The 221,523-nt window shown below is 60.6% G+C and carries 229 protein-coding genes, 9 tRNA genes, 10 pseudogenes and 1 riboswitch (2 of these 249 running past the window's edge); of the genes and pseudogenes, 165 read left to right on the forward strand and 83 right to left on the reverse strand.

Annotated elements, in window-relative coordinates; all coding sequences use genetic code 11:
* The 3 genes in view from nrdR to ACZ9BX_RS02560 are tightly spaced (at most 3 nt apart) and all read left to right on the forward strand, a layout consistent with a single transcriptional unit that may run on beyond the window.
* Positions 1-382 carry the 3' portion of a transcriptional regulator NrdR gene (gene nrdR / locus ACZ9BX_RS02550; RefSeq protein WP_022714748.1) on the forward strand. The gene continues 95 nt to the left of window position 1, outside the view, so only the last 382 of its 477 coding nucleotides appear in the window; its start codon lies off the left edge, out of view; its stop codon occupies positions 380-382.
* A gap of 3 nt (positions 383-385) precedes the next feature.
* Positions 386-1,675 (forward strand): bifunctional diaminohydroxyphosphoribosylaminopyrimidine deaminase/5-amino-6-(5-phosphoribosylamino)uracil reductase RibD, encoded by a 1,290-nt coding sequence (gene ribD / locus ACZ9BX_RS02555; RefSeq protein WP_476215537.1) that lies wholly within the window; start codon positions 386-388, stop codon positions 1,673-1,675.
* Positions 1,675-2,295 (forward strand): riboflavin synthase, encoded by a 621-nt coding sequence (locus tag ACZ9BX_RS02560; protein ID WP_476215539.1) that lies wholly within the window; start codon positions 1,675-1,677, stop codon positions 2,293-2,295. The genes ribD and ACZ9BX_RS02560 overlap by 1 nt, the downstream gene beginning before the upstream one ends.
* Here ACZ9BX_RS02560 and ACZ9BX_RS02565 read toward each other — a convergent pair.
* The 3 genes from ACZ9BX_RS02565 to ACZ9BX_RS02575 form a co-directional block, all read right to left on the reverse strand.
* The gene (locus tag ACZ9BX_RS02565; protein ID WP_132561506.1) at positions 2,258-2,791 is read right to left on the reverse strand and encodes a GNAT family N-acetyltransferase; all 534 of its coding nucleotides are present in this window, start codon (positions 2,789-2,791) and stop codon (positions 2,258-2,260) included. The genes ACZ9BX_RS02560 and ACZ9BX_RS02565 overlap by 38 nt on opposite strands.
* Positions 2,792-2,818: 27 nt before the next feature.
* Positions 2,819-3,322, reverse strand: coding sequence for a cupin domain-containing protein (locus ACZ9BX_RS02570; protein WP_476215542.1), 504 nt, complete (start codon positions 3,320-3,322; stop codon positions 2,819-2,821).
* 112 nt (positions 3,323-3,434) lie between these two features.
* The gene (locus ACZ9BX_RS02575; RefSeq protein WP_027508482.1) at positions 3,435-3,794 is read right to left on the reverse strand and encodes a hypothetical protein; all 360 of its coding nucleotides are present in this window, start codon (positions 3,792-3,794) and stop codon (positions 3,435-3,437) included.
* Positions 3,795-4,126: 332 nt separating this feature from the next.
* On the opposite strand from ACZ9BX_RS02575, the gene ribH reads away from it, so the two are divergent.
* The 3 genes from ribH (at position 4,127) to ACZ9BX_RS02590 (ending at position 7,401) form a co-directional block, all read left to right on the forward strand.
* A complete protein-coding gene (gene ribH, locus ACZ9BX_RS02580) occupies positions 4,127-4,588 on the forward strand; it encodes a 6,7-dimethyl-8-ribityllumazine synthase (RefSeq protein WP_476215544.1) in 462 nt (153 codons plus the stop codon).
* Positions 4,585-5,067, forward strand: a complete 483-nt coding sequence (gene nusB, locus ACZ9BX_RS02585; protein ID WP_027508484.1) for a transcription antitermination factor NusB — start codon at positions 4,585-4,587, stop codon at positions 5,065-5,067. The genes ribH and nusB overlap by 4 nt, the downstream gene beginning before the upstream one ends.
* Before the next feature lie 198 nt (positions 5,068-5,265).
* Entirely contained in the window at positions 5,266-7,401 is a 2,136-nt protein-coding gene (locus ACZ9BX_RS02590) for a sodium-translocating pyrophosphatase (protein ID WP_476215546.1), read from the forward strand.
* Between the two features lie 69 nt (positions 7,402-7,470).
* On the opposite strand, the gene ACZ9BX_RS02595 is transcribed toward ACZ9BX_RS02590, so the two are convergent.
* Positions 7,471-7,995: an outer membrane protein assembly factor BamE gene (locus tag ACZ9BX_RS02595; RefSeq protein WP_132561517.1), complete on the reverse strand. Its 525-nt coding sequence runs from the start codon at positions 7,993-7,995 to the stop codon at positions 7,471-7,473.
* A 189-nt stretch (positions 7,996-8,184) separates the two neighbouring features.
* On the opposite strand from ACZ9BX_RS02595, the pseudogene ACZ9BX_RS02600 reads away from it, so the two are divergent.
* From ACZ9BX_RS02600 to ACZ9BX_RS02625, 6 genes and pseudogenes are all read left to right on the forward strand, one after another.
* Positions 8,185-8,774, forward strand: a pseudogene (locus tag ACZ9BX_RS02600) (ubiquinol-cytochrome C chaperone family protein).
* A 10-nt stretch (positions 8,775-8,784) separates the two neighbouring features.
* Entirely contained in the window at positions 8,785-9,339 is a 555-nt protein-coding gene (locus ACZ9BX_RS02605; RefSeq protein WP_132561521.1) for a YceD family protein, read from the forward strand.
* Between the two features lie 105 nt (positions 9,340-9,444).
* Positions 9,445-10,491 (forward strand): phosphate acyltransferase PlsX, encoded by a 1,047-nt coding sequence (plsX, locus tag ACZ9BX_RS02610; protein WP_476215548.1) that lies wholly within the window; start codon positions 9,445-9,447, stop codon positions 10,489-10,491.
* Between the two features lie 19 nt (positions 10,492-10,510).
* Positions 10,511-11,482, forward strand: a complete 972-nt coding sequence (locus tag ACZ9BX_RS02615) for a beta-ketoacyl-ACP synthase III (protein ID WP_027508490.1) — start codon at positions 10,511-10,513, stop codon at positions 11,480-11,482.
* A 111-nt stretch (positions 11,483-11,593) separates the two neighbouring features.
* Entirely contained in the window at positions 11,594-11,932 is a 339-nt protein-coding gene (locus ACZ9BX_RS02620; protein ID WP_132561526.1) for an integration host factor subunit alpha, read from the forward strand.
* Positions 11,933-12,113: 181 nt separating this feature from the next.
* Positions 12,114-12,650 (forward strand): MerR family transcriptional regulator, encoded by a 537-nt coding sequence (locus ACZ9BX_RS02625; protein WP_027508491.1) that lies wholly within the window; start codon positions 12,114-12,116, stop codon positions 12,648-12,650.
* A gap of 54 nt (positions 12,651-12,704) precedes the next feature.
* Here ACZ9BX_RS02625 and ACZ9BX_RS02630 read toward each other — a convergent pair whose 3' ends face one another.
* Positions 12,705-13,019, reverse strand: coding sequence for a DUF1236 domain-containing protein (locus tag ACZ9BX_RS02630; RefSeq protein WP_476215551.1), 315 nt, complete (start codon positions 13,017-13,019; stop codon positions 12,705-12,707).
* A gap of 246 nt (positions 13,020-13,265) precedes the next feature.
* Between ACZ9BX_RS02630 and ACZ9BX_RS02635 the strand changes: the two genes are divergently transcribed.
* From ACZ9BX_RS02635 to ACZ9BX_RS02645, 3 genes are all read left to right on the forward strand, one after another.
* On the forward strand, positions 13,266-13,931 hold the full coding sequence (locus ACZ9BX_RS02635) for an HAD family hydrolase (RefSeq protein WP_476215552.1): 666 nt from the start codon (positions 13,266-13,268) through the stop codon (positions 13,929-13,931).
* A 91-nt stretch (positions 13,932-14,022) separates the two neighbouring features.
* Positions 14,023-14,099: transfer RNA gene (locus ACZ9BX_RS02640), tRNA-Pro, on the forward strand.
* A 181-nt stretch (positions 14,100-14,280) separates the two neighbouring features.
* The gene (locus tag ACZ9BX_RS02645) at positions 14,281-14,589 is read left to right on the forward strand and encodes a hypothetical protein (protein WP_132561530.1); all 309 of its coding nucleotides are present in this window, start codon (positions 14,281-14,283) and stop codon (positions 14,587-14,589) included.
* 67 nt (positions 14,590-14,656) lie between these two features.
* Here the strand turns inward: ACZ9BX_RS02645 and ACZ9BX_RS02650 are convergent, their stop codons facing one another.
* Positions 14,657-14,920 carry a hypothetical protein gene (locus tag ACZ9BX_RS02650; protein ID WP_476219888.1) on the reverse strand — a complete coding sequence of 88 codons (264 nt, stop codon included), beginning with the start codon at positions 14,918-14,920 and terminating at the stop codon, positions 14,657-14,659.
* Between the two features lie 319 nt (positions 14,921-15,239).
* On the opposite strand from ACZ9BX_RS02650, the gene ACZ9BX_RS02655 reads away from it, so the two are divergent.
* The gene (locus ACZ9BX_RS02655) at positions 15,240-15,452 is read left to right on the forward strand and encodes a hypothetical protein (RefSeq protein ID WP_027508495.1); all 213 of its coding nucleotides are present in this window, start codon (positions 15,240-15,242) and stop codon (positions 15,450-15,452) included.
* A gap of 34 nt (positions 15,453-15,486) precedes the next feature.
* On the opposite strand, the gene ACZ9BX_RS02660 is transcribed toward ACZ9BX_RS02655, so the two are convergent.
* Genes ACZ9BX_RS02660 through ACZ9BX_RS02680 form a run of 5 tightly spaced genes read right to left on the reverse strand, consistent with a single transcriptional unit; the run spans position 15,487 to position 20,420 of the window.
* Positions 15,487-15,780, reverse strand: a complete 294-nt coding sequence (locus tag ACZ9BX_RS02660; protein ID WP_027508496.1) for a helix-turn-helix domain-containing protein — start codon at positions 15,778-15,780, stop codon at positions 15,487-15,489.
* Between the two features lie 39 nt (positions 15,781-15,819).
* On the reverse strand, positions 15,820-17,064 hold the full coding sequence (locus ACZ9BX_RS02665; RefSeq protein WP_476215555.1) for an O-antigen ligase family protein: 1,245 nt from the start codon (positions 17,062-17,064) through the stop codon (positions 15,820-15,822).
* Positions 17,061-18,611, reverse strand: coding sequence for an undecaprenyl-phosphate glucose phosphotransferase (locus tag ACZ9BX_RS02670; protein ID WP_476215557.1), 1,551 nt, complete (start codon positions 18,609-18,611; stop codon positions 17,061-17,063). Before ACZ9BX_RS02670 ends, ACZ9BX_RS02665 begins: the two co-directional genes overlap by 4 nt.
* A 45-nt stretch (positions 18,612-18,656) precedes the next feature.
* The gene (locus ACZ9BX_RS02675; protein ID WP_027508499.1) at positions 18,657-19,838 is read right to left on the reverse strand and encodes a glycosyltransferase; all 1,182 of its coding nucleotides are present in this window, start codon (positions 19,836-19,838) and stop codon (positions 18,657-18,659) included.
* A gap of 6 nt (positions 19,839-19,844) precedes the next feature.
* Positions 19,845-20,420, reverse strand: a complete 576-nt coding sequence (locus ACZ9BX_RS02680) for a polysaccharide biosynthesis/export family protein (protein ID WP_027508500.1) — start codon at positions 20,418-20,420, stop codon at positions 19,845-19,847.
* A gap of 193 nt (positions 20,421-20,613) precedes the next feature.
* On the opposite strand from ACZ9BX_RS02680, the gene ACZ9BX_RS02685 reads away from it, so the two are divergent.
* Positions 20,614-22,767 (forward strand): GumC family protein, encoded by a 2,154-nt coding sequence (locus ACZ9BX_RS02685; RefSeq protein ID WP_476215559.1) that lies wholly within the window; start codon positions 20,614-20,616, stop codon positions 22,765-22,767.
* Here ACZ9BX_RS02685 and ACZ9BX_RS02690 read toward each other — a convergent pair whose 3' ends face one another.
* A complete protein-coding gene (locus ACZ9BX_RS02690) occupies positions 22,768-24,006 on the reverse strand; it encodes a GNAT family N-acetyltransferase (protein ID WP_476215561.1) in 1,239 nt (412 codons plus the stop codon). It lies immediately after the preceding gene.
* Between the two features lie 123 nt (positions 24,007-24,129).
* Positions 24,130-24,339: a DUF2842 domain-containing protein gene (locus tag ACZ9BX_RS02695; RefSeq protein ID WP_132561542.1), complete on the reverse strand. Its 210-nt coding sequence runs from the start codon at positions 24,337-24,339 to the stop codon at positions 24,130-24,132.
* A 111-nt stretch (positions 24,340-24,450) separates the two neighbouring features.
* Here ACZ9BX_RS02695 and ACZ9BX_RS02700 point away from each other — a divergent pair.
* Positions 24,451-25,555 (forward strand): annotated as a pseudogene (locus ACZ9BX_RS02700) (COX15/CtaA family protein).
* A gap of 109 nt (positions 25,556-25,664) precedes the next feature.
* On the opposite strand, the pseudogene ACZ9BX_RS02705 reads toward ACZ9BX_RS02700, so the two are convergent.
* The 4 genes and pseudogenes from ACZ9BX_RS02705 to ACZ9BX_RS02720 form a co-directional block, all read right to left on the reverse strand.
* A pseudogene (locus ACZ9BX_RS02705) lies at positions 25,665-25,890 on the reverse strand (sulfite exporter TauE/SafE family protein); the annotation flags it as partial.
* Positions 25,891-25,976: 86 nt separating this feature from the next.
* Positions 25,977-26,909, reverse strand: coding sequence for an N-acetyl-gamma-glutamyl-phosphate reductase (argC, locus tag ACZ9BX_RS02710; RefSeq protein WP_476215563.1), 933 nt, complete (start codon positions 26,907-26,909; stop codon positions 25,977-25,979).
* Positions 26,910-26,987: 78 nt separating this feature from the next.
* Positions 26,988-27,941 carry an agmatinase gene (gene speB, locus ACZ9BX_RS02715; RefSeq protein ID WP_476215565.1) on the reverse strand — a complete coding sequence of 318 codons (954 nt, stop codon included), beginning with the start codon at positions 27,939-27,941 and terminating at the stop codon, positions 26,988-26,990.
* An 83-nt stretch (positions 27,942-28,024) separates the two neighbouring features.
* Positions 28,025-28,816 (reverse strand): phenylalanine 4-monooxygenase, encoded by a 792-nt coding sequence (locus ACZ9BX_RS02720; RefSeq protein WP_476215567.1) that lies wholly within the window; start codon positions 28,814-28,816, stop codon positions 28,025-28,027.
* A gap of 156 nt (positions 28,817-28,972) precedes the next feature.
* Between ACZ9BX_RS02720 and ACZ9BX_RS02725 the strand changes: the two genes are divergently transcribed.
* Complete coding sequence (locus tag ACZ9BX_RS02725; protein WP_027508509.1) at positions 28,973-29,434, forward strand: Lrp/AsnC family transcriptional regulator; 462 nt, start codon at positions 28,973-28,975, stop codon at positions 29,432-29,434.
* Positions 29,435-29,511: 77 nt separating this feature from the next.
* Here the strand turns inward: ACZ9BX_RS02725 and rpsI are convergent, their stop codons facing one another.
* The 3 genes from rpsI to ACZ9BX_RS02740 form a co-directional block, all read right to left on the reverse strand.
* Positions 29,512-29,979, reverse strand: a complete 468-nt coding sequence (gene rpsI / locus ACZ9BX_RS02730; protein WP_027508510.1) for a 30S ribosomal protein S9 — start codon at positions 29,977-29,979, stop codon at positions 29,512-29,514.
* 2 nt (positions 29,980-29,981) lie between these two features.
* Positions 29,982-30,446, reverse strand: coding sequence for a 50S ribosomal protein L13 (rplM, locus tag ACZ9BX_RS02735; RefSeq protein ID WP_027508511.1), 465 nt, complete (start codon positions 30,444-30,446; stop codon positions 29,982-29,984).
* Positions 30,447-30,676: 230 nt separating this feature from the next.
* Entirely contained in the window at positions 30,677-31,102 is a 426-nt protein-coding gene (locus tag ACZ9BX_RS02740) for a PaaI family thioesterase (RefSeq protein WP_476215570.1), read from the reverse strand.
* Positions 31,103-31,175: 73 nt separating this feature from the next.
* Here ACZ9BX_RS02740 and ACZ9BX_RS02745 point away from each other — a divergent pair, with 73 nt between their 5' ends.
* On the forward strand, positions 31,176-32,009 hold the full coding sequence (locus ACZ9BX_RS02745; RefSeq protein WP_476215572.1) for an enoyl-CoA hydratase: 834 nt from the start codon (positions 31,176-31,178) through the stop codon (positions 32,007-32,009).
* Positions 32,010-32,275: 266 nt separating this feature from the next.
* On the opposite strand, the gene ACZ9BX_RS02750 is transcribed toward ACZ9BX_RS02745, so the two are convergent.
* Together ACZ9BX_RS02750 and ACZ9BX_RS02755 are read right to left on the reverse strand one after the other, a co-directional pair.
* Entirely contained in the window at positions 32,276-33,112 is an 837-nt protein-coding gene (locus ACZ9BX_RS02750; protein ID WP_476215574.1) for an EamA family transporter, read from the reverse strand.
* Positions 33,113-33,586: 474 nt separating this feature from the next.
* Positions 33,587-33,910 (reverse strand): hypothetical protein, encoded by a 324-nt coding sequence (locus tag ACZ9BX_RS02755; protein WP_476215576.1) that lies wholly within the window; start codon positions 33,908-33,910, stop codon positions 33,587-33,589.
* Positions 33,911-34,007: 97 nt separating this feature from the next.
* Here ACZ9BX_RS02755 and ACZ9BX_RS02760 point away from each other — a divergent pair, with 97 nt between their 5' ends.
* The 4 genes from ACZ9BX_RS02760 (at position 34,008) to ACZ9BX_RS02775 (ending at position 37,350) form a co-directional block, all read left to right on the forward strand.
* Complete coding sequence (locus ACZ9BX_RS02760; RefSeq protein WP_476215577.1) at positions 34,008-34,436, forward strand: CoA-binding protein; 429 nt, start codon at positions 34,008-34,010, stop codon at positions 34,434-34,436.
* Between the two features lie 104 nt (positions 34,437-34,540).
* Positions 34,541-35,824 (forward strand): O-acetylhomoserine aminocarboxypropyltransferase, encoded by a 1,284-nt coding sequence (locus ACZ9BX_RS02765; protein WP_476215579.1) that lies wholly within the window; start codon positions 34,541-34,543, stop codon positions 35,822-35,824.
* 7 nt (positions 35,825-35,831) lie between these two features.
* Complete coding sequence (locus ACZ9BX_RS02770) at positions 35,832-36,176, forward strand: cupin domain-containing protein (protein WP_476215581.1); 345 nt, start codon at positions 35,832-35,834, stop codon at positions 36,174-36,176.
* Positions 36,177-36,564: 388 nt separating this feature from the next.
* Positions 36,565-37,350, forward strand: a complete 786-nt coding sequence (locus ACZ9BX_RS02775; RefSeq protein ID WP_476215583.1) for a DUF1194 domain-containing protein — start codon at positions 36,565-36,567, stop codon at positions 37,348-37,350.
* 18 nt (positions 37,351-37,368) lie between these two features.
* Here ACZ9BX_RS02775 and ACZ9BX_RS02780 read toward each other — a convergent pair whose 3' ends face one another.
* Positions 37,369-38,613 (reverse strand): cytochrome P450, encoded by a 1,245-nt coding sequence (locus ACZ9BX_RS02780; protein ID WP_476215585.1) that lies wholly within the window; start codon positions 38,611-38,613, stop codon positions 37,369-37,371.
* A gap of 50 nt (positions 38,614-38,663) precedes the next feature.
* Complete coding sequence (locus tag ACZ9BX_RS02785; protein ID WP_476215587.1) at positions 38,664-39,917, reverse strand: sensor domain-containing diguanylate cyclase; 1,254 nt, start codon at positions 39,915-39,917, stop codon at positions 38,664-38,666.
* Positions 39,918-40,284: 367 nt separating this feature from the next.
* Here ACZ9BX_RS02785 and ACZ9BX_RS02790 point away from each other — a divergent pair, with 367 nt between their 5' ends.
* The 7 genes from ACZ9BX_RS02790 to ACZ9BX_RS02820 all read left to right on the forward strand — a co-directional run bounded on the left by ACZ9BX_RS02790 (position 40,285) and on the right by ACZ9BX_RS02820 (position 49,350).
* Positions 40,285-40,914 (forward strand): ATP-dependent Clp protease proteolytic subunit, encoded by a 630-nt coding sequence (locus tag ACZ9BX_RS02790; RefSeq protein ID WP_132561574.1) that lies wholly within the window; start codon positions 40,285-40,287, stop codon positions 40,912-40,914.
* Between the two features lie 302 nt (positions 40,915-41,216).
* Positions 41,217-42,494: an ATP-dependent Clp protease ATP-binding subunit ClpX gene (gene clpX, locus ACZ9BX_RS02795; protein ID WP_027508522.1), complete on the forward strand. Its 1,278-nt coding sequence runs from the start codon at positions 41,217-41,219 to the stop codon at positions 42,492-42,494.
* A 402-nt stretch (positions 42,495-42,896) separates the two neighbouring features.
* Positions 42,897-45,314 carry an endopeptidase La gene (lon, locus tag ACZ9BX_RS02800; RefSeq protein WP_476215590.1) on the forward strand — a complete coding sequence of 806 codons (2,418 nt, stop codon included), beginning with the start codon at positions 42,897-42,899 and terminating at the stop codon, positions 45,312-45,314.
* Positions 45,286-45,522 carry a hypothetical protein gene (locus ACZ9BX_RS02805; protein WP_132561580.1) on the forward strand — a complete coding sequence of 79 codons (237 nt, stop codon included), beginning with the start codon at positions 45,286-45,288 and terminating at the stop codon, positions 45,520-45,522. The genes lon and ACZ9BX_RS02805 overlap by 29 nt, the downstream gene beginning before the upstream one ends.
* The gene (gene hupB / locus ACZ9BX_RS02810) at positions 45,519-45,794 is read left to right on the forward strand and encodes a DNA-binding protein HupB (protein WP_027508524.1); all 276 of its coding nucleotides are present in this window, start codon (positions 45,519-45,521) and stop codon (positions 45,792-45,794) included. The genes ACZ9BX_RS02805 and hupB overlap by 4 nt, the downstream gene beginning before the upstream one ends.
* Before the next feature lie 124 nt (positions 45,795-45,918).
* A riboswitch (FMN riboswitch) is annotated at positions 45,919-46,068 on the forward strand.
* 89 nt (positions 46,069-46,157) lie between these two features.
* Positions 46,158-47,057: a DMT family transporter gene (locus ACZ9BX_RS02815; RefSeq protein WP_476215593.1), complete on the forward strand. Its 900-nt coding sequence runs from the start codon at positions 46,158-46,160 to the stop codon at positions 47,055-47,057.
* 94 nt (positions 47,058-47,151) lie between these two features.
* Positions 47,152-49,350, forward strand: coding sequence for an esterase-like activity of phytase family protein (locus tag ACZ9BX_RS02820; RefSeq protein ID WP_476215595.1), 2,199 nt, complete (start codon positions 47,152-47,154; stop codon positions 49,348-49,350).
* A gap of 66 nt (positions 49,351-49,416) precedes the next feature.
* Here the strand turns inward: ACZ9BX_RS02820 and ACZ9BX_RS02825 are convergent, their stop codons facing one another.
* Positions 49,417-50,403 carry an aldo/keto reductase gene (locus ACZ9BX_RS02825; RefSeq protein WP_476215597.1) on the reverse strand — a complete coding sequence of 329 codons (987 nt, stop codon included), beginning with the start codon at positions 50,401-50,403 and terminating at the stop codon, positions 49,417-49,419.
* 171 nt (positions 50,404-50,574) lie between these two features.
* Here ACZ9BX_RS02825 and ACZ9BX_RS02830 point away from each other — a divergent pair, with 171 nt between their 5' ends.
* The 28 genes and pseudogenes from ACZ9BX_RS02830 to ACZ9BX_RS02965 all read left to right on the forward strand — a co-directional run bounded on the left by ACZ9BX_RS02830 (position 50,575) and on the right by ACZ9BX_RS02965 (position 75,810).
* Positions 50,575-50,976 (forward strand): (R)-mandelonitrile lyase, encoded by a 402-nt coding sequence (locus ACZ9BX_RS02830; RefSeq protein WP_476215599.1) that lies wholly within the window; start codon positions 50,575-50,577, stop codon positions 50,974-50,976.
* Between the two features lie 219 nt (positions 50,977-51,195).
* Positions 51,196-51,272, forward strand: a tRNA-Asp gene (locus ACZ9BX_RS02835).
* Between the two features lie 32 nt (positions 51,273-51,304).
* Positions 51,305-51,381, forward strand: a tRNA-Asp gene (locus ACZ9BX_RS02840).
* A 246-nt stretch (positions 51,382-51,627) separates the two neighbouring features.
* Positions 51,628-51,993, forward strand: coding sequence for an NADH-quinone oxidoreductase subunit A (locus ACZ9BX_RS02845; RefSeq protein ID WP_132561590.1), 366 nt, complete (start codon positions 51,628-51,630; stop codon positions 51,991-51,993).
* Positions 51,984-52,568 carry a NuoB/complex I 20 kDa subunit family protein gene (locus ACZ9BX_RS02850; RefSeq protein ID WP_027508530.1) on the forward strand — a complete coding sequence of 195 codons (585 nt, stop codon included), beginning with the start codon at positions 51,984-51,986 and terminating at the stop codon, positions 52,566-52,568. The genes ACZ9BX_RS02845 and ACZ9BX_RS02850 overlap by 10 nt, the downstream gene beginning before the upstream one ends.
* 18 nt (positions 52,569-52,586) lie before the next feature.
* Positions 52,587-53,189: an NADH-quinone oxidoreductase subunit C gene (locus ACZ9BX_RS02855; protein WP_476215601.1), complete on the forward strand. Its 603-nt coding sequence runs from the start codon at positions 52,587-52,589 to the stop codon at positions 53,187-53,189.
* 93 nt (positions 53,190-53,282) lie between these two features.
* Positions 53,283-53,611: pseudogene (locus tag ACZ9BX_RS02860) on the forward strand (four helix bundle protein).
* A gap of 59 nt (positions 53,612-53,670) precedes the next feature.
* The gene (locus tag ACZ9BX_RS02865; RefSeq protein WP_132561594.1) at positions 53,671-54,861 is read left to right on the forward strand and encodes an NADH-quinone oxidoreductase subunit D; all 1,191 of its coding nucleotides are present in this window, start codon (positions 53,671-53,673) and stop codon (positions 54,859-54,861) included.
* Complete coding sequence (locus ACZ9BX_RS02870) at positions 54,861-55,133, forward strand: hypothetical protein (protein ID WP_132561596.1); 273 nt, start codon at positions 54,861-54,863, stop codon at positions 55,131-55,133. Before ACZ9BX_RS02865 ends, ACZ9BX_RS02870 begins: the two co-directional genes overlap by 1 nt.
* A gap of 16 nt (positions 55,134-55,149) precedes the next feature.
* Positions 55,150-56,280 carry an NADH-quinone oxidoreductase subunit E gene (locus ACZ9BX_RS02875; RefSeq protein WP_476215604.1) on the forward strand — a complete coding sequence of 377 codons (1,131 nt, stop codon included), beginning with the start codon at positions 55,150-55,152 and terminating at the stop codon, positions 56,278-56,280.
* Between the two features lie 12 nt (positions 56,281-56,292).
* Complete coding sequence (gene nuoF, locus ACZ9BX_RS02880) at positions 56,293-57,597, forward strand: NADH-quinone oxidoreductase subunit NuoF (protein ID WP_027508535.1); 1,305 nt, start codon at positions 56,293-56,295, stop codon at positions 57,595-57,597.
* A gap of 3 nt (positions 57,598-57,600) precedes the next feature.
* A complete protein-coding gene (locus ACZ9BX_RS02885; RefSeq protein WP_476215607.1) occupies positions 57,601-58,218 on the forward strand; it encodes a 5' DNA nuclease in 618 nt (205 codons plus the stop codon).
* 197 nt (positions 58,219-58,415) lie between these two features.
* Complete coding sequence (gene nuoG, locus ACZ9BX_RS02890) at positions 58,416-60,497, forward strand: NADH-quinone oxidoreductase subunit NuoG (RefSeq protein ID WP_476215609.1); 2,082 nt, start codon at positions 58,416-58,418, stop codon at positions 60,495-60,497.
* An 11-nt stretch (positions 60,498-60,508) separates the two neighbouring features.
* The gene (gene nuoH, locus ACZ9BX_RS02895) at positions 60,509-61,552 is read left to right on the forward strand and encodes an NADH-quinone oxidoreductase subunit NuoH (protein ID WP_027508538.1); all 1,044 of its coding nucleotides are present in this window, start codon (positions 60,509-60,511) and stop codon (positions 61,550-61,552) included.
* 40 nt (positions 61,553-61,592) lie between these two features.
* On the forward strand, positions 61,593-62,084 hold the full coding sequence (gene nuoI, locus ACZ9BX_RS02900) for an NADH-quinone oxidoreductase subunit NuoI (protein ID WP_086994024.1): 492 nt from the start codon (positions 61,593-61,595) through the stop codon (positions 62,082-62,084).
* 141 nt (positions 62,085-62,225) lie between these two features.
* Entirely contained in the window at positions 62,226-62,840 is a 615-nt protein-coding gene (locus ACZ9BX_RS02905; protein WP_027508540.1) for an NADH-quinone oxidoreductase subunit J, read from the forward strand.
* Between the two features lie 24 nt (positions 62,841-62,864).
* Positions 62,865-63,173 carry an NADH-quinone oxidoreductase subunit NuoK gene (gene nuoK / locus ACZ9BX_RS02910; RefSeq protein WP_027508541.1) on the forward strand — a complete coding sequence of 103 codons (309 nt, stop codon included), beginning with the start codon at positions 62,865-62,867 and terminating at the stop codon, positions 63,171-63,173.
* Positions 63,174-63,180: 7 nt separating this feature from the next.
* Positions 63,181-65,181 (forward strand): NADH-quinone oxidoreductase subunit L, encoded by a 2,001-nt coding sequence (nuoL, locus tag ACZ9BX_RS02915; protein WP_476215613.1) that lies wholly within the window; start codon positions 63,181-63,183, stop codon positions 65,179-65,181.
* A complete protein-coding gene (locus tag ACZ9BX_RS02920; protein ID WP_132561604.1) occupies positions 65,181-66,692 on the forward strand; it encodes an NADH-quinone oxidoreductase subunit M in 1,512 nt (503 codons plus the stop codon). Before nuoL ends, ACZ9BX_RS02920 begins: the two co-directional genes overlap by 1 nt.
* 18 nt (positions 66,693-66,710) lie before the next feature.
* Entirely contained in the window at positions 66,711-68,156 is a 1,446-nt protein-coding gene (gene nuoN / locus ACZ9BX_RS02925; protein ID WP_132561606.1) for an NADH-quinone oxidoreductase subunit NuoN, read from the forward strand.
* Entirely contained in the window at positions 68,156-68,920 is a 765-nt protein-coding gene (locus ACZ9BX_RS02930; protein ID WP_086994019.1) for a biotin--[acetyl-CoA-carboxylase] ligase, read from the forward strand. The genes nuoN and ACZ9BX_RS02930 overlap by 1 nt, the downstream gene beginning before the upstream one ends.
* A gap of 8 nt (positions 68,921-68,928) precedes the next feature.
* Positions 68,929-70,599, forward strand: coding sequence for a ribonuclease J (locus ACZ9BX_RS02935; protein ID WP_476215616.1), 1,671 nt, complete (start codon positions 68,929-68,931; stop codon positions 70,597-70,599).
* Between the two features lie 3 nt (positions 70,600-70,602).
* Complete coding sequence (mce, locus tag ACZ9BX_RS02940) at positions 70,603-71,007, forward strand: methylmalonyl-CoA epimerase (protein WP_476215618.1); 405 nt, start codon at positions 70,603-70,605, stop codon at positions 71,005-71,007.
* 60 nt (positions 71,008-71,067) lie between these two features.
* On the forward strand, positions 71,068-71,478 hold the full coding sequence (locus ACZ9BX_RS02945; RefSeq protein WP_476215620.1) for a hypothetical protein: 411 nt from the start codon (positions 71,068-71,070) through the stop codon (positions 71,476-71,478).
* A gap of 117 nt (positions 71,479-71,595) precedes the next feature.
* Positions 71,596-71,871: a DUF1467 family protein gene (locus ACZ9BX_RS02950; protein ID WP_476215622.1), complete on the forward strand. Its 276-nt coding sequence runs from the start codon at positions 71,596-71,598 to the stop codon at positions 71,869-71,871.
* Between the two features lie 592 nt (positions 71,872-72,463).
* On the forward strand, positions 72,464-73,786 hold the full coding sequence (proS, locus tag ACZ9BX_RS02955) for a proline--tRNA ligase (protein ID WP_476215623.1): 1,323 nt from the start codon (positions 72,464-72,466) through the stop codon (positions 73,784-73,786).
* Positions 73,787-73,803: 17 nt separating this feature from the next.
* Entirely contained in the window at positions 73,804-75,111 is a 1,308-nt protein-coding gene (locus tag ACZ9BX_RS02960) for a lipoprotein-releasing ABC transporter permease subunit (protein ID WP_086994008.1), read from the forward strand.
* A 15-nt stretch (positions 75,112-75,126) separates the two neighbouring features.
* Positions 75,127-75,810: an ABC transporter ATP-binding protein gene (locus ACZ9BX_RS02965; protein ID WP_476215625.1), complete on the forward strand. Its 684-nt coding sequence runs from the start codon at positions 75,127-75,129 to the stop codon at positions 75,808-75,810.
* Here ACZ9BX_RS02965 and ACZ9BX_RS02970 read toward each other — a convergent pair whose 3' ends face one another.
* Both ACZ9BX_RS02970 and ACZ9BX_RS02975 read right to left on the reverse strand, forming a co-directional pair.
* The gene (locus ACZ9BX_RS02970; protein ID WP_476215627.1) at positions 75,811-76,275 is read right to left on the reverse strand and encodes a DUF5680 domain-containing protein; all 465 of its coding nucleotides are present in this window, start codon (positions 76,273-76,275) and stop codon (positions 75,811-75,813) included.
* Positions 76,276-76,346: 71 nt separating this feature from the next.
* Entirely contained in the window at positions 76,347-76,922 is a 576-nt protein-coding gene (locus ACZ9BX_RS02975; protein ID WP_476215629.1) for a hypothetical protein, read from the reverse strand.
* A 304-nt stretch (positions 76,923-77,226) separates the two neighbouring features.
* Between ACZ9BX_RS02975 and dnaE the strand changes: the two genes are divergently transcribed.
* On the forward strand, positions 77,227-80,712 hold the full coding sequence (gene dnaE, locus ACZ9BX_RS02980; protein ID WP_476215630.1) for a DNA polymerase III subunit alpha: 3,486 nt from the start codon (positions 77,227-77,229) through the stop codon (positions 80,710-80,712).
* A 19-nt stretch (positions 80,713-80,731) separates the two neighbouring features.
* Here the strand turns inward: dnaE and ACZ9BX_RS02985 are convergent, their stop codons facing one another.
* From ACZ9BX_RS02985 to ACZ9BX_RS02995, 3 genes are all read right to left on the reverse strand, one after another.
* Complete coding sequence (locus tag ACZ9BX_RS02985) at positions 80,732-81,238, reverse strand: HIT family protein (RefSeq protein ID WP_476215632.1); 507 nt, start codon at positions 81,236-81,238, stop codon at positions 80,732-80,734.
* 105 nt (positions 81,239-81,343) lie between these two features.
* Entirely contained in the window at positions 81,344-82,585 is a 1,242-nt protein-coding gene (locus ACZ9BX_RS02990) for a L,D-transpeptidase family protein (protein ID WP_476215634.1), read from the reverse strand.
* A gap of 138 nt (positions 82,586-82,723) precedes the next feature.
* Complete coding sequence (locus ACZ9BX_RS02995) at positions 82,724-84,016, reverse strand: DNA polymerase IV (RefSeq protein WP_476215636.1); 1,293 nt, start codon at positions 84,014-84,016, stop codon at positions 82,724-82,726.
* A gap of 78 nt (positions 84,017-84,094) precedes the next feature.
* Between ACZ9BX_RS02995 and ACZ9BX_RS03000 the strand changes: the two genes are divergently transcribed.
* Complete coding sequence (locus tag ACZ9BX_RS03000; RefSeq protein ID WP_476215638.1) at positions 84,095-84,682, forward strand: N-acetyltransferase family protein; 588 nt, start codon at positions 84,095-84,097, stop codon at positions 84,680-84,682.
* Here the strand turns inward: ACZ9BX_RS03000 and ACZ9BX_RS03005 are convergent.
* Positions 84,657-85,340, reverse strand: coding sequence for a hypothetical protein (locus ACZ9BX_RS03005; RefSeq protein ID WP_476215640.1), 684 nt, complete (start codon positions 85,338-85,340; stop codon positions 84,657-84,659). The two genes, ACZ9BX_RS03000 and ACZ9BX_RS03005, sit on opposite strands and share 26 nt — an antisense overlap.
* A 5-nt stretch (positions 85,341-85,345) precedes the next feature.
* Positions 85,346-85,654, reverse strand: coding sequence for a DUF3572 domain-containing protein (locus tag ACZ9BX_RS03010; RefSeq protein WP_476215642.1), 309 nt, complete (start codon positions 85,652-85,654; stop codon positions 85,346-85,348).
* Positions 85,655-85,786: 132 nt separating this feature from the next.
* On the opposite strand from ACZ9BX_RS03010, the gene ACZ9BX_RS03015 reads away from it, so the two are divergent.
* Positions 85,787-86,158 (forward strand): response regulator, encoded by a 372-nt coding sequence (locus tag ACZ9BX_RS03015; protein ID WP_022714852.1) that lies wholly within the window; start codon positions 85,787-85,789, stop codon positions 86,156-86,158.
* 18 nt (positions 86,159-86,176) lie between these two features.
* A complete protein-coding gene (locus tag ACZ9BX_RS03020) occupies positions 86,177-87,550 on the forward strand; it encodes a PleD family two-component system response regulator (RefSeq protein ID WP_476215644.1) in 1,374 nt (457 codons plus the stop codon).
* 741 nt (positions 87,551-88,291) lie between these two features.
* Here ACZ9BX_RS03020 and rpmG read toward each other — a convergent pair.
* From rpmG to ACZ9BX_RS03070, 10 genes and pseudogenes are all read right to left on the reverse strand, one after another.
* Entirely contained in the window at positions 88,292-88,459 is a 168-nt protein-coding gene (gene rpmG, locus ACZ9BX_RS03025) for a 50S ribosomal protein L33 (protein WP_003547442.1), read from the reverse strand.
* 93 nt (positions 88,460-88,552) lie between these two features.
* Positions 88,553-89,737 carry an MFS transporter gene (locus tag ACZ9BX_RS03030; RefSeq protein ID WP_027508564.1) on the reverse strand — a complete coding sequence of 395 codons (1,185 nt, stop codon included), beginning with the start codon at positions 89,735-89,737 and terminating at the stop codon, positions 88,553-88,555.
* 232 nt (positions 89,738-89,969) lie between these two features.
* Positions 89,970-90,431: a DUF983 domain-containing protein gene (locus ACZ9BX_RS03035; RefSeq protein WP_027508565.1), complete on the reverse strand. Its 462-nt coding sequence runs from the start codon at positions 90,429-90,431 to the stop codon at positions 89,970-89,972.
* 108 nt (positions 90,432-90,539) lie between these two features.
* Entirely contained in the window at positions 90,540-92,900 is a 2,361-nt protein-coding gene (gene rnr / locus ACZ9BX_RS03040) for a ribonuclease R (RefSeq protein ID WP_476215647.1), read from the reverse strand.
* A gap of 2 nt (positions 92,901-92,902) precedes the next feature.
* Positions 92,903-95,545 carry a type I DNA topoisomerase gene (gene topA, locus ACZ9BX_RS03045; protein ID WP_476219889.1) on the reverse strand — a complete coding sequence of 881 codons (2,643 nt, stop codon included), beginning with the start codon at positions 95,543-95,545 and terminating at the stop codon, positions 92,903-92,905.
* A 324-nt stretch (positions 95,546-95,869) separates the two neighbouring features.
* Positions 95,870-96,158, reverse strand: a pseudogene (locus ACZ9BX_RS03050) (DprA-like winged helix domain-containing protein); the annotation flags it as partial.
* Between the two features lie 25 nt (positions 96,159-96,183).
* Entirely contained in the window at positions 96,184-96,282 is a 99-nt protein-coding gene (locus ACZ9BX_RS03055; RefSeq protein ID WP_425376388.1) for a hypothetical protein, read from the reverse strand.
* A gap of 64 nt (positions 96,283-96,346) precedes the next feature.
* Positions 96,347-96,967, reverse strand: coding sequence for a glycerol-3-phosphate 1-O-acyltransferase PlsY (gene plsY, locus ACZ9BX_RS03060; protein ID WP_476215649.1), 621 nt, complete (start codon positions 96,965-96,967; stop codon positions 96,347-96,349).
* 23 nt (positions 96,968-96,990) lie between these two features.
* The gene (locus tag ACZ9BX_RS03065; RefSeq protein WP_476215651.1) at positions 96,991-98,280 is read right to left on the reverse strand and encodes a dihydroorotase; all 1,290 of its coding nucleotides are present in this window, start codon (positions 98,278-98,280) and stop codon (positions 96,991-96,993) included.
* Complete coding sequence (locus ACZ9BX_RS03070; protein WP_027508571.1) at positions 98,277-99,218, reverse strand: aspartate carbamoyltransferase catalytic subunit; 942 nt, start codon at positions 99,216-99,218, stop codon at positions 98,277-98,279. The genes ACZ9BX_RS03065 and ACZ9BX_RS03070 overlap by 4 nt, the downstream gene beginning before the upstream one ends.
* Positions 99,219-99,397: 179 nt before the next feature.
* On the opposite strand from ACZ9BX_RS03070, the gene ACZ9BX_RS03075 reads away from it, so the two are divergent.
* Positions 99,398-101,047, forward strand: a complete 1,650-nt coding sequence (locus ACZ9BX_RS03075) for an acyl-CoA dehydrogenase family protein (protein WP_476215653.1) — start codon at positions 99,398-99,400, stop codon at positions 101,045-101,047.
* On the opposite strand, the gene ACZ9BX_RS03080 is transcribed toward ACZ9BX_RS03075, so the two are convergent.
* Positions 101,029-101,964 carry an AEC family transporter gene (locus tag ACZ9BX_RS03080; protein WP_476215655.1) on the reverse strand — a complete coding sequence of 312 codons (936 nt, stop codon included), beginning with the start codon at positions 101,962-101,964 and terminating at the stop codon, positions 101,029-101,031. The genes ACZ9BX_RS03075 and ACZ9BX_RS03080 overlap by 19 nt on opposite strands.
* Before the next feature lie 178 nt (positions 101,965-102,142).
* Here ACZ9BX_RS03080 and ACZ9BX_RS03085 point away from each other — a divergent pair, with 178 nt between their 5' ends.
* From ACZ9BX_RS03085 to ACZ9BX_RS03095, 3 genes are all read left to right on the forward strand, one after another.
* Positions 102,143-102,799, forward strand: a complete 657-nt coding sequence (locus tag ACZ9BX_RS03085; protein WP_476215657.1) for a TetR/AcrR family transcriptional regulator — start codon at positions 102,143-102,145, stop codon at positions 102,797-102,799.
* Between the two features lie 119 nt (positions 102,800-102,918).
* The gene (locus ACZ9BX_RS03090; RefSeq protein WP_165928149.1) at positions 102,919-103,089 is read left to right on the forward strand and encodes a hypothetical protein; all 171 of its coding nucleotides are present in this window, start codon (positions 102,919-102,921) and stop codon (positions 103,087-103,089) included.
* A complete protein-coding gene (locus tag ACZ9BX_RS03095) occupies positions 103,086-103,412 on the forward strand; it encodes a DUF6105 family protein (RefSeq protein WP_027508575.1) in 327 nt (108 codons plus the stop codon). The genes ACZ9BX_RS03090 and ACZ9BX_RS03095 overlap by 4 nt, the downstream gene beginning before the upstream one ends.
* On the opposite strand, the gene ruvX is transcribed toward ACZ9BX_RS03095, so the two are convergent.
* Positions 103,355-103,843, reverse strand: coding sequence for a Holliday junction resolvase RuvX (gene ruvX, locus ACZ9BX_RS03100; RefSeq protein ID WP_476215658.1), 489 nt, complete (start codon positions 103,841-103,843; stop codon positions 103,355-103,357). The genes ACZ9BX_RS03095 and ruvX overlap by 58 nt on opposite strands.
* 114 nt (positions 103,844-103,957) lie before the next feature.
* On the opposite strand from ruvX, the gene ACZ9BX_RS03105 reads away from it, so the two are divergent.
* The 6 genes from ACZ9BX_RS03105 to ACZ9BX_RS03130 all read left to right on the forward strand — a co-directional run bounded on the left by ACZ9BX_RS03105 (position 103,958) and on the right by ACZ9BX_RS03130 (position 107,342).
* Positions 103,958-104,662: a metal-dependent hydrolase gene (locus ACZ9BX_RS03105; RefSeq protein WP_476215660.1), complete on the forward strand. Its 705-nt coding sequence runs from the start codon at positions 103,958-103,960 to the stop codon at positions 104,660-104,662.
* Between the two features lie 69 nt (positions 104,663-104,731).
* Positions 104,732-105,019, forward strand: a complete 288-nt coding sequence (gene gatC / locus ACZ9BX_RS03110; protein ID WP_027508578.1) for an Asp-tRNA(Asn)/Glu-tRNA(Gln) amidotransferase subunit GatC — start codon at positions 104,732-104,734, stop codon at positions 105,017-105,019.
* A 56-nt stretch (positions 105,020-105,075) separates the two neighbouring features.
* Positions 105,076-106,557, forward strand: coding sequence for an Asp-tRNA(Asn)/Glu-tRNA(Gln) amidotransferase subunit GatA (gene gatA, locus ACZ9BX_RS03115; RefSeq protein WP_476215661.1), 1,482 nt, complete (start codon positions 105,076-105,078; stop codon positions 106,555-106,557).
* Positions 106,551-106,844 (forward strand): N-acetyltransferase family protein, encoded by a 294-nt coding sequence (locus ACZ9BX_RS03120; RefSeq protein ID WP_476215663.1) that lies wholly within the window; start codon positions 106,551-106,553, stop codon positions 106,842-106,844. Before gatA ends, ACZ9BX_RS03120 begins: the two co-directional genes overlap by 7 nt.
* Before the next feature lie 26 nt (positions 106,845-106,870).
* Positions 106,871-107,143, forward strand: coding sequence for an N-acetyltransferase (locus ACZ9BX_RS03125; protein ID WP_476215665.1), 273 nt, complete (start codon positions 106,871-106,873; stop codon positions 107,141-107,143).
* A complete protein-coding gene (locus tag ACZ9BX_RS03130) occupies positions 107,067-107,342 on the forward strand; it encodes a hypothetical protein (RefSeq protein ID WP_476215667.1) in 276 nt (91 codons plus the stop codon). Before ACZ9BX_RS03125 ends, ACZ9BX_RS03130 begins: the two co-directional genes overlap by 77 nt.
* 54 nt (positions 107,343-107,396) lie before the next feature.
* Here ACZ9BX_RS03130 and ACZ9BX_RS03135 read toward each other — a convergent pair whose 3' ends face one another.
* The gene (locus tag ACZ9BX_RS03135) at positions 107,397-107,654 is read right to left on the reverse strand and encodes a YjhX family toxin (protein WP_027508582.1); all 258 of its coding nucleotides are present in this window, start codon (positions 107,652-107,654) and stop codon (positions 107,397-107,399) included.
* Positions 107,655-107,947: 293 nt separating this feature from the next.
* On the opposite strand from ACZ9BX_RS03135, the gene ACZ9BX_RS03140 reads away from it, so the two are divergent.
* The 6 genes from ACZ9BX_RS03140 (at position 107,948) to ACZ9BX_RS03165 (ending at position 112,072) form a co-directional block, all read left to right on the forward strand.
* Positions 107,948-108,457 (forward strand): N-acetyltransferase family protein, encoded by a 510-nt coding sequence (locus tag ACZ9BX_RS03140; protein WP_476215669.1) that lies wholly within the window; start codon positions 107,948-107,950, stop codon positions 108,455-108,457.
* A gap of 78 nt (positions 108,458-108,535) precedes the next feature.
* Entirely contained in the window at positions 108,536-110,038 is a 1,503-nt protein-coding gene (gene gatB / locus ACZ9BX_RS03145) for an Asp-tRNA(Asn)/Glu-tRNA(Gln) amidotransferase subunit GatB (protein ID WP_476215670.1), read from the forward strand.
* Between the two features lie 4 nt (positions 110,039-110,042).
* Positions 110,043-110,546: a GNAT family N-acetyltransferase gene (locus tag ACZ9BX_RS03150; protein WP_476215672.1), complete on the forward strand. Its 504-nt coding sequence runs from the start codon at positions 110,043-110,045 to the stop codon at positions 110,544-110,546.
* A gap of 11 nt (positions 110,547-110,557) precedes the next feature.
* Positions 110,558-111,022, forward strand: a complete 465-nt coding sequence (locus ACZ9BX_RS03155) for an N-acetyltransferase family protein (RefSeq protein WP_476215673.1) — start codon at positions 110,558-110,560, stop codon at positions 111,020-111,022.
* A gap of 103 nt (positions 111,023-111,125) precedes the next feature.
* Entirely contained in the window at positions 111,126-111,524 is a 399-nt protein-coding gene (locus tag ACZ9BX_RS03160; RefSeq protein WP_027508587.1) for an NADH:ubiquinone oxidoreductase subunit NDUFA12, read from the forward strand.
* A gap of 116 nt (positions 111,525-111,640) precedes the next feature.
* Positions 111,641-112,072, forward strand: a complete 432-nt coding sequence (locus tag ACZ9BX_RS03165) for a DUF2155 domain-containing protein (protein ID WP_476215675.1) — start codon at positions 111,641-111,643, stop codon at positions 112,070-112,072.
* Positions 112,073-112,266: 194 nt separating this feature from the next.
* On the opposite strand, the gene aat is transcribed toward ACZ9BX_RS03165, so the two are convergent.
* The 5 genes from aat to ACZ9BX_RS03190 all read right to left on the reverse strand — a co-directional run bounded on the left by aat (position 112,267) and on the right by ACZ9BX_RS03190 (position 116,081).
* Positions 112,267-112,881 carry a leucyl/phenylalanyl-tRNA--protein transferase gene (gene aat, locus ACZ9BX_RS03170; RefSeq protein ID WP_027508589.1) on the reverse strand — a complete coding sequence of 205 codons (615 nt, stop codon included), beginning with the start codon at positions 112,879-112,881 and terminating at the stop codon, positions 112,267-112,269.
* Positions 112,882-112,886: 5 nt separating this feature from the next.
* The gene (gene accC, locus ACZ9BX_RS03175) at positions 112,887-114,233 is read right to left on the reverse strand and encodes an acetyl-CoA carboxylase biotin carboxylase subunit (RefSeq protein ID WP_476215677.1); all 1,347 of its coding nucleotides are present in this window, start codon (positions 114,231-114,233) and stop codon (positions 112,887-112,889) included.
* Positions 114,234-114,243: 10 nt separating this feature from the next.
* Entirely contained in the window at positions 114,244-114,720 is a 477-nt protein-coding gene (gene accB, locus ACZ9BX_RS03180; protein WP_476215679.1) for an acetyl-CoA carboxylase biotin carboxyl carrier protein, read from the reverse strand.
* A gap of 20 nt (positions 114,721-114,740) precedes the next feature.
* Positions 114,741-115,178: a type II 3-dehydroquinate dehydratase gene (gene aroQ, locus ACZ9BX_RS03185; RefSeq protein ID WP_476215680.1), complete on the reverse strand. Its 438-nt coding sequence runs from the start codon at positions 115,176-115,178 to the stop codon at positions 114,741-114,743.
* A gap of 144 nt (positions 115,179-115,322) precedes the next feature.
* Complete coding sequence (locus ACZ9BX_RS03190; RefSeq protein WP_476215682.1) at positions 115,323-116,081, reverse strand: DsbA family protein; 759 nt, start codon at positions 116,079-116,081, stop codon at positions 115,323-115,325.
* A 210-nt stretch (positions 116,082-116,291) separates the two neighbouring features.
* On the opposite strand from ACZ9BX_RS03190, the gene ACZ9BX_RS03195 reads away from it, so the two are divergent.
* Together ACZ9BX_RS03195 and ACZ9BX_RS03200 are read left to right on the forward strand one after the other, a co-directional pair.
* Entirely contained in the window at positions 116,292-117,449 is a 1,158-nt protein-coding gene (locus ACZ9BX_RS03195) for a pyridoxal phosphate-dependent aminotransferase (RefSeq protein WP_476215684.1), read from the forward strand.
* A 255-nt stretch (positions 117,450-117,704) separates the two neighbouring features.
* Positions 117,705-118,060 (forward strand): annotated as a pseudogene (locus ACZ9BX_RS03200) (endonuclease domain-containing protein).
* 80 nt (positions 118,061-118,140) lie between these two features.
* Here ACZ9BX_RS03200 and ACZ9BX_RS03205 read toward each other — a convergent pair.
* On the reverse strand, positions 118,141-120,975 hold the full coding sequence (locus tag ACZ9BX_RS03205) for an Rne/Rng family ribonuclease (protein WP_476215685.1): 2,835 nt from the start codon (positions 120,973-120,975) through the stop codon (positions 118,141-118,143).
* Between the two features lie 631 nt (positions 120,976-121,606).
* Between ACZ9BX_RS03205 and ACZ9BX_RS03210 the strand changes: the two genes are divergently transcribed.
* The 4 genes from ACZ9BX_RS03210 to ACZ9BX_RS03225 all read left to right on the forward strand — a co-directional run bounded on the left by ACZ9BX_RS03210 (position 121,607) and on the right by ACZ9BX_RS03225 (position 127,691).
* Positions 121,607-122,863: an N-acetylmuramoyl-L-alanine amidase gene (locus ACZ9BX_RS03210; protein WP_476215687.1), complete on the forward strand. Its 1,257-nt coding sequence runs from the start codon at positions 121,607-121,609 to the stop codon at positions 122,861-122,863.
* Positions 122,864-123,102: 239 nt separating this feature from the next.
* Entirely contained in the window at positions 123,103-125,562 is a 2,460-nt protein-coding gene (locus tag ACZ9BX_RS03215) for a penicillin-binding protein 1A (RefSeq protein ID WP_476215689.1), read from the forward strand.
* Between the two features lie 98 nt (positions 125,563-125,660).
* Positions 125,661-126,792, forward strand: a protein-coding gene (gene prfB, locus ACZ9BX_RS03220) for a peptide chain release factor 2 (protein WP_476215691.1) whose coding sequence is annotated in 2 segments (ribosomal slippage) — positions 125,661-125,729 and positions 125,731-126,792 — 1,131 coding nt in all. Because the reading frame shifts where the segments join, the coding sequence is not laid out codon by codon here.
* Positions 126,793-126,908: 116 nt separating this feature from the next.
* Positions 126,909-127,691, forward strand: a complete 783-nt coding sequence (locus ACZ9BX_RS03225; RefSeq protein ID WP_476215693.1) for an APH(3')-II family aminoglycoside O-phosphotransferase — start codon at positions 126,909-126,911, stop codon at positions 127,689-127,691.
* Here the strand turns inward: ACZ9BX_RS03225 and ACZ9BX_RS03230 are convergent.
* Positions 127,688-127,873: a DUF1902 domain-containing protein gene (locus tag ACZ9BX_RS03230; RefSeq protein ID WP_476215695.1), complete on the reverse strand. Its 186-nt coding sequence runs from the start codon at positions 127,871-127,873 to the stop codon at positions 127,688-127,690. The two genes, ACZ9BX_RS03225 and ACZ9BX_RS03230, sit on opposite strands and share 4 nt — an antisense overlap.
* 354 nt (positions 127,874-128,227) lie before the next feature.
* Between ACZ9BX_RS03230 and ACZ9BX_RS03235 the strand changes: the two genes are divergently transcribed.
* Positions 128,228-130,066 (forward strand): ABC transporter ATP-binding protein, encoded by a 1,839-nt coding sequence (locus ACZ9BX_RS03235; protein WP_476215697.1) that lies wholly within the window; start codon positions 128,228-128,230, stop codon positions 130,064-130,066.
* A 41-nt stretch (positions 130,067-130,107) separates the two neighbouring features.
* On the opposite strand, the gene ACZ9BX_RS03240 is transcribed toward ACZ9BX_RS03235, so the two are convergent.
* Positions 130,108-131,577 carry an MFS transporter gene (locus ACZ9BX_RS03240; RefSeq protein WP_476215699.1) on the reverse strand — a complete coding sequence of 490 codons (1,470 nt, stop codon included), beginning with the start codon at positions 131,575-131,577 and terminating at the stop codon, positions 130,108-130,110.
* A gap of 131 nt (positions 131,578-131,708) precedes the next feature.
* Between ACZ9BX_RS03240 and ACZ9BX_RS03245 the strand changes: the two genes are divergently transcribed.
* From ACZ9BX_RS03245 to ACZ9BX_RS03260, 4 genes and pseudogenes are all read left to right on the forward strand, one after another.
* A complete protein-coding gene (locus tag ACZ9BX_RS03245) occupies positions 131,709-132,632 on the forward strand; it encodes a LysR family transcriptional regulator (RefSeq protein WP_476215701.1) in 924 nt (307 codons plus the stop codon).
* A gap of 143 nt (positions 132,633-132,775) precedes the next feature.
* Positions 132,776-133,254: pseudogene (locus tag ACZ9BX_RS03250) on the forward strand (IS630 family transposase); the annotation flags it as partial.
* 83 nt (positions 133,255-133,337) lie between these two features.
* A complete protein-coding gene (locus tag ACZ9BX_RS03255; RefSeq protein ID WP_476215703.1) occupies positions 133,338-134,366 on the forward strand; it encodes an IS110 family RNA-guided transposase in 1,029 nt (342 codons plus the stop codon).
* Between the two features lie 262 nt (positions 134,367-134,628).
* Positions 134,629-134,818 (forward strand): annotated as a pseudogene (locus ACZ9BX_RS03260) (IS630 family transposase); the annotation flags it as partial.
* Between the two features lie 15 nt (positions 134,819-134,833).
* Here ACZ9BX_RS03260 and ACZ9BX_RS03265 read toward each other — a convergent pair.
* The 7 genes from ACZ9BX_RS03265 to ACZ9BX_RS03295 form a co-directional block, all read right to left on the reverse strand.
* On the reverse strand, positions 134,834-135,340 hold the full coding sequence (locus ACZ9BX_RS03265) for a hypothetical protein (RefSeq protein ID WP_476215705.1): 507 nt from the start codon (positions 135,338-135,340) through the stop codon (positions 134,834-134,836).
* A gap of 4 nt (positions 135,341-135,344) precedes the next feature.
* On the reverse strand, positions 135,345-136,118 hold the full coding sequence (locus ACZ9BX_RS03270) for an NAD kinase (protein WP_132561695.1): 774 nt from the start codon (positions 136,116-136,118) through the stop codon (positions 135,345-135,347).
* 116 nt (positions 136,119-136,234) lie between these two features.
* Positions 136,235-136,573 carry a hypothetical protein gene (locus ACZ9BX_RS03275; protein WP_476215707.1) on the reverse strand — a complete coding sequence of 113 codons (339 nt, stop codon included), beginning with the start codon at positions 136,571-136,573 and terminating at the stop codon, positions 136,235-136,237.
* Positions 136,574-136,582: 9 nt separating this feature from the next.
* Complete coding sequence (locus tag ACZ9BX_RS03280) at positions 136,583-136,720, reverse strand: hypothetical protein (RefSeq protein ID WP_476215709.1); 138 nt, start codon at positions 136,718-136,720, stop codon at positions 136,583-136,585.
* Positions 136,717-136,890 (reverse strand): hypothetical protein, encoded by a 174-nt coding sequence (locus ACZ9BX_RS03285; protein WP_165928152.1) that lies wholly within the window; start codon positions 136,888-136,890, stop codon positions 136,717-136,719. The genes ACZ9BX_RS03280 and ACZ9BX_RS03285 overlap by 4 nt, the downstream gene beginning before the upstream one ends.
* A 228-nt stretch (positions 136,891-137,118) precedes the next feature.
* Positions 137,119-137,325 (reverse strand): hypothetical protein, encoded by a 207-nt coding sequence (locus ACZ9BX_RS03290; protein ID WP_027508606.1) that lies wholly within the window; start codon positions 137,323-137,325, stop codon positions 137,119-137,121.
* Between the two features lie 83 nt (positions 137,326-137,408).
* A complete protein-coding gene (locus ACZ9BX_RS03295) occupies positions 137,409-137,669 on the reverse strand; it encodes a hypothetical protein (protein ID WP_027508607.1) in 261 nt (86 codons plus the stop codon).
* Positions 137,670-137,861: 192 nt separating this feature from the next.
* Between ACZ9BX_RS03295 and ACZ9BX_RS03300 the strand changes: the two genes are divergently transcribed.
* The gene (locus tag ACZ9BX_RS03300) at positions 137,862-138,035 is read left to right on the forward strand and encodes a hypothetical protein (RefSeq protein WP_476215712.1); all 174 of its coding nucleotides are present in this window, start codon (positions 137,862-137,864) and stop codon (positions 138,033-138,035) included.
* Positions 138,036-138,976: 941 nt separating this feature from the next.
* Here the strand turns inward: ACZ9BX_RS03300 and ACZ9BX_RS03305 are convergent.
* Both ACZ9BX_RS03305 and ACZ9BX_RS03310 read right to left on the reverse strand, forming a co-directional pair.
* Positions 138,977-139,888 (reverse strand): nucleotidyltransferase and HEPN domain-containing protein, encoded by a 912-nt coding sequence (locus tag ACZ9BX_RS03305; protein ID WP_476215714.1) that lies wholly within the window; start codon positions 139,886-139,888, stop codon positions 138,977-138,979.
* Between the two features lie 331 nt (positions 139,889-140,219).
* Positions 140,220-140,295 (reverse strand) — tRNA-Thr (locus ACZ9BX_RS03310).
* Between the two features lie 181 nt (positions 140,296-140,476).
* Between ACZ9BX_RS03310 and ACZ9BX_RS03315 the strand changes: the two genes are divergently transcribed.
* A complete protein-coding gene (locus ACZ9BX_RS03315) occupies positions 140,477-140,803 on the forward strand; it encodes a hypothetical protein (protein ID WP_476215716.1) in 327 nt (108 codons plus the stop codon).
* Between the two features lie 121 nt (positions 140,804-140,924).
* Here the strand turns inward: ACZ9BX_RS03315 and ACZ9BX_RS03320 are convergent, their stop codons facing one another.
* Positions 140,925-141,083 carry a hypothetical protein gene (locus ACZ9BX_RS03320; protein WP_167333884.1) on the reverse strand — a complete coding sequence of 53 codons (159 nt, stop codon included), beginning with the start codon at positions 141,081-141,083 and terminating at the stop codon, positions 140,925-140,927.
* A gap of 97 nt (positions 141,084-141,180) precedes the next feature.
* A complete protein-coding gene (gene rlmB, locus ACZ9BX_RS03325) occupies positions 141,181-142,071 on the reverse strand; it encodes a 23S rRNA (guanosine(2251)-2'-O)-methyltransferase RlmB (protein WP_476215718.1) in 891 nt (296 codons plus the stop codon).
* A gap of 204 nt (positions 142,072-142,275) precedes the next feature.
* Here rlmB and ACZ9BX_RS03330 point away from each other — a divergent pair.
* The 3 genes from ACZ9BX_RS03330 (at position 142,276) to ACZ9BX_RS03340 (ending at position 142,883) form a co-directional block, all read left to right on the forward strand.
* Positions 142,276-142,360, forward strand: a tRNA-Tyr gene (locus ACZ9BX_RS03330).
* Between the two features lie 25 nt (positions 142,361-142,385).
* Positions 142,386-142,459 (forward strand) — tRNA-Gly (locus tag ACZ9BX_RS03335).
* A gap of 121 nt (positions 142,460-142,580) precedes the next feature.
* Positions 142,581-142,883 carry a hypothetical protein gene (locus tag ACZ9BX_RS03340; RefSeq protein ID WP_476215720.1) on the forward strand — a complete coding sequence of 101 codons (303 nt, stop codon included), beginning with the start codon at positions 142,581-142,583 and terminating at the stop codon, positions 142,881-142,883.
* A gap of 68 nt (positions 142,884-142,951) precedes the next feature.
* Here ACZ9BX_RS03340 and ACZ9BX_RS03345 read toward each other — a convergent pair whose 3' ends face one another.
* Positions 142,952-143,461: a hypothetical protein gene (locus ACZ9BX_RS03345; protein WP_476215722.1), complete on the reverse strand. Its 510-nt coding sequence runs from the start codon at positions 143,459-143,461 to the stop codon at positions 142,952-142,954.
* A gap of 254 nt (positions 143,462-143,715) precedes the next feature.
* On the opposite strand from ACZ9BX_RS03345, the gene tuf (ACZ9BX_RS03350) reads away from it, so the two are divergent.
* The 13 genes and pseudogenes from tuf (ACZ9BX_RS03350) to ACZ9BX_RS03410 all read left to right on the forward strand — a co-directional run bounded on the left by tuf (ACZ9BX_RS03350) (position 143,716) and on the right by ACZ9BX_RS03410 (position 159,413).
* Positions 143,716-144,891 (forward strand): elongation factor Tu, encoded by a 1,176-nt coding sequence (tuf, locus tag ACZ9BX_RS03350; RefSeq protein WP_027508614.1) that lies wholly within the window; start codon positions 143,716-143,718, stop codon positions 144,889-144,891.
* 325 nt (positions 144,892-145,216) lie between these two features.
* Positions 145,217-145,513, forward strand: a pseudogene (locus tag ACZ9BX_RS03355) (HigA family addiction module antitoxin); the annotation flags it as partial.
* A gap of 104 nt (positions 145,514-145,617) precedes the next feature.
* Positions 145,618-146,511 carry an NAD-dependent epimerase/dehydratase family protein gene (locus ACZ9BX_RS03360; protein WP_476215724.1) on the forward strand — a complete coding sequence of 298 codons (894 nt, stop codon included), beginning with the start codon at positions 145,618-145,620 and terminating at the stop codon, positions 146,509-146,511.
* A gap of 141 nt (positions 146,512-146,652) precedes the next feature.
* A tRNA-Trp gene (locus tag ACZ9BX_RS03365) sits at positions 146,653-146,728 on the forward strand.
* Positions 146,729-146,915: 187 nt separating this feature from the next.
* Positions 146,916-147,116 (forward strand): preprotein translocase subunit SecE, encoded by a 201-nt coding sequence (secE, locus tag ACZ9BX_RS03370; RefSeq protein ID WP_027513636.1) that lies wholly within the window; start codon positions 146,916-146,918, stop codon positions 147,114-147,116.
* Positions 147,117-147,133: 17 nt separating this feature from the next.
* On the forward strand, positions 147,134-147,664 hold the full coding sequence (gene nusG / locus ACZ9BX_RS03375; RefSeq protein ID WP_027513637.1) for a transcription termination/antitermination protein NusG: 531 nt from the start codon (positions 147,134-147,136) through the stop codon (positions 147,662-147,664).
* A gap of 180 nt (positions 147,665-147,844) precedes the next feature.
* The gene (gene rplK / locus ACZ9BX_RS03380) at positions 147,845-148,276 is read left to right on the forward strand and encodes a 50S ribosomal protein L11 (RefSeq protein ID WP_027513638.1); all 432 of its coding nucleotides are present in this window, start codon (positions 147,845-147,847) and stop codon (positions 148,274-148,276) included.
* A gap of 1 nt (position 148,277) precedes the next feature.
* Entirely contained in the window at positions 148,278-148,976 is a 699-nt protein-coding gene (rplA, locus tag ACZ9BX_RS03385; protein WP_132561709.1) for a 50S ribosomal protein L1, read from the forward strand.
* A gap of 325 nt (positions 148,977-149,301) precedes the next feature.
* The gene (rplJ, locus tag ACZ9BX_RS03390) at positions 149,302-149,820 is read left to right on the forward strand and encodes a 50S ribosomal protein L10 (protein WP_022719201.1); all 519 of its coding nucleotides are present in this window, start codon (positions 149,302-149,304) and stop codon (positions 149,818-149,820) included.
* Positions 149,821-149,878: 58 nt separating this feature from the next.
* Positions 149,879-150,259, forward strand: a complete 381-nt coding sequence (gene rplL / locus ACZ9BX_RS03395; protein WP_132561711.1) for a 50S ribosomal protein L7/L12 — start codon at positions 149,879-149,881, stop codon at positions 150,257-150,259.
* 258 nt (positions 150,260-150,517) lie between these two features.
* Positions 150,518-154,660, forward strand: coding sequence for a DNA-directed RNA polymerase subunit beta (rpoB, locus tag ACZ9BX_RS03400; RefSeq protein WP_476215728.1), 4,143 nt, complete (start codon positions 150,518-150,520; stop codon positions 154,658-154,660).
* A gap of 189 nt (positions 154,661-154,849) precedes the next feature.
* Entirely contained in the window at positions 154,850-159,061 is a 4,212-nt protein-coding gene (rpoC, locus tag ACZ9BX_RS03405) for a DNA-directed RNA polymerase subunit beta' (protein ID WP_132561715.1), read from the forward strand.
* Between the two features lie 157 nt (positions 159,062-159,218).
* Positions 159,219-159,413 carry a hypothetical protein gene (locus ACZ9BX_RS03410; protein WP_476215730.1) on the forward strand — a complete coding sequence of 65 codons (195 nt, stop codon included), beginning with the start codon at positions 159,219-159,221 and terminating at the stop codon, positions 159,411-159,413.
* A 22-nt stretch (positions 159,414-159,435) separates the two neighbouring features.
* On the opposite strand, the gene ACZ9BX_RS03415 is transcribed toward ACZ9BX_RS03410, so the two are convergent.
* Positions 159,436-159,861 (reverse strand): NUDIX hydrolase, encoded by a 426-nt coding sequence (locus ACZ9BX_RS03415; protein WP_476215732.1) that lies wholly within the window; start codon positions 159,859-159,861, stop codon positions 159,436-159,438.
* A gap of 9 nt (positions 159,862-159,870) precedes the next feature.
* Positions 159,871-160,164, reverse strand: a complete 294-nt coding sequence (locus ACZ9BX_RS03420; RefSeq protein WP_132561719.1) for a transcriptional regulator — start codon at positions 160,162-160,164, stop codon at positions 159,871-159,873.
* 499 nt (positions 160,165-160,663) lie between these two features.
* Here ACZ9BX_RS03420 and rpsL point away from each other — a divergent pair, with 499 nt between their 5' ends.
* The 31 genes and pseudogenes from rpsL to rplQ all read left to right on the forward strand — a co-directional run bounded on the left by rpsL (position 160,664) and on the right by rplQ (position 179,827).
* Complete coding sequence (gene rpsL / locus ACZ9BX_RS03425; protein WP_022719193.1) at positions 160,664-161,035, forward strand: 30S ribosomal protein S12; 372 nt, start codon at positions 160,664-160,666, stop codon at positions 161,033-161,035.
* Positions 161,036-161,111: 76 nt separating this feature from the next.
* Entirely contained in the window at positions 161,112-161,582 is a 471-nt protein-coding gene (gene rpsG, locus ACZ9BX_RS03430) for a 30S ribosomal protein S7 (protein ID WP_027513646.1), read from the forward strand.
* Between the two features lie 29 nt (positions 161,583-161,611).
* Positions 161,612-163,711, forward strand: a complete 2,100-nt coding sequence (gene fusA / locus ACZ9BX_RS03435) for an elongation factor G (protein WP_476215734.1) — start codon at positions 161,612-161,614, stop codon at positions 163,709-163,711.
* A gap of 68 nt (positions 163,712-163,779) precedes the next feature.
* Complete coding sequence (gene tuf, locus ACZ9BX_RS03440) at positions 163,780-164,955, forward strand: elongation factor Tu (protein WP_027508614.1); 1,176 nt, start codon at positions 163,780-163,782, stop codon at positions 164,953-164,955.
* Between the two features lie 260 nt (positions 164,956-165,215).
* A complete protein-coding gene (rpsJ, locus tag ACZ9BX_RS03445) occupies positions 165,216-165,524 on the forward strand; it encodes a 30S ribosomal protein S10 (RefSeq protein WP_003547547.1) in 309 nt (102 codons plus the stop codon).
* Positions 165,525-165,558: 34 nt separating this feature from the next.
* Entirely contained in the window at positions 165,559-166,200 is a 642-nt protein-coding gene (rplC, locus tag ACZ9BX_RS03450) for a 50S ribosomal protein L3 (RefSeq protein WP_027509258.1), read from the forward strand.
* Between the two features lie 13 nt (positions 166,201-166,213).
* Positions 166,214-166,834, forward strand: a complete 621-nt coding sequence (gene rplD, locus ACZ9BX_RS03455) for a 50S ribosomal protein L4 (protein ID WP_027509259.1) — start codon at positions 166,214-166,216, stop codon at positions 166,832-166,834.
* A complete protein-coding gene (locus tag ACZ9BX_RS03460) occupies positions 166,831-167,124 on the forward strand; it encodes a 50S ribosomal protein L23 (protein ID WP_022718390.1) in 294 nt (97 codons plus the stop codon). Before rplD ends, ACZ9BX_RS03460 begins: the two co-directional genes overlap by 4 nt.
* Positions 167,125-167,135: 11 nt before the next feature.
* A complete protein-coding gene (gene rplB / locus ACZ9BX_RS03465; RefSeq protein ID WP_132561723.1) occupies positions 167,136-167,972 on the forward strand; it encodes a 50S ribosomal protein L2 in 837 nt (278 codons plus the stop codon).
* 15 nt (positions 167,973-167,987) lie between these two features.
* Positions 167,988-168,266 carry a 30S ribosomal protein S19 gene (gene rpsS, locus ACZ9BX_RS03470; protein ID WP_007531666.1) on the forward strand — a complete coding sequence of 93 codons (279 nt, stop codon included), beginning with the start codon at positions 167,988-167,990 and terminating at the stop codon, positions 168,264-168,266.
* 2 nt (positions 168,267-168,268) lie between these two features.
* Positions 168,269-168,659, forward strand: a pseudogene (gene rplV, locus ACZ9BX_RS03475) (50S ribosomal protein L22).
* Complete coding sequence (rpsC, locus tag ACZ9BX_RS03480) at positions 168,659-169,378, forward strand: 30S ribosomal protein S3 (protein ID WP_027509263.1); 720 nt, start codon at positions 168,659-168,661, stop codon at positions 169,376-169,378. Before rplV ends, rpsC begins: the two are co-directional and overlap by 1 nt.
* Before the next feature lie 36 nt (positions 169,379-169,414).
* Positions 169,415-169,828 carry a 50S ribosomal protein L16 gene (rplP, locus tag ACZ9BX_RS03485; RefSeq protein WP_022718386.1) on the forward strand — a complete coding sequence of 138 codons (414 nt, stop codon included), beginning with the start codon at positions 169,415-169,417 and terminating at the stop codon, positions 169,826-169,828.
* Between the two features lie 10 nt (positions 169,829-169,838).
* Positions 169,839-170,039 carry a 50S ribosomal protein L29 gene (gene rpmC / locus ACZ9BX_RS03490; RefSeq protein WP_022718385.1) on the forward strand — a complete coding sequence of 67 codons (201 nt, stop codon included), beginning with the start codon at positions 169,839-169,841 and terminating at the stop codon, positions 170,037-170,039.
* Positions 170,040-170,051: 12 nt separating this feature from the next.
* Positions 170,052-170,291: a 30S ribosomal protein S17 gene (rpsQ, locus tag ACZ9BX_RS03495; protein ID WP_003547557.1), complete on the forward strand. Its 240-nt coding sequence runs from the start codon at positions 170,052-170,054 to the stop codon at positions 170,289-170,291.
* Between the two features lie 264 nt (positions 170,292-170,555).
* Complete coding sequence (rplN, locus tag ACZ9BX_RS03500) at positions 170,556-170,924, forward strand: 50S ribosomal protein L14 (RefSeq protein ID WP_027509264.1); 369 nt, start codon at positions 170,556-170,558, stop codon at positions 170,922-170,924.
* 12 nt (positions 170,925-170,936) lie between these two features.
* A complete protein-coding gene (rplX, locus tag ACZ9BX_RS03505; RefSeq protein ID WP_027509265.1) occupies positions 170,937-171,245 on the forward strand; it encodes a 50S ribosomal protein L24 in 309 nt (102 codons plus the stop codon).
* Positions 171,238-171,795: a 50S ribosomal protein L5 gene (gene rplE / locus ACZ9BX_RS03510; RefSeq protein WP_027509266.1), complete on the forward strand. Its 558-nt coding sequence runs from the start codon at positions 171,238-171,240 to the stop codon at positions 171,793-171,795. Before rplX ends, rplE begins: the two co-directional genes overlap by 8 nt.
* A gap of 32 nt (positions 171,796-171,827) precedes the next feature.
* Positions 171,828-172,133 carry a 30S ribosomal protein S14 gene (gene rpsN / locus ACZ9BX_RS03515; RefSeq protein ID WP_027509267.1) on the forward strand — a complete coding sequence of 102 codons (306 nt, stop codon included), beginning with the start codon at positions 171,828-171,830 and terminating at the stop codon, positions 172,131-172,133.
* Between the two features lie 12 nt (positions 172,134-172,145).
* The gene (rpsH, locus tag ACZ9BX_RS03520; RefSeq protein WP_022718381.1) at positions 172,146-172,544 is read left to right on the forward strand and encodes a 30S ribosomal protein S8; all 399 of its coding nucleotides are present in this window, start codon (positions 172,146-172,148) and stop codon (positions 172,542-172,544) included.
* Positions 172,545-172,586: 42 nt separating this feature from the next.
* Positions 172,587-173,120: a 50S ribosomal protein L6 gene (rplF, locus tag ACZ9BX_RS03525; protein WP_027509268.1), complete on the forward strand. Its 534-nt coding sequence runs from the start codon at positions 172,587-172,589 to the stop codon at positions 173,118-173,120.
* 12 nt (positions 173,121-173,132) lie between these two features.
* Entirely contained in the window at positions 173,133-173,495 is a 363-nt protein-coding gene (rplR, locus tag ACZ9BX_RS03530) for a 50S ribosomal protein L18 (protein ID WP_037063305.1), read from the forward strand.
* A gap of 131 nt (positions 173,496-173,626) precedes the next feature.
* Positions 173,627-174,196 (forward strand): 30S ribosomal protein S5, encoded by a 570-nt coding sequence (gene rpsE, locus ACZ9BX_RS03535; RefSeq protein WP_027509270.1) that lies wholly within the window; start codon positions 173,627-173,629, stop codon positions 174,194-174,196.
* 14 nt (positions 174,197-174,210) lie between these two features.
* Positions 174,211-174,420 (forward strand): 50S ribosomal protein L30, encoded by a 210-nt coding sequence (gene rpmD / locus ACZ9BX_RS03540; protein WP_022718377.1) that lies wholly within the window; start codon positions 174,211-174,213, stop codon positions 174,418-174,420.
* A 16-nt stretch (positions 174,421-174,436) separates the two neighbouring features.
* On the forward strand, positions 174,437-174,910 hold the full coding sequence (gene rplO / locus ACZ9BX_RS03545; protein ID WP_476215743.1) for a 50S ribosomal protein L15: 474 nt from the start codon (positions 174,437-174,439) through the stop codon (positions 174,908-174,910).
* 235 nt (positions 174,911-175,145) lie between these two features.
* Complete coding sequence (gene secY / locus ACZ9BX_RS03550; RefSeq protein WP_086999344.1) at positions 175,146-176,486, forward strand: preprotein translocase subunit SecY; 1,341 nt, start codon at positions 175,146-175,148, stop codon at positions 176,484-176,486.
* Positions 176,483-177,133: an adenylate kinase gene (locus ACZ9BX_RS03555; RefSeq protein ID WP_476215746.1), complete on the forward strand. Its 651-nt coding sequence runs from the start codon at positions 176,483-176,485 to the stop codon at positions 177,131-177,133. Before secY ends, ACZ9BX_RS03555 begins: the two co-directional genes overlap by 4 nt.
* A gap of 226 nt (positions 177,134-177,359) precedes the next feature.
* On the forward strand, positions 177,360-177,728 hold the full coding sequence (gene rpsM / locus ACZ9BX_RS03560) for a 30S ribosomal protein S13 (protein WP_022718373.1): 369 nt from the start codon (positions 177,360-177,362) through the stop codon (positions 177,726-177,728).
* Between the two features lie 127 nt (positions 177,729-177,855).
* Entirely contained in the window at positions 177,856-178,245 is a 390-nt protein-coding gene (rpsK, locus tag ACZ9BX_RS03565) for a 30S ribosomal protein S11 (protein ID WP_022718372.1), read from the forward strand.
* A gap of 103 nt (positions 178,246-178,348) precedes the next feature.
* Positions 178,349-179,359: a DNA-directed RNA polymerase subunit alpha gene (locus ACZ9BX_RS03570; RefSeq protein WP_027509274.1), complete on the forward strand. Its 1,011-nt coding sequence runs from the start codon at positions 178,349-178,351 to the stop codon at positions 179,357-179,359.
* A 45-nt stretch (positions 179,360-179,404) separates the two neighbouring features.
* Complete coding sequence (gene rplQ, locus ACZ9BX_RS03575) at positions 179,405-179,827, forward strand: 50S ribosomal protein L17 (protein WP_027509275.1); 423 nt, start codon at positions 179,405-179,407, stop codon at positions 179,825-179,827.
* A gap of 297 nt (positions 179,828-180,124) precedes the next feature.
* Here rplQ and msrQ read toward each other — a convergent pair whose 3' ends face one another.
* Positions 180,125-180,781 carry a protein-methionine-sulfoxide reductase heme-binding subunit MsrQ gene (msrQ, locus tag ACZ9BX_RS03580; protein WP_132561729.1) on the reverse strand — a complete coding sequence of 219 codons (657 nt, stop codon included), beginning with the start codon at positions 180,779-180,781 and terminating at the stop codon, positions 180,125-180,127.
* Positions 180,781-181,728: a protein-methionine-sulfoxide reductase catalytic subunit MsrP gene (msrP, locus tag ACZ9BX_RS03585; protein WP_476215750.1), complete on the reverse strand. Its 948-nt coding sequence runs from the start codon at positions 181,726-181,728 to the stop codon at positions 180,781-180,783. Before msrP ends, msrQ begins: the two co-directional genes overlap by 1 nt.
* A 328-nt stretch (positions 181,729-182,056) precedes the next feature.
* Between msrP and ilvD the strand changes: the two genes are divergently transcribed.
* The 3 genes from ilvD (at position 182,057) to ACZ9BX_RS03600 (ending at position 184,579) form a co-directional block, all read left to right on the forward strand.
* Positions 182,057-183,895, forward strand: a complete 1,839-nt coding sequence (ilvD, locus tag ACZ9BX_RS03590; RefSeq protein ID WP_476215752.1) for a dihydroxy-acid dehydratase — start codon at positions 182,057-182,059, stop codon at positions 183,893-183,895.
* A gap of 134 nt (positions 183,896-184,029) precedes the next feature.
* Positions 184,030-184,251, forward strand: a complete 222-nt coding sequence (locus ACZ9BX_RS03595) for a type II toxin-antitoxin system PrlF family antitoxin (RefSeq protein ID WP_027509279.1) — start codon at positions 184,030-184,032, stop codon at positions 184,249-184,251.
* Positions 184,238-184,579: a type II toxin-antitoxin system PemK/MazF family toxin gene (locus ACZ9BX_RS03600; RefSeq protein WP_476215754.1), complete on the forward strand. Its 342-nt coding sequence runs from the start codon at positions 184,238-184,240 to the stop codon at positions 184,577-184,579. The genes ACZ9BX_RS03595 and ACZ9BX_RS03600 overlap by 14 nt, the downstream gene beginning before the upstream one ends.
* Positions 184,580-184,595: 16 nt before the next feature.
* On the opposite strand, the gene ACZ9BX_RS03605 is transcribed toward ACZ9BX_RS03600, so the two are convergent.
* Positions 184,596-184,946 carry a lysozyme inhibitor LprI family protein gene (locus tag ACZ9BX_RS03605; protein WP_476215756.1) on the reverse strand — a complete coding sequence of 117 codons (351 nt, stop codon included), beginning with the start codon at positions 184,944-184,946 and terminating at the stop codon, positions 184,596-184,598.
* Between the two features lie 34 nt (positions 184,947-184,980).
* A complete protein-coding gene (locus ACZ9BX_RS03610) occupies positions 184,981-185,355 on the reverse strand; it encodes a YkvA family protein (protein WP_476215758.1) in 375 nt (124 codons plus the stop codon).
* 118 nt (positions 185,356-185,473) lie between these two features.
* Here ACZ9BX_RS03610 and ACZ9BX_RS03615 point away from each other — a divergent pair, with 118 nt between their 5' ends.
* Together ACZ9BX_RS03615 and ACZ9BX_RS03620 are read left to right on the forward strand one after the other, a co-directional pair.
* The gene (locus tag ACZ9BX_RS03615) at positions 185,474-186,877 is read left to right on the forward strand and encodes a DegQ family serine endoprotease (protein WP_476215760.1); all 1,404 of its coding nucleotides are present in this window, start codon (positions 185,474-185,476) and stop codon (positions 186,875-186,877) included.
* Positions 186,874-188,190 carry a replication-associated recombination protein A gene (locus ACZ9BX_RS03620; RefSeq protein ID WP_476215762.1) on the forward strand — a complete coding sequence of 439 codons (1,317 nt, stop codon included), beginning with the start codon at positions 186,874-186,876 and terminating at the stop codon, positions 188,188-188,190. The genes ACZ9BX_RS03615 and ACZ9BX_RS03620 overlap by 4 nt, the downstream gene beginning before the upstream one ends.
* 18 nt (positions 188,191-188,208) lie before the next feature.
* Here ACZ9BX_RS03620 and ACZ9BX_RS03625 read toward each other — a convergent pair whose 3' ends face one another.
* Entirely contained in the window at positions 188,209-188,514 is a 306-nt protein-coding gene (locus ACZ9BX_RS03625; protein ID WP_132561745.1) for a DUF1883 domain-containing protein, read from the reverse strand.
* Between the two features lie 140 nt (positions 188,515-188,654).
* Positions 188,655-188,819, reverse strand: coding sequence for a hypothetical protein (locus tag ACZ9BX_RS03630; protein WP_156915246.1), 165 nt, complete (start codon positions 188,817-188,819; stop codon positions 188,655-188,657).
* 283 nt (positions 188,820-189,102) lie between these two features.
* Here ACZ9BX_RS03630 and modA point away from each other — a divergent pair, with 283 nt between their 5' ends.
* On the forward strand, positions 189,103-189,795 hold the full coding sequence (gene modA / locus ACZ9BX_RS03635) for a molybdate ABC transporter substrate-binding protein (RefSeq protein WP_476215766.1): 693 nt from the start codon (positions 189,103-189,105) through the stop codon (positions 189,793-189,795).
* A gap of 91 nt (positions 189,796-189,886) precedes the next feature.
* On the opposite strand, the gene ACZ9BX_RS03640 is transcribed toward modA, so the two are convergent.
* Positions 189,887-190,885, reverse strand: coding sequence for a ketopantoate reductase family protein (locus ACZ9BX_RS03640; RefSeq protein ID WP_476215768.1), 999 nt, complete (start codon positions 190,883-190,885; stop codon positions 189,887-189,889).
* An 82-nt stretch (positions 190,886-190,967) separates the two neighbouring features.
* Positions 190,968-191,186 (reverse strand): hypothetical protein, encoded by a 219-nt coding sequence (locus ACZ9BX_RS03645; protein ID WP_027509287.1) that lies wholly within the window; start codon positions 191,184-191,186, stop codon positions 190,968-190,970.
* 184 nt (positions 191,187-191,370) lie between these two features.
* Here ACZ9BX_RS03645 and ftsZ point away from each other — a divergent pair, with 184 nt between their 5' ends.
* A complete protein-coding gene (ftsZ, locus tag ACZ9BX_RS03650) occupies positions 191,371-192,390 on the forward strand; it encodes a cell division protein FtsZ (RefSeq protein WP_132561751.1) in 1,020 nt (339 codons plus the stop codon).
* An 830-nt stretch (positions 192,391-193,220) separates the two neighbouring features.
* Here the strand turns inward: ftsZ and ACZ9BX_RS03655 are convergent.
* From ACZ9BX_RS03655 to ACZ9BX_RS03675, 5 genes are all read right to left on the reverse strand, one after another.
* A complete protein-coding gene (locus tag ACZ9BX_RS03655) occupies positions 193,221-193,814 on the reverse strand; it encodes a carboxymuconolactone decarboxylase family protein (protein ID WP_476215771.1) in 594 nt (197 codons plus the stop codon).
* 159 nt (positions 193,815-193,973) lie between these two features.
* Positions 193,974-194,150, reverse strand: coding sequence for a hypothetical protein (locus ACZ9BX_RS03660; protein ID WP_476215773.1), 177 nt, complete (start codon positions 194,148-194,150; stop codon positions 193,974-193,976).
* The gene (locus tag ACZ9BX_RS03665) at positions 194,147-196,543 is read right to left on the reverse strand and encodes a phosphoketolase family protein (protein ID WP_476215775.1); all 2,397 of its coding nucleotides are present in this window, start codon (positions 196,541-196,543) and stop codon (positions 194,147-194,149) included. The genes ACZ9BX_RS03660 and ACZ9BX_RS03665 overlap by 4 nt, the downstream gene beginning before the upstream one ends.
* Before the next feature lie 71 nt (positions 196,544-196,614).
* Positions 196,615-197,799 carry an acetate/propionate family kinase gene (locus ACZ9BX_RS03670; RefSeq protein ID WP_476215777.1) on the reverse strand — a complete coding sequence of 395 codons (1,185 nt, stop codon included), beginning with the start codon at positions 197,797-197,799 and terminating at the stop codon, positions 196,615-196,617.
* 486 nt (positions 197,800-198,285) lie between these two features.
* A tRNA-Asn gene (locus ACZ9BX_RS03675) sits at positions 198,286-198,360 on the reverse strand.
* Between the two features lie 117 nt (positions 198,361-198,477).
* Between ACZ9BX_RS03675 and ACZ9BX_RS03680 the strand changes: the two genes are divergently transcribed.
* The gene (locus tag ACZ9BX_RS03680) at positions 198,478-198,774 is read left to right on the forward strand and encodes a membrane protein (RefSeq protein ID WP_027509293.1); all 297 of its coding nucleotides are present in this window, start codon (positions 198,478-198,480) and stop codon (positions 198,772-198,774) included.
* Positions 198,775-198,945: 171 nt separating this feature from the next.
* Positions 198,946-199,019, forward strand: a tRNA-Cys gene (locus tag ACZ9BX_RS03685).
* Between the two features lie 94 nt (positions 199,020-199,113).
* Here the strand turns inward: ACZ9BX_RS03685 and ACZ9BX_RS03690 are convergent.
* The gene (locus ACZ9BX_RS03690) at positions 199,114-199,461 is read right to left on the reverse strand and encodes a DUF6719 family protein (RefSeq protein ID WP_476215778.1); all 348 of its coding nucleotides are present in this window, start codon (positions 199,459-199,461) and stop codon (positions 199,114-199,116) included.
* 465 nt (positions 199,462-199,926) lie between these two features.
* Between ACZ9BX_RS03690 and ACZ9BX_RS03695 the strand changes: the two genes are divergently transcribed.
* The 7 genes from ACZ9BX_RS03695 (at position 199,927) to exoR (ending at position 208,739) form a co-directional block, all read left to right on the forward strand.
* Complete coding sequence (locus ACZ9BX_RS03695) at positions 199,927-200,517, forward strand: hypothetical protein (protein WP_476215780.1); 591 nt, start codon at positions 199,927-199,929, stop codon at positions 200,515-200,517.
* 357 nt (positions 200,518-200,874) lie between these two features.
* A complete protein-coding gene (locus ACZ9BX_RS03700; RefSeq protein WP_476215781.1) occupies positions 200,875-201,540 on the forward strand; it encodes a protein-L-isoaspartate O-methyltransferase family protein in 666 nt (221 codons plus the stop codon).
* 230 nt (positions 201,541-201,770) lie between these two features.
* Positions 201,771-202,595 carry a PopZ family protein gene (locus tag ACZ9BX_RS03705; RefSeq protein ID WP_476215783.1) on the forward strand — a complete coding sequence of 275 codons (825 nt, stop codon included), beginning with the start codon at positions 201,771-201,773 and terminating at the stop codon, positions 202,593-202,595.
* Between the two features lie 118 nt (positions 202,596-202,713).
* Entirely contained in the window at positions 202,714-205,554 is a 2,841-nt protein-coding gene (locus tag ACZ9BX_RS03710) for a valine--tRNA ligase (protein WP_476215785.1), read from the forward strand.
* Between the two features lie 395 nt (positions 205,555-205,949).
* Complete coding sequence (locus ACZ9BX_RS03715; protein ID WP_476215786.1) at positions 205,950-207,215, forward strand: OmpP1/FadL family transporter; 1,266 nt, start codon at positions 205,950-205,952, stop codon at positions 207,213-207,215.
* A gap of 89 nt (positions 207,216-207,304) precedes the next feature.
* Complete coding sequence (locus ACZ9BX_RS03720; protein ID WP_476215787.1) at positions 207,305-207,937, forward strand: hypothetical protein; 633 nt, start codon at positions 207,305-207,307, stop codon at positions 207,935-207,937.
* Between the two features lies 1 nt (position 207,938).
* Positions 207,939-208,739, forward strand: a complete 801-nt coding sequence (gene exoR, locus ACZ9BX_RS03725; RefSeq protein ID WP_476215788.1) for an exopolysaccharide production regulator ExoR — start codon at positions 207,939-207,941, stop codon at positions 208,737-208,739.
* Positions 208,740-208,747: 8 nt separating this feature from the next.
* Here the strand turns inward: exoR and xth are convergent, their stop codons facing one another.
* A complete protein-coding gene (gene xth / locus ACZ9BX_RS03730) occupies positions 208,748-209,539 on the reverse strand; it encodes an exodeoxyribonuclease III (protein WP_476215790.1) in 792 nt (263 codons plus the stop codon).
* Between the two features lie 119 nt (positions 209,540-209,658).
* Complete coding sequence (gene erpA / locus ACZ9BX_RS03735; RefSeq protein WP_476215792.1) at positions 209,659-209,991, reverse strand: iron-sulfur cluster insertion protein ErpA; 333 nt, start codon at positions 209,989-209,991, stop codon at positions 209,659-209,661.
* Between the two features lie 221 nt (positions 209,992-210,212).
* Between erpA and ACZ9BX_RS03740 the strand changes: the two genes are divergently transcribed.
* The 10 genes from ACZ9BX_RS03740 to serS all read left to right on the forward strand — a co-directional run.
* Positions 210,213-211,430, forward strand: a complete 1,218-nt coding sequence (locus ACZ9BX_RS03740) for a deoxyguanosinetriphosphate triphosphohydrolase (protein ID WP_476215794.1) — start codon at positions 210,213-210,215, stop codon at positions 211,428-211,430.
* 53 nt (positions 211,431-211,483) lie between these two features.
* Positions 211,484-213,241 carry an arginine--tRNA ligase gene (gene argS, locus ACZ9BX_RS03745; RefSeq protein ID WP_476215796.1) on the forward strand — a complete coding sequence of 586 codons (1,758 nt, stop codon included), beginning with the start codon at positions 211,484-211,486 and terminating at the stop codon, positions 213,239-213,241.
* A gap of 61 nt (positions 213,242-213,302) precedes the next feature.
* A complete protein-coding gene (locus ACZ9BX_RS03750; RefSeq protein WP_476215798.1) occupies positions 213,303-216,299 on the forward strand; it encodes an SPOR domain-containing protein in 2,997 nt (998 codons plus the stop codon).
* Positions 216,300-216,417: 118 nt separating this feature from the next.
* Positions 216,418-217,431 (forward strand): beta-N-acetylhexosaminidase, encoded by a 1,014-nt coding sequence (nagZ, locus tag ACZ9BX_RS03755; RefSeq protein WP_476215800.1) that lies wholly within the window; start codon positions 216,418-216,420, stop codon positions 217,429-217,431.
* Positions 217,432-217,451: 20 nt separating this feature from the next.
* Complete coding sequence (locus tag ACZ9BX_RS03760) at positions 217,452-218,309, forward strand: segregation and condensation protein A (protein ID WP_476215802.1); 858 nt, start codon at positions 217,452-217,454, stop codon at positions 218,307-218,309.
* Entirely contained in the window at positions 218,309-219,022 is a 714-nt protein-coding gene (scpB, locus tag ACZ9BX_RS03765; RefSeq protein ID WP_051336513.1) for an SMC-Scp complex subunit ScpB, read from the forward strand. Before ACZ9BX_RS03760 ends, scpB begins: the two co-directional genes overlap by 1 nt.
* Positions 219,023-219,210: 188 nt before the next feature.
* Positions 219,211-219,402: a twin-arginine translocase TatA/TatE family subunit gene (locus ACZ9BX_RS03770; RefSeq protein ID WP_027509308.1), complete on the forward strand. Its 192-nt coding sequence runs from the start codon at positions 219,211-219,213 to the stop codon at positions 219,400-219,402.
* A gap of 49 nt (positions 219,403-219,451) precedes the next feature.
* The gene (gene tatB, locus ACZ9BX_RS03775; protein ID WP_476215805.1) at positions 219,452-220,078 is read left to right on the forward strand and encodes a Sec-independent protein translocase protein TatB; all 627 of its coding nucleotides are present in this window, start codon (positions 219,452-219,454) and stop codon (positions 220,076-220,078) included.
* On the forward strand, positions 220,075-220,902 hold the full coding sequence (tatC, locus tag ACZ9BX_RS03780) for a twin-arginine translocase subunit TatC (RefSeq protein WP_027509310.1): 828 nt from the start codon (positions 220,075-220,077) through the stop codon (positions 220,900-220,902). The genes tatB and tatC overlap by 4 nt, the downstream gene beginning before the upstream one ends.
* A gap of 101 nt (positions 220,903-221,003) precedes the next feature.
* Positions 221,004-221,523, forward strand: partial view of a serine--tRNA ligase gene (serS, locus tag ACZ9BX_RS03785; RefSeq protein WP_476215807.1) — the start only. It continues 764 nt past the right edge of the window; 520 of the gene's 1,284 nt are visible here — the first part of the coding sequence; its start codon is at positions 221,004-221,006; its stop codon lies off the right edge, out of view.

The raw sequence follows: 221,523 nt of genomic DNA on the forward strand, positions 1-221,523 counted from the left end.
CGATTGCGGCGGCCGCTTCACGACCTTCGAACGCGTGCAGTTGCGCGAGCTGATGGTCGTCAAGAAGACTGGCCGCAAGGTGCCTTTCGACCGCGACAAGCTGGTGCGCTCCTTCGAGATCGCGCTGCGCAAGCGTCCGGTCGACCGCGACCGCATCGAAAGGGCCGTTTCCGGCATCGTCCGCCGCCTCGAAAGCTCCGGCGAGGTCGAGATCAGCTCCGAGGCCATCGGCCTTCAGGTGTTGGAAGCGCTCAAGAGCCTCGATGACGTCGGCTTCGTCCGCTATGCGTCCGTCTACCGGGATTTCTCGCATGCCGAGGATTTCGAAAAGGTCATTTCCGAAATCAACGCCAAGATCAGCCGCGACACGCTGGAGACCTGAGCCATGAGCGCGGGGCCGCAGGACGAGCGTTTCATGGCCGAGGCAATCCGTCTTGGTCTTCTGCATCTCGGCCAGACCTCGACCAATCCCTCCGTTGGCTGCGTTATCGTCAGAGACGGCGAAATCGTAGGGCGTGCGGTTACCGCGCTTGGGGGTCGTCCGCATGCCGAGCCGCAGGCGCTTGCCGAGGCAGGCGATCTTGCCCACGGCGCCACCGCCTATGTGACGCTCGAACCCTGCTCGCATCACGGCAAGACGCCGCCCTGCGCGGAAGCGCTGATCGCTTCTGGTGTCGCCCGCGTTGTTATCAGTGTTACGGATCCTGATGCCCGCGTTTCGGGCCGCGGTATCGCCATGCTGCGCGACGCCGGTATTGAGGTTGACACCGGCGTGCTGGAGGAGGAAGGCGCTCGCTCGCTTGCCGGCTATCTCACCCGGCAGGCGAAGAACCGGCCCTATGTGACCGTCAAGCTTGCCGTTTCGGCCGACGGCATGATCGGCCGCAAAGGCGAGGGACAGATCGCCATCACCGGCCCGCTTGCGCGCGCGCAGGTTCAGGCGCTCCGCGCCAAAACCGACGCCATCCTGGTCGGCATCGGCACGGCGATCGCCGATGATCCGGAACTGACGGTGCGCACGCCGGGCTTGCAATCGCTGTCGCCAGTGCGGGTCGTGCTTGATCCTTGGCTTGACTTGCCGCTCACGAGTAAGCTGGTCAGGTCGGCGCGAGACGTGCCGGTCATCGTGGTTGCCAGCGAGGCCCCCCCCGCTGTCCTGCCGGACATCTCCCCCACAAGGGGAGAGATTGGCGAGCAGCACGATCCTAATTCCAGAAAATCCGACGGCGATAGTTCGACCTCCGTGACCGAGAATGAAGGGCAGGCAGCCCACGCCCGTCCAATCTCCCGACTTGTGGGGGAGATTGGACGGGCGTGGGCAGAGGGGGGTAAGCCACTCGCCGAAACCTTCGAAATCGAAACCCGCCGTTCAGCCCTGGAATCTGCAGGCGTCGAAATCCTCTACTGCAATCCTTACCATCCCGAAGTGCTGCTCCCTGCACTCGCCTCGCGCGGCATCTCCTCGCTCCTCATCGAGGGTGGCGCGAAGACGGCGCGGCTTTTCCTCGACGTCGGTCTCGTCGACCGCATCCAGCTTTACCAGGGGCAGGTGATCATCGGCGAAGGCGGTATTGAATCGCCTTTGACGAAGACCGATATGCCATCCGGTTTTGTCCACAAGGGCACATTCATGTTCGGCGACGACCGGCTGGACGAATACGAAAGAGAATCCTGATGTTCACCGGAATTGTCACCGATATCGGCACGATCGAATCCATTTCGCCCATGAACGAGGGTGTGAAGCTCCGCGTCGCGACTAATTACGACCCCAAGACCATCGATATGGGTGCGTCGATTTCCCACTCGGGCATTTGCCTCACGGTAACCGGCCTGCCGGGCGAAGGCAGCAACGGCCGCTGGTTCGAGGTGGAGGCCTGGGAAGAGGCGCTGAGGCTCACGACGCTCGCGAACTGGAAATCAGGCACCCGCGTCAATCTCGAGCGCTCCCTGAAGATCGGCGATGAACTCGGCGGCCACATCGTCTCCGGGCATGTCGACGGCAAGGCGGAAATCCTGTCGGTGACCACCGAGGGTGACGCGACCCGCTTCCGCCTGCGTGCGCCGGAGCATCTTGCAAAGTTCGTGGCGCCCAAGGGCTCGATCGCGCTCGATGGCACGTCGCTGACGGTCAATGCCGTCAATGGAACGGATTTCGACGTCCTGCTGATCCGCCACACGCTCGAGGTCACCACCTGGGGCGAGCGCCAGGCGGGCGACTTCGTCAATTTCGAAGTCGACACGATGGCGCGCTATGCGGCTAGGCTGGCTGAGTTCCCTGCCGCGAAAACAGAATGATTTCGCCGTGATAATTGGTGCGTGTCACTTCACGGAAGCCGAGCTTTTCCGCGACGCGTAGCGATGGTTTGTTGTCAGGGCTGATAATGCAGGTCATCTCCTTGCCGGGGATATGACGGTCGGCCCATGCGATCAGCGCCGCGAGCGCCTCAGTCGCATAGCCCCGTCCGTGTGCTGAAGGCAGCAACACCCAGCCGGTTTCCAATGTTTCCTCGATGGAGGGAAACATGTCGCGGCGGGCTTCATGGAAGCCCGCTTCGCCGATCAGCCGCCCGCTTTCCTTTTCTTCGATGATTAGAAAGCCGAAACCCATATGATGCCACATGCCGCTCGCCCTTATGAGGCGGGACCATGTCTGTTCGCGTGTTGATGGCACGCCGCTGATATAGCGGACGACGTCTTCATCGGCCCACAAACCGACATAGACGTCGAAATCATCGAGGCGGTGCGGGCGCAGAATTAATCGCTCCGTTTCGATGGTCGGAATATCGATCATGAATATCGCTCTCTGAAAAACTGCGCGTTACGCGCCGGGCTCCCCGTCCCAATAGTCAAGATTGCTCTCTTCGCGTCCGATGACGGCGAAGCGGCCGGATCTTGTGCCGTCACGGTTCGTCTTGGCAAGGAATTTTCCGGAATCCGGGTATTCGACGATCTCAGTCTTCGCCATCGTGGAGATGCCGAGATAAATCAGAGTCGTGCTGCCGGTGTTGAGGATCTGATGCGCCGTTTCCTTGCCCCCGGCGGGCGCGCCGAGCGTGTCGCCTTTCTTGATCGGATAGCGTTCGCTTCCGAAGCGATATTCCCCTGTTCCTTCGATCACGAAGAACAACTCATCTTCGACATGATGGTTGTGGAACGGACAGCCCGACTTGCCGGGCGGCACCTCGTTGTAGCTGATCCCGAGATTGGAAAGGCCGAGCAGGCGGCCGAAGGATGTGTCGGCGCTCTCGTAGAGCGCGCCCTGTTTCCACTGATCCAGTGTCAGGTCGGCAATGTTGAGAACCGGTTTGATGTCCCGTGGCATGTCTTCTTCCCTTTTGTAGAGGGAACAGACCATTAATCCGGGATAGTTTTCAATAGGCGCCAGCAGAATTGTCGGGGAGAGGCGGCGCAAATCGTGCGCCACCTCATGCCCATCAGTCGATGTAGAAGGTGATGCTGCCGTCGGCCGCCTTTTCGGCATTGATGACGTTGCGGACATTGACACCGTCATTGGCGAGCTTGCGCGTCAGCATCCTGTTGGCGCCGATCGATGCCTGGATCTGCCGCACATCCTGTGCTGAGCGCGGCGGAGCGGAGCGCGGACCATAAGCTTCGGGACCTGCATCGCGCCAGTTATAGAAATGCTCAACGTTGAAGTCGTTGCCCCGGAAATTGCGGAGCGTCTGTTCGATGCCCGATGGGCTGTTCATGCCAAAGCTTTCCGCACGGCTGGCGCCGGCGAGCGCGAGGGAGGAAAAGGCGGAAACGATGGCGATTGTGGCAACGCGGTTCATGATGGTATCCTTTCATCTGCCATGACGGTCGGCTGTCGCGCAGGGGATCGTCGGCGTTACGCTTCTTGAGTTGGGTCGGCCGCGGCGCTAAATCAATAGCTAACTACCTGAAATAACATTACAAATTGTTCATGCCGATTGCCCTCGATTTGCCGTTTTCAACGTGCTTGCGAGGCGCATCGTAAGCGGCCTGCGTATATTTCTGATATCCTGTTGCAGGGATTTCCGGATTTGCATTCCGGCCATGATCCGAATTTGCTTGCCATTCGTCGAAAGGCATGTTTTGACCGCGGCCTGCCGAATGGCAAGTCCTCAGAAACCGAAGGTGATGCATGGCGCGAGATAACGCTCCCCATATTTTGATCGTCGAAGCCCGCTTCTACGACGACATGGCCGACGCGCTTCTGGAAGGAACCACCTTTGCGCTCAAGGAAGCGGGCGCGACCTACGATGTCGTCACCGTTCCGGGCGCTTTGGAAATTCCGCCGGCGATTGCCATGGCCCTCGATGGCGCCGACAATGGCGGCACGCATTATGACGGCTATGTCGCGCTCGGCATGGTCATCCGCGGCGAGACCTATCACTTCGACATCGTGTCGAACGAATCCTCGCGCGCACTGATGGATCTCGCCGTCAGCGAATCCCTTGCCATAGGCAACGGCATCCTGACGGTCGAAGACGATGAGCAGGCCTGGGCACGCGCCCGCCGCTCGGAGAAGGACAAGGGCGGATTTGCCGCTCGCGCAGCTCTCACGATGATTGAGCTGAAGAAGAAATTGGGTGCATACGAATGAGCAATGAAAATCCGGAGCGTCAGGTGAAAACTGCAAACCAGCGCGGCGCTGCGCGTCTGGCTGCCGTTCAGGCGCTCTACCAGATGGATATCGGCGGCACCGGCGTCTTGGAAATCGTCGCCGAATACGAGGCGCATCGCCTCGGCCAGGAAATCGACGGCGAAACCTATCTCAAGGCCGATGCCTCGTGGTTCCGCTCCATCGTCTCGGGCGTCGTGCGCGAGCAGGTTCGTCTCGATCCTTTGATCGCCTCCGCCCTGCAGGACGACTGGGCGCTGTCGCGCCTGGATAGCACCGTGCGGGCCATCCTGCGCGCTGGCGTCTTTGAACTTCTCGACCGCAAGGACGTGCCGGTAGCCGTGATCGTAACGGAATATGTCGAGATCGCCCAGGCCTTCTTTGAGGATGACGAGCCGAAGCTCGTCAACGCCGTTCTCGACCGCATCGCCAAACAGGTGCGCGGCGAGACGAAGAAGTAAGCCTTCCGTCCTCTATCGGACCATTTCGCTCTTTACGCTGCACTGCAAGGGTTTTCGTCCCTTGCGGTCTTGACGTCCTGTTTCTCACCCCGCAATCTCCGCACGCAAAGCTAGAGCGTTTCTGTGGAGAGAAGACGATTCGGCTGCGTTCGTGGCCGGAGGGAGGAGTGCTCCGGCACTTTTGGAGGAAAGAGCGAAATGATCATTCTTTTATGCGTAATTGCATGCGGTCTGCTCTCGGTGGTTTATGCCATCTGGGCAACCCGTTCGGTGCTGGCCGCCGATCAGGGAAACAGCCGCATGCAGGAAATCGCGGGTTATATCCGTGAAGGCGCGCAGGCCTATCTCATGCGCCAGTACAAGACGATCGCGATCGTCGGCATCGTTGTTTTCATTGCAGCCTGGCTGCTTCTCTCCGGCATGGCCGCCATCGGCTTTCTGATCGGCGCTGTGCTTTCCGGTGCCGCCGGCTTTATCGGCATGCACGTATCCGTTCGTGCCAACGTCCGCACGGCGCAGGCCGCATCGCACAGCCTCTCGGCCGGCCTCGATATCGCCTTCAAATCCGGAGCCATCACCGGCATGCTGGTCGCCGGTTTGGCGCTGCTCGGCGTATCCGTCTATTATTTCATCCTCACAATTTTGCTCGGTCATGAAAGCGGTGCGCGCGAAGTCATCGATGCGCTTGTCGCGCTCGGCTTCGGTGCCTCGCTGATCTCGATCTTCGCCCGTCTCGGCGGCGGTATCTTTACCAAGGGTGCCGATGTCGGCGGCGATCTCGTCGGCAAGGTCGAGGCAGGCATTCCGGAAGACGATCCGCGCAATCCGGCGACGATCGCGGACAACGTCGGCGACAATGTCGGCGACTGCGCTGGCATGGCTGCCGATCTTTTCGAGACCTATGCCGTCTCCGTCGTCGCCACCATGGTTCTCGCCTCGATCTTCTTTGCCGGCGCGCCGATCCTGCAATCGGCGATGATCTATCCGCTGGCAATCTGCGGCGCCTGCATCCTCACGTCGATCGTCGGCACCTTCTTCGTCAAGCTCGGCACCAACGGCTCGATCATGGGCGCTCTCTATAAGGGCCTTGTCGTCACCGGCCTCCTGTCGATCATCGGTCTCGGCGCCGCAACATCGTTGACGGTGGGTTGGGGTTCGCTCGGACAGGCCGGCGGTGCGGATATTACGGGCACCAATCTCTTCTTCTGCGGCCTCGTCGGCCTCCTGGTAACGGCGCTCATTGTCGTCATCACCGAATATTATACCGGCACCAACAAGCGCCCGGTCAATTCGATCGCCCAGGCATCCGTGACCGGCCACGGCACGAACGTCATCCAGGGCCTTGCGGTTTCGCTGGAATCGACGGCGCTGCCTGCGATCGTCATCGTCGGCGGCATTATCGGCACCTACCAGCTCGCCGGCCTCTTCGGCACCGCCATCGCCGTTACCGCCATGCTCGGCCTTGCCGGGATGATCGTCGCGCTCGATGCCTTCGGTCCTGTGACTGACAATGCCGGCGGCATTGCCGAAATGTCCCATCTGCCGCCGGAAGTCCGCAAATCGACGGATGCGCTCGACGCCGTCGGCAACACGACGAAGGCCGTGACCAAGGGCTACGCGATCGGCTCTGCCGGTCTTGGCGCTCTCGTGCTCTTTGCGGCCTATTCCTATGACCTCAAATATTTTGCGGCAAATGGCGACAAGTTTCCCTACTTCGCCGGCATAGGGGAAATTTCATTCGATCTCTCCAACCCCTATGTGGTGGCTGGACTGATTTTCGGTGGGCTCATCCCCTACCTCTTCGGTGGTATCGCCATGACGGCCGTCGGCCGCGCCGCCGGCGCGATCGTCGAGGAAGTGCGCCGTCAGTTCAAGGAAAAGCCGGGCATCATGCAGGGTACGGAAAAGCCGGACTACGGTAGGGCGGTCGACCTTCTGACCAAGGCCGCAATCCGCGAGATGATCATCCCCTCGCTGTTGCCGGTCCTGGCGCCGATCGTCGTCTACTTCGGTGTTCTGCTGGTCTCCGGCTCCAAGGCCTCGGCCTTCGCCGCACTCGGCGCATCGCTCCTCGGCGTCATCATCAACGGCCTGTTCGTCGCCATCTCGATGACGTCCGGCGGCGGTGCATGGGACAACGCGAAGAAGTCCTTCGAGGACGGCTTCGTCGACAAGGACGGCATCCGCCACATGAAGGGTTCGGACGCACACAAGGCTTCCGTCACCGGCGACACGGTCGGCGATCCTTACAAGGATACCGCAGGTCCGGCCGTCAATCCGGCCATCAAGATCACCAATATCGTCGCCTTGCTGCTCTTGGCCGTCCTAGCCTGATCGAACGCATAGAGACAAAGAAGAAACCCGCCGGATCGCTCCGGCGGGTTTCTTTGTTGAGTCGGATATTTACCGGATACTTGCAGGATTCTGGGGGTTGCCTGAAGGCGTTCCGAAAAGGCTCTTTGCTGCGCCGCCTGCGCCGCCTGCCAGAACCTGCTGCAGGAAGGTCAGTTCGCGGCCGCCCGTTGGGGTCACGCGCGAGACCGTATCGAAGACCTTGCCGTCCTGGAGCGTGTAGTTCGCGCGGCGCGCGACGACGCCGTCCTTGTCGAAGTAGATCGCAAGCACGCTCTGATCGACAACTTTCAGTTTCTGGAAGGCGACGGCGCGAGTGCGCTTCTGTGAGATGTAATAGAAGACCTCGGTGTCGAACGTCGCCGTCGTCGAAGGCGTGCCGAGCGACAGGAGCACCTGTTCGCGGCTCGAGCCTTCCGGAACGAGATTGAGGGATTGGTCGTCGACGATATAGCCGCCGTTGAGCACTGTTCCCGTTTGGCAACCTGTGAGGCCTGCTGAGGCAATCATGATGGCAATGGCTGCGCTGCTGAAGAATTTTATGTCAGACTTGAAATACCGTTTCTTCAACGACATCTACTCCCTTGAGGTATCGATAGGCAACTTCCCGGCCCTGCAGTCACCGCTGATGCAAAACCTTTGTGGCCTTTCCGGGGTCGAATACTCCCAATTCCCCGAGATCGAACCGACGAGGGCACTGTCCCGAAAGTGGCCACCTTCGGCATTGCAATTCGCGCCTGCTTCGGTAAACCAGCTTTCGAAATCATGCAACACGACCCGCGCAACTCCGCGTGAAGAATGAGGCTTTTCCGGAAGAAACAATGATCCTCGGGCTCTTTCGCAAGAAAAACAACAATCAGGTGATCGTCGAGCGACAGTATTCGGTACTGACCGCAGCAGCCCGCATGCCGGAATTCTATGAGACCATGCATGTTCCGGACACCGTGATGGGCCGCTTCGAGATGCTGTCGCTGGTGATGATCCTCTTCTTCCGCCGCACACGTTCTTCCGGAACCAGCGGACAGGAAATCGCCCAGGAGATCGTCGATGCCTTCTTTGAGGATATCGACCATTCGATCCGCGAACTCGGCATCAGCGACAACGGTGTGCCGAAACGCATGAAGAAGCTTGCCGGCATGTTCTATGGACGGCTCGAATCCTATTCGGCGGCAATGGATGCCGGCGACCGCGCGGCCCTTGCTGCAGCCCTTAACCGCAACATCCATCCACAAGCCGCCGGCGCTTACGATATGACAAGGCTTGCCAACTGGATGTTTGATGCCGAAGCCGACCTGTCGGCCCAGTCCGAAGACCGGATCGCCACCGGCTCAGCGACGTTGCCACAGACAGCGTAAGGAGGACGCCATGAAGCACCGCAACGACGACATTCCGTTTTCTTACCTCGTCAAGGTCGGCCATATCTCCGCGAACCCCGTCGAGGTGCATCTCGAAGCGGACGAGAAGGAGCGGAAGGCGCTTGCCGAAAACTGGAACGTCCTGTCCGTCGACGATCTGCGTGCGGACCTGCAGATCAATCGCTGGAAGAAGGATGGCATCCGCGTGAAGGGCAGGGTACAGGCAAAGATCGTTCAGGCCTGCGTGGTGACGCTCGAGCCGGTGCCGGCTGATATTGACGAGCCGTTCGATCAGATATTCGTGCCCGAAAATTCGAAACTCGCCCGGCCTCCGGCCAGCGAGGCCGGCGAAATGATTCTCGATCCCGACGGGCCGGACCTGCCGGAGACCTTCTCCGGCGACACGATCGACGCGGGTGAGGTGGTGATGGAATTCGCCGCGCTGGCGATCGATCCCTATCCCCGCAAGCAGGGTGTCGAGTTTACCGGCCATATCGAGGATACCGGCGAAAACGACAAGAAGCCTTCTGCCTTTGCGGTCCTCAAGGATTGGAAGAAGGACTGAAAACCCGTTGAGTATTTGATACAATTCAGTTGTAAGCGATAGGAAAACCGGTATTTTGGCCGAAATTTTCGCTCCCCTCAGGCGAAAGAAAAGGATCAGGGACGCGTGATCAGAATATCTCTCGACCTCATGGGTGGCGACTTTGGTCCCCAAGTTGTCATCCCCGGTGCCGCGAAAGCATTGGAAAGGCATCCGGATATCTCCTTCGTCTTTTTTGGACTGAAAGAGCAGTGCGATCCGGTTCTTGCCAAGTTTCCGAAGGTCAGGGAAAAGTCTGTCTTCCACGATTGCGAACTTGCCGTTCGCATGGACGAGAAGCCGAGCCAGGCGCTGCGCCGCGGCCGGTATATTTCCACCATGTGGCGCTCCATCGAGGCCTTGAAGACGGGCGACGCCGATGTCGCCGTTTCCGCGGGAAATACAGGCGCGCTGATGGCCATGGCAAAGTTCTGTCTGCGCACGATGGCCAATATCGAGCGCCCGGCGATTGCGGCCATCTGGCCGACGCTTCGGGGCGAGAGCATCGTTCTCGATGTCGGCGCCACGATCGGCGCTGATTCTCAGCAGCTGATGGATTTCGCTCTGATGGGCGGTGCGATGGCGCGCGCGCTTTTCGAACTCGAACGTCCGACGGTGGGCTTGCTGAACGTCGGCGTCGAAGAGGTGAAGGGCCAGGAGGAGGTCAAGGAGGCAGGCCGGCTGCTTCGCGAGGCCCATATCGATTCGCTCGAATATTCCGGTTTCGTCGAAGGCAATGACATCGGCAAGGGCACCGTCGATGTCGTCGTGACCGAAGGTTTCTCGGGCAATATCGCCCTGAAGACGGCAGAAGGTACGGCAAAGCAGATCGCCGAATACCTGCGTGCCGCGATGTCGCGCACGCTACTTGCTAGGATCGGCTATCTCTTCGCCAAGAGCGCCTTCGACATGCTTCGCGAAAAGATGGACCCTAGCAAGGTCAATGGCGGCGTATTCCTTGGTCTCAACGGCATCGTCATCAAGAGCCATGGCGGCGCCGATGCAGACGGCATCGCCGCAGCCATCGAGGTCGGCTATGACATGGCCAAGAATGGCCTTAATCAGAAAATAGAAAACGATCTCAAGAAATATCATGCCAAGCGGCTGCCCCCGATGGGGCCGGAAGCTGCATGAGCGACAGGGTTTTAGCAGAATGATCCGTTCAGTGGTTCGCGGGTTCGGAGCCGCACTCCCGAAACGCGTAATGACCAATCGCGAGATGGAAGATGTCGTCGATACGTCGGACGAGTGGATCGTCCAGCGCACCGGCATCCGCCAGCGATACATCGCAGGCGACGGCGAAACGACGTCCTCGCTCGGCGAGCAGGCTGCGCGTGCGGCGCTCGACAAGGCCGGCCTGACGTCTGCCGATATCGATCTGATCATCTGCGCCACCTCAACGCCCGACAACACCTTCCCGGCGACGGCGGTCAATATTCAGAACCGCCTCGGCATGCACCACGGCTTTGCCTTCGACGTTCAGGCCGTCTGCACCGGTTTCGTCTATGCCGTGACGACGGCGGACGCCTATATCCGCGGCGGCCTTGCCAAGCGTGCCCTCGTGATCGGCGCGGAAACCTTCTCCCGCATCCTTGATTGGAACGACCGCACGACCTGCGTGCTCTTCGGCGACGGTGCCGGCGCGATTGTGCTCGAGGCTGCCGAAGGTGAAGGAACGACGGCTGACCGCGGCATCTTGACGGCGCATCTTCGCTCCGATGGATCGCACAAGGAGAAACTCTTCGTCGATGGCGGCCCGTCCACTACCGGCACCGTCGGCAAGCTGCGCATGGAAGGCCGCGAGGTCTTCAAATATGCCGTCGGCATGATCACCGACGTGATCCAGGCCGCCTTCGATTCGACGGGAACGACCGCCGAAGATCTCGACTGGCTCGTGCCGCACCAGGCGAACCGCCGCATCATCGACGGCTCCGCCAAGAAGCTGCATATCGCTCCCGAGAAGGTCGTCATCACCGTCGACCTGCACGGCAACACATCAGCCGCCTCGATCCCGCTCGCACTTGCCACTGCCGCAGGCGACGGACGCATCAAGAAGGGCGATCTTGTGATGCTGGAGGCGATGGGCGGTGGCTTCACCTGGGGTGCCATGCTGCTGCGCTGGTGACGGCGAAGAATCGCAAAAAACTGGCGACGAACAAGAGCTTGACCGTAAGGCGCAAGACAAATAGTCTTTGCTCGCTTTTAAAAAATATTTTGTAGAATTGGCGGGGAGACCATGACCGGAAAGACAGTGACGCGAGCAGACCTGGCGGAATCGGTTTTCCGGAAGGTCGGTCTCTCCAGGACCGAATCTGCCGAACTCGTAGAGACCGTGCTCGACGAAATCTGCAATGCGATCGTCCGTGGCGAAACCGTCAAGCTTTCCTCCTTCGCCACCTTCCAGGTCCGCGATAAGAACGAGCGCATCGGCCGCAATCCCAAGACGGGCGAAGAAGTGCCGATCTCGCCCCGCCGGGTAATGACCTTCAAGGCTTCGAATGTCCTGAAGACCCGTATTCTCAAGGCGCATACGCTGCGCAAGGTCAAGCAGAAGCCCGCGAGTCCGGCCATGTAAGGATGCAAAGAGATAGGTTTGTACCTGTCCCTGATTGCTATCTCCCGATCATTTTTTCTTCAATCGCGCTTCCGACTTGTGGGCTATGCGAAGACGTGACTTGAATTCGACGGCGCAAACCGTTGAAATATGATGAGTCGCGGTTTGAACCGCCGCCGGTGATCGCGTAGGGAGTACGACCTTGGACAAGAGCCCCGATGCTTTCCGAACAATCAGCGAAGTCGCTGACGACCTCGATCTGCCGCAACACGTTCTGCGTTTCTGGGAAACGCGCTTTCCGCAGATAAAGCCGATGAAGAGGGGCGGCGGGCGCCGCTATTACCGGCCGGAAGACGTGGATCTGCTGAAGGGCATCCGGCATCTTCTTTACGACCACGGCTATACGATCAAGGGCGTTCAGAAGCTCTTGAAGACCAACGGCAACAAGTTCGTCGTCGCTGTTGCGCAGGGTGATCTTGCCAGCGTCGAGGCACTTGCCTCGGGTGGCAGGGACAGCGCCCCGGGTGAGCCGCGCGTCGGCATTGCGGAGGAGGATCAATTGGTCGGCCGCGCCAAGCCGCCGATTACCCGCCGCTTCTTCAATTTCGTTGCCGGCGACGACGATCAGGCGGAAGTCTCGATCGGCAAATCGAGCGTCAGCAAGGAGGACAGGGCACTTCTGCAGGAGGCGCTCTACGATCTTCTGGAATGCAAGCGCCTTCTGGATCAAGTGCGGTAGAAGATTGCGTTCGAGCCTCGCCTCCGCGAGCGGGCGGATTCACGCCTGATCCGATCACTCGAGGATTTGAATGACGCGGTGCGTCTGAGGTTCGACGATCACTCTGCGATTGTTGACGACGGTATAAGCATAGCCGTCGACATTCGGAACCTCATGGATTTCGACCGTTTCCGGAAGCGTCGTTCCGACGACGACATCGCCCTCATAGACGACAGAAGGCACCTGCTGCTCCATCACATAGGTGCGAACTTCGCCCGGCAACACGATGGAACCCGTGGGGGCGGGGTCGATGACAACCGTACCCTGCGCGAAGGCAGTGGAGCAGGCCGTCAGCACGGCGGCGGTCGTGGCCAGCATGGTCTTGCGCATAGGACAAATCTCCTTTCCTTACCCAGCCTTGATAAAAAACGCCCCCACGGGCCTGTTGTTCCGGAAAAGGTCACAGCCGCCTGCTGCTGCCTCTGCACTGGCCTTGGCAAAGCTGCCGGCATCTGTGTAGAGAGGATCGCATGAGCGGACTCGTGCGACGAGAACCGTCAGGAGAAACAGAAGGGACAATCCTGATCTGCGTCCGCCTTTCTGCTTCCAAAGTCCATTTCGCAAGGAATTCCCCCTGTGTCTTCTCCCAATGTACTCGGCAAAGCCTACGATGCGTTCCTCTTCGACATGGATGGCACGCTGCTCAACTCCATAGCGGTCGTCGAGCGCGTATGGAGCGAATGGGCAAAGGATCACGGCCTCGAGCCGGAAGTCTTCCTGAAGACGATACACGGCATCCGCGCCAGCGACGTCATCCGTCAGCTGGCGCTCCCCGGTGTGGATCCGAAATACGAGGCGGATAAGCTGCTGGCCGAGGAAATGGAAGATGTCGAAGGTATCATACAGATCCCCGGCGCAATCCGCTTTCTAAACAACATTCCCTTCGATAGGTGGGCGATTGTCACGTCGGCCCCGATCGAACTCGCCAAGCGCCGCATGGCTGCTGCCGGAATCCCGATGCCGAAGGTCATCGTCACCGGCGAGGAGGTTTCGGCAGGCAAACCCAGCCCGGAATGCTATCTGCTCGGCGCCAGCCGCCTGGGAGTCGATCCAAAGCGCTGCCTGGTCTTCGAAGACGCGGTTGCGGGCATACTTGCAGGAGAAGGTGCAGGAGCCGATGTCACCGTCATTACCGCAACACATGCCACACCCTTCGAGACGCCGCATTTCTCGATTGCGGACTACGAGGCATGGACCGTGAAGACAATCGGCGGCAGCGGAATCGGAATCGTCGGAGCCTGAGTGGGATATCGGCTTTTTGCGCGGAGAACGGCTTTTTCCGCTTGCATTGGACGCCGCGAAAAACTAAACGAAACAAGCCGTTTCGGCAGGTCGGGGCGTAGCGCAGCCCGGTAGCGCACTTGACTGGGGGTCAAGGGGTCGCTGGTTCGAATCCAGTCGCCCCGACCATTTATCCCCTTGAAATCTCAGTCAAAACTTGACCATGACCTCGTCATGGAGCAAAGCCGGAAGAAAACCGGCCGCTCGCGAAACCGTGATGATCTGTTATCGCGTTATGCCGGTTTTTACCGGAACAAGTCCGTCCCCCTCAGGGTTAGCCTCCGTCACCCACGCAACACTGGAGGACCCTATGCGTATGAAACTTTTAGCAGCATCGATTTTGGCCCTTGGCATGGCAACATCGGTTTCCTATGCCCAGAGCCAGGGCGCCCCGGCCGGCTCAACGACTTCGCCGCCAATGGTGCCCGAAGCGGAAGACTACCCCTTTGGCCAAGATAACAATCCGCCTGCCAGGGTTGATCCCAATCCAACCGGCAGCATAACCACGACGCCAGGAAGCTCCATGGAAAGCAATTGCTCTGCGTACGACAAGGCACGGACCTCTCCTGGCCGCGGTGACGACCAGACTGATACGGCTGAATTGTGCGGCAACAAGTAACGGGGTGCTGGAAAAAAAGAGGCCGGCTTCCTGCGGGGCCGGCCCTTCCTTGAGGATCACTGGCTGCTCAGTCGGCGCTGTCGACCACATCACGTCGTCTGACGAGCTTCAGGCTCCTGTCCGCCTGGACGATGTAGGTCTCCTCCACCCATCGGCCGGTCGGGTCGATAAACTGGTGGGGAAGAACGGAGCCGGGCGGCGATTTGCTAAGTCGGGCCTGTGGCTGGCCGCCATATGTGATGCTCCCGCGTATCGGCTCAATTCCTTCGGAGCCGCTGGAGCAGCCAGATAACGCGAGTGCAGCCACCAAAATCGTCCAACGAATTTCCATCATTGCCGGCCTTCAAATGTTTTGCCGCGTAACGGCTTAACGTTTTCAATGTTGCGCGTCTTTCGCGCGCAACAGTAGATGGTGCTCTGCTTATGCAGGAAAGCATAAGCTCGGTTGGCGTGCGAAATAAAGTAGGCAAACGGCAGTCAGGGGTGCGAGCACAAGTGCCGTCACGCCAACAACCCACCTCGAACCTCGAGACATTTGTTCCAGTTGCCAAGCCGGAAATCGGCGTGCATACTGTCTATATCGTCGGCCATGGATGGGCGGCTGGCGAATGATGCGGTTGTGCTTTCGCCCTCATGGGAAGTGCGGCTCGATGCTCAATACACCTTTTCATCCCCGTGATTTGCCGCTCTTTTCGGAGGATCTGGATGTGATTTCCGGAGTGCTCGATATTGTCTGCGAGGCGAGGGGGCTGAGCCGTAACACGCCCGAAGCCGAACATCTCGGCGCGCTGATCATCCAGCTCTATCGCCAGGGCGCCAAGGACAGCACAAAACTCGCCGCGCTTGCGCAGGCTTATCTCTAGCCCTCACTTCTCATCGACGGAAATGCGGCAACTATCAATCGTCGTTGGCGGCGTTGAGGTTTTCGGGGCGGATGCCATCGTCGCTTGACGTGCGCGCCCGCAGCCGCACGCCGGGACCGCCTTCGTCCTGATTGCCGCTTGCGATGAAGATCACGCCGGCTGCTTCCAGCGCGTGCTTGGCGGCCAGAAAGGCGCGGGGCTCGCCCGTCCCGTCGCCGTCTTCGAGTGCCTCTATCGCTTCCGGCGTCAGGCCGGACGCAGCGGCAAGCTCATCGATGCTCATCCCGGTCATGGCGCGTGCGCCGCGTATCTGCATTCCTGTGATCATGTTTGGAAGTTTAGCGCGAATGTCGCCGTTCTCAAGTATTTAGGCTGCGACCGGGGCCGTGAAATTCTGTCGGTGGCGGTGTTCGAGCGCAGCGCATCCCCAGACGATGCCGAGGAGAAGATAGACATGCCGCCAATGGTCGATGTCGATGACGTTGCCGACCGCCGCATGGCCGATGATGCAGATCCAGGCGATCATCAGGTAAGGCTGCCATGGCCGGTCCCTGAGGAGGCTCTTGAAACCAAGGTAAAGCGTCCACACGAGCATCGACACGTAGGAGACGAAGCCGAGCCAGCCATAGGTTGTCAGCGTCTTCAGCCAGATATTGTGCTCGTCTTCCGGAAAGATCGTGCCGAACACCATCGGCCCGATGCCGAGCGGCCTTTCCATCATCATCTGGAAGCCGATGCGGTGGCGGTCGAAACGGCCGAGATAGGCGCCGTCATATTCCTGGACGAGTTGCGCGCGTGCGCTGAAAAGATCGCTGACCTGCGGAAACTGCAGCGCGATCAAAAGCGCTGAGACCATCAGGACGATCGCCATCAGCGAGAGGACGAGGATGCGCAGCCGGAAGGCGCCGCTTCGCTCCTTCAGCAGCATCATGAATATGAGCAGCGCGACGGCGAGCAGGAAGAGACCCCAGGCGGCGCGCGAGAACGACAGGAACACGCCGAGCGCGAGGATCAGCAGTGCGGCGGCACGCAACGGCGAGGTCTTCAGGTCGCGCGTCAGAATGCCATGGATGAGGTAGAGGGAAGGGGCGACGAGGAACGGTCCGAAGACGTTCGGATCCTGGAATGCGCCCTTCGCACGGTCGTAGAGCGTGAAGACTTCGGCGCCGGGAAAGGCATGGAAATAGCCGAGGATACCGAGCAACGAGGTGATGACGGCGGCAACGACCCAGGCATTGAACATCAGCGGCAGCCGTTTGGCGTTGTCTTCGATGATTGCCGCATAGAACACCGAGGTCAGGGCCAGGAAGGTCGAGACAGCGACATACATCGGCCCGCCGGTCATATCCTTCATTTGCGTTAGCGACAGCATGCCGCCGACATTGAAGGTGAGGAGTAGGGTCAGAAGCACCGCGGTGTAGCGCGAGATGCGAAGGCCGAGGATGAACCAGATGCCGACAAGCCCCGCCATCCACAGTTCGTAAGGCGCGGGCTCATTAATCACGAAGCCGGCGAGGAAGACGCCGAAGGCGACCATCGCCGAGCCAATGAGGCGCAGTGCGGCGCGCTGCGGTTGGGCGACGCGGAACTGTGTCACCTCGACCGCGCTCAATAGGCGTTTTCCGTGTTGAGCAGCCGGATCGGCGTCAGGAACAATATCTTGAGATCGAACCAGAGCGACCAGTTCTCGATATAGTAGAGGTCGTAGGCCGTGCGGAATTTGATCTTGTCGTCATTGTCGATCTCGCCGCGCCAGCCGTTGATCTGCGCCCAGCCGGTCACGCCCGGCTTGACGCGATGGCGTGCGAAATAGCCTTCCACGATATCGCCCCAGGCGCGATCCTTCGTCTGCGCCAGGACGGCGTGAGGCCGGGGACCGACGAGCGACAGATCGCCCTTTAGCACATTGAACAGTTGTGGCAATTCATCGATCGAGGATTTGCGGATGAAGCGGCCGACCGGCGTCACGCGGGGATCGCCCTTGGTCACCACTGTCTTGGCGTTGTGATCGCTCATGTTGGTGTACATCGAGCGGAACTTGAAGACGTTAATGACCTCGTTATTGAAGCCATGCCGCTTCTGCATGAAGAAGACAGGCCCCTTGGACGTCAGCTTGATTGCGATGGCGGTGAGGATCATCACCGGCCAGAGCAGGGCAAGGGCAAGCGATGCGAAGAAGATGTCGAAGCCGCGCTTGGCGACGGAATCCCAATCACGGATCGGCTTCTTGAAAATGTCGAGCATCGGCACGGAGCCGACGTGGGAATAGGCACGCGGCCGGAACCGCAGCCGGTTGGCATGGGCGGCAAGGCGAATATCGACCGGCAGGATCCAGAGTTTCTTCAGGAGCTGCAGGATACGGGCCTCGGCACTGAGCGGCAGCGCGATGATCAGCATGTCGATCCGGGTGAGCCGCACGAATTCTACCAGCTCGGCAACAGTGCCGAGCTTCGGATAGCCGGCGACCATGACCGGCGAGCGCTTCTCACCCCGATCATCGAAGATGCCGCATATGCGGATGTCGTTGTCTGCCTGTTGCTCGAGAATGCGGATCAGATCCTTGGCAGGTTCGCCGCCGCCGACGATCACGGCGCGGCGCTCCATGACGCCGTTGCGCGCCCAGTTGCGGATGCCGTAGGCGACCAGGAAGCGCGACCCAAGCAGGAAGAGCGAGGCAAGCGAGAACCAGGCGATATGCAGGTTTATCTGCGACCATGGGAGATCGCGGAAGAGCGAAAAGATCACTTCCGTTCCGGTAAAGGCGGCTGCCCAGGCACTGAGGATGCGCGGCAGCAGGCGAACGCGGGCTCTGAGCGCCGGAATGGAATAGGTATCCGCAAGCTGCAGAGCCATAACGCCCAGCGCCGCCACGGCGGCTGCCATGCCCGCGCGTGCAGCAAGGCTTTCGCTACCGTCGCCGGGCCAGATCAGGAAGGCGAGCAGCCCGATTGCGAATTGCGAGACGAATTCGAAGAGGCGCAGCTGGCCGATGACCATCGACGGCGAACGCGTTCCCTCGCGGAACTGTTCGGCGATCTGCCGGGCATAAGGGTTGATCTGTCCCGGCGTTTCCTGGTCGCCGCCGTCGGCGTTGCCCGCGGAGACCCGCTTGCGCAGGGCTTCCACGTCGAACTGATCGCTTTTCTCTGCTTTGTTCATGGGCTTCAGCCGCTCGTTGTCTCAAACGGCATTAGCAGAAAGGCCCTAAGAAAGATTTACGGATGCCTCATAGGTTTCGGAGGTCGGCGCCCCCTCGACGAGCGTGTGGTACAGTTTCAGGACATCTCTTGCCATCACGGCAGCGGAAAAAACGGATTTCACCGAGTCGATCGAAGGCATCACGGCATGATGCCAGCCGGGTGTCGTCAGCGCTTCGGCCATGACGCGGGCAAGGTCATCCGCGTTGTCAGGTGCGACGAGAGCGGGGCTGTTCCCACCGAGCACTTCCGGGATGCCGCCGACGCGGCTGGCGATGACGGTCTTTCCGGCGCCGAGCCCTTCGAGGATGATGTAGGGCATGGCTTCGGCGCGGGATGGCACCACCAGGTTCTGCGACATCCCGAAGGCTTCCTGCACACGCATGGGCGGCAGCATGCCGATGCGCTTGCCGAGGCCGCGTTCGACCATCATATCGCGGTATTTCTCGCGATCCGGCCCGTCGCCGATCATCAGCGCCGAGAGGGGCCGTCCGATCAGCCGTTCGGTTTTGGCAAATGCGTCCACAAACAGATCGGGACCCTTGAGGTCCCGGAGCATGCCGACATAGATGAAATGCACAGCATCGGATCGTGTGGGGATGATCTGAAAATCCCGCTCTCCGATCCCGTTGTAGATCAGCCGCGTCATGGGCCTCGGCCGTCCGACCTTCTTTGCATAGGTGTCGCGCTCGTATTCGCAGATGAAGACGAGGGCGTCGGTGAAATATTCCTGCAGCCGCTCCATCCGCAGAATGAACTGTCCGGTGAGCGACGAGCGGGAATAGTGCAGGCTTCCGCCATGGGCGGTATAGAGGCGGGCTACGCGATACCTGTTCACCCGCAAGGCTGAGCCGACAAGCCGCGCGAGCACGCCGCCCTTGGCGCCGTGTCCGTGCAGCACGTCCGGCCGCAAACTTTTGATTTTGTTGTATGTGTCCCATATCACGCCGATATCGGAGAGCGCGACGGAGCGCCGGATCGGTATGCGCGTCAGCCCGAGCGAGAGATAGGGACGGATATCGTCGAACAGCCGGTCCTCGTGCTCGCCCCCGGTGGAACTGTCGCAGAGGATGCCGACCTCATGTCCCGCCTTGCTGTGTTCTTCCACCAAATCGCGAACATGGCGGAATATCCCGCCAACGGGGGACCTGAAACAATGGAGTATGCGGAGAGGTCGCTGTTCTGCCATCAGCGATCAGAACAGCCGTTCGCGGACATAGATCGTGTCGCCGGCGATGATCGAGGATGAAATGTTGACGCGTCCGGTCAGCACTTGGCCGTTGATCTTGCGGGTGACGTCGACCGTGCCCTGATTGGCGCGGGAGGTGAAGCCGCCGGCAACGGCGATCGCGTTCTGCACCGTCATGCCCGGCACATAGGAATACTGGCCCGGCTGGCCGACTTCGCCCATGATGAAGATGGAACGGTAGCGATCGACATCGATCGTCACGTCGGGGTCGCGCAGATAACCCTGCTGCAGTTTTTGGGCGATCTGGCCGGAAAGCTGCTGCAGCGTGCGTCCGCGCGCAGGCACCTGTCCGACGAGCGGGAAGGCGATGTAGCCGGCCTGATCGACCATATAGGTATTGGTCATGCTCGGCTGATCAAAAACGGTGATGCGCAGCCGGTCGCCGCTGTCGAGCGCATAGGGCTGGATGGTGGCCTGATTGAAAGCTCTCGGCGCGGGCTTATAGGTGTTGCAGCCGCTCAATGCCGCCGTCATTGCGACAAGGCTCAGAGCCAGAAGCGTCTTGGGCTGGGCGAAAAGCATCCGCGTTATGCTCACAGGAAACGAACTCGATGCTGCCGTTATCGATCCGTTAGGGTTAATGGCCGGTAAAAATGCGTCGGATTTTTTGCCTTTCGCCCGGTCACGCTTTGCTTTGCTTGTGCCAGGCAACATTAACCGTCGGGTTACTATAGTCGTTTACGCTTCGCGCCATGTTTGTTCTTGGAGTACGAGTATGTCCGGCGTAGCGGGTAATCAGGATGTGGACATCGACCTTGGCCAGCTCGCGCGAGGAGTCTGGACGCGCCGGCTAAAGGTTCTCGCGATCACGCTGATCGGGGCAGGGGTTGCCTTTGCCGGCGCCAAGATGATCTCGCCGAAATACCGTGCCGAAACGCGTCTGCTGATTGAGCAGCGCGCACCGGCCTTCGCCAATACGGGGTCGAACGACGGCAATGCCGGGCCGCTGCTCGACGAGTTGAACATTGCGAGCCAGGTTCAGCTCCTGCAGTCCGCCGATATCATCAAGCAGGTCATCAACAGCGAGAAGCTCTATGAGCTGCCCGAGTTCGACAATGCCGCCAACGGCTCGGCGCTGAGCGATATCCTCGTGGCGCTGCAAATCAAGAAGAACCCGCTCGAAAATCCGCCGGAAGAGCGGGTGATCGACGCGTTCATGGAACGTCTCCAGGTTTACCAGGTTCCGGGTTCGCGCGTCATCGGCATCACCTTCACGTCGAAAGACCCGAAGGTTGCCGCGCGCATCCCGAATGCCATGGCGAATGTCTATCTTGCGACGCAGAGCGGCGCGAAACTCGATACGAACTCCGAAGCCACCCGCTGGCTCGAGCCGGAAATCGACAGCCTCCGCCGGAAGGTGAGCGAGGCCGAGCAAAAGGTTGCCGAATACCGGGCCAAGCACGGCCTCCTGCCAACGAACGGCGGCAGCAATTTTCCCCAGCAGCAGCTCAATGATATCTCAGCCGAGCTGACCCGCGTGCGCGGCGAGAAGGCAAATGCGGAGGCACGCGCCCAGTCCGTCCGCAACGCCCTTGCCTCCGGCGAGGCGTCGGATACGCTGCCGGACATCATAGCGTCGCAATCCATGCAGCGCCTGAAGGCCACCGAATCGGGCCTCCAGTCGCAGATTTCCGATCTCAGCACGTCGCTGCTCAACAACCATCCGAGGCTGAAGAGCCTGCGTGCGCAGCTTGCCGACATCAAGACGCAGATCCGCCAGGAGACGCAGAAGATCCTGGCCAGCATCGAGAGCGAGGCGAAGGTCGCCGGTCTTCGGGCCGCCGAACTCGAGCGCCAGTCCGGCACGTTGCAGGCAAACAGCGCCCAGGCGGGCGAGGACGAGGTCGGCCTCAATGCGCTGCAGCGCGAGGCGAACGCCCAGCGCCAGCTGCTCGAAACCTACCTCGCGCGCTATCGGGAAGCCGCTTCCCGCGCCGACAGCAATTCAAGCCCGGCGGATGCGCGCATCGTCTCGCGCGCCATCGAGCCAGTCGATCCGTATTTCCCGAAAGTCGTGCCGATCGTTGCCGTTGCCGCCATCGCGACACTGATCACGAGCGCGATCGTCATCATGCTGGCTGAGCTCTTCAGCGGCCGGGCTTTGCGCCCGGTCGTCGGCAGCGTCGAGCCCGCCGCCGCGCCGATCGAGGAAGGCAGGCAGGCCGCCGCGACGCCGAAAGCCAGGCGTGATGTCAAGCCCAGCATGCTTTCGGCACCGGTGGAGGAGGAGCCTGCGGAGGAGGCTTCCGCAGAACCACATGCAGCTCTGCAAGAAGAAAACGAATTTTCGATCAGCTCCGTCGCGGACTACCTGACGAGCAGCCGGGCAACGCTCGCCGTCGCGATATCGCCAACCGGTGATGATGGCTCCGCGGCAACCGTTACACTTGCCCGCACGCTGACCGATGCCGGTCGGCGCGTGGTTCTGGTCGACATGACCGGTTCCGGCTATCCGACCGAGCTGATGGCTGAGGATCCGAACGCGCCGGGCGTCACCGATCTGCTCTGCGGTGCTGCCGCCTTCGGTGAAACGATCCATGGCGACCGTCACTCCGACGCGCACCTGATCCCGCAAGGCACCAGCGATATCCGTCAGGCGATGCGCGGCGCAGACCGGCTTTCGCTGCTGCTCGATGCATTGTCCTCTGCCTACGACCTCGTGATCGTCGAGTGCGGCGCAGCCGATGTTGCCGGCGTCTCCCGCCTCACGCGCAGCAAGGATGTCGAGATCATCCTTTCGATGCCGGAGGTGATCGAAGAGGAATTCGTCTTCGCGATGACGGAGTTCGAGAAGGCGGGCTATCAGCGAGTCGTGCTGATGTCCGGCGGCGAGGCCATCGCGGAAGACCTCCGGCGTCACGCTGCCTGATCAGGCGCCGATCTTTGCCCGGATGCGCTGTGCGAATTTATAGAGATCCGGGCGGGCCTTGATATAGGCCTTGCTCCGCGTGATCATCCGGTGTGCAATCCCGGCGATGCGTCCGATAGCAGAGACCGGCAGCACGACGTCGTGGTGATCCGTTTCGATCGGTGCCCAGGAGCGCTTGTAGACCTGGTCGCCGAGGCCGAAATCGAAGAGCGCAGTGCCCTTCCCATGCAGGCCGGAAATCATCTGCCAAAAGAGGAATTCGCCCGGGCTTGCATCGGCCGCCAGGCTCTCGTCGATCGAGCTGAATTGGCAGACCACGTGATCGCCCTTGCGCGAAATGCCGGACAGCGCCGCGATATGGCCTTCATTCTCGCCCTTGAGACGGATCGCGTGCATCTGCAGCCCGAAATCATCGCCGTTGCGACTATCGATCAGGCTATGGAGGAAAGCCCGCGTATCCGCATCCGCAAAGACGTCAAGCAGCCCGAGTGCCTTGAAGCGCTCGGCTTTCTGCGCAAAGAACTGCTCAAGAAAGGCGTGCTGCTCATCGGCCATCCCGCCTGCGACATAGTCGAAGCCGCCAATGGCCTCGAGCCGCTTCGATTGCACCCGAAACTTTTTCCGGCGGCTCTTGGCGTTCAATTGCTTGAGGGTCGCCTCGAAGTTTTCAAGCAGCGGCAGCTGATAGGCGTGGTTCTGGTTCTGCACCACCGGCAGCAGGCCGAGCGGGTTCCTCCGGCCGCGCCATTCCAGCGGGATGTTCTGCAGCAGCAGCAGATCGGCCTTGCCGCGGAGGGCGTGGCGAAGGCTCTTTGCGAAACGATGCGCGTCGAGATCACCGCTGCCGTGGAGAACATGCTCCGAGAAAAGCCCGGTATTGATATTGCTGTGATCGGCACCGATGAATTTCGCGATCCGCACGCCATGGACGCGTTCGATTTCAACCGGCAGGATAAAGGCCGTCTCTAGCCCGCAGACGCCCCGCAAAATGGCGAGCGGCCGTCTGTAGGCGCTGACCCAGCTGTGACACCAGTCATAGGCCTGATGGAGCGATGTCAGATTGTTCCGCTCCAGCGCGCGCCAATCCTTTTCCAGCGGTGCCATCGTGTCGAAGACCGTGACATCGAGTTCTGCGACCGCGAGCTTCGCACCAAGTGAGTGAAGGCTTGCGATGCTGGTCTCGGCTTTCGCCGCTTCGTCGAGCGGCGGTTGATGGGCATCGAGCTTTTGCGTCTGCACGGGTCTTCTCCGGTCAAGATGGCTTGGCCGGAAGCATAAAGGGCGAGTGCCTTCATTTGGCTTAAATGCAAGAGGGGAGGCCGTCTTTTCCGCGGATCACGGTTATTCCGGCGTTAACGGCACTCACTTCGGCCGCGGGCCGGCCATCCATTTGATGATCAGCATAGCTGGTAGAACCCAAAGAAGGCCGGTCAGCGAGAAATAGAGAAGGTGGACCCACCACGGGGATTCCGCGAGCGTCGCGACGGCGATCGTGTTCGCCAAAAGCGCATAAAGAATCACGAGAACGACGATGAGGATCGTGCCGATGAATTTGCGCAAGCGGACGGGCATGAATTCTCTTTCCGGAACATATGGAGCGGCGCGACGGCATGCCGCAAAGCTTCGGGGCTTGTTTTGCATGAGCCGGTGGGGCAAATCAACTGCCGGAAAGAAGGAGCAATCATGGCTGTCGCGAACTCGACCACGGAACAGGCGATCTTGAGCGAGGTCCACAGGCTGGACAGGAACCGCCGCGCGCTCCGCATGTGGCTTGGTTTCGTGCTTCTCGCGCTCGTCAGTCTCGTCCTCGTCGGCGGCGCGACGCGGCTTACCAATTCCGGCCTCTCGATCACCGAGTGGAAGCCGATCCATGGGATCGTTCCGCCGCTCACTGCCGCCGAATGGGAGGAAGAGTTCAAGCTCTACCAGCGCATCCCCGAATTCCAGCAGTTGAATAGCGACATGACCGTCGAGGATTTCAAGACCATCTTCTGGTGGGAATGGGCGCATCGGCTGATCGCCCGCGGGGATCGGCGTCATTTTTGCTTTGCCGCTTGCCTATTTCTGGGTGGCGGGCATGGTCGAACGGCATCTGCGCTGGCCGCTCATCGGTATCCTGGCGCTCGGCGGCCTGCAGGGCTTCATCGGCTGGTGGATGGTCTCTTCCGGTCTTTCGGTCCGCACCGATGTCAGCCAGTATCGCCTGGCGACGCACCTCGTCATGGCCTGTCTGATCTTTGCGGCCTGCATGTGGATCATGCGCGGCCTTTCTCCCCATTCGGATGACACCGCGCCCACCGCGAGCTCGCGGACATGGGCTGCGATAATCGCAGCCCTCTCGCTCTTCCAGATCTATCTCGGCGCGCTGGTTGCCGGCCTCGATGCAGGCTTCACCTACAACACCTGGCCGCTGATGGATGGCGCGATCATCCCGTCCGATCTTCTTATCCAGCAGCCCGCCTGGATCAACTTCTTTGAAAACCCGAAGACCGTACAGTTCATCCATCGCGCCGGCGCCTACGCGCTCTTCGCGCTCGCGTTGATCAACATGGTGATCGCGCTCCGCGCAGCCCCTCAAACTACCCACGCCCGCCGCGCCGTCGTCCTCTTCGCGCTCGTCGCGCTGCAGGCCGCAATCGGCATCGCCACACTCCTCCTGCAGGTCCCGCTTCATTGGGGTCTTCTGCACCAGGCCGGCGCCCTCGTCGTCCTGGGCTTCGCCGTCGCCAACTGGCGCGCCTTCTACGGCGAGTTTCCGCGCGACACGATAGTTGCCGAAAGAGACTGAGCAGGAGGTGGCGTCGGGCGCTTACCGCAAAATCCCGTCGAGCGCCGGCATGCCGAAATGGCGGCCGCGGCGATGAGCAGATAGCAGATCAGCCGGAAGGTGCTCTCCTTGCTCCGGCCGCCATCGCGAACACCTCGCGCCGGTCGGCGCTGTGCCAGGCAGGTGGAATCATGCCGAGCGTCGCAAGTCCGTCAATGAGCAGCAAAATGGGCGGAATCAGCTTCGGGCTGACGATCGCGCCGCCGAGCGGAATGAAGATCAGCGCCGCCGCCCCGAGGCCCGAAAGCCGCGCGCGAGCCCGGCAACGAAGGCCAAAAAAAGATCAACGTAAGCATACCATCCTCCGACAGCGCTGCGGAAAACCATTCGGCAACGCCCGCCGAAGCGTATCGTTCGGCATGTCGGCGGGGCTCCGGACGGTTTACGAGGCGAGCATCAGGTCCATGTTCTGGACGGCTGCGCCCGAGGCCCCCTTGCCGAGATTGTCGAGCAAGGCGACGAGGTTGACCTGGCCCGCGCCGGGCGTTCCGAACACGAAGAGCTTCATCGTGTCCTTGCCGGCAAGCTCGACGGCATCAATGCGTGGAAGCGTGCGGCTTTTCTCGAGCGGCACGACCGTGACGATGTCCTGGCCGGCATAATGTGCCGTCAGCGCCGCATGGATGCTCTCTAGCGTCACGTCACCCGGGAGATCGTCGAGATAGAGCGGCACCTGCACGATCATGCCCTGCGGGAACTTGCCGACGGAAGGCGAGAAGATCGGTGCGCGGTCGAGCAGACCATGGATTTTCATCTCCGGCACATGCTTGTGGGTCAGCGGCAGGCCGTAAAGGAAATGCGGCGCGGTGATCGCGTCTTCGCGGCTTTGGTCTTCGATCTGCGCGATCATCTGCTTGCCGCCGCCGGTATAGCCGGAGACCGCGTTGACGGTGACCGGATAGCCGTCCGGCAGGATGCCGGCGGCACGCAGCGGCCGGATGAGGCCGATGGCGCCCGTCGGATAGCAGCCCGGATTGGCGACGAAGCGGGCGGCCCTGATCTTACCGGCCTGCTCCTTGTCCATCTCGGCAAACCCGTAGGCCCAGCCGGGATTGACGCGGAAGGCGGTCGACGTGTCGATGACACGCGCATTGTTGTTCGCCGAAACCATCTGAACAGCTTCCTTCGACGCATCGTCGGGCAGGCAGAGGATGGCTATATCCGCGCTGTTCAGCATGTCCTCGCGCATTGCGGCATTGCGGCGTTCGGCTTCCGGAATGGACAAAAGCTCGACATCACGGCGGCCGGCCATGCGCGTGCGGATCTGCAGACCCGTCGTGCCGTGTTCGCCATCGATGAAGATTTTCGGTGCCATGATAATCCTGCGCTTTCAATGAGTTCGGATTGCTTCCGGATCAATGTGCCATGAAGTTGAGTCAGTTTGATAACGGCTTCAGCGTGCCGCCGCGCGCCTCTCGGCGCGGAGCCCCAGCATATACATCGCCACTGTCGCCCCCGCAATGGCGGTGATGTCCGCGTGATCGTAGGGCGGCGAGACCTCGACCACGTCCGCGCCGCGGATATCGAGCTGCTGCAGGCGCTGCAGGACCGAAAGAATCTTGGCGCTCGACGGCCCGCCCGCAACCGGCGTGCCAGTGCCCGGCGCATAGGCCGGATCGAGGCAGTCGATATCGAAGGTCAGATAGGCCGGAGCGCCATTCGTGTGCGAGATCACTATCGAAGCGATCTCGGCGGCGCTCATCTCTTCGACCTGGTGGCCGTAGAGAATCCGGATGCCGAAATCCTCCGGCGCGTGGGTGCGGATGCCGATCTGGATGGAGCGGCCGGGATCGATGATGCCGTCGCGGACGGCGCGCGCCACGAAGGAGCCGTGGTCGATCCGCCGTTCGTCGTCGAGCCAGGTATCCTGATGTGCGTCGAACTGCACCAGCGCCAGCGGTCCGTGCCTGGCGGCATGCGCTTTCACGATCGGCCATGTGACATAGTGATCGCCGCCGAGCGTCAGCATGAAGGCGCCGCTGTCTAGAATTGTGTTTGCCTGCCGCTCGATGGCCGCCGGTGTCTCTTGGTGATTGCCGTAGTCGAGCAGGCAGTCGCCGTAGTCGATCACCGCCACCTCGGCGAAAATCTCGCGATTGAAGGGATACTGCGGATCGTTGTCGAAGATTGCCGAGGCGCGGCGGATCGCCTGCGGCCCGAAGCGCGTTCCCGGTCTGTTGGAGGTCGCTGCGTCAAAAGGGACGCCCCAGACGACAGCGTCGGCACCCACGAGATCCTTCGTGAACCGCCGCCGCATGAACGAAAGCGCGCCGGCAAAGGTCGGATCGGTGGCCGTCGAAGTGAGGCTGGTTGCCGTAAAGGCGTGATCGATCGACTTCTCTGCCATGGCGTCCCTCCATCATAGCTTGGCGGGACGTTGGACAATCAGAGCCGACAAGGCAAGCCCGAAGGAAGCGAAATTCCGGCCTCTCAGGACGCCTTGGCTTCGAATGCCGGCGGAAAGTCGCCGAGCGCCTTGGCCTCGTTGACGCGGGCGCCGATATCTTCCTCGATGATCGACTCCAGCTGCGAAAAGCTGTCAATCACGTAGTAGATTGGCTGGACGATGTCGATCCGGTATGGCGTCCTCAGCACCGTCATCAGGTCGAAGGGCCGGAACTCGCATGCCTCGCCCTCCATCGCCGCCCGCGTCTCGCTGGGCGAGGAGACGATGCCGGCGCCGAAGCAGCGGCGTCCCTGCGACGTGTTGATCAGGCCGAATTCCACCGTGAACCAGAAAATCCGGAACAGATGCCAAGAATATCCCTTTCCGAGGCCGACAGCCTTCTCGCCGAAGCGGCGCACGAAATTGGCGTAGCTCTGGTTGGTCAGCAGCGGACAATGGCCGAAGACCTCGTGGAAGATGTCCGGCTCCTCGATATAGTCGATGTGTTCGCGGCGGCGGATGAACGTCGCCAGTGGAAACCTGCCCTGCGACAGCAATTCATAGAAGCGCGACGGCGGGATGAGGGCTGGCACCCCTTCCACGCCGAAGCCGGTGGTTTCATTGAGGCGCCGGTTGACGTCGCGAAGCTGCGGAACCTTGTCCGGCTTCAATCCGAGCGTCTTCACGCCGTCCAGATATTCCCGGCAGGCTTTGTCGGCGAGCAGCGTCATCTGGCGCTGATAAAGCTCGTTCCAGATTTGGTCTTCCTCGGCCGTGTAGTGATAGATGCCGTCCGCATCCGGCAGGTTCGCCGTGTAGGTGCTTTCCTTGGTCATGAGCGGCCTCCCGTTCTTCTGATCCAATGAGTTGGGGCAATTTCAGTCGCCGGCTGTCATGTCACCACCATTATATCCCGGAAATGCGGGTAAACATTTCAGCATTGCCGGATTATGGTTAGAAAATGGGAGAATAATCCGCGAAGAGAGGAAAAAATGAAAGAAAATGTGAAAGCGGCCCGCAAACTCCTGCAGCTTGTGCAGGCCGGCAGCGGTCTGTCGCTTGCCGAACTCGCCGAAAAGGCCGGCATGTCGCAAAGCACCGCCTGGCGCAAAATGCAGGAACTCGAGACGGAAGGCGTCATTCGCAAGCGCGTGGCGCTTCTCGATCCGGCCAAGCTTGATCTCAAGCTCTGCATCATCGCCCATGTGACGTTGGAGGATCACCACGAGGAGGCGATCGAAGCCTTTGCCGCCGCAGTGCGCGACCGGCCCGAGATCATGGAATGCTACGCGCTGTCCGGGACGTTCGACTATATGCTGAAGATCAGGGCGCGCGACGTCGAGGCCTACGAAGCCTTCATGACACGCTACCTGATGCGCAATCCGCATGTGCGCAACGTGGTTTCGAGCTTCGTCCTGCGCGAACTGAAGTCGACGACCGAGCTGCCGATCTGACGGCCGGTTGCGAGGGTGGCAAAAAGAAAAGGCCGGGAAAACCCGGCCTTCGCAAAAAAATCCGTATGCCGAAGCGATTAGCGCTTCGAGAACTGGAACGAACGGCGGGCCTTGGCCTTACCATACTTCTTACGCTCGACGACGCGGCTGTCGCGGGTCAGGAAGCCACCCTTCTTGAGCACGCCGCGAAGGCCCGGCTCGAAGTAGGTGAGTGCCTTGGAAAGACCGTGACGAACGGCACCGGCCTGGCCGGAAAGACCGCCGCCTGCAACAGTTGCAACGATGTCGAACTGGCCGTCGCGGCTAGCTGCGACGATCGGCTGGCGCAGGATCATCTGCAGGACCGGACGGGCGAAGTATGCCGAAAAGTCCTTGCCGTTGATGGTGATTTTGCCTGAGCCGGGCTTTAGCCAAACACGGGCTACGGCGTCCTTACGCTTGCCGGTCGCATAGGAGCGGCCAAGCGAATCGACCTTGCGGACGTGAACGGGAGCAGCTGCTTCCGACGACGTGCCGAGATCCTTCAGGGAGGAGAGGTCTGCCATTCTTAGGCGCTCCTTACATTCTTCTTGTTCAGCTTGGCGACGTCGAGGACGGCCGGCTGCTGTGCTTCATGGGGATGGTTGGAACCGGCGTAGACGCGGAGGTTCTTCATCTGGCGGCGGCCGAGCGGGCCGCGCGGAACCATGCGCTCAACGGCCTTCTCAAGGACGCGCTCCGGGAAGCGGCCTTCGATGATCTGGCGAGCGCTACGCTCCTTGATGCCGCCGGCATAACCGGTATGCCAGTAGTAGACTTTGTCGGAATACTTCTTGCCGGTGAAAACGACCTTGTCGGCGTTGATGACGATAACGTTGTCGCCGTCGTCAACGTGAGGCGTGAAAGTAGCTTTGTGCTTGCCGCGCAGACGCATAGCGATGATGGAAGCGAGACGGCCAACGACAAGCCCTTCGGCGTCGATGATCACCCACTTCTTCTCCACCTCTGCAGGCTTCTGGGAGAAGGTTGCCATAGTAAATTCTCTCTTTCGGATCCCTGAGCCCGAGGGCCAAGGGCGTTTCTTGTTGCTTGGTTTGACGCACCCGAAGGCGCGCCAAAAAGAAAGCCGCCCGGAAAGGCTGCCTTTCTGGCGCGGTGTATAGAGGGAAAGGCTTTTACGGTCAATATTACTTATTCGCTCTACTATAAAAAATACGGAACAAAATCAATGTGTTGATTATGTGGTAATATGTTACCGTAAATTTATCGCGGTGGAATCGAATAAGTTGCCGTTGCGTGGGCCACCAATTCGGCCGAATTCTGTTGAAAGATGGCCGCCTCGATGACGGCGAGCCGCTTTCCGAGCTTGAGGATTTTGCAGGTGCAGGTCGTCGGCTGCAGCTTCGGCAGACGCAGGAAGTTGATGTTGAGGCTGGTGGTGACGGCAAGCGCGACGGGGCCGACATGGGCGAGCACCGCGGCGTAGGCGGTGACGTCCGCTAGCGTGAAGAGGGCAGGGCCGGACACGGTGCCGCCGGGGCGCAGGTGCCGGTCGGATGGATCGAGCCGCATCGAGACGCTGCCGGGCGTAATGTCCGTCACCGTGAAGACGCGGCCGTCTGTATGGATTTGCGGGAAGTCGGTTTCCAGAAATTGGTGGAGCTCCGCGATCGTCATCACCGGTTGCATCGCTTCTCCTCGAAATTGCCGGTAGCTTGTGCCAGAACTGTTAGCACGAAATCGCAATGTGAGGAGTTAGACCATGGCCGAAGTCGTATCCTTCAGGAAGGATCCAAGCAAAGCGGGTGAGGGTGCACTCGTCCTTCGCCAGTTCAGCGACGGCATATTGCGGCTGACATTCAACAATCCGCCGGCCCACGCGCTTTCGATCGCGGTCATGGAAACGCTGATGGGCGAACTGCAAAACGCCGCAAAGGACACGGCTGTCCGCGTCGTGGTCATCGCATCGACCGGCACCGTTTTCTCGGCCGGCCACGATCTCAAAGAACTGACGGCCCATCGCGCCGATCCGGACGGCGGGGTGGCCTTCTTCGAGGAGACATTTGCACTCGCTGCCGATCTGATGCTGGAAATCATCCGCCTACCGAAGCCGGTGATCGCGGAGATCGAAGGCCTGGCAACGGCAGCAGGCTGCCAGCTCGTGGCCTCCTGCGATCTGGCGATCTGCACCGACAACGCGACCTTCTGTACGCCGGGTGTCAATATCGGGCTCTTCTGCTCGACGCCCATGGTCGCCGTTACGCGCGCCGCGCACCGCAAGCAGGCGATGGAAATGCTGCTCACCGGCGAGACGATCGATGCCTCGACCGCCAAGGATTTCGGCCTCGTCAACCGTATCGTGCCTAGGCAGTACCTGACGCAGGTCGTGACGAAATACGCGTCCGTCATCGCCTCGAAATCGCCGCTGACGCTGAAGATCGGCAAGGAGGCCTTCTACCGCCAACTCGATATGCCTGTGGAAGAAGCCTATAGCTATGCGGCCCAGGTGATGGTCGACAACATGCTGACCGCGGACGCGGAGGAAGGCATCGGCGCGTTCCTTGCAAAGCGGATGCCGGAATGGACGGGCGAGTAGCAGGAAGGCAATGTTCGAAGTTCGTCCCGCAAGCATTCCCAAGGAGGAACTGCAAGCGCGTTGTCGGGCAATGGCGCTGCGCATCAACTGTGGCCGTATTTCGGAAATTCTCAACGAGAAGCGTGCCGTCAGCCCCGCTTCGCCTCGACCGTTATTTTGGTAGCGATCCGCAGTTTTGGCTCAATCTGCAATCTGTTGCCGTTGCCGAGCGTGAAAACGGCGAGCGGATTTCGGAAGAGGATCCAGCTCAATCTGCTGCGTAGGCCTTACCCCAGCTTCAGGATCAGTCCGCCGAGAGCGATGACCGCACCGGCGATGTAGCGCCAGACGCTCGCCTTTTCCTTCAGCACTACGACGGAAATGATGAGTGCGAAAAGGATCGACGTTTCCCGCAGCGCGGCGACGGTGGCGATAGGCGCCTTTGTCATGGCCCAGAGGGCGAACCCGTAGGAGGCAATCGAGCCTGAGCCGCCGAGGAGTCCGCGCCACCAGTTGTAGCGGACGTGAATGGCGACGGTGAAGAGCCCGTGCCGGCCGATCGCCCAGGCGAAGAGCAGCACCGGCGGCAGCAGCGCCATCCACAGCGTATAGGAAATAGCATTGCCGGAAATGCGCGCGCCAATGCCGTCGACATAGGTATAGCTGGCGATGACGCAGGCGTTGACGAGCGCGAGCATGATGGCGTGCCGGCTGCCGTGCCGCGCCTCGAAGGCAAGCGTCAGAATGCCGGCGCAGATCGTCATCGTGCCGATGAGAGCGCCGCCCGAAAGGCTCTCGTTCAGTACGAAACCGCTTGTGGCGGTGATTAGGAGCGGCGCGCAACCGCGCATCAGCGGATAGACGAGGCCGATATCGCCTGCGCGGTAAGCGGCCGCTACCAACTGAAAATACGCAAATTGCAGGATCGCCGATGCGCCGATGAAAGGCCAGGCCGCAGGCTGCGGCAATGGCAGGAAGGCCAGGAACGGCATCGCCGCCACGGCCCCGCCGGCGGAAACTAGCGCCGCGTCCAGCGACTTGTTGGTTCCCGCCTTGATGATCGCGTTCCATGTTGCGTGCAGAAATGCGCCGAAGAGAACGAGCAGAATGACGTCGAGGGACACGATGCGGACCGGAATGGAGAAACGGGAGGCAATCTGGAGGGAACACGGTATGAGCCGCGTTCACGTAGAAATCAATCTTGCGGGCGGATTTTGCAACCAGCGGCTGGCCTTCTGTTCAGAAATGGGAATTGTGACATTCAAATTCCCGGTTAAGGCATTGCAAAATCGGCGCGTAAAGCGTGCGCTCGACATGCGTTCATTTTAGTCATACTTATTCAACTATGAGATGTTTCTAATAGATATGAGAACGAAAAAGGAACAAAAGGAAGACGAAAGAAGCTTAATAGATGATAATATTTCTCCGCTTAGTCCTCCTTCGATTTATACTTCTGTAATAAAGAGATTGTTCTATAATTTTGCTATATCCATTTTGATGCAAACCCAAGTAGTAATTCGAATCATTTCGAACAGCCAAAAGTCGGCTGCTGAATGGTTCCGGCCTTTACGAAATCGTTTTCGCATCGCTGCGGAGGATTACAAGTAATTGTCCGGCACAAAGAACATCCCGTCCAGGTTGTCGATGCTCTGGCAATTGAGAACCGGGCAGGATCGGTCGTCTCTTGTCGGTATGTTCTTCCACTCCGCGTATTCGTTGGCATCGCAGTAGCGGCTGTTGCGGACGTAACGATCGTAGAGCGGCAGGCCGCGCGGCGAGGTCCAGCGGAAGATGACGGCGCCCTCATTGTGGATGGCGGCACGCGCGCTCTGGCAGGTCATGGAAAGCGGATTGTAGCGGGAGATCGCCAGTGCCGGCGTGGCCGCAAGGACAAGTGCTGCGACGAGAGCAAGTTTTCTCATGGGTTGTTCCTCCTTGGATCCTGAGCGCGTATATATACGCCCGAAAAAAGCCGCCGGTTTCAACTTTTTGCAGATAGTGGCGGCTGGAGGAAAGCCGATGAACCACGACCGTTATCCTGATGATTACATTGCCGGAATTCTGAATTCCGTGAAGACGATTGCGCTGACCGGCGCGTCGCCCAATCCGGCACGGCCGAGCAACGGCGTGATGGGCTATCTCCTGTCGCGCGGCTACAATGTCATTCCCGTTAATCCCGGGCAGGCAGGCAAGCAGATCCAGGGCCAGCTCGTCTACGCCCGGCTCGCCGATATCCCAGTGCCGGTCGATATGGTCGATGTGTTTCGCGCTTCCGAATATCTCCAGGACGTGGTGGATGAGGCTCTGACGCTTATCTGGAGGCCGAAGGTAATCTGGTCGCAGCTTGGCGTGCGCGACGATGCTGCCGCGGCGAAGGCAGAAGCGGCCAGTATAAAGGTCGTGATGGACCGCTGCCCCGCAATCGAAATCCCGCGCCTTGCCGCATGAGTGCATGGATTTTTCCGGGAACGTCCGATGGTTGAAACGCAAAGCGGTTAACTTTTGCGGATCGTAGTCTATGCTCCCGCCATCAATAGCGACGGGAGGACGACATGGCGAAGAACGATCCGGGTTTCAACACGCTGGCAATCCATGCCGGTGCGCAGCCCGACCCGGCGACGGGGGCGCGGGCGACGCCGATCTACCAGACGACAGCCTTCATCTTCAACGATTCCGATCACGCCGCTTCGCTCTTCGGCCTCCAGGCCTTCGGCAATATCTATACGCGCATCATGAACCCGACGCAGGCGGTATTGGAGGAGCGCGTGGCCGCCCTTGAGGGCGGCACCGCAGCGCTTGCCGTGGCGTCCGGTCATGCCGCGCAGGTCATCGTCTTTCATACGATCATGCGGCCGGGCGAGAATTTCGTCGCGGCAAGGCAGCTTTACGGCGGCTCGATCAATCAGTTCGGCAATGCCTTCGAGAATTTCGGCTGGCAGGTGCGCTGGGCCGATTCCGCCGATCCGTCAAGCTTCGAAAGCCGAATCGACGAGAAGACGCGGGCGATCTTCATCGAGAGCCTTGCCAATCCGGGCGGCGCCTTCGTCGATATCGCCGCGATCGCCGAGGTGGCGCACAGACGCGGCCTGCCGCTGATCGTCGACAATACGATGGCGACGCCTTACCTCATCCGTCCGATCGAGCATGGCGCCGACATCGTCGTGCATTCGCTGACGAAGTTCCTCGGCGGTCATGGCAATTCCATGGGCGGCATCATCGTCGACGGCGGCACCTTCGATTGGTCGAAGTCCGGCAGCTATCCGATGCTGTCCACTCCGCGCCCGGAATATAACGGCATGGTGCTGCATTCGACCTTCGGCAATTTCGCCTTCGCGATCGCCGCCCGCGTGCTCGGCCTGCGCGATCTCGGTCCAGCCATCTCGCCCTTCAACGCGTTCCTGATCCTCACCGGCATCGAAACGCTGCCGCTCAGGATGCAGCGCCACAGCGACAATGCCCTTGCTGTCGCCAAATGGCTGAAGGCGCATAGCAAGATTGCCTGGGTGAATTATGCCGGGCTCGAAGACGATCCGAACCATACCCTGCAGAGCCGCTATTCGCCGAAGGGCGCCGGCTCCGTCTTCACCTTCGGCGTCAAGGGCGGCTACGACGCGGGCAAGGCCCTGGTGGAAGGGCTGGAACTCTTCTCCCACCTCGCAAATATCGGCGACACGCGCTCTCTGGTGATACACCCGGCCTCCACCACCCATCGCCAGCTGACCGACGAACAGAAGACCGCCGCCGGCGCCGGCCCCGATGTCGTCCGCCTCTCGATCGGCATTGAGGACGTCAAGGACATCATCGCCGACCTCGAACAGTCGCTTTCGAAGGTGTGAGGGTTCCATGGCAAACCACATCATCCTCGGGATAGACGATACCGAACCCGAATTTGGCGCGCCAGATGCGGACCGTATCATTTCCGGCGACCCGCAATTTCGCACCTGGAATCTGGAGGAAGCCGAAGGCGGCCTCTATGCGGGCGTCTGGGAGGCGACGCCCGGCAAGTGGCGGATTTCCTATGACGAGTGGGAATATTTCAGCGTGCTCTCCGGCCATTCGATCGTGACCGAGGACGGCGGCGAGCCGGTGTATCTGAAAGCAGGCGACCGGATGATCCTGAAGCCAGGCTTCAAGGGAATCTGGGAAGTTGTTGAAACCACTCGTAAAGACTATGTGATCCGGGTTTAGAGCGTAGAGTTTCGGTCAGTCCTTTTCAGGGCCGGCGGCTAACTTCTTTGCAGAGTCTGGCGAAGCGATGCGGTTCATCGCATCGCGCAGCGCTGCCGATTCCCTCGCGCCAATGCGCCGCTTCCCATCGTTCGACGCAAATCTCAACCTCGCTCGACGCGGCTTCCTGAAGCAATGTTGCGGCGCGTTTCTACCAAAGCGAGTTACTTCCAAAGTATTACTGAAATTGGCTGATGACAAATCGCGTCGGTCGCTATATTACATTTGACTAATTTATTATTGGGTCGCTTTCCAATATTGAACATCGTCCGGCCCGATCTTCGCGCCTGGCGGTTTCGTCTATGCTTCTTTCTTCAGGCATTCAATCAACACGTTTTAGGAGAACGACATGCCTCTGCGGGAGGAAGCATGCAAAGGAACACGCCGTATCGCCGCGAAATTGATTCCCGGCCTTTTGCTTTCCGTTGCTATGTGCGCCGCCGCCGAGGCCGGTGAGCGTGTGGATATGCAGCTCGTGATCGCAGCTGACGTATCGACATCAATGGATGCGGAGGAAAAAGCGCTGCAGCAGCGGGGCTTCGTCGAAGCTTTCCGGCGCCCGGAAATCATCGAAGCGATCACAGCAGGTAGGAATGGCCGGATCGCCGTCACTTATGTCGAATGGGGCGGCGACGAGCAGCGAAGGCTGGTCATTCCATGGACCATCATCACGAATGAGATGGATTCCTGGCTGTTTTCGCTGAAGCTTGAAGTGAATTCACCGGCAAAGATACACCGGGGCACATCGATCAGCGGCATGCTTTCCTATGCCGATTATCTGATCCGCTCCAGCGGCTATGAGGCGACGCGCTCGCTCATCAACATCTCCGGCGACGGCGTCAACAACAAGGGGCGCGATGTAGCGCCCGTCCGCGGCGGCGTGCTTGCCGGCGGCATCACCATCAATGCCTTGCCCGTTGTATATGGCGGATTACAGGGTGTTGACGAGGAAGCCATATCGCCCGAAAGCCTACTGGCCTATTTCCGCCGCGAGGTGATCGGCGGCCCGGGCGCCTTTGCGGAGCCGGTTGCAGCTCCCGGAGAATATTCATCGGCGATCTACCGGAAGCTTCTGCGCGAAATTTCCAACATGAGCGAAATCGCAGCGATCACGAACCGGGTGCCGCATCGCTGAAGTTCTGGAGGACAATCGTCACCAGTCGAGGTCCAGCCGGTCCAGTCCATGGAAGTGGTAGACGGCCTTCACAGCCGGCGTCTTCGCCATTCTGAGCCCCGGCAGGCGTTCGAAGAGAATCGGCAGGACGACGTTGAGTTCGAGCCGTGCCAGCGGCGCGCCGATGCAGAAGTGGATCCCGGCCCCGAAGGAGAGGTTCGGCGCCTCGTTGCGGTCGGGCTTGAAGCTCAGAGGATCGGTGAATTTAGCCGGGTCGAGATTGGCGGCGGCAAGGATCAGGCTCACCTTGTCGCCCCGCTTGAAGGAGATGCCGTCGATCTCGACGGGCTCCAGGGCCCAGCGCTGGAAGATATGGACCGGCGCGCAGATGCGCAGCGTTTCCTCGACCGCCCGCTCCGTCGCTGCTTCGTCCTTGAACAGTTCGGCGGGATCGCAGCCGCTTTCCAGGATGACTCGCACCGAATTGCCGATCTGGTGCACGGTCGCCTCGTGGCCGGCATTGAGGAGCACGATCGTCGTCGAGACCAGCTCTTCATCGGTCAGATACTGGCCCTTGTGCTCGGTGTGGATCATATGCGTCAGCAGATCGTCGCGCGGGTTGGCGCGGCGATCGGCGATCACCGTCTTCACGTAATCGGAAAATTCTTTTGCCGCTCCCTCGGCGCCGACCTCGTCGTCGCGCGTGCGGCCGAAAAGGTACATACGGATATAGGCATGCGACCAGGCAAGAAGCTGCGGTCCCATGTCTTCCGGAATGCCGATCATCCGGGCGATCATGGTGACCGGGATGACGTCGGCGAAGGCGGAAAGCAATTCAACCTCGCGCTTGTCCTCGAAGCCGTCTATGAGCCTGTTCGCGAGTTCGGCAAGCTCCGGCTTCATCTTCTCGACATGCCGCGAGACGAAGGCGCGGTTGACCAGGGTGCGCAGGCGCGTGTGCTCCGGCGGCTCGAGTTCGAGCAACGAGTAGCGCTCGGCGAGATCGAAATTCGCCAGATGCTCTTCGGGCTCGGCAAGGCCGAGCTCTTCGCGTGTCGCGATGTGCAGGATCTGGCGGCCGAAGCGCCGGTCGCGTAGCAACCCGTTCACATGGTCGTAGCCGGCGAAGAACCACTGCTTCTGCTGTTCCCAATAGAAGGTCGGACAATGGCTGTGCAGCGCCGCATAGACGGCGTTCGGATTGCCGTAGAAAGCCCGATCGCCGCTGTCGAGGGACACGCGGCGGGTGGCTGGATCGATCGAGAAAAAAGGCGCTATCATCATGTTCCGAGGCTTAGCGGATTTGCCCGGCCCCGAAAAGATCGATCGGAAGGTCAGACGGCGCGCGACAGCGAGCCCATCCTGCGAAGCGCGTCGACCTGGTCATCGACCGTCGGGACCAGCTCGCCGGCGTTCTTGTCCATTTCCGCCGGCGCGGGGGCGGCAGTCTCTTCCGCGCCGAAAACGACGCTGCAGTTCCGGCCCGCGCCCTTTGCCGCGTAGAGCGCGCGGTCGGCTGCGGAAATCAGCCTGTCCATATTGGCTTCGGCCGCAGAGCTGAGCGCAATGCCGATGCTGACGGTGGCCGGAACGATCGCCTCGCCGGTTGCGATCGGCACGCGGCAGAATTCGGCGCGGATCGATTCAGCAAGCGCTTCTGCTTCCGTCTGGTCGGCAATGATCGTGAAGGCCGCGAATTCCTCGCCGCCCATGCGGCCGAAGACGTTGTTCGGAACGAACTGGCGCGCGGTCCTCGCGAAAGCGGAAAGAACGGCGTCGCCTGCCTGGTGGCCGAAACGGTCGTTGACGCGTTTGAAATGATCGAGATCGAAAAGCAGAACGGCGATCTGATGCTTGTCATCGAAGGCTCTCTGACGAAAGGCGTCGAACTGGGCGAAGAGGCCGCGGCGGTTCCAGACGCCGGTGAGCGAATCCGTGAGGCTCAAGGCGCGCAAATGCCTTTCTGAACGTTCCATGATCAAGCGGCAGGTGAATGCGAAGGCGATCGTCAGCAGGAAGGCGCTCGCCATGGCGGCTGCGCCGCTGTAATTGGTTGCTTCCACGTCGCTCGGCAAGGTCACGGCCATCGTAAAAGCAATAGCAAAGCAGAGACATGCCTGGATGACGAAGACGGCGGCAAGCTTACCGCGTGTCGGCTCCCGGCGTATGCCGGCGCTACAGACGGCCGTGGCAAGGCCGGTGGCCCCGGTCGCTGAAGCAAGATTGTAGAGGATGACACGGTTGCCGTAATCGTCGTTGACCCATGGCAGGTAGACGCCGGCAAGCCACACGGCAGGCGGTAGCAGCGCCCACCATTCGATCTTCCGGCGGTCGAGCGCCATGAAACCCGCAACCCAGGCGCTCTGTCCAAGCAACGCAGTCGCGTTGCCAGCCTCGATCGACAGGATATCGGGGATTTGGCCGCGCAGCGCGATCATGGCGAAACCGGTACCGCTCAGCAAGAAGCCGAGGCCCCAGTAAAGATACGCCTTGCTGCGGACGTTATGACGCCAGGCCATGAACAGCAACAAAGCAAGCGTCATGGCTTCCGAACACCAGATCGATAATCCTGTAGCGACATTAAACACGGCAACACCCCTTAGATGCGGGCATTCTCACTGCCGAAGTTCGACAGCCGATTAATTCCGGGGCCTCCGCTGCCCTATATTCGCCATTAGGCTTTCCACAAGGTAAACGCCCGAAGGTCGATGCGAATGTGTTTAGAGTTCCTTCATCCTGTCGCTGAGAAAAGCTGTGGGGGCGCTTGCCGGCCTCTCGCACTCCGGCGGCGGGCGGGGAATAGCGCTGTTATGAAGTGCATTCTGCCTTCGGGCCGTTTCTTTAACGTTATCCTTATGCGTGCCTTGAAGAGGAGGGCAGTGACACTCTATGTAGGGATGATACATTTTCTTTGATTCCCGGCTGCCGCCGGCAAGACCTTGGCAAAGGACGCACATGAGAAACCCAGTCGATACCGCTATGGCCCTCGTGCCGATGGTCGTGGAACAGACCAATCGCGGTGAACGCTCCTACGACATCTTTTCGCGCCTGCTGAAGGAACGCATCATCTTCCTGACGGGTACTGTCGAGGACCAGATGGCAACGCTCGTTTGCGCCCAGCTTCTTTTCCTCGAGGCCGAAAACCCGAAGAAGGAAATCGCGCTCTACATCAATTCGCCGGGCGGCGTCGTGAGTGCCGGCATGGCGATCTATGACACGATGCAGTTCATCAAGCCGGCGGTTTCGACGCTTTGCATCGGCCAAGCCGCTTCGATGGGTTCACTGCTTCTGGCGGCAGGCCACAAGGACATGCGCTTTGCGACGCCGAACGCCCGTATCATGGTTCACCAGCCCTCCGGCGGCTTTCAGGGCCAGGCGTCCGACATCGAACGCCATGCCAAGGACATCCTGAAGATGAAGCGCCGCCTGAACGAGGTCTACGTGAAGCATACGGGCCGCAGCTACGAGGAAGTCGAAAAGACCCTCGACCGCGACCACTTCATGGATGCCGACGAGGCTCAGATCTGGGGCGTGATCGACAAGGTTCTGACCTCGCGCATCGAAATCGAAGGCGAGACGGCCTAGTAATTAATAGGGATGGTGTTTTTGCCGCCACAGTTCTATCCCATTTGTGATTGAACAAGGGGTTTAATGCGGTAGCGAAGGCGCTAATAGTAACTATTAATGCTATGTTTGATTTTTTATGACATAGCATTCGGCATTCGAAGGGGAGTTCGTTGCCGCCGGAACCCGGGCATGATTGGTTGGGTACCGGTTCTTACCCCTTAAAGCCTTGGCCGGCTGATGCTCCGGTGGGAGCAGGCCGGCGGGCCATTGAGTGGACCGCAATTTCACCTTGAAATGCGGCGTGCTGGAAGGAAAGTGATATGAGCAAGGTCAGCGGCAGCAACGGCGGCGACTCCAAGAATACCCTGTATTGTTCGTTCTGCGGAAAGAGCCAGCACGAAGTCCGGAAGCTGATTGCAGGACCGACCGTCTTCATCTGCGATGAATGCGTCGAGCTTTGCATGGACATCATCCGCGAGGAAAACAAATCCTCGATGGTCAAGTCCCGCGACGGCGTTCCCACGCCGCAGGACATCATCAAGGTTCTCGATGAATACGTCATCGGTCAGCGGCAGGCGAAGAAGATCCTGTCGGTTGCCGTCCACAACCATTACAAGCGCCTGGCGCACGCCACCAAGAACAGCGAAGTCGAGCTGGCGAAGTCGAACATCATGCTGGTCGGCCCGACCGGCTGCGGCAAGACCTATCTCGCCCAGACGCTCGCCCGCATCATCGACGTTCCCTTCACGATGGCCGATGCAACGACGCTGACGGAAGCCGGCTATGTCGGCGAAGACGTCGAAAATATCATCCTGAAGCTTCTGCAATCTGCGGACTACAATGTCGAGCGCGCCCAGCGCGGTATCGTCTACATCGACGAAGTCGACAAAATCTCCCGCAAGTCCGACAATCCGTCGATCACCCGCGACGTGTCAGGCGAAGGCGTGCAGCAGGCGCTTCTGAAGATTATGGAAGGCACGGTCGCTTCCGTACCGCCGCAGGGCGGCCGCAAGCATCCCCAGCAGGAATTCCTGCAGGTCGACACGACGAACATCCTGTTCATCTGCGGCGGCGCCTTCGCAGGCCTCGACAAGATCATCTCTGCCCGCGGCGAAAAGACCTCAATCGGCTTCGGCGCGTCCGTCAAGGCGCCGGATGACCGCCGCGTCGGCGAAGTGCTGCGCGAACTCGAGCCGGAAGATCTGGTCAAGTTCGGCCTCATCCCGGAATTCATCGGCCGTCTGCCGGTTCTCGCAACGCTCGAAGACCTCGATGAGGATGCTCTGATCCAGATACTGTCCGAGCCGAAGAACGCGCTCATCAAGCAGTATCAGCGCCTGTTCGAGATGGAAGACGTGGAATTGAACTTCCACGAGGACGCGCTTCGCGAAATCGCCCGCAAGGCGATCATCCGCAAGACCGGCGCCCGTGGCCTGCGTTCGATCATGGAAAAGATCCTGCTCGACACGATGTTCGAATTGCCGACGCTCGAAGGTGTCCGCGAGGTCGTCATCTCCGAGGAGGTCGTGCGCGGCTCTGCCCGTCCGCTTTACATTTATGCGGACCGTCAGGAGGAAAAAGCAAACGCCTCGGCCTGATGCCGGTCCTCGTATGGTTAGATTTAGGGGCTTGCCGAAGGCAGGCCCCTTTCTATTTGAAAAATCGTGCACGGTCCTGTTAATAATGGCTGGCAAGACTGGGAAAACGCTGTTGCTGACGTTGCGGAATGTGCCGTCCTTGGCGATGATGGAATGATTCCATAGCGGGTTTTCCGGCCTTGTGTTTTAGGCGGTTCGGAAGCGGTAAGCACCGATCCAGTTATGCGCTTCATTGTACCTGCGTTCTATTGTAATAAAGCTGTCACAACCGGGGAACGCGGGCGTTAGCGTGGCTTGAAATGCTTAGTCAGAACCTCCACTTGTAGCCCCAAGTGAGAGTGCCGGCCGGTCGCATGGCCGCGCCAGAGAGCCCGGAAACGGGACGATGGAAAGGAAATAAAAATGACGAAGAAAACGTCTGTAGCGAGCAGCACTGCCTATCCTGTTTTGCCCCTGCGCGACATCGTGGTCTTCCCCCATATGATCGTGCCGCTGTTCGTCGGACGGGAAAAGTCGATCCGTGCGCTTGAAGAGGTCATGGGTTCCGACAAGCAGATCATGCTCGTCACCCAGATCAACGCCAGCGATGATGATCCGGATCCTTCCGCAATTCATAATGTCGGCACGGTTGCCAACGTTCTGCAACTCCTGAAGCTACCTGACGGCACCGTAAAGGTTCTTGTCGAAGGCCGCGCCCGTGCCGAGATCGATGCCTATACCAGCCGTGAGGATTTCTACGAAGCGCTCGGCCATGTGCTTGAAGAACCACATGACGATGCGGTCGAACTGGAAGCGCTGTCGCGCTCCGTCGTTTCGGAGTTCGAGAGCTATGTGAAGCTCAACAAGAAGATTTCGCCTGAAGTGGTAGGGGCAGCCAGCCAGATCGACGATTATTCCAAGCTCGCCGATACGGTCGCCTCGCACCTGTCGATCAAGATCACCGAGAAGCAGGAGATGCTGGAAACCACCAGCGTCAAGGCCCGCCTCGAAAAGGCGCTCGGCTTCATGGAAGGCGAGATTTCGGTCCTGCAGGTCGAAAAGCGCATCCGCTCGCGCGTCAAGCGCCAGATGGAAAAGACCCAGCGCGAATACTATCTGAACGAACAGATGAAGGCGATCCAGAAGGAGCTCGGCGACGGCGAAGAGGGTCGCGACGAGATGGCCGAACTGGAAGAGCGCATCTCCAAGACCAAGCTTTCCAAGGAAGCCCGTGAAAAGGCCGACGCGGAGCTGAAGAAGCTGCGTCAGATGAGCCCGATGTCTGCTGAGGCGACGGTCGTCCGCAACTATCTCGACTGGCTGCTCGGCATTCCGTGGGGCAAGAAGTCGAAGATCAAGTCTGACCTCAACCATGCTGAACAGATCCTCGAGGCCGATCACTTCGGCCTGGACAAAGTCAAGGAGCGGATCGTCGAGTATCTCGCCGTGCAGGCGCGTGCGACTAAGCTCAAGGGCCCGATCCTGTGCCTCGTCGGTCCTCCGGGCGTCGGCAAGACCTCGCTCGCCCAGTCGATCGCCAAGGCGACCGGCCGCGAGTATGTCCGCATGGCGCTCGGCGGCGTGCGCGACGAAGCCGAAATCCGCGGTCACCGCCGCACCTACATCGGCTCGATGCCCGGCAAGGTCATCCAGTCGATGAAGAAGGCGAAGAAGTCCAACCCGCTCTTTCTGCTCGACGAGATCGACAAGATGGGCATGGATTTCCGCGGCGACCCGTCCTCGGCCCTGCTTGAAGTGCTCGACCCGGCCCAGAACATGACCTTCATGGATCACTACCTGGAAGTCGAATACGACCTGTCGGACGTGATGTTCATCACGACGGCGAATACGCTGAACATTCCTGCGCCCCTGATGGACCGCATGGAGATCATCCGTATCGCCGGCTATACCGAAGACGAAAAGCGCGAGATTGCCAAGCGGCACCTGCTGCCGAAGGCCATTAAGGAGCATGCGCTGCAGCCAGAAGAGTTTTCGGTCAGCGACGGCGCCCTGATGGCGATCAGCCAGCAGTACACCCGCGAGGCCGGTGTCCGTAACTTCGAACGCGAACTGATGAAGCTCGCCCGCAAGGCGGTGACCGAGATCATCAAGGGCAAGGCGAAGTCCGTTCACGTCACAGCCGAAAACATCGATGACTATCTGGGTGTTCCTCGCTTCCGCCATGGTGAGGCCGAGCGCGAGGATCAGGTCGGCGTCGTCACCGGTCTTGCCTGGACGGAAGTCGGCGGCGAGCTGCTGACGATCGAAGGCGTGATGATGCCGGGCAAGGGTCGCATGACGGTCACCGGCAACCTGAAGGAAGTCATGAAGGAATCGATTTCGGCGGCGGCATCCTATGTCCGCTCGCGCGCCGTCGATTTCGGCATCGAGCCGCCGCGCTTCGACAAGAGCGACATCCACGTGCACGTGCCGGAAGGTGCGACTCCGAAGGATGGTCCGTCGGCGGGTGTCGCCATGGCAACCGCGATCGTCTCGATCATGACCGGCATTGCGGTCAACAAGGATGTCGCCATGACCGGCGAGATCACCCTTCGCGGCCGCGTTCTGCCGATCGGCGGTCTGAAGGAAAAGCTGCTCGCGGCGCTTCGCGGCGGCATCAAGAAGGTGTTGATCCCGGAAGAAAACGCCAAGGATCTGGCGGAGATTCCGGACAACGTGAAGAACAACATGGAGATCATCCCGGTATCCCGCATGGGCGAGGTGATCAAGCATGCGCTGGTTCGCAGGCCCGAGCCGATCGAATGGGATGGAACGGTTGAAACGCCGGTCATCGCGACGGTCGAGGGCCTCGATGAGACAGGTGCAGCCATCGCTCATTGAGCGCTGTCTGCCACATTTATGTCAAAATGCTGCAAAACTCGGAAAAGGCTGGCTTAAAACGCCAGCCTTTTTTGTGAAAACGTCACAGAGCCGCTTGCTTTTCCTTGATTTGCAGGGCTTTTGGGTTGCGGCGGGCCTGATGAAACCTATTCTGTGCCTGGCTTACAGATTGAGTCGTTTCGAACCATTGAAAGGGGTGGAAACATGAACAAGAATGAACTCGTGTCCGCAGTTGCCGAAAAGGCTGGCCTCACCAAGGCTGACGCTGCTTCTGCTGTCGACGCTGTTTTCGACGTTGTCCAGGGTGAACTGAAGAATAAGGGCGACATTCGTCTCGCCGGCTTCGGTAGCTTCACCGTTTCTCATCGCGCTGCCACCAAGGGCCGCAACCCGTCCACCGGCGCTGAAGTCAATATTCCGGCTCGCAACGTGCCGAAATTCACGCCCGGCAAGGGCCTGAAGGACGCTGTCAACGGCTAATGAGATTTGCTTGGCCGCCGGATAACGAGACCGGCAGTCCAGGTTTGGAAGGGTTCGGCGAAAGCCGGACCCTTTTCGGTTTTCTGCGGGATCTTGCGGGGCTCTCAAGTTTCATTTACGGCTTTTCTGTTCTCAGGGCGGGGTGAAAGTCCCCACCGGCGGTAAGGGTCTCGGCCCGAGCCCGCGAGCGCCTTCCTTGCTCAGTGCGGAAGGGTCAGCAGATCCGGTGCGATGCCGGAGCCGACGGTTATAGTCCGGACGAAAGAGAGTGATCACAGGCACGAAGGGCAGGGAACTGCCCGGCGGTGTTGTTGCGCTCATGCGTCCTGATTTGTGTTGGTCCTTTTGTTCTGGATGAATGACATGAATCAGACTTCCCTCAGCATTTCCAGGTCGCGTGCCATGGCGGGTGCCGCCTGGATGGTGCTCGCCGGCGTGGCCTTCTCGATCCTCAATGTCGTCACGCAATGGTTGACGATGACGCTTGCCTTCCCGGCCGCTTCCGCCGCCTTTTGGCAATATGCCTTCGCGCTCGTCTTCTCGCTGCCGTTCCTTTATCGCGCCGGCTTCTCGGCGATGCGCACCGATTATCCCTGGCGCCATATCGTGCGCGTCGCTTTTGCCGCCCTCGGCGTCGAAGCCTGGGTCTCGGGTCTCGCCTCCGTGCCGATCTGGCAGGCGATCGCGCTGGTGATGACCTCGCCGTTCTTCATCATCCTCGGTGCGCGTCTCTTCCTCGGGGAACGCGTCGGCCCGGCGCGCTGGGCGGCAACGGCCGCCGGCTTTGCCGGCGCGATGATCATCTTGCAGCCCTGGTCGGACAGTTTCACCTGGGCGGCCCTGCTGCCGGTGCTTTCGGCGCTGCTTTGGGGCGCAGCCTCGCTGATCACGAAGAACCTGACGGGCATCGAGCGGCCCGAAACCATAACGGTCTGGCTGCTGGTGCTGCTGACGCCCATCAATGGCGGGCTTGCTTTGGCGGCCGGCTTCGAGGTGCCGATGGGTATCACGCTTGGGCTCTTCATATTCGCCGGCCTGCTGACCGTGCTCGCGCAGTATTTTCTCACACTTGCCTATGCGGTGGCCGACGCTGCCTATGTGCAGCCCTTCGACGACCTCAAGCTGCCGCTCAACGTCTTTGCGGGCTGGCTCGTCTTCGGTTATGCGCCCACAGGCTATCTATGGCTCGGCGCGGCACTGATCCTCTGCGCCTCGCTTTTCATCATGCGCAACGAACTCAGCCGCGAGCGAACGGCAACATAGACAAGGCAGTGCAAAACACGCTACCTGTCATGCGTCTGTCATCACCGTGCCGCAAAAATCCCACGTTTCGAATATTCGACACGTGGGGGATTTCATGACCATTTCATCGCGCAAGGCAGCGCTGGCTGCCGCTCTTCTCGCATCCGTTGCTTTTCCGGCTGCTGCGGAGCCTGTTTTCAATCGTATCGCGTCCTTCCCGGTTGCCGCAAACCTGCCCGCTGGCAAGGACAAGCTTTCCACAACCTCCGCCGAAATCATCACCGCCACCGATGATGGCAAGACGGTGATTTACAGCGACAGCCCGCTCGGCGCGATAGGCTTCGTCGACATCACCGATGCCAAGGCCCCGAAGGCAGGCGGGGCGCTGATGATGGACGGAGAGCCGACCTCCGTTACGTCGGCAGCCGGCAAGGCGCTCGTCGCCGTCAACACCGGCGAGAGCAAGCAGAAGCCCTCCGGCCGTCTGGTAATCGTCGACGTTGCCACCAAGAAGATCGAGAACACGTGCGATCTCGGCGGCCAGCCGGATTCGATCGCGCTCAACAAGGACAAGACGCTCGGCACGATCGCCATCGAAAACGAGCGTGACGAAGACGTCAACGACGGCAAGATCCCGCAGATGCCGGCAGGCGATCTCGTGATCTTCCAGGTCAAGGACGGTACGGTCGATTGCGGTACGATCAAGCACATTGCGCTGACCGGCCTCTCCGCCGTCGCCCCCGAGGACCCGGAGCCCGAATTCGTTTCCTTCAACAGCCAGGACGAGATCGCCCTGACGCTGCAGGAAAACAACGAGATCGTCATCGTCGACGCCAAGACCGCTCAGGTGAAGACACATTTCTCCGCCGGCAGCACGGACCTTTCCGGTATCGACACGAAGAAGGACGGCGCGCTGAAGTTTGCTGGCGAGCTGAAGGGCGTGCTGCGCGAACCCGACGCCGTGAAGTGGCTGGACGGCAACCGTCTCATCGTCGCCAACGAAGGCGATTATGAAGGCGGCTCGCGCGGCTTCACGATCTTCGACAAGACCGGCAGGGTTCTCTACGAATCCGGCAGCTCCTTCGAGCGTGCCGTTGCCGATCTCGGCCACTATCCGGATGGCCGCTCAGGGTCGAAGGGCGTCGAGCCGGAAGGCCTGGAAGCCGCGACCTTCGGTGGCCAGCAGTATTTCTTCGTGCTTGCCGAGCGCGCTTCGGTTGTCGGCGTGTACAAGGATACCGGTGCCGATCCGGAACTCTCGCAGATCCTTCCCTCGGGCGTTTCGCCGGAAGGCGCCGTAGCCATTCCCTCGCGCAACCTCTTTGCGACAGCCAACGAAGTTGATCTCGGCGAAGATGGCGGCCCGCGCTCGCATGTCATGATCTACGAGCTTGCCGAAGGCGAGAAGGCCTATCCGCAGATCGTCGCGGCCGAGAAGGATAGCAATCCGGTCGGCTTTGCCGCCCTTTCGGGCCTTGCGGCCGTTCCGGAAAAGCCCGGTAGGCTCTTTGCGGTCAGCGACAGCGTGCTCGGCATGCAGCCGACGATCTACACGATCGATGCTACGCAAAGGCCCGCCGTCATCACCGAAACGCTGACGGTCAAGCGTGACGGTGCTGCCGCCCAGAAGCTCGACATCGAGGGCATCGCCGTCGACGAGAAGGGCTGGTTCTGGCTCGCGTCAGAAGGCAACAGCGATAAGCTGCTGTCGCACGCGCTCTACCACGTCAATCCGAAGGGCGAGATCAAGGCCGAGATCGCCCTGCCGAAGGAACTGACTGCTAACGAAATCCGCTACGGTTTCGAAGGTGTGACGATCATCGGCTCCGGCGATGATGCAACGCTCTGGATGGCCATTCAGCGCGAATGGAAGGACGACGAGAAGGGCTTCGTGAAGCTCGTGTCCTACAATCCGAAGAGCAAGGAATGGGGCGCCGTGCGCTACCCGCTCGACAAGTCCGAAAACGGCTGGGTCGGTCTTTCGGAAATCTCCGCTCATGGCGACAATGTCTACATCATCGAGCGCGACAACCTCGTCGGCGATGCCGCAAAGCTGAAGAAGCTCTACAAGGTGGCGATCACCGATCTCAAGCCCGCCGAGCTCGGCGGCGAGCTTCCGGCCGTCAAGAAGACCGAAGCCTACGACTTCCTGAACGAGCTGAAGACCGCCACCAACGGCTACGTGCTCGACAAGATCGAAGGCTTCACCTTCGACGCCGGCGGCAAGGCTTATGCCGTCACCGATAACGACGGCGTCAGCGATTCTTCGGGCGAAACGTTGTTCTTCCCGGTCGATCTGGTCGGCACGAACTAAGGTCTCCGTATTGAACCGAAATTGCCGGGTCAAATCCCGGCCATTTCTGATTCCGAGGGGTTACACTTACCAGCGCTGATGCACATGCGGGGCGATCAGCCGCTCGTAGATCTCGCGGGTCGCCTCCATGACATCGTGGGAGAGCGGCGCGAGATCGGCAGCCGCCGCGTTGGCCCTTGCCTGTTCGGCGTTGCGTGCGCCGGGGATGGCCACGGTGACCGCGTCGTTCATCAGGATCCAGCGAAGCGCGAAGGCGGCCATGGTGGCGCCCTGCGGCACCAGCTTGCGCACTTCCTCGACCGCCTGCAGGCCGACCTCGAAGGGAACGCCTGCGAAGGTTTCGCCGACATCGAAGGCCTCGCCGTGGCGGTTGAAATTGCGGTGGTCGTCGCTGGCGAACTTGGTGCTGCGGGTGATCTTGCCGGAAAGCAGGCCGCTTGCGAGCGGGACGCGGGCGATCACCGCGACGTTCCTGCGGCGGGCTTCCTGGAAGAACAGACGATCGGGACGCTGACGGAAGATGTTGTAGATGATCTGGATGCTTTCAACGCCGGGAAACTCGATCGCCTTCAGGCCTTCCTCCACCGTCGAAACGCTGACGCCGTAGCCCTTGATCTTGCCGGCCTTCTGCAACTCGTTAAGACCCTCGAACACTTCGGGCCGATAGAGAACTTCCGTCGGAGGGCAGTGGAGCTGGACAAGGTCGAGGCTGTCGACCTGCAGGTTCCTCAGACTACGGTCGATGAAGCCTTCGAGATTGGCCTTCGTATAGCCGTCGGCGACATGCGGATTCAGCCTTCGGCCTGCTTTGGTGGCGACCATCGGGCGCGTGCCGCCACGGCCCTTCAGCACATCGGCGACGATCTTCTCCGACCGGCCGTCGCCATAAACGTCGGCCGTGTCGATGAAGGTCATGCCGGCGTCGAGCGCGGCATTGAGTGCTGCCCGGCCGTCAGCCTCGCTGACATCTCCCCAGGAACCGCCGATCTGCCATGCGCCGAACCCGACATTGGTGATTGAAAACGGCATGCGGCCGAAAGAATGCTGTTTCACGGGGAATCCTCCATTCGTGCTGAAAAGCTCGCGCGGCAAATATCAGCCGGGCAGGGGTCGGGCAAGCGCCCGCAGGGGGAGGAGATAGGGCGTCTCGCTGCACTTCAAATGAGCGGATCGATAACCTACTTACATATGAGCACGCCGGATCAAACAAAAGAGGCAAATACCATGGAAATCAAGACGGCCGGTTCCCGGCCATCGGCGAAGGCTTCGGCGGACTATTTCGCCGGCACCGTGCGGCTCGATCCGCTGATCGAAGCGCCGGATCCGGCCCGCGTGAGGGTTGTGCATGTGACATTCGAGCCGGGCGCGCGTACCGCATGGCACACGCATCCTCTGGGGCAAACCCTGATCGTCACGTCCGGCAAAGGTCTCGTGCAGAGCTGGGGCGACGAAATTCGCGAAATCCGGCCGGGCGACACCGTCTGGTTCGCGCCCGGCGAGAAGCATTGGCATGGTGCCGCCCCGGAAACGGCGATGACGCACATCGCCATCCAGGAATCGCTGAACGGCAACGTTGCGGACTGGATGGAGCAGGTCAGCGACGAGCAATATGCCGGAAAGGCGTGAGGCGGCTTCAGACAACAGGAAAATGCGCCGGAAGTCCTGTCAATGCTAAGCTCCTGCGCGGCGGCCCGAGTTCGCTTTGAAAACAATTTCCGGACTGTCATGGTTTTGTCTCCAAAGCTGCTTGACACTCAAATGCTAACCCCTTAGTTAGCCGCTCATCGAAGCGGCCAGTCCGCTTTGACAAGGATGCGAAAGCCTCCGGATTGCTTGAAATGAAGTGCGGGTGTAGCTCAGTCGGTTAGAGTGCCGGCCTGTCACGCCGGAGGTCGCGGGTTCGAGCCCCGTCACTCGCGCCATTTCGAGGTTTTCGGCCTTTCCTCCGCCATGCGCGGGTGTAGCTCAGTCGGTTAGAGTGCCGGCCTGTCACGCCGGAGGTCGCGGGTTCGAGCCCCGTCACTCGCGCCATTCTTTTCTCCGAGCTATGCAGTTTTTGGTTGGCTGCCATGCAGCCTCTCGCAACTTGTGCGTATTTGTCGCGACATCGTTGCATCTGCTTGATAATGTCGCATCCTCACAGGTGGAATTGGCCTTCTAAAAGTCTTGCGCCCTGGCTCCGGCTGCGCTAACCACGGCTTGTTGCAACGCACGTTCGCTTGCCGGGCATTTGCCCATTGCGCTGCCTGGCGCATCCGGCAAGCAGGGATGAACATGATGACTGAACTGCTCAGTTCCTATATTCCGATCGCTATCTTCATCGGCATTGCCCTCGTTATCGGCCTGGCGCTTCTGATTGCGCCGTTTGCCGTGGCCTTCAAGGCGCCCGATTCGGAAAAGCTTTCCGCATACGAATGCGGCTTCAACGCCTTCGATGATGCCCGCATGAAGTTCGACATCCGCTTCTATCTCGTGTCGATTCTCTTCATCATCTTCGACCTCGAAGTTGCCTTCCTCTTCCCCTGGGCCGTCTCGTTCAGCGCTATCGGCTGGTTCGGCTTCTGGTCCATGATGGTCTTCTTAGCTGTGCTGACCGTCGGCTTTATCTATGAATGGAAGAAGGGAGCCCTGGAATGGCAGTGACCTCCGCAAGCGCCCACACGCTCGTGGCGCCGCAGCCGAAGGGGATCATCGATCCCGCAACCGGCAAGCCGATCGGCAGCAACGACGCGTTCTTCGGCGAGATCAACAACGAGCTCGCCGACAAGGGTTTTCTCGTCACCTCGACCGATGAACTGATCAACTGGGCTCGTACCGGCTCGCTGATGTGGATGACCTTCGGTCTTGCCTGCTGCGCCGTCGAGATGATGCAGCTCTCCATGCCGCGCTACGATGTCGAGCGTTTCGGTTTTGCGCCGCGTGCCTCGCCGCGTCAGTCGGACGTGATGATTGTCGCCGGCACGCTGACCAACAAGATGGCGCCCGCGCTCCGCAAGGTCTACGACCAGATGCCGGAGCCGCGTTACGTCATCTCGATGGGCTCCTGCGCCAACGGCGGCGGCTACTACCACTATTCCTACTCGGTGGTGCGCGGCTGCGACCGCGTCGTACCGATCGACATCTATGTGCCGGGCTGTCCCCCCACGGCCGAAGCGCTGCTTTACGGCGTGCTTCTGCTGCAGAAGAAGATCCGGCGCACCGGCACGATCGAACGGTAAGGGTTGAGGACAAGAACCATGAGCGAAGCCCTCACTGAGCTTTCGTCCTATCTCTCGGAAGAGCGTGGCAACCTGATTGCCGCCTCGCAGCTGAAGTACGGCGAGCTTACGCTGACGACGACGGGTGAAAACCTGATCGCGCTTTTGACCTTCCTGCGCGACGACGCCAGATGCGGTTTCGTCAACCTGACGGACATCTGCGGCGTCGACTGGCCGCAGCGCGAGCTGCGTTTCGACGTCGTCTATCATTTTCTGTCGCCGAAGCAGAACCAACGCATCCGCGTGAAGGTCGCGACTGACGAGGATACGCCGGTGCCGTCCGCATGCTCCGTCTATCCCGGCGCCGACTGGTTCGAGCGCGAGGTCTGGGACATGTACGGCGTGCTCTTCACGGGCCATCCGGATCTCCGCCGCATCCTGACCGACTACGGTTTCGAAGGCCATCCGCTGCGCAAGGACTTCCCGACGACCGGCTTCGTGGAGGTCCGCTACGACGATGCGGCAAAGCGCGTCGTTTACGAACCGGTGGATCTGAAGCAGGAATTCCGCAACTTCGATTTCATGTCGCCCTGGGAAGGCACCGACTACGTGCTGCCGGGGGATGAGAAGGCGAAGCAGTAGAGATAGGAACTAGGCAATAGCCAGTAGGCAATAGGAAGGGGCAGGCAGACGACGATCAACTCCTACCGGGATCTGAAGGTGTGGCAACGCGCTATGGATCTGGCGGTCGAATGTTATGGCTTGACCAAGGATTTTCCGAGAGAAGAGGTCTATAGACTTGTTTCTCAAATACGTCGCGCCGCCGGATCGGTAGCGGCAACATAGCGGAAGGTCATGGTCGGAATGCCAGGGGCTCATATGTCCAGCATTTGAAGTTCGCTCAAGGTCCCTGAAGGAGTTGGAAACGCATTTGATACTTTCCTCGCGCGTCGGACTTGTTTCTACAGCTAAGCTGTAGATCGCGATTGAGTGAGGAAATCGGCAAAATGCTGAGGTCGCTGATCCACGCTTTGCAGGATGAACGGAATGATCGCAAGAGTTAATCAAAGCCCTATGCCTACTGGCTATTGGCTGATCCCTACAGGCGCGGAGCGCGTTGCAAATGACCGAACATAACGTCCGCAACTTCAACATCAATTTCGGACCGCAGCATCCGGCGGCGCACGGCGTTCTTCGTCTTGTTCTGGAGCTTGACGGCGAAATTGTGGAGCGGGTCGATCCGCACATCGGCCTGCTGCATCGCGGTACTGAGAAGCTGATCGAGACGAAGACCTATCTGCAGGCCGTTCCCTACTTCGACCGCCTCGACTACGTGGCGCCGATGAACCAGGAGCACGCCTTCGCTCTAGCCGTCGAGAAACTGCTCGGCATCGAGATGCCGATCCGCGGTCAGCTGATCCGCGTGCTCTATTCGGAAATCGGCCGTATCCTGTCGCATCTCTTGAACGTCACGACGCAGGCAATGGACGTCGGTGCCTTGACGCCGCCACTCTGGGGCTTCGAAGAGCGCGAAAAGCTGATGGTGTTCTATGAGCGCGCTTCCGGTTCGCGCATGCATGCGGCTTACTTCCGCCCGGGCGGCGTCCACCAGGACTTGCCGGAAAAGCTCGTTCAGGATATCGGAGACTGGTGCGATCCGTTCCTGAAGGCGCTGGACGACATCGACGACCTGCTCACCGGCAACCGTATCTTCAAGCAGCGCAACGTCGATATCGGCGTCGTCTCGCTGGAGGATGCCTGGGCCTGGGGCTTCTCGGGCGTCATGGTCCGCGGCTCGGGTGCAGCGTGGGACTTGCGCCGCGCGCAGCCTTACGAGTGCTATTCCGATCTAGAGTTCGACATTCCGATTGGCAAGAACGGCGACTGTTATGACCGCTATCTGATCCGAATGATCGAAATGCGTGAATCGGTCCGCATCATGAAGCAGTGCGTCAACCGCCTGCTCGGCGATGCCAAGACCGGTCCGTTCTCCTCGATCGACGGCAAGGTCGTTCCGCCGAAGCGCGGCGAGATGAAGCGCTCGATGGAAGCTCTGATTCACCACTTCAAGCTCTATACCGAAGGCTACCACGTCCCGGCCGGCGAAGTTTACGCCGCCGTCGAGGCGCCCAAGGGCGAATTCGGCGTCTATCTCGTTTCCGACGGCTCCAACAAGCCGTATCGCTGCAAGATCAAGGCTCCGGGCTATGCCCACCTCCAGGCAATGGATTTCATGTGCCGCGGCCACCAGTTGGCTGACGTTGCCGCCATTCTCGGCTCGCTCGACATCGTGTTCGGCGAGGTGGACCGCTGATGCAGCTTGCCGCGCTTTCAACAGCCGTTTTCCTTCTGGCATCCGGAGCGCTTGCTCAGGACAATCAGGGATTCGGCCAGAAGCTGGGCGCGCAGGATGCGCCGCCTCCGGGCGGCCAGGCCTCGATGGGTGAGCTGTTGACCAGGGGCTATGAAATCAAGGCTGCCGTTCCGAACGGCAACAAGTTCGTTGTGTTTATGCAGAAAGACCAGTCGGCCTATGCTTGCGAGATGCAGTCTCTGACAGCCTCGCGGTGTGGGACCCTAAACTGACAAGGCGTGAGGAAGAATGTCCGTTCGTCGACTAGCCGAAGATCAATTCCAGCCCGCCGCATTCGCCTTCAATGACGAAAATGCGGTTTGGGCGGACAAGACGATCAAGAAATATCCCGCGGGCCGTCAGCAGTCGGCGGTCATCCCGCTGCTGATGCGGGCGCAGGAGCAGGACGGCTGGGTCACCCGCGCGGCGATCGAGAGGATCGCCGACATGCTGGACATGGCCTATATCCGCGTGCTCGAGGTCGCGACCTTCTACACGCAGTTCCAGCTTGCTCCGGTCGGCACGCGCGCCCATGTGCAGGTCTGCGGTACGACGCCCTGCATGCTGCGCGGCGCCGAGGGCCTGATGAAGGTCTGCAAGAGCAAGATCCACGATCACCCGTTCGAGCGCAATGCCGAAGGCACGCTCTCCTGGGAAGAGGTCGAATGTCTCGGGGCGTGCGTCAACGCACCGATGGTGATGATCGGCAAGGATACCTATGAAGACCTGACGCCGGAGCGTCTGGAAGAGATCATCGACACCTTCAATGACGGCAACGGCGCGAGCATCAAGCCCGGCCCGCAGATCGACCGTCATTTTTCCTCGCCCGAAGGCGGCCCGACGACGCTTCTGGCGCCGGATCCGAAGCCGAAGGCTTCCGCGAAGAAGGCTGTGCAGGATGCCGTCAGCCTTCCGCCCTCCGAGGCCGGCCGCCCGAAGAGCGGGGACGCTGAAACCAACCCGTCGCTGAAGACGCCGCATACGGCGCCGAGGGCTGCTGCCAAGAATGCCAAGGCCGTCGAGGCCGCGCCGCTGCCTGCACCGGCTGAAAAGCCTGCAAAGGCAGCCGCCGCTGCGGCCGCTAGCAAGCCGGCGCTGACTGACAAGAACCGCCCGGCCGGCGTTGCAAAGCCGGCGGCTCCGGACGACCTCAAGCTAATCTCCGGCGTCGGTCCGAAGATCGAAGGCATTTTGAACGAACTCGGCATCTTCACCTACGCGCAGGTCGCGGGCTGGAAGAAGGCCGAACGCGAATGGGTCGATGGATACTTGAATTTCAAGGGCCGTGTCGAGCGCGACGACTGGGTCAAGCAGGCCAAGGCGCTCGCCAAGGGCGGCGAAGCGGAATATATCAAGGTCTTCGGCAAGAAGCCGCGGTAAGAGGTGTGAAGTATGTTACAAGATAAAGACCGCATCTTTACCAACATCTACGGCCTCAAGGACAAGTCCCTGAAAGGTGCGATGAGCCGCGGCCACTGGGACGGCACCAAGCAGATCCTCGAAAAGGGCCGTGACTGGATCGTCAACGAGATGAAGGCGTCCGGCCTTCGCGGACGCGGCGGCGCCGGCTTCCCGACCGGTCTCAAGTGGTCCTTCATGCCGAAGGAAAGCGACGGCCGCCCACATTACCTCGTCGTCAATGCCGACGAATCGGAGCCCGGTACCTGCAAGGATCGCGACATCATGCGCCACGATCCGCATACGCTGATCGAAGGCTGCGTGATCGCGAGCTTCGCCATGGGTGCAAATGCCGCTTACATCTACGTCCGCGGCGAATATATCCGCGAGCGCGAGGCGCTGCAGGCCGCCATCGACGAATGCTACGATTACGGTTTGTTGGGTAAAAACAACAAGCTCGGCTGGGATATGGACATTTTTGTTCATCACGGCGCCGGCGCTTACATCTGCGGTGAAGAAACCGCGCTGCTCGAAAGCCTGGAAGGCAAGAAGGGCCAGCCGCGTCTGAAGCCGCCATTCCCGGCCAACATGGGTCTCTACGGCTGTCCAACGACGGTCAACAACGTCGAGTCGATCGCCGTTGCTCCGACGATTCTTCGCCGCGGCGCCGGCTGGTTTTCCTCGATCGGCCGTCCGAACAATGTCGGCACCAAACTTTTCATGCTCTCCGGTCACGTCAACAAGCCATGCACCGTCGAAGAAGAGATGGGCATCACTTTCCGCGAACTCGTCGATCGTCACGCCGGCGGCATCCGCGGCGGCTGGGACAACCTGCTTGCTGTCATTCCGGGTGGCGCCTCGTGCCCGATCGTGCCCGCCAAGGACATCATCGACTGCCCGATGGATTTCGACGGCCTGCGCGCTGTCGGCTCGTCCTTCGGCACGGCCGCCGCGATCGTCATGGACAAGTCGACGGACGTCATCAAGGCGATCGCCCGCATCTCGGCTTTCTTCAAGCATGAGAGCTGCGGCCAGTGCACGCCATGCCGCGAAGGCACCGGCTGGATGTGGCGCGTGATGGAGCGCATGGCCAAAGGTAATGCCCACAAGCGCGAAATCGACATGCTCTTCCAGGTCACCAAGCAGATCGAAGGCCACACCATCTGTGCGCTCGGCGATGCCGCCGCATGGCCGGTGCAGGGTCTGATCCGTAACTTTCGCCCGGAGATCGAAGCGCGCATCGACCAGTACACGGCGAGCGCGATGGATCACGGTGCGGTTCTGGAGGCTGCGGAATAAGAGATGACGAAGGCATCCGACAGCACAACAAGGAAGGACGGAGCAGCCGAATTCGCAGCTGACTTCGGCCGTCTTGCTGCCGGGATGCTGGAACGGGCTTTGCCGGTGCATCCGTTGATGGGGCCTCCCGTAGCCGCGATGGCTGCGGCAACCGCGATCGGTTTTGGTTTCTCGACGCAGATAGCAAGCGCGTTCTTCGGCGCTTTGCAGGGTGCGTTTGAGGCAACCCACAAGCTGGCGGAGGCGCTCGACGACACGGCGCCGGAAGAGTCGAAGCCGGAAGTGCGCATCAAGCCGGAGAATATCCGTCCGGCAGCCGCGAAGAAGGCCAAGCTTTCGATTGTCGGCGCAACCGGAACCGGATCAAAGCCTACGGCACCGAAGAATCCGGCGGCGCGGTCGAAAAAGGCTGACGATCTGAAGCTGATTGCAGGGATCGGCCCGAAGCTCGAGCAGGTGCTGAACGCAAAGGGCATCCGCACCTTCGCCGAAATCGCGTCCTGGACGGATGTGCAAATCGCAAACCTCGACGCCGAACTTGGTTTCAACGGCCGCATCGCACGCGACGATTGGACCGGTCAGGCGAAGGCGCTTTCTGCGAAGGGCCGGAAGCGGACGTGATTTTTTCCGGCTGACCCAAGCAGGCGGAAGGAGATGGCGAAGCGGCAAACGGGCAAGCGCCTTTGAGCTGCAAGCCGGAAAGACAATTTGGGCGACACCGGTGCTTGCGGGGACAAAATCCCCGCATGGCAGCGGCAATGTTGCAGGATAGGTTTGTTTGCCGCCATCCGGCGAACAGGAAACAGGACTGAGTGACGATGGCAAAACTGAAGATTGACGGCAACGAGATCGAAGTCCCGGATCACTACACGCTCATTCAGGCGTGTGAGGAAGCCGGCGCTGAAGTTCCGCGCTTCTGCTTCCACGAGCGGCTGTCGGTCGCCGGCAATTGCCGCATGTGCCTTGTCGAAGTGAAGGGTGGCCCGCCGAAGCCGCAGGCTTCCTGCGCCATGGGCGTGCGCGATATCCGCGGTGGCCCGAACGGTGAACTGCCTGAGGTCTTCACCAACACGCCGATGGTCAAGAAGGCCCGCGAAGGCGTGATGGAATTCCTTCTGATCAACCATCCGCTCGATTGCCCGATCTGCGACCAAGGTGGCGAATGCGACCTGCAGGACCAGGCGATGGCCTTCGGCATCGACACCTCGCGCTACCAGGAAGACAAGCGCGCCGTCGAGGACAAGTATATCGGCCCGCTCGTCAAGACGGTCATGAACCGCTGCATCCACTGCACGCGCTGCGTCCGCTTCACGACGGAAGTCGCCGGCATCTCGGAGCTTGGCCTGATCGGCCGCGGCGAAGACGCCGAAATTACCACCTATCTCGAGCAGGCGATGACCTCCGAGCTGCAGGGCAACGTCGTCGACCTGTGCCCGGTCGGCGCGCTGACCTCGAAGCCCTTCGCCTTCACGGCCCGTCCGTGGGAATTGAACAAGACGGAATCGATCGACGTCATGGACGCGCTCGGCTCCGCCATCCGCGTCGATACCCGCGGCCGCGAAGTCATGCGCATCCTGCCGCGTGTCAACGAGGCGATCAACGAGGAGTGGATCTCCGACAAGAGCCGCTTCATCTGGGACGGCCTGAAGACGCAGCGCCTGGACCGGCCCTATGTCCGCAAGGGCGGCCGTCTGCAGCCTGCGACCTGGACGGAAGCCTTCGGCGCCATCAAGACCGCAGTTTCCAAGACGACCGGCCAAAAGATCGGCGCGATTGCCGGTGACCTCGCTTCGGTCGAGGAAATGTATGCGCTCTCCGAGCTGATGAAGTCGCTGGGTTCCGGGAACCTCGACTGTCGCCAGGATGGGACGGCACTTGATCCGTCGCTCGGCCGCGCAAGCTACCTTTTCAACCCGACGATCGAAGGCATCGAACAGGCCGACGCGCTGCTCATCATCGGCGCCAATCCGCGCTTCGAGGCAGCCGTGCTCAACGCCCGCATCCGCAAGCGCTGGCGCCGCGGCGGCTTCCCGATCGGCGTGATCGGCGAAGGCGCCGACCTGCGTTATGACTACGAATATCTCGGCGCCGGTCCGGATACGCTGAAGGATCTGGTGGATGGCAACCATGCCTTCGCCAAGGTCCTGACCGATGCCAAGAAGCCGCTGATCATCATCGGCCAGGGCGCGCTTTCGCGCACGGATGGCGCAGGCGTTCTGGCAAGTGCCGCAAAGCTCGCCGTCAATGTAGGCGCGGTCGTCGAAGGCTGGAACGGTATTGCCGTCCTGCATACGGCCGCATCGCGTGTCGGTGGCCTCGACCTCGGTTTCGTGCCAGGCACCAAGGGCGTCAACGCGGCCGAGATGCTGGGCTCGATGGACGTGCTCTTCCTGCTCGGCGCCGACGAACTCGACTTCTCCGCCAAGAAGGCCAAGCTCACGGTCTATATCGGCTCGCACGGCGACAACGGTGCGCACCATGCCGATGTCATCCTGCCGGCTGCCGCCTATACCGAAAAGTCGGGCATCTGGGTCAATACCGAAGGCCGCGTCCAGATGGGCAGCCGCGCCGGTTTCGCACCGGGCGATGCCCGCGAAGACTGGGCGATCCTGCGTGCGCTTTCCGACGTCCTCGGCAAGAAGCTTCCCTTTGATTCGCTTGCCGAACTGCGCTCGAAACTCTACGCCGCGTTCCCGCATTTCGCCGGCATCGATGAGATTGCGGAAAGCGACAGCGCCAAAATTGCCGCACTGGCCAAAAAAGCCGGGAAGATGAACAAATCCGGGTTTGCGTCACCGGTCAAAGACTTCTATTTGACGAACCCGATCGCACGCGCCTCGGCTGTCATGGCCGAATGCTCGGCATTGGCCCGCAACAACTTCAAAGTCGCGGCAGAGTAAGGGCAGGGACGATGGACTCTTTCTTTTCCACATATGTCTGGCCGGGGATCATCATGGTCGGCCAGTCGCTTCTCCTGCTGGTCTGCCTTCTGGTCTTCATCGCCTACGTGCTCCTTGCCGACCGCAAGATTTGGGCGGCGGTGCAGCTTCGCCGCGGCCCGAACGTCGTCGGCCCTTTCGGCCTGTTCCAATCCTTCGCCGACCTTCTGAAGTTCGTCTTCAAGGAGCCGGTCATTCCGGCGGGCGCAAACAAGGTCGTCTTCCTACTTGCGCCGCTCGTCGCCGTGCTTCTGGCACTGTCCACTTGGGCGGTCGTGCCGCTCGCGGATGGCTGGGTGATTGCCGACATCAATGTCGGCATCCTCTATATCTTCGCGATCGCCTCGCTTGAGGTCTACGGTATCATCATGGGCGGCTGGGCTTCGAACTCGAAGTATCCGTTCCTCGGTGCGCTCCGTTCTGCTGCGCAGATGGTTTCCTACGAAGTCTCGATCGGCTTTGTCATCGTCACCGTCCTCCTTTGCGTCGGCTCGCTGAACCTGACCGACATCGTCAATGCGCAGCATGACGGCCTTGGAACGATGCTCGGCCTGCCGGCCTCCTTCCTCGACTGGCATTGGCTGGCGCTGTTCCCGGTGTTCATCATCTTCTTTGTTTCCGCACTTGCCGAAACCAACCGTCCGCCCTTCGATCTTCCGGAAGCGGAATCGGAACTGGTGGCCGGCTTCATGGTCGAATACGGCTCCTCGCCGTACATGATGTTCATGCTCGGCGAATATGCGGCCGTCTGCCTGATGTGCGCGCTGACGACGATCCTCTTCCTCGGCGGCTGGCTGCCCCCGGTTGACGTTTGGTTCCTGAATTGGGTACCGGGCATCATCTGGTTCACGCTGAAGGCCTGCCTGGTGTTCTTCATGTTCGCGATGGTCAAAGCCTTCGTGCCGCGCTACCGCTACGACCAGCTGATGCGCCTCGGCTGGAAGGTCTTCCTTCCGCTATCGCTCGCTATGGTCGTCATCGTTGCATTCGTGCTGAAACTGATGGGATGGGCATGATGACGTCCGCTCTCGTTTCCAGCAAATTTGGAGGTTGAAGATGGCAAGCTTGTCCAACGCCGTCAGCTCGCTGTTCCTCAAGGAATTCGTCGGCGCATTCGTCTTGTCGATGCGTTATTTCTTCCGCCAGAAGGCGACGATCAATTATCCTTTCGAAAAGGGTCCGGTCAGCCCGCGCTTCCGCGGTGAACATGCGCTGCGCCGTTATCCGAACGGCGAAGAGCGCTGCATCGCCTGCAAGCTCTGCGAAGCGATCTGTCCCGCTCAGGCGATCACCATTGAAGCAGGTCCCCGCCGCAACGACGGCACCCGCCGCACGGTGCGCTACGACATCGATATGGTGAAGTGCATCTATTGCGGCTTCTGCCAGGAGGCATGCCCGGTCGATGCGATCGTCGAAGGCCCGAATTTCGAATTCGCCACGGAAACCCGCGAAGAGCTTTATTTTGACAAGCAGCGGCTTCTGGACAATGGCGACCGGTGGGAACGCGAAATCGCCCGCAACATGGCGATCGACGCGCCGTACCGCTGATTGGAATTGGAAATGCCGCGCGGCGGGCACTCGCCTCCCGCGGTCAACATGCACCGGAGCTTTGCTGGCTTGACGTCTTGCGAAGCTTCATCGGGCAGGGAACCTCCCGGCTGCCCGGGGGAAGATGAAAAAGGCACCAACATGGGTCTGCAGGCTCTATTTTTCTATCTTTTCGCCTTTGTCGCGGTAGCGTCGGCGTTCATGGTCATCTCGGCGAAGAATCCGGTTCATTCGGTTCTGTTCCTCATCGTGACCTTCTTCAATGCCGCGGGCCTCTTCCTGCTGCTCGGCGCCGAGTTCCTGGCGATGATCCTGCTCGTCGTCTATGTCGGCGCGGTCGCGGTCCTCTTCCTCTTCGTGGTCATGATGCTCGACATCGACTTCACGGAGCTACGCGCGGGCGTTCTGGAATACGCCCCGATCGGCGGCCTGATCGGTCTGGTTCTTGCGGCCGAACTCATCGTCGTCGTTGGCGGCAGCGTGATCTCTCCCGAAGTGGCAAAGACTGTCGCGATGCCGATCCCGGCCATCACCGAGCGCACCAATACCGCCGCTCTCGGCGACGTGCTCTATACGAATTACATCTACTTCTTCCAAATCGCCGGCCTGATCCTTCTCGTCGCCATGATCGGTGCGATCGTGCTGACGCTGAGGCACCGCACCAACATCAAGCGGCAGAATATTCCGAGGCAGGTTGCCCGCACGCCTGCGACCGCCGTCGAGGTGGTCACGGTCAAGCCGGGGCAGGGCCTCTAAAGGCAGGGATAAGGAACAAAGAACATGGTCATCGGTCTTTCCCACTACCTGACGGTCAGTGCCATCCTCTTCACGATCGGCATTTTCGGCATCTTCCTCAATCGGAAGAACGTCATCATCATACTGATGTCGGTCGAACTTATCCTGCTTTCGGTCAACATCAACATGGTCGCTTTCTCGTCGTTCCTGAACGATATCGTCGGCCAGGTTTTCGCATTGTTCATTCTGACGGTTGCTGCGGCTGAAGCGGCGATCGGTCTTGCAATTCTTGTTGTCTTCTACCGCAACCGCGGCTCGATCGCGGTCGAAGACGTCAATATGATGAAGGGCTGAGCGGCTCATGTTCCTCTATAAGGCTATCGTCTTTCTTCCCTTGATCGGCGCGATCATAGCCGGCCTCTTCGGTCGTGCGATCGGCGCCAAGGCATCGGAATACGTCACCTGCGGTCTGATGATCGTCGCTGCCGTCCTGTCCTGGTACGTCTTCGTCACCGTCGGCATGGGCCATCTCGAAGGCGGACCGATCAAGGTCGAGGTTCTGCGCTGGATCCAGTCCGGTGGCATCGATGCTTCCTGGTCGCTGCGCATCGACACGCTCACCTCCGTCATGCTGATCGTCGTCAATACGGTCTCGACGCTGGTGCACGTCTACTCGATCGGATACATGCATCATGATCCGCATCGCCCGCGCTTCTTCGCCTATCTCTCGCTTTTCACCTTCGCCATGCTGATGCTGGTGACCTCCGATAACCTCGCCCAGATGTTCTTCGGCTGGGAGGGCGTGGGTCTGGCCTCGTATCTGCTCATCGGTTTCTGGTACAAGAAGCCGTCGGCAAACGCGGCCGCCATCAAGGCCTTCGTCGTCAACCGCGTCGGCGACTTCGGCTTCGTGCTCGGTATTGCCGGTATTTTCGTTCTCTTCGGTTCGATCAACCTCGACACGATCTTCGCCAATGCCTCGAGCTTCGCGCCGCAAGAAGGCGCCGAAGCGGCGGGCGACGTCGTCCTCAACCTCTTCGGCATGCAGCTCGACAAGGCGCATGCGCTGACCGGCATTTGCCTGCTGCTCTTCATGGGCGCGATGGGCAAGTCGGCGCAGTTCCTGCTGCACACCTGGCTGCCGGACGCCATGGAAGGCCCGACCCCGGTTTCGGCGCTCATCCATGCCGCAACCATGGTCACCGCCGGCGTCTTCCTCGTCGCCCGCATGTCACCGCTCTTCGAACTGTCGCCCGATGCGCTGGTCTTCGTCACCTTCATCGGTGCGATCACCGCCTTCTTCGCGGCGACCGTCGGTCTCGTGCAGAACGACATCAAGCGCGTCATCGCCTATTCGACCTGCTCGCAGCTCGGCTACATGTTCGTGGCCCTGGGAGTAGGGGCCTATGGCGCGGCGATCTTCCACCTCTTCACGCACGCCTTCTTCAAGGCGTTGCTCTTCCTCGGCGCCGGCTCGGTAATCCATGCCGTCGATGGCGAGCAGGACATGCGCTACATGGGCGGCCTTCGCACCCACATCCCGGGCACCTTCTGGATGATGACGATCGGCACGCTGGCGCTCACCGGCGTTGGCATTCCGTTTACCCCGGTCGGCTTCGCGGGCTTCTTCTCGAAGGACGTGATCATTGAAGCGACCTACGCCTCGCATTCGCCGGTCGCAGGCTTTGCCTTCACGCTGCTGGTGATCGCGGCTCTGTTCACGAGCTTCTATTCCTGGCGCCTGGCGTTCCTCACTTTCTTCGGCACCCCGCGTGCTTCCCACGAGGTGATGCACCACGTCCACGAATCACCGCAGGTCATGCTCGTGCCGCTCTACCTTCTGGCGATCGGCGCGGTTCTCTCGGGTGTCGTGTTCGAAGGCTACTTCTACGGCCACCACTATGCGGAGTTCTGGAAGGGCGCGCTCTTCACCGGTGCCGAGAATGAATTGCTGGAAGAATTCCACCATGTTCCGGCCTGGGTGGCGCTGAGCCCCTTCATCGCGATGCTCCTCGGCTTCGTCACGGCCTGGTACTTGTATATCCAGTCGCCCTCGACGCCCCGTGTTCTGGCGCAGCAGCACCGCGTGCTCTATCAATTCCTGCTCAACAAGTGGTACTTCGACGAGCTCTATGACTTCCTCTTCGTCCGTTCCGCCAAGGCGCTCGGCCGCTTCCTGTGGAAGAAGGGTGATATCGGCGTCATCGACGCTTACGGCCCGAACGGCGTTGCCGCCCGCGTCGTCGACGTCACCAATCGCGTCGTCCGCCTGCAGACCGGTTACCTCTATCACTATGCCTTCGCGATGCTGATCGGCATTGCCGCACTCGTTACCTGGATGATGCTCGGGAGTTCCTTCTGATGACCGATTGGCCTATTCTTTCAACGGTCACCTTCCTGCCGCTCGTCGGCGTGGTGCTACTGCTGCTGATGAACGAAAACGGCCCGAGCGGCCGGCGCAACGTGCTCAACATCTCGTTGGTCACGACCATCGTCACGTTCATCGTTTCGCTGTTCATCTGGATCGGCTTCGACAACGCGAATCCGGGCTTCCAGATGATCGAGAAGCACGGTTGGCTTGGCACCGGCATCGGCTATCACGTAGGCGTCGACGGCATCTCGATGCTGTTCGTCATCCTAACGACGGTCCTCATGCCCTTCTGCATTCTCGCGAGCTGGCTCTCCATCGAGAAGCGCCTGAAGGAATACATGATCGCCTTCCTCATCCTTGAAGTGATGATGGTCGGCGTCTTCGTATCGCTCGATATCGTGCTCTTCTACGTCTTCTTCGAAGCCGGCCTCATTCCGATGTTCCTCATCATCGGCGTCTGGGGTGGCAAGGACCGCGTTTACGCGAGCTACAAGTTCTTCCTCTATACGCTGCTCGGCTCCGTGCTGATGCTGCTCGCGATCATGGCAATGTACTGGCAGGCCGGCACGACGGATATTTCCGCGCTGCTCGCCTACAAGTTCCCGCCGGCCATGCAGACCTGGCTGTGGCTTGCCTTCTTCGCTTCCTTTGCCGTCAAGATGCCGATGTGGCCGGTTCACACCTGGCTGCCGGATGCGCACGTCCAGGCGCCGACGGCTGGTTCCGTCATCCTGGCAGGCGTGCTGCTGAAGCTCGGCGGCTACGGCCTCATCCGTTTCTCGCTCGGCATGTTCCCGGTCGCGTCCGATTTCTTTGCGCCGCTGGTATTCGCCCTGTCGGTCATTGCCATCATCTATACCTCGCTCGTCGCGATGATGCAGGACGATATCAAGAAGCTGATCGCCTATTCCTCGGTTGCCCACATGGGCTACGTCACCATGGGCGTCTTCGCGGCGAACATGCAGGGCGTGCAAGGCTCTATCTTCCAGATGCTGTCGCACGGCATCGTCTCCGGCGCGCTCTTCCTCTGCGTCGGCGTCATCTATGACCGCACCCACACCCGCGAGATCGTGGCCTATGGCGGGCTGGTCAACAATATGCCGAAATATGCCGTGGCCCTCATGGTCTTCACCATGGCGAATGTCGGCCTTCCGGGCACCTCGGGCTTCATCGGCGAATTCCTGACGCTGGTCGGCGTCTTCCGGGTCAATACCTGGGTAGCGCTCTTCGCTGCAACCGGCGTGATCCTATCGGCGGCCTACGCTCTCTGGCTCTATCGCCGCGTGATCTTCGGCGCGCTGGAGAAGGAAAAGCTGAAGGCGCTTCTCGATCTTTCGCCGCGCGAGCAGATGATCCTCTATCCGCTGGTGGCGCTGACGATCTTCTTCGGCGTCTACCCAGCCCCGGTCTTCGATGCGACCGCCGCCTCCGTGGACCTGCTGGTGAACAACTATACGGCCGCTGTAAACGCCGCGCACGACGTTGCGCTGTCGATGAAATGATGACGGGACTTTTTGCACATGACCGCTGAAACCATTCTCGCAAGCCTGTATCTTTCCGCGCCGGAGATCATCCTCGCGGTCGGCGCCCTTGTCCTGCTCATGATCGGCGTCTTTGCGGGCGAGCGGTCGGGCCGCATGGTGAGCGTCCTAGCGCTGATCCTGTTTGCGGCTTCGGCGCTGTGGCTGATCTTCGTGCCCGGCGATGGCCTTGCTTATGGCGGCGTCTACCAGGCAGACGGCTTCTCCCGCTTCATGAAGATCACCGCGCTCGTCGGCTCCTTCGCGGCGCTCTTCATGTCGATCGGCCTTGCCAGGGAAAACCAGCTCGACAAGTTCGAGTTCCCGGTCCTGCTCGTGCTCTGCACGCTCGGCATCATGCTGATGATCTCGGCAAACGACCTGATCGCCCTCTATCTCGGCCTCGAGTTGCAGTCGCTGGCGATCTACGTCGTGGCGGCGATCAACCGGGAAAACCTGAAGTCCACGGAAGCGGGTCTCAAGTACTTCGTTCTCGGCGCGCTTTCCTCGGGCTTGCTGCTCTACGGAATGTCGCTGGTCTACGGCTTCACCGGCCACACGCATTTCGCCGATATCGCCCAGGCGCTGTCCGCTGAAGGCGCCCGCTCGCTCGGCCTGGTCTTCGGCCTGGTCTTCATCCTCGCAGGCATCGCCTTCAAGATCTCGGCCGTTCCCTTCCACATGTGGACGCCGGACGTCTACGAAGGTGCGCCGACCCCGGTCACCGCCTTTCTGGCTAGCGCGCCGAAGGTTGCCGCCATGGCCATGATGACGCGTATCGTCATCACCGCCTTCCAGCCGGTCGTTGCCGACTGGCAGCAGGTCGTGGTCTTCATCTCGATCGCTTCGATGCTGCTCGGCGCCTTCGCCGCCATCGGACAGCGGAACATCAAGCGGCTGATGGCCTATTCCTCGATTGGTCACATGGGCTACGCGCTCGTCGGCCTTGCCGCCGGCAACCAGACGGGTGTGACCGGCGTCATGCTCTACATGGTCATCTACATGGTCATGACGCTCGGTTCGTTTGCGATCATCATGTCGATGCGCCGCAAGGACGGCACGATCGTCGAAGCCGTCGACGATCTGGCAGGTCTTTCCAGCACGAACCCCTTCATGGCGACGGTGCTGACGATCCTGATGTTCTCGCTCGCCGGCATTCCGCCGCTTGCGGGCTTCTTCGCGAAGTATTTCGTCTTCGTCGCCGCCATCGAAGCCAAGCTCTATGCCCTCGCCATCATCGGCGTTCTCGCATCGGTCGTCGGCGCCTACTATTATCTGCGTGTCATCAAGCTGATGTGGTTCGATGAGGCGACGGATGAGTTTGCCCGCGTTTCCGGTCCGCTTCGCCTCGTCTTCGGCCTTTCCGGGCTGTTCGTTCTTGCCTATGTCGTCATCGGCGGGCCGATCGGCGGGGCGGCCGAACTCGCGGCTGCGACGCTCTTTTGATGATGTCTCCCGCGCGGCGCCGGATATCGCTCGGCGATTTCCGGCACGAGGCGCTGTCGGAGACATCATCCACCAACAGCGAATGCCTTGCCCGCGCTAGGGCAGGGGACGGCGGTTTCCTGTGGGTGACCGCGCAGAAGCAGACGAGCGGCCGTGGCCGCCGCGGCCGCACCTGGGCTTCGGAACGCGGCAATCTTTACGCCTCCCTTCTCTTGATCGATCCGGCGCCGATGGAGCGTCTTTCGTCGCTCCCGCTGGCGATCGCCGTTGCCGTGCATCGAGCGATCCGCATGGTTCTGCCGCCCGGCGCAGCACCGCTTGAGGTGAAATGGCCGAATGATATCCTGATCGGCCGCAGGAAGACCTGCGGGATCCTCGTTGAAGGTGAAAAGCTTGCGGATGGGCGCTATGCGCTGGTGATCGGCATCGGCATCAACGTTTCGGTCATGCCCGACAATCCGCTCTACCCGGTGACCTGCCTGCGCCAAGAGGGAAGTACCGCCGCTCCCGAGGAACTTTTCGCCCATCTCTTCGCTTCGATGGCCGAGGTGCTGGATATCTGGAACGAAGGGCGCGGCGTTCGCGAGATCGCCGCCCGCTGGCGGGATGTGGCCTGCGGCATCGGCGAAAAGATCACGGTCAACCTGCCGGACCGCTCGATTTCCGGACAATTCGCCGGGATTGATGATAATGGCGTGTTGATGCTCGAAACCGGCGCGGGCAAGATGATGCGGATTGCCGCCGGGGATGTATTTTTTGGATAGTGGAGCTTATGGCTAAGCAGGACGAACTGGTATTTCTGCCCTTGGGCGGTGTCGGCGAGATCGGCATGAATCTCGCGCTGTACGGTTACGGCCCGGCGGGAAACCGCCAGTGGATCATGGTCGATTGCGGCGTCACCTTCCCCGGTCCGGATCTCCCGGGCGTCGATCTGGTGCTGCCCGACATTCGCTTTCTCGCCGCCGAGCGCAAGAACCTCAAGGCGATCATCATCACGCATGCGCATGAGGATCACTACGGTGCGTTGGCCGATCTCTGGCCGGGCCTGAATGTTCCCGTCTACGGGTCGCCCTTCACCGCGGGCCTGCTCGAGGCCAAGCGCAATTTCGAGAAGGATGCGATCGGCGAAGTGCCGGTGACGATGTTCAAGGCGGGCGATACGATCAATGCCGGTCCCTTCAGCATCGAAGGCGTGGCCGTCAATCACTCGATTCCAGAGCCGATGTCGCTGATGATCCGCACGCCGCTCGGCAATGTGATCCACACCGGCGACTGGAAGATCGATCACGAACCGTCGCTCGGGCCGCTGACCGACGAGACCCGCTTCCGCCAGCTCGGCGACGAAGGCGTGCTGGCACTGATGTGCGATTCCACCAACGCGCTGCGCGACGGCGTCTCGCCGTCCGAAAGGGACGTTTCGGAAAGCCTGAGCAGGATCATCGAGAATGCCGAAGGTCGGGTGGCAATCACCAGTTTCTCGTCGAACGTCGGCCGTATCCGCACTATTGCTGAGGCCGCCGAAGCCGCGGGCCGTGAGGTGTTGCTGCTCGGAAGCTCGCTGAAGCGCGTCGTCGACGTTTCGCGTGATGTTGGCCTGATGGAAGGCGTAAAGCCCTTCATCTCCGAGGACGAATACGGCTACATTCCGCGCGACAAGGTTGTGGTCATCCTGACCGGCAGCCAGGGCGAGCCGCGCGCCGCGCTTGCCAAGCTGTCGCGCGACGAGATGCGCAACGTGGCGCTTGCCGCCGGCGATATCGTCGTCTTCTCCTCCCGCGCCATTCCCGGCAACGAGAAGGCGATCCAGGATATCAAGAACGGCTTGACGGAGCAGGGCGTGCACGTCATCACGGACAACGAAGCCCTCGTTCACGTCTCCGGCCATCCGCGCCGCAACGAGCTGCAGAAGATGTACGAGCTGACGCGTCCGAAGATTGTCGTGCCCGTGCACGGCGAGGCGATACATCTGTCGGCGCATAAGGAGCTGGCGGAACAATCCGGCATCGGCATCGTGCCGCGCGTGCGCAACGGCGACGTCCTGCGGCTTGCGCCCGGTCCGGTCGAAGTCATCGACGAGGCGCCGCACGGGCGTATCTACAAGGACGGCTCGCTGATCGGCGATTTCGATGAGATGGGCATCGGCGATCGGAAGAAGCTTTCCTATGTCGGCCACGTCGCGGTCAACGTCGTGATCGACAGCCGCTACGACATCGTTGGCGATCCTGATCTCGTCGCGATCGGCCTGCCGGACTATGACGACGAGGGCGACGAGATGGAAGACACACTCTTCGACGCTGTCGTCGGCGCCATAGAAAGCATCCCGCGCGCCCGCCGCAAGGACCTCGACATGATGCAGGAAGCGGTGCGCCGCGCGGTCCGTGCCGCGGCAAACCAGACCTGGGGCAAGAAGCCGATCGTAACCGCGTTCATCACAAAGGTCTGATCGATGCTCGGCCGCGTCAACCATATAGCCATCGCCGTTCCCGACCTTGCCGCAGCAACGGCAAGCTACCGCGATACCCTGGGCGCCAGGGTCTCGCAGCCGCAAGTTTTGCCTGAACACGGCGTCACCGTCGTCTTCGTCGAACTGCCGAACACGAAGGTGGAATTGCTGGAGCCGCACGGCGAATATTCGCCGATCGCCGCCTTCCTCGAAAAAAACCCTTCCGGCGGCATGCACCACATCTGCTACGAGGTTTCGGACATCATTGCCGCGCGCGAGCAACTCGTGAAATCAGGGGCAAGGGTGCTCGGCAGCGGCGAGCCTCAGACCGGTGCCCATGGAAAGCCCGTGCTCTTCCTGCATCCGAAGGACTTCTTCGGCACGCTGATCGAGTTGGAACAGATTTGAGGCGAATTCTCTAAGAATCCACCACTCTTGGTTGCTTTGAGTGCTTGGTGCTATCCGTTCATGAAGAACAGAGGGATCGACATGCGAGGTTCAGCAGCCATTTTGCTTGCTATGTTGCTTGTGGTTTGGAGCCTCACCTTTTCGGCGGCAAAAGAAAGACTGCCCCCAGTTCAGGAGAAGGGCACACGGCAGTTGGAATGTGCGGCCTTATACCGGCTGCTGGTCGAGATTTATCCCGCCAATTGGCAGACGATACGACGCGAAAGCATGAATGACCGCTATGTCCTCTTGCGAAGCGTTGGCCGCCGTAACCTGCAGCGCGCCGGCAAAGCGGCGACGGACGCAGACAGACTTATGAAGGCCAGCATCACCCAATACATTGAACTTGCCGAAAATAATGAAGTACGGCGGCTGACGGATAGGCTCCCAGCATGCAAAGAGCTTTATGACCGCGCGCTGCATGAAGATTGATGCTGCGGCAGAGCGACCCGACTGCGCAAAGCGGCCGGACACCATTTGAGCTATCCGCCATTCCGCTCTATAAGCGCGTCTGTTGCAATGTTTGCAACGGCGTCTTAGGACACAGGAATGCTGCAGGTTTTTCTACAGGGCTTTGCCGTCTATTTCATCGTCTGGTGGATCACGCTTTTTGCCGTGCTGCCGATCGGCCTGCGCACGCAGGCGGAGGACAATGACGTGGTTCTCGGCACCGTACCGAGCGCGCCGACGCGTTTTCGGGCGCTCTTCACCTTCTCGCTGACGACCATCATTTCCGCGGTCATCTACGGCGCCTGGTATATCTCCTCGACCTATTTCGGCTTGGGTTTTGACGCTCTCCCGCAGATAGGCCCAAGCTTCCGGTGAGGCGGAGCTTTTGCTCAAACTTTGGGCATGTGTAATTCCGAGGGCTTCGGAGCTGTCATACATGTGTCATGGAATTGCTGCATGGAACTCACGCTACGGCATGAGAAACGTGCCGTAAGGGAAGGAAGACGGTTTTTCTGCGAAAGAGCCGGTCGAAAAACCAAAAAAAAACAAGGCTGAAAGCCTTGTTTTAAGTATCGCGTGATCTGTAACCGTTGCCGGGGCTGCGACGAGCGCGCCTAAGATCTGATCCTCCCAAGACTTGACCGCGAATTCGACAGGAATTTAATCTCCCTGCCTGTTTTGTGAGCTAAAGCTAGCTCAAAGAATAAGCTTTGTCACCAGCTTTTTTTGTATTTTTGCTACACTTCAGAAAAAAATTCCTGTTGACAACATTTTGATGCAAACCTTTAGAAACGCCCGCTTTTCTTCGCATTGGCATTTTTCGGCCGCAAACTTGCGTCTACGATAGGCTGCTCGCGCGTCACGCGGGTTTCTTTCCGGCCGCGAAGCGGTTATGAACGCACCCGATATCAACGATTGCCGTCGATTCCGCATGAGACGCGGAATCCCAACTGCTCTGGAATCCGTCATGCGACTGTCCCGCTATTTCATGCCCATCCTCAAGGAAAACCCCAAGGAGGCGGAAATCGTCTCCCACCGGCTGATGCTGCGCGCCGGCATGATCCGCCAGCAATCGCAGGGCATTTATTCCTGGCTGCCGCTTGGCAAGCGCGTTCTCGACAAGGTGAACACCATTATCCGCGAGGAGCAGAACCGCAGCGGCGCGATCGAGCTTTCCATGCCGACGCTGCAGTCCGCCGAGCTCTGGCAGGAGAGCGGGCGCTACGACGCCTACGGCAAGGAGATGTTGCGCATCAAGGACCGCCAGGACCGGCCGATGCTCTATGGACCGACGAATGAGGAGATGGTGACGGATATCTTCCGTTCCTACGTCAAGTCCTACAAGAACCTGCCGCTGAACCTCTATCACATCCAGCTGAAGTTCCGCGACGAGATCCGTCCGCGTTTCGGCACCATGCGCTCGCGCGAGTTCATGATGAAGGACGCCTATTCCTTCGACCTGACGCGCGAAGGCGCCGAGCACTCCTATAAGAAAATGTTCGCGGCCTATCTGCGCACCTTCGACCGCCTGGGCCTGCGCGCCATTCCGATGCGCGCCGACACCGGTCCCATCGGTGGCGATCTCAGCCACGAATTCATCATTCTCGCGGAAACCGGCGAGTCCGAAGTTTATAGCCACAAGGATTTCGTCAATTTCGATATCCCGCCGGCCGACACCAACTTCGACGATGTCGCCGGCCTGAATGCGATTTTCGACAAGTGGACCTCTGTTTATGCGGCCACCTCGGAGATGCACGACGAAGCTGCGTTCAACGCCCTTCCGGAAGGCGAGCGTCTTTCCGCCCGCGGCATCGAGGTCGGCCACATCTTTTATTTCGGCACCAAATACTCCGAGCCAATGGGCGCTAAGGTGCAGGGTCCGGACGGCAAGGAACACACCGTCCACATGGGTTCCTACGGTATCGGGCCGACCCGCCTTGTTCCCGCCATCATCGAAGCATCGCATGACGACAACGGAATCATCTGGCCGGCTTCTGTTGCGCCGTTCGATGCGATCGTGATCAACATGAAGGCGGGCGATGCCGCCTGCGACGGCGTCTGCGATAAAATCTACGCGGCACTTTCGAAGGCCGGCAAGGACGTCCTCTATGACGACACCGATGATCGCGCCGGAACGAAGTTCGCCACCGCCGACCTGATCGGCATACCCGTGCAGGTCATCGCCGGCCCGCGCGCGGTCGCAAACGGCGAAGTGGAACTCAAGGACCGCAAGACCGGTGCCCGCGAAACGATGACGATCGACGCGGCGATCAACAAGCTCTTGGCGTAAGGCCGAACGGAGGCGAAATGGCAGATGCGGCGGTGGACCAGCGGGGTTCGAAATCCGGCCTCGGTCCGGCGGGCAGGCCATTTTCCGCCTTCGAACGCCTCGTGGCGTGGCGCTATCTGCGCGCTCGCCGCAAGGAGGCCTTCATCTCGGTCATCGCCGGCTTTTCCTTCGTCGGCATTATGCTGGGCGTCGCAACACTGATCATCGTCATGGCGGTCATGAACGGTTTCCGCACCGAGCTGATCTCGCGCATTCTCGGCATCAACGGTCATATGATCGTCCAGCCGGTGGACGGGCCTTTCAACGATTATGCGGCATTGACCGACAGGTTCGCGGCGGTGCCCGGCATCAGGATGGCGCTGCCGCTGGTCGAAGGTCAGACGCTGGCCTCCGGCCAGGCGGGTGCCGGGACCGGCGCCCTGGTGCGCGGCATCCGCGCTGAAGATCTCACCAAGCTCAAGACGGTTTCCGACAACATCAAGTCCGGAGACCTCGTCGGTTTCGCTTCGGGGCAGGGCGTTCTCGTCGGCTCGCGCATGGCGGAGCAGCTCGGCCTGCAGGCAGGCGATACCATCACGCTGATTTCACCCGAAGGCGACGTGACGCCGATGGGCATCAATCCGCGGGTCAAATCCTACACCGTCTCCGGTATATTCGAGATCGGCATGTCGGAATATGACGCGGCGATCATCTATATGCCGCTCGAAGAGGCGCAGCTCTATTTCAATGCCGAGGGCCTCGTTCAGTCGATCGAGCTCTTCGCCAACAATCCCGACGACATCGACAATCTCCGCCCCAGGGTGGAGGAAGCGGCCGGCCGCCAGATCGGCATCACCGACTGGCGCCAGCGCAACCAGACCTTCTTTTCCGCTCTGCAGGTGGAGCGCAACGTGATGTTCATGATCCTGACGCTGATCGTGCTCGTCGCGGCGCTAAACATCATCTCCGGCCTGATCATGCTGGTGAAAGACAAGGGCAGCGACATCGCGATCCTGCGCACTATGGGTGCGACGTCTGGCGCCATCATGCGCATCTTCTTCATGACCGGTGCTGCGATCGGCATCGTCGGCACCATTGCCGGCGTGCTGCTCGGCGTCGTCGTCTGCATCAATATCGAGTCGATCCGCCAGTTCTTCTCCTGGATTACGGGCACTGTGCTCTTCAATCCGCAGCTCTATTTCCTGAGCCAGTTGCCAGCCGAGATGAGCATTGGCGAGACGGTCTCTGTCGTTGTCATGGCGCTGTCACTCTCCTTTCTCGCGACCATTTTCCCAGCTTGGCGGGCCTCGAAGCTCGATCCGGTGCAGGCGCTCCGCTACGAATAAGGAATGCTGATTTCAATGAAACGGAACGTCGTTCTCAAGCTTTCCGGCGTCGAGCGTCACTATGGCCAGGGCGATACCGTGCTCACCATTCTGAAGGGGGCCGATTTTGTTCTCCACAGCGGCGAGATCGTCGCGCTGGTCGCTCCGTCGGGCACAGGCAAATCGACGCTGCTGCATGTCGCGGGCCTGCTGGAGCATCCGGACGGCGGCGAAGTCGCCGTCAATGGTCAAGCCTGCGAAGGGCTGACCGACGAGAAGCGCACGGCAATCCGCCGCAGCGAGATCGGCTTCGTCTACCAGTTCCACCATCTCCTGCCGGAGTTCTCGGCGCTCGAAAACATCATGATGCCGCAGTTGATCGCCGGTTTGCCGCGCAAGGAGGCGGCCGAGCGCGCAAAGCAGTTGCTCGACTATATGCGCATCGGCCATCGCGCCAATCATCGTCCCGGCGAGCTGTCGGGCGGCGAGCAGCAGCGGGTCGCGATTGCGCGCGCCGTTGCTAATGCGCCGACCGTGTTTCTCGCCGACGAGCCGACCGGAAACCTTGATCCGGAAACCGCGCATTACGTGTTTGACGCGCTGGAGGCGCTGGTGCGCCAGTCCGGTCTCGCAGCGCTGATCGCCACCCACAACCACGAACTCGCCGGCCGCATGGACCGCCGCGTGACGATCAGCGACGGCAAGGTCGTCGAATTCTGATTAGGGGCGGATGAGGCCGCCGCGATAGTCCAGCTCGTAGGCTCTCCGCTCCTCGACGATGATCATTTCCCGCCCGCTGAAGTGATCGCAATCGCCGGTGCTGTGGTCGGCGTAGAAGCCGAAGGCATGTTCAAATTCCATGCCGCCCAGAAAGCGCTGGTGCTCGGCATACATCGTCGAAAGCGCAGCCTTGATCACCACGCCTGCCTTCTGCCCATCGATCAGCGACGGCTCGACGATGCGGCCGAAATAATTCATCACCCAGATAGGCTCGCCGCTCAGCCACACGACTTCCTGTCCGGCGAAATCTGTTCCACCAAAGTAGCTGTCGAGATAGCGCCAATCTCCGCGCTCGTAGCCGATGTCGTGCGACCCGGCGCGGCAGGCGTCTAACGTTTTCCCGCCGCCGACATAGGTATTTGCCTTCGCTTCGACGATAAAGCTGTTCAATGCTGCAAGATTCATAGCGCTCGGCCCCCCGCGCCGAACCTCTCCGAAAAACGTATGCCTGTAAAGAACAAAATGAGAACTTGTGACTACTGGCCGCAGATCGATTGACCGGTCTCGTCGCTCCATTGCTCGATCGCGATGACGCGCGGCACGGTCTTCACGTCCTTTCCGTCCTTCTGCAACTTGCCAGTCAGCGCATTGTAGTCGCAGGAACCGCCGGCATTGGCGAGCGTGTCGTAGTGATTATAGGTGTAACCGGCGACCACGAACTGCTTGTTACGATAGGCGAGCGTCAGCGTCTGGTCCCAGCGCTCGCGGCCGATCGCGCTGTTCTGGGAACGGACGGCAATGGAGGTCTTCCTGGCCGCCTTGATCGACGGTTCCTGACCGAGGACGCCGTCTGCATCCGTGCTGCCCCAGATTTTGTCGGGCGCTCTCGCCGAAAGCCTGAGCAGCTCGTGATCGGCGTCGCGCAGATAGATGTAGATGCCGATCTTCTCGTCGCTTGCAGCTTCGGCTGGTCCGGCGAGGACTGCGAGATCCGGCTTGCCGTCGCCGTTCCAGTCTCCGGTCGCGGCATCGACGATATGGCCAGGGTCTATGTCCGCAGCCGATGTCGCCGTTGCAGCGAGAATGGCGATGAATGCGATGGCGGTCCTCATGATTCTCCTCCGGTTCTGCCGTTAACTATGCGGAAAAGATTCCTGTTGACAACAGAACAATAGCGGAACAAATTGGAAACATAACGAGTAAGGAGAGCAAGATGACTGACATGATCCGTGATATCGCAGCATTCACCTCCATCGCAATGTTCGTTGCCAGCTTCTCGCTGATTCTCATGGCAATGTAATTTTTCAGGGGACCGCATCGCTTCATGCGGTCCGCCCAAGGGACCGCTTCTGGACATCGCCGTCATCAACACCGACAATGCAAATCGATTCATTCGGGCGATTGGAAGGGTATAAGATGGCGGATGCGCAGAGCGGCTTCGTCGGCGGGACTCCGGGTTTCGTGCATCTGCGCGTCCACTCGGCCTATTCGCTGCTTGAAGGCGCGCTGCCGCTGAAGAAGATTCTCTACAAGGCATCGGGCGACAGCCAGCCGGCGATCGCCATCACCGACACTAACAACCTGTTCGTCGCTCTCGAGTTTTCGCAGAAAGCGATGGAAGAAGGGCTGCAGCCGATCATCGGCTGCCAGCTGTCGATCGACATGGAAGACGGTCTGGAGACCGAAAGGCGCGGCGGCCAGCAGGCGCTGGCCAAGCTACCGGCGATCGTCGTGCTTGCCTCGACCGCGGCAGGTTACGAGCGGCTGGTCGATATCGTCAGCCGCGCCTATCTCGGCGGCGGCGACGACCAGGCGGTCCATATCCGCGCCTCCTGGCTGGAGGAGGCGGGAACGGAGGGCCTGATCGCGCTGACGGGAGCGCCAGGCGGTCCGGTCGATGTGGCACTGAAGCAGGGGCATGCCGCACAAGCGGAAAACCGGCTGCTCGCCTTGAAGCGCCTTTTCCCTGGCAGGCTCTATGTCGAATTGCAGCGCCATGGAACCTACGACAAGCGTCATGAGCAGAGGGTCGTGGGGCTTGCCTACGAGCACGATCTGCCGCTGGTGGCGACCAACGAGGCATTCTTCCCGGCACGCGACGACTACGATGCCCATGACGCGTTGATGGCCGTTGCCCATAACGCCATCGTGTCGGACGACAGCCGCTTCCGCCTGACACCGGACCATTATCTGAAGAGTCGCTCCGAAATGGCGAAGCTCTTTGCCGATCTGCCGGAGGCGCTGCAAAACACGGTCGAGATCGCCCGCCGCTGCTCCTTCGTGCTGAAGACCCGCAAGCCGATCCTGCCGCGCTTTACCGGCGCCACCGACGATCCGGAGGAGGCGGACCGCGCCGAATCGCTCGAGCTCCGCCGGCAGGCCGAGGAGGGGCTCGACATGCGCCTCGCTACCCTCGGCATGTCGCCCGGCTATGAGGAGAAGGATTATCGCGAACGGCTGGAATTCGAACTCAGCGTGATCGAGCGCATGAAGTTCCCCGGCTACTTCCTGATCGTTGCGGACTTCATCAAATGGGCGAAGCAGCATGGTATCCCGGTCGGTCCCGGCCGCGGCTCGGGCGCCGGCTCGCTCGTCGCCTATGCGCTGACGATCACCGACGTCGATCCCCTGCGCTTCTCGCTGCTTTTCGAACGCTTCCTCAATCCGGAACGCGTCTCGATGCCCGACTTCGATATCGACTTTTGCCAGGACCGCCGCGAAGAGGTGATCCGCTACGTCCAGCAGAAATACGGTCGCGCGCAGGTGGCGCAGATCATCACCTTCGGTTCGCTGCAGGCGCGGGCCGCCCTTCGCGATGTCGGCCGCGTGCTGGAAATGCCCTATGGCCAGGTCGACAAGATCTGCAAGCTGGTGCCGAACAACCCGGCCAATCCGACGCCGCTTTCCAAGGCGATCGAAGAGGAGCCTAAGCTCCAGGAGGAGGCGGCAAAGGAGCCCGTCGTGGCGCGCCTGCTCGATATCGCCCAGAAGATCGAGGGCCTTTACCGCCATGCCTCGACGCATGCCGCCGGCATCGTTATTGGCGACCGGCCGCTCTCGAAGCTGGTCCCGATGTATCGCGACCCCCGCTCGGATATGCCGGTTACCCAGTTCAACATGAAATGGGTCGAGCAGGCCGGCCTCGTCAAGTTCGACTTCCTCGGCCTGAAAACGCTGACTGTGCTGAAGGTCGCCGTTGATTTCGTCGCCAAGCGTGGCATCAACGTCGACCTCGCTGCAATCCCGCTCAACGACAAGAAAACCTACGAGATGCTCTCGCGCGGCGAAACGGTCGGCGTGTTCCAGGTGGAAAGTGCCGGCATGCGCAAGGCGCTGATCGGCATGAAGCCGGACTGCATCGAGGACATCATCGCCCTCGTCGCCCTTTATCGCCCAGGCCCGATGGAAAACATCCCGACTTACAATGCCCGCAAGCATGGCGAGGAAGAGCTCGAGTCGATCCATCCGATGATCGACCATCTGCTCAAGGAAACGCAGGGCGTCATCGTCTATCAGGAACAGGTGATGCAGATCGCCCAGGTCCTATCCGGCTATTCGCTCGGCGAAGCCGATCTCTTGCGCCGCGCCATGGGCAAGAAGATCAAGGCGGAAATGGACCAGCAACGCGAACGCTTCGTCGACGGCGCCATCCGCAACGGCGTTTCGAAACCGCAGGCCGATAACATCTTCGAACTTCTGGCGAAGTTCGCGAATTACGGCTTCAACAAGTCGCACGCAGCAGCTTATGCCATCGTCTCCTATCAGACGGCCTATATGAAGGCGCATTATCCGGTCGAGTTCCTCGCCGCGTCGATGACGCTCGACATGTCGAACACGGATAAGGTCAATGATTTCCGGCAGGATGCCAAGCGCCTCGGCATCGAGGTCATTGCGCCTTCGGTTCAAAGCTCATTCCGCCAATTTGAAACGGGCAACAACCGCATTTATTATGCACTGGCGGCGCTGAAGGGCGTCGGCGAAAATGCCGTCGATCACATTGTCGAGGTGCGCGGCGACAAGCCTTTTACCAGTATCGAGGATTTCTGCCTGCGTATCGATCCGCGCCAGGTCAACCGTCGCGTGCTGGAAAGCCTGATCCATGCCGGCGCCTTCGATTGCTTCGGCCAGGATCGCGCCCAGCTCGCCGCTGGCCTTGATCGCATTCTGGGCTATGCCCAGCGCGCGCAGGAAAACAAGCTGAGCGGCCAGTCGGATATCTTCGGCGGCGCGCTGTCGTCGGGCCCGGAGAAGATTGCGCTGCCGCCGTTTGCGCCCTGGCTCGCCTCCGAGCAGCTGCTCAAGGAGTTCCAGGTGCTCGGCTTCTACCTGACGGCGCACCCGCTCGACAGCTACAACAACATCCTGCAGAAGATGCGGGTCCAGACCTTTGCGGAGTTCTCCGCCGCCGTGAAGCAGGGCGCAACCAATGCCCGCCTTGCCGGAACGGTGATTTCGAAGCAGGAGCGCAAGACCCGCACCGGCAACAAGATGGGGATCATCGTCTTTTCGGATTCGTCCGGACAGTTCGAAGCCGTGCTGTTCTTCGAAATGCTGAACCAGTACCGCGATGTGCTGGAGGCCGGGAAATCCTTCGTGCTCACCGCCACCGGCGAGGAGCGTCCGGAAGGCGTAGGGCTGCGCTTGCAGACGATCCAGTCCCTCGAGGAGAAATCGCTGCAGATGCAGAAGGCGCTGCGCGTTTATGTTCGCGATTCCGGCCCGCTACGCGCCGTTGCAGCACATCTGAACGCCAAGGGCGATGGCCTCGTCTCCTTCATCGTCATCAAGGAGGACGGCAAGCGCGAGGTCGAGGTGGAGCTGCCGCAGAAATACCGCATCACGCCGGAAATCGCCGCCGCCTTGCGCGCCGCCCCCGGCATTGTAGATGTCGAGCTTGTCTAGGTCGTGAACTGAACCTGCACTATGAAGCGCTCAGTTCTTCAAGGAAAAGTTGGGTGATCTGCTCCGCTAGCCGTGCCATCTCGTCGGCCGGAATCTGCAGCACGCCATGCTCGGCCATGAGTGCGTGGTACTGTTGCTCCTGGAGCGGAAAACCTGCGGGCAGAGGGACCACATGGAAATGGATGTGGCTGTTGGCTTGCTGGCTGCCCAGCGAAAGAACGTAGATCCTTTCAGCCTCGAGTAGCTTTTTCAGCGCACGAGACAAGACGTGTATATGCCCTTGCAATCGCAGGTATTCTTCGGTCGAGAGATCGTGAGCCAAGTCTTCGCGGTGTTTCTTCGGGGAAACCAAGCAGTATCCGGGCAATGTTGGATACTTGCTGAGAAAGATGATCGTCTCCTCATCCTCGAAAATGCGATGATGGAAGAACGCGGGATCTCCGCTCACCACACCGCAGATAAAGCAGGGCCGTGTCGTGATATCACGCAGGTATCCATCGAGATCGAACGGCTTGCGCTTGCTCATGCTGAATCTCATCAGGACCATGTGCATAAATCAAGATTTCCTGCGCTCGCTCTCAAGCGAAGGTCGTTTTGAGCGCCTTCGCCGCATCCTGCGTGTAGCGGCACTCTAACGCGTGATCGTGATGAAATCCGTGCCGGCGCCGGTCTCCGGACCGATGCCGGTGTCGGAGATCGTCAGTGTCGAGCCTGCGGCCAGCATGCCGTCGATCCGGCGGCGCGTTCCGTCTGGTATTCTGATGCGGTCGAGCGCATCGGCGATCGGCGTACCGCCGGTCACGATCGAGCTCTCGTTGGCGACGATCCCGAGCCGCTTCATCGCCTGCCTGGAAAGATTGTTCTTGAGCGTCACGCCCAGCCAGTCAGCCCTGCCGTTTTCGACCTCGACGGCGTGCAGCGTGAAGAAATGCGTGCCGAGCGCCTGCCGCGGATTGTCGATCGTGATCGGCGCCTCGAAGACCGGTTTGAAATCCTGGCGCACCATGATGACGCCGTTCGGCGGTTCGCCCTTGCCTGCCGCCGCGTAAATTTCCCTCAGGAGAGTGTTGCTGACGAGCGCCTTGTCGTCCTTGAACTGCATGGATCGAAGCGCCTTGAAGGCATTGATGGCCTGAATGGTTGCAGTACCGAGAAGCCCGTCAGGCGCGCCGGCGGAAAAGCCGAGCTGGTTGAGATAGGTCTGGATATTGATCACCGTCTCGCGCTCGGTGCGGCGGGTGATGAGAATGCGGATCGGATTGGTGTTTTCCGGTACTGCGGCCCGCGCGACCGGAGGAGGCACTGCGCTGTTCATCGCCAGTCGAACCGGCTCGCCGCCGGTTTCGCCGATCGCCGGACGCAGTGCCGCATCCGAAAGCAGCAGCGGCGGTTCCGGCAGATCGGGACGGAAGAGATTCGGATGCGCAACCGGCTCGGGCGCCACTTCGGCATCGCTGATGATGACCGGCACGCTGAGGCTCGTCATCTTGTAGAGCTGTTTGGCAAAGGCGGCGGGCATGCGCACGCAGCCGTGGGAGGCCGGATTGCGCGGCACGGAATTCGATTCATGAAGCGCGATGCCGGACCAGGTCAGCCGCTGCATCCACGGCATCGGAGCCGCCGAGTAGAGGTTGGACTCGTGATATTTCTGCTTCTCGAGCACGGAAAAGATGCCGCTCGGCGTCGTGTGGCCGGCCTTGCCGGTCGAGACTTTCGACATTGCGATCACATCCGCGCCGTCATAGACGGCAAGCGACTGCTTGTCCTTGGAGACGAAGATTTGCAGCGTGCGGGCATCCGCCGCAAAAGCGGGGTGATGCACGAGTGCGGTCGCCGACAGCAAGCCGAGGCCGAAAACAAAACGCGAGAACATGTTAGCCAACCAATACGCAATACTTGTCCGGCATATTACGGCACGATGCTTAAGGAAGGCTTGAGCATTGGTCGCTGGATCGGCGTTCACGCATTGGTGATCTATAGCCGGCTCAGCCATGTATTTGCGATTGCCAGATTATCCGTCGCGCTTGCCGCTGCCGAACGTGTAGCCGGTCTCCACGGTCTTCTTGCCAAATTTCTCGCGCAGCTTGTCCATCGCGGCTTCCGCCGCCGCCCGACGCGTGGATTGCTGGTCGATGAGATCCGGCGGGTCGGCGCGTGCCGGGTCGCAAAGGTCGGTGACGCCGATGCCGATCAGGCGGAATTTCGTGCCGTCCGTTTCCTTCTCCAGAAGCTCGATGCCGGTGCGGAAAATCCTGTCGGCAAGCTGCGTCGGGTCCTCCAGCTTGCGGTTGCGCGTACGGGATTTGAAGTCCGCCGTCTTCATCTTCAACACGACGGTGCTCCCGGCAATGCCGCTCTTCTTCAGCCGCCAGGAGACCTTCTCGGAGAGACTGCGCAAGATCGGCACCAGATCCTCATAGCGCGAAATATCGTCGAAGAAGGTCGTCTCCGAGGAGACGCTCTTTGCCGGATCGTTGAGGTGCACCTCGCGGTCGTCGATGCCGCGCGAAAGGCGGGCAAGCTTCTGGCCGATACTGCCGTAGCGGCGCATCAGATCGGTCTCCTCCATCGTCTGAAGCTGGCCGATCGTGCGGATGCCGTCCGCTTCGAGCGTTGCCGCAAAGGCCCTGCCAACGCCCCAGATGGTCGTCACCCGCCGCGGCGCCAGAAACGCCACGGCTTCTTCGCGGCCGATGATGGAAAAGCCCCGCGGCTTCTGCAGGTCGGAAGCCACCTTGGCGAGGAACTTGCAGTAGGACAGCCCAACGGAAACCGTGATGCCGATCTCCTTTTCCACGCGGCGGGCGAATTTCGCCAGCGTCCGCGCCGGCGGATCGTGGTGCAGGCGCTGGGTGCCGCCGAGTTCGAGGAATGCCTCGTCGATCGAAAGCGGCTGCACCAGCGGCGTCAGCTCCTGCATCATGGTGCGGATCTCGCGGCCGACCTTGACGTATTTCTCCATATCGGGGCGGATGACCACCGCCTGCGGGCACGCCTCCAGCGCCTTGAACATCGGCATGGCGGAGCGGACGCCGTGGATGCGGGCGATATAGCAGGCAGTGGAGACGACGCCGCGCTTGCCGCCGCCGATGATGACCGGCTTGTCGGCAAGCTCCGGATTGTCGCGCTTTTCGACCGCGGCGTAGAAGGCGTCGCAATCGATATGCGCGAGCGTCAGATCGTAAAGCTCCCTGTGCCGCACGAGACGCGGGCTGCCGCAGGCCATGCAGCGGCGTGCCTCGCCCTTCTGCTCGGCAAGGCAGTCGCGACAGAAGCCGGGTGTCTTGTCAGGCGTTGGCGTCATCGTGATGAGAACAAAGATTGAACATCGAGAGATTACGCCTTAAGCTTCCGAGTCTCAAGAGACGGGAGAGGTTTGGCTTTGGACATCGATCTGCGTTTTGAGCCGGTGACGCCGGAGCGCTGGACGGATTTCGAGACGCTCTTCGGTCCGCGCGGCGCGTTCTGCGACTGCTGGTGTGTGGCGCTGAGGCTGCCGCATGCGGTGCGCACCAAAATGCGGCCGGAGGAGCGGAAAGAGCATATCAAAAGCCGCATCGCCGCCGGTCCGCCGCCCGGCATTCTCGCCTATGCGGATGACCGGCCGGTCGCCTGGGTGCAGGTCGGTCCGCGCCATGACGTTCCGCAGTTCAACTCACCGCGCGTCGTTTCCCGGCCGCTAGAGGATGGCGATGCACTGGACGCGTCCGTCTGGGCGATCAGTTGTTTCTTTCTTGCAGCACCGTTGCGCGGCAAAGGCCTCAGCCACCATCTGCTGCAGGGCGCAATCGACCACGCGAGGCAGAACGGCGCGCGCTATCTCGAAGGCTGCCCCATCGATCATACGAAGCAATCAAAGTCGGTCACGCTCTGCATCGGCTCGACCGCGATCTTCGATGCAGCGGGCTTCGAGCCGGTGGCGCGGCGAAAGGACGGCCGGCCGCTTATGCGGCTGGATTTGCAGCAGTGAGGCTTCGAGCCGCGTTGGCTTCGGCAAAATGCCGTCCGATCATGGATGCGGCTTCGTTCCAGTTGTTGACGCGTGGAGTACCGTCCATCGCCGCAGGCGCGAAACGGTGAATTTCGGAGACCGGCATCAGATGCAGCAGAAGGCAGATATCGACATGTTCGCGCACCGAATGAAGATTGACCGCCATGTCGTCGATGAAAGCGACGGGCAGGGGGCGAGCGCCATGCAGCATCTTGACGATCGGCCCTTTCGGCTCACGCGCCGCCAGAAGAGGGTGGGTCAGGCCGAAGCGGTCGAGCAGCCGCCGCCGCTGATCGGCATAGACCGGCGGCATTGCGGTCAGGAAAACGATATCGGCCTCGGCGGAGAGCCTGCTGAGTGTCTCCGCCGCCAGTGAAACCGGCAACTGCCACTCTTCCTGCCGTTCGAAGAAGGTTTCGACCAGCCGGCTGACGTGGATATCCTCGAGCGCAACCCCATCTTTAGAAACGATATTGCCATGAAGACGGAAGGAACGCGGCAAAAGCTCATGCCCTTCGCTGAGAAGAAACCGCTGGAAAGGATCGATAAACTGCAGCACGACGTCATCGACGTCGCAGACGATCAGCGGCCGGTCGCCGAGCCGCACATGCGAGATGTCGAAGGTCACGGTCTCCATTGCGCTCAGTATTCTCCGGAATCGAGGCCGGGAGAGGAGAAATGCCGCCACGCGGCAGTGAGCGTATCAGGCGCCGTGCCGGTCGTTTGGCAGAAATCCACCGCCGTCGGCTCGTGGTTCATCAGGAAATCCAGCATGCCGGCAAGGAAGCCCGGATCGTTGATGGCGTTGCGGACCTGGGCAGGCTCCACGCCCGTCAGCGCCAGGAAACGCGAGAACATGTCGGGCTCGTTTGCCAGCCAGCCGAGAACGGCAATCGCCGTTTCCTGCGGGTCTGTGGCTAAATGTTTGGAAGTCTTGAAGTTGCTTTGCATTTCGCTGGGTAAGTTACCTTTTCTTCAACCAAATACCGGTAGTTTACCACTATCGGTTTCCTGGATTCGCGCGCGCAGTGTTCTGTCACGGCGCGATCGGCTGCAGGGACGAGACGTAGGGACAAGCGTGCAATGCCCAAACAGGTGATGATTGTAGAAGATAACGAGCTCAACATGAAGCTCTTTCGCGACCTGATCGAGGCGTCCGGCTATACGACGATTCAGACCCGTAACGGAATGGAAGCGCTTGATCTTGCTCGAAAATACAAGCCGGACCTGATCTTGATGGATATCCAGCTTCCGGAGGTTTCCGGCCTGGAGGTCACCAAATGGCTGAAGGAAGACGACGAACTGCATGTCATCCCGGTGATCGCGGTGACCGCCTTTGCCATGAAGGGCGACGAGGAGCGTATCCGTCAGGGCGGCTGCGAAGCTTACGTGTCCAAGCCCATCTCGGTTCCGAAATTCATTGAAACGATCAAGACTTATCTCGGTGATGCCTAGCGCATCTGAAAGACGTTTATGACGGCGCGCATATTGGTGGTTGATGATATTCCGGCGAATGTGAAGCTGCTCGAAGCGCGGCTCCTCGCTGAATATTTTGACGTGCTGACGGCCGCCGACGGTTATCAGGCGCTGGCGATTTGCGAGCGAAACCAGGTCGATCTCGTCCTGCTCGACGTGATGATGCCGGGGCTCGACGGCTTCGAAGTCTGCGCGCGCCTGAAGGCGAACGCGAAGACCTCGCATATTCCCGTCGTGATGGTCACGGCGCTGGACCAGCCGGCCGACCGCGTGCGAGGCCTGAAGGCGGGCGCGGACGATTTCCTAACCAAGCCGGTCAACGACCTGCAGCTCATCTCCCGCGTAAAGAGCCTTCTGCGCCTGAAGACGCTGAGCGATGAACTGCGTATCCGCGCCGAAACGGCTGAGACGATGGGGATCGACGACCTCATCCGCGCCGGCGAAACACGTCCGGAAGAGGCCGGTCAGATTTTGCTGGTCGACAGCCGCGCCAATTCGCAGGAGCGCGTCATCAAGGCGCTGAAGCCGATTGCCGACGTGACCGCCATCTCCGACCCGCAGGCAGCTCTGTTCGAAGCCGCCGAGAACGCCTTCGAACTGGTGATCGTCAATGCCAATTTCGACGATTACGATCCTTTGCGGCTCTGCTCCCAGTTCCGCTCGCTGGAGCGTACCCGTTTTCTGCCGATCCTGATCATGACGGAGCAGGGCGCAGATGACATGGTGATCCGGGCGCTCGATCTCGGCGTCAACGACTACATCGTCCGTCCGGTCGATCCGAATGAACTCGTCGCCCGCAGCCTGACGCAGATCCGCCGCAAGCGTTTCAACGACCGTCTGCGCGCGAGCGTCAAGCAGACGATCGAACTTGCTGTCACCGATCCGCTGACAGGCCTCAACAACCGCCGCTATCTCGACAATCATCTCAAGGTTCTCTTCAACCGCTCGATGGCGCGGGGCCGGCCGCTTTCCGTGCTGATCACCGACATAGACCGCTTCAAGCAAGTGAACGACACGCATGGCCACGATGCCGGCGACGAAGTGATCAAGGAATTTGCCAATCGCATCCGCTCAACCGTCCGCGGCGCCGATCTCGCATGCCGCTACGGCGGCGAGGAGTTCGTCGTGGTGATGCCGGATACGTCGCCCGAGGTGGCCGCTGCGGTTGCCGAGCGTCTGCGGGCCTCCGTCGAAAGCATTCCTTTCGAGCTGAAATCGGCGGGGCAGGAGCTGAAGGTCACCGCCTCCTTCGGCATTTCTTCGCGCCTCTCTTCGGTCATCACGCCGGATCAGCTTATGAAGCAGGCCGATCTTGCTCTGTATGAAGCAAAGAACACCGGTCGGAACCGCGTCGTTGCTGCTGCGGCTTGACGGCAAGACTTTTTCAAGAACGGCTCAGGACACCTTTTTCCACCGGAATCGGTGAATCTTACAAATTTGTAATCGTTGCGCAGGCAAATGACATGTTTCTTTTGTGGAAAAGATCTGGAAATGGATTTCTGCCTTCGGTGACCTTCTTAGGGTGCATCTCCGGCGGCGGGAAGAACAAAGGCGTTCCGTCAAAGAATACACCCGTGGCGACCGGCAACTGTGCAAGCAGTGCTATTTCCAGAGCGAAAATGTTGCGACATTACGTAACGTCAGTATCCGACAAAGTTACTGCTATGTGCCTATAGGTTTCTTCGCAAAACTGGTTCATTTCCTGAGCGCCTAAGTCATTCGGCTGATCTCCACCTGCCCCAAAATTGGACTTTTAACCATAGGAGCAGGCAGGAATTTCTCATCATTAAGAATTTGTTGATTTTCTTTCTTTTTTGCGCAAATTATCGGCTCATAAGAGAAAGTGCTCCCTCTTGAGGAGCCGGCATACCCCATGATGCTCAGGTCCGCCGCATCTCCTGGGTCGTGGGGTCGGTCGGCTAGCATGCAACTTACGCGGTTCCTCGTGCCGCGTTGCCTGCTGGCCGACCCCTTATCGGAAAAACGCCGTCGTTCCCATCATAGGGAAAGACGGCGTTTTTGTTTGCGCTTTTGCGGAAAATAACAATCCAGAAATGAAAAAAGCGCGCAACCATGTGGCGCGCGCTTCCTGAAAGAACCTGAAATCAAGGGTTACTTGATCTTGGTTTCCTTGAACTCGACGTGCTTCTTAGCAACCGGGTCATACTTGGTCTTCGTCATCTTGTCCGTCATCGTACGGCTGTTCTTCGTCGTGACGTAGAAGAAACCGGTGTCGGCCGTCGACAGCAGCTTGATCTTGATTGTGGTAGCCTTGGCCATGGTCGTCCTGCCTTTAAGAAAATGAAAGCCGTGGAAAGCCGGATGGGCTCCACGGCAAATTCTGGCGCGAAACTACGAATCCAGCCCGAAAAGTCAAGCCCGCTTTCGGAGGAAAAGCAGCCTTATGCCCGCCAGCAAGGCATAAAGGCCGAAGAAACAGGCAATCGCCCATGCAAAACCATTGTTTCCGGCAACGTCGATAGCAACTCCGATCGCCTGCGGGCCGGCAACGGTGCCGACCGCATAACAGAAGACGAAGGCGGCATTCGCCGCCGCAAGGTCGGATCCTGTTAGCCGGGAGCCGAGATGGCTGAGGCCGACGGTATAGAGACCGGCAACGCAGCCGCCCCAGAAGAGCAAGACCCCTGCCATCATGATCCAGCTGTGGGAGAGCAGCGGCAGCATCAGCGAGCCGATGAGGCCCATGAAGGCCATGGCGGCAAGCAGCGGGCGCTTGTCGGAAATCCGGTCGGAGAGCATTCCGACCGGGATCTGAAAGATGACGTTGCCGATGCCCATGACCGTCAGCAGCAGTGCCGCCTGCGATTCGGTGAAGTTCGCGCGGATCGCATAGATCGGAAACAGCGAAAGGCCACCCGCCTCGACCGCGCCGAAAATGAAGACCGCGGCCGTTGCCGTCGGCACCAGGAAGACGTAGCGCATGAAATGCAGTTCCGGCTTCTCTTCGAGGATCGGGCTTTCGTGCCGCGCGATAAAGATCGGAATGGCCGCAAGCAGAATCGCGGCCGCGCCGACAATAAATGGGAGAATTCCGTCGCTGCCGAGAATCGAAAAGAGCAGGGGCCCCGCCGCGAAGCCGAGCGAAAGCACCGTCGCGTAAATACCAAGCACGAATCCGCGTTTCGTGGGCGGTGAGGCGGCGTTGATCCAAAACTCGGATAGGATGAACAGGGTGGTCGTCGCACCGTGAAAGGCAAAGCGAAGAGGAAACCAGAGCCAGAAATCCTCGGCGTAGTAAAATCCGAGCGAACTGAGCGCCGAAATCACCACCGCCCAGAGCATGGTAGGGGCCACTCCGTATTGATGCGCGAGTTTCGTTGTGATCGGGGCGGCGGCCATGGCGGCGACCCCCGCCATGGCCGTATTCAGGCCGATGAGCGTTGAGGGGATGCCGCGTTTTTCCAGGATGATGCTGAGAAGCGGAAGGCCGAGGCCGATCGCGATGCCGACAGCGGAAATCGACGAGACGGCGGCAACCAGCGACGGCCAATGGATTTCCTCGACATCGCCCGGTGTGCCGTTTCTCGGCTGAGACATGAATCCATCCTTGAATGACTGAAACGAATCGCCCGTTTTGTGGCACATAGAAAGGCACATGCGTGCCAAATCCAAGTGACGGGCTGTGCTTTACGGAAAGTCCGGCGCCGATGGCAATAGATCAAATAATCCAGCTCATGTTCACTCAGGACTGGCGTTGCAACCCTGCAGCGCCGGCGAGCGTTGCCCACTACACGCGAATTATGTCTGGATGGTGAAGGTGTAGGACTGCTTATGATGAGCGCCCGCGGCCGGGGATATCGTAATCGTCGTGATCATCGCTCTGGCCGCCGAAACCATGCAGGCGCAGCGCCCATTGCAGGCCGATCACGCCGCCCTTGATCGGCTGGATCGAGGCTAGGGCGGTCAGAACGGTGATGGGAGCCCAGATTGCCAGCGTCAGCCAGAGCGGCAGCGGCCAGATCATGTCAGTCATCATGTAGCCGCCGACCACGACGTGGCCGATAACGAGGATCACGAGATAAGGCGGCAAGTCGTCGGAGCGGTGGTGGTGCATGGCCTCGCCGCAGGCGGCGCAATGGTCGACAGGCTTCAGGAAAGCCCTGAAAAGCTTGCCGCTGTTGCAGTGCGGACAACGGTTCAGCATGCCGCGAATGATGGAGCGGCCGAGCGGACGCTCGGTCTTTTCTGCATCCCCATAGCGGACCGGTTGTTCGGTCGAGGCAGTGGTCATGATCGTTCCTTTTCGAGCGTCCCTACACGCATGGAGCGCCGCAAGCCCGCCTCGCGGGCAAGGGACGCTCCGTACTTCAAATGGAGAGCATCCCGAAAGAAGGATGCCCTATCGCCGTCCTCCTGGCGGCCTTGTTCCGGCCGTCTTGCGGGCCTGCCGATTGTCCCGGCGGCCTGCCTTGTGGAACGAGCGCACTGCCGTCGGCATGTTGCGTCCTTCGCTGACCATCTCGAAACGAAGCGCGCCGGCGAGCGGGATCGCTTCGGCAAGCTTCACGGTGACATCGTCTCCGAGACGGTAGCCCAGTCCGGTCTTCTCACCCGACAGCGCTTGATGCGCCTCGTCGTAGATGAAGTAGTCCGTACCGAGCGTAGATATAGGTACGAAGCCGTCGGCTCCATAGTCAGGGAGGGCGACAAATAGTCCCGACTTCGTGACGCCCGATACGCGCCCCTTGAACTCTTCGCCGACCCGCGTGCTGAGATGATGGGCGATCAGCCGGTCGACTGTCTCGCGCTCCGCGGCCATTGCACGGCGCTCGAAGGTGGAGATTTCGGCGGCGATGTCGTCGAGTGCGGCTTCTTCCTCCGGCGTGATGGCGCCTTCGCCGAGACCGAGCGAGCCGACCAGCGCGCGGTGGACGATCAGGTCCGCGTATCTTCGGATCGGCGAGGTGAAGTGCGCATACTTCATCAGGTTCAGCCCGAAATGGCCGATGTTTTCCGGGCTGTAGATCGCTTGGCTCTGCGAGCGCAACACCATCTCGTTGACCATCGTCTGATGCGGCGTGTTCTCGGCCTTTGCCAGAATGCCGTTGAAGCTGTTCGCCCTCACATTGCCGCCCTTGGCAAGCGAGATGCCGAGCGTCGCCAGAAAGTCGCGCAGGATCTCCTGCTTGGCAAGCGTCGGGCTATCGTGGATGCGATAGATCAGCAACTGGCGCTTCTTTTCGAGCGTTTCGGCCGCACAGACATTTGCCTGGATCATCATCTCTTCGATGAGCTTGTGCGCGTCGAGCCGAGGCGGCACGAAGACGCGGTCCACTGTGCCGTCTGGCTTCAGCAGGATCTTGCGCTCGGGCATGTCGAGTTCGAGCGGCTGGCGCTTGTCGCGGCCGCGTCTTATTACCTCGTAGGCATGCCAGAGCGGCTTCAGGATCGGTTCCAGCATCGTCCCGGTCTTGTCATCCGGCGTGCCGTCGATCGCCGCCTGCGCTTGGCTGTAGGAGAGCTTCGCCGCGCTCTTCATCATGACGCGGTGGAACGTATGCCCGGCCTTCCTGCCATCCTTCGAGAAGACCATGCGCACGGTAAGCGCCGGGCGGTCGACGCCTTCCTTCAGCGAGCAGAGGTCGTTGGAAATGCGCTCCGGCAGCATCGGCACGACACGATCCGGGAAATAAACCGAATTGCCGCGCTTCAGCGCTTCGCGGTCGAGTGCCGAATTGGATCTCACATAGTAGGACACGTCCGCGATCGCCACGGTGATGATCACGCCGCCGGGATTGTCGGGGGAGGGGTCCGGTTCAGCATAGACCGCGTCGTCGTGGTCCTTCGCATCGGCCGGGTCTATCGTGATCAGCGGCACGTCGCGCCAGTCTTCGCGATGCGACATGGTCGCGGGCTTCGCCGCTTCGGCTTCGTCGATCACCGCCAGCGGGAAGACATGCGGAATGCCGTGCGCGTGGATCGCGATCATCGAGAGCGCCTTCTCCGAGGCGACGGAACCGACGACCGACAGCACCTTTGCGCGCGGTAGGCCGATGCGTCCGAGGCGCGCGATCTCTACTTCGACCAAATCGCCATCCTTGGCGCCGCCGGTATAATCCGGATCGATCAGCATTTCCTCGCCGCGCCGTTCGATCGGCAGCAGCCGTCCGGCGCCGCCGGGTGCAGTGCGGAAGACGCCCATGGTCGCGCCGCGGCGCTTGTCGATGATCTTGATGATGCGCGCGGTATAGGCCGGTCCGCCGCGGTCGGCCGCCGGGAATATCTTCGCCACCACGCGGTCGCCCATGCCGGCAACGGGGGCCTTGCCTTTGCCCTGACGCCCGGCCGGCGACGTCTGGCGGATCGCGACAGCGGGCGCAACGCCCTGATCCTCCGGCCATTCCGCCGGCCGGCCGATCAGTTCGCCGTCCTTGTCGCGCGTCGTGATGTCGAGCACCGTCACAGGCGGCAGCGCGCCCGGCCGGATGAGAGACTTGCGCGTCTTCTGCAGCATGCCTTCCTGTTCGAGATCCCGCAGCATGTGCTTGAGTTCGACGCGACTATGGCCCTTGAGCCCGAATGCCCTGGCGAGCTCGCGTTTGGACGCCTTTTGCGGATGCTCGGCGATGAAGCGCAGGACGACTTCGCGCGACGGCAAGGCGCCGTGCACGATGTTCAGCGGCTCGACCGCGGGGGCATCCGGGCTCGCGCGGCCGATTTTGCCCATGGTCTTCGTTCTTTCGCGCGGGATCCTGCTCACACTCAGCTCTTCTTCGTTTTCGCGGGCGCCTTTGCTTTTGCCTTTGGTTTGGTGGCCGTCTTCGCCGCCTTGCCTTCGGCCGCGGCGGCCTTTGCCTTCGGTTTTGCTCTGCCCTTTGCCGCCGGCGCCTTGCCAGCCTTGGCGGCGATCAGCGCCAGCGCTTCCTCGACCGTGATTGCCTGCGGGTCCTTGCCCCTCGGCAGCGTAGCGTTCACCTTGCCCCAGCTCACATAGGGGCCGTACTTACCATCACGAACGGTGATCGCGCCGCCATCGGGATGTTCGCCCAACGCCTTCAGCGCAGCTGGTGTTCCACGGCCGCCCGGCGCCTTGTTCGCTTTCTCGGCAATCAGCGTCACCGCGCGGTTGAGGCCGATCGAAAACACGTCCTCGACGCTTTCCAGGTTGGCATAACCGCTGTCATGCAGGAGGAACGGCCCATAGCGCCCGATGCCGGAGGAGATCATCTTGCCGGTTTCGGGATGCTTGCCGATATCGCGCGGCAGTGAGATCAGGGCCATCGCCTTCTCGTAGTCGATGTCTTCCGGCTTCCAGCCCTTCGGCAGCGAGGCGCGCTTGGCATCCTTGCCGTCGCCGCGCTGGATGTATGGACCGAAGCGGCCGGAGCGCAGCGTCAGTTCCTCGCCGGTCACGGGATCGGTGCCGAGGTTCTTCGGCTCGTTCTGTGCCCCGCCTTCGGCTTCCCCACCGTTTTCGGAGGAGAGCTGGCGGGTATAGTTGCATTCCGGATAGTTCGAGCAGCCGACGAAGGCGCCGTATTTGCCGAGCTTCAGCGACAGGTTGCCGGTGCCGCAGACCTGGCAGATGCGCGGATCGCTGCCGTCCTCCCGCTTCGGGAAGACGAGCGGCGCAAGCGACTCGTTCAGCGAGTCGAGTACGTTGGTGACGCGCAGTTCCTTCGTGTCCTCGATCTGCGCGAAGAAGTCTTTCCAGAAATCGCGAAGCACCTGCTTCCAGTTGAGCTCGCCTGCCGAAATCCGGTCGAGCTTCTCCTCCAGGTCGGCCGTGAAATCATATTCGACGTATTTGGTGAAGAAGCTTTCGAGGAACGCCGTCACCAGCCGTCCCTTGGAATGCGGGATCAGCTTGCGCTTGTCGATGGTCACATATTCGCGGTCGCGGAGCGTTGCGAGCGTTGCCGCGTAAGTGGAAGGACGGCCGATGCCGAGTTCTTCCATTTTCTTGATCAGCGTCGCTTCCGAATAGCGCGGCGGCGGTTCGGTGAAATGCTGCGTGGAATTGATCTTCTGCTTTGCGAGGTTCTCGCGCGCATTGATCTCCGGGAGGCGGCCGCCGTCTTCGGCGTCGTCGCTCTGCTCGCCGTCTTCCTTCTGGTCGGTATAGGCCGCGATAAAGCCGTCGAAGCGGATCACCGAGCCGACGGCGCGCAGGCCAGCCTTCTGGCCATTGTTGTCGGCGGTGATTTCGGCGGTCGTGCGCTCGATTTCGGCAGACGCCATCTGGCTTGCGATGCCGCGCTTCCAGATCAGGTCGTATAGCTTGATCTGATCGGCATCGAGGAATTTCCGGACGCGGTCGGGCGAACGGTTGAAATCCGTCGGGCGGATCGCTTCGTGGGCTTCCTGGGCGTTCTTCGCCTTGGTGGAATAGAAGCGGGCCTTTTCCGGCATGTAGCGCTCGCCGAACTGATCAACGATGGCGTGGCGCGCCGCATCGATCGCTTCGGACGCCATCTGCACGCCGTCGGTACGCATATAGGTGATGAGACCGACAGTCTCGCCGCCGATATCGACACCTTCATATAGTCTCTGGGCGATCTGCATGGTGCGCGATGCCGAGAAGCCGAGCTTGGAGGACGCCGCCTGCTGCAGCGTCGAAGTCGTGAACGGCGGTCCCGGGTTGCGTTTGACCGGCTTTGCCTCGACGCTGTCGACAACATAGGCCGCACCCTCGAGCAGCGCCTTCAACTTGCCGGCCTCTTCGCCGTTGCCCACCGAGCGCGCCTGCAACCGCTTGCCATTGGCTGCCACCAGCTTGGCCTCGAATTCGTCACCGCGTGGTGTCTTCAGGAGAGCCGAGATGTTCCAGTATTCTTCCGAGATGAAGCGCTCGATCTCGGTTTCGCGGTCGCAAACGAGACGTAGCGCCACCGATTGCACGCGGCCGGCCGAGCGAGCGCCCGGCAATTTACGCCAGAGGACGGGCGAAAGATTGAAGCCGACGAGGTAATCGAGCGCACGGCGCGCGAGATAGGCATCGACCAGCGGTACGTCGATGTCCCGGGGCTCGGCCATCGCGTCCAAAACCGCCTTCTTGGTGATGGCGTTGAAGACGACGCGCTTCACCGGCTTGCCGTTCAGCACGCGCTTCTTGTTCAGGACGTCGAGCACGTGCCAGGAGATGGCTTCACCCTCGCGATCCGGGTCGGTTGCGAGGATGAGCCCGTCGGAAGACTTCACCGCATCGGCGATGTCCTTCATGCGCTTGGCCGAGGCGCTGTCGACCTCCCAAAGCATTTCGAAATCCTGGTCAGGAAGAACAGAGCCGTCCTTGGCAGGCAGATCGCGAACATGGCCGAAGGAGGCGAGCACCTTGTATCCGGGGCCTAGATACTTGTTGATCGTCTTGGCCTTGGCAGGCGATTCCACCACTACAACATTCATCATGATTCTCTAAAAAACTACCGCGCCCGGCGAGGAGGAGAGCGTAATACTTGCCGCTCGAAGAATACCGGCCCTCCGACATGGACAGGGAAATCGTTCCGGTCAAGGGGTTTGCTGAATTTTAGGCGTTGCAACGCGATACAACCACAGGGAGATTATAAACGCATTGCAATTTGAGATATTTGAGTTATCGTTTTTCAAGTGTGGTCAGATGCTCGCCGAGCTGCGCCAGGTCGCCGAAAAGGAAAAGGCGGATATGCTCTGCTATCTCTTGGAAATGGCCTATGTCGAGGCCGGCGAACTTCACAACCGCATGTAGGAGGCTTAGCCACCCATCGCAAGGGAGACGAGGCCGCCGGGATGCCGGTGCAGCCTTCCGGCGATATCCAGCTCGAGCAGAACGAGATAAACCGCCGAGGCGGAGAGCCCCAGTATGCCGGATTATATCGTCGATCTCGACCGTGTCGGCCCCAGTGCATCGACGATCCGGGCGCACTCGGAACCGTCGGGCGGCAGCATATCCCCTTCCGTCGCCGTCCGGCTCTTCGGCAACCGGTGCCAAAAAAAGATCGAGCTGCGACAGCGATGCTAGCGTCTCGACCACATCTTCGGGCGGCGCGCCGCCACGCGAGGAAAGCTCAGGCAGCATCGAAAGCGCTGTTTCCGCCGAGCCGAAAATGATTGATAAGATCGCGAAAGGTGGCGGGACCGACCTTGTCGGAGCGGATCAGCCGCAGCCAGGCAAATCCGTTGCCGTTCCGTCAGCGCAAGTCCTTTGGCCTTGCGCTTGCCGCGTCCATCTTATCCCTTCGCCCCGATCTTGCTTTCCGTCCCGCTGAGCAGGCGGGAGATGTTGGCCTTGTGCCTGTAATAGGAGATGGCCGACATGATCGCCATGACAGCTGCAACCTTCTCGGCCCCTAACATCCACAATGCAAGCGGAATGACTAGCATCGCAACCAGCGCCGACAACGAGGAATAACGCGTCGTAAAGGCAACCGCGAGCCATACGGTGCCGAAAAGCAGGACCATGACCGGTGCGATGCCGAGCAGCGTGCCGATGTATGTCGCAACGCCCTTACCACCTTTGAAACCGATCCAAACGGGGAAGAGATGGCCGATAAAAGCAAAGAAGCCGGCAATGATGCCCGCTTCCTCACCAGCAAAATAGGTCATGATCCAGGCAGCGACGGAGGCCTTCAGCGCATCGAGCAGAAGCGTTGCTGCCGCAAGCTTCTTGTTGCCGGTACGCAATACGTTCGTTGCACCAATGTTGCCCGAGCCGATGTTGCGCACGTCACCGAGCCCGGACGCCCGCGTCAGGACAAGGCCGAAGGGGATGGAGCCCAGAAGGTAGCCGATGACGGCCGCCGCGAGCGCCAGCGGCAGCGTAATCTGCCAAGTGGTAAGATCGGATATCATCGTCCCCTCCCGGATCCCTGTTCTTAAAGAGAATGCACGCACTGTCCCGCGACATAGGTCGCGACAGCCCGTCCGCTGAAGCGCGCATCCTCGAAAGGCGTGTTCTTCGAACGCGAGAGAAGCATGTCTTCCGAGACGAGCCAAGGCTCGTCGAGATCGATCAGCGCGATATCGGCTTTTGCTCCCGGCTTCAGCGTTCCGGCATCGAGGCCGAAGATCTGCGCAGGGCGCGTCGACATCGCATCGATCAGCCGCGTCAGGCTCACTTGGCCGCTGTGGTGGAGGCGCAAGGCGGCCGCAAGCATGGTTTCGAGGCCGATCGCGCCGTCGGCCGCTTCGCTGAAGGGCAGGCGCTTGGTATCGACATCCTGCGGGTCATGCGAGGAAACGATGATGTCGATCGCGCCTCTTGCCAACGCTTCCACCATAGCCACGCGGTCGTCTTCGGCCCGCAGCGGCGGATAGAGCTTGAAGAAGGTGCGGTATTCGCCGATGTCGTTTTCGTTGAGCGCCAGGTTGTTGATCGAGATGCCGCAGGTGACCTTGGCGCCGCGACTCTTCGCAAGCTCGATCGCCTCCACCGATTCCGGCACCGAAATCATCGCCGCATGATACGTGCCGCGCGTCAGCTGCGCGATGCGAAGGTCTCGTTCAAGAGGAATTAGTTCCGCTTCCTTCGGAATGCCCCCGAGACCGAGCCAGCTCGCAAGCAATCCTTCGTGCATGACGCCTGTCGCGCCGAGATACTTGTCGCGTGTCTCGCAGGAGATGACGGCGCCGAATTCCCGCGCATAGGTCATGACCCGCCGCAGCACCTGCGTGTCGTGCACGCTGGAGCGGCCGTCCGTGAAGGCAACGGCACCGGCTTCCATCAAGAGGCCGATCTCGGTCATCTCCTCGCCGGCCAGATGCTTGGTGATTGCCGCTGCCGGGTAGACGTTGACAAGCGCCGTGTCTCTCGCCGTCTTCTTGACAAATTCAACGAGAGCGATGTCGTCGATGACAGGATCGGTGTCCGGCATCATGATGATCGAGGTGACACCGCCTGCCGCTGCCGCCCGGCTTGCCGAAGCGATCGTCTCGCGATGTTCGGCGCCCGGCTCGCCGATATTGACGCATGCATCGACCAGGCCCGGCGTTGCGACAAGGCCGCTGCAATCGCGAACCGCGGCGCCTTCCGGCGCCCCCTGGTTTTGGGCATCCTTTCCGGCAGCAGCAATCATGCCGTCCTTGACGATGATCGTTCCGATCTCATCGAGATTGCGCGAAGGATCGATGATGCGGACATTCTTGAGAACGATCGAGTTCGTCATGCGCGCGGCCCCCGGTTCTGAGACACAAGCAAAGTCTCCATCACCGCCATGCGCACAGCGACCCCCATTTCTACCTGTTCGGCAATCACGCTCTGCGGTCCGTCCGCCACTTCGGAGGAGATTTCCACCCCGCGGTTCATCGGTCCCGGATGCATCACCATCGCGTCGTCCTTGGCGGCCTTCAGCGTTTCCGCATCCAGACCGTAGAAATGGAAGTATTCGCGCACCGAAGGCACGAAGGCACCGGACATCCGCTCGCGCTGCAGGCGCAGCATCATCACCACGTCGACGTCCTTCAGTCCTTCCTTCATCGAGTGGAAGACCTCGACGCCCATCTCCGCAATGCCGGCCGGAAGTAGCGTCGCCGGTGCGACGACGCGTACCCGCGCGCCCATGGCGTTCAGAAGCAGGATATTCGAGCGTGCCACCCGCGAATGGAGCACGTCGCCGCAAATCGCGACGATGATGCGCGACAGCTTGCCCTTGGCGCGCCGGATCGTCAGGGCGTCGAGCAGTGCCTGCGTAGGATGCTCGTGCTGTCCGTCGCCGGCATTGACCACGGAGCAGGAAACCTTCTGCGCCAGCAGTGCCGCGGCACCGGCGCTCGAATGGCGGATGACGAGCACATCCGGCCGCATCGCGTTCAGCGTCATCGCGGTGTCGATCAGCGTTTCCCCCTTCTTCACCGAGGAATTGCCGACCGACATGTTCATCACGTCGGCGCCGAGGCGCTTTCCGGCAAGTTCGAAGGAGGATTGGGTCCGAGTCGAGGCTTCGAAGAAGAGGTTGATCTGCGTCAGGCCTCTAAGCGTCGACGTCTTCTTTTCGCGCTGCCGGCTGATCTTGACGGCCTCGTCCGCCTTGTCGAGCAAATAGGTGATATCCTGCTCCGTGAGGCCTTTGATGCCGATGAGGTGGCGGTGGGGAAAGAAGACCATGAACCTGCCTCTTGCTGTGTCACGCGCTCTATAAAGAGTGGAGAGGTGAGGGGCAAGCATGTGCTGTGGGCAAAGGCTTATGTCCCCATGCAATTTTGCCCCAAATCCATTAGAGCTGGAGACGGAAATGCTTAAACTTCCGGTTTCCCTTTGCCTGCCTCTTGGACTAGAAGCGACTCATGACATCCGCTGAAGAAAAACTCGCCGAACTGAACCAGCCAAGCCTCTGGTCCGGCATCAATGCCTACCGGTCCGATCCGCTGATCGTCGACCTGACGGCGGCGCTGCCGCGCGGCACGCGCGAGGACCTGGAAAATATGGGCCGTTATGTGACCTCGCCGGAGGCGCAGGAACTGGCGCGCATGGCAAATCAGGGAGCGCCGCAGCTTCGCACCCATGGTCCGCGCGGCGAGCGCCTGGATGTCGTCGAGTTTCACCCCGCATGGCATGCGCTGATGCGCCGCTCGATGTCCGTCGGCCTGCATTCCTCCGTCTGGGATCCGCAGGCCGATGCCGACGCAAAGGATCAGGCGCACAAGATTCGCGCCGCCCGCTTTTATCTGACCGCCCAGCTCGAATCCGGCCACCTTTGCCCGCTGACGATGACAAGCGCTTCGGTGGCGGCACTCTCCGCATCGCCTGCCGTGCAGAAGGATTGGGCGCCGAAGATTCTCTCGCGCAAATACGATTCGTCGAACAAGCCGGCTATGCAGAAGTCGGCGGTGACGATCGGCATGGGCATGACCGAGAAGCAGGGCGGCACCGACGTCCGCTCCAACAAGAGTGCGGCCGAAAAGGTCAGCGAAGGCATCTACCGCCTGTCGGGCCACAAATGGTTCATGTCGGCGCCGATGAGCGATGCCTTCATCATGCTGGCGCAGACAAAAGAGGGCATGGGCTGCTTTCTGGTTCCGCGCCTGCTTGAGGACGGCTCCGCCAACGGCCTGCAGTTCCAGCGGCTCAAGGACAAGGTCGGCAACCGCTCCAATGCTTCCTCGGAAGTCGAATTCAACGACACCTTCGGCTTCCTGCTCGGCGGTCCCGATGCCGGCATCCGCACGATCCTCGATATGGTGACGCTGACGCGCCTCGATTGTGCGCTGGCCTCGTCGGGCATCATGCGTGCCTCGCTCGCCGAAGCCGTGCACCACACCCGCGGCCGCAGCGTCTTCGGCAAGATGCTCGTCAATCAGCCGATCATGACCCGCGTGCTCGCCGATATGGCGCTCGACGTCGCTGCTGCGACGGCTCTGTCCTTCCGTCTTGCAGACGCCTTCGACAAGGCGCGTGGCAATGCGGAAGAGGCGGCCTATGCCCGCGTCATGACGCCGGTTGCGAAATACTGGTGCTGCAAGATCGCGCCTGCGCTGATCTACGAGGCGATGGAGTGCATCGGCGGCAGCGGCTACATCGAGGAGCGCCCGATCGCTCGCCACTATCGCGAAGCTCCGGTCAACGCCATCTGGGAAGGCTCCGGCAATGTGATGGCGCTCGACGTGCTGCGTGTGCTGACGCGCGGCAAGGACCTTTTCGAAACGGTATTCACCGGTCTTGCCCACGATCTCGGCCCGGCCGGCAAGAAGACGATCGACGTGCTTCGTGCCGCAATGGCGCTCTGCGAACGGGATGAGGGGGCATCCCGCCTGCTAGTGGAACAGTTGGCGCTCGCCGCCGCTGCAGCCGAACTCTATCGCCTCGGCGCCGGCCGCATCGCCGACGCCTTCATCGAAACCCGCCTTGCGGGCGGTTGGCGCGCCACCTACGGCATGCTCGATTCCCGCTTCGACGCTACGTATATTGTCGACCTGCTTTATCCGCCGGCAACGTAGGTCGCGCCCGTCAGGATGATCGGGATGGTCACGAACGAGGTCGCGGTCTGGATCGTTGCGGCCGCAGCGTAGAGCGGAGCGTCTCCGCCCATCTGCTTGGCGAGGACATAGCCGTTCATCGCCGTCGGTACGCTGGCGCTTAAGGCGAGCATCACGAGCGGCTGGCCATGGAGGCTGAAGGCGAGACCAATACCGATCATGAGCGCGGGAAAGGCGAGAAGCTTCAGCAGCACGGATACGAGCGCCACGGAGCGCGGCCGAAGGGCGTCGGAAATTCTGAGCCCAGCACCGACCATGATGAGTCCAAGCCCAAGGGAGGACCGGGCGACCAGGTCGACGGTGACCATCAGCGGCTCATAGACTGGTATTTGTGCGAGATTGACAAGAAGTCCGAGCGCGCAGCCGATGATCAGCGGGTTGGTCACGATCTTCACGAGAAACATCCGCAAGTCGCGCGAAGCGCCTGAGAACCACACCAGCATCCCGACATTGATAAGGTTGATCGGAATGATGACGACCGCCATCACCAACGCGACGATGGCAAGTCCCTGAGGCCCCGCGAGTTTTTCCGCTATCGCGAGGGCGATGAAGGCATTCCAACGTGTGGCCGTCTGGAAAAGGGAGGAATAGGTCGCTGACCCGACGCCGGCGCGGGCGAAAACCGGCCATAGGGCGAAGACAAGTCCCGACATGATGAGGATGGCAAGGATCGATACTGCGCCGATCGCGCCGGTCTCCATGCCCGAGAAGTCGGCTTTCGCGAGCGTGAGGAAGAGGAGTGAAGGGAACAGAATGTAGTAGCCGAGCTGTTCAAGCCCCGGCCAGAGGCTGTCGTTGAACAATGGACTGCGGCGGAGCGCAACGCCGAGCACGACAAGAAGGAAAATCGGGAGGATGCTTTCGAAGATTATCAGCATTGGCAGCTCCGGAACGTCGTGCCCCGGTTAACCGGCGTTGGGATCTTCGCAACCCGTAAATGCACTCGCGGAAACGCTTTTCTCCACAGGGCTTTTGGTTCGCAGGCATCCTCGCCCGTTGTCCGTCCCGCCGCGAGTTGCTAATCACCGTCGGGTGACAGGGTTGGGTTGAAAAGCAATGCTGATTGATGAAGCGGCGGCTGAGGCGCCTTTGGCGACGCCGGTGCCGGAAAAGCGGGTGCGCGACCGTGCCGCGACGGAACGCGCCATTCTGGATGCGGCGAAATCGCTGCTTGCCGAAGAAGGGTTCCAGAATTTCGGCATCAATGCGGTCGCCCGCCGTGCCGGCTGCGACAAGCAACTGATCTATCGCTATTACGGCGGCCTGAACGGTCTTGTCGAATCGATCGGCGCCGATCTAGGCACCTGGGTCAGGGACCGCATCCCGGAAGATACCGGCGGCATGTTCCTGCTCACCTACGGCGATCTCATGGAGCGCCTGGCGCTGCTTTTCCTGGAGGCGCTTCGCGACGACCCGCTGATGCGCCGTATCGTCGCCTGGGAGGTCTCGGAGAATACCGAGCAGGTGAGGCGGCTTGCTGAATCCCGCTCGAAGGCGTTGTCGCAATGGCTGGAGCGCATGAAGGGCTCGCTGACGCCGCCGAAGGGCATCGATGCCGCCGCCGTCAACGCAATTCTCATCGCCGCGATCCAGCATCTTGTGCTCTCGGCTTCTGCAGGCGGCCAGTGTGCGGGCTTAGCACTGAAGACTGCCAAGGACTGGGAAAAGGCCGCAACCGCTCTGAAGCGCATCGTTCGCGGTGTTTACGGCTGACGCGGCGTCGCGTTATCCACAGGCGGTCCCCCGCCCGTTAACCTTAACGAATGGTTTACATTGCGCCCTGCCAGTGGACGGGACAGGGTATCCGCAGTCTAAATCTAGCTGTCGGGATCATGGGAACCAAAGCTGCCAAAGCGATGCTGCTCTTTGCCGCGATGATGTTTTTCGCGATACTTGCGCTGGACATCGCCGTGCCTGCGCTGGTTCTGAGCGTCATGGCATTGTCGACATGGGCGGTCACTCCCGACGCGTCTTTGAGCCGGCATGAAGGGAAGGCCGCATGAAGTGGTTCCTGGTCTTCTGGTTGGGCCCGATCGCCTTTCTAGGCGGCTGGTACTGGCTTTCCTATTACGACATGAACTTCGGCATCTTCATGCTGACGCGCCAGGTCCATGATCTAACCTTCCAGCTCTATGGCAATGTACTCGGCGTGCCGCCCGAAACCATCCCGCCGCTCGTCGCCCGCGCCATCGCTGTCGACAGCCTCGTCGTCTTCGCCATCATAGGCTTCCGCAAGCGCAGGAAGCTCATTGCCTGGTGGAAGGCGCGTCAAGCCTCGAAATCGTCCGATCTGCCGAGCAGCGAAAGCCTGTCCAGCGCGCCCTGAAGAATGAAGCTGGCGGCCGCCGAATCGATCCGCCCGGCGCGCTTGGCACGCGACACGTCCATCTCGATCAGCGCCCGCTCGGCCGCGACCGTTGAAAGCCGCTCGTCCCAATAGACGAAGGGTAGGGCGGTCTTTTGCTCCATGTTGCGCACGAAGGCTTTCGTCGCCTGGACGCGCGGACCGGCCGAGCCGTCCATGTTCATTGGCAGCCCGATCACGAAGCCGGCGACTTTTTCCTTCGCGGCAAAAGCCAGCAGCACTTCGGCGTCGATCGTGAACTTCTGCCGTTTGATGACCGGCCGCGGCGTTGCGAAGCGCCGCCCGAGATCGGACATCGCGAGCCCTATCGTCTTCGTGCCGAGGTCAAGCCCGGCGATCGCCTGTCCGGAGGCGAGCTCAGCCGCCAGTTCCTCGATCGTCAGCACCGTCATCGTCATTCATCCCGTCAAAAGAAATTGAAGCGCTGCCGCTTTTCCTTGCGGCCATACCGGATATGTCCTTAGCATCCAATTCCGCTTTTGCATCACGTATTAAGGAGTGATTCCATGAAGATCACCTGGCTCGGCCATTCCGCCTTCCGCATCGAGACCAAGGCGGCAAAGATCCTGATCGACCCGTTCCTCACCCAAAACCCGTCCTTCGCCGGGCAGGACATCAAGGAGGTCGCGAACGGCATCACCCATATCCTCCTGACGCACGGCCACGGCGACCATGCCGGCGATACTGTTTCGCTTGCGCGCGAGACCGGCGCCGTCGTGCTTGCAAATGCCGATCTTGCCGCCTGGCTGGGCTCCAAGGGCGTGGAGAAGGTCGAGATGGGCAATACCGGCGGCACGGTTTCGTTCGGCAGCTTCACGGCGACCTTCACCAATGCGCTGCATTCCTCCGCCCAGATCACCGAGGACGGCGTCTCCCATTCGCTCGGCAATGCGAACGGGCTGATCCTTCATTTCGACGACGAGCCGAGCCTGCTGCACATGGGGGATACCGACATCTTCTCCGATATGGCGCTGATCAACGAACTGCACCAGCCGGACATCGGCATCGTTCCGATCGGCGACCGCTTCACCATGGGCGGCGCCGTCGCAGCGCTTGCCTGCCAGCGCTACTTCAACTTCAAGACCGCAATCCCCTGCCACTACGGCACCTTCCCGATCATCGACCAGACACCGGAAAAGTTCGTTGCGGGCCTGGAAGGTTCGAAGACGGCCGTGAAGACGCCAAAGCCGGGCGAGACGCTGTTCATCTAAGCAAAACGCCGTTGCGCACGGCGAACATGGCCTTTATAGCGGGTAGGAAAAATCCTATCGGAGAATGCCATGTCCGTCGATCTTGCCACCGTTAAGCGCGTTGCTCACCTTGCCCGTATTGCCGTTTCGGAAGAAGAGGCAAATCGCATGGTCGGCGAGCTGAATGGCATCCTCGGCTTCGTCGAGCAGCTTTCCGAAGTGAACGTCGAAGGTGTCGAGCCGATGACCTCCGTCATGCCGATGGCGATGAAGAAGCGGACCGACGAGGTGACCGACGGCAGTAAGGCCGAGGACATCGTCGCCAATGCGCCGGTCACCGACCACAATTTCTTCCTGGTGCCGAAAGTCGTCGAATAAGCGCCGGACGCGCCCCTTTCCGACCCCGTTGCCATTCAAAAATTCGAGCGAACACGATGAGCGAACTCACCAGCCTGACCATTGCCGAAGCCCGCGAGAAGCTGTGCGACAAGGAGATCACGGCAACCGAACTGACGGAAGCCTATATCTCGGCGATCGATGCGGCCAATGAACGCCTGAACGCCTATATCAAGATCACGCCCGATCTCGCCCGTGTCATGGCGAAGAAATCCGACGAGCGCATCGCCGCTGGCAAGGCCGGTGATCTCGAAGGCATCCCGCTCGGCATCAAGGACCTCTTTGCGACGGTCGGCGTCCACACTCAGGCCTGCAGCCATATCCTCGACGGTTTCGAGCCGCGCTATGAATCCACCGTCACCCAGAACCTATGGGACGACGGCGCCGTCATGCTCGGCAAGCTGAACATGGACGAGTTCGCCATGGGTTCCTCCAACGAGACTTCGTATTATGGCGCGGTCATCAACCCCTGGCGTACGGCCGGCTCGAACCAGCAGCTCGTTCCGGGCGGCTCTTCCGGCGGTTCGGCCGCGGCGGTCGCGGCCCATCTCTGTGCCGGTGCGACGGCCACCGATACCGGCGGTTCGATCCGTCAGCCGGCCGCCTTCACCGGCACCGTCGGCATCAAGCCGACCTATGGCCGCTGCTCGCGCTGGGGCACGGTCGCCTTCGCATCCTCGCTCGACCAGGCCGGCCCGATCGCCCGCGACGTCCGCGACGCTGCCATCCTCTTGAAGTCGATGGCGAGCGTCGATGCCAAGGACACGACCTCCGTCGACCTGCCGGTACCGGATTACGAAGCAGCCCTCGGCAAGTCGCTGAAAGGCATGAAGATCGGCATCCCGAACGAATACCGCGTCGACGGCATGCCGGAGGAAATCGAGACCCTTTGGCAGCAGGGCATCGCCTGGCTGAAGGATGCCGGCGCCGAGATCGTCGATATCTCGCTGCCGCATACCAAGTACGCGCTCCCGGCTTATTACATCGTCGCGCCCGCCGAGGCCTCCTCGAACCTCGCCCGCTACGACGGCGTGCGCTACGGCCTGCGCATCGACGGCAAGGATATCGTCGACATGTACGAGAAGACCCGCGCCGCGGGCTTCGGCAAGGAAGTCAAGCGCCGCATCATGATCGGCACCTACGTGCTGTCGGCCGGCTACTACGACGCCTATTACCTGCGCGCCCAGAAGGTCCGCACGCTGATCAAGCGCGACTTCGAACTCGCCTTTGACGCCGGCGTCGACGCGATCCTGACGCCCGCCACCCCGTCCTCGGCCTTCGGCGTCGCCGACGAGAACCTCGCCTCCGACCCGGTCAAGATGTACTTGAACGACATCTTTACGGTGACGGTGAATATGGCGGGCCTGCCCGGCATCGCCGTCCCCGCCGGCCTCGACCGCAAGGGGCTCCCCCTCGGCCTTCAGCTCATCGGCAAGCCGTTCGACGAAGAGACCCTCTTCAAGACCGCGCATGTCATCGAACAAGCCGCCGGCAAGTTCACGCCGGCGAAGTGGTGGTAACGGGGCTCATTATCCGCAAGATGACGGCCGCCGACCATGAGGCAGTTGGCATCGTCTGTTTCGCTGTATGGTCTGCAAGCGACGCATTCGAGGAGAGCTACCTCAATCCTCGGGTCCTCGCAAAGGTGCAGCACGAATTCGCGATCTTCCCCTCGCAAACCGACGCCGATATCTATGTAGCGGAGCTTGACAGAAATGTCGTCGGCTGGAGCGCACGAGAAAGTTCGCCAAATTATGTCTCCGACCTCTGGGTGAAGCCGGACCATCAGGGCAGGGGCATCGGCTAAGCCTTGCTTCTGCACTTTGCGACATAATGGCGGCGCAAGGTCACGTCAGAGCGCGCCTCGATACGCATGCGAAGAACTCAGAAGCGATCCGGCTCTATGAGCGCTGCGGCTTCACCATCATCTGGCGCGGTTTGGAATATTCTAAGAATATGGCGTCGATCTCGAAAAGGTGCATCTTGAGAAGGCGCTGGCTCGCGAGTAACCAATCGAGGAGGAGGCTTCATGTCGAAATCCGATCTTGCTCAAATGGTCGAGGCTTTTGGCCGCCTCGCGGCAGCGGGCTTCACCATGGGCACTGAATGGCAAGCCGTGCACGAAATCTGCCAGGCCCACGAAGGCGAAAAGCCCTTCGATTGGGGTCATGCCCTTTGCCATCGCATCGAAGGCGACGACTGGAATGCCGATTACTGGTATCGCCGGGCGGGCAAGAAGCGCGCAGCCGGTACCGTGACTGAAGAGTGGTCGGTGATGAAGGCCGAGCTTTCGGCGCAGCTCTGAATCGCACCCTGAGCGCGCGCCGGAAACGACGCGCGCTCAGGGTGATGCGGCGAACTATCGGTTGTCGAGCTGCGATCGCACAAGCCTCAGGCCTTGTTCGGTGATCCGGTAGGGCTTTCCGGATTTCGACTTGATCGCCTTCAACCGTTTCAGCCTGCGGAAAAGCTTCAGATCGAAGCCGGGATAAACCCAGCCGTCGCGGGTGAAGCAACTGGCAGCTTCAAGCTTTTTCCGTTCGTCTCGCCTGATTTCGATGCGGCCGCCCTGGGCCAATAGGTGCAGGATGCGCTGCTCCGTGCGGGAAATGTCCATTTGAATGTTGATCCGGTCTTCGCGCCGTAAGAGCGCGTAAAAAAACGATCCGGCGTTCGCGGCGAACGTCGGGGTTTCGTTTTTTTGGCCCATGCGCGCAAGCAGGCTTGCGGGCAGGGCCCCTACCGCGTCTGAGAAGAACTCAACATAAGGACTTGGTAGCTCGCCTCGAACACGAGGTCAAGCAAGTGCCGGGCTCCCGGAAAACGGCTGATAACGATGGCACGGCTGCGCAAATCATTGGAAAAGCCGCCGATTAGGTGCTCTACTGAACGTGTTGAGCGGAGGTGCCATTGATCCACATTCGCAATGCCCGCGAGGGCGAAGCGGAACTCTTGAGTGAGATCGGCCTCAGAGCCCGGCAAAAGGCGATGATGGCCATGGGCGAGTCGGACGCGCTGCTGGATGCAGCGCGCAGCGCTTTCGTCAATTTTACACGAAGCACATGGTTGACGATCACCGTCATCGAGTTCAACGGCAACATTGCGGGCTGGGCGGCGCGGGAACATCTGGACGAGACGATTTCCGATTTCTGGATCGATCCGGCCTATACCCGCGAGGGCCTCGGCTCTGCGCTTCTGGAACAGATCGAAAAGGACATCGCCGAGCAGGGTTTCGCGAAGGCGGCAATGCAGACGCATTCGGGAAACACCGAGGCGATCAGCTTTTTCCAGAAGCAAGGCTACGCCATCCACTGGCTTTCGATCGCTTATAATCCCAAGCTCGACCGCGATGTGCCATCGGTCGGATTGACGAAGGCGCTCGAAGCCGAAGGTGACGGCAGCTACGGCCCTGGCTTCTGACGTGCCGAAACCCTTGCACCGGCAGACCATTTCCTTTACCTCACCTGTTGAAAAGAACAGCCTTTCAAAGAGCATCAAATGACCATTGTCGACGTTCGCACGCCTGATCCGAAACGCTTCATCCCCGGCGCCACCGGCGATTGGGAAGTCATCATCGGCATGGAAGTCCATGCGCAGGTGCTGTCCAATTCGAAGCTCTTCTCCGGCGCTTCGACGGAATTCGGCAACCCACAGAATTCGAACGTCTCGCTCGTCGATGCCGCCATGCCCGGCATGCTGCCAGTCATCAACGAGGAATGCGTCAAGCAGGCAGTGCGTACCGGTCTCGGTCTGAAGGCCCAGATCAACAAGCGTTCGGTGTTCGATCGCAAGAACTATTTCTATCCTGACCTGCCACAGGGCTATCAGATCTCGCAGTACAAGGATCCGATCGTCGGCGAGGGCAAGATCGTGATTTCGCTCGGTCCCGACCGTCAGGGCCAGTTCGAGGATATCGAGATCGGCATCGAGCGCCTGCACCTGGAGCAGGATGCAGGCAAGTCGATGCACGACCAGCACGCTACGATGTCCTATGTCGACCTCAACCGCTCCGGCGTTGCGCTGATGGAAATTGTCTCCAAGCCCGATATGCGTTCGTCCGACGAGGCCAAGGCCTATATGACGAAGCTGCGCTCGATCGTGCGCTATCTCGGCACCTGCGACGGCAACATGGACGAAGGCTCGATGCGCGCCGACGTCAACGTCTCCGTCCGCCGCCCGGGCGAGCCTTTCGGCACGCGCTGCGAGATCAAGAACGTCAATTCCTTCCGCTTCATCGGCCAGGCGATCGAATACGAAGCGCGCCGCCAGATCGGCATTCTGGAAGACGGCGGCACGATCGACCAGGAGACCCGCCTTTTCGACGCGAACAAGGGTGAAACCCGCTCCATGCGTTCAAAGGAAGAAGCGCATGATTACCGCTACTTTCCCGATCCGGACCTGTTGCCACTCGAATTCGACGATGTCTTCATCAAGGAACTGGAAGTCCACCTTCCGGAGCTGCCTGACGACAAGAAGGAGCGCTTCGTTCGCGAACTCGGCCTTTCGGTCTACGATGCTTCGGTGCTGGTCTCCGAAAAGGCGATTGCAGATTATTTCGAGGCCGTGGCCGAAGGCCGCGACGGCAAGACGGCTGCAAACTGGGTCATCAACGACCTGCTCGGCGCCTTGAACAGGCTCGGCAAGGGCATTGAAGAGACGCCGGTTTCTCCGGCTCAGCTCGGCGCGATTATCGATCTCATCAAGGCGGAAACCATCTCCGGCAAGATCGCCAAGGACCTCTTCGAGATCGTCCTCAATGAGGGCGGCGATCCGGTGGAGATCGTCGAAGCCCGCGGCATGAAGCAGGTGACCGATACCGGCGCCATCGAAAAGGCGGTCGACGAGATCATCGCCGCCAACCCGGATCAGGTCGCCAAGGTTCAGGCCAAGCCGACGCTCGCCGGCTGGTTCGTCGGTCAGGTGATGAAGGCAACTGGGGGCAAGGCCAATCCGCAGGCCGTCCAGGCGCTAGTCAGGGCCAAGCTCGGCATCGAGGAGTAAGGTCGTGTATTTCGTGCGCACGGCGAGCGAGCGCGACCTGGAAAAGGTCCGCGCTCTGCTGGGCGAGACGTGGCACGCGACCTACGACCAGCTCTACGGCGTCGATAAGGTGAGGGAATTGCATGACGCGTGGCATTCCCTTGCGGCGCTGAAGGCGCGGCTTGTGCGGAAAGACGCCGAGTTCCTCGTTGCCGACAATGGCCGCGATATCGGCGGCATGGGCTATGCCGCCATGTCATCCGAAATGCCGAAGACGGTTATGCTGCACATGCTCTATGTCCGCCCGTCCTGCCAGCGGCATGGCATCGGCCGCGATATCTTCGCGGAGATCGAGACATGCTTCCCGGACGCCGAAATGATGCGGCTGGAAGTCGAACCGGCCAACAAGGCGGCGATCGCCTTCTACCACGTGCGCGGCTTCACCGAGGCCGGACGGACGGAAAATTGCGGTCAGGAACAATCGGGAATTCCAGCACTGATATTCGAGAAGCCTCTTTCGGGTCATTGATGGAAAAGCTTGTGGAAACCAGCCTCCTCATTCGCGAAGCCCGTGAAGACGATCTCCCGCAGCTGATCGCCATGTTTGCCGCCGATGATCTGGGCGGTCACGGTGATACGAACGATCCGGCGGCCCTTCCCGATTATGCCAGGGCTTTTGCTGCCGTAGCTGCGTCGCCCGACCAGACGCTCTACGTCGCAGAGCGCGGCAGCGAGGTCGTCGGCACCTTCCAGACGATGATCACCACGTCTCTGACCGCCCGCGGCTCGTCCTCGATGATCATCGAAGCGGTGCAGACGCGCGGCGACATGCGCGGGCGGGGGATTGGTGCACGGATGATGGAATTTGCGATCGCCGAGGCAAAAGGCCGCGGCATGCGGCTGGTCCAGCTGACCTCCAACGCCAAGCGCAAGGATGCGCATCGTTTCTACGAGCGCCTCGGTTTCAAGCCGTCGCATCTCGGCTTCAAGATGGCCTTGAAGTGAGGCTTCGCGCGACGAGAATCGCTGGACAATCCGGCGTTCCGGCGGCATAAGCGAGGGATCGAATTCCAGTCCCGCTCGCCTTTGGCAAGCACGAGGAAAAGACATGAAGAACCTTCTCTTGCAAATCTTCACTTGGTGGAACGGCCAGACGTTGGGCACGCGTTTTGCGACCTGGCGTTTCGGCAAGCGCGTCGGTGAGGATGAATTCGGTAACGTCTACTATGAAGGGGGCATGTCTTCCTACGGCCTACCGAAGCGCTGGGTGATCTACAAGGGCTATGCTGAAGCCTCCGCCATCCCGCCGGGCTGGCACGGCTGGATGCACCACCGCACCGATGTGCCGCCGTCGCAGGAAAGCTACGCCGCCAAGGACTGGCAGAAGACTCATCGTCCCAACCTGACCGGCTCTCCACAGGCCTACCGCCCGCCGGGATCGCTTGCGGTTTCCGGCGAGCGCCCGCGTGTGACCGGCGACTATGACGCCTGGACGCCCGGCAACTGACATCGCTCTGCGAAGCGGGCCGTCCGGCCCCGCTTTTGGCCACAATTAACCTTTACCCGCAGATTGGCCGCAGGAGCTGCGGCCTTTGATCTGAAATGCGCTGGAGACGGGTAGATATGAAGCTTTTCACGCGGAATCATGTCCTGCGTGCCGCCGGGTTGGCCCTGGCGCTTGGCTCTTCCTTCCTGCCGCAGGCGGCGTCTGCCGCGCGCATCGACAATCCCGTTGCCGTCTTCTCCGGTCTCGACAAGATCACAGGCCGCATCACCACCTTCGACGTCTACGTCAACGAAACCGTGCAGTTCGGCGCGCTTCAGGTTACGCCGAAGGCCTGCTATTCACGCGACCAGGCGGAAGCCCAGAAGATCGACGGTTTCGTGGAAGTCGATGAGATTACTCTCGACCGCAAGATCCGCCGCATCTTCGCCGGCTGGATGTTCGCCGACAGCCCAGGCCTCAACGCCGTCGAACACCCGATCTACGACGTCTGGCTGAAGGACTGCAAGGCGCAGTCCGAGGTGCCCGCGCCTGAGGGTGCTGCGAAGTAGCGCTCCATTCCTTATTTCCGCTTAGCTGAAATTCTCGGTGTTGTCGCAAGTCTCTTCTCCCCTTGGGGAGAAGTGCCGGAGCACCAGCGAGGCGATGAGGGGTCTACCCGCTGTGCCTTTAGGCGTGGAGTACTTGGTTCCTCTCATCCGGCTGCCGCCACCCTCTCTCCGTGGGGAGAAGGGACTCGCGGCTCTCAAAACTCCAGATGCGGTGAATCCATCGCGGCAGCCAGCATCACCGCATAGTCGTCCTTGGGCATGTCGATGGCGCCGAAGGTCTTCAGGTGCTCGGTGGTGAATTGCGTGTCGAGCAGGGTGAAGCCTCTGTCGCGCAGACGCTCGACCAGATGAACGAGACAGATTTTCGAGGCGTCGGTGCGGCGGGAGAACATGCTCTCGCCGAAGAAAGCGGAGCCGAGCGAGACGCCGTAGAGGCCGCCGGCCAATTCATTGCCGTCCCAAGCTTCGACGGAATGGGCATGGCCCATGCGGTGAAGCATGGAATAGAGCGACCTGATGGTATGGTTGATCCAGGTGCTCGGCCGGCCGGAAGTTGCCTCCGCGCAGGCCGCGATCACTGCGTCGAAATCATGATCGAAGCGGATATCGAAGGGTTGCTTGCGGATGGTCTTCGCGAGGCTTTTCGAGACATGGAAATGATCGAGCGGCAGCACGCCGCGAAGCTCCGGCTCGACCCAAAAGATTTCCGGGTCGTCGGCGGATTCGGCCATCGGGAAGAGTCCGATGGAATAGGCGCGCAGAAGAATCTCCGGGGTAATGCCTGGGGACTTCCTGCGCGAGCCTGCCATTTCCGTTATGCCGGATGGTGGGCCAGGTAGTGTTCCAGCCAGTGGATATCATAATCGCCATTGGCGATATCCTGGTTGGACACGAGATCCTGGAACAATGGTAGCGTCGTCTTGATGCCATCGACGACGAATTCGTCAAGAGCACGGCGCAGACGCATCATGCATTCCACGCGGGTGCGTCCATGCACGATGAGCTTGCCGATGAGGCTATCATAATAGGGCGGGATCTTGTAGCCCTGATAGGCGCCGCTGTCGATGCGCACGCCGAGACCGCCCGGCGCATGGAAATGCGTGATCGTCCCGGGCGAGGGCACGAAGGTGCGCGGATCCTCGGCATTAATGCGACATTCGATGGCGTGGCCCTCGAAGGTGACCTCGTCCTGCGTGACGGAGAGGCCGCGGCCAGAGGCGACGCGGATCTGCTCGTGCACGAGATCGATTCCGGTGATCGCTTCGGTAATCGGGTGCTCCACCTGCAGGCGGGTGTTCATTTCGATGAAATAGAACTCGCCATTTTCGTAGAGGAACTCGATCGTGCCCGCGCCGCGGTACTTCAGCTTCTTCATGGCGTCAGCGCAGATCTGGCCGATCTTCATGCGCTGCTCGACGTTGAGTGCCGGAGAGTTTGCTTCTTCCCAGACCTTCTGGTGACGGCGCTGCAGCGAGCAGTCACGTTCGCCAAGGTGGATCGCATTGCCTTCGCCGTCGCCGAATACCTGGATTTCGATGTGGCGCGGCGTGCTGAGGAATTTTTCCATGTAGACGGCGTCGTTGCCGAAAGCGGCTGCTGCTTCCGTGCGAGCCGTCGACCAAGCTTCGATAACGTCGGCTTCGGTCTTCGCGACCTTCATGCCGCGGCCTCCACCGCCTGCCGTTGCCTTGATGAGCACCGGATAACCGATCAAGGCTGCCGTCTTGATCGCATCTTCCGCAGTCTTCACTTCGCCGTCCGAGCCTGGAACGACGGGGATGCCGAGTTCCAATGCGGTCGTCTTGGCGGTGATCTTGTCACCCATGATGCGGATATGGTCCGCCGTCGGACCGATGAAAGTGATGTCGTGGGCATCGAGGATGTCCGCGAATTTCGCGTTTTCCGAAAGGAAGCCGTAGCCCGGATGCACGGCGTCCGCACCGGTGATTTCGCAGGCGGCAACGATCTGATGGATGTTCAGATAGCTATCGCGCGAGGGCGGCGGGCCAATGCAGACGCTTTCGTCAGCGAGGCGCACATGCATGGCATCGGCATCGGCGGTGGAGTGAACCACCACGCAGGGAATGCCAAGCTCTTTGCACGCGCGCAGCACGCGCAGCGCAATTTCCCCGCGATTGGCTATGAGGATTTTCGAGACCATGACGTCCGCCTTATTCGATGACGACGAGGAGCTGGCCGTATTCGACGGGCTGGCCGTCCTCGACGAGGATCTCCGTGACCTTGCCGGACTTCGGAGACGGAATCTGGTTCATCGTCTTCATTGCTTCGATGATGAGAAGCGTCTGGCCTTCCTTGACGGTAGCGCCGACTTCGATGAAGGCGCGGGCGCCGGGAGCCGGAGCCATGTAGACAGTGCCGACCATCGGCGCGTTGACGGTGTTGGCCGGGTTGCGCACTGCGGCGGCCGGAGCAGCGGGAGCGGGCTGCGATGCGGCTGCGGAAGAAGCGGCTGCAGCATAAGTCGGAACACCTATCGGCGCCTGGACGTAATGCGTGTTGCCGGCGCGCGAAACGCGGATACGCAGCTCGTCCTGCTCGACCTCGATCTCCGTGAGGTCCGTTTCGTTGAGGATGTTCGCGAGATCGCGGATCAGCGCCTGATCGATACCTTTTTTCGTCTCAGCCATGAGTGTGCCCTGTCTTCTTCTTATGCCGTGAGGTTCTTCAGCGCGTGCAGCGCCAGGATATAGCTATGGGGGCCAAAACCGCAGATGACACCCTTCACAGCGGGCGCGATCATCGACTTGTGGCGGAATTCTTCCCGAGCATGAACGTTGGTGATGTGGAGTTCCACCACCGGAATGGAAATAGCGCGGATTGCATCGTGCAGCGCGACCGAGGTATGCGTATAGGCGCCGGCATTGAGCACGACACCCGCTGCCTTGCCGTTTGCCTCGTGGAGCCAGTCGACGAGGACGCCTTCGTGGTTGCTCTGGCGGAAGTCGACCTCCAGGCTGAGTTCGCGGCCCGCCGCCTTACAATCCGTCTCGATATCCGTGAGCGTCTGTCCGCCGTAAATGCCGGGCTCTCTGGTGCCCAGCAAATTCAGGTTAGGTCCGTTCAGGACGAAAATGGTCTGCGTCATCGAATGTTCCGTCAAAAGCACGAGGGCCACCTATAGACTCCCCATGCTTTGATTGAAAGCCCTTTGGGGAGGGCAGCCCGAATCGTGCCATCTTTGTCCACATGGCTGAAACACTTGGATTTTGGCGAATTGATGGGCGGGCCCTCAGCAGCTCGTCTTGCCGCAGGCGCGCATGTTCTTGATCTTGGTGTCGAGGTCGGCGGCACCGACCGCCCCCTGTACCAGCTCGTTGCCGATCACATAGGACGGCGTGCCGGTGATGCCGAGGTTCTGCGCCAGTTGATAGGTCTTCTGAACACTCTCGTCGCTCGGGCTTTTCTTCATCTCCGCGCGGATCTGCTCCTTGCCGATACCCAGCGATTCGGCGACGGTAAGCGCCGTATCCTCGTCGGCGCGTCCGCCGCTGCCAAGCAGGGCGACGTGGAAATCCCAGTACTTCTCCGGCGCGAGCTTGCGGAAGGCGTCCGCCACCTTGTGGGCGGCCGCCGATTCAGGCCCGAGGATCGGGAATTCCTTCAGCACGAAGCGGACGTTCTTGTCCTTTTCGAGCAGGGTCTGCATGTCGGCAAGCGCATGGCGGCAATAGCCGCAATTGTAGTCGAAGAACTCGACGATCGTGACGTCGCCCTTCGGATTGCCGACCGTCGCGTCGTATTTCGCGTCGAAGATTTCCTTCTCGTTGTCTTCGATAGCCCTGTTGGCTTTTACGAGACGCGCCTCTTCCTGCTTCTTCTGCAGGGCATTCTGCACGTCGATCATGATCTCGGGGTTCTGGATCAGGTATTCCTTGATAAATGCGCCGAACTCCTTCTTCTGCGCGTCATCGAGGGCTGCTGCCGGAAGCGGCAGGGCAACGCTCGCTGCGAGCGCAAGGGCGGTGAAGGCTTTCGGGAAGAAGGTCATTTTATCCTCGTGTAGTACAGATGGGGCGCAATATTTGCCGCATCTTATCATCGCCGTGTTAACAGGTAGAACTGCAAAGCACCAAATTACGGCGCGTGGTCCGGTCCTCAAACAGGATTTTTCGCAGGCGCGGCGCAATCGCGGGATTGTGATGACCCGATTATTACGGCAATTGTCTGGCGCCAAGTGAACTTCCGGAGAGATGCAGCCTTGTTTTCCGTATCGAGACGCAGCGAAGTCGAACCCTTCCACGCCATGGATGTCCTTGCAGAGGCGACCAGACGGCGCGCAAGGGGCCATCCGGTCATTTCGATGGCCGTCGGCCAGCCTTCCCATCCGGCGCCGCAGGTAGCGCTCGAGGCGGCACGCGCAGCACTCGCCGAGGGCAGAATCGGCTATACGGATGCGCTCGGGACCGCACGGCTGAAGCAGGCGCTCGCCGGATACTACCGCAATCGGCGCGGGCTCGACATCGACCCGCTGCGGATTGCCGTCACCACCGGCTCGTCCGCGGGCTTCAACCTTGCCTTTCTCTCGCTCTTCGACGCCGGCGATGCCGTGGCGATCGCCAGGCCCGGCTATCCGGCCTATCGCAACATCCTCGGCGCGCTCGGCTTGAAAATCCTGGAAGTGCCGGCAACGGCGGAGACGCATTTCACGCTGACGCCAGAAAGCCTGGAGGCGGCGCAGCAGGAAAGCGGCGTCAGGCTGAAAGGCGTGCTGCTCGCAAGCCCGGCAAACCCAACTGGCACGGTGACGGGCAGAAAGGCACTGAAGGCGCTTGCGGATTACTGTGCCGCCAACTCGATGGCCTTCATTTCCGACGAAATCTACCATGGACTGACATTTTCCGGCGAGGAGACGAGCGCCCTGGAGCTGACCGGCGAGGCGATCGTCATTAACTCCTTCTCGAAATATTATTGCATGACCGGCTGGCGCATCGGCTGGATGGTGCTGCCGGACCGTCTGGTCCGGCCGATCGAACGCGTGGCGCAAAGCCTCTACATCTCGCCGCCGGAGCTTTCCCAGATCGCCGCAACGGCGGCGCTTGGCGCTACCGTAGAGCTCGACGTCTACAAGGCAAGCTATGCCAGGAACCGCGATTTCTTGATGCGGCGTCTTCCCGAGATCGGCCTGTCGATCGCTTCGCCGATGGACGGCGCCTTCTATGCCTATGTCGACGTCACCCGCTTCACCAACGACAGCATGGCCTTCGCCAAGCGCATGCTGTCGGAGATCGATGTCGCCGCCACGCCGGGATTCGACTTCGATCCACTGGAGGGCAATCGGACGATGCGCATGTCCTATGCGGGCTCCGAGGCCGAGATCGCCGAGGCGGTGGAGCGGATTTCCGACTGGCTGAAATAGGCTCCGGTTTCCACCGTTTAGCGTGGTTTTTGAAAGCATTTTCGAACGCTCTTGAATTGGAATATCAGAGCGCATGGTTCCCGTTCCGCCGGCGAGTTCACCCGTGGTTTGATGTCTTATTTTGGCCAAGGGCAAGATTTCGTATCCTCTCCAACAGGTGGAGAGGAAGGGTGCCAAGCGCGCCGCAAGGTTCCTCTCCCCATTGCAGGAGAGGAGATCGTGGCCTGCCGTCAGTTGAAGTGTCGAGGGTAAGCGATGCGTTATCAGCCGCCAGCAATCAACGGAGTGCGTGCGAAAGTCATTCGGGCGGATTCGACCCGGGCGGGGAATATGCTCTGGCAGGTTATTCGCGACCGGAAGCTGGAAGGTCACAAGTTCCGCGGCAAGTGCCTCTAGGACGGTACATCCTCGACTTCGTCTGGCTCAACGCGAAACTCATCGTTGACCTCGACGGATCACAACGTGCCGACAATACTTCAGACAAGGCACGGGATGCGCATCTCAGAGCGCAGAGTTATCGCGTTCTGCGATTCTGGAATGACGAGTTCGAGAGAAATCTGGATTGCGTCTGCTTGGCTATACTCGATCAGTTGCGGAATGCTGGCGAATAACATTTGCCTCTCGCCCAAAACAAAAAAATCCGGCCGCGTCGCCGCAGCCGGATTGATTATTTGATCGCTAGGCGCCCTTCTCAGAAGAAGCCGCGGCGTTGCCACCAGCCGGCTTTTTTCGGCTTGCCGTCATTGTCGGCTTCGGCCGGCTCGCTGCGTGTGGATTTGACCGTCGGGATCGCCGAAGAAGAGATGTTCGATTCGCGGTTGGCGCGAGCCGGCTTTGCTTCGTCCTGCGCCGGCGTTGCGAGGTCGGCGGAGGCTTCGACCGTTTCGGCCTCCGCTTCCGCGACGGGCGCTGCTTCGGCGACCGGCTCTTCGACAGGCGACACGGCGGCCTTGCGGCGGCTGCGGGGCTTGGCGGGCTTTACGTCTTCAGCGGCGACAGCGCCGGTTTCGATGGCTGCCATTGCGGGCTGGCCTTCGCCGGCTTCTTCAGCAACGGCTTCAACGATTTCAGCTTGCGTTTCTGCCTCGGTGCCACCCTCTGCATCGGCGTTGGTTTCGTCGCCGGCGGTCAATTCGCCGCCTTCCTCGCGGTTGCGGCGGCCGCCACGCTTGCCGCGGCGGCGGCGCTTGCGGCGCTGGGATTCTTCGCTTTCAGCCTGGGTTTCGGAGGCTGCTGCGGCTGCCTCATCGCCCTCGCTGCCCTCGTCGTCGCCTTCATCCTCGTCGCCAGTCTCGCCGGAAACGGCGTCCTGGGCGGTGAGCGGTTCACCGGCACCACTGCGGCCACGGCGGCGGCGGCGGCGCTTACGCTTGCGGCCGCCTTCGCTATCAGCCTCGGCGCGCTGCTGGGGCGCGCGCTCGGCGACTGCGGGCTTTTCTTCAAGCTCCTCGTCTTCGTCCTCCTCCATCTCGATGACGACATCGTCGTCGTCATCCTCGGGAATGGCAGCGAAGTTGAAGAGGGTTTCGATCTTGACCGGGTTTTCGACCGGCTCGCCGCGATCGATCGCGAAATGCTGCGAACCGACCGCACTGTCGGCATCGACGACGATCGCGACGCCGAAGCGGCTCTCATAATCGATGATCGACTGGCGCTTGTGGTTGAGCAGGTAGAGCGCGATCTCCGGGGTGGTGCGCACGGTGATGTCGTGCGTCGTGTTCTTCAGCAGGTATTCCTCGATGCCGCGCAGAACATGCAGCGCGACGGAGGACTGCGAACGGACGTGACCGGTGCCGCCGCAATGCGAGCAGACCTGGGTCGTGGATTCAAGCACCGACGCGCGGATGCGCTGGCGCGACATTTCGAGCAGGCCAAAATGCGAGATGCGGCCGACCTGGATGCGTGCGCGGTCGTTCTTCAGGCATTCCTTCAGTTTCTTCTCGACGGCGCGGTTGTTGCGCTTCTCTTCCATGTCGATGAAGTCGATGACGATCAGACCGGCCAGATCGCGCAGGCGAAGCTGGCGGGCGACTTCATCGGCCGCCTCGAGATTCGTCTGAAGCGCTGTGTCCTCGATCGAGTGCTCGCGGGTCGAGCGGCCGGAGTTGACGTCGATCGACACCAGCGCTTCCGTCTGGTTCATGATCAGGTAGCCGCCGGACTTCAGCGTTACCTGCGGCTGCAGCATGCGGTCGAGCTGCGCCTCGATGCCGGAGCGCGAGAAGATCGGATGGATGTCGCGGTAGGGCTGAACCACCTTGGCGTGGCTCGGCATCAGCATCTTCATGAAGTCTTTCGCTTCACGATAGCCTTCCTCGCCGGAAACGATGATCTCGCTGATGTCCTTGTTGTAGAGGTCGCGGATCGAGCGCTTGATCAGCGAGCCTTCCTCGTAGACGAGGCAGGGGGCGGTCGACGCCAGCGTCAGCGTGCGGACGTTTTCCCACAGGCGCATCAGATATTCGAAATCGCGCTTGACCTCGACCTTGGTGCGGTTGGCACCGGCCGTGCGCAGGATGACGCCCATGCCTTGTGGCACTTCGAGCATGCGGGCGATTTCCTTGAGACGCTTGCGGTCCTGCGGATTGGTGATCTTGCGGGAAATGCCACCGCCGCGCGCAGTGTTCGGCATCAGAACCGAGTAGCGGCCGGCGAGCGAGAGATAGGTGGTGAGTGCTGCCCCCTTGTTGCCGCGCTCTTCCTTGGCGACCTGCACGAGCAGGATCTGGCGGCGCTTGATGACTTCCTGGATGCGGTACTGCTTGCGCGGCTTGCGCTGCACGCGGTCCGGAACCTCTTCCATCGCGTCTTCGGCGCCGACGGATTCGATCACTTCCTCTTCATGGTCGTCGTCGTCATCGTCGTCATTGCTGCGGCGGCGGGAATCGACGTCTTCGGAGATCGAGTCGGTCTCGACGGCAGCGGCCATGCTGCCGCCGACGGGGCCTTCGTCATCGTTATCGGCGACGGCAGCGGAAGGCGCTTCCACGTCGGAGGGCACGGCATCTTCCGTTGCGGTGGTTTCGACGACCTTCTTGCGGCTGCGGCGCGGCTTGGCCTTCTTGGCCGGAGCCTCTTCGGCGGCCGGAGCAGCCTCTTCGGCCGGAGCGGCGTCCCCGGAAGCTTCGGCAGCGGCCGGCGGTTCCTTGGGCATGATGCCGATGTCCGGTTGTTCCTGGGTCGCCAGGTCGCTTACCGGTGCGGTTTCGACGTGCTCGACATCCTCGTCGCGGCGGTGCTCCTCGGCCTCGGCGCGCAGCAGCGCCTGACGGTCGGCCAGCGGGATCTGATAATAGTCGGGGTGGATTTCGGCAAAGGCCAGGAAGCCGTGCCGGTTGCCGCCGTAATCGACGAAAGCGGCCTGCAGCGAAGGTTCGACCCTCGTTACTTTGGCGAGATAGATGTTGCCGCGTATCTGCTTCTTGTGCTGCGACTCGAAGTCAAATTCTTCTATGCGGTTCCCGCGAACGACAACGACACGTGTCTCTTCCTCGTGAGACGCGTCGATAAGCATTTTGTCTGCCATGTAAGGTGTGCTCCTCGGCGCAGCCGAAGACTCACATTCCCGCCTATATCTGTAACAGGGGGCATGCGGCCGAACGTGGGTGCGCCGGATAATGAAAGTCGCGCTTGGTTCGGGCGGGACAGCAGCAGCCAGGCAACAGCGGGGAAATCATTCTCCCGGAGCCTGTAGACTTTGGATAAAACCTGCTGCGAAACCATTATGACCAAGCGAGATCGACAATACTTAAGACCCCTTGGGGTCCGATGAGTTTGCTCCTCGGAGCGTTTGGTGGCTATCCACCGATGAAGTTTCCGCATACGCCGGAAAATTCAGGATCCAGTTTACCTTGGAGAGAAGCGCGTACGACGGCGGACGATTGCCGGTTGTGGCGCCAGGTCCTCGTGGGGTTGGCAGCCGCGCGGCGACTCTATCCCGTCAACACTTCTAACCTGAAAATCGTTGTATGGTTTCTCTGTCACAATAGCAAGGGAAAAGCCAAATGCGCCATAATATTGATGGATTTCGAAACGCATAGACAATCGGGGAATCAGCGGTCCTGATTCGGTGGCGGCGCGACAAACGCTGAAAGCCGGGCGATGCGTGCATCAAGCCGCAGGGATCCATGCAATAACAGATAGGATGTGGCGGTCGATTGTTTAAGAGGGTGCGGCCCGCAGCGGGGGAATCCGGCAAGCGGAAGATGAGATTCGTAGGCGTGCTCGCGGCGGCGGTTTCGCTCCAGGCCGCCATCGCGCTTGGTGCCGATCCGAAGAAGCCCGAGGCGCTGCTTGCTTACGGCGCACGCATCATCGGCGACGACGCCCGCACGCGCGTCGTCATCGATTTCGACCGGCAGCCAAGTTTCTCCGTTCATTATATCGCCAATCCCGAGCGCATCGTCGTCGATCTGCCGGCGACCGCCTTCGGCTTCCAGGCTAAGGATCTGGCGGCGAGGGGGCTTTTTAAGGACATTCGCTACGGCACGATGGATGAAGGCAGCGCCCGCATCGTGCTGACGGCCGTCAAGCCGGTGAAGCTGGCGACGGCCAAGGTACAGGCGGACGAGGACGACAAGGGCTATCGCCTTGTGCTCGATGCCACGATGACCGGCAAGGAGGAGTTCGCAGCCCTCGTCAAGGCGCAATCCTGGAGCGATCCGGCAGACCGTCCGCAGCCAGCGAACGCCATGCCGGCGCCCGAGGCGGCAAAGCCCGGCGATTTCATCATCGCCGTCGACGCCGGCCACGGCGGCATCGATACCGGCGCGATCGGCGTCGATACTAAGACCGAGGAAAAGCAGGTGACGCTCGCCTTCGCCAAGGCTCTCACCGACCGGCTGAACCGCGAGCACGGCATCAAGGCGTTCCTCACCCGCAGCGAGGATGAATTCCTGTCGCTTGCCGAACGCGTGCAGATCGCCCGGCAGAACCACGCGGGCCTGTTCATCTCGCTGCACGCCGACACGCTGAAGCAGAAGGACATCCGTGGCGCGACGGTTTATACGATCTCCGACAGGGCCTCGGACAAGCTCGCCGCCGATCTCGCCGAGCGCGAAAACCTGTCGGATCAGATCGCCGGCAAGGAAACGGTGGCCGAGCCGCCGGCAGTCGCCGATATCCTGCTCGATCTGACGCGCCGCGAGACCCAGGCCTTCTCGATCTCGCTGGCCGAAAGCGTGCTCGGCTCGTTCAAGGACCAGATCAGCACGATTAACAATCCACACCGGCATGCGGGCTTCCAGGTTCTGCGGGCGCCGGACGTGCCCTCGATCCTGCTCGAGCTCGGTTTCCTTTCCAATGCCGAAGACGAAAAACTGCTGCTCGATGAGAAATGGCGCGGCAAGATGGCAGAGCTTCTGACCGACGCCGTCAAGCGCTACCGCTCTTCCGTGGTTGCCAATGGCGGCTGAGGCCGTGGCCGAGATGTGACACCTGCTGCGAAAGCAAAGCGGCGCATGTGAATGGGGCAGGCGAGCCCTATTTTGCTCACATTCAGGCCGTTACTCGCCGCTATGTTTCGATAGGCGGGTTGGAATTCAGCTTGTCGCGATGCCACTCATGGAGTAAGCCGCGCGACGTGCAAATCGCCCGCTTCCATGCAAATATAGCGCCTGCGCCGATTGAAGATTTGGAATACCGGTAGCTCAATATGATCAGACTTTTTGGATATTTCTTCGGAATTGCTTGCGTCCTGTTTCTTGGCGCTGCAGCCGTCGTTGCCGTCTACCTGGTAAGCGTCGCGAAGGATCTCCCCGATTACGCTGTCCTGAACAGCTATGCGCCGCCGGTCACCACCCGCGTTCACGCCGGAAACGGCGCGCTGATGGCCGAATATGCCAAAGAGAAGCGCCTTTTCCTGCCGATCCAGGCGATCCCGGATCGTGTCAAGGCGGCGTTCCTTTCGGCCGAAGACAAGAATTTCTATAACCATCCCGGCGTCGACCTGAGCGGCCTTGCGCGCGCCATCGTCGTTAACCTGCAGAATTTCGGTTCCGGCCGCCGTCCGGTCGGCGCCTCGACGATCACGCAGCAGGTGGCGAAGAACTTCCTGCTCACGTCCGACCAGACGATCGACCGCAAGATCAAGGAAGCGATCCTTTCCTTCCGCATCGAGCAGGCCTACAGCAAGGACAAGATCCTCGAACTCTATCTGAACGAGATCTTCTTCGGCCTGAATTCCTACGGCATCGCCGGTGCGGCACTCACCTACTTCAACAAGTCGGTCACCGAACTCACCGTCGCCGAAGCCGCCTATCTCGCCTCGCTGCCGAAAGGCCCGGCCAACTATCATCCCTTCCGTCATCCGGATGCCGCGGTCGAGCGCCGGAACTGGGTCGTCGACCGCATGGTCGAAAACGGCTATGTGAGCCAGAGCGACGGCTCGGAAGCCAAGAAGCAGCCGCTCGGCGTAACCGTCCGCAGCAACGGTCCCTCGCTTTTTGCCTCGGACTACTTCGCCGAGGCCGTCCGCCGCCAGCTCATCGGCCAATATGGCGAAAAGACGCTTTACGAAGGTGGTCTTTCGGTTCGCACCTCGCTCGATCCGCAGATGCAGCTTGTCGCCCGCAAGGCGCTGCAGGACGGGCTGACGAGCTACGACGAACGCCGCGGCTTCCATGGACCACTGAAGACGGTCGACACCACGGCCGACTGGGGCAAGGCGCTCGCGGAAATTCCGACACTCTCCGACGTGCCGGAATGGCGCCTCGCCGTCGTGCTTGCCGTCTCCACTGAAAGCGTCGATATCGGCCTCCAGCCCGCCAGGGACGGCGCCGGAAAGGCTGCCGCCGAGCGCGAGCACGGCGTGATCGAGGCAAAAAACATGCAGTGGGCCTACCGCTCCTCGACTGGCGAGCGCAAGACGGCCAAGTCGCCGGAAGGTGTGCTTTCGCCGGGCGACGTCGTCTATGTCGAGCGCCTGGGCGGCGAAGGCTCGACCGCCTACCGTCTGCGCCAGCCGCCGAAGGTTCAGGGCGGCTTCGTCGCCATGGATCCGAAGACCGGCCGGGTTCTCGCAATGGCGGGCGGCTTCTCCTATGGCCAGTCGGAATTCAACCGCGCGACGCAGGCGATGCGCCAGCCCGGCTCCTCGTTCAAGCCGTTTGTCTACGCAGCGGCCATGGACAACGGCTATACCCCGGCTTCGGTGATCATGGACGCGCCCATCGAGATCGTCTCCGGCAGCCAGGTCTGGAGGCCGGAAAACTATGGTGGTGAATTCAACGGTCCGTCGACGCTGCGCTCCGGCATCGAGCACTCACGCAATCTGATGACCGTGCGCCTTGCCAACGACCTCGGGATGAATATCGTTGCCGAATATGCCGAGCGCTTCGGCATCTACGACAAGATGCCGCCGCTGATCGCCATGTCGCTCGGCTCAGGCGAAACCACGGTCCTGCGTATGGTCTCGGCCTATTCGGTCATCGCCAACGGCGGCAAGCAGATCAAGCCGACGCTGATCGACCGCATCCAGGACCGCTACGGCAAGACGATCTTCAGGCATGAGGAACGCCTCTGCGACAGCTGCAATGCCGGCGACTGGCAGAACCAGGAAGAACCGACCATTGTCGACAACCGCGAGCAGGTTCTCGACCCGATGACGGCCTATCAGATCACCTCGATGATGCAGGGCGTCATCACCCGCGGCACGGCGGCAGGCAAGATCGATCTCGGCGCACGCGACGTGGCCGGCAAGACCGGCACCACAAACGATGAGAAGGACGCCTGGTTCGTCGGCTTCACGCCGGACCTCGTGGCCGGCCTCTATATGGGCTTCGACAATCCGGCGCCGCTTGGCCGGGGCAGTACGGGCGGCGGCCTCTCCGCGCCGATCTTCAACGAGTTCATGCAGGCAGCCGTCAAGGACATGCCAGAATCGAAATTCGTCATTCCGCAGGGCATGAACCTGATCCCGATCGACCGCAAGACGGGCATGACGGCGATGGAGGGCGATCCGAACACTATCATCGAGGCTTTCAAGCCCGGCACCGGCCCGGCCGACAGCCTGTCCGTCATCGGCATGGACGGCACCATGGCGCCGGAGGAGATCCTGAAGACCTCGCCGCAGGCGAACCAGGCCGTGCAGTCCGGTGCGGGCGGCCTCTACTGAACAATCCCATAATAGATGCGGCGGCCGCGGCTCTTTACATCCGCGGCTGCCGCAACTATTTGACGGACCAACTCAAGACAACGCAAAGAAGCAGGAAAATGCGAGCGGAAATCGAAAACGTAGTCGATGAAACCAAGCAGGCTATCACCCTGCTGAGGAGGCATCTTTGACTGGGACCAGGCGGTAAGACGGCTGGACTGGCTGAACAACAAGGCAGAGGACCCGAGCCTCTGGAACGATGCCCAGGAAGCACAGAAGCTGATGCGCGAGCGCCAGCAGCTTGATGACGGCATCAACGGTGTGAAGCAGCTCGAACAACAGCTGAACGACAATGTCGAACTCATCGAGATGGGCGAGGAAGAGGGCGATGAAAGCATCGTCAACGAGGCCGAGGACGCGCTGAAGAGCCTGAAGGCCGAGGCGGCGCGCCGGCAGGTGGAGGCCATGCTGTCCGGCGAGGCCGACGCCAACGACGCCTATCTCGAAGTGCATTCGGGCGCCGGCGGCACGGAGAGCCAGGACTGGGCGAACATGCTGCTTCGCATGTACACCCGCTGGGCCGAACGCCAACGCTTCAAGGTCGAGCTTCTCGAAGTCCATGACGGCGAAGAGGCGGGCATCAAGTCCGCCACGCTGCTCATCAAGGGCCACAACGCCTATGGCTGGCTGAAGACGGAATCGGGCGTGCACCGGCTCGTACGCATCTCGCCCTATGACAGCAATGCGCGCCGACACACGTCCTTCTCGTCGCTCTGGATCTATCCGGTCGTCGACGACTCCATCCAGATCGACATCAATGAAAGCGACTGCCGCATTGACACCTACCGCTCGTCGGGGGCCGGCGGTCAGCACGTCAACACGACCGACTCGGCCGTGCGCATCACGCATATCCCGACGGGCATCGTCGTGCAGTGCCAGCAGGAACGCTCGCAGCACAAGAACCGCGCCAAGGCCTGGGACATGCTGCGCGCCCGCATGTATGAAGCGGAACTGAAGAAGCGCGAAGAGGCGGCAAGCGCCGAAGCGGCCTCCAAGACCGAGATCGGCTGGGGCCACCAGATCCGCTCCTACGTGCTGCAGCCCTACCAGTTGGTAAAGGACCTGCGCACCGGCGTCACAAGCACTGCACCGGGCGACGTGCTCGACGGCGATCTCAACGCGTTCATGGAAGCAGCGCTTGCGCACCGCATCAGCGGCAAACCGGACGCTGTCCTGGAGGACGTCGATTGACGGTGTGACCGGCGATTTGGCTTATAGCCGCTTGCAGCAGGTGGTTGCAGGCGGCTTGCCGCGCCCAGAATATTTTTGCAGCCGGCCCGGCAAACGATTATCGAGATGATTTTCCGATGGAAAACATTGCCTTACCTCCCAATCTACGGGCGCTGCTGTCTCAGTACGAGTGGAAACAGGACGATCTCGGATGTTCATCCGCAGACGTGTTCGTGCTTGCCGAAGGTGGCCAGAAGCGATTTTTTCTGAAAGGCGAAATCGCTGGTCCTTTTGCGGAATTGCCGTTGGAGGCGGAGCGTCTGCTGTGGCTTGCCAAACAAGGAATGCCGTGCCCTAGCGTCGTTGCTATGGAAAGCCATGAGGACAGAAACTGGCTGCTGCTGAACGCGCTTCCGGGAAGCGACCTGGCTTCGTCCAAATCGACGGCAGATGCGCGGTGCATTGAGATCCTGGCGGCCGCCTTGCGCCGGTTGCACGAACTTGATCCGGAAACCTGCCCTTTCGACCACGGGCTGACGGCTCGTTTGAGGCTTGCCAGGGCGCGGATGGATGCCGGCGCCGTAGACGAGGATGATTTTGACGAAGAGCGGCAAAGCGAAACGGCTGCGAGCCTTTTTGCCTACCTGGAAGCCAGCCAGCCTGACGTCACCGATGCCGTCGTTGCGCATGGCGATGCCTGCTTGCCGAACTTCATGACGCATGAAGGGCGGTTCAGCGGGTATATCGATTGCGGCCGCCTGGGCGTTGCGGATCGATATCAGGATATCGCGCTGGCAATGCGAAGCATACGGTACAACCTCGGGGAGGCCGGGGTTCGACATTTCCTCGATTGCTATGGGCTTTCCGGCATCGATGACGCGAAGGTCGCCTATTACCTGGTGCTGGACGAGTTCTTCTAGGTGTCGCGGACCGGGATTTCAGGCAGATCGGACGCAATTCCGTTCAGTTCGGTCAGATCGGAAATTGCAGCGAGAGCTCTTTCCTCGAGCAATTCCAACGCTTCGGCTTCCACTGCCAGTCCTTCCACGTCGTTGTTCGTTGCGACCCAGACACGCTCGTCCTCATCCCACTCCGCGGACAAGGCTTGACAACTGCTTCATGTTCTCCTCGCGCCTCTACCTCGGACAATAGGCGCAACCGAATATCATTTAGTTGCTGAATGGAATTTCATCGGTTCGTCGCTCCGTGGTGACCAATTGAAAGTCAAGTTGTGACCAATTGAAGTGGCAGCCGACAAATCACACGCTGGCCACCGCAGCGCATCCTGCTGTTGCATGTCGACAACACTCGGCGATCTCTTTCCTCGGTGGTCTTGAATCGGTCGCGGTTGTCCGCGATGCTTGGGCCTTCAATTCGTCCGACCCCGGGGAGGCTGACATGAAAGCGAACCTGTCCAACCAGAAAGGAAACATCGCCCACAAGGACATTCCGCTTCATGCACACTCTGTTCCCCCGCGCGAGGAAAAGCCCGCCGCGCCATAACCGCTTCCTGAAATTCTTCCGTGATTATCCAGGCACCGCCGACGGCACCCGGCGCCGTTCGCGCATACGCAAGTTCCTCTCCTACTATCGTCCGCACCTGCCTTTGCTGCTGGCGGACCTGCTTTGCGCGATTCTCGTCGCCGGCACGGCGGTGGCGTTGCCGCTTTGCGCCAACTTCGTGACAAGCCACCTTCTGGCTCTGCCCAACGCGCCGGAGGCCTACGGGCAGATTCTTGCCTTCGGCGGCTTCATGCTTGCCATCCTGGCGGTCCAGATCGCCGCCATCTTCTTCGTCGACTATCAGGGGCACGTGATGGGCGCCCGGATCGAGGCGGCCGTCCGGCAGGAGCTCTTCGAACACTGCCAAAAGCTCTCGTTTAGCTTCTACGACCGTCAACGCACCGGCCAGCTGATGAGCCGCATCACCAACGATTCTCTGTGGCTGGGCGAGCTCTTCCACCACGGCCCGGAAGACATCTCCATCGCCGTGCTCAAGTATGGTGGTGCGATGGTGGTGCTGTTTTTCATCGATCCTCCTCTGGCCAGCCTCATCCTGCTGCTCACGCCGGTGGCGGTGGCTTATGCGCTGCATTTCAACCGGCGCATGAACCGCGCACTCGAAGCCAGCAAGCGGCAGATCGCCGCCGTCAACGAGCGCGTGGAGGACGCCCTGGCGGGTATTCGCGTTGTCCAGTCCTTCGCCAACGAGGCGCTGGAGCAGCAACGCTTCGCCAAGCTGAACCGGCGCTTCCTGGAGGGCCGCGCCGACGGCTACCGCAGCGAGGCCTGGTTTTCGGTGGGCACAGAAACCTTCGCGCAGCTCATCACCATACTCGTCATTGTCATCGGCGGGCTGCGCATCCTGACGGCGGAGCTGAGCGTCGCAGAAATGCTTACCTTCCTGCTCTGCGTGGCGGTGCTGGTCGATCCCGTGCAGCGGCTCGCGAATTTCGTGCGCCTCTGGCAGGAGGGCTATACTGGCTTCGTCCGGGCCATGGAGGTCCTGGAGATCGCACCGGACGTCACCGACCGTCCGTCCGCGCGTCCCATGCCGGTCCCGAGGGGCGAGATCAGTTTCTCCGATGTCGCCTTCGGCTATGAGGCTGATGGCCCAAAGGTGCTCGAGCGGCTGTCGCTCACCATCGCACCGGGCGAGTTCGTGGCCCTGGTTGGCCCTTCAGGGGTCGGCAAGAGCACGTTGTGCGCACTCATCCCGCGCTTCTACGATGTGCAGGCCGGGGCGATCCGCATCGACGGCACCGACATTCGCGACGTGACGCTGGCGTCGCTCCGGCGCCATGTCGGGGTGGTGCAGCAGGATGTCTATCTCTTCGCCGGCACCGTGGCGGAAAATCTCCGTTACGGCCGGCCGGGCGCCACAGATGCCGAGGTGGAGGCAGCCGCCCGTGCCGCCAACGCGCACGACTTCATCATGGCTCTGCCGGGGGGCTACGACACCGATATCGGCCAGCGCGGCGTCAAGCTCTCGGGCGGCCAGCGGCAGCGCCTCACGATCGCCCGCGCCTTCCTCAAGGATCCGGCGATCCTGATCTTCGACGAGGCGACCAGCGCGCTCGACAACGAGAGCGAACGGGCGGTTCAAAAGGCGCTGCTCAGCCTGGCGAGCGGCCGCACCACCCTGGTGATCGCCCACCGCCTCTCCACCGTCCGCCATGCCGACCGCATCCTGGTGCTCACAGGCGATGGCATCATCGAGCAGGGGACCCATAGCGACCTCATGGCGCAGGAAGGCGTCTATGCCAACCTCCACAGCGTACAGGCAAGCATCTAGCGGCCTGGCCGGAAACAGAAGCAAGCGGAGTTCAGGCTGTGTTAGATCGGCCCGTCTCCGCGGGGCGAAGGACGCATTGCAAGGGCGCGGCCTCCGGCGGCGATGATGATCGCGACGGCGGTCAGAGCTGCCGCGACCGCGAAGGTGACCTGCATGCCGGTGGCGACGGCTTCGGGACGCGCTGTTGTGATGTCGGCCGTCATCGCGGCAAAGGCGAACACGGCGCCCATGACGGAAGCGCCGGTGATGAGCCCGAGATTGCGCGACAGGCTGAGCAGACCGGAGACGACGCCGCGCCGATCGGCGGGCACATCCATCATGGCGGCGGTGTTGTTAGCGGTCTGAAACAGCTGATAGCCCGGAGTCAGGACGACGATGGCGGCAATATAGCCGGAAACGCCGAACTTCGCCGGAAGCACGGATAGGGCAACTGCACCGAGAGCCATTCCGATCAGTCCGGCGATGACCACGAACGGCGCACCCAGACGGTCGACAAGACGGCCAGCCGGAGCGCCGCTCAGCGCGGAGAGGATCGGGCCAATCGACATGACGAGTCCGACAAGAGCCGCGTCGAGCCCCAGCGCACGGGAAAGGTAAAACGGGCTCACCACCAGCGTCGTCATCATCACCGTCGAAACGAGCGCGTTCGCAGCCAGGCCGGCGCTGAACGCCGCATTGCAGAATGCCGCCAACCGGATCAAAGGCGATGCCACCTTCGCCTCGGTGAAAACAAAGAGCACGGCGCCGGCGAGGGCGGCGATCAGGAGCGCCGCATTCAAAGTGCCGAATTGGCCGCGCGCCATCGTCATGGCGAGCGCATAGGCGGCGAGCGTGCCTGCAAGCAGCAGCGTGCCGAGAGCGTCGAAGCCGAGGCGGCCCGTTCTTGGTGTTTCGCGGTCGACGGGCAGGAAACGGTGGGCAAGAAAGAAGGCCAGCAGACCGAGCGGGATGTTGACGAGAAAGACTGCGCGCCAGCCAAGCCAGGCGATCAAAACGCCGCCAAGCGACGGACCGAGCGCGGTGCCGATTGCCGACATCGTGCCGAGCAGCCCGATGGCGCTGCCGGTTCTCTCCCGGGGAACCGTCTCGCCGACGAAGGCCATGGTAAGCGCCATCAAGACGGCGGCGCCGAGGCCCTGCGCGGCCCGCGCGGCAATCAGCCACCAGAGCGAGGGCGCAAGGCCGCAGAGCGCCGAGGCGGCGGTAAACACCATCAGCCCCGCCAGGAGCACCCGCCGGCGTCCGGCGATGTCGCCAAGCCGCCCGACGCCGACGATCAGGATCGTGATCGCCAGGAGATAGGCAATGACGACCCATTGGACTTGCTGGAATGGTGCGGCGAACATCTGAGCCAATGCCGGCAATGCGACATTAGCGATGCTGGTGCCGAGCGAAGACAGCAGCATCGACAGGCAAAGACCGGCAAGCGCCCATCGAACCGAGGCTGCGGAGGGTATGCCTTTGTCAGTGGCGTCAGGGAAGGCGGCCGGGGCAGAGCGGACCGATGTCATGAAGAGCTACTCCAAGATTGCGTTTGGGCAGAGATAGCTCGCGGGTAGACAGGGCGGAAGGCGCATCATATGCATTGCATTCGTGCGTTTGGCGCCATGTCATATTGCGCCGGCCGTGCTATGGTCGCTCCATGTCGCATCCCGATCTCAATCTGCTTGTCGCCCTTGATGTGCTTCTGACGGAAGGCAGTGTCGCCCGCGCCGCCAGAAGGCTATGGCTGAGCCCGTCGGCGATGAGCCGCGCATTGGCGCGGTTGCGGGAGGCGACCGGCGACCCGCTGCTGGTGCCGGCCGGGCGCGGCCTTGTTCCGACGCCGCGGGCGCTCGAGCTTCGCGAGCGCGTCGGCCAGCTCGTGCGGGACGCCGGAGCCGTTCTGCGGCCTGCCGAAACGCTCGACCTGTCACGGCTTGTGCGAACATTCACGCTCAGAAACCAGGACGGCTTCGTCGAGAATTTCGGGCCGGAGCTCATTGCGCTCGCCGGCGAACAGGCGCCCGGCGTGCAGCTGCGCTTCGTCCCGAAGCCGGACAGGGACAGCGCGCCGCTGCGCGACGGCAGTGTCGACCTGGAAACCGGCGTCGTCGGAAAGGCCATGGGGCCGGAGGTGCGGGCACAAGCGCTGTTCCGCGACCGTTTCGTCGGCGTCGTCCGGATAGGGCATCCGTTGTGCGAGGCTGCGATCACGGCCGCCCGCTACGCTGCCGGCCGGCATATCCTCATCTCGCGGCGCGGGCTCGACAGGGGACCGATCGATGACGCGCTTGAGCCGTTCGGCTTGAAACGGAAGATCGTGACGGTCGTTGGCGGCTTTTCGGAAGCTCTGGCTCTGGCGCGTGCCTCGGATCTGATCGCCAGCGTCCCCGAACGCTATACGGGGAACCTGCGCGACGGGATGTTCTCTTTCCCCATGCCGGTTTCGCCGCCGGATACAACGATCTCGCTGTTGTGGCACCCGCGGATGGACGCCGACCCGGCACATCGCTGGCTGCGCGAATGCGTCCGAGAGGTTTGTGCGGGCAGGCCGCCGGCTCAAGCAATGAGCTCCAAGAACTAGTCTTCTGGACCGTAATTCGTATCATTGATACGAGCGGTTGTGGAGGTTTTGCGATGGCAGGTCGGGTGGGCGGATACAGTTGTGTTGAGCGCTGAGGAGCGTAGCTTTCTCGAAGCGCAGGTTCGGCGGCGTAAGGCGGCGCCATCCGCCGGATCTGGACAGCGTTCGGCTTGCAATCGCACCGGTCCGAGGCTTTCAAGCTCTCCACAGATCCGCTCTTTGTGGACAAGGTGCAGGATATCGTGGGCCTGTAAATCGCAAATCCAGGTCCTGGACCGGGAGCAGCCCCTCCTGCCCATGGCCCCCGGCGTGGCGGATCGGCGTACGAATACCTATGTCCGAACCGGCACGACATCTCGGTTTGCTGCGCTGGACATCGCGACGGGCGCAGTCATCGGCAAATGCTACAAACGCTATCGTGCGACCGAGTTCTTCGACTTTCTCAAGCGCATCGACGCAGCTGTTCCGGAGGGCCGGACGTGTATCAGGTGATGGACAACATGCCACCCATAAGACGCCAAAGATCAAGTCCTGGCTCGCACGCCGCCCTCACTGGCACGTCCATTTCACACCCACGTCGGCCAGTTGGATCAATCACGTCGAACGTTGGTTTGCAGAACTGATGGAGTGGATGCCCCCTCCCGACGGCATCGCAATGTGCCAGAGTGATGTTCGCGAGAATGTCACTTAGAGGAGAGAGCATCCATGAAGGAAATTAGCATTGTCGGCCTGGACCTGGCAAAGCGAGTGTTTCAGGTGCACGCCGCCGGAAGCGATGGTGGGATTATTCTGCGCAGGAAATTGTCCCGCGGTCAGGTTCTCGCGTTTTTCGCAAAGCTGCGGAAATGCACAGTTGCAATGGAAGCCTGTGCGACCGCCCATTATTGGGCTCGTGAGATCGGCAAGCTCGGCCACGAAGTTCGCTTGCTACCTCCGGCCTATGTAAAGCCGTTCGTCAAACGGCAGAAGAATGATGCGGCCGATGCGGAGGCGATCGTTGAAGCGGCTCTCCGCCCGTCGATGCGGTTCGTGGTTCCGAAGACTGAGAGCCAGCAAGCCTGCTCGATGATCTTCCGGACGCGGGACCTGTTCGTCCGTCAGCGAACACAGCTCATCAACGCCCTCCGCGCGCACCTCGCTGAGCATGGGGTCATTGCGCCGCAGGGAATTGCGAACCTGGCTTTGTTGACGCAGATAATCGAGGATGACGACGCCGGCCTCGAACTCATTGTCGTGGAAACCGCACGGCTTTACCTTGAACAGATCGAGGCGCTCTCTTCCCGGATTACCAGCTTGGAAAAGGCGCTCAAGTCGGAAGCGATGCGCTCTGAGAACACAGCCCGATTGATGTCCATGCCTGGAATGGGACCGATCACGGCCATGGCGATCGAAGCTTTCGCCCCTACCATGACGACATTCCGCAAAGGTCGAGACTTTGCGGCATGGTTGGGGCTCGTACCCAAACAGCATTCGAGCGGCGGAAAGCAGGTACTCGGCCGAACGTCGAAGATGGGTCAGCGTGACATACGGCGGCTTTTGATCATCGGCGCAATGACGGTCATCCGATGGGCATGCCGCAAAGCTCCTCCCGAGAGCTCATGGCTGGCGCGTATGTTGGCGCGCAAGCCCCGCATTCTCGTTGCGATTGCCCTTGCCAACAAAATGGCTCGATCGATCTGGGCGATGGTGACGAAGAACGAAAATTACAGGGATTCCGCTCTGGCTGCGGCGTAACAAGCGAGCCATCGCCAGGCGGATCGTCGGCGTGTGAGGAGGTCAGCGAACGGTAAGGACAAAGATCGGTGAGAGTGGGCCTGGAAATGCATAGGGGTCAGTGAGCCACGAGCTCGCAGAATTGATTTGCACCAGATCCGCGCAGCTCCATACCGGCCAGCGGTTGTACTCAAGCCGCAACGAAAGGCCTGATACATGACCGCACCCGATCACACGTTCATATCGTTCTATGAAAGCCTTGCATGAACGGGGGCATCCATACATGACCCGTAAGGAACTGCAACGCGGCGTCCAGCGCTCCGCCGCCGAATTGTAGGCCGACATCGCTGCCCTCATCGAGGCCCAACGAAAACCCGAAACCCTACAAATGGGTCAAATCCGCAGACGAAATCCTCGCTTCCGTAAAACGGTTCTGCCAGCGAACGCAGCAAGACCTGTGCGGCGAACTTTAGATTCAGGTAACTAATCTAGTTCGTCGACTTCTCGATCTTGATCTCGCCGAGTTCGTCGATCAGCACGGTCCAGCCCTCGGCTTCGGCGTTCGGGTCGGTCTTCAGGTAGACGGTGGCGAAGAGGCCAGGCTGCTGGGCCATGCCCGTGGAACCTTCCGGACGGATGTCGGTGACATAGGGCTTCAGCCGCGTGAACTCGTGCAGCTCGACGCTGGAGACGATCTCAGGGCCGCTGTCGGCCTGCGCGATCTGCTGCAGATAGATTTTCGAGGTCCTGTCCGGCTGGCGGACGGCAAAGAGCTTGTAGTAGCCGCGGCGCGGCTGAGGTTCCGCCTTTCCTGGATCGCCGCCGCCGGGTGCGCGTTCGATGGCAATATCCGCGCGGCTTTCTTCCCAATAGCCGGTGCTGGTTGCGAAGATCACGGCGGGCGGAAGGATGGTGTCGGCCGGCGAAGCGGTCTTCGCGAGGTCTGCCGGGCCGGTGATGAGCATTGCGGCGAGGAGAGCGGTTCGAAGCTGCATGGCCTCAATCCTCGAATTGTTCGGCAAGGATGCGATCCGACCAGGAGCGGTCCGGATCGGAAAGGATCCGCGCCGTCATGTGCTCCGACTGGGCGATGCGGATATGCAGCACGGACTTGACCTCGGCGTTGTCGGCAACCGCATTCACCGGGCGCTTTTCGGCCTCGAGAATATGGATGTCGACCGTCACCTTGTTCGGCAGCAGCGCGCCGCGCCAGCGCCGCGGGCGGAAGGCGCTGACCGGCGTCATGGCAAGCAGCGGCGCTTCGAGCGGCAGAATCGGGCCGTGGGCCGAAAGATTGTAGGCGGTGGAGCCTGCGGGCGTTGCCACCATCAGGCCGTCGCAAATCAGTTCCGCGAGGCGCACATGCCCGTCGACCTCGACGCGCAGCTTGGCGGCCTGATAGGACTGGCGGAAGAGCGAGACCTCGTTGATGGCGAGCGCGGTGGAATTGGTGCCGTCCGCATTGGCCGTTGTCATCTGCAGCGGATGGAAGGCATTTTCGACGGCCGAGCAGATGCGGTCGTGCAGTTTCTTGGTGCGGTAGTCATTCATCAGGAAACCGACGGAGCCGCGGTTCATGCCATAGACGAGCTTGCCGGAGTTCATCGTGCCGTGCAGCGTCTGCAGCATGAAGCCGTCGCCTCCGAGCGCCACGATGACATCGGCTTCCTCGGCGGGGACATCCCCATAAAGGCGAATCAACTCTTCCCGCGCAGCAAGCGCCTCCGTTGCCGATGAAGCGAGGAAACAAAGTGTCTGAAATGAACGGCCCATGCGATGCCCTTTATGATCTTCGCCTAGCTAAAGGATAAAGGGCTTATGCGACAAGGTTTTTTGCGCGCAAACAAATAGCTCCGCCTCCGCTGCGCGCGCCGCCGGAGAGGCGGCCCCTATTTCTGTTCTCTCGCGCCTGGCGCTGCTTCGCGCTGATCCTGGTCTTCCAGGTCGGATTCGACGATGTAGGCGTCGCCGTGCAGGCGGGCCTGTTCCTTCAGGGCGGACTGTTTCGCGCGTTCATCTGGCTCGATTTCCCCTGCGCGGCGGTCCCGCGCTCGATTGACGTCCTCGGGCTTGATGTCCAGCGAGCCTTCGTGCAGATGGTCCATCCCGGAGGCCAGCCCGCGTGCGGCCCGCGATTTGGCCTCCTCGCGGCGCTGCGCAGCGGCCGCAGAGTCCGAGCAGCGCGCATCATCGGTGCCAGAATCAAATCTCTTGTCCTGAGCAGCCATCTCGACCTCCTACTGTGACTGGTCGATCGCGTGAGGCGAGGGCCGGCCGGGCGTTTCGAAGGGCTGGAAATAGCCGGCGCTCTCGGCGGCGAGGACTGCGGCAAGCGCCAGCGCGACGGCGACCGCCCAGGCGTACCGGCGGCTCATCGCGATGCCTCGTGCGGCGGTTTCTCGTAGAGTTTCCGGACCTTGCGGTCCTGCGCGTCCTGCTCACTGTGCGAGAGTTTGCGGTTTGTGAGCATGCCATAGGCGATCGCGCAGCCGAGAAGGAAGGCGCCGCCGGCGATAGCGAAGAGCCAAAGATAATCTGCAACCATGCTTTGATCCTCCTTTGACGATTCGAACCGGTGGAGGGCGGATTTGTTCCGTTCCGGCAAAAGCGCGTGATAACGTAGATCCTATGAGGGAGGGTGGATAGCGATCAGCGCTGTGGCAAAGTGAGGGTCGCCAAACACAAACACCTACCTTGGAGGCAAGCATGCCCGTTGCAGCTCACCGATCCGAAGCGCCGACCGCTATCCACCCTCCCTCAAAAAAAGCGGCCGTCAGGCGCTCCGGCGCGAGGACGTCGCATAGCGATCCGACGCCCGTTCGATGCTGTCGAGTGTATTCATGAGATCGACCATATCGCAGGCTTCCGCCCACTGCATGCCGCAGATCGGGATACCGTCCAAAGCGGCCGGCTGCATTGTCATTCCATCAACAACAAGCCAGCGATCATCGGCTTCATGCCGGAGATTATACCGTCGCATCACCTCTCTCCCGCGGCGACCATACCATATTTTAGCATTAGCGCGAACGCGTTGGTCAAGCGGCGGAATAACGTATGCCGGGGTCAGTGCACGGATGGCTCACTGTCGTCCAGGAACGACCGAATGCCGTCGCGCGCAACTGTCGCCAGGAATTCGTCGAACGCCTCGCGATCGGTCGCAAAAGGCTCGTCCCAGCGGATCAGATCCTCATCCTGCGTCACGACTTCCATCGACCAGTCCTCATTGGAGCCGGCCGTCCGGAAGATGTCGACGAGCACGGTAACGTCGTCCTCTGTGAATTCGCCGGCGAGTTCCGAATGTTCGAGTTTCGGCTTCTTGGGCATTCGATATCGCAATCCATAATTGTCAAAGGGCGTACGAGCGGGATACTTTCAAGTGCGCCTGGTGGATTTGTCAAGGAAACAGCCATTCAAAGCAATACCGCTGTGCGGTTGCGCCGGGCTCCCCGGAAAGGCGGAACTCTCTTGGCCGCGTGTCGTTGTTCCCCTGTCACCACCAGCCAATGGAGCGGCAAAATGAGTAAGACCGACGTCAAAAAACTAGTGAAGCGGGCCGAACGCCAGGTCGAAAATACCAGCGCCGGCGGCCATCTCGGCGGCACCTATTTCGGCCAGCAGCCCGACGGCAAGACGGCATCATCGGCCAACAACGAGGCGCGGAAGTCGCGGTCGAACGACGGCAGCAATTGAGGAGTAGGCTGGAAACCTGTCCTCGGCGGACGATGCGATCGGGAGCATCCGAGGTTTCCGAGCGTACGTGCAGCGCTTCCCGACCGGATCCAGTTCTCGATGGAGGACGACTGGACCGCCGCCGTCCGCCGCGTCTTGGATCGGGCCGGGGGACGCGGTCTCTGTGTGGTCGTAAAGCTGAGAGACGATCTGATGTTGGCCTTGCGCTATGGCGTGATGCTGCTGCTGAATTCAAGGCCGCACGCCCGACGAAGCGGCGGTCCGATGCGCTCGCTGGCTTTCGATGATCCGGGAGCCGTTACGACTCCTTCATCTTCCAATGGAAAATCTCAACGCTTCCTGGACCTACCCACGTCACTTTCCCACTTCCCTTCCCGCCGCACGCTGAGCATCGCCAACGAACATAGGCGCGGACAGGATCGGGAGGGACGAAAAAGTGACTGCCCGCATGTTTGACAACCGAATCGAGCATCAGCCGATCGACATATTGCAAGCAGTCGGTGCTCCCGCATTTCGGGCATTTTGTCTGGTCGGGCATGACAAGCCTCGCTGACACTCACTCGATCGGAGAATGTAATGCAATTCGCCAACGCTGTAACCGTCACGGAAGTGTGCCGGACCGAATTCGTACAACGGCTAAACAAATCGACAGGCGAATACATCAAGATCGAAGTGCGGTCCGGTCGTGTCATCGATGAACCGTCGAAGGCAAATATGATCCGGCCGGCCGACTCATCGAAGAGATTGAGCCGAGACGATCACGCGGGAGCTCGGCGGCACCCCGACGTGTACCACAAGCGGTACAGGGGGCGGTACCCGCATGGAGCAAGCGAACTGGTATCCCGAAATGAAACCGACGAGATACGGTTATCTGGCGGAGAGGGTGGAATTCGCTCCTAACAGCCATGCCGCATTTCGAGTGTGGTGCGCAGATTTGGCCGTCAGTTGTCACCGCTTGCCCGCTCCAGTTCGGTCAGGCGTTCCTGACAGATCGCCGCGACGATCTCATGAAGGTGTTCCGTTCGCTCAAGCAGCCAGGCTAGCGCTTCTTCGGTGATCTCGAAGTGCTTCGAGTAGCGCGCCTTGACATAGGATTCGTTGAGGATGTTGTACCAAGCGGTATAGCGGTGCTGGTCGCGCGGCCAGGCGTCGATGAGCCGGCGGTCCTGATCTTCAGCCAGCCCGCGCAGGAATTTTAGATTGTGCGACGGCGGGCTGTAGTTGGTCAGCGTGAGAAGCAGGCAGGAATAGGCAGTCTCAGCAGCTTGGTGGAGCAGAAAAACCGCACGTTTTTGCCAACCATTTTCAGCTGCGTAATTGGCAAGCTGACGGAACTCCGCAGCGGCCTTGCGTTGCCTCTCGAAGTGCTCCCGCGCCACTCTCAGCGCATCGGCAGGCGACAGCGGCTTCGGCTCGGCCAGGGGTCGGTCGTCGAGCTCGTAGAGCACGATGCCCTCGCGCAGGATGTCGACGAAGAAATACTGGCCGTCGGCCAGGAAGTTGTTCACCTCCCTGGCGCCATGGACGATCAGCCCGACCGGCGTCTTCACATCCTTATCCCAAAGGAGCCGGTCGGTGGTTTTGTCCCAGTATTGCGGCTCCGCCAGCTGCTTGGAATTGACCAGCACCAGGATGTCGTAGTCGGAGCGGTAGCCCTTCATCGTGTGCGGCTCGTCGACCCAGGTGCCGCGGCTAAAAGAACCAAACAAAATGATCTTTAAGATCCGGCCGCGCTTCTTGAAGGCGGCCGACGTGCCTGACAGCGCATCGGCGAACTCCTCATGGATGATCGCAACGACGCGGGCAAGCTCGCGCTGCTTTTCTTCCGGCAGATGTTCCAGGGACGATCGCATGGTCCATCGAATAGGCCAAAGACGATTCGCCGTCTACTACTGGAAACTGTAGGAACCGCGGCGGCTTGCAAGCCGGCTCAACTTCCCACGGCACTATGAGGCGGGGATTAGCCGACTCGCTGAAAGCCCCGCACGGCGGCTCGTGGAGCATAGGAATCCACCACGAACATGGTTTTTCGTGGTGGTATCGAAGGATTTCACGTAGCGGCAGAAAGCGGGTTCCAGCAGGCCGCAAACTGGCGGCACAACCCGGACATTATGCGGACACGGATTCAAGCGTCTGTGTCCGCAGGGCGGTGATCCTAGCAAGATGTTGTTTTTTAAGGAAATTTGGTGCCCCCGGCAGGGTTCGAACCCGCGACCCCCTGATTACAAATCAGGTGCTCTACCAACTGAGCTACAAGGGCAATGCGTGCCAACTAGCAGATTCTTCCCGGGTGTAAAGGGAAAATCCAGCCAGGGCGCGATTTCGTGATCGATCATAACTCAATCCCTCTTCATTTCATGAACAAAAGCTGAAGTACCGATTCAGGAGAAGTTCAGGGCAGGAGGAGCAGATTTCGCTCACTGCCATCAAGGAGGTGAGCCATGAGAATTGTCCATTTTGCTGTTGCAGCGCTTCTCTCGGTCGGCTCGGCCGCCGTTGCCGTCGAGCCCGTGGTTGCCGCTCCCGTCTATGCACCGGTTGCTTCCGTCGAGAAGAGCGACGTCGTGAAGGTGCATTACCGTGATCATCGCCGCCATTGGCGTCATTCGTGGCGGCATGAACGTCGTTACTGGCGCCATCATCCGTATGCCTATGAGCGCAGCTATTACTACCGGCCCTGGCGCGCCGAACGGCGGTGGAGGGAACGCCATTATTGGCGTCATCACCACCGGCCGCACCACTACCTGCAATTCCGCATCGACCTGTGATCGTCCGCTGGGCTTCGTCTGACCGGCGCTCAAAAAGGCGGCATCATCGGGATACCGGGAATGGGCCGCCGGAGCGGCCGCGATCAGCAAACGCGATGCCGCCGGGTGCGATTCCCGGCGGCTATTGCGCAGGCGGTGTCGGTGTGGGTGCCGGCGTCGTCGGCGCCAGGGGATCCGGCTGGCGCGTCGGCTGGGTGGGATCGACCCATATTATACTGAGAACGATGGCGACGAAGACCGCGATGAACAGGATGCCGAACAGGAGGGGCCGGATTGCCATGCCGGATATTTTCCTTCTCTCTTGCTGTTACTCTCTTTGCTGCTGCTGCGCTCCAGCGGCTCTTAGGGCCGCCATTCGTTCATTTTGAGACGCCGGCTTATTTCTTCAGGTGAAGCCGGGCGGCATACATCGCGATCGCAGCCGCATTCGAGACGTTGAGCGATTTGATCGCGCCCGGCATGTCGAGCCGCGCCAACGTGCTGACGGTCTCCCGCGTCTTCTGCCTGAGGCCCTTGCCTTCGGAGCCGAGAACGAGCGCAACCTTTTCGCCTGAGAACGTGCCCTCGATCGGCGCTGGCCCTTCCGAATCGAGGCCGATCGAGAAGAAGCCGAGCCGGTGCAATTCACCGAGCGCGTCGGCAAGATTGGTAATCTGTATATAAGGAATGAGCTCGAGCGCGCCGGAAGCCGATTTCGCAAGCACGCCCGATTCGGTCGGGCTATGTCTCTGCGTGGTGATGACGGCGCCGGCATTGAAGGCGACGGCTGAGCGCATGATGGCGCCGACATTGTGCGGATCGGTGACCTGGTCGAGCACGAGGAGCAACGGGCTGTCCTTCAGCGCCTCCAGGCGCCGGACGGGCAGGGGGCGGGTTTCCAGCATCACGCCCTGGTGAATCGCCTCGGGGCCGAGCACCTTGTCGATATCCTGCGGTGAGACGATCTCGATGGGAATGCCGAGTCGTTCGGCATCGATTTCGAGGCGTGCAAGCGCATTCTGCGTCGCGCTCAGCCTGACGTTTTTCCGCTCGGGGTTTTCAAGTGCTGCGCGCACGGTGTGCAGGCCGTAGAGATGGACCTGGTCGGCCGCGAGTGCCGGCGGCTTCCAGTCGTCGCCGCCGCGTTTGCGCTTCTGCGGATGCGGCGTCGGGATTTCGCCGCGCTCGCGCTTGGCATCGCGATGGGCGCGCCGCAGCGTGGCGTAATGCGTGTCCTTGGGGGACTTGTCGGTTGCGGACTTGCCGCCGGATTTGTTGTCTTTGCTCATGCGGCTTTATAACGGCAGCACTTCACCGCGCATAGGGTTTCTTTGCCGGCGGCGGCTTTCAACAGGCGATGAAATTTTTCGTGTTTTTTCTATTGTCTTCATGTTGACATGGGCAAATGCTCCGGTCATATACGCGGCGCAGATCGAGGGGCGGCAACGCTCCTGGGTCTTCGAGCTTGGTTCTTACGATCCAGACGAAAAACTGGAGAGATGCCCGAGTGGTTAAAGGGGACGGACTGTAAATCCGTTGGCTCAGCCTACGTTGGTTCAAATCCAACTCTCTCCACCATTCGTCACTTGGATCGGACCACCCCGCGGGTATAGCTCAATGGTAGAGCAGCAGCCTTCCAAGCTGAATACGCGGGTTCGATTCCCGCTACCCGCTCCAGCTCTCAGAGATTTAAGCATTGCGTCCGACCAGCGCGTTGGCCGCACGCATTCAAAGGCGTGAAATTTCCGTTTGAATGCCGTGGGCACTGCTGCTTAACATGGCCCTCATGAGAGGTCCTATGCGAAACCTGATTTTAGCCGCCGTATTCTTGCTTCCGTCGGCAGCCTTTGCTGCCCAGACAGTGGAAGTCAAAGCCCGCGATCACAGCTGCAGCGCGCTTGCGCAGACCATCCGGCAAAACAAAGCGGTATTCGTGCGAATCGGCATCGGAGGCCGCAGTTTCCGTTACCCGCCGGCCAACTGCAGGCTGGGTGACAAGCGCTCGACGACCAGTTTGCGGGATGCCGGAGGAAGGCTCTGCGTCCTCGATTACGCCTGCGTCTATGATCCGGACTCTTTTTATAACAAGATTCCGAATTAGGACTTGGAGCTAAGCCAAGGTAAGCCATGCAACTTCGCCACCTGACGCGGTTTTCATCTCTGGTCCAATCAGCCCCATAAAAGGACGAAGGGCGAGGCGAGGGCGACGATCGCGGCGATGATCCACCTTGCCTGCCCGTAGGAGCGGAGTTCCGCGACGGAAAGCCATTTGCGGAAGACGAAGAAGCCGATCGCGATGACGGCGCTGTAGATGAGCGCGCGAACGAAGATCGTCCAGCCTCCGCCGAAAAGGCCGATCGCCAGGCCGAAGCCCGTCAGCGCTCCGAGAATGCCGTATCCGACATCGAACATCAGCGTTGTGGTCGTGGACAGGGGCGTCAGTATCCTGGGAAATGCGATCGCAAGAGCAGCCGTCAGAAGCCATATGCTGACGAGCGCCTGCAGCGTCGACGAACTGGTGATGGACGTGGCGACAGCCGTAAGGCGCTCCGGCGTCGACAGACGCACGATCTGGGCCACCCAGTCGATTGCGCCCGCCATTATCCAGAGTACGAATGCGCAGGCAGCAAAGATCAGAAAGTTGCCAGCCGATCGTTTTGCAATTTCTGCCGGTTCCATTCTTCCCCCCTAGGAATCGCGCTTCAGCAGCGCCAAGACGGCATAATATCATATGCACGGGCGGCTGTGCCCCTGTTCGGAAATATGCTGGTTTTGCCGGCTGATATTGCCGATTGACGATCCGTTCCCATATGCGGTTCCAGGCCTGGAATGGCGTTCACAATTAGGTCTTGCGCAATCCCGCCGAAAGCCTTAAACGGCGGCACTAAACCGGTTCGCCGGGGTCACCCATTTCGTTCACAGGAAGCATTCAAATGGCAAAGAGTAAGTTTGAGCGCAACAAGCCGCACGTTAACATCGGCACGATCGGCCACGTTGACCACGGCAAGACGTCTCTGACGGCGGCGATCACGAAGTATTTCGGCGAATACAAGGCGTATGACCAGATCGACGCTGCACCGGAAGAAAAGGCCCGCGGCATCACGATCTCGACGGCGCACGTCGAATACGAGACGGCTGCCCGCCACTACGCGCACGTCGACTGCCCCGGGCACGCCGACTACGTGAAGAACATGATCACCGGTGCGGCACAGATGGACGGTGCGATCCTGGTGTGCTCGGCTGCTGACGGCCCGATGCCGCAGACCCGCGAACACATCCTGCTCGCCCGCCAGGTCGGCGTTCCGGCGATCGTCGTGTTCCTGAACAAGGTCGACCAGGTTGACGACGCCGAGCTTCTCGAGCTCGTCGAGCTGGAAGTGCGCGAACTTCTGTCGTCCTACGACTTCCCGGGCGACGACATCCCGGTCGTCAAGGGTTCGGCGCTGGCCGCACTTGAAGATTCTGACAAGACGATCGGCGAAGACGCGATCCGCGAGCTGATGGCCCAGGTCGACGCCTACATCCCGACGCCGGAGCGTCCGATCGACCAGCCGTTCCTGATGCCGATCGAAGACGTGTTCTCGATCTCGGGCCGCGGCACGGTCGTCACCGGTCGCGTCGAGCGCGGCATCGTCAAGGTTGGCGAGGAAGTCGAAATCGTCGGCATCCGCCCGACCTCGAAGACGACGGTGACCGGCGTTGAAATGTTCCGCAAGCTGCTCGACCAGGGCCAGGCCGGCGACAACATCGGCGCGCTGATCCGCGGCGTGAACCGTGACGGCGTCGAGCGCGGCCAGATTCTGTGCAAGCCGGGTTCGGTGAAGCCGCACAAGAAGTTCAAGGCTGAAGCTTACATCCTGACGAAGGAAGAAGGCGGCCGTCATACGCCGTTCTTCACGAACTACCGCCCGCAGTTCTACTTCCGCACGACGGACGTGACGGGCATCGTGACGCTGCCGGAAGGCACGGAAATGGTGATGCCGGGCGACAACGTCACGGTTGACGTCGAGCTGATCGTGCCGATCGCCATGGAAGAAAAGCTGCGCTTTGCCATCCGCGAAGGCGGCCGCACCGTCGGCGCCGGCATCGTCGCCAGCATCGTCGAGTAATCTTCGGATTAGCTTGGATTGAAGAAGCCCCGCTGGAAACGGCGGGGCTTTTTGTTGTGCGCCCAGCATGGGCGCATTCTTGTGGGTGCAAGTCCCACCGTAAGCTGGTCATAGCGAGCGAAAGAAGCGCAACTGCGGAAGCGAGCGACCGTGGGGAGAAGCGTGGGCAGGACGATCTTCCGGGGACTGACGGCGAGGGGAGCAAAAGCCGATGTGGCGATTGTATCAACAAGCAATGGCGCATCTGTTTCACATGGGCGGAAGCAGGCCCGCAGGAGGTCGAAATAACCGATTATCATTGACCGTAAGCATGGAGGCTTTGGTAATGCCCATCAGCAAATCGCCCGCCATTCGTCCCGATGAAATTCTCAGAGAAATCTATATGGAGCCTCTGGATCTGACATCCTATTCTCTCGCGAAGAAACTCGGTGTTCTCCGAACCAGAATCGAGAGGATCGTCTCGGAATAAAATCGGAATCAGTGCCGATACCGCGCTCCGGCTCGCCAAGTTCCTCAAGACTTCACCCGAGTTCTGGATGAACCTGCAGGTGGCTTACGACATCAAGTTCAGGCTCCAGCGCTGAAAGAGGCGCTTTCCGCCATCGCGGAAGTGGAAGCCGCAGAGGCGGAATTGAGCCGTGACTTGAGAATAGCGGCGCCTTCACCTTGCACCCTGTTGCTGAGCCTTTATCTATTCCTTCGATTTCATGACGCGGAGGAGATTTCATGAAGAAGCGCATTCTTTTTACGGGCGGCTCGGGCAAGGCCGGGCGCCATGTCGTGCCGTGGCTGGTGAATGCCGGCTATGAGGTCCACAACGTCGATCTCGTGCCGCTCGGCAGCCCCAGCGTCACCAACCTGATTGCCGACATCACCGACAGCGGCCAGGTTTTCAACGCGCTGTCCATGCATCGCGATTTTCCCGATCTGGAGACGGGCAAGGGCGTCCCGGGCTTCGACGCTGTCGTGCATTTCGCTGCGATTCCGCGCATTCTTATCAAGTCGGACAACGAGACATTCCGCATCAACACAATGGGTACTTACAATGTCCTCGAGGCGGCGGTGAAGCTCGGCGTCCGGAAAATCATCCTCGCGTCCAGCGAGACCACCTATGGCGTCTGCTTCGCCGAGGGGCAGAAGGATTTTCATCAATTTCCGCTGGAGGAGGACTATGACGTCGATCCGATGGACAGCTACGGCCTGTCGAAGGTGCTGAACGAAAAGACGGCGCGCGCCTTCGCGGAGCGCTCCGGTGCCGATATCTACGCGTTGCGGATCGGAAATGTCATCGAGCCGCACGAATATGACAGGTTTCCCAGCTTTATCGCCCATCCGGAGACGCGCCGGCGCAACGCGTGGAACTACGTCGATGCCCGCGACCTCGGCCAGATCGTCCATCTGTGCATCGAAAAGAGCGGATTGGGTTTCCGGGTCTTCAATGCCGTGAACGACACCGTGACCGCCAACATTCCCTCCAAGGAGCTCGCCAAACGCTTCTTCCCCAACGTGCCCTTCACCCGCGAGATCGGCGAATATGAGGGCCTGCTCTCCAACCGCACTATCCGCGAGGTCCTAGGCTTCAAGGAAGAGCACGACTGGCGCAAATATGCGAAGGTCTGATCGTAGCCTATGCCGGGCGACGGCGGATTGGGAAAAATCGAAAATCGCACTTGCATATCCCGTGCTGCCGTCTTAAAGGAGCGCCATGCTTGCAGGAAGCGCTTCGACCCTCAAGGTCAACGGGCTGAATGTAAAGCATAAAGGGGTATAGCTCAGTTGGTAGAGCGGCGGTCTCCAAAACCGCAGGTCGTAGGTTCGAGCCCTGCTGCCCCTGCCATCTTCTTCGAACGGAAAGCGCGAACGTTCTTGCAGCGTTTCGTTGGGGAGGGTATATGGCAAATTTCGCTAAATGGCGGTTTCCCTCTTGTGCAATTGGGAATCGGTGTTTATGTAGGGTTCAACAGACACGCGGTGCGTGGGGCTGATATATTCAGCTTTACGCGCCGTAATTGCGTGGGCAGTCGATGGCATCCAAATCCAATCCGTTTGCGTTCCTGCAGCAGGTGCGCGCCGAAACGTCCAAGGTTACCTGGCCGTCTCGCCGTGAAACTATGATCTCGACGATCATGGTGCTGGTGATGGTGGTTTTTGCCGCGCTGTTTTTCTTTGCTGCTGACCAGCTGATTGGCTGGGCTTTGAGCTACGTGCTCAACACCGGCAACTGATCGGGCGGAGATATAAGATGGCGGCACGTTGGTATATCGTCCACGCGTATTCGAATTTTGAAAAGAAGGTGGCTGAATCCATCGAGGAGAAGGCCAGGCAGAAGGGTCTCGGGCATCTTTTCGAAAAGATCCTCGTGCCAACCGAGAAGGTGGTCGAAGTGCGCCGCGGCCGCAAGGTCGACAGCGAGCGCAAGTTCTTCCCCGGCTATGTCATGGTTCGTGCGAACCTGACGGACGAGGCCTACCACCTGATCAAGAACACGCCGAAGGTCACTGGTTTCCTCGGCTCCGACAACAAGCCCGTTCCGATTCCGGACTCCGAAGCCGAGCGCATTCTCGGTCAGGTTCAGGAAGGCGTCGAGCGGCCGAAGGCTTCCATTACCTTCGAGATCGGCGAACAGGTCCGCGTTTCGGACGGTCCGTTCGCGTCGTTCAACGGCACGGTTCAGGATGTGGACGAAGAGCGTTCGCGCCTGAAGGTGGAAGTGTCGATCTTCGGCCGCGCGACCCCGGTCGAACTGGAATACGGTCAGGTCGAGAAGGTCTGATTTTTGAGATCGGAAGTCAGTCGGTATTGACTGGCTTCTGCGCGGCGAAAGCCGTGAACCGCGTGGAAGGTGAGAGGGGTCTTAGCCGGGCCTTCGAGATCCGCACCACGCAACCGCAGCCGCCGGAGAAATCCGGTATCACTGGCCGGGCAACCGGTCATCAATGAAAGGCAGAGAGTTATGGCTAAGAAAGTTGCAGGCCAGCTCAAGCTTCAGGTTAAGGCAGGATCGGCAAACCCGTCCCCGCCGATTGGCCCGGCGCTTGGTCAGCGTGGCATTAACATCATGGAATTCTGCAAGGCGTTCAATGCCGCCACGCAGGAAATGGAAAAGGGTATGCCGATCCCGGTCGTCATCACCTACTACCAGGACAAGTCCTTTACCTTCGCGATGAAGCAGCCGCCCGTCAGCTACTTCCTCAAGAAGGAAGCGAAGATCCAGTCCGGCTCGAAGACGCCCGGCAAGGGCGCCGTTGCAGGCAAGCTGACCAAGGCTCAGGTCAAGGCGATTGCCGAAGCGAAGATGAAGGACCTGAACGCCGCGGATATCGAAGGCGCAATGGCCATGATCGAGGGTTCTGCCCGCGCCATGGGCCTGGAAGTGGTGGCGTAACATGGTAAAGCTTGCAAAGCGTATTCAGAAGATCCGCGAAGGCGTCGATCCGACCAAACTGGTCGCCCTTAACGACGCCATCTCGATGGTCAAGGAACGTGCGATCGCCAAGTTCGACGAAACGATCGAAATCGCCATGAACCTCGGCGTCGATCCGCGCCACGCAGACCAGATGGTCCGCGGTGTGGTCAATCTGCCGAATGGTACGGGCCGCGACGTTCGCGTCGCCGTTTTCGCTCGCGGCGTCAAGGCTGACGAAGCCAAGGCAGCCGGTGCCGACATCGTTGGCGCAGAAGAGTTGGTCGAAATCGTCCAGGGCGGCAAGATCGATTTCGATCGCGTTATCGCGACCCCGGACATGATGCCGCTCGTCGGTCGTCTCGGTAAGGTACTCGGCCCGCGCGGCATGATGCCGAACCCGAAGGTCGGAACGGTTACGATGGACGTTACCGGCGCGATCAAGGCTTCCAAGGGCGGCGCCGTCGAGTTCCGCGTCGAGAAGGCTGGTATCGTGCATGCCGGTATCGGCAAGGCTTCGTTCGACGCCAAGGCTCTTGAAGAAAACATCAAGGCTTTCGCTGATGCCGTCATCAAGGCGAAGCCGGCCGGTGCGAAGGGCAACTACCTCAAGCGTGTGGCGATCTCTTCGACCATGGGTCCGGGTGTCAAGATCGACCCGTCGTCGGTCACGGCCGCTTAACGAATTTCATCGGGCTCTGCCCGGTGGCAAGAATTCCGGCCTCGAAAGGGGCCGGAATATTCCGGAGAAATCCGGAATCCTGTCCGAGATTGCAGGTGGTTTTCCCTTAATCACTTTGGCCTGCATGAGACGGGTAAGACCCGAATTTCGATGAAGCCTGCTTCATGGATTTGGTTCGAGCCTTGGATGCCTTGTGCCTTCGGCCTTTTGGCGCGAAGCGCGAGGGGACAGGATCCTCAAGCGCCGCTTGGGATCGCTTCTGATCCCGGGAGGCAAAGGCAACCCGGTGGGTCCGTTTCACGGTCCCGCCAACTGGAGATAGGCAGTGGAAAGAGCGGAAAAACGCGAATTCGTCACGGAACTGAACGAAGTCTTCAAGGCTTCGGGCTCGGTTGTCGTGGCCCACTATGCTGGTGCTACAGTCGCGCAGATGAACGACTTCCGTTCGAAGATGCGCGCTGCTGGCGGCACCGTCAGAGTCGCGAAAAACCGCCTGGCCAAGATCGCCCTTCAGGGTACGGAAGCGGAAGGGATTTCCAATCTCTTCACCGGTCAGACGCTGATTGCATACAGCGCCGATCCGATCACCGCTCCGAAAGTCGTCGTGGATTTCGCCAAGGGCAACGACAAGATCGTTGTGCTCGGCGGCGCCATGGGAACAACCACGCTCAACGCCGATGCAGTCAAGTCGCTTGCGACCCTGCCGTCGTTGGACGAACTGCGCGCGAAGCTGCTGGGCATGATCCAGACACCGGCTACTCGCATCGCAGGCGTTGTTGCAGCACCGGCAAGCCAGCTTGCCCGCGTGTTTTCGGCTTACGCCAAGAAGGACGAAGCCGCTTAAGGCGGTTTTTCGCTGTTTATAGAAAACCGGTTCGAACCGAACAAAAGGAACTGAAAAAATGGCTGATCTCGCAAAGATCGTAGACGACCTCTCCTCGCTGACCGTTCTGGAAGCTGCAGAACTGTCCAAGCTTCTCGAAGAAAAGTGGGGCGTTTCCGCCGCTGCTCCGGTAGCTGTTGCTGCCGCTGCTGGTGGTGCTGGCGCTGCTGCTGCCGTTGAAGAAGAAAAGACCGAGTTCGACGTCATCCTCACGGAGGCTGGCGCCAACAAGATCAACGTCATCAAGGAAGTCCGCGCTATCACCGGCCTCGGCCTCAAGGAAGCCAAGGACCTCGTTGAAGCCGCTCCGAAGGCTGTCAAGGAAGGCGTTTCCAAGGCTGAAGCCGCTGACCTCAAGAAGAAGCTTGAAGACGCCGGCGCAAAGGCCGACGTCAAGTAATCTTGAACTGCATCTGGGAGGCGGTGCTTACCGTCTCCCATTTGCCGTTTTTGTGAACGAATTACCCAAAAGCCGCGTGAAACCGGCTTTTGGGTAATGGGTTCTTCAAGAGCATGGTCTCGAACCGAAGCGCAGGGCGATCCGGCCATGTGGCTTCGGGAAGTGGGACGAGATTGAATTATCCATTGATCGACGGGATCGCCTGGCCAGCGGTTCCCGTCCGTTGCAGGCCCGGATGCAATTTTTGAAGGAGCGACGATGGCTCAGACCCTTTCGTTCAACGGTCGTAGGCGCGTACGCAAGTTTTTTGGTAAAATCCCCGAAGTCGCAGAAATGCCGAACCTCATCGAGGTTCAGAAGGCGTCCTACGACCAATTCCTGATGGTTGAAGAGCCCAAGGGCGGCCGCCCTGACGAAGGTCTTCAGGCCGTCTTCAAGTCAGTTTTCCCGATCACGGACTTCTCCGGCGCTTCGATGCTGGAATTCGTGTCCTATGAGTTCGAGCCGCCGAAGTTCGACGTCGACGAGTGCCGCCAGCGCGACCTGACCTACGCCGCGCCGCTGAAGGTCACCCTCCGCCTTATCGTGTTTGATATCGACGAGGATACCGGCGCGAAGTCGATCAAGGACATCAAGGAACAGTCCGTCTACATGGGCGACATGCCGCTCATGACGAACAACGGTACCTTCATCGTAAACGGCACCGAGCGCGTTATCGTGTCCCAGATGCACCGTTCGCCGGGCGTCTTCTTCGACCACGACAAGGGCAAGAGCCATTCTTCCGGCAAGCTGCTCTTCGCCGCTCGCGTGATCCCGTACCGCGGTTCCTGGCTCGACATCGAATTCGACGCCAAGGACATCGTCTACGCCCGCATCGACCGCCGCCGCAAGATTCCGGTGTCGTCGCTGCTGATGGCCCTCGGCATGGATGGCGAGGAAATCCTCGACACCTTCTACACGAAGTCGCTCTACAAGCGCGACGGCGAAGGCTGGCGTATTCCCTTCCAGCCCGAAACGCTGAAGGGCGCCAAGGCGATCACCGAGATGGTCGACGCCGACACCGGCGAAGTCGTTGTCGAAGCCGGTAAGAAGCTGACCCCGCGTCTGCTCCGCACCCTCTCCGACAAGGGCCTCAAGGCTCTGAAGGCGACGGACGACGATCTCTACGGCAACTACCTCGCAGAAGACATCGTCAACTACTCGACGGGTGAGATCTATCTCGAAGCCGGCGACGAAATCGACGAGAAAACCCTGCCGGTCATCCTCGCCAACGGTTTCGACGAAATTCCGGTTCTCGGCATCGACCACATCAATGTCGGCGCCTACATCCGCAATACGCTCAACGCAGACAAGAACGAGAACCGCCAGGACGCGCTGTTCGACATCTACCGCGTCATGCGTCCGGGTGAACCGCCGACCATGGAATCGGCCGAAGCCATGTTCAACTCGCTGTTCTTCGATGCGGAGCGTTACGACCTCTCCGCCGTCGGCCGCGTGAAGATGAACATGCGCCTCGACCTCGACGTCGAAGACACCGTTCGCGTGCTGCGCAAGGACGACATCCTCGCCGTGGTCAAGATGCTCGTCGAGCTGCGTGACGGCAAGGGTGAGATCGATGACATCGACAACCTCGGCAACCGCCGCGTCCGCTCGGTCGGCGAGCTGATGGAAAACCAGTACCGTCTCGGTCTGCTCCGCATGGAGCGCGCGATCAAGGAACGTATGTCCTCGATCGAGATCGATACGGTGATGCCGCAGGATCTGATCAACGCGAAGCCGGCCGCTGCCGCCGTTCGCGAGTTCTTCGGCTCCTCGCAGCTGTCGCAGTTCATGGACCAGGTCAATCCGTTGTCGGAAATCACCCACAAGCGCCGTCTTTCGGCACTTGGCCCGGGTGGTCTAACCCGCGAGCGCGCCGGCTTTGAAGTCCGCGACGTTCATCCGACCCACTACGGCCGTATTTGCCCGATCGAAACGCCGGAAGGCCCGAACATCGGTCTTATCAACTCGCTGGCGACCTTTGCGCGCGTCAACAAGTACGGCTTCATTGAGAGCCCGTACCGCCGCATCACCGACGGCAAGGTGACGAACGACGTTCTTTACCTGTCGGCCATGGAAGAGGCGAAGTACTATGTCGCGCAGGCCAACGCCGAGCTCGACAAGGAAGGTTCCTTCGTTGACGAATTCGTCGTCTGCCGTCACGCCGGCGAAGTCATGCTCGCCCCGCGCGACAGCATGAACCTGATGGACGTCTCGCCGAAGCAGGTCGTTTCGGTCGCTGCCGCTCTCATCCCGTTCCTGGAAAACGACGACGCCAACCGCGCCCTCATGGGCTCGAACATGCAGCGTCAGGCAGTTCCGCTGCTGCGCGCTGAAGCACCGTTCGTCGGCACCGGCATGGAGCCGATCGTTGCTCGTGACTCGGGTGCTGCCATCGGCGCACGCCGCGGCGGTGTCGTCGACCAGGTCGACGCGACGCGTATCGTCATCCGCGCAACGGAAGACCTCGAAGCCGGCAAGTCCGGCGTCGACATCTACCGCCTGCAGAAGTTCCAGCGTTCGAACCAGAACACGTGCGTCAACCAGCGTCCGCTGGTCACCGTCGGTGACGTTGTCAACCGCGGCGACATTCTCGCGGACGGTCCGTCGACCGACCTCGGCGACCTGGCTCTCGGCCGCAACGCGCTCGTCGCGTTCATGCCGTGGAACGGCTACAACTACGAAGACTCGATCCTGCTTTCGGAGCGCATCGTTGCCGACGACGTGTTCACCTCCATCCACATCGAAGAATTCGAAGTGATGGCCCGCGACACGAAGCTCGGTCCGGAAGAAATCACGCGCGACATTCCGAACGTTTCGGAAGAAGCGCTGAAGAACCTCGACGAAGCGGGCATCGTCTACATCGGCGCCGAAGTTCAGCCGGGCGATATCCTCGTCGGCAAGATCACGCCGAAGGGCGAGAGCCCGATGACGCCGGAAGAAAAGCTCCTGCGCGCCATCTTCGGCGAAAAGGCGTCCGACGTCCGCGACACCTCCATGCGCATGCCGCCCGGCACCTACGGCACAATCGTCGAAGTGCGCGTCTTCAATCGTCACGGCGTTGAAAAGGACGAGCGCGCCATGGCGATCGAGCGCGAAGAGATCGAGCGTCTTGCCAAGGACCGCGACGACGAACAGGCGATCCTCGACCGTAACGTCTACGGCCGCCTGATCGAGATGCTCCGCGGCCAGATGTCCATCGCCGGCCCGAAGGGCTTCAAGAAGGGCACGGAGCTTTCGAACGCAGTCGTTTCCGAATATCCCCGCTCGCAGTGGTGGATGTTCGCGGTCGAGGACGAGAAGGTCCAGAGCGAACTCGAAGCACTCCGCGGCCAGTACGACGAATCCAAGTCGCGCCTTGAACAGCGCTTCATGGACAAGGTCGAGAAGGTCCAGCGCGGCGACGAAATGCCTCCGGGCGTCATGAAGATGGTCAAGGTCTTCGTTGCTGTGAAGCGCAAGATCCAGCCGGGCGACAAGATGGCCGGCCGTCACGGCAACAAGGGTGTCGTGTCGCGCATCGTTCCAGTCGAAGACATGCCGTTCCTCGAAGACGGCACGCATGTCGACGTCGTTCTGAACCCGCTCGGCGTGCCTTCGCGCATGAACGTCGGCCAAATCCTCGAGACGCACCTCGGCTGGGCTTGCGCCGGCATGGGCAAGCAGATCGGCGATCTGATCGAAGCCTACAAGGCGAACGGCAATATCGAGCCGTTGCGCAAGACGATCGGCGACGTTGTCGGCGACGGTCCGAAGGCCGAACAGGTCAAGGACTTCGACGACGACTCGGTTCTGCGTCTTGCGGACCAGTGGAAGCGCGGCGTTTCGATTGCAACGCCGGTCTTCGACGGTGCCCATGAAGGCGATGTAAACGACATGCTGCGTCTGGCTGGTCTCAAGGACTCGGGCCAGTCGACGCTGTACGACGGCCGTACCGGCGAGCAGTTCGACCGCCAGGTGACCGTGGGCTACATCTACATGCTGAAGCTCAACCACCTGGTCGACGACAAGATCCACGCCCGTTCGATCGGTCCTTATTCGCTAGTGACCCAGCAGCCGCTGGGCGGCAAGGCGCAGTTCGGCGGTCAGCGCTTCGGCGAAATGGAAGTCTGGGCTCTGGAAGCATATGGCGCGGCCTACACGCTGCAGGAAATGCTGACGGTGAAGTCGGACGACGTTGCCGGCCGCACCAAGGTCTACGAAGCCATCGTCCGGGGCGACGATACGTTCGAAGCGGGTATTCCCGAAAGCTTCAACGTTCTCGTCAAGGAAATGCGCTCACTGGGCCTTTCGGTGGAGCTGGAGAACTCGAAGGTCGAGGACCTGCAGCAGGCGAACCAGCTGCCGGACGCGGCCGAGTAACCACTTGATAGGGTGTGCGCCTTTAAGAGGCGCACACCGTTCCCGCCAAGGCCCCGCAACGTGTCGGCCGGGCAGGGACGTTTCTGCCGCATTGTGCGGTTATTGTCGTTTTGAGCGTTGGCGCGGCTCCCGGGATTTGCCGCCGACCATCGCAAGCCAAGGGCGCATTCGCCCATGAAGGAGACAGGCATGAACCAAGAGGTCATGAATCTTTTCAATCCGCAGGTGCCTGCACAGAATTTCGACTCCATCCGGATTTCGATCGCCTCTCCGGAGAAGATCCTTTCCTGGTCCTACGGTGAGATCAAGAAGCCGGAAACCATCAACTACCGCACGTTCAAGCCGGAACGCGACGGTCTCTTCTGCGCGCGCATCTTCGGGCCGATCAAGGACTACGAGTGCCTTTGCGGCAAGTACAAGCGCATGAAGTACAAGGGCATCATCTGCGAAAAGTGCGGCGTCGAAGTCACGCTGTCGCGCGTTCGCCGCGAGCGCATGGGCCATATCGAGCTTGCCGCGCCCGTTGCCCACATCTGGTTTCTGAAGTCGCTGCCGAGCCGCATTTCCACGCTGCTCGACATGACGCTGAAGGATGTCGAGCGCGTCCTCTACTTCGAAAACTACATCGTCACCGAGCCGGGCCTCACTGCCCTCAAGGAGCATCAGCTCCTCTCGGAAGAAGAGTATATGCTCGCCGTCGACGAATATGGCGAAGACCAGTTCACGGCGATGATCGGCGCTGAAGCCATCTACGAGATGCTCGCCTCGATGAACCTCGAGAAGATCGCCGGCGATCTGCGTTCCGAGCTTGCCGACACCACGTCGGATCTCAAGCAGAAGAAGCTGATGAAGCGCTTGAAGATCGTCGAGAACTTCATGGAATCCGGCAATCGTCCGGAATGGATGATCATGAAGGTCGTTCCGGTGATTCCGCCGGACCTGCGTCCGCTCGTTCCGCTCGATGGCGGCCGTTTCGCGACGTCGGACCTCAACGATCTCTATCGCCGTGTCATCAACCGTAACAACCGTCTGAAGCGCCTGATCGAGCTTCGTGCGCCGGGTATCATCATCCGCAACGAAAAGCGTATGCTGCAGGAATCCGTTGACGCGCTGTTCGACAACGGCCGCCGCGGCCGTGTCATCACGGGCGCCAACAAGCGCCCGCTGAAGTCGCTCTCCGACATGCTAAAGGGCAAGCAGGGCCGCTTCCGCCAGAACCTGCTCGGTAAGCGCGTCGACTATTCCGGCCGTTCCGTCATCGTGACCGGTCCGGAACTGAAGCTGCACCAGTGCGGCCTGCCGAAGAAGATGGCGCTCGAACTCTTCAAGCCGTTCATCTATGCCCGCCTCGACGCCAAGGGTTACTCCTCGACCGTCAAGCAGGCGAAAAAGCTGGTCGAGAAGGAAAAGCCGGAAGTCTGGGATATCCTCGACGAGGTTATCCGCGAGCATCCGGTTCTCCTGAACCGCGCACCGACGCTGCACCGCCTGGGCATCCAGGCCTTCGAGCCCATCCTGGTCGAGGGCAAGGCGATCCAGCTGCATCCGCTCGTCTGCACTGCCTTCAACGCCGACTTCGACGGCGACCAGATGGCCGTTCACGTGCCGCTGTCGCTCGAAGCCCAGCTCGAAGCCCGCGTCCTGATGATGTCGACGAACAACATCCTGCACCCGGCAAACGGTGCACCGATCATCGTTCCGTCGCAGGACATGGTTCTCGGCCTCTACTACCTCTCGATCATGAACCAGAACGAGCCGGGCGAAGGCATGGCCTTCTCGGACCTCGGCGAGTTGCATCATGCTCTCGAAAGCAAGGTCGTGACGCTGCACACCAAGATCCGCGGCCGCTTCAAGTCGATCGGCGAGGACGGCAAGCCGTACTCCAAGATCTATGAAACGACGCCTGGCCGCCTGCTCATCGGCGAACTGCTGCCGAAGAACGGCAAGGTGCCTTTCGACATCTGCAACCAGGAAATGACCAAGAAGAACATCTCCAAGATGATCGACACGGTCTACCGTCATTGCGGGCAGAAGGACACGGTCATTTTCTGCGACCGCATCATGCAGCTCGGTTTCTCGCATGCCTGCCGCGCCGGCATCTCGTTCGGCAAGGACGACATGGTGATCCCGGATACCAAGGTGAAGATCGTCGGCGATACCGAAGCGCTCGTGAAGGAATACGAGCAGCAGTACAACGACGGTCTCATCACCCAGGGCGAAAAGTACAACAAGGTGGTCGACGCCTGGGGCAAGGCCACCGAGAAGGTCGCCGAAGAAATGATGGCCCGCATTAAGGCCATCGAATTCGACGAGGCAACCGGCCGTCAGAAGCCGATGAACTCGATCTACATGATGAGCCACTCCGGCGCCCGCGGTTCGCCGAACCAGATGCGTCAGCTGGGCGGCATGCGCGGCCTGATGGCCAAGCCCTCGGGCGAGATCATCGAAACGCCGATCATCTCGAACTTCAAGGAAGGCCTGACCGTCAACGAGTACTTCAACTCGACGCACGGCGCCCGCAAGGGTCTGGCAGACACCGCCTTGAAGACGGCAAACTCGGGCTACCTCACCCGCCGTCTTGTCGATGTCGCGCAGGATTGCATCGTCAACTCCGTGGATTGCGGCACCGACAAGGGCCTCACCATGACCGCCATCGTCGATGCCGGTCAGGTCGTCGCCTCGATCGGCGCACGTATCCTCGGCCGTACGGCGCTCGACAACATCGATCACCCGGTCACGGGCGAGCGCATCGTCGATGCCGGCAGGATGATCCTCGAGCCCGATGTCGTCGAGATCGAAAAGGCTGGTATCCAGTCGATCCGCATCCGTTCGGCACTGACCTGCGAAATCCAGACGGGCGTCTGCTCGGTCTGCTACGGCCGCGACCTCGCGCGCGGTACGCCGGTCAACATGGGCGAAGCAGTCGGCGTCATCGCGGCTCAGTCGATCGGCGAGCCCGGCACGCAGCTCACCATGCGTACCTTCCACCTTGGCGGCACGGCAACCGTGGTCGACCAGTCGTTCCTGGAAGCTTCGTATGAAGGCACGGTTCAGATCAAGAACCGCAACCTTCTGCGCAACTCCGAGGGCATCCTCGTTGCCATGGGCCGCAACATGACCGTCCAGATCCTGGACGAGCGTGGCGTTGAGCGCTCCTCGCAGCGCGTCGCCTACGGTTCGAAGCTCTATGTCGACGAGGGCGACAAGGTGAAGCGCGGCCAGCGTCTGGCTGAGTGGGATCCGTACACCCGCCCGATAATGACGGAACTGGCCGGTACCGTTCAGTTCGAAGACGTTGTCGACGGTCTCTCCGTTCTCGAAGCGACCGACGAAGCCACCGGTATCACCAAGCGTCAGGTCATCGACTGGCGTTCGACGCCGCGTGGTTCCGACCTCAAGCCGGCAATCGTCATCAAGGACGCAAGCGGCAACGTCGCGAAGCTTTCGCGCGGCGGCGATGCCCGCTTCCTGCTCTCGGTCGAGGCAATCCTTTCGGTCGAGCCGGGCCAGAAGGTGTCCCAGGGCGACGTGCTTGCACGTTCGCCGCTGGAAAGCGCCAAGACCAAGGACATCACCGGCGGTCTGCCGCGTGTCGCCGAACTGTTCGAAGCCCGCCGTCCGAAAGACCATGCCATCATCGCTGAGATCGATGGTACGATCCGCCTCGGCCGCGACTACAAGAACAAGCGCCGCGTTATCATCGAGCCGGCGGAAGACGGTGTCGAGCCTGTCGAATACCTGATCCCGAAGGGCAAGCCCTTCCACCTTCAGGAAGGCGACTATATCGAAAAGGGTGACTACATCCTCGACGGTAACCCGGCACCGCACGACATCCTGGCGATCAAGGGCGTGGAGGCTTTGGCTTCCTATCTCGTCAACGAAATCCAGGAAGTCTACCGCTTGCAGGGCGTTGTCATCAACGACAAGCACATCGAGGTGATTGTCCGTCAGATGCTGCAGAAGGTGGAAATCACCGATGCGGGCGACTCGACCTATATCGTCGGCGACAATGTCGACCGTATCGAGCTTGAGGACGTCAACGACGGCCTGATCGAACAGGGCAAGAAGCCTGCCTATGGCGATCCGGTTCTTCTCGGCATCACCAAGGCGTCGCTGCAGACGCCGTCCTTCATCTCCGCCGCTTCCTTCCAGGAAACGACGAAGGTGCTGACGGAAGCTGCGATCGCCGGCAAGACTGACGGCCTGCAGGGTCTCAAGGAAAACGTCATCGTCGGCCGCCTCATCCCGGCCGGTACGGGCGGCACCATGACGGCGATCCGCCGCATCGCCACGTCGCGCGACGAGATGATCCTCGAAGAGCGCCGCAAGGGCACGGGCGCGGATGCCGCAACCCCGATGCTCCAGGACATGGCCAGCGAGAATGCCCCTGCTGGCGAATAACCGGCGGCCTCGGCCCTAGAATTGAAAAACCGCCCGGAGTGATCCGGGCGGTTTTTTTGTTTGGATTCGCCAGAGCATGAACGCCGGGGACGGTTCTCCTTTTTGGTTGGTAACGATTACCGGGTCGGCACCATAGTAACTTATGGAGGTAGTTCACATGGCTCAGAAGGGCGCGCGCCTTGTCAACGAACGGGAGAAATTGCTCGATGCCGCTTTGGCCCGCGCGATGGCCGACATCGAAGCTGGTCGTGTTCGACCGGCAGGGGACATTTTTGCCGAGCTGAAGGATCGTTATAAAGGCCTCGTGGGACGTACATATTCTGCACGTCTTCAAGAGTGCAATAAACTATGACGCGATCTTAGACGCGGATGAGTTAGGGAAGCTGGATGATGCAATTCTGCATTCCGTAACCGAGCTTGGTCTTTGCCGACGCTATGTCCATCCAGAAGAAGCGAAACAGAATCGGCTTGCCGCCGTCGAATGGCGTCATTTCGTGATGAAGCCAGGTGTCGGGGTAGGGGTCTGCTAGAGCTGCATGATAATAATGCCGCCGGTGGCAGATGGTGGTGCCGTTCTTGATGAAGCGATAATCGTCGATTGCAAGCGGACGAAGAGGGTTGCTCGGCGCAAGACCTGTTTCCTCGGCGAATTCGCGGGCCGCCGCTTGAGCAAGGTCTTCGCCGCGTTCGACTGTCCCGCCCTTAACCTGCAGTTTGATCTCCGGAAAATCCGGCTCGTCGAAAACCAGGAGCCGGCCGCGCCAGGTGGCGTAGATCAGCACCTTGTGCGCATCCGGCATGGTCACCTCTCAGTTGAAGCGGATGATCGCGACTTCGCCGTCGAGCGCGCCCTGGTAGGCCGACGCATGCGGCTCTTCGTCCGGCACGTCGGTCAGCATGCCGATCTGGTCGAGGTCGGCTTCGATGAAGCCCTCTTCGGCAAGCGCGTTCAGCGCCTCGCGCACCGCGCTGTCGTCGTCGGCCGCCTTCAGCATCACATGCAGGTCAACGCCCTCGGCGCCGTCAGACTCGTATCCCTTGCCGATGATGATGAAGATCATCGGGCCCACGCTATTATTGTCGTTATCAGGCTTTTCGATCATTCATCGGTCCTTTGGCTCTGGCGATTCGAAAACGCGAATCTGCTTTGACAGGCGTGCAGCCCGCGATCGCTGATTCCTTAGCCGTTTTTGCTGCGATGCCCAAGTTCAACTTGGCATGCGGCGTCCATTTCGTCTAAAAGCCTTCAAAGAGCGCACGGAGCCCGGGTTTCAAGGCGATCCGCCGAAGATTATTTCTTAACCGGCCTTGACGAACCTGCGGGAAACCAGTAGTACCCGCGCCATCGGAACCCATGTGAGGCATGGCTGTCTGAGGCGTCTCGCCTTGGAGTTCTCCTCAAACAAGGTTCGAAACGCACGTTGAAGATATGATGCCTGCACGCATGACGCATGTCTTTTTTGCGTCCTCTGCCTTCGGTGGTCCATCTGCGCAAGCAGATCGGGCCACATTTTGCGCATTGACGACAGTCGTGTGATCTTGCCGGAGACGGCGCGAGTTACGCCCGCAAGGGTTTGAAAGATAAACGTAAGGGATGGTTGAATGCCTACCGTAAACCAGCTGATCCGCAAGCCTCGCCAGGCAAGTGTAAAGCGTAACAAGGTTCCTGCACTGCAGGAAAACCCGCAGAAGCGCGGCGTTTGCACCCGCGTCTACACCACGACGCCGAAGAAGCCGAACTCGGCTCTGCGTAAGGTTGCCAAGATCCGCCTCACCAACGGCTTCGAAGTCATTGGTTACATCCCCGGCGAAGGCCACAACCTTCAGGAGCACTCCGTCGTCATGATCCGTGGCGGCCGCGTGAAGGACCTTCCGGGTGTCCGTTACCACATCATCCGCGGCGTTCTCGATACCCAGGGTGTCAAGAACCGCAAGCAGCGCCGTTCGAAGTACGGTGCGAAGCGTCCGAAGTAATTCGGTTTTGGTTTTCCGGCGCTGCGCGAGGTTCTCCGCGTGGTAAAGCGCCTTAACAGTTGAAGAGACGAGAAGTATGTCCCGACGTCACAGAGCAGAAAAGCGCGAGATCAACCCGGACCCGAAGTTCGGCGATCTGGTTGTCACGAAGTTCATGAATGCCATCATGCTCGACGGCAAGAAGTCCGTTGCTGAAAACATCGTATACGGCGCATTCGACGTCGTGCAGGGCAAGTCCAAGCAGGAGCCGGTTACGGTTTTCCATGCTGCGCTCGACAACATAGCCCCGCACGTTGAAGTCCGCTCGCGCCGCGTTGGTGGTGCGACCTACCAGGTCCCGGTCGACGTCCGTCCGGAGCGCCGTCAGGCTCTCGCCATTCGCTGGCTCATCGCTGCTGCCCGCAAGCGCAACGAAACGACCATGGTTGACCGCCTTTCGGGCGAGCTTCTCGATGCATCCAACAACCGCGGCAGTGCCGTTAAGAAGCGCGAAGACACGCACAAGATGGCTGACGCCAACCGTGCATTCTCGCACTATCGCTGGTAATTCCGCACGGTATCGAAAGGCAGTCCACAATGGCCCGCGAATATAAAATCGAAGACTACCGCAATTTCGGTATCATGGCGCACATCGACGCCGGCAAGACCACGACCACCGAGCGTATTCTTTACTACACCGGTAAGTCGCACAAGATCGGCGAAGTCCACGACGGCGCAGCCACGATGGACTGGATGGAGCAGGAGCAGGAGCGTGGCATCACGATCACGTCCGCGGCTACCACGACCTACTGGAAGGGCCGTGACGGCAAGACGCGCCGCTTCAACATCATCGACACCCCTGGCCACGTCGACTTCACCATCGAAGTCGAGCGTTCGCTGCGCGTTCTCGATGGTGCCATTGCGCTTCTCGACGCCAACGCCGGTGTCGAGCCGCAGACGGAAACCGTCTGGCGCCAGGCCGAGAAGTACAATGTTCCGCGCATGATCTTCTGCAACAAGATGGACAAGACCGGTGCGGACTTCTATCGCTCGGTCGAGATGATCAAGACACGTCTCGGCGCAACGGCTGTCGTCATGCAGCTGCCGATCGGCGCAGAGACGGAATTCAAGGGCGTTGTCGACCTGATCGAGATGAACGCTCTCATCTGGCGCGACGAGTCGCTCGGCGCGCAGTGGGACGTCGTCGAAATTCCGGAAGACATGAAGGTCAAGGCTGAAGAATATCGTGAAAAGCTGATCGAGACGGTTGTTGAGATCGACGAGGCCGCGATGGAAGCCTACCTCGAAGGCAACATGCCCGACAACGATCAGATCCGCGCGCTCGTTCGCCGCGGCACCATCGACGTCAAGTTCCATCCGATGTTCTGCGGTACGGCCTTCAAGAACAAGGGCGTTCAGCCGCTGCTCGACGCAGTTGTCGATTACCTGCCGTCGCCGCTCGACATTCCGGCGATCAAGGGTATCGACGTGAAGACGGAAGCTGAAATCGAGCGTCACCCCGATGACAGCGAACCGCTCTCCATGCTCGCCTTCAAGATCATGAACGACCCCTTCGTCGGTTCGCTCACGTTCGCCCGCATCTACTCCGGCAAGCTCGAGAAGGGCGCGTCGGTCATGAATACGGTCAAGGACAAGCGCGAGCGCGTCGGCCGCATGCTGCAGATGCACTCCAACTCACGCGAAGACATCGAAGAAGCCTTCGCCGGCGACATCGTCGCGCTCGCAGGCCTCAAGGAAACCACGACTGGCGATACGCTCTGCGATCCGCTGAAGCCGGTTATCCTCGAGCGCATGGAATTCCCCGAGCCGGTCATCCAGATCGCCATCGAGCCGAAGACCAAGGGCGACCAGGAAAAGATGGGCCTTGCGCTCAACCGTCTGGCTGCCGAAGATCCGTCCTTCCGTGTGAAGACGGACCAGGAATCGGGTCAGACGATCATCGCCGGCATGGGTGAACTTCACCTCGACATCATCGTCGACCGCATGCGTCGCGAGTTCAAGGTTGAAGCGACCGTCGGTGCGCCGCAGGTTGCCTACCGCGAAACGATCACGAAGAAGCACGAAGAAGACTACACGCACAAGAAGCAGTCAGGTGGTACCGGCCAGTTCGCACGCGTCAAGATCGTCTTCGAACCGAACCCGGAAGGCGACGACTTCAAGTTCGAGTCCAAGATCGTCGGCGGTGCTGTTCCGAAGGAATACATCCCGGGCGTCCAGAAGGGCATCGAAAGCGTTCTGTCCTCTGGTCCGTTGGCTGGCTTCCCGATGCTCGGCGTCAAGGCGACGCTCATCGACGGTGCCTACCACGACGTCGACTCGTCCGTGCTCGCGTTCGAAATCGCTTCCCGCGCCTGCTTCCGTGAAGCAGCGAAGAAGTCGGGCGCTCAGCTGCTCGAGCCGATGATGAAGGTCGAAGTCGTCACGCCGGAAGATTACGTCGGCGACGTCATCGGTGACCTGAACTCCCGCCGTGGTCAGATCCAGGGCCAGGAGAGCCGCGGTATCGCTGTCGTCATCAACGCCAACGTTCCGCTGGCGAACATGTTCAAGTACGTCGACAACCTGCGCTCCATGTCGCAGGGCCGTGCTCAGTACACGATGACCTTCGATCACTACGCGCCGGTCCCGTCGAACGTCGCAACTGAAATCCAGGCAAAGTATTCCGGTCAGAAGTGACCGGAATACCAATTGACCGATAACAAGAATTAGATCCCTTCGGGGACTAGCAGAATGGAGAGCCGGAAATGGCAAAGAGTAAGTTTGAGCGCAACAAGCCGCACGTTAACATCGGCACGATCGGCCACGTTGACCACGGCAAGACGTCTCTGACGGCGGCGATCACGAAGTATTTCGGCGAATACAAGGCGTATGACCAGATCGACGCTGCACCGGAAGAAAAGGCCCGCGGCATCACGATCTCGACGGCGCACGTCGAATACGAGACGGCTGCCCGCCACTACGCGCACGTCGACTGCCCCGGGCACGCCGACTACGTGAAGAACATGATCACCGGTGCGGCACAGATGGACGGTGCGATCCTGGTGTGCTCGGCTGCTGACGGCCCGATGCCGCAGACCCGCGAACACATCCTGCTCGCCCGCCAGGTCGGCGTTCCGGCGATCGTCGTGTTCCTGAACAAGGTCGACCAGGTTGACGACGCCGAGCTTCTCGAGCTCGTCGAGCTGGAAGTGCGCGAACTTCTGTCGTCCTACGACTTCCCGGGCGACGACATCCCGGTCGTCAAGGGTTCGGCGCTGGCCGCACTTGAAGATTCTGACAAGACGATCGGCGAAGACGCGATCCGCGAGCTGATGGCCCAGGTCGACGCCTACATCCCGACGCCGGAGCGTCCGATCGACCAGCCGTTCCTGATGCCGATCGAAGACGTGTTCTCGATCTCGGGCCGCGGCACGGTCGTCACCGGTCGCGTCGAGCGCGGCATCGTCAAGGTTGGCGAGGAAGTCGAAATCGTCGGCATCCGCCCGACCTCGAAGACGACGGTGACCGGCGTTGAAATGTTCCGCAAGCTGCTCGACCAGGGCCAGGCCGGCGACAACATCGGCGCGCTGATCCGCGGCGTGAACCGTGACGGCGTCGAGCGCGGCCAGATTCTGTGCAAGCCGGGTTCGGTGAAGCCGCACAAGAAGTTCAAGGCTGAAGCTTACATCCTGACGAAGGAAGAAGGCGGCCGTCATACGCCGTTCTTCACGAACTACCGCCCGCAGTTCTACTTCCGCACGACGGACGTGACGGGCATCGTGACGCTGCCGGAAGGCACGGAAATGGTGATGCCGGGCGACAACGTCACGGTTGACGTCGAGCTGATCGTGCCGATCGCCATGGAAGAAAAGCTGCGCTTTGCCATCCGCGAAGGCGGCCGCACCGTCGGCGCCGGCATCGTCGCCAGCATCGTCGAGTAATCTTTTAAGCAAGCGGCCTCAGGGCCGCTTGCTTATGACATAAAAATGTAGCAAATGGCGCGCGAGCGCGATTTGCTTCTGCTTCGGCTTCGAAGCAGGCAATGAACAGATAAGGTGGGCCTTAAGGCCCGGAGACTGGAAAGGGACGTCGTTTCGGTGTCCCCTTCGATCTTTGAAACCGGTGGTCCGCCTTAGGAAAAGAAGAACAGCCCGTGCCGTTTTGCTGGCACGCGGAGTAACAAAGACAAGGATAACGTCGAATGAACGGCCAAAATATCCGCATTCGCCTGAAGGCGTTCGATCACCGAATTCTCGATGCTTCCACGCGCGAGATTGTGTCGACGGCGAAGCGCACCGGCGCAAGTGTCCGGGGCCCCGTTCCGCTTCCGACCCGCATCGAGAAGTTTACGGTCAACCGGTCCCCGCACATCGACAAGAAGAGCCGCGAGCAGTTCGAGATGCGCACGCATAAGCGCCTCCTCGACATCGTAGACCCGACCCCGCAGACGGTAGACGCGCTGATGAAGCTCGATCTCGCCGCCGGTGTCGATGTTGAGATCAAGCTCTGAGCCTGGCTCGAGCGGATTTGGAAGGATTGAACCGATGCGTTCAGGTGTGATTGCACAGAAGGTGGGAATGACCCGCGTCTACAACGACGCCGGCGAGCATGTCCCGGTAACGGTATTGCGTATGGAAGGCTGCCAGGTCGTTTCTACGCGCACCGTCGAAAAGAATGGCTATACCGCAGTTCAGCTCGGTGCTGGCCAGGCGAAGGTTAAAAACACGTCCAAGGCGATGCGCGGCAACTTTGCCGTTGCCAACGTCGAGCCGAAGGCCAAGCTTGCTGAATTCCGCGTGACGGAAGACAACCTGCTGGAAGTCGGCACGGAGATCAAGGCTGGTCACTTCGCTGCAGGTCAGCTTGTCGACGTGACGGGTACGACCATCGGTAAGGGCTTTGCCGGCGCCATGAAGCGCCACGGCTTCGGCGGTCTGCGCGCCACGCACGGTGTGTCCGTTTCGCACCGCTCGCATGGTTCGACGGGTTCGCGCCAGGATCCGGGCAAGGTTTTCAAGAACAAGAAGATGGCTGGTCACATGGGCCAGACGCGCGTAACGACTCAGAACCTGGAAGTGGTTTCGACCGATGAAGATCGCGGTCTGATCCTGATCAAGGGTGCAGTACCCGGTTCCAAGGGTGCCTGGATCATCGTGCGCGATGCCGTCAAGTCGGCAGCGAAGTAAGGGAGCCGGACCAATGGAATTCAACGTCAAGACCCTCGAGGGAAAAGACGCAGGGAAGGTTTCTCTTTCTGATGCGATTTTCGGCCTTGAGCCCCGCGAAGACATTCTCGCCCGCGTTATCCGCTGGCAGCTTGCCAAGAAGCAGCAGGGCACGCACAAGACCAAGGGCCGCGCCGAAGTCTGGCGCACCGGCGCCAAGATGTACAAGCAGAAGGGTACGGGCCGCGCTCGTCACCATTCAGCTCGCGCTCCGCAGTTCCGCGGCGGTGGCAAGGCTCACGGCCCGGTTGTTCGCAGCCACGAACACGACCTTCCGAAGAAGGTTCGCGCTCTCGGCCTGCGTCTCGCTCTGTCGGCAAAACTGAAGTCCGATGATGTCATCGTCATCGACAACCTAGTCGCAGCTGAAGCAAAGACCAAGGCTCTCGCCTCCGTTTTCGAGACGCTGGGCCTGACCAATGCGCTCTTCATCGGCGGCGCTGAGCTTGATGGCAACTTCAAGCTTGCAGCCAAGAACATCCCGAACATCGATGTTCTGCCGATCCAGGGCATCAACGTTTACGACATCGTGCGCCGCGGCAAGCTCGTGCTTTCCAAGGCAGCCGTTGAAGCGCTAGAGGAGCGATTCAAGTGACCGATCTTCGCCACTATGATGTGATCGTCTCGCCGGCGATCACCGAAAAGTCCACGCTGGTATCGGAAAACAACCAGGTTGTTTTCAACGTCGCCAAGGCGGCCACGAAGCCGGAAATCAAGGCTGCAGTCGAGGCGCTCTTCGGCGTCAAGGTCACGGCCGTCAACACTCTGCTCCGCAAGGGCAAGACCAAGCGTTTCCGCGGTTTTGTCGGCAAGCAGAAGGACGTGAAGAAGGCTGTCGTCACTCTGGCTGAAGGCCAGACGATCGACGTCTCCACCGGTCTCTGAGGAATAAAAAAATGGCATTGAAAACATTCAATCCTACAACCCCGAGCCAGCGCCAGCTGGTCATCGTCGATCGCTCCTCGCTCTACAAGGGCAAGCCGGTCAAGGCGTTGACGGAAGGCCTGACGAAGAGCGGCGGTCGTAACAACCTCGGCCGCATCACGGCCCGCTTCATCGGCGGCGGTCACAAGCGTACGTATCGTCTGGTCGACTTCAAGCGTCGCAAGTTCGACGTCGAAGGCACCGTCGAGCGTATCGAATACGACCCGAACCGCACCGCGTTCATCGCGCTCGTCACCTACGCCGACGGCGAAAAGGCCTATATCCTCGCTCCGCAGCGCCTTGCTGCCGGCGACAAGGTTATCGCTTCGGAGAAGGCTGTCGACGTGAAGCCCGGCAACACCATGCCGCTGCAGTTCATCCCGGTCGGCTCCATCATCCACAACGTGGAAATGAAGCCGGGCAAGGGCGGTCAGATCGCACGTTCGGCTGGCGGTTACGCACAGCTCGTCGGCCGTGACGCTGGCATGGCTATCCTTCGCCTCAACTCCGGCGAACAGCGCCTCGTGCACGGCAGCTGCCTGGCGACGATCGGTGCGGTTTCGAACCCGGACCACGGCAACATCAATGATGGCAAGGCCGGTCGTACTGTCTGGCGCGGCAAGCGTCCGCATAACCGCGGTGTCGTGATGAACCCTGTCGACCATCCGCACGGCGGTGGTGAAGGCCGCACCTCGGGTGGCCGTCATCCGGTTAGCCCGTGGGGCAAGCCGACCAAGGGCAAGCGTACCCGGTCGAACAAGTCGACCGACAAGATGATCATGCGCTCGCGTCATCAGCGTAAGAAGTAAGAGAGGAAGTCTCCAATGGCTCGTTCAGTATGGAAAGGTCCGTTCGTTGACGGCTATCTTCTCAAGAAGGCTGAGAAGGTTCGTGAAGGCGGACGTGCAGAAGTAATCAAGATCTGGAGCCGTCGCTCCACGATCCTGCCGCAGTTCGTCGGTCTCACCTTCGGCGTCTACAACGGCAGCAAGCATGTTCCGGTCAGCGTCAATGAAGACATGGTCGGCCACAAATTCGGTGAATTCTCTCCGACCCGGACCTATTACGGTCACGGTGCGGACAAGAAGGCAAAGAGGAAGTAACAATGGGCAAGGCAAAAGCCGAACGCGCGGCTGAAGGACAACGAGGCGCAAGCAGTCGCCCGCACGCTCCGCGTCAGCCCACAGAAGCTCAACCTGGTTGCTGCGACCATCCGCGGCAAGAAGGTTGACCGTGCACTCGCTGAGCTGGAATTCTCCCGCAAGCGCATCGCAGGCGCCGTCAGGAAGACGCTCGAATCTGCGATCGCCAACGCCGAGAACAACCATGATCTCGACGTTGACTCGCTGGTCGTGGCGGAAGCCTATGTCGGCAAGTCGATCGTCATGAAGCGCTTCCACGCTCGTGGCCGCGGCCGTGCATCTCGCATCGAGAAGCCGTTCGCGCACCTGACGATAGTCGTCCGCGAAGTGCAGGCACAAGAGGAGGCCGCATAATGGGTCAGAAAATTAATCCAATCGGTTTCCGTCTTGGCATCAACCGTACCTGGGATAGCCGCTGGTTCGCGGACAATGCCGAATACGGTCAGCTGCTGCACGAAGACCTGAAGATGCGTAAGTTCGTCATGAGCGAACTGAAGCAGGCTGGTATTGCAAAGGTCGTCATCGAGCGTCCGCACAAGAAGTGCCGCGTCACGATCCACTCGGCTCGTCCGGGTCTGATCATCGGCAAGAAGGGTGCAGACATCGACAAGCTCCGCAAGAAGCTGTCGGACATGACGAACTCGGAAACGCACCTCAACATCGTCGAAGTGCGCAAGCCGGAAGTCGACGCAACGCTCGTCGCCCAGTCGATCGCCCAGCAGCTGGAACGCCGCGTGGCCTTCCGCCGCGCCATGAAGCGTGCTGTTCAGTCTGCAATGCGTCTTGGCGCCGAAGGCATCAGGATCACCTGCGCAGGCCGTCTCGGCGGTGCGGAAATCGCTCGTACCGAATGGTACCGCGAAGGCCGCGTTCCGCTGCACACCCTGCGTGCGGACATCGACTACGGTACGGCTGAAGCCGAAACCGCATTCGGCATCTGCGGCATCAAGGTCTGGATCTTCAAGGGGGAAATCCTTGAGCACGATCCGATGGCCTCCGAGCGCCGCGCACTCGAGGGTGACGCTCAGGGTCCGGCAAGCCGTGACCGCGATCGTCGCCGCGACAACGCTTAATAGCGTTGGTGGCAGATAAGTTCGGAGAATAAGAAAATGTTGCAGCCAAAGCGTACCAAGTACCGCAAGCAATTCAAGGGCCGCATCAAGGGCGTCGCCAAGGGTGGTTCCGACCTCGCCTTCGGTGAATTCGGCCTGAAGGCTCAGGAGCCCAACCGCGTCAACGCACGTGAAATCGAAGCGGCCCGCCGCGCGATCACGCGCTACATGAAGCGCGCCGGCCGTGTATGGATCCGCGTGTTCCCGGACGTTCCGGTAACCGCAAAGCCGACCGAAGTCCGCATGGGTAAGGGTAAGGGCTCCGTCGAATATTGGGCATGCAAGGTCAAGCCTGGCCGAATGATGTTCGAGATCGACGGCGTCACCGAAGAAATCGCCCGCGAGGCGCTTCGTCTCGGCTCGGCCAAACTCTCGGTCAAGACGCGTTTCGTTCAGCGCATTGCAGAGTAAGGAGAGGCAGATGAAAGCCGAAGAAGTCCGCGGCCTCACGGCCGATCAGCTCAAGGACAAGCTCGCCAACCTCAAGAAGGAGCAGTTCAACCTGCGCTTCCAGAAGGCAACCGGCCAGCTCGAAAAGTCCTCGCGCATCAACGAAGTCCGCAAGGACATCGCCCGCGTGAAAACCATTGCCCGCCAGAAGGCGGCAGAAGCAAAGGCGTAAAGGAAAAAGAACATGCCGAAGCGCATTCTGCAGGGCGTTGTCGTTGGCGACAAGAACGAGAAGACTGTCGTAGTTCGCGTTGAGCGCCGTTTCGCTCACCCGCTGCTTCAGAAGACCGTTCGTCGTTCCAAGAAGTACAAGGCCCACGACGAAAACAACCAGTACAAGATCGGCGATACCGTATCCATCGAGGAATGCGCACCGATCTCCAAGGACAAGCGCTGGACGGTCATTTCCGCCCAGGGCAAGTAACAGAATTTTGTGCGAGGCCTTGCGTCTCGCTGAAATTTCTGTATGAAGCAGCGTCAGAACGCTCGAATGCCGGGCGTTCTTTTGCTTTGAGCGCATGGAAGGTCCCGTCGGGAAACCACCTTGGCACGATTTTTCCCGCGCTATTCAAGCTATTGCCGTGTCTGTACCCGTCCTTGAGGCGGGTTCGGCGGGCTGACAATTTTCATGAGCCGGGGTAGGGGGCGAAAGCCCAACCATTCCGGTAAAACAAGAAGGCGACCTGATATGATTCAGATGCAAACAAACCTCGACGTCGCGGATAATTCCGGCGCGCGTCGTGTCATGTGCATCAAGGTGCTGGGCGGCTCAAAGCGCAAGTATGCCTCGATCGGCGACGTCATCGTCGTTTCGATCAAGGAAGCGATCCCGCGCGGCCGCGTGAAGAAGGGTGACGTGATGAAGGCGGTGGTTGTTCGTACCGCCAAGGAAATCCGTCGCGTAGATGGCAGTGTCATCCGCTTCGACACGAATGCAGCAGTCCTCATCGACAACAAGAAAGAGCCGATCGGCACCCGTATCTTCGGACCGGTTCCGCGCGAACTTCGCGCCAAGAACCACATGAAGATCATCTCGCTGGCTCCCGAAGTACTGTAAGGAGCGGGAACGATGCAGAAGATTCGTAAAGGCGACAAGGTCGTCATGCTCGCAGGCAAGGACAAGGGCCGTACCGGCGAAGTCCTTCAGGTTCTTCCGAAGGAAGATCGCGCGGTCGTCCGTGGCGTCAACGTCGTCAAGCGCCATCAGCGCCAGACGCAGTCGCAGGAAGCCGGCATCATCAGCAAGGAAGCCTCGGTTCACCTGTCAAACGTTGCAATCGTCGACAAGGACGGCAAGCCGACTCGCGTCGGTTTCAAGGTCGTTGACGGCAAGAAGGTCCGTGTGGCCAAGCGTTCTGGAGATGTGATCGATGGCTGAGGCAAAATACGAGCCGCGGCTCAAGAAGGAATATGTCGAGCGCATTCGCAAGGCGATGCAGGAGAAGTTCTCCTACGCCAATGAGATGCAGATTCCGAAGCTCGACAAGATCGTAATCAACATGGGTATTGGCGAAGCCACGGCTGATTCGAAGAAGCCGACGGTTGCCGCAGCCGATCTGGCAGCGATCGCTGGCCAGAAGGCGGTCATCACCCGTGCACGCAACTCCATCGCTGGCTTCAAGGTCCGCGAGCAGATGCCGATCGGCGCCAAGGTCACCCTGCGCGGCGCCCGCATGTACGAGTTCCTGGACCGTCTCGTGAACATCGCGCTTCCGCGCGTTCGCGACTTCCGCGGCCTGAACCCGAAGAGCTTTGACGGCCGTGGCAACTTCGCCATGGGCATCAAGGAACACATTGTGTTCCCTGAGATCAACTACGACAAGGTTGATCAGATGTGGGGCATGGACATCATCGTTTGCACGACGGCAACGAAGGACGACGAAGCGCGGGCTCTGCTGACAGAGTTCAACTTCCCGTTCCGTCAGTAACCGTAACGACGAGCGTAGAAAAGGAACCTGACATGGCGAAGACAAGCGCAGTTGAAAAGAACAAGCGCCGCCGTACTACGGTCGCAAATCAGGCTGCCAAGCGCGCAGCCCTGAAGGCGATCATCATGAACCAGTCTCTTCCGATCGACGAGCGGTTCAAGGCCTCGATCAAGCTGGCATCCCTGCCGCGCGATGGATCAAAGACCCGCATTCGCAACCGTTGCGAAGTATCGGGCCGCCCGCGCGCGTACTACCGCAAACTGCGCATGTCGCGTATCGCGCTGCGTGAACTGGGCAATCTCGGCAAGGTGCCGGGCATCGTCAAGTCGAGCTGGTAAGGAGCAGGTTAGATGACAATGACTGATCCGTTGGGCGATATGCTCACTCGCATCCGCAACGGCGCTTCCCGCCGCAAGTCGTCGGTTTCGACGCCTGCGTCCAAGCTCCGTGCACGCGTTCTTGATGTTCTGCAGTCCGAAGGCTACATCCGTGGCTATTCCGTTGTCGATTTCGGCAATGGCAAGTCGGAACTCAGCATCGAGCTGAAGTACTACGAAGGCACATCGGTGATCCGTGAGATCGGCCGTGTGTCCAAGCCGGGCCGCCGGGTTTATGTCTCGGTCAAGTCCATTCCGCAGGTCGCGAACGGCCTCGGCATCACCATCCTTTCGACCCCGAAGGGTGTGATGGCCGATCACCAGGCTCGCGAACAGAACGTTGGTGGTGAGGTTCTTTGCTCTGTCTTCTAAGACAGGGCAGGGATCTCCATAGCGAACAGACAGGATTGAAACATGTCTCGTATCGGTAAGAAGCCCGTTCAGGTACCTGCTGGGATCACGGCTACGGTCGATGGCCAGAAGGTTACTGCAAAGGGCCCGAAGGGCGAGCTGTTCTTCGTCGCAAACGACGAAGTCGGCGTAAAGCTCGAAGATAATGCGGTCGTGGTCACGCCGCTCAACCAGACCAAGGATGCTCGCGCAAAGTGGGGTATGTCCCGCACGATGATCGAGAACATCTTCAAGGGCGTCAAGGACGGTTACGAGCGCAAGCTCGAAATCAACGGCGTCGGTTACCGTGCATCCTTGCAGGGCAAGAACCTGCAGCTGGCTCTCGGCTTCAGCCACGACGTGGTCTATGAGCCGCCGGTCGGTATCTCGATCGCTGTTCCGAAGCCGACGGAAATCGTCGTCACGGGCATCAACAAGCAGCAGGTCGGCCAGGTTGCAGCGGAAATCCGCGAATACCGCGGCCCCGAGCCCTACAAGGGCAAGGGCGTGAAGTATGCTGACGAGCGTATCGTCCGCAAAGAAGGCAAGAAGAAGTAAGGATCACGCGAAATGGCTAGCAGGAAAGAAGCACTTGCACGTCGTGCCAACCGCGTGCGCCGTCAACTCAAGTCGGTGGCCAATGGCCGTCCGCGCCTGTCGGTTCATCGCTCCTCGAAGAACATCTACGCTCAGGTCATCGATGATGTGGCCGGCAAGACGCTCGCGTCTGCCTCCACGCTCGACAAGGATCTGCGCGGTTCTCTGAAGACCGGTGCCGACACCGCAGCAGCTGCCCTCGTCGGCAAGCTCGTTGCAGAGCGCGCCTCCAAGGCCGGCGTCAACGAAGTCGTATTCGATCGTGGCGCCTTCATCTATCACGGCCGCATCAAGGCTCTGGCAGATGCAGCCCGCGAAGGCGGTCTGACCTTCTAAAGAGATTTCCGGCCGCACGTCTTTGACGGCGGCCGGATTTTCACCGGACCGCGAACGCTCCCGCAGGGGAGGCCGATGCGGTCCTCGGTTTGTTTGCCGATTGCACCCGGAAAAGAAAAAGGAAGAGGACAATGGCACAGGAAAGAAGGGGCTCTCGCGACGATCGCCAGAGCCGCGAAGAGCGCGATAGCGAATTCGTCGACAAGCTTGTCGCGATCAATCGCGTCGCCAAAGTCGTCAAGGGCGGCCGCCGTTTCGGTTTTGCCGCTCTCGTCGTCGTCGGTGACCAGAAGGGCCGCGTAGGCTTCGGTCACGGCAAGGCACGCGAAGTGCCGGAAGCCATCCGCAAGGCAACAGAAGCCGCCAAGCGCGAGCTGATCTTCGTTCCCCTGCGTGAAGGCCGCACCCTGCATCACGACGTCCATGGCCGCCATGGCGCCGGCAAGGTTCTGCTGCGCTCGGCCAAGGTCGGTACCGGTATCATCGCCGGCGGTCCGATGCGCGCCGTTTTCGAAACGCTCGGCGTTCACGACGTTGTCGCCAAGTCGACCGGTTCCTCGAACCCGTACAACATGGTTCGCGCAACCTTCGACGCCCTGAAGCACCAGGTTCACCCGAAGGACATCGCAGCTCAGCGCGGCATCAAGTATGCTACGCTTCAGGCTCGCCGTGCCGCCTCCGGCAACGCCTCTGAAGAATAAGAGGAGTCTGACCCATGGCTAAGGCTACCAAGAAGACCGAAGCGAAGACGGTTACCGTCGAGCAGATCGGCAGCCCGATTCGTCGGCCGGCTGTACAGCGTCAGACGCTGATCGGCCTCGGCCTCAACAAGATGCACCGGACCCGCACCCTGGAAGATACGCCTTCCGTTCGCGGCATGATCCGTGCTGTCCAGCATCTCGTTCGCGTCGTCGACGAGAAGTGAGACGGAGGTTATCATCATGAAACTCAATGAAATCAGAGATAACGAAGGTTCGACCCATAGCCGTAAGCGCCTCGGCCGCGGTATCGGTTCGGGCTCCGGCAAGACCGGTGGTCGCGGTGTGAAGGGTCAGAAGTCCCGTTCCGGCGTTGCCATCAACGGTTTCGAAGGCGGCCAGATGCCAATCTACCGCCGTCTGCCGAAGCGCGGCTTCACGAATATCTTCAAGGACGACTTCGCCGTCGTCTCGATTGCACGCATCCAGGCTGCGATCGACGCCGGCAAGCTAGACGCCAAGGCGACTGTCGACGCCGCTGCCCTCAAGGCGGCCGGTGTGATCCGCCGCGCCAAGGACGGTGTTCGCGTTCTCGGTGACGGTGAGCTGAAGGTAAAGATCAAGCTCGAAGTCGCAGGCGCGTCCAAGCCTGCCGTCGAGAAGATCGAAAAGGCCGGCGGTTCGATCACGCTTCTTTCTGCCGCAGCGGCAGAATAATAATCTTATGATATGTCGCCCGGGGTGGCTTCACACCGGGCGATTTTGCTCCCATATGTGGGCCTCACAAGAATCTGCATCGTTGCACCCCGCAGCGTGCCGGTTCCGACGAAATCAAGGGTGAGGCATAGGTTGCGCCAGCAATCCGTCCGAAGCCCGGTTGTGAATAATTTGAATACCGATTCCGGGTCCGGCACTCGCTCGAAGCGCCCGAATTGGTAGCGCGGAGAATCGCATGGCGTCTGCAGCGGAACAGTTGGCTTCCAACCTTAATTTTTCGACCTTCGCCAAAGCCGAGGATCTCAAGAAGCGCCTGTGGTTCACGCTGGCAGCTCTCCTCGTCTATCGCCTTGGTACGCACATTCCGCTTCCGGGCCTGAATCCCGAAGCCTATGCCCAGGCCTTCCGCGGCCAGGCAGGCGGCATTCTCGGCCTCTTCAACATGTTTTCGGGCGGCGCCGTCGAGCGCATGGCGATCTTCGCGCTCGGCATCATGCCCTATATCTCCGCCTCCATTATCGTGCAGCTGATGACCTCGGTCGTGCCGGCGCTCGAAAACCTGAAGAAGGAAGGCGAACAGGGCCGCAAGATCATCAACCAGTACACCCGCTACGGAACGGTGCTGCTCGGCGCGCTGCAGGCCTACGGCATCGCGGTCGGCCTTGAAAGCGGCAGCGGCCTCGTGGTCGATCCGGGCTGGTTCTTCCGCGTTTCCACCGTCATCACGCTGCTCGGCGGCACGATGTTCCTGATGTGGCTCGGCGAGCAGATCACCTCGCGCGGCATCGGCAACGGCATTTCGCTAATCATCTTCGCGGGCATTGCCGCCGGCCTTCCGAGCGCGCTTGCCGGTACCCTCGAGCTCGGCCGCACCGGCGCGCTTTCGACGTCGCTGATTCTCGCGGTCATCCTGATCGCAATCGCCGTTATCGCCGTCATCGTCTTCGTTGAACGTGCCCAGCGCCGGCTGCTGATCCAGTATCCGAAGCGTCAGGTGGGCAACCGCATGTTCCAGGGCGATACGTCGCACCTGCCGCTGAAGCTCAACACCTCGGGCGTCATTCCGGCAATTTTCGCTTCGTCGCTGCTGCTTCTGCCGGCAACCGTCGCGGGCTTTGCCAACACGACGTCCCTGCCGTCCTGGGCAACCACGATCGTTGCAGCGCTCGGCCATGGCCAGCCGCTCTACATGCTGCTCTATGCGGCATTGATCGCCTTCTTCGCATTCTTCTACACGGCCATCGTCTTCAATCCGAAGGACACGGCCGATAACCTGAAGAAGCACGGCGGCTTCATCCCCGGCATTCGTCCGGGCGAGCGCACCGCCGAGTATATCGATTTCGTCCTGACCCGCATCACGGTCATCGGCGCGATCTACCTTGTCTTCGTCTGCATCCTGCCTGAGATCCTGGTGTCGCAAACCGGCATCCCATTAGCCCTTGGTGGCACTTCGCTTTTGATCGTGGTTAGCGTAACTCTTGATACGGTGGCTCAGATCCAGGGTCATCTGATCGCACAGCAGTACGAAGGCCTGATCAAGAAATCGAAGTTGCGTGGAGGAAAGAGGGGGCGATGAGACTCATACTTTTGGGGCCGCCGGGTGCGGGCAAGGGAACCCAGGCCCAGCGGATCGTGGAAAAGTACGGCATTCCGCAACTTTCCACGGGTGATATGCTTCGTGCAGCCGTTCACGCCGAAACAGAGGTCGGCAAACGCGCAGATGCCTTGATGAAGGCGGGCAAACTGGTTCCTGACGAAGTCGTCAATGCCATCGTCTCCGAGCGCATCGACCAGCCGGACTGTGCGAAAGGCTTCATCCTCGACGGCTTTCCCCGGACGCTGGTCCAGGCGGACGCCACCGAAGCGATGCTTCGCGCAAAGGGTCTCGACCTGTCGGTCGTCATCGAGTTGAAGGTCGACGATGACGAGCTCATTCGCCGTGTTGCAGGGCGCTATTCATGCGCGCAGTGCGGCAGCGTGTACCACGACACCGACAAGGCTCCGGCCAGCGAAGGCGTCTGCGACAAGTGCGGTTCGACGCATTTCAAGCGCCGGCCGGACGATAATCCGGAGACGATGACGGCGCGGCTTCAGGTTTACTACAAGGAAACCTCGCCGTTGATCGGCTATTACCACGCCAAGGGGAAGCTCAAGAGCGTGGATGGTATGGCCGATATGGATCACGTCACGCGCGAGATCGAAGCCATTCTTTCGAAGCTGTAAAGCTTTGAAAATAAACTTGGCGGGACCGGTTGCCATTCGGCGCTGATTCCGCTAAACACCGCGCCAACTCGCGACATTCAATGCGATCGGCGCGGATTTCCCAAGGAAGTCCGGGTTCGGTCGTTTTGACATGTTACGAACCCAAATTTGCACGAGCGGCCCTTCGGAGGGCGGCATAATCGAAGCCCTCTTGCCGGATGGCAACTGGAACTCAAGGAGAATAGGCGTGGCACGTATCGCTGGCGTCAACATCCCGACTGCGAAGCGCGTCGTTATCGCGCTGACCTACATTCACGGGATCGGTTCGAAATTCGCACAGGAAATCGTCGAGAAGGTCGGCATCCCGGCTGATCGCCGCGTGCACCAGCTCACGGACGCTGAAGTTCTTCAGATCCGCGAAACGATCGATCGCGACTATCAGGTCGAAGGTGACCTTCGTCGCGAAACCTCGATGAACATCAAGCGCCTGATGGACCTCGGCTGCTACCGCGGCCTGCGTCATCGTCGCGGCCTGCCGGTTCGCGGTCAGCGCACGCACACCAATGCCCGCACCCGCAAGGGCCCGGCAAAGGCGATCGCTGGTAAGAAGAAGTAATTTTGAGGCAGTAGGCAATAGGCAGCAGGCATGAGGGGACTCCCTATTGCCTACTGCCTAAATCCTATTGGCTCGAAGGTGTAGCCGCTGGCATTACGGCGGTGAAGATATCCAGGAAAGGGATACAATGGCCAAGGAAGCCGTCCGCGTTCGCCGTCGCGAACGTAAAAACATCTCGTCGGGTGTGGCTCACGTCAACTCGACCTTCAACAACACGATGATCACCATCACTGACGCGCAGGGCAACGCAATCGCCTGGTCCTCCGCTGGTGCCAAGGGCTTCAAGGGTTCACGCAAGTCGACCCCGTTCGCGGCCCAGATCGCTGCTGAAGATGCTGCCAAGAAGGCGCAGGAACACGGCATGAAGTCGCTGGAAGTCGAAGTTTGCGGTCCGGGTTCTGGCCGTGAATCGGCTCTGCGCGCGCTCCAGGCTGCCGGTTTCATGATCACGTCCATCCGCGACGTGACGCCGATCCCGCACAATGGCTGCCGCCCGCGCAAGAAGCGCCGCGTCTGATCATCGCCACTCACAACACCGGTGAGCGTTTTGTTGACGCTCCCGGTGCTTCTCAAGCTCGGTTGCCACGATTGGATGGTGGCAACGAACGGAAGGCAAAACAATGATTCAGAAGAACTGGCAGGAATTGATCAAGCCGAACAAGGTCGAGTTCGCTTCGAGCTCGCGCATCAAGGCGACGCTCGTTGCAGAGCCGCTGGAGCGCGGTTTCGGCCTGACTCTCGGCAACGCGCTTCGCCGCGTTCTGCTCTCGTCGCTGCGCGGTGCCGCTGTGACGGCCGTGCAGATCGACGGTGTGCTGCACGAATTCTCCTCGATTCCGGGCGTCCGCGAAGACGTGACGGATATCGTGCTCAACATCAAGGAAATCGCCATCAAGATGGATGGCGATGACGCAAAGCGCATGGTCGTCCGCAAGCAGGGCCCGGGCGTTGTGACGGCTGGCGACATCCAGACGGTCGGCGATATTGAAATCCTCAACCCCGAGCATGTGATTTGCACGCTCGATGAGGGCGCCGAAATCCGCATGGAATTCACCGTCAACAACGGCAAGGGCTACGTTCCGGCCGAACGCAACCGTGCGGAAGATGCTCCGATCGGTCTCATCCCGGTCGACAGCCTCTATTCGCCGGTCAAGAAGGTGTCCTACAAGGTTGAAAATACCCGCGAAGGACAGGTTCTCGACTACGACAAGCTGTCGATGACCATCGAAACCGATGGCTCGATTACCGGCGAAGATGCCGTCGCTTTTGCGGCTCGCATCCTCCAGGACCAGCTTGGCGTCTTCGTCAACTTCGACGAGCCGCAGAAGGAAACCGAAGAAGAAGCAGTCACCGAACTCGCTTTCAACCCGGCGCTCCTCAAGAAGGTAGACGAACTCGAACTGTCGGTCCGCTCGGCAAACTGCCTGAAGAACGACAACATCGTCTACATCGGCGACCTCATTCAGAAGACCGAAGCAGAAATGCTCCGCACGCCGAATTTTGGTCGCAAGTCGCTGAACGAAATCAAGGAAGTTCTCGCTTCCATGGGGCTGCACCTCGGCATGGAAGTGCCGGCATGGCCGCCCGAGAACATCGAAGATCTCGCCAAGCGGTATGAAGACCAGTACTAACCATCAAACGGCGGGCGAGATGCCTGCATGTGAAGGAGAATAGCCATGCGCCACGGTAAAGCCGGCCGCAAGCTGAACAGAACCGCAAGCCACCGCAAGGCGATGTTCGCCAACATGGCGGCTTCGCTCATCACGCATGAGCAGATCGTGACGACCCTGCCGAAGGCAAAGGAAATCCGTCCGATCGTTGAAAAGCTCGTCACGCTCGGCAAGCGCGGCGACCTGCACGCCCGCCGTCAGGCGATCTCGCAGATCAAGGACGCCGCTGTCGTTGCGAAGCTCTTCGACACGATCGCTTCGCGCTACGCAACCCGCCACGGCGGCTACCTGCGTATCATGAAGGCCGGCTTCCGCCAGGGCGACAACGCCGCTCTCGCCGTCATCGAATTCGTTGACCGCGACACCTTCGCCAAGGGCGCAGCCGACAAGGCCCGCACCGCCGCCGAAGAGCAGGCCGTCGCCGCTTAATATTGCCCGGTTCGCCGGAAGCGGAACAGCCGGGCTGAGAAGCCCGGCTGTTTTTGTTGTGCGCCCAGCATGGGCGCATTCTTGCGGGTGCAAGTCCCACCGTAAGCTGGTCACAGCGAGCGAAGAGAAGCGCAACTGCGATCGATCGGAACTGGGACGACGACGAGTACAAGGAAGATCAAGTCCAAGCGGTGCTCGGCCCATGCACGGGTATTTTCGGAACTGACTGCTCGGTCACACTAGGGCACCGTAGCGTCAAGCCTTGTTGAGGTCGGCTGCAAAGATGTCGCTCCAAGGTCAGGAAACCGCTGCGGGGACTCCCGTTCGTGCCTTCTGTTGCCCGCGCTTCCTGCTGCGCGCGATCGGCCGCCAGGAGCGGTAGAGGATCAAGAGGATCAGCAGGCTGACATAGATATATTGCTCGAGACTGAGGACCTTGGTCGACAGCGCGAAATGCAGCGCGCCGCAGGCCGCCACGATATAGACGAGGCGGTGGAGGCGGACCCAGTTCGGGCCGAGGCGGCGGATCGAGAAATTGTTGGATGTCAGCGCAAGCGGAATGAGCAGCGTCATGCCCGCCATGCCGAACATGATGAAGGGGCGTTTCACGACATCGTCGATGACGGCTTGAATGATGAAGGCCTGGTCGAGCACCATGTAGACGGTGAAGTGCATCGCGACATAGTAGAAACAGAGCAGGCCGAGGGCGCGGCGGTAGCGCAAATAGTTCCAGCCTAAGAGCTCGCGGGCAGGGCTGACGGCAAGCGTCAGGATCAGGAAGCGGATTGCCCAGAGGCCGAGGAAAAGCTCGAAGATCTTCACCGGATCGGCGCCGAGCCCGCCTGTGGCGCCGAGGTAGAAATACCAGGCGGCAGGCAGGAGACCCACGACATAGAGCGCCCAGACGGAGGCAGGCTGCCAGCGTTTCGGTAGCGCGAGCGGAAATTCAGCCATCAGAAATTCGCCTTCAGGTCCATGCCGGCATAGAGGCTCGCGACCTCATCGGCGTAGCCGTTGAAGGGCAGCGTCGGATGGCGGCTGGCACCGAAGAAGCCGCTTTCGCCGATGCGGCGTTCGCTCGCCTGGCTCCAGCGCGGATGGTCGACTGCCGGGTTGACATTGGCATAGAAGCCATATTCCTGCGGGTTGGTTACCTGCCAGGTGTTCTTCGGCTGCTGGTCGGTGAGCGTGATCTTCACGATCGACTTGATGCCTTTGAAGCCGTATTTCCACGGCACGACCAGGCGGATCGGCGCGCCGTTCTGGTTCGGCAGCGTCTGGCCGTAGAGCCCCACGGCAAGCAGCGTCAGCGGATGACGGGCTTCGTCGAGGCGCAGGCCCTCGACATAGGGCCATTCGAGCGACTGGAAGATGCCCTTCTGGCCCGGCATCTCGTCCGGGCGGACGACGGTTTCGAAGGCGACGTATTTGGCGCTGCCCAGCGGCTCCACCTTGTCGAGCAGGGCTGCGAGCGGGAAGCCGTCCCACGGGATCACCATCGACCAGGCCTCGACGCAGCGCATGCGATAGATGCGCTCCTCGATCGGGAATTCCTTGATGAGCGCTTCGATGTCGAAGGACCCTGGCTTGGCGACCATTCCATCGACCTCGACGGTCCAGGGCAGGGGCTTGAAGTCGCCGGAAAGCGCTGCGGGGTCTCCCTTGTCGAGGCCGAATTCGTAGAAGTTGTTATAGGTCGTCACATCCTTCAGCGGCGTCGTCTTCTCGTCGACCTTGTACTTGCTCTCGATGACGGAAAGTGCCGCGGCGCTTGCCTTGCCGGCACCATAGAGCGCCACGGCGCTGAGTGTTGCAGCCCCGAGAAACTCGCGGCGGCGGAGATAGACCTGGCGCGGCGTGATCTCCGAAGACGAGATCTTTGGCGGATGATAAGCCGGCATTTCGAAATCCTCCTGGGCAAGAACGGCCCGATATCTCAATAAACGCATCAGCAGCGTCTTTGGATGACTGTGTAGGCCTTGAAGATTGCTTTCGGGAAGCCAATTTTTTGTGTTCGGGTGTGATGGAATAGCCTGTAACAAAAGGCTGCGACCCGCCGTATATGTACGATGGGCGCAAACCGGCGGCGTACCGGATTTGCCCTTGCCGGTAGTGACAGCCCCCGCCGATTGGATTAGGACAATTCCAAAATGCAGCGACTGCCGGCCAGCAAGCTTTCTTGCCGTCCCGCATCGTCCGCGCAATTTCCGCAGATCGAGGAAGAAACCGATGCCAGCTTACCGTTCCAGAACCACGACCCACGGCCGCAACATGGCGGGCGCGCGCGGCCTTTGGCGCGCGACGGGCATGAAGGATTCGGACTTCGGCAAGCCGATCATCGCGGTGGTGAATTCCTTCACCCAGTTCGTGCCCGGCCACGTGCACCTCAAGGACCTCGGCCAGCTCGTCGCCCGCGAGATCGAAGCGGCCGGCGGTGTTGCCAAGGAGTTCAACACGATCGCCGTCGACGACGGCATCGCCATGGGCCATGATGGCATGCTCTATTCGCTGCCGTCGCGCGAACTGATCGCCGACAGCGTCGAGTACATGGTCAACGCCCATTGCGCCGACGCCATGGTCTGTATCTCGAACTGCGACAAGATCACCCCCGGCATGCTGATGGCGTCGCTGCGCCTCAACATCCCGACTATCTTCGTTTCCGGCGGCCCGATGGAAGCCGGCAAGGTTATTCTGCAGGGCAAGACGCATACGCTCGATCTGGTCGATGCCATGGTTGCCGCAGCCGACGACAAGATGAGTGACGAGGATGTTCAGACGATCGAGCGCTCGGCCTGTCCTACCTGCGGCTCGTGCTCTGGCATGTTCACGGCCAATTCCATGAACTGCCTGACAGAAGCGCTCGGCCTGTCGCTGCCCGGCAACGGCTCGACGCTTGCAACCCATGCGGACCGCAAGCGCCTCTTCGTCGAGGCCGGCCACCTGATCGTCGATCTCGCCCGCCGTTACTACGAACAGGACGACGAAATGGCCCTGCCGCGCAGGATCGCCTCGAAGCAGGCATTCGAAAACGCCATGACGCTCGATATCGCCATGGGCGGCTCGACAAACACCGTTCTGCACATTCTGGCTGCCGCCCATGAGGGCGAGGTCGATTTTACGCTGGCGGACATCGACGCGTTGTCGCGCCGCGTGCCCTGCCTCTCCAAGGTCGCGCCCGCCAAGGCGGACGTGCACATGGAAGACGTCCACCGCGCCGGCGGCATCATGTCGATCCTCGGCGAACTCGACAAGGGTGGCCTGCTGAACCGCGATTGCCCGACCGTTCATGCCGAGACGCTGGGCGATGCCATCGACCGCTGGGACATCACCCGCACCAGCAGCGAGACGGTTCGCGATTTTTATCGCGCGGCCCCCGGCGGCATCCCGACCCAGGTCGCCTTCAGCCAGAGTGCCCGCTGGGAAGAGCTGGATACCGACCGCGAAAATGGCGTCATCCGCTCGGTCGAACATCCGTTCTCGAAGGATGGCGGCTTGGCCGTCCTCAAGGGCAACCTCGCGCTCGACGGCTGCATCGTCAAGACCGCGGGCGTCGATGAATCTATCCTGAAATTCTCCGGTCCGGCCAAGGTCTTCGAAAGCCAGGATGCGGCCGTGAAGGGCATTCTCAGCAACGAAGTCGTGGCGGGCGATGTGGTCGTGATCCGCTACGAGGGCCCGAAGGGTGGCCCCGGCATGCAGGAAATGCTCTATCCGACCAGCTACCTGAAGTCGAAAGGTCTCGGCAAGGCCTGCGCGCTGATCACCGATGGCCGCTTCTCCGGCGGCACGTCCGGCCTCTCGATCGGCCACGCTTCGCCTGAAGCGGCAAACGGTGGCACGATCGGCCTCGTGCGTCCCGGCGACATGATCGATATCGACATTCCGAACCGAACAATCAGCCTGCGTGTCAGCGACGCCGAGCTTGCGACCCGCCGTTCCGAGCAGGAAGAGAAGGGTTGGCACCCGGCCGAACACCGCAGGCGCAACGTCACGACGGCACTGAAGGCCTACGCGGCCTTCGCGACGAGCGCGGACCGCGGTGCGGTGCGGGACCTCGGCGGCCGCTGAAAAAGCTGCAAGATTTAATCGAACGACGGCGCCTCTGGAATGCGGCGCCGTTTTTGTTTGTATGCTCGGGAAAATATGGAGCACCTTGCATTCCGTAAGGAAATTCCTTACTTTCGGCATGGAGGTGAGACCCTATGATTGCCAGCAAATTGACGAGCAAGGCACAGACGACGATACCGCAAGCTGTCCGCACGGCCCTTCATCTGAAGGAAGGGGACTCGATCATCTATACTTTGGAGGCCAACGGCCGGGTGACGATATCGCGCGCTCCACATGAGACGCCATTGGAAGATCCATTCGGCACTTTCTCCGAATGGGACAGCGAGGCGGATCGCAGAGCCTATGCCGATCTTTAAGCAGGGCGACATCGTTCGGGTGCCTTTTCCCTACACTGATCGCGACACCCGCCAGCGCAGGCCGGCGCTCGTCGTATCGGCTGGTCAGATCGGTGAAAACGCTGCGCTGCTCTGGGTCGTGATGATCACTTCAGCGGAGAACCGGCGGCCCTGGAATGGCGATGTCGCGATTCCCGATTACGCCGCTTCTGGATTACCCGCTCCCTCGGTCGTCCGTCCGGTGAAAATCGCCACGGTCGAAAGCCGCCATGTCGAAACGATCGGCAAATTGTCGGACTCGACGGTGGGGGTAGTCCTGACCCAGGTGCGGGCTCTGATCGAGGGCTGACCAGATACCGATACAGCTACAGCGGCCGGTTGATGTTCTTGTAGGTCTCTTCGAACTGCTTCATCCGCTCGTCATAGGCGGCCTTGATGCAGGCAGCATCAGCCTTGCATTCTTGGCGCTTTTTCAGCCAGGCCGTCTGCTCGTCCTGCAGCGTGCCGCGCGAGCCCATCGCGAGGAGGCCCGAAAGAAGATCGAACGTCGTCGTCATCCGCACGTCGGCGTCGTTGAGCGCGCGGTTGTCGCAGATCACTTTCTCATCCGGCTTCAGTTCCTTTGCATCGCAGTCGAAGCTCGCGGCCCAGGTCGCGCCAGAGCCCAAGCCAGTTGCGGAAATGGCGAGGATGGCGAGGGTGAGGGAACGTCTCATGCAAGTCTTCCTGTTCTCGGGAATGCGGGGCGCCTCAAAGGAACGCCAACACCAGAAAGATGAAGCAGCAGGCCCAGACGGCAAGGACGAAAAGAAGCCCCGCTCTGCTACGGCCCGGACGGCTGGCGCACAATTCGGCCTCCTTCCTGAGTTCGGCCATGATCTGCGGCGGGACGAGCTTGACGGCGAGCAGAATGCCGAGCGGCAGGATGACGAGGTCGTCGAGATAGCCGAGGACCGGGATGAAATCCGGGATCAGGTCGACAGGTGAAAGCGCATAGGCGGCCACTGCTGCAGCCGCCGCCTTGGCAAGCCATGGAACGCGTGGGTCACGAGCGGCAAGCCATAACGCGGCGATGTCACGCTTCAGTGACTTCGCCCATGTTTTCGCTTTTGATATCAGTTCCATGCCGCAAGTTCCTCATGTGCTTTCAAACCTGTCTTATTCCTCCATGCTTCCGCCCTCTTTCCTTTCTAGCGTCCAGCGCTACAACACTTTCTCAATACGAATTTCAAAAGGGATCCCAATGCAAGGCCTGTTGAAACGCGCTTCCATCTCGCTCTTTGCGTTGGTCGTCGCTGTGCCGCTTGGCGCATATGCGCAGGATGCGAAGACCGTACCGCAGAGCCGGACGGAAATGCAGCTTTCCTTCGCGCCGCTCGTCAAGCAGACGTCAGGCGCTGTGGTAAATGTCTACGCAGAGAAGATCATCCAGCGCCAATCTCCCTTCGCAGGCGACCCCTTCTTCGAGCAGTTCTTCGGCCAGCAGATGCCGAATCGCACCGAGAAGCAATCCTCGCTCGGCTCCGGCGTCATCGTCGAGGCCGACGGCACGGTGGTGACCAACAACCACGTCGTCGAAGGCGCGGACGACATCAAGGTGGCTCTGTCGGACGGCCGCGAGTTTCCCTGTAAGGTCGTGCTCCGCGATGACCGGTTCGATCTCGCAGTGCTGAAGATCGAAACAAAGGCGAACTTCCCGGCGCTTGCGATCGGCAATTCGGATGCGGTGGAAGTCGGTGATCTGGTGCTTGCGATCGGCAACCCCTTTGGCGTCGGCCAGACGGTGACGAGCGGCATCGTTTCGGCGCTGGCGCGCAACCAGGTGGTCAAGAACGAGTTCGGCTTCTTCATCCAGACCGACGCCTCGATCAATCCGGGCAACTCGGGCGGCGCGCTGATGAACATGAAGGGCGAACTGATCGGCATCAACACGGCAATCTTCTCGCGTGGCGGCGGCTCGAACGGCATTGGCTTTGCGATCCCTGCCAACCTGGTGAAGGTGTTCCTGGCATCGGCTGATGCCGGCTTAAAGTCGTTCGAGCGCCCCTATGTCGGCGCCACTTTCGATGCGGTGACCTCCGAGGTGGCCGAGGCGCTCGGCCTCGACAAGGCGCGTGGCGCGCTGATCGTGAAGGTGACGGATGACGGTCCCGCGGCCAAGGCCGGGCTGAGGACCGGCGAGATCGTGACAGCCGTAAACGGCGTTCCGGTCGAGCATCCCGATGCGCTCCTCTATCGACTTACGACGGCAGGCCTCGGCAATTCCGTCAACCTGACTGTGGTCGAAAACGGCGGCGAGCAGCAGGTGGCGCTGAAGCTCGACCGCGCTCCGGAAACCTCGCCACGCGACCAGCGCACGATCGGCGGGCGCACACCCTTCACCGGCACCGTCGTCGAGAACCTCTCGCCGCGCGTGGCCGACGAACTGCGCATGCCGACCGAATCGACCGGCGTCGTCGTCGCCGACGTGAAGGACGGCTCGCCAGCGGCGCGTCTCGGCTTCGAGCCAAAAGACATCATCGTTTCGATCAACGGCGCGCCGGTGAAGACAACGGAGGAATTGGTGCAGATGGCCGACACGGATCCCGGCTTCTGGCGCGTCGAGATCGAGCGCGACGGCCAGCGGATACGGCAGTTCTTCCGATGAGCGACGATCTCTTCGCACCGCGCATTCCTGAGGAGGTCGCCAACAGGCGGCCTCTGGCCGATCGGCTTCGGCCGCAGACGCTTGCCGACGTCACCGGCCAGGAACATCTGACGGGCGAAGACGGCGTTCTGCGCCGGATGATCGCGAGCGGCTCGCTCGGTTCGATGATCTTCTGGGGTCCGCCCGGCACCGGCAAGACGACCGTTGCCAGGCTGCTTTCCGGTGAAGCGGGCCTCGCCTTCGAACAGATCTCGGCGATCTTCTCCGGCGTCGCCGACCTCAAGAAGGTTTTCGAGGCGGCGCGCCTGCGCCGCATGGACGGCCGCCAGACCTTGCTTTTCGTCGACGAGATCCATCGTTTCAACCGCGCCCAGCAGGACAGCTTCCTGCCGGTCATGGAAGACGGCACCGTCATCCTTGTCGGCGCCACCACCGAAAATCCGTCCTTCGAACTCAACGCCGCGCTTTTGTCCCGCGCCCGCGTGCTGACCTTCAGGTCGCTCGAAGAAGGAAGCCTGGAGGTGCTGCTGAAGCGCGCCGAGACGGCCGAAGGCAAGGCGCTGCCGCTGACGGAAGATGCACGCGCCAGCCTCCTGCGCATGGCGGACGGCGACGGTCGTGCCGTGTTGACGCTTGCCGAGGAGGTCTGGCGTGCTGCCCGCGATGGCGAGAGCTTCGATACCGAGGCTCTCACCCGCATCGTGCAGCGCCGCGCCCCGGTCTACGACAAGGCGCAGGACGGCCACTACAATCTGATCTCCGCGCTGCATAAGTCGGTGCGCGGTTCCGATCCGGATGCGGCGCTCTATTACCTCGCCCGGATGTTCGATGCCGGCGAAGATCCGCTCTATCTCGGGCGGCGGCTGGTGCGCATGGCGGTGGAGGATATCGGCCTTGCGGACCCGCAGGCGCTGGTGATCTGCAATGCGGCCAAGGACGCCTACGATTACCTTGGGTCTCCGGAAGGTGAATTGGCACTGGCGCAGGCCTGCGTCTATCTGGCGACCGCTCCGAAATCCAATGCCCTCTACACGGCCTTCAAGGCGGCCACGCAGGCCGCAAAAGAGAACGGCTCGCTGCTTCCCCCGAAGCATATCCTGAATGCGCCGACCAAGTTAATGAAGGGCGAGGGTTACGGCGAGGGCTATCGCTACGACCACGACGAGCCCGACGCCTTTTCGGGCCAAGATTATTTCCCGGAGAAGATGGGCCGCCAGACCTTCTACGATCCGCCGGAGCGCGGCTTCGAGCGGGATATCCGCAAGCGGCTGGAGTATTGGGCGAAGCTCAGAAAAGAGCGCAATCCGCGCTAGTCACTGTCCGGTGACAAGCTATGAGGCACGCTTCTGGCCCGCCGGCGCGGCGATCAGCTTCACCGAAGATTCGGCAAGCCCATGATGGCCTTCCATATCCACGACCAGATGCCAGTGGCCACTCTCCGGAACGGCGAGCCTGACGGGGGATTTCTTGGCGACGCCGCCGACATATTTGAAGTCGAGAACTTCGGTAAAGCGCTGATAGTTCGGCGCTGTCATCAACCGCACATTGTTCACCGCGTTCAGCGTCACCTCGATAACGGTTCCGGCGCGCTGCTCGTGAAGATCATAATGGGTAAAGCGGAAGTTCGGTTTCGGCATCGGTCTTTGCGGATAGAATCTCTATAGCCGCTAATTTTAGGGGATGCCGGTTAAGGAAGAGTTTGGCTGCATGAGGTCGCAGCGCATCGGGCGCTCCCGCTCTGGGACAGCGAGAGCAGCGCCGGTCAGGGCATCTTACCTTACGGTAGCTGCCAGAGATTGCCGACGATCACGTAGAGTTCGACGCAGGCAAGCACGACGCCGAAGATCATCAGGATCTGCGCCGTACGGCGTTCGCGCATCTGGCTCGTTCCGGTCTTGTGACGCGGCGGAGGAAACGAAAAGGGCGGAAACATCAGGCGCATGGCATTCACCTTCGCATGGATGTCAAAGATTACTGCCGGTGCGGATAGTAAATCCATTCGCGCTAAAGGCTGAAGATATAGGAATCTCATAAAGATAGACCGATGTCTGAGAGCGTATTTGAGAAGTGCATTCCCAGCATGACTCTGCTGTGATTCATTGGGTATCGGATTGATCGGAGGCCGACACGATGGGACGCTGAGCGTAGAATGGCCGGGCAGCCGTGGAATGCAGGCTAGATACGCATTATAAGAAAGGCCGTTTCGACCGAATTCAGGTGAGGCCATGAACCAGGAAATCCGGCTTTTTGGCGCTATTGCGGTCCGACCCGCCGTCCTTGCTCTCATATCCCAGTTCGAAGCGGCTACAGGATTCACAGTTGCGGTCAAGTGGGAGCTCAATCCGACGGTAAAGAAGCAGATTGAAGCTGGGGAACCTTTTGACCTCGTCATCATCAATCCGGACCTGATTGAGGATCTGACCGCCTTGGGAAAAATCAAGGCGGCGAGCCAGGTAGCGTTCGGCCGGATAGCAATGGGGGTGGCGGCCAAGGCAGGCGGTCGACCGCTCAACATCGGGTCCGTGGAAGCATTCGAACATGCGTTGAAGAGCGCCAGATCAATCGCCTACGCCAGTGAAGGAACCAGCGGCGGCTACTTCTCCAGTTTGCTGGAACGCTTGGGAATAGCAGACGAGGTGAAGCCCAAGCTGGTGGCCGTACCAGGAGGGCAGACAGCGCCGGCCGTAGGCCGTGGGGAAGCCGAGCTGGGGGTTGTTCCCGTGACTTCGATTCTCGCCGCCGCTCCCGAGGTCGTGCTTGTCGGTCAGTTTCCGGCAGAACTCCAAAGTTACATTGACTTCGCCATTGGCATCAGCGCCGATTCAAGGGACGCAGAAGCTGCCAAGCAGCTCTCGGAATTTCTGATGTCAACAGCCGCTGATGACATCTTGGCGGCAAAGGGCATCGAGCGCCGCTAAAAGCGTGCTTGATAAACAGCGATCGGCTCACGGCCATCGTCTGATGAGTTTGCGGTGGCGGCGATGGTGGTATTTCCGGTGGCGGACAGGCCTATTGCCGGTTTTCGCGATCGAGCTGTGAGACCAGTGCAAATACCGCCTCGGATACCGGTGTCTGCACGGCAACAAGCCGCCCCAGCGAAACGACCATTCCCGTGAGCGGCACGATTTCCAGCGGCTTTCCGGCCAGCAGATCCTGCAGCATCGATGTGCGCACCGGGCCGAAATGCCGGGACTGCTCGAGGCGCTCCTCGACGGTGACATCGAAACGGGCGCCGAGCGCGGTGCCGACGGCACGCACTTCGCTCATCACCTTGCCGGCGATATCGCAAAGCGCCGGGTTGGCCATGATGTCGCTCATCAACGCGCGCGTCAGGGCGCTAATCGGGTTGAAGGCGGCATTGCCGGTAAGCTTGTTCCAGATTTCGTCGCGGATGCGGTCCGTCGCTGTAATGTTGAGGTCAGCACGGGTGAAGAGCGCAGCGATGGTTTCGAGGTCGGCGGATGTTTCTCCTGATGGTTCACCCAGGATGAAGCGGCCATTGTTCGAGAGCTTCACCTGGCCAGGATTGATCACTTCCGCACCCTGATAGGCAACGCAGCCGATGACGCGTTCCGGGCCGATCAGGCGCCAGAGACGGCCGCTAGGATCGAGTTCCTGCAGCTGCAGTTCGGCATGCGGGCTTTGCCTGTCGCGGTGAAAATACCACCACGGAATGCCGTTCAGGATCATGACGACGCGCGTGCCGTCCTTCAGCAGTTTCGCGATGCCTTCGGCGGCGGGGCCAAGCTGGTGGCCCTTGAGGCCCGTGACGATCAGATCCTGCGGCAGAAGCGCAGACGGGTCGTCCGTCGCGGTGAGGCGGGCGTTGATCGGCGTCTCGGAGCCGGCCTCGAAGAGGTCAAGCCCATTCTTTCTGATCGCATCGAGATGGGCGCTGCGCGCCACCACGGAAACCGTTGCCTCAGCGCCGAGCCCGGCAGCGAGCTTTACTGCCATGGCACCGCCCAGCGCGCCGGCGCCATAGATGCAGATGGTTCTGAAAGTCATGAAAGAACGCTCCGCGATCATTGCTGTCGCGCTAGACCTAGGTCGCGTTCGCCGGATGGCGAGTCGATTTTCAACACCCGCGTCAATGCGCCGTAGCGTCCGCTACAAGTTCATTGCGGCGGAGCTCGTCGATCGCGGCGACAGCATCTTCTGCCGGCCATCCGGCGCGGAGCGCGGCGGCGATCATCTTGACCTCGACCTCCTGCTCCAGCGCCAGAAAGAGCGGCTCCAGCGCTTCCTGGACGGTGAGGATATGCTCGCGCGGCGAGGCCACGGTCTGGCGTGCTGTCGATAAGGGCATCAGAGTTTTCCCCTCCAAGAATCATCGTAAATGCGCGAACGGCAAAAAAGTTCCACAGGACATTTCAGAAAGCGCACATCTTGTGCTTTCGCCCTGCCTCTGCCTTGTTGCGTGCTTAGCCTGACACGCGATTCGGTTTGCCGCAACGAGGGCGGGGACGAGAGCTGGCACAAAGGAGAATATGATGACGGACGCCAAGAGCGGGATTTCGGGATTGCGGCCGCGGATAACGGTGATCGGCGTCGGCGGCGGCGGCGGCAATGCGATCAACAACATGATCTCCGAAAATCTGGAAGGCGTCGATTTCATCGCCGCCAACACGGATGCGCAGGTGCTCGCGACGTCCAAGGCGTCGCGCCGCATCCAGCTTGGCGCGCATGTGACCGAGGGACTGGGTGCCGGATCGCTGCCGGAAGTCGGCCGTGCGGCGGCCGAAGAATCGATCGACGAGATCATGGATCATCTGGCGGGCTCGCACATGTGCTTCGTCACCGCCGGCATGGGCGGCGGCACGGGCACGGGCGCAGCGCCGGTGATCGCGCATGCGGCGCGCTCCGCCGGCATCCTGACGGTCGGCGTCGTCACCAAGCCCTTCACCTTCGAAGGGAACCGGCGCCTGAGAACGGCGGATATCGGCATCGAAGCGCTCAGGCAGGCAGCCGACACCGTGATCGTCATTCCGAACCAGAACCTCTTCCGCATCGCCGATGCGAAGACCACCTTCGCCGACGCCTTCATGACCGCCGACCGCGTGCTCTTTGCCGGTGTTGGCTGCATCACCGACCTGATCGTCAAGGAAGGCCTGATCAATCTCGACTTCGCCGACGTCAAGTCGGTGATGCGCGGCATGGGCCGGGCGATGATGGGAACCGGTGAGTCATCCGGCGACGAGCGCGCGCTGAAGGCCGCCGAAGCGGCGATCGCCAATCCGCTGCTCGACGACATCTCGATGAAGGGCGCTAGGGGAGTGCTGATCTCGATCTCCGGCGGTTCGGACATGACGCTCTTCGAGGTGGACGAGGCCGCAAGCCGCATCCGTGACGAGGTGCAGGACGACGCCGACATCGTCGTCGGCGCGATCTTCGACCGTAATCTCGACGGCAAGTTCCGCGTCTCCGTCGTCGCAACGGGTCTCGACGCTGAGCTCTCCGCATCGGCACCGGACGCCGTCGCTCAGCAGATCCATACGCGGACTCTTCAATAGGCGATTGGGCGCTTCGCCTGGCTTTGCAGCATGGCCATTTCGGTTGCGACCATCAATCGGAGGTCGATCGCCGAAAGTGCCGTGGGCAAAGGCCTTCAACTCGTTGCCGCAGGAGCACCAGATCGAGCAGCGCCCTCAGACGCGGCGGCCTCTTCAGATCGCGATGATAGCCGAGCCAGGTATCCCAGCCCGGCGGCGAGTCGTTAAGCTCCAGTCTTTTAAGGCCGGGGAAGCCGTCGCCGAGGGGACGGGCAGCGCCGCCACGCCTGCACTGCGGGCACAGAGTACGGCCTGGACATCGCGACTGTTGCTTCGCATCGCGATATTGGCGTTGGGAAATTGGCGCTTGAGCCAATCAACCTCCGGCATGGCGGAGAAGCTTGGTCCATCGTCACTATATTGAAGGCCGCGGCCGTCGCCCACAAACGGTTGGCCGGCTGTCCTTCGCTGCATAGAGCCCATATTCGATGTGCAACAGCTTTCGCGATATGATGTCTGGTTCGGTGAACGGACGGATAAGGGCGACGAGATCAGCCTCGCGGCGGAAAAGGTGAGCAGGCGGGCGTCGGTGAGCAGTTCGACAACGATCTTCGGATGGGCAAGCGAGAACTCCGCAAGGATTGGCGAGAGAACGTGCAGGCCGAACCATTCGAGCAAGAAATACGCAGCATGCCTTCCAGTTCGAGGACGCTGCCAGCAAGCGGCCGCTCGAGCGCAACCGTTTCCTCCTCGACGCGCAGGCAGGAAGCCAGGCGATATTCCCCGTCCGCTCCACGAACCGGCTGCAGCCGGCAGGTGGTGGAAAGCGCCGGAGCGATTGCAGGGCTGCGTCAGGCAAGTCCCATGACTGGGCGACCGACGGTGAGGGCCTTGCGCAGGTTGGGGTCGAGCCGTTCGGCGTAGACATGGTCCGGTGCCGCGCCCAACGCATCCAGCATCTTCGAGAAGAAGCAGCGGGCTGCCGCTGCCGCGGTGATGTCGAAGATCTCGGCATCGGTGAGCCCGTGCTTTTTTAGCCCGTCGACATCCTGCTGCGTCACCGAGGTTGCGTCGCGCACCACCTTGGCGGAAAAGGCCATGACGGCGCGCTCGACGGCATCGATCGGCGCCTTTTCCGTCTCGTTCGCGACGGCTGCCAGTCCGTCATTGGTGAAGCCTTCACGCAACAGCACAGAGCCGTGCGCCAGCATGCAATACGAGGACTTGAGCTCCTTTGCCGCCGCCAGCGTCACCAGCTCGTAGCGCCTGGGGCTCATATGGCTGCGGATGCTCGAAAGCAGCGTGCCCCAGTGCTCCATAACCTCGGGCCGGTGCCCGAAGGTGCGGTACATGTTCGGCAGATAGCCGTAATTCGACTCGGCGGACGCGTACATGGACGCGGTCTTCTCGCTGGCGGATGCATCGGGGGTGTGGATGAAGGGCATGCGTGATCCTCCTCTGTTTATGTATGAAGGATAGACTGAAAAATGCGGACGGCAATCTATTCGAGGAAGCTAAGATCGAATCCGCCCCCCGGACACCCAGCGCCGGTTTTCCGCTGCGACGCGACCCTGCGGATCCGAAATCTCCTGTAGTGAAAAGAGTCATCTGACGGCCTCTTCTGTTGGTGGCGGGATGCGAGGCGTCGGGTAGGAATTGGTAGAAGAAGCTTCGGCAGCCCCGATCGCGACTGCCATCAGCCCCAAAGCGGCATGCGCTGACGTCTGCACGAACTCGCGTCGCGATCGGCTGAAGCGATGATTGCGTTCGTTGGTGCTCATGGCTTGCTCCTGACCGGCCATTTCCAGTTCCGGACCTCCGGCATGTCCTCGCCGTATTCCCGGACATAGGCCTGGTGTTCGGCGAGTTTCGCATGCAGCCGGTCGAGAATCTCCGGCACCTTCTCCTTCAGCCCGGGGACGCGCTGGATGGCTTCAATGGCGAGGTGGAAGCGGTCGAGCTCGTTCAGCACCGTCATGTCGAAAGGCGTCGTCGTCGTCCCTTCCTCGATGAAGCCGCGCACGTGGATGTTTTCGTGGTTGGTGCGTTTGTAAGTCAGCCGGTGGATGAGGTAGGGATAGCCGTGATAGGCGAAGATCACCGGCTTGTCCTTCGTGAAGATCCGGTCGAATTCATCGTGCTCCAGCCCGTGCGGATGCTGCTCCTTGGATTGCAGCGCGAGCAGGTCGACGACGTTGACGACGCGCATCTTCAGATTGGGGATCATCTCGCGAAGGAGGCTGACGGCGGCCAGTGTTTCCATCGTCGGCACGTCGCCAGCGCAGGCCATGATCACGTCGGGCGCGATCGTGTTGTCCTCGTTGCTCGCCCATTCCCAGATGCCGATGCCGGCCTTGCAGTGCTCGATCGCCTCATCCATCGTCAGATATTGCGGCTCCGTCTGCTTGCCGGCGACGATGACGTTGATGCGGTCGTAGGTCTTCAGGCAATGGTCGCCGACCCAGAGCAGCGTATTGGCATCCGGCGGCAGGTAGATGCGCACGGTATCGGCCTTCTTGTTGGCGACGAGATCGACGAAGCCCGGATCCTGGTGGGAAAAGCCGTTGTGATCCTGCCGCCAGACATGCGAGGTCAGCAGGTAGTTGAGCGAGGATATCGGCTTTCGCCATTCCAGCTCGCGGGTGACCTTCAGCCATTTGGCATGCTGGTTGAACATGGAATCGATGATGTGGATGAAGGCTTCGTAGCACGAGAAGAGGCCGTGCCGGCCGGTCAGCAGATAGCCTTCCAGCCAGCCCTGGCAAAGATGCTCGCTCAAGACCTCCATCACGCGGCCGTCGGGGGAGAGATGCACGTCATAGGGCTCGATGCCTTCCATCCAGACGCGATCAGTCACTTCGAAGACGCTGCCGAGGCGGTTCGATTCCGTCTCGTCGGGGCCGAAGATGCGGAAATTCGCGTTCGCGGCGTTGAGCTTCAGCACATCGCGCAGATAGTGGCCGAGAATTTCGGTCGACTGCACGGCCTGGCTGCCGCGGTCTCCAATCCTGATCTCGTAATTGCGGATATCGGGAACGGAGAGTTCCTTGCGCAGCAGACCGCCATTGGCATGCGGGTTGGCTCCCATCCGGCGGCGGCCTTTGGGCGCCAGAGCGCGCAGATCATCCTTCAGGCGCCCGTCCGCATCGAAGAGGTCTTGCGGATCATAGCTGCGCATCCAGTCTTCGAGGATTTTCCTGTGGCCGTCGTCGCCGCGGCAGTTGGAGACCGGCACCTGATGGGCGCGCCAGAATCCCTCGACCTTCTTGCCGTCGACTTCCTTCGGCCCTGTCCAGCCTTTCGGGCTGCGCAGCACGATCATCGGCCAGCGCGGCATGCCGGAGCCACCTGAGCGCGTTTTCGCCTGGATGTCCGTGATCCGGTCGAACACCGCGTCGAAGACTGCCGCCATCTTCCTGTGCATGTCGGGCGGCTCGTGTCCCTCGACGAAGAAGGGCTCATAGCCATACCCCTGGAAAAGATCGCGGAGATCATCTTTGCTGGCGCGGGCGAGAATCGTGGGGTTGGCGATCTTGTAGCCGTTGAGGTGGAGGATCGGCAGCACCGCGCCGTCGCGGGCGGGGTTCAGGAACTTGTTCGAATGCCAGCTGGCGGCAAGCGGGCCGGTTTCGGCCTCGCCGTCGCCGACGACGCAGGCGACGATCAGCTCCGGATTGTCGAAGGCGGCGCCATAGGCGTGGACGAGGGCATAGCCGAGCTCGCCGCCCTCATGGATCGAGCCGGGCGTTTCGGGTGCTGCATGGCTCGGAATGCCGCCAGGAAAGGAAAACTGGCGGAAGAGCTTGCGCATGCCTTCCGCATCCTCGGAAATATCCGGATAGATCTCGCTGTAGGTGCCTTCGAGATAGGTGTTGGCGACCATGCCCGGCCCGCCATGGCCGGGTCCGCACATGTAGATGACGTCGAGGTCGCGGGCGCGGATCATTCGGTTGAGGTGCGCATAGATGAAGTTCAGTCCCGGCGTCGTGCCCCAGTGGCCGAGCAGGCGCGGCTTGATATGCTCGGGCTCCAGCGGTTCGCGCAACAGCGGATTGTCCAAAAGGTAGATCTGGCCGACGGAGAGGTAGTTGGCGGCCCGCCAGTAGCGGTCGAGCAGCTTGAGGTCGGCGTCAGAAAGCGTGGAAGGGGCGGTGTTCGAGGCGTGCTGTTCCATGGATTTCCCCTGTTCGAAACGTGTTCAGGTTCAACTCTAGCGGCCTGCGCCGGGCCGTTTCTTGATCTGGATCACCCTGCACCGAGAATAGCGAGCGCCTCGTCGGCGATAACCTGCTCCTCGTCGGTGGGGATGACGAGCGCGGCGATCCTGCTGTCGCCCGCGCTGATGACCGCCGCGTTAGCCTCGTTCCGGCTATCGTTGAGATGAAGGCCCATCCAGCGGAGATGGGCGGCGACGCGGCGCCTGATCTCCGGTTGATTTTCGCCGACACCGGCGGTGAAGACGACCGCGTCCAGGCCGCCGAGCGTCACCGCCATGCGGCCGATCTCGCCGGCGATGCGGAAGCAGTAGAGGTCGATGGCCTGGGCGGCTTCCGGCCGCTTGTCCTTCAGAAGAACCCGGGTGTCGCCGCTGATACCGGAGACGCCCAGCAGGCCGCAGGCATGATAGAGGAAGTCTTCCAGTTCCCCGGGATCACGCTTTCCCTTCCGCATGAGATAGAGGAGGGCGCCGGGATCGAGCCATCCCGGCCGCGTCGCCATCGGGATGCCGTCAAGCGCCGAGAACCCCATACTGCAATCACGGCTGATGCCGCCCTCAAGGGCGCAGAGGCTCGCTCCGCTGCCGAGATGGGCGGCCACGACCCTTCCGCCGGCCACCTCCGGCGCCTGCCGCTTCAGCGCGCTGGCGATGAACTTGTAGGACAAGCCATGAAAGCCGTAGCGCCGCACGCCTTCGTCATGCAGCGAGCGCGGGATCGCCAGGCGTCGGACGAGGTCGTCCTGCGTCGTGTGGAAGGCCGTATCAAAGGACGCCGTCTGCAGTATCTGGGGTCGCAGCTCCTTTAGCGCGCGGATCACCCGCAGCGCCTGCGGCTGGTGCAGCGGGGCAAGCGGAACCATCGCATCGATCGCACCGATAGTCCGTGCGTCGAGCGCTGCGGCCTCATGGAACCGAAGGCCGCCATGGACGACTCGGTGCGACGCGAGCCTTAGGGAGCCGGGCGGCAGATGAGCCAGCAAGTGATGCAGCGTGCCTTCGATGACCTCGGCGAACCGCTCGCCATTGCCGCCCGGAAGCGGGCGCTCGAAGCGGTCGTCTCCCAGCGAATAGCGCAGGACAAGCTTGCTGTCGTCGAAGTCGATCTTTCCTTTGCCGATCGGCCGGGCGGTGCCTGTGCCGGCATCGAAGATGCCGATCTTCAGCGTCGACGATCCGGCATTGAAGGTCAGGCAAACTGTATCGGCATCCATGCTCGGCCTCTGCGTGGAGGTCCGGCGGCAGGAATAACCGCCGGCTCCGATTGTCATCTAGGGCCTTTCACAGTCACGTAAACCACGGTGCGGCGTCGCGACAAGGCGTGATCCAGCGCCGTTGCGACAGCCTCAGGCGCAGACATTCAGTTTTGAACGTCGCTTGGCAGTTCGAGCGGGGACGGGCAGGGCGCAGAATCCAGCGCACACTGGGCGGATTGCATCACAGGCTACACGGCCATATCCGGACTTCGGGACGTGCATACCGAGCAGAGTTTGGAGATATGCTGAAGGATACTGATTTCGCGTTCATGGGCGCTGGCGAAGCGCGCTATGGCTGCTTCAGCATCGTGACGGGACGCTGATTTCACGCTGGAGCCGCCGAAACTACGGCAACGCCCGATCAGCCGCTGTGGGGGAACGATATCGTAGTTTGGAGGGTTTAAAGCAGCTAGAGCGCACCAATGGCGCGCTCTAGCGAAAAACTGGCTCCCCGGGCCGGATTCGAACCGGCGACCTGTCGATTAACAGTCGAATGCTCTACCGCTGAGCTACCAGGGATCACCGCTTGCGGCGGCGTGAGTGGGCTAATACAAATGCTTGCTCGATTTGCCAAGCGGTTTTTTCAAAAAAATGACATCCGCTTGTATTCGCGGCGTTTGTCCCCATCTCCTGTGCATGACTGACGGGAAAGACAATAGCAGAAACCGGCGCGAAAAGCACTTCGGCATCGATCATACGACGGGAAAGCTCGTTCTCGGTTCCCTTCACATACCGTTGCCGCGCTCGCGCATTGCCCGCGTATTCATAGGCGTACTGCTGATTGTGTGCGGCATCCTGGGTTTTCTGCCCGTTCTCGGCTTCTGGATGCTGCCACTCGGTTTCATCGTTCTTTCGCACGACCTACCGATCGCTCGCAGATGCCGCCGCCGATTCTCCATCTGGTGGCACCGGCGGCGGAAGCCTGCCGGTTGATCGTGCGAAGTGGCGGGCGAAGGCACGGATGCGAGGTTGCCGGAGCGCGATTTTCGGCTGCACTTGCTGCAAGCATTCGCAATGCGCGTTTTTCCGGATTGGCCTCTTGCGCGCTTCGTGGATTCGTTCTAAACGCCCGCCATCACTCGCCTTGCATACAGCAAATCGGATGGCCTCGTGGCGGAGTGGTGACGCAGAGGACTGCAAATCCTTGTACCCCGGTTCAATTCCGGGCGAGGCCTCCAAATTTCTCAATGCTTTAGCATTTCGGCGTTAGACACAATTTCGGAAGGTGTCTAAGCCGGTTGGCAAGCTTTTGCCGCGAGTGATCGGTAGGGCTCACTTGTGGACGCATTGGCCGCGTCTAATTTCATTTCGATTTTTAGGTTTGGAGTACCTCGCGATCATACCGGCCGGGCACCTCTTGTCGTCGTACAGAACGTTCTCGCCCGGAGCTAATGACGAAACGGTCGGCTTTTGCGTTACGACCTTCGTTGCAGCCTCTGCTGGCACGAAGTCAGCCAGGAACAGAACTGCCCATGCGAAAAAAATGATTATCATGCGTTTCATTGTCCCCTCCATATATTCATGAATGTTAATATATAGCGAAAGTGGACATGCAAGGAACCTTCGCAATCGGATTAGCCCGCCACCGTAACCGTCCGGACGTTTTCTACGCGGATGCATCCAGCGCCCCCCGCCAAGTAATTATTTGACAAACAACCATATATTTGAAAATGAGGGGGTTCATCCAGGAGCAAACCTCCAAGGCAAAAGCCGGCCTCTGCGGCCTGGCTGCTTTGCCGAAATCAGTCCGCTGTGATCCGACATGCCGGCCATTGAGCAGGAAATTCGACAAGACGCGCGCATTCCGTCCGGCTACAGCGTTCAGGAACTTCTGGCGTCGCCGCTGTTTGCAACGTCGCTGACGGACGCGGCAAGCCGGCTTATCGGCATCTATCATGAGGCGCCGCGCGCGGTGCGCTATACCTCCGACCTGCGCCGCTGGCTTGTCGCTCAGGCGGCACTGGCCTTTTATTTCGAAAACAGAACGGGTTTGAGCCGTGAGGATTTGACGGTAACGCCTTACCGAGTTCGGGCCTGCACGGGCCGCTGCACGAATTCGCCAGCAGGAATACGATCGCTTCCTACATGGCGCAGATGCGCCAGTACAAGCTCTTCACCGAACGGGAAAGCCGCGACAAGCGATTGCGGCCGCTGGTGCTTTCCGAGGCAGCGGAGCATCTTATCCGCAACTGGTTCGACAGCCACATGGCATCGCTTGACCAGTTGGATGGAGGCGAGCGGCTTGCTCTTTCTCAGGCCGACCCGCGCCTGCTCTATTACGCTCATCCGCCCGCTGCCCGGGCGCTCATCGCCGATCCGCGCTGGAACGATCCGCCGGAAAGCGTAAAGACCTTCACGTTTACCAATCTCGGCAGCAATGTGATTCATGATCTGGTTGCTCGCTTTCCATCCGCCAGCACGCTGTCGGAACGATGCTACGTCGGTGAACTGAAGCCGGGGACGCTTGCAAGCCGTTACCATGTCTCGCGTACGCAGATCGTGCGCGTGCTGAACCGTGCGAAAGCCCTCGGCGACATCGGCTGGGACGGATCGCAATATGGCGACAATTTTTGGATTTCCGCTCGCCTGATCGAAGATTACCGGCGGTGGCAGGCCGTCAAGTTCGAAGCGCTGTCGAGGTCGATACAAGACGCTTGCGTGCGGCTATACGCATAGGGCGGCGTTCAGGTGCCGCTGCACTTCGCAACTCTCTGCGCACTGAACGCTATCGTGTCGTTTCGCTGTCCAACAGCCCGCAGCAGAATATGGCGATGAGCGCTGCGATGATGAAGAAGTCGAACAGCGTAAGATACTCGAAAAAGGCAGACATGGCCTGCACCTCCTCCATTTCCTCCGGTTGCAAGAATACCACAAACCACGTCTTTGTTCCAAACAAGAGTTGCAGCCGTGGCCGCGCCTGAGGGCAGCCGGCTCAAGCGGGATTCTTGCCGCAGTTGCTTATGTGCCTTGAAAGCGCACGCCGCGGAGATTAAGAGGACGGGTGACAATGCCGCGTTCAAGGGGCGAGAGGATATGATGGATTTCGAAGCAGCACGCGCAAAGATGGTCGACAACCAGATCCGTACGACGGACGTCACGTCGCATTCGGTGCTGACGGCCTTCCTGACGGTGCCGCGCGAGGTTTTCGTGCCGGAGAAGTCCAAGGCTCTCGCCTATGTCGACAACGATGTCGAAATCTCGTCGGCAGCGGACGGCAAGCGGGCGCGCTTCCTTATGGAGGCTTCGCCGCTGGCAAAGCTGCTGCAGCTCGCTGCCATCACCGAGGATGATGCAGTTCTCGAAGTCGGCTGCGGCACGGGTTATACCTCGGCCCTGCTGTCGATGATTGCCGGTTCGGTCGTCGCCCTTGAATGCGACGAGACGCTCGCAGCCGAAGCGAAGAATAATCTTGCTGGTTACACGAACGTCTCCGTCGTCACCGGCGCCCTGGAGCAGGGCAACAGTGCCGGCGCACCCTACGACCTGATCTTCATCAACGGCTCCGTGGAGGAGGTTCCGGCAGCGCTTCTCGGCCAGCTCGCCGAAGGCGGCCGCCTCGTTACCGTCCAGGGCTACGGCCACGCGGCCCGCGCCAAGGTGTTCTTCAGCGAGAATGGCGCTGTTTCGGAAAATGTGTTCTTCAACGCTTCGGTCAAGCCACTGCCGGGCTTTGCCAAGGTTCGAGAGTTCGTCTTCTGAGCGTATTTTTTTGGCTTTTATGCAACGGGCGCCTTAGGCGCCCGTTTTGTTTTCCGCCTGTCGCAAAAGCTTGGCGGCGCCGGCGTAGACTGCCGCAACAAAGCTGTGCACGGGCACATTCATTTGATTCGCGCTGATTTTTTTCATGTCTGGGGTATTCTAAGGTCGGGGTGATTCGGATGCCCACTCCACGCAATCCGATCGTTGTTGCAGGGATAACGGGGATAGATATGGCTCAGCCAAGCGTAGTGCGTGAACCGTCCATGGAAGAGATTCTGGCGTCGATCCGCCAGATCATCGAGAGCAATGAGCCGGGCGCGGGCAGGGCGATTTCGCCGTCCCTGCCGCCCGTCTATGGTGCCGACGACGAGGAGAGCGACTCCAACATCCATCTGACGGTTGACGAGACTTACGCTGACGTCGAGTTCCCCGAGCCTATGATGCCGTCCGATCCGCGTTTCGTTGCGGCGAATTCGGCAGGCAGCCGCGAAGCGGAAGCGCCGGCGCGCGCGATGTCGCTTGCCGATGTCGCAGCCCGTGTTCGCGCCGCCTCGGAGCGTACCACACCGCAGCCGCAGCGCGAAGCGCCGCCGGTCTTCCGTCAGCCGGAGCCGGTCGGACGCCTGGAGCAGGAAATCCACCGTCCGGTGGAAGCTCTCTCGGCTCCTGCCGTTGCTCCGCCGCTGGCAGTAATGCCGGCACCGGCCGTTGCGCAGGCAGAACGAGTTGAAATGCCGCAGCCGGCCGTCGCAGAACCGGCGCCGCAGCCGCAGGCGGTTGTCCCGCCGGCAATCGCATCTGCAGAAAGCCGTCTGCCGGGCGTTGCCGGAGAGGCCCAGGGCCTGATTTCGCAGAGTGCGGGCCAGCAGATCGCGCGCTCGTTTGAGGAGCTGGCGCTGGCGATCGATGGCGCCGAGCGCCGGTCGCTGGACGAGATTGCCGAGGACATGCTGCGTCCGATGCTACGCGAGTGGCTGGACGACAACCTGCCGACGCTCGTCGAGCGGCTGGTGCGCGAAGAGATCGAACGCGTGGCGCGCGGTCCGCGCCGCTGACTGGAACCGCTTTTTATCGAACAAGCCGCTCCGGTCTCCGGGGCGGCTTTTTTATTGACTTGCCGTCAGCCATCCTATTTACAACCCCCATCCTAAAACCCCGAAGTTTGGTCATAAAATGCTCGACAAGACCTATGATTCCACCGCAGTCGAACCGAAAATCGCCGCGAAATGGGATGAAGCCGATGCGTTCCGCGCGGGCGCCAACAAGAAGCCCGGCGCCGAGACCTTCACGATCGTCATTCCGCCGCCGAATGTCACCGGTTCGCTGCATATGGGTCATGCGCTGAACAACACGCTGCAGGACATCATGATCCGCTTCGAGCGCATGCGCGGCAAGGATGTGCTCTGGCAGCCGGGTATGGACCATGCGGGCATCGCCACACAGATGGTCGTCGAGCGCCAGTTGATGGAGCGGCAGCTCCCTGGCCGCCGCGAGATGGGCCGTGACGCCTTTGTGGACAAGGTCTGGGAGTGGAAAGCGGAGTCGGGCGGCCTGATCTTCAACCAGCTGAAGCGCCTCGGCGCCTCCTGCGACTGGTCGCGCGAGCGGTTCACGATGGACGACGGGCTCTCGGAGGCGGTTCTCGAGGTTTTCGTCACGCTCTACAAAGAGGGGCTGATCTACAAGGACAAGCGCCTCGTCAACTGGGACCCGCGGCTTCTGACGGCGATCTCCGACATGGAAGTCGAGCAAGTGGAGGTCAAAGGCAATCTCTGGCACTTGCGCTATCCGCTTGAAGAGGGCGTCACCTATCAGCATCCCGTTGCATTCGACGAGGAGGGTAAGCCCACCGAATTCGAAACGCGCGACTACCTGGTTGTTGCAACGACGCGGCCCGAGACCATGCTCGGCGATACTGGCGTCGCGGTGAATCCCGAAGACGAGCGCTACAAGCCGATCATCGGAAAGCACGTCATTCTGCCGATCGTCGGCCGCAAGATTCCGATCGTTGCCGACAACTACGCCGATCCGACGGCCGGCACCGGCGCCGTCAAGGTCACCCCTGCGCACGACTTCAACGACTTCGACGTTGCGAAGCGGACGGGCCTGCGCGCCATCAACGTGCTCAATACCGATGCTTCGGTTACTATCAAGGACAACGAGGACTTTCTGGAAGGCCTCGACCATCCAGCCGCCTTGCATGGTGCCTGGGACCGGCTGGAAGGCCAAGATCGCTTCACGGCGCGGAAGATCATTGTCGAGATCTTCGAGGAAGCGGGCCTGCTCGACAAGATCGAGCCGCACATACATACGGTCCCGCACGGCGACCGCGGCGGCGTGCCGATCGAGCCCCGTTTGACCGAACAATGGTGGGTGGACAACAAGACGCTTGCGAAGCCCGCCATCGCATCGGTCCGTGAAGGCCGCACCAAGTTTGTTCCGAAGAACTGGGAGAACACTTACTTCCAGTGGATGGAGAACATCCAGCCGTGGTGCATTTCGCGCCAGCTCTGGTGGGGCCATCAGATCCCGGCCTGGTACGGTCCGGATGGCCAGGTCTTCGTCGAGAAGACCGAGGAAGAGGCGCTGCAGGCGGCAATACAGCACTACCTCTCGCACGAGGGCCCGATGAAAGCCTATGTCGAGGACCTCCTGGAGAACTTCAAGCCGGGCGAAATCCTGACGCGCGACGAGGACGTACTGGACACCTGGTTCTCCTCGGCGCTTTGGCCTTTCTCCACTCTCGGATGGCCGGAGCAGACGCCGGAACTGGCGCGATACTACCCGACGAATGTCCTCGTCACGGGCTTCGACATCATACCGTTTTGGGTCGTTCGTATGATGCAGATGGGCCTGCATTTCATGAAGGACGACGACGGCAATCCGATCGAGCCCTTCCATACCGTCTATATCCACGCGCTCGTCCGCGACAAGAACGGTCAGAAGATGTCGAAGTCGAAGGGCAACGTCATCGATCCGCTCGAACTGATGGACGAATACGGCGCCGACGCGCTGCGCTTCACGCTGGCGATCATGGCCGCCCAAGGCCGCGACGTTAAGCTCGATCCGGCCCGCATCGCCGGCTATCGCAACTTCGGTACCAAGCTTTGGAACGCCACGCGCTTTGCCGAAATGAACGGTGCTAAAAGCGATCCGAACTTCGTTCCGGAGGCGACAGGGCTGACGATCAACCGCTGGATTCTGACGGAGCTTGCCCGGACGGAACGTGACGTTACGGAAGCGATCGAATCCTACCGCTTCAACGACGCGGCCGCGGCGCTTTACCGCTTCGTCTGGAATCAGGTCTGCGATTGGTATCTGGAACTGCTGAAGCCGGTCTTCAGCGGTGAAGACGAGGGCGCGAAGAAGGAGGCTCAGGCCTGCAGCGCCTATGTTCTCGAAGAGATCTACAAGCTGCTGCATCCCTTCATGCCGTTCATGACCGAGGAGCTTTGGGCGCATACGGCGGGCGAAGGCGTCGAGCGCGACTCGCTGATCTGCCATGCCGAATGGCCGGCGCCGTTCTATGCCGACAATGCTGCGGCCGACGAGATCAACTGGCTGATCGACCTCGTCTCCGGCATCCGCTCGGTTCGCGCCGAAATGAACGTCCCGCCGGCGGCGACGGCGCCACTGGTAGTCGTCAAGGCCAACAATCTGACTCGCGAGCGGCTTGCCCGCCATGAGGCAGCGATCAAGCGCCTTGCGCGGGTCGATGCGGTTTCGCTTGCCGACAGCGCGCCGAAGGGTGCGGCGCAGATTGTTATCGCCGAAGCGACCGCCTGCCTGCCGCTCGGCAGCCTGATCGATCTTTCCGTTGAGAAGGCCCGCCTGGAAAAGGCGATCGCCAAGACCGAAGGAGAGATCGCGCGCATCAACGGCAAGCTTTCCAACGAGAAGTTCGTTGCAAATGCCAATCCGGACGTGGTGGAAGCGGAGCGCGAGCGGCTGGCCGAATTCCAGAGCCAGATCGCAAGCCTCAAGGTGGCGCTGTCGCGCGTCGTCGAGGCCTAAGCTATCCGCTTGGGATATAATACTGAGGCGTCCGGCCTAAGCCGGGCGCTTTTTCATGGCGGTTGGAATGATTCGATCGTCCCGGCTGATTATTCGCTGTTTCGCAGATGCAGTTTTGCGAGTTTATGAAATGAATTGCCCTCTCAGGCGAAAAACGCGACTGTTGTCAGATTGATACAGTTTGTCCGCGGTGTGGAATGACAATCCAAAAATACCCATAAATGATTAGGGTATTAGGATAAAATTTTATGAATAAAAAACATTGACGTGTCCGTCAATTTCTTACGTCAATTTAACACCTCCCCTCCATTATGGCGGCAGAAGGCACGAGTTGCCATTTGTGGCGATCGCTTGCACTGTGCCGCCATCAGATTGCTTGAGTGGGGGAGACACAATTGGCATCTCGTATGTTTTTCAGAGGCGTAGCATCGCTCGCCATCCTTTCGTCCATCGCGTCGCCGTCCTTTGCAGGCGGCCTGGAGCGCGGTGGATATAATATCGATCAGTTGTTCGACACCAGCCCGTTTTCCTTTCAGTCGGGCGTGATTTATGTCATGCCGCAGCGGAAGCTAAAGAATGTCCAGGATACGGATATCAGTGATGGTCTTGGAAATAATGGTATTGGCGGAGGCTCGACTTCGGCGGACGACAGTGAAGATTACGCTGTCCCCTATATCGGAATGAAGGGTGGCGTCGGTCCAGTCGACTGCCTAATTGATTACTCGGAGCCTTTCGGAGCTCACACGAACCCTGGACTAGGCTGGGTTGGCGCCAACAGTAACATCGAGACAGAAATATCAAGTAAGAATTATGCCGGGACCTGCTCCTACAAATTCGATGTGGGTCAAGGGCAACTGCGGCTGATCGGCGGCGCATTTTACCAAGAGATTGAAGGTTTCAAGGAGCGTCTGGTTGCTCCCATTCCGGCAGTATTCGGAACAGGCATTGGCCGGCTTGACCTTGAGGGTGAAGGTTGGGGCTGGCGCGCGGGCATCGCTTACGAAATTCCTGAGTATGCCTTGCGTGCGAGCCTCGTTTATAACAGCCGCGTGAAGTACGATAATCTTTCCGGTACTGTAGATCTGACGCAAATTCCAGCGTTTATTGATCCAACGAATCCGGCACTGGGCGTCGTGACGCCGGTTTTTGGGTCTGCTGATGCTCCGGACTCGGTTGAGCTGAAGCTGCAGAGCGGTATCGCGCCTGATTGGCTTGCATTTGGCTCAGTCAAGTGGACGAACTGGAGCGTGTTGCAATCTATTTCGTTCTGCCCGACCGCGACCAAGGGAACCACGTGTTCGGCAACCAGCGGCACAGAGCTAACGTCACTTGATCTGATTTATCGCGACGGCTGGACGATTTCCGGTGGCGTCGGTCACAAGTTCAACGAACAGTGGGCTGGCGCAGTCAGCCTCACTTGGGATCGCGGAACGAGCCAAGGTTACGGTACGCAAACTGATGCATGGACGCTAGGCGTCGGAGCATCGTATACGCCAACCGAAAATATCGAATGGCGAGTGGCTGGCGCAATTGGCCTTCTAACGAGCGGCTCCTCGCATGCGGTCACACGCGATGGCATCACATATGGTGATGATGTCTCATATGACTTCGGAGACGACCTCGTCACAGCCGTCTCCACCAGTCTTAAAATCAAATTCTGACCAGTAACGCCAAGTATGGAAGCCCGGCAAACCGCCGGGCTTTTCTTTGCTTAAGTCATATTAATCATGCCATCTGCCCATCCCATTTTGTGACGATTCAGCAACACATTTTTACGACAGTTCGCATATGTTGGCGGCGGGGCGAAATTGTCCATTTCCCGCCACAAACAGAGCGCAGCGATATTTGCGGGCGAGGGAATGGCAGGCGTAGGGTACGTTTAAGAAGCAAGATGGGTCGATTTTTTTCCGGGACGTGCGGTGAGCGTATGAGCGTCGGCTTTGATGCCGCTTCATGTGCGATTCAGCTTTTCCCGCAAGGCGATTCCGCCGAAAAAAATCACCCAGAAGTCGCGTCGTCAAGCTGTCTTTTCCCCGATGATACGGCGTCCGTTGCCGCCGCACGCAGGCACCGCGATCACGCCGATACCGGTTTGGTCACATTTGGTGTTTACGAATATTCGAAAGGCGGAAGGACGCTTGTTCGCTCCGCAGGAATGACGCCGCAGGCATTGCAGGCGGACCAGGCCGGAACGCGGGTGGTCTATCGCGATGCGCAGGAAATTCAGGCTCTCGAAGAAGGGCCGAAGGCTGGATGCGACGCGGGCAAAGGGGCCATTGAGCCCGCCGCGGGATCGCTCGCCTGGAGGAATACGCCGGGAAGCCAGGCAGCGGAGTATGTGCTGCCGTGGCGGTCTGCGATGGAAGCGAAAGAAACCGAGTGAAATGCTGACATCCGAGTTCAGACTTTTCAGATTTACGCTTATGGGGCTGTCTATCGTGCTTTCCGCGGCGATGTCCTCCCCGGCCAAGGCATTCGATATCAATGCCGGCGTCACCAAAGAATCCGGTCCTTTCGATCTCTTCAAATTCGGTTTCAAGGCCTATAAGAGCGGCCAGAAGGAAGAGGCTGTCGAAGCCTATAAATACGCCGCCGAAAAGGGCCACACCGGTTCGCGCTGGGCGCTCGCCAACATGTATGCCGATGGCGACGGCGTTGCTCAGGACGATTTCGAAGCCTTCAAGATCTACAGCGAAATCGCGCAGCAGGGCGTGGAGCCCGGCTCCGAAGATACCGGCTTCTTCATCAATGCGCTTTTGTCGCTCGCCAGTTACTACAAACACGGCATTCCGCGCAGCCCGGTGCGGACCGATCTCAATCAGGCCCGTCAGCTCTATTTCCAAGTCGCTTCGACCTTCGGCGTTGCCGAAGCGCAGTTCCAGCTCGCGCAGATGATGCTGTCGGGCGAGGGCGGCACGCGCAGTCCGCAGCAGGCGAAGAAGTGGCTGAACCAGGCCCGCAAGAGCGGCCACCCCGGCGCCATGTCGGTCTTCGGCAACATCCTTTTCCAGGAAGGCCAGTCGGCACGCGGCCTGGCGCTGATGACGGCGGCGCTCGACCGATGCAAGCCGAAGGATTGCGGCTGGATGCAATCGCTGCAGGAACAGGCCTTCTCGGTTGCGACCGAAGGCGATCGCCGCACGGCTGTTTCGCTCTCCCACAAGATCGCGACCGGCAGCGATTAATCCCCGGTCTAAGCTGCGAAGTCGAAATAGGCGACGACCGGAACGTGGTCGGACGGCTTTTCCCAGGCGCGCACGTGCTTTTCGATCGCAACCGACGTCATGTAATCGGCGGCCTCCGGCGAAAGCATCAGGTGATCGATCCGGAGGCCGTTGTTCTTCTGCCAGGCGCCTGCCTGGTAATCCCAAAAGGAGTAGAGCTGAACCGCGTCGGTCGAGGCGCGGACGGCATCGGTAAGCCCGAGATTTTCGAGCCTGCGGAAGGCCTCGCGCGTTTGCGGCAGGAAGAGCGCATCGCTTTCCCAGATCTTCGGATCGAAGCAATCATGCGGCTCGGGGATCACGTTGTAGTCGCCGGCGAGGATGAGGATGTCCTCATAGGCGAGGCGCGAGACCGCAAACTGGTGCAGCCGCTCCATCCAGGCGAGCTTGTAAGGGTATTTTTCGCTGTCGACCGGATTGCCGTTCGGCAGATAGAGGCAGCAGACGCGCAGTGCGCGATTGCCAGGGATCGAGAACACCGCTTCGAGAAAACGCGCCTGCTCATCGAGAGCATCGCCCGGCAGCCCGCGAGTGACTTCGTCCGGCGTGGTCTTGGAAAGGATCGCGACGCCGTTGAAACCCTTCTGGCCATGCGTTTCGACGTGATAGCCCATCGCTTCGATCTCGAGCCGCGGGAAAGCCTCGTCGATAGTCTTGATCTCCTGCAGGCAGACGATATCCGGATCGGAGTCCTTCAGCCATTGCGTGAGGTTGTCGATGCGCGCCTTGACGCCGTTGATGTTCCAGGTCGCGATCTTCATGGGCTGTTCCTCTGCCGCTTCGTGCCCGATCTTTTATCGTGCCGTCCCACGTTCGGACAAGACGATAAACCGGCCGGAAGGCATTCTTCGGCCGGTTCGGTGTGGATAGACGGGGAAGCTTAAATCGAGAAGCTGGTGCCGCAGCCGCAGCTTGCAACCGCGTTCGGGTTCTTGATCTGGAAGGATTGGCCGAGAAGGTTGTCGACGAAGTCGATTTCCGCGCCCGCCATATAGACCAGCGACAGGCTGTCGATCAGTACCCTGGCGTTGTTCTTCTCGATGACGATGTCATCGTCCCGGGCATCGCCGGTAAGATCGAACTTGTAGGAAAAGCCCGAGCAGCCGCCGCCTTCGACGGAAACGCGCAGCGCGCTCTTGCCGGTCTCGGCACCGACGATCGCCGCGATTCGTTTTGCCGCCGCGTCGGAAAGGGTTACACTCGTATCCGTCATGTTTCCTCCTGCCGGGGTCAAGATCCGGAGAGAATTGATACCGGCCGATGAACGTCAAACGGCTGATATCAAAAGAATTTATCACTTGCGTTGCGAAAACGCACTCTTCGGCGAAGCTTTTAAGAAAGCGCCTCTTTGCCGTTTACATCGGCTATAGGTATGAAGAGCGGAATGCGGCGTCAATGGGCGAAGTGCCGCGCGATGTTGAATGACGGTGAAAAATGAAGATCGACAGGCAGGCATTGGGTTTCGGAAATGGGGAGCGGGCGACCTATGCGTCAGACCCCTGGACGACGCGCGGAAGGCTTTACGCCGAAAGTTCCAGCCCGACGCGCTCCGAATTCCAGCGTGACCGCGACCGTATCGTCCATACGACGGCCTTTCGCCGTCTGAAGCATAAGACGCAGGTTTTCATCGCGCAGGACGGCGATCATTACCGCACGCGTCTCACGCATACGATCGAAGTTGCCCAGATCGCTCGCGCGCTGGCGCGGGCCCTGAAGCTCGACGAGGATCTGGCGGAGGGCGTTGCGCTCGTCCACGACTTCGGCCACACACCGTTCGGCCACACTGGCGAGGACGCGCTGCACGACGCTCTCTTGCCCTATGGCGGTTTCGACCATAATGCCCAGTCCCTTCGCATCGTCACCAAGCTGGAGCGGCGCTATGCCGAATTCGACGGCATCAACCTGACCTGGGAGAGCCTGGAAGGCCTCGTGAAGCACAATGGGCCGCTGCTGACGAAGGACGGGCAGGGCAAGCGCGGACCGGTGCCACAGCCGATCCTCGATTACTGCGAAATCCACGACCTCGAGCTTGCGACTTTCGCCAGCCTCGAAGCACAGGTGGCGGCGATCGCCGACGACATAGCCTATAACACGCATGACATCGACGATGGTCTGCGTTCGGGCTACCTGACGTTCGAGATGCTGGAGGAAATTCCGTTCCTTGTTGGATTGATGGCCGAGGTCCGGGGGCTTTACCCTCATCTTGAGAAGAGCCGGTTCACGCATGAGATCATGCGCCGGCAGGTCACGCGCATGGTCGAGGACGTCATTGCCGTTGCCCAGGAGCGCCTGTCCGAGGTGAAGCCAAAAAGCGTCAAGGATATACGCGAGGCGGGCAGGGTGATCGCGACCTTCTCGAAGGAGATGTCGGAGACCGACAGGCAGATCAAGCAGATGCTCTTCAAGCGAATCTACCGCCATCCCGATATCATGCGGATCCGGGCAGGTGCTGCGCAGATCGTCAGCGATCTCTTCGCCGCCTACATGGCCAATCCGAAGGAGATGCTGAGCCACTACTGGGTCGACCATATCGCAGGTCTTGCCGATGCGCCGAAGGCCCGCCATGTCGGCGATTATCTGGCGGGCATGACGGACACCTATGCGATCAGCGCCCACAGGCGATTGTTTGACCACACTCCGGATTTGCGATAGGCAGCGGTCGCCGCGGCAGGAGTTGCGGCAGAGCCTATGCATGGAAGAGTGCGATGAACCTTTTTACCGACTTCGAAGCCAGGATTAAGAACGCCCTTGAACAGATTGATATCGTCAAGGAAAAGCGATCCGAGCTCGATTTCGGACGCATCGCCGTTGAGCCGCCGCGCGACGCAAGCCACGGCGATGTCGCGACCAATGCCGCGATGGTGCTTGCAAAGCCGCTAGGCACCAATCCGCGCGCGCTCGCCGAAATCATCATCGCCAAGTTGAAGGAAGATGCCGACGTCGCTGACGTCTCCGCCGCCGGCCCCGGCTTCATCAACATCAGGCTTTCCGTCGGTTACTGGCAGCGCTTGCTTACCGCGATCATCGAGGCGGGAACCGATTACGGCCGCTCGACGCTTGGCGCCGGCAAGAAGATCAATGTCGAATATGTCTCGGCAAACCCGACGGGTCCGATGCATGTCGGCCATTGCCGCGGCGCCGTCGTCGGAGACGCGCTTGCGAACCTTCTCGCCTTCGCAGGCTACTCCGTCGAAAAGGAATACTACATCAACGATGCCGGCTCGCAGATCGACGTGCTGGCGCGCTCGGTCTTCCTGCGCTATCGCGAAGCGCTCGGCGAAAGCATCGGCGATATTCCGCCCGGCTTTTATCCGGGCGATTACCTGATCCCGGTCGGCCAATCGCTTGCCATCGACTACGGCGTGCGGCTGCACAACATGCCGGAAGAGCAGTGGATGCCGATCGTCAAGGATCGCGCGATCGACGCGATGATGGTGATGATCCGCGAGGATCTCGCAGCCCTCAACGTGCATCACGACATCTTCTTTTCGGAGCGGATGCTGCATGGGGCCGGGGGTGCGGCCATCCGCACGGCGATCAACGACCTGACTTTCAAGGGCTATGTTTACAAGGGGGCGCTGCCGCCGCCGAAGGGTCAGGTGCCGGAAGACTGGGAAGACCGCGAGCAGACGCTCTTCCGCTCGACCGAAGTCGGCGACGACATGGACCGCCCGCTGATCAAGTCGGACGGCTCCTATACCTATTTCGCCGCGGACGTCGCCTATTTCAAGAACAAGTTCGATCGCGGCTTCGACGAAATGATCTATGTGCTGGGCGCCGACCACGGCGGTTACGTGAAGCGCCTGGAGGCCGTTGCGCGCGCCGTTTCCGAAGGCAAGTCGGAGCTTACCGTGCTGCTTTGCCAGCTCGTCAAGCTCTACCGCAACGGCGAGCCGGTGAAGATGTCGAAGCGCTCCGGCGACTTCGTGACGCTCCGCGAGGTCGTCGAAGAAGTCGGCCGCGATTCTGTACGCTTCATGATGCTCTACCGCAAGAATTCCGAGCCGCTCGACTTCGATTTCGCAAAAGTAACGGAGCACTCGAAAGACAATCCGGTCTTTTACGTGCAGTACGCGCATGCCCGTTGCATGTCGGTTTTCCGCCAGGCGAAGGAGGCGTTTCCCGATCTCGACCTGTCGCCCGCACACCTTGCCGAAGCGGTCGTCGGCATCTCGGATCCCACGGAATTGCAGCTGGTTGCGAAAGCTGCGGAATTCCCGCGTATCATCGAATCTGCGGCCCAGTCCCACGAGCCTCATCGCATCGCGTTTTACCTCTATGATCTCGCGAGTTTCTTCCATGCGCACTGGAATAAAGGTAAAGATCAAACGGAATTACGATTTGTTAACGATAAGAACCGAGAATCGAGTATTGCCAGACTTGGGCTGGTGTATGCTGTCGCTTCGGTTTTGAAGGCAGGACTTGCCGTTACAGGCACTGCCGCTCCGGATGAAATGCGATAACGTCACCATTTCCCCACATTGCGCTGGCATTTGACCGCGTGGGTTTACGGGTGGGATGAGTATGGCTGACAAACAACTGGCGTATGATACGCGAAAGAAGACGGAGCTTTTCGATGAAGGCGATCCGCTGGCTGAGCTTGCGCGTATCGTCGGCTTCGAGCCGCGCGTAGCCGCCAATACGGTTCCGGATGTGCCCCGGCAGGAGCCGGCATTCAATCTCGAGGACGAGCTTCTTCGCGAATTCGAGCGTTTCGACGCTCCCCGTCCACTTGCGGCCCTCGATCGTCCGGCCGAACCTGCCGCTGCGGAATATGACTATCCCGCCGCCGACGCCATTGTCGAACCCGAGCCTGTCGATCCGCCCGTCGCCGCATCGCTCGTCTCGGAGGGGGCCGAGGTTCTTTCCGCTGCCGATTGGGCCGCGTCCCAGGGGTCCGAACCCGTTTTTGGTGGTGCCCGCGATCTGATCGAGGAGCTTGAGCTTTCGATCGGCGGCCCCACGGTTCAAATTCCGCAGGCAACCCCTGCCAAGGCGCCGCAGTGGTCGGCCGCCAGCATCAAGCTGCCTCTCGCAAACTTCCATGCCGCTCGCCGTGACGAGCCGGTTGAAGCCGTTGCGCCCATCGAAGCGGTCGCTGCTCCTGAGCCGCAGCCCGAGCCTGTTGCGCAGGTTCAGCCCGTTATCCAGCCCGAACCTGTCGCCTTTGACCCTGCCGAGGAATTTGAAGCGGCAGCTCCGCAGGGCTTCCCCGCTGAACTCGATCGCCATGACGACATGGTCGTGGAAGAAGCGCCAGTGCAGGAAATGCTCGCGCCGGTCGAGACGCCAGTTGCGATGGAGCCCTCGGTTGAGGCTGAACCCTTCGATCTGGTTGCTGCCGCAACGGAAGGCGTCGTACAGGCGGATGCTGCGCTGACTGAAGCGCCTCCCGAAGATCAGCCGATCGCCTTTGATTTCGATGACTTGCTGGCGGACGTCTCCCGTTATCCGGTTCCTCAGCGGGCGGCATCTGCGCCTGTGGAACCGAAGGCGGCACCTTTCGAACAGTGGGAGCCGCTGGTCGTCACACCCGCTGTTGCTACGCCTGTTGCCGCTCCAGTGGCTGTTGCTCCTGCCGCTGCTGCTGAGGTTCCTGCTGTGGCCGCACCTGCTAGGCAGGACGCTGATAGCGAAGATCCGTTTGCCGGCCACGATTTCGAACTCGATCTCGAAGGCATCGAACTCGAACTCGCCGATCTTGATTTTGCCGAGCCTGCAAAAGCGCAGGAGCTTGCTCCTGTCGTTGCGATGGCGCCTTCTGCCGTGGCTGCCGCGCGGCCGGTTGGGCATGCTGCCGCCGCTTCAGTTTACGAAGCGCCGCATCCCGTAGCTGTGGAGAGCAAAGCGGCCGCAGTCGATGCCGAGGAAGAGCTGCCCTTCGATGCCTCGATGATTACCGAGGCCGACCATCATCCTGAGACCGTCGAAGAGATGCATGTGCCCTCGCTGCCGCCCGTCGAGCAGCCGACGCCGGTTGCGCCGGCGAACGACTTCGATTTCGACGTCGACGCGGAAATCGCGAGCCTTTTTGAGACGTCGACCCAAAAAGCGCCGGCTGCGGCTGCACCTGCCTGGGCTCCTGCAGCCGCGCCCGCTTGGGCTCCTGCAGCAGCGGCAGCGGTTGTTGCGGCAGCGCCGACGGCCGTTCGGCCGCAGGCGGCCAGTGGTTCTGACGAATTCGAGCGTGCGCTTGAGGAGGATTTCCGCCGCAGTGTTCGCGAACCCGTTCGCCGGGCCGATGCGCCTACCGAGGTCCGTATCCAATCCGCGGCTGAGGCGGAGGACATGGGCCGCGCCCGTTCCATGAAGCGGTTGCTTGCGGCTGCGGCTCTGATCGTCGTCTTCGCCGGTGGCGCCTATGGCGTCTATTCGGTTGTGACCGACGGCGGCCTCGGCATTGCCGGCGGAGAACCGCGGGTGATCGTGGCAGACAAGGAGCCGGTCAAGGTCGTTCCGGAAAATCCGGGCGGCAAGACCGTGCCGAATCAGGACAAGGCGGTCTATGACCGCGTTGCCGGTTCCACAGAGGCACCGAAGCAGAAGGCGCTCGTTTCATCCGATGAAGCGCCGGTCGATGTCGTTCAGCGCACGCTGACGCCCGAAGTTCTGCCGGAAGACAACGACGGACCCATCATCGACAATCCGGCAAGCACGCCGGTCGGTGACACGCAGGATCCGCGTCTGCTGCCGAGCGAGGATACGGCGGAGAACGGTGCTGCGGCCGATGATGGCCCGGATGGCGATCGTCCGCCGGCCGTTGCGCCGCGCAAGGTCCGCACGATGGTCGTCAAGCCGGACGGAACGCTGGTCGCCCGCGAAGAGCCTGCCGCACCGGTTGAAGAGCCGGCCGTTCAGCCGCCTGCCGCTGCGACGGCCTCTAGCGGTTCCGCCGCAAGCTTCCCGGCGAGCAGGGAGGTTGCCTCCGCCGATATCCGCGCGACGCCCGTTGAAACGACGACGGTCGCGCCGCTGCCCGCCGCGCAGCAGCCATCCACGTCTACCCTGGACACGTCTCCCTTGGAAAAGGTTGCCGCTGCAAACCCGGAAAATGCGAAAATCGATCAACCTGTCCGCCCGATCCAGACGCCGCCGGTAGCTGAAAAGCCGGCCGATACGGCGCCGGTACCGACGGCCCGTCCTTCCGAGCAGCCGGTGAATGTCCTCAGCACGGTGACCGAGAAAGGCAACGTCCGCCCGGCGGAACAGCAGCCGAAGCCGGCTGAAGTCTCCTCGGTCGAGCCTGCCGCCGCCAAGCCGCAGCCGGCTGCACCGGCTGGCGGGTACGGCATGCAGATCGCGTCGCTGCCATCCGAAGCGGAGGCGAACAAATCCTATGCGAACCTGTCGAAGAAGTTTGCAAGCGTTCTCGGCGGCCGCAGCTTTGAAATCCGCAAGGCCGAGATCGCCGGCAAGGGCACGTTCTACCGCGTCCGTATCCCGGCGGGCTCCAAGGACGAGGCCGCAGCCCTTTGCGAGCAATATCGCTCAGCCGGCGGAAGCTGCCTGATTTCGAAGTAAGCGGTTGACCGTTCGATCCAGAGCGGCGGGCACGTCCCGCCGTTTTTTATGCGCTGCTTTCCTGTGAATGGCGCTTGACCTTACTCGCAATTCCCCGGCAGGCCTCTATGATTCGGATATGACCGAATCAAAAGCGATGATCCTGGGCTGTAGCGGCCTGTCACTCACCTCGGAAGAAACGGCCTTCTACAAGGCTGAACGACCTTGGGGCTTCATCCTCTTCGGGCGTAATATCTCCGAGCGGCAGCAGATTGCCGAACTGGTTGCCGAAATGCGTGAAAGCGTCGGCTGGCACGCGCCGGTTCTGATCGATCAGGAAGGCGGCCGTGTGCAGCGCATCCGCCCGCCGATCCTGCCGCATTATCCCTCCGGGCAGACGCTCGGGGATATCTACCGGCGAGACCGGGAGCAGGGGCTGCGCGCCGCCTGGCTGATGTCGCGGCTGCACGCGTTCGATCTTTTGAAGTTCGGAATCAATGTCGACTGCCTGCCTGTTCTCGACGTCCCGGTGGAGGGCAGCAGCAGCGTCATCGGCAACCGCGCCTATGGCGGCGATCCGAAAACGGTCGCCGATATGGGACGCGCGGCGGCAGAGGGGCTGAAGGCGGGCGGGGTGCTGCCGGTGATGAAGCATATGCCGGGCCACGGCCGCGGCCGTGCCGATTCCCACCACGAACTGCCGGTCGTCGCCGCCTCGCGCGATGAACTGGAAGCGCACGACTTCCCACCCTTCATCGCCATGAAGGACGAGCTTGCGGCCATGACCTGTCACGTCGTTTTTACTGCGATCGATCCGGACAATCCGGCGACGACCTCGCGCAACGTGATCGACGGCGTGATCCGCGAGCGCATCGGCTTCGGGGGGCTGCTGCTTTCCGACGATACGTCGATGAACGCCTTGGCCGGGACAATCGGTGAGCGTGCTGCGAATATCATTGCAGGCGGATGCGATATCGTGCTGCATTGCAACGGCCATATGGACGAGATGCAGCAGGTCGTGGCAAATACGCCGGTATTGGCAGGCGCCTCGCTGGAGCGCGCGAATGCCGTGCTGGCGGGCTTCCCCGAAGCTGATCAGGCAGACGAGGCGGCGATCCGCGCCGAATTCGACGGCATGTTCGCAGCCGTCTGAGCGATGGAAGAGAGGCAGCGGTGAACACGGTCAAGGGCACAGAGCGGACACAGGCGGCAACGCCGATGGACAAGCTTTGGCAGGACAACGGCGCCGAACGCGCCAGCCATGAGCCGGCGCTGGTGATCGACGTCGCCGGCTTCGAAGGTCCGCTCGACCTCCTCCTTTACCTCGCCCGCAATCAGAAGGTCGATCTTTCGCGCATCTCTGTGCTGGCGCTTGCCGAGCAGTATCTGCAGTTCATCGAAACTGCCCGCCGAATCCGCATCGAGCTTGCCGCTGACTATCTCGTGATGGCGGCGTGGCTCGCCTATCTCAAGTCCCGGCTGCTGATCCCGCAGCAGGTTAAGGACGATGGTCCCACCGGCGAGGAGATGGCCGCAACGCTTGCCTTCCGCCTGAAGCGCCTCGAAGCGATGCGCGAGGCTGCAAGCGGGCTCGTCAACCGCAATCGTCTCGGCCGCGATATCTTTGCCCGCGGCGCGCCGGAGCATATTCCAGACAGACAAAAATCCGCTTACGAGGCAAGCCTTTACGACCTTTTGACCGCCTACGCGTCGCTGCGCCAGCGCCAGGCCGTGACCCAGGTCACGATCGCGCGCCGCACGGTCTGGTCCCTGACCGATGCCCGCGACCTGCTGACGCGCATGATCGGGGAGGTCAGCGGCTGGACGGCGCTGGAACATTATCTGCTACGGTATATGGCATCGCCGGACGAGCGCGTCACGGCAATCGCCAGTGCCTTTGCCGCCTCGCTTGAACTCGTGCGCGAGGGCAAGCTGGAGATCCGCCAGGACGCTGCCTTCGAGCCGCTCTATCTGCGCCGGGGACCGAAACATGCGACCCTGCAGGTCGTCGAGCAGGAGGGGTCCGCTTGATGGATTCCAGAGACTATATTGGCCGCGACGAAGGCGAGGGCGCTTCCCGGCAAAATTTCCAGGCGGAGATGGAGGCCGAGCGCATCGCGGAGGCTCTGGTCTTCGCCTCCGCGCAACCGGTTTCCGAAGCTTTCATCGCCGATCGTTTGCCCGGGAATTTCAACGTCCGCGCCGTCATGCTCCGGATCAAGGAGCAATATGCGCCGCGCGGCGTCAACCTCGTCCAGGTCGATGATGCCTGGGCATTCCGCACCGCAGCCGATCTCTCCTTCGTCATCCGCCGCGACGAGAACGAGGTCAAGAAGCTATCGCGCGCGGCCCTCGAGGTGCTGGCGATCATCGCCTATCACCAGCCGGTGACCCGTGCCGAAATCGAAGATATCCGCGGCGTGCAGACCTCACGCGGCACGCTGGACGTGCTGATGGAAGCAGGCTGGGTGCGTTTCCGCGGCCGCCGCCGCACGCCCGGCCGGCCCGTGACGCTCGGCACGACCCGCGATTTCCTCGATCATTTCGGCCTCGAGGAACTTCGCGACCTGCCCGGAATCGAGGAGCTGAAGGGTGCCGGCCTTCTTTCCGGTCGCATCCCTGCCAATTTCAATATCCCATCGCCCTTGATGAGCGACGAACTGACAGAGGACGAGGATCCGATCACGCAGATGGACCTTGAGGAATTGGGCCTTCTCGCCCCGCGCGGCGCCTCCGAAGATTAGTGTCATCCGGTCTTTGTTTTGACACCGACGGCGAAAACAATAGAGATCACTATAATTCGATACCCGGACGGCTTGTCATTATGGGCGAACCCGTGACATTAAGCGTCAATCCGAGGGGAGTTTTGATGTTGGAAACGATGTCGGAAGCTCTTACATCGAAGGAAGATCGCAACAGGGAGTATGCGTAAATGGGTTCTTTTAGTATGTGGCACTGGTTGATCGTTCTGGTCATCGTGCTGTTGCTGTTCGGCCGCGGTAAGATTCCGGAGCTTATGAGCGACGTTGCCAAGGGCATCAAGAGCTTCAAGAAAGGCATCAACGAAGACGAAACGCCGGACACAGCAAAAACTGTCGATCACAAGGCCGACGAAACGAAGTAACAAGCCCGGGAACGGGCGGCTTTTGCCCCGCTTCCCCCAGGAGCCTTGAATGTTCGATATTGGCTGGACCGAGCTGCTTGTCATCGCGGTCGTGTTGATCGTCGTTGTCGGTCCGAAGGATCTGCCGCCGATGCTGCGCGCTTTCGGCAAGATGACGCAGCGTGCCCGGAAGGTCGCGGGCGAATTCCGCTCGCAGTTCGACGAGGCGCTGCGCGAAGCGGACCTTGACGATGTACGCCAGACGATCAGCGATGCGCAGCGCCTTAATCCGGCAAACAGCCTGCGCGAGGCGATGAACCCGCTTCGCCAGATGGGCAACGACATCAAGGCTGACCTGCAGAAGGCAACGGCAGTCGAAAACAAGACCGAAGCGCCGCCGGTCAGCGTGCCGGAGCCGTCGATGAGCTTGCCGGAAACGCCGCCTGTCGTCGCGCCGGCGCCGGAACCCGCCGTTGTCGAAAAGCCGAAGGCCGCGCGCAAGCCGCGCGCTGCCGCCGGGAAGGCGCCGCCTGCGGCTGCAATTCCCGCCGCTCCCGCTGCAAAGCCGAAGCGCGCGGCTGCTGCAAAGACCGTCGCGGCTGCAGCAACAAAGGCTAGGCCGGCCAAACCTGCTCCGGCAGAGAAGACTGCGGCCGCTAAGAAGAAGACGGCGACCAAGAAGAAGGACGAGGCATGAGCGGTGACATCGAAGACAAGCCGCAGCCGTTGATCGAGCACCTGATGGAGCTGCGCACGCGGCTGATCTGGGCAATCGGCGCGTTCTTTGTCGCCTTCATCGCCTGCTTCATCTTCGCCAAACATCTCTTCAACGCCTTGGTCTACCCTTACAAATGGGCAGTCATCTGGGCCGGTCTCGATGTGACGAAGGCGCAGCTCATCTATACCGCGCCGCAGGAATTCTTCTTCACTCAGGTGAAGGTCGCGATGTTCGGCGGCCTTGTGATCGCCTTCCCGATCATTGCCGCGCAGGTCTACAAGTTCGTCGCCCCCGGCCTCTACAAGAACGAGCGTGCGGCCTTCCTGCCGTTCCTGATCGCTTCGCCGGTCCTGTTTCTGCTGGGTGCATCGCTTGTTTATTTCTTCTTCACGCCGATGGTCATGTGGTTCTTCCTGACTATGCAGCAGGCGCCGGGAGAGGGCGATGTCGCAATCTCGCTGCTGCCGAAGGTCTCGGAATATCTGAGCCTCATCATGACGCTCGTCTTCTCCTTCGGCCTCGTCTTCCAGCTTCCGGTCGTCACGACGCTGCTTGCCCGCGTCGGCCTGCTCACCTCGCAGTGGCTCGCCGAGAAGCGCAAGTTTGCGATCGTGCTCGCTTTCGTCGTGGCCGCCGTGCTGACGCCGCCCGATCCGCTGTCCCAGATCGGCCTTGCACTGCCGACGATCCTTCTCTACGAGATTGCCATCTACGCTGCGCGACTCGTGGAGCGCCAGCGTTCCCGGCAGGCGGTCGAAGAGGCGGACGGGTCTGCGGACGTTGCCAAGACGGACAGCGTCTGAGCGGTTCTCCGAAATTCTCTCCTGAACGCATGCAGGTTATCCGGTCGAGGCCCGGTCAGGCTTTGGCCGGGTCATGTCCTTCGTAACGACCCGGAACGACAATGCTCGATATCAAATGGATCCGTGAGAATCCCGAGGCGCTCGACGAAGCACTTGCCAAGCGCGGTGCGGAGCCCCTGGCCCAAAGCCTCATAGCTCTCGACGAGAAGCGCCGCTCCGCCGTGCAGAAGGTGCAGGACCTGCAATCCCGCCGCAACGCCGCCTCCAAGGAGATCGGCGCGGCGATGGCGCAGAAGAACGGCCAGCTTGCCGAAAAGCTGAAGGCCGAAGTCGCCGAAAAGAAGGTTTCGTTGCCGGCCGCCGAAGAGGACGACCGCCAGCTGACGGCCGAGCTCAACGACGCCCTGGCGCGTATTCCCAACATTCCGCTCGACGACGTCCCAGTCGGCGAGGACGAGCACGACAACGTCATCGCTCGCACGATCGGCGAAAAGCCGCGCTGGAATCACACGCCGAAGGAACACTTCGAAATCGGCGAGGCGCTTGGCTACATGGATTTCGAGCGCGCCGCAAAGCTTTCCGGTTCGCGCTTCACGGTGCTGACCGGCGCGCTTGCCCGCC

Source organism: Rhizobium sp. USDA 3886, from assembly GCF_056279785.1.

Coding starts and splice junctions, on each gene's coding strand:
- ribD (WP_476215537.1), top strand. CDS start 386: ATGAGCGCGGGGCCGCAGGACGAGCGTTTCATGGCCGAGGCAATCCGT.
- ACZ9BX_RS02560 (WP_476215539.1), top strand. CDS start 1,675: ATGTTCACCGGAATTGTCACCGATATCGGCACGATCGAATCCATTTCG.
- ACZ9BX_RS02565 (WP_132561506.1), bottom strand. CDS start 2,791: ATGATCGATATTCCGACCATCGAAACGGAGCGATTAATTCTGCGCCCG.
- ACZ9BX_RS02570 (WP_476215542.1), bottom strand. CDS start 3,322: ATGCCACGGGACATCAAACCGGTTCTCAACATTGCCGACCTGACACTG.
- ACZ9BX_RS02575 (WP_027508482.1), bottom strand. CDS start 3,794: ATGAACCGCGTTGCCACAATCGCCATCGTTTCCGCCTTTTCCTCCCTC.
- ribH (WP_476215544.1), top strand. CDS start 4,127: ATGGCGCGAGATAACGCTCCCCATATTTTGATCGTCGAAGCCCGCTTC.
- nusB (WP_027508484.1), top strand. CDS start 4,585: ATGAGCAATGAAAATCCGGAGCGTCAGGTGAAAACTGCAAACCAGCGC.
- ACZ9BX_RS02590 (WP_476215546.1), top strand. CDS start 5,266: ATGATCATTCTTTTATGCGTAATTGCATGCGGTCTGCTCTCGGTGGTT.
- ACZ9BX_RS02595 (WP_132561517.1), bottom strand. CDS start 7,995: ATGTCGTTGAAGAAACGGTATTTCAAGTCTGACATAAAATTCTTCAGC.
- ACZ9BX_RS02605 (WP_132561521.1), top strand. CDS start 8,785: ATGAAGCACCGCAACGACGACATTCCGTTTTCTTACCTCGTCAAGGTC.
- ACZ9BX_RS02615 (WP_027508490.1), top strand. CDS start 10,511: ATGATCCGTTCAGTGGTTCGCGGGTTCGGAGCCGCACTCCCGAAACGC.
- ACZ9BX_RS02620 (WP_132561526.1), top strand. CDS start 11,594: ATGACCGGAAAGACAGTGACGCGAGCAGACCTGGCGGAATCGGTTTTC.
- ACZ9BX_RS02630 (WP_476215551.1), bottom strand. CDS start 13,019: ATGCGCAAGACCATGCTGGCCACGACCGCCGCCGTGCTGACGGCCTGC.
- ACZ9BX_RS02645 (WP_132561530.1), top strand. CDS start 14,281: ATGCGTATGAAACTTTTAGCAGCATCGATTTTGGCCCTTGGCATGGCA.
- ACZ9BX_RS02650 (WP_476219888.1), bottom strand. CDS start 14,920: ATGGAAATTCGTTGGACGATTTTGGTGGCTGCACTCGCGTTATCTGGC.
- ACZ9BX_RS02655 (WP_027508495.1), top strand. CDS start 15,240: ATGCTCAATACACCTTTTCATCCCCGTGATTTGCCGCTCTTTTCGGAG.
- ACZ9BX_RS02660 (WP_027508496.1), bottom strand. CDS start 15,780: ATGATCACAGGAATGCAGATACGCGGCGCACGCGCCATGACCGGGATG.
- ACZ9BX_RS02670 (WP_476215557.1), bottom strand. CDS start 18,611: ATGAACAAAGCAGAGAAAAGCGATCAGTTCGACGTGGAAGCCCTGCGC.
- ACZ9BX_RS02675 (WP_027508499.1), bottom strand. CDS start 19,838: ATGGCAGAACAGCGACCTCTCCGCATACTCCATTGTTTCAGGTCCCCC.
- ACZ9BX_RS02680 (WP_027508500.1), bottom strand. CDS start 20,420: ATGCTTTTCGCCCAGCCCAAGACGCTTCTGGCTCTGAGCCTTGTCGCA.
- ACZ9BX_RS02685 (WP_476215559.1), top strand. CDS start 20,614: ATGTCCGGCGTAGCGGGTAATCAGGATGTGGACATCGACCTTGGCCAG.
- ACZ9BX_RS02695 (WP_132561542.1), bottom strand. CDS start 24,339: ATGCCCGTCCGCTTGCGCAAATTCATCGGCACGATCCTCATCGTCGTT.
- argC (WP_476215563.1), bottom strand. CDS start 26,909: ATGGCACCGAAAATCTTCATCGATGGCGAACACGGCACGACGGGTCTG.
- speB (WP_476215565.1), bottom strand. CDS start 27,941: ATGGCAGAGAAGTCGATCGATCACGCCTTTACGGCAACCAGCCTCACT.
- ACZ9BX_RS02720 (WP_476215567.1), bottom strand. CDS start 28,816: ATGACCAAGGAAAGCACCTACACGGCGAACCTGCCGGATGCGGACGGC.
- ACZ9BX_RS02725 (WP_027508509.1), top strand. CDS start 28,973: ATGAAAGAAAATGTGAAAGCGGCCCGCAAACTCCTGCAGCTTGTGCAG.
- rpsI (WP_027508510.1), bottom strand. CDS start 29,979: ATGGCAGACCTCTCCTCCCTGAAGGATCTCGGCACGTCGTCGGAAGCA.
- rplM (WP_027508511.1), bottom strand. CDS start 30,446: ATGGCAACCTTCTCCCAGAAGCCTGCAGAGGTGGAGAAGAAGTGGGTG.
- ACZ9BX_RS02740 (WP_476215570.1), bottom strand. CDS start 31,102: ATGCAACCGGTGATGACGATCGCGGAGCTCCACCAATTTCTGGAAACC.
- ACZ9BX_RS02745 (WP_476215572.1), top strand. CDS start 31,176: ATGGCCGAAGTCGTATCCTTCAGGAAGGATCCAAGCAAAGCGGGTGAG.
- ACZ9BX_RS02755 (WP_476215576.1), bottom strand. CDS start 33,910: ATGAGAAAACTTGCTCTCGTCGCAGCACTTGTCCTTGCGGCCACGCCG.
- ACZ9BX_RS02760 (WP_476215577.1), top strand. CDS start 34,008: ATGAACCACGACCGTTATCCTGATGATTACATTGCCGGAATTCTGAAT.
- ACZ9BX_RS02765 (WP_476215579.1), top strand. CDS start 34,541: ATGGCGAAGAACGATCCGGGTTTCAACACGCTGGCAATCCATGCCGGT.
- ACZ9BX_RS02770 (WP_476215581.1), top strand. CDS start 35,832: ATGGCAAACCACATCATCCTCGGGATAGACGATACCGAACCCGAATTT.
- ACZ9BX_RS02775 (WP_476215583.1), top strand. CDS start 36,565: ATGCCTCTGCGGGAGGAAGCATGCAAAGGAACACGCCGTATCGCCGCG.
- ACZ9BX_RS02780 (WP_476215585.1), bottom strand. CDS start 38,613: ATGATGATAGCGCCTTTTTTCTCGATCGATCCAGCCACCCGCCGCGTG.
- ACZ9BX_RS02790 (WP_132561574.1), top strand. CDS start 40,285: ATGAGAAACCCAGTCGATACCGCTATGGCCCTCGTGCCGATGGTCGTG.
- clpX (WP_027508522.1), top strand. CDS start 41,217: ATGAGCAAGGTCAGCGGCAGCAACGGCGGCGACTCCAAGAATACCCTG.
- lon (WP_476215590.1), top strand. CDS start 42,897: ATGACGAAGAAAACGTCTGTAGCGAGCAGCACTGCCTATCCTGTTTTG.
- ACZ9BX_RS02805 (WP_132561580.1), top strand. CDS start 45,286: ATGAGACAGGTGCAGCCATCGCTCATTGAGCGCTGTCTGCCACATTTA.
- hupB (WP_027508524.1), top strand. CDS start 45,519: ATGAACAAGAATGAACTCGTGTCCGCAGTTGCCGAAAAGGCTGGCCTC.
- ACZ9BX_RS02815 (WP_476215593.1), top strand. CDS start 46,158: ATGAATCAGACTTCCCTCAGCATTTCCAGGTCGCGTGCCATGGCGGGT.
- ACZ9BX_RS02820 (WP_476215595.1), top strand. CDS start 47,152: ATGACCATTTCATCGCGCAAGGCAGCGCTGGCTGCCGCTCTTCTCGCA.
- ACZ9BX_RS02830 (WP_476215599.1), top strand. CDS start 50,575: ATGGAAATCAAGACGGCCGGTTCCCGGCCATCGGCGAAGGCTTCGGCG.
- ACZ9BX_RS02845 (WP_132561590.1), top strand. CDS start 51,628: ATGACTGAACTGCTCAGTTCCTATATTCCGATCGCTATCTTCATCGGC.
- ACZ9BX_RS02850 (WP_027508530.1), top strand. CDS start 51,984: ATGGCAGTGACCTCCGCAAGCGCCCACACGCTCGTGGCGCCGCAGCCG.
- ACZ9BX_RS02855 (WP_476215601.1), top strand. CDS start 52,587: ATGAGCGAAGCCCTCACTGAGCTTTCGTCCTATCTCTCGGAAGAGCGT.
- ACZ9BX_RS02865 (WP_132561594.1), top strand. CDS start 53,671: ATGACCGAACATAACGTCCGCAACTTCAACATCAATTTCGGACCGCAG.
- ACZ9BX_RS02870 (WP_132561596.1), top strand. CDS start 54,861: ATGCAGCTTGCCGCGCTTTCAACAGCCGTTTTCCTTCTGGCATCCGGA.
- ACZ9BX_RS02875 (WP_476215604.1), top strand. CDS start 55,150: ATGTCCGTTCGTCGACTAGCCGAAGATCAATTCCAGCCCGCCGCATTC.
- nuoF (WP_027508535.1), top strand. CDS start 56,293: ATGTTACAAGATAAAGACCGCATCTTTACCAACATCTACGGCCTCAAG.
- ACZ9BX_RS02885 (WP_476215607.1), top strand. CDS start 57,601: ATGACGAAGGCATCCGACAGCACAACAAGGAAGGACGGAGCAGCCGAA.
- nuoG (WP_476215609.1), top strand. CDS start 58,416: ATGGCAAAACTGAAGATTGACGGCAACGAGATCGAAGTCCCGGATCAC.
- nuoH (WP_027508538.1), top strand. CDS start 60,509: ATGGACTCTTTCTTTTCCACATATGTCTGGCCGGGGATCATCATGGTC.
- nuoI (WP_086994024.1), top strand. CDS start 61,593: ATGGCAAGCTTGTCCAACGCCGTCAGCTCGCTGTTCCTCAAGGAATTC.
- ACZ9BX_RS02905 (WP_027508540.1), top strand. CDS start 62,226: ATGGGTCTGCAGGCTCTATTTTTCTATCTTTTCGCCTTTGTCGCGGTA.
- nuoK (WP_027508541.1), top strand. CDS start 62,865: ATGGTCATCGGTCTTTCCCACTACCTGACGGTCAGTGCCATCCTCTTC.
- nuoL (WP_476215613.1), top strand. CDS start 63,181: ATGTTCCTCTATAAGGCTATCGTCTTTCTTCCCTTGATCGGCGCGATC.
- ACZ9BX_RS02920 (WP_132561604.1), top strand. CDS start 65,181: ATGACCGATTGGCCTATTCTTTCAACGGTCACCTTCCTGCCGCTCGTC.
- nuoN (WP_132561606.1), top strand. CDS start 66,711: ATGACCGCTGAAACCATTCTCGCAAGCCTGTATCTTTCCGCGCCGGAG.
- ACZ9BX_RS02930 (WP_086994019.1), top strand. CDS start 68,156: ATGATGTCTCCCGCGCGGCGCCGGATATCGCTCGGCGATTTCCGGCAC.
- ACZ9BX_RS02935 (WP_476215616.1), top strand. CDS start 68,929: ATGGCTAAGCAGGACGAACTGGTATTTCTGCCCTTGGGCGGTGTCGGC.
- mce (WP_476215618.1), top strand. CDS start 70,603: ATGCTCGGCCGCGTCAACCATATAGCCATCGCCGTTCCCGACCTTGCC.
- ACZ9BX_RS02945 (WP_476215620.1), top strand. CDS start 71,068: ATGAAGAACAGAGGGATCGACATGCGAGGTTCAGCAGCCATTTTGCTT.
- ACZ9BX_RS02950 (WP_476215622.1), top strand. CDS start 71,596: ATGCTGCAGGTTTTTCTACAGGGCTTTGCCGTCTATTTCATCGTCTGG.
- proS (WP_476215623.1), top strand. CDS start 72,464: ATGCGACTGTCCCGCTATTTCATGCCCATCCTCAAGGAAAACCCCAAG.
- ACZ9BX_RS02960 (WP_086994008.1), top strand. CDS start 73,804: ATGGCAGATGCGGCGGTGGACCAGCGGGGTTCGAAATCCGGCCTCGGT.
- ACZ9BX_RS02965 (WP_476215625.1), top strand. CDS start 75,127: ATGAAACGGAACGTCGTTCTCAAGCTTTCCGGCGTCGAGCGTCACTAT.
- ACZ9BX_RS02970 (WP_476215627.1), bottom strand. CDS start 76,275: ATGAATCTTGCAGCATTGAACAGCTTTATCGTCGAAGCGAAGGCAAAT.
- ACZ9BX_RS02975 (WP_476215629.1), bottom strand. CDS start 76,922: ATGAGGACCGCCATCGCATTCATCGCCATTCTCGCTGCAACGGCGACA.
- dnaE (WP_476215630.1), top strand. CDS start 77,227: ATGGCGGATGCGCAGAGCGGCTTCGTCGGCGGGACTCCGGGTTTCGTG.
- ACZ9BX_RS02985 (WP_476215632.1), bottom strand. CDS start 81,238: ATGAGCAAGCGCAAGCCGTTCGATCTCGATGGATACCTGCGTGATATC.
- ACZ9BX_RS02990 (WP_476215634.1), bottom strand. CDS start 82,585: ATGTTCTCGCGTTTTGTTTTCGGCCTCGGCTTGCTGTCGGCGACCGCA.
- ACZ9BX_RS02995 (WP_476215636.1), bottom strand. CDS start 84,016: ATGACGCCAACGCCTGACAAGACACCCGGCTTCTGTCGCGACTGCCTT.
- ACZ9BX_RS03005 (WP_476215640.1), bottom strand. CDS start 85,340: ATGGAGACCGTGACCTTCGACATCTCGCATGTGCGGCTCGGCGACCGG.
- ACZ9BX_RS03010 (WP_476215642.1), bottom strand. CDS start 85,654: ATGCAAAGCAACTTCAAGACTTCCAAACATTTAGCCACAGACCCGCAG.
- ACZ9BX_RS03015 (WP_022714852.1), top strand. CDS start 85,787: ATGCCCAAACAGGTGATGATTGTAGAAGATAACGAGCTCAACATGAAG.
- ACZ9BX_RS03020 (WP_476215644.1), top strand. CDS start 86,177: ATGACGGCGCGCATATTGGTGGTTGATGATATTCCGGCGAATGTGAAG.
- rpmG (WP_003547442.1), bottom strand. CDS start 88,459: ATGGCCAAGGCTACCACAATCAAGATCAAGCTGCTGTCGACGGCCGAC.
- ACZ9BX_RS03030 (WP_027508564.1), bottom strand. CDS start 89,737: ATGTCTCAGCCGAGAAACGGCACACCGGGCGATGTCGAGGAAATCCAT.
- ACZ9BX_RS03035 (WP_027508565.1), bottom strand. CDS start 90,431: ATGACCACTGCCTCGACCGAACAACCGGTCCGCTATGGGGATGCAGAA.
- topA (WP_476219889.1), bottom strand. CDS start 95,545: ATGAATGTTGTAGTGGTGGAATCGCCTGCCAAGGCCAAGACGATCAAC.
- plsY (WP_476215649.1), bottom strand. CDS start 96,967: ATGATATCCGATCTTACCACTTGGCAGATTACGCTGCCGCTGGCGCTC.
- ACZ9BX_RS03065 (WP_476215651.1), bottom strand. CDS start 98,280: ATGACGAACTCGATCGTTCTCAAGAATGTCCGCATCATCGATCCTTCG.
- ACZ9BX_RS03070 (WP_027508571.1), bottom strand. CDS start 99,218: ATGGTCTTCTTTCCCCACCGCCACCTCATCGGCATCAAAGGCCTCACG.
- ACZ9BX_RS03075 (WP_476215653.1), top strand. CDS start 99,398: ATGACATCCGCTGAAGAAAAACTCGCCGAACTGAACCAGCCAAGCCTC.
- ACZ9BX_RS03080 (WP_476215655.1), bottom strand. CDS start 101,964: ATGCTGATAATCTTCGAAAGCATCCTCCCGATTTTCCTTCTTGTCGTG.
- ACZ9BX_RS03085 (WP_476215657.1), top strand. CDS start 102,143: ATGCTGATTGATGAAGCGGCGGCTGAGGCGCCTTTGGCGACGCCGGTG.
- ACZ9BX_RS03090 (WP_165928149.1), top strand. CDS start 102,919: ATGGGAACCAAAGCTGCCAAAGCGATGCTGCTCTTTGCCGCGATGATG.
- ACZ9BX_RS03095 (WP_027508575.1), top strand. CDS start 103,086: ATGAAGTGGTTCCTGGTCTTCTGGTTGGGCCCGATCGCCTTTCTAGGC.
- ruvX (WP_476215658.1), bottom strand. CDS start 103,843: ATGACGGTGCTGACGATCGAGGAACTGGCGGCTGAGCTCGCCTCCGGA.
- ACZ9BX_RS03105 (WP_476215660.1), top strand. CDS start 103,958: ATGAAGATCACCTGGCTCGGCCATTCCGCCTTCCGCATCGAGACCAAG.
- gatC (WP_027508578.1), top strand. CDS start 104,732: ATGTCCGTCGATCTTGCCACCGTTAAGCGCGTTGCTCACCTTGCCCGT.
- gatA (WP_476215661.1), top strand. CDS start 105,076: ATGAGCGAACTCACCAGCCTGACCATTGCCGAAGCCCGCGAGAAGCTG.
- ACZ9BX_RS03125 (WP_476215665.1), top strand. CDS start 106,871: ATGGCGGCGCAAGGTCACGTCAGAGCGCGCCTCGATACGCATGCGAAG.
- ACZ9BX_RS03130 (WP_476215667.1), top strand. CDS start 107,067: ATGTCGAAATCCGATCTTGCTCAAATGGTCGAGGCTTTTGGCCGCCTC.
- ACZ9BX_RS03135 (WP_027508582.1), bottom strand. CDS start 107,654: ATGGACATTTCCCGCACGGAGCAGCGCATCCTGCACCTATTGGCCCAG.
- gatB (WP_476215670.1), top strand. CDS start 108,536: ATGACCATTGTCGACGTTCGCACGCCTGATCCGAAACGCTTCATCCCC.
- ACZ9BX_RS03160 (WP_027508587.1), top strand. CDS start 111,126: ATGAAGAACCTTCTCTTGCAAATCTTCACTTGGTGGAACGGCCAGACG.
- ACZ9BX_RS03165 (WP_476215675.1), top strand. CDS start 111,641: ATGAAGCTTTTCACGCGGAATCATGTCCTGCGTGCCGCCGGGTTGGCC.
- aat (WP_027508589.1), bottom strand. CDS start 112,881: ATGGCAGGCTCGCGCAGGAAGTCCCCAGGCATTACCCCGGAGATTCTT.
- accC (WP_476215677.1), bottom strand. CDS start 114,233: ATGGTCTCGAAAATCCTCATAGCCAATCGCGGGGAAATTGCGCTGCGC.
- accB (WP_476215679.1), bottom strand. CDS start 114,720: ATGGCTGAGACGAAAAAAGGTATCGATCAGGCGCTGATCCGCGATCTC.
- aroQ (WP_476215680.1), bottom strand. CDS start 115,178: ATGACGCAGACCATTTTCGTCCTGAACGGACCTAACCTGAATTTGCTG.
- ACZ9BX_RS03190 (WP_476215682.1), bottom strand. CDS start 116,081: ATGACCTTCTTCCCGAAAGCCTTCACCGCCCTTGCGCTCGCAGCGAGC.
- ACZ9BX_RS03205 (WP_476215685.1), bottom strand. CDS start 120,975: ATGGCAGACAAAATGCTTATCGACGCGTCTCACGAGGAAGAGACACGT.
- ACZ9BX_RS03215 (WP_476215689.1), top strand. CDS start 123,103: ATGATCAGACTTTTTGGATATTTCTTCGGAATTGCTTGCGTCCTGTTT.
- ACZ9BX_RS03225 (WP_476215693.1), top strand. CDS start 126,909: ATGGAAAACATTGCCTTACCTCCCAATCTACGGGCGCTGCTGTCTCAG.
- ACZ9BX_RS03235 (WP_476215697.1), top strand. CDS start 128,228: ATGCACACTCTGTTCCCCCGCGCGAGGAAAAGCCCGCCGCGCCATAAC.
- ACZ9BX_RS03240 (WP_476215699.1), bottom strand. CDS start 131,577: ATGACATCGGTCCGCTCTGCCCCGGCCGCCTTCCCTGACGCCACTGAC.
- ACZ9BX_RS03245 (WP_476215701.1), top strand. CDS start 131,709: ATGTCGCATCCCGATCTCAATCTGCTTGTCGCCCTTGATGTGCTTCTG.
- ACZ9BX_RS03255 (WP_476215703.1), top strand. CDS start 133,338: ATGAAGGAAATTAGCATTGTCGGCCTGGACCTGGCAAAGCGAGTGTTT.
- ACZ9BX_RS03265 (WP_476215705.1), bottom strand. CDS start 135,340: ATGCAGCTTCGAACCGCTCTCCTCGCCGCAATGCTCATCACCGGCCCG.
- ACZ9BX_RS03270 (WP_132561695.1), bottom strand. CDS start 136,118: ATGGGCCGTTCATTTCAGACACTTTGTTTCCTCGCTTCATCGGCAACG.
- ACZ9BX_RS03275 (WP_476215707.1), bottom strand. CDS start 136,573: ATGGCTGCTCAGGACAAGAGATTTGATTCTGGCACCGATGATGCGCGC.
- ACZ9BX_RS03280 (WP_476215709.1), bottom strand. CDS start 136,720: ATGAGCCGCCGGTACGCCTGGGCGGTCGCCGTCGCGCTGGCGCTTGCC.
- ACZ9BX_RS03285 (WP_165928152.1), bottom strand. CDS start 136,890: ATGGTTGCAGATTATCTTTGGCTCTTCGCTATCGCCGGCGGCGCCTTC.
- ACZ9BX_RS03290 (WP_027508606.1), bottom strand. CDS start 137,325: ATGCGACGGTATAATCTCCGGCATGAAGCCGATGATCGCTGGCTTGTT.
- ACZ9BX_RS03295 (WP_027508607.1), bottom strand. CDS start 137,669: ATGCCCAAGAAGCCGAAACTCGAACATTCGGAACTCGCCGGCGAATTC.
- ACZ9BX_RS03300 (WP_476215712.1), top strand. CDS start 137,862: ATGAGTAAGACCGACGTCAAAAAACTAGTGAAGCGGGCCGAACGCCAG.
- ACZ9BX_RS03305 (WP_476215714.1), bottom strand. CDS start 139,888: ATGCGATCGTCCCTGGAACATCTGCCGGAAGAAAAGCAGCGCGAGCTT.
- ACZ9BX_RS03315 (WP_476215716.1), top strand. CDS start 140,477: ATGAGAATTGTCCATTTTGCTGTTGCAGCGCTTCTCTCGGTCGGCTCG.
- ACZ9BX_RS03320 (WP_167333884.1), bottom strand. CDS start 141,083: ATGGCAATCCGGCCCCTCCTGTTCGGCATCCTGTTCATCGCGGTCTTC.
- rlmB (WP_476215718.1), bottom strand. CDS start 142,071: ATGAGCAAAGACAACAAATCCGGCGGCAAGTCCGCAACCGACAAGTCC.
- ACZ9BX_RS03340 (WP_476215720.1), top strand. CDS start 142,581: ATGCGAAACCTGATTTTAGCCGCCGTATTCTTGCTTCCGTCGGCAGCC.
- ACZ9BX_RS03345 (WP_476215722.1), bottom strand. CDS start 143,461: ATGGAACCGGCAGAAATTGCAAAACGATCGGCTGGCAACTTTCTGATC.
- tuf (WP_027508614.1), top strand. CDS start 143,716: ATGGCAAAGAGTAAGTTTGAGCGCAACAAGCCGCACGTTAACATCGGC.
- ACZ9BX_RS03360 (WP_476215724.1), top strand. CDS start 145,618: ATGAAGAAGCGCATTCTTTTTACGGGCGGCTCGGGCAAGGCCGGGCGC.
- secE (WP_027513636.1), top strand. CDS start 146,916: ATGGCATCCAAATCCAATCCGTTTGCGTTCCTGCAGCAGGTGCGCGCC.
- nusG (WP_027513637.1), top strand. CDS start 147,134: ATGGCGGCACGTTGGTATATCGTCCACGCGTATTCGAATTTTGAAAAG.
- rplK (WP_027513638.1), top strand. CDS start 147,845: ATGGCTAAGAAAGTTGCAGGCCAGCTCAAGCTTCAGGTTAAGGCAGGA.
- rplA (WP_132561709.1), top strand. CDS start 148,278: ATGGTAAAGCTTGCAAAGCGTATTCAGAAGATCCGCGAAGGCGTCGAT.
- rplL (WP_132561711.1), top strand. CDS start 149,879: ATGGCTGATCTCGCAAAGATCGTAGACGACCTCTCCTCGCTGACCGTT.
- rpoB (WP_476215728.1), top strand. CDS start 150,518: ATGGCTCAGACCCTTTCGTTCAACGGTCGTAGGCGCGTACGCAAGTTT.
- rpoC (WP_132561715.1), top strand. CDS start 154,850: ATGAACCAAGAGGTCATGAATCTTTTCAATCCGCAGGTGCCTGCACAG.
- ACZ9BX_RS03410 (WP_476215730.1), top strand. CDS start 159,219: ATGGCTCAGAAGGGCGCGCGCCTTGTCAACGAACGGGAGAAATTGCTC.
- ACZ9BX_RS03415 (WP_476215732.1), bottom strand. CDS start 159,861: ATGCCGGATGCGCACAAGGTGCTGATCTACGCCACCTGGCGCGGCCGG.
- ACZ9BX_RS03420 (WP_132561719.1), bottom strand. CDS start 160,164: ATGATCGAAAAGCCTGATAACGACAATAATAGCGTGGGCCCGATGATC.
- rpsL (WP_022719193.1), top strand. CDS start 160,664: ATGCCTACCGTAAACCAGCTGATCCGCAAGCCTCGCCAGGCAAGTGTA.
- rpsG (WP_027513646.1), top strand. CDS start 161,112: ATGTCCCGACGTCACAGAGCAGAAAAGCGCGAGATCAACCCGGACCCG.
- fusA (WP_476215734.1), top strand. CDS start 161,612: ATGGCCCGCGAATATAAAATCGAAGACTACCGCAATTTCGGTATCATG.
- tuf (WP_027508614.1), top strand. CDS start 163,780: ATGGCAAAGAGTAAGTTTGAGCGCAACAAGCCGCACGTTAACATCGGC.
- rpsJ (WP_003547547.1), top strand. CDS start 165,216: ATGAACGGCCAAAATATCCGCATTCGCCTGAAGGCGTTCGATCACCGA.
- rplC (WP_027509258.1), top strand. CDS start 165,559: ATGCGTTCAGGTGTGATTGCACAGAAGGTGGGAATGACCCGCGTCTAC.
- rplD (WP_027509259.1), top strand. CDS start 166,214: ATGGAATTCAACGTCAAGACCCTCGAGGGAAAAGACGCAGGGAAGGTT.
- rplB (WP_132561723.1), top strand. CDS start 167,136: ATGGCATTGAAAACATTCAATCCTACAACCCCGAGCCAGCGCCAGCTG.
- rpsS (WP_007531666.1), top strand. CDS start 167,988: ATGGCTCGTTCAGTATGGAAAGGTCCGTTCGTTGACGGCTATCTTCTC.
- rpsC (WP_027509263.1), top strand. CDS start 168,659: ATGGGTCAGAAAATTAATCCAATCGGTTTCCGTCTTGGCATCAACCGT.
- rplP (WP_022718386.1), top strand. CDS start 169,415: ATGTTGCAGCCAAAGCGTACCAAGTACCGCAAGCAATTCAAGGGCCGC.
- rpmC (WP_022718385.1), top strand. CDS start 169,839: ATGAAAGCCGAAGAAGTCCGCGGCCTCACGGCCGATCAGCTCAAGGAC.
- rpsQ (WP_003547557.1), top strand. CDS start 170,052: ATGCCGAAGCGCATTCTGCAGGGCGTTGTCGTTGGCGACAAGAACGAG.
- rplN (WP_027509264.1), top strand. CDS start 170,556: ATGATTCAGATGCAAACAAACCTCGACGTCGCGGATAATTCCGGCGCG.
- rplX (WP_027509265.1), top strand. CDS start 170,937: ATGCAGAAGATTCGTAAAGGCGACAAGGTCGTCATGCTCGCAGGCAAG.
- rplE (WP_027509266.1), top strand. CDS start 171,238: ATGGCTGAGGCAAAATACGAGCCGCGGCTCAAGAAGGAATATGTCGAG.
- rpsN (WP_027509267.1), top strand. CDS start 171,828: ATGGCGAAGACAAGCGCAGTTGAAAAGAACAAGCGCCGCCGTACTACG.
- rpsH (WP_022718381.1), top strand. CDS start 172,146: ATGACAATGACTGATCCGTTGGGCGATATGCTCACTCGCATCCGCAAC.
- rplF (WP_027509268.1), top strand. CDS start 172,587: ATGTCTCGTATCGGTAAGAAGCCCGTTCAGGTACCTGCTGGGATCACG.
- rplR (WP_037063305.1), top strand. CDS start 173,133: ATGGCTAGCAGGAAAGAAGCACTTGCACGTCGTGCCAACCGCGTGCGC.
- rpsE (WP_027509270.1), top strand. CDS start 173,627: ATGGCACAGGAAAGAAGGGGCTCTCGCGACGATCGCCAGAGCCGCGAA.
- rpmD (WP_022718377.1), top strand. CDS start 174,211: ATGGCTAAGGCTACCAAGAAGACCGAAGCGAAGACGGTTACCGTCGAG.
- rplO (WP_476215743.1), top strand. CDS start 174,437: ATGAAACTCAATGAAATCAGAGATAACGAAGGTTCGACCCATAGCCGT.
- secY (WP_086999344.1), top strand. CDS start 175,146: ATGGCGTCTGCAGCGGAACAGTTGGCTTCCAACCTTAATTTTTCGACC.
- ACZ9BX_RS03555 (WP_476215746.1), top strand. CDS start 176,483: ATGAGACTCATACTTTTGGGGCCGCCGGGTGCGGGCAAGGGAACCCAG.
- rpsK (WP_022718372.1), top strand. CDS start 177,856: ATGGCCAAGGAAGCCGTCCGCGTTCGCCGTCGCGAACGTAAAAACATC.
- ACZ9BX_RS03570 (WP_027509274.1), top strand. CDS start 178,349: ATGATTCAGAAGAACTGGCAGGAATTGATCAAGCCGAACAAGGTCGAG.
- rplQ (WP_027509275.1), top strand. CDS start 179,405: ATGCGCCACGGTAAAGCCGGCCGCAAGCTGAACAGAACCGCAAGCCAC.
- msrQ (WP_132561729.1), bottom strand. CDS start 180,781: ATGGCTGAATTTCCGCTCGCGCTACCGAAACGCTGGCAGCCTGCCTCC.
- msrP (WP_476215750.1), bottom strand. CDS start 181,728: ATGCCGGCTTATCATCCGCCAAAGATCTCGTCTTCGGAGATCACGCCG.
- ilvD (WP_476215752.1), top strand. CDS start 182,057: ATGCCAGCTTACCGTTCCAGAACCACGACCCACGGCCGCAACATGGCG.
- ACZ9BX_RS03595 (WP_027509279.1), top strand. CDS start 184,030: ATGATTGCCAGCAAATTGACGAGCAAGGCACAGACGACGATACCGCAA.
- ACZ9BX_RS03600 (WP_476215754.1), top strand. CDS start 184,238: ATGCCGATCTTTAAGCAGGGCGACATCGTTCGGGTGCCTTTTCCCTAC.
- ACZ9BX_RS03605 (WP_476215756.1), bottom strand. CDS start 184,946: ATGAGACGTTCCCTCACCCTCGCCATCCTCGCCATTTCCGCAACTGGC.
- ACZ9BX_RS03610 (WP_476215758.1), bottom strand. CDS start 185,355: ATGGAACTGATATCAAAAGCGAAAACATGGGCGAAGTCACTGAAGCGT.
- ACZ9BX_RS03615 (WP_476215760.1), top strand. CDS start 185,474: ATGCAAGGCCTGTTGAAACGCGCTTCCATCTCGCTCTTTGCGTTGGTC.
- ACZ9BX_RS03620 (WP_476215762.1), top strand. CDS start 186,874: ATGAGCGACGATCTCTTCGCACCGCGCATTCCTGAGGAGGTCGCCAAC.
- ACZ9BX_RS03625 (WP_132561745.1), bottom strand. CDS start 188,514: ATGCCGAAACCGAACTTCCGCTTTACCCATTATGATCTTCACGAGCAG.
- ACZ9BX_RS03630 (WP_156915246.1), bottom strand. CDS start 188,819: ATGCGCCTGATGTTTCCGCCCTTTTCGTTTCCTCCGCCGCGTCACAAG.
- modA (WP_476215766.1), top strand. CDS start 189,103: ATGAACCAGGAAATCCGGCTTTTTGGCGCTATTGCGGTCCGACCCGCC.
- ACZ9BX_RS03640 (WP_476215768.1), bottom strand. CDS start 190,885: ATGACTTTCAGAACCATCTGCATCTATGGCGCCGGCGCGCTGGGCGGT.
- ACZ9BX_RS03645 (WP_027509287.1), bottom strand. CDS start 191,186: ATGCCCTTATCGACAGCACGCCAGACCGTGGCCTCGCCGCGCGAGCAT.
- ftsZ (WP_132561751.1), top strand. CDS start 191,371: ATGACGGACGCCAAGAGCGGGATTTCGGGATTGCGGCCGCGGATAACG.
- ACZ9BX_RS03655 (WP_476215771.1), bottom strand. CDS start 193,814: ATGCCCTTCATCCACACCCCCGATGCATCCGCCAGCGAGAAGACCGCG.
- ACZ9BX_RS03660 (WP_476215773.1), bottom strand. CDS start 194,150: ATGAGCACCAACGAACGCAATCATCGCTTCAGCCGATCGCGACGCGAG.
- ACZ9BX_RS03665 (WP_476215775.1), bottom strand. CDS start 196,543: ATGGAACAGCACGCCTCGAACACCGCCCCTTCCACGCTTTCTGACGCC.
- ACZ9BX_RS03670 (WP_476215777.1), bottom strand. CDS start 197,799: ATGGATGCCGATACAGTTTGCCTGACCTTCAATGCCGGATCGTCGACG.
- ACZ9BX_RS03680 (WP_027509293.1), top strand. CDS start 198,478: ATGACTGACGGGAAAGACAATAGCAGAAACCGGCGCGAAAAGCACTTC.
- ACZ9BX_RS03690 (WP_476215778.1), bottom strand. CDS start 199,461: ATGCATCCGCGTAGAAAACGTCCGGACGGTTACGGTGGCGGGCTAATC.
- ACZ9BX_RS03695 (WP_476215780.1), top strand. CDS start 199,927: ATGGCGCAGATGCGCCAGTACAAGCTCTTCACCGAACGGGAAAGCCGC.
- ACZ9BX_RS03700 (WP_476215781.1), top strand. CDS start 200,875: ATGATGGATTTCGAAGCAGCACGCGCAAAGATGGTCGACAACCAGATC.
- ACZ9BX_RS03705 (WP_476215783.1), top strand. CDS start 201,771: ATGGCTCAGCCAAGCGTAGTGCGTGAACCGTCCATGGAAGAGATTCTG.
- ACZ9BX_RS03710 (WP_476215785.1), top strand. CDS start 202,714: ATGCTCGACAAGACCTATGATTCCACCGCAGTCGAACCGAAAATCGCC.
- exoR (WP_476215788.1), top strand. CDS start 207,939: ATGCTGACATCCGAGTTCAGACTTTTCAGATTTACGCTTATGGGGCTG.
- xth (WP_476215790.1), bottom strand. CDS start 209,539: ATGAAGATCGCGACCTGGAACATCAACGGCGTCAAGGCGCGCATCGAC.
- erpA (WP_476215792.1), bottom strand. CDS start 209,991: ATGACGGATACGAGTGTAACCCTTTCCGACGCGGCGGCAAAACGAATC.
- ACZ9BX_RS03740 (WP_476215794.1), top strand. CDS start 210,213: ATGAAGATCGACAGGCAGGCATTGGGTTTCGGAAATGGGGAGCGGGCG.
- argS (WP_476215796.1), top strand. CDS start 211,484: ATGAACCTTTTTACCGACTTCGAAGCCAGGATTAAGAACGCCCTTGAA.
- ACZ9BX_RS03750 (WP_476215798.1), top strand. CDS start 213,303: ATGGCTGACAAACAACTGGCGTATGATACGCGAAAGAAGACGGAGCTT.
- nagZ (WP_476215800.1), top strand. CDS start 216,418: ATGACCGAATCAAAAGCGATGATCCTGGGCTGTAGCGGCCTGTCACTC.
- scpB (WP_051336513.1), top strand. CDS start 218,309: ATGGATTCCAGAGACTATATTGGCCGCGACGAAGGCGAGGGCGCTTCC.
- ACZ9BX_RS03770 (WP_027509308.1), top strand. CDS start 219,211: ATGGGTTCTTTTAGTATGTGGCACTGGTTGATCGTTCTGGTCATCGTG.
- tatB (WP_476215805.1), top strand. CDS start 219,452: ATGTTCGATATTGGCTGGACCGAGCTGCTTGTCATCGCGGTCGTGTTG.
- tatC (WP_027509310.1), top strand. CDS start 220,075: ATGAGCGGTGACATCGAAGACAAGCCGCAGCCGTTGATCGAGCACCTG.